This window comes from Promicromonospora sp. AC04 (genome assembly GCF_003058225.1).
Lineage (GTDB): Bacteria > Actinomycetota > Actinomycetes > Actinomycetales > Cellulomonadaceae > Promicromonospora.
Map to the genome: position 1 here is coordinate 170,187 of NZ_QBUG01000003.1, position 230,686 is coordinate 400,872.

Here is a 230,686-nt window from a genome sequence, read left to right on the forward strand (position 1 = left end):
ATCGGGATGCAGGACACGGGCGAGGTCAAGGCGTCCGCCGTCGCGCACCTGCGGGGCGAGGCCCGCGAACGGGCCTTGAAGCGGGCGAAGAAGCAGGCCCGCAACGAGTACATCGGGGCGCGTGGGGCGCGGTTCGCGATCTTCCCCGGGTCGCCGCTGTCGAAGAAGCCGCCCGTGTGGATCATGGCGGGCGAGCTGGTCGAGACCAGCCGCCTGTGGGCGCGCGACGTCAGCCGGATCCAGCCCGAGTGGGCCGAGGACCTCGCCGGGCCGCTCGCGAAGCGCACCTACTCCGAGCCGCACTGGTCGTCCAAGCAGGGTGCCGCGATGTGCAGCGAGAAGGTGCTGCTGTACGGGGTGCCGATCGTGTCCGACCGCCGCGTGCTCTACGCGAAGGTCGACCCCGAGGCGGCGCGCGAGATGTTCGTGCGGCACGCGCTCGTGGAGGGCGAGTGGACCACGCACCACAAGTTCTTCCACGACAACCGCGCGCTCCTGGAGGAGGCCGGCGAGCTCGAGGCCCGCTCCCGGCAGCGCGGACTGGTCGCGGACGAGGACGACCTGTTCGCCTTCTACGACGAGCGCGTACCCGACTCGGTCGTGTCCGCCGCGCACTTCGACCGCTGGTGGTCGCGTGCGCGCAAGGAGACGCCGGACCTGCTCACCTTCACCATGGAGCAGCTCGTCGGCGACGCCTCCGTGGACACCGCGCAGTTCCCGGAGACCTGGCCGCAGGGCGAGCTCTCCCTGCCGCTCACCTACCAGTTCCAGCCCGGGTCCGACGCCGACGGCGTCACCGTGCACGTCCCCGTCGCCGTGCTCGCGCGCGTGGTGCCCGACGGGTTCGACTGGATGGTGCCCGGGCTCCTCGAAGAGCTCACGATCGCGACCATCAAGTCGCTGCCCAAGGCGGTGCGGCGCGAGCTCGTGCCGGCCCCCGACGTCGCGCGCGAGATCGTCGCCTGGCTGCGCGCCGAGTGCCCGGCCTGGGAGGACATCGTCCGGGCCGGCGACATGGCGGAGCCGTTCGTGTCCGCGTTCACGCGGGCCGTCCGGGTGCTGCGCGACGTGGTGGTGCCGGCCGAGGTGTGGGACGACGAGCGGGTCTCGCGGCTTCCCGGGCACCTGCGGATGACGTTCCGGGTCATGGAGGAGCGCGGGCGTTCTGGGTCTTCGGTTGTGCTGGACGAGTCGAAGGATCTGCTGCTGTTGCAGCGGAAGTTGGCTAGTCGGGCTGAGGCTGCTGTGCGGTCTGCTGTGCGGGGGGCTGTTGGGGCTGCGCTTGCTGAGGCTTCGGCTTCGGCTTCGGGTTCGGCTTCGGCTTCGGCTTCGGCTGGGGGCGTGGCTGGGGCGGGTGCGGAAGGCGAAGACCCTCGCGCGGACGCGTTCACGGGCCCCGGGGGGCCCTCCACTTCGGGAAGGAATACGTCCGCGCGAGGGTCTTCGCCTTCCGCACCCTCCGTAGTGCCGTCACCTTCTGGGGTGGGTCGCAGCTCCAGTGGTGGGGTGGTTGGCGGGAGGGCTGGTGTCGAGGGACCTGCTGGTGTCGGGGGTGCTGGTTCTGCTGGTGCTGTTGTCGGGGAGCAGGCTGGGCTGACTACTTGGCCTTCCGGGTTGCCCGACGGCGGAGGGCTGCCGTTGTCTGTGTCCACTGATGTGGGGGCCGGGGTTGTGGTGCGGGGGTTCCCTGCGCTCGTCGAGGAGGTTGCTCCGAAGGTGAAGGGGCGGGCTCGGGCCGTCGGGGTTGCTCTGCGGATCCTGGCTGACGAGCAGGCTCAGGCCTCGGCGCACGCTGCTGGGGTGCGGCGGCTGCTGGTGTCCGAGGCTGCGCTTGGTACCGGACGGATCACGTCTCGGTGGACCGGGACTCAGGCGCTGACGATGGCCGCCTCCCCCTATGCGAGCACCGAGGCGCTGGTGGCGGACCTGCAGCTCGCGGCAGTGAGCTCGCTGACGTCGTCGGCCGACGAAGCGCGCTACGACACGCCGTCGGGTGGGCCGGATGCGGCGGCGGTGCGGTCCGCGGCGGCGTATGCCGACGCGCTGGCGTTCGTGCGGAAGCACCTGGAGGACGAGGTGTACCGCATCGTCGGGCACGTGGTGGCCGCGCTGTCGGCGAGCCGGACGCTCGAGGCGGAGGTCCGCGCGTCGGGCAGCCTTGCGCTGCTGAACACGCTGCAGGACATCCGCGAGCACCGCGCGGCCCTGATCCACGACGGGTTCGTGTCGGCGACGCCGCCGCGGCGGCTGCCGCACCTGGCGCGCTACCTGCGCGCGGACTCGCACCGTCTGACGAAGGCCACGGAGAACCCTGCGCGGGACTCGGACCTCGCCTGGCGGATCGGCGACGTGACCTCGGCCTACGAAAAGGCGCAGGCCACGTACGCGGCCGGCTCCCCCGACGCCGCGCGCGCGGCCGAGCTGGCGGAGGTGCGCTGGATGCTCGAGGAGCTGCGCGTCTCGCTGTTCGCGCAGCAGCTCGGCACGGACGGCCCGGTCAGCGAGAAGCGGATCCGGAAGGTGCTGGCGCCGGGCGGCTGGTGAGACTCACCAGGTGAAGTCGGGCGGGCCGACCGCCAGCCATCCCGCGATCGCGAGCAGAATCGGCGACGTGCACAGCAGCAACCCGACCATCCTTGCGTTCCGGCGGATGGTCGCAGCCTGCTCGGAGTCCGTGGCCTCCAGCAGCTCCGCCTGCGCCGTGTGCTTGCGCCAGAGGTACAGGCCGAAGATCACTTCAAACACCGCGGCCAGCACCAGCAAGGTCCAGATCATGTCGCTCCCTATGTCTGTGGTCGTTCGAAGAACTGTCGGCAGCGTGCTCAGCGCCGGTATGCCGCCCGGCCGTAACCGCTCATCAGCGGGCTCTCGCCCTTCTTGACGAGCACCACCTGCACCGCCGTGTCCGCCGGGGCGGCCGGCACCAGCACCGAGGACGCGACAAGCGCGCCACCCGCGAGCGCCCCGCCGACGCGGATCACCCTGCCCCGGAGCCGCGCGGAAAGGGATGGAACTGCAACCACAGCGGCCTCCGGTCGTCGTACGAGCGGACCAAGATTAGGAGGCACCGAATACGCCGGCGGACCATTCTGGCAAAGTTCACCCGGGTTCTCTCCCGGCTATTCGGCAGTCACCTGTCCTGGACGTCCCGGAGGCAGGATCAGGGCCCGACCGGGGGTTTACCGGATGGCTGCCGGTCCGCGACGGAAATACTGTCTAGTGCATGAGCACACAGACACTCTCCCGTCCGCGCCAGGGCCGCATGATCGCCGGTGTCTGCGCCGGCATCGCCCGCCGATTCGGCTGGAACCCGACGATCGTCCGGGTGGTCGCCGTCGCCTCGATCTTCATCCCAGGTCCGCAGGTTCTGGCCTATCTCATCGGCTGGGTCGCCATCCCGAACGAGCGCCAGGAAGCCTGACCGACCCACGGGCCGGCGCCGCACGGCCCGCACCTCACCCTGGCGATTCCCAGGACCGGATCAGGGCCGGTCCGGGGGATCACCGGATACTCACCGGCTCCCGGCGACCGTAGCGTCGATGACATGAGCACACAGACACTCTCCCGCCCGCGCCAGGGCCGCATGATCGCCGGTGTCTGCGCCGGCATCGCCCGCCGATTCGGCTGGGACCCGATTCTGGTCCGGGTCCTCGCCGTCGCCTCGATCTTCATTCCCGGACCGCAGGTCCTCGCCTACATCGCGTTCTGGATCCTCATGCCCAGCGAGGACTGAACCCCGACACGCCAGAGGCCCGGGTTTTCACCCGGGCCTCTGGCGTGTCGTCGTACGTTTCTGCAAGGCTTGCAGCAAGATCCGGAAATGGCTGTGCAATGCCGCACGCGCCTCAGCCCGGGACTACGCCGCAAGGAGCCGCCATGACGCGCCATCCGAACGTGCCCAGACGCCTGCTCGCCACCCTCACGACGTTCGCCACCGCACTCACCCTGGGTCTGGTCGCGACCGCCGCCACGCCCGCCGCCGAACCGGCCAGGGCCGCGACCCCGGTGCACGGCGACGGGGACGTCATCCTGAACATGTTCCAGTGGACCTGGGACTCCGTGGCCGCGGAGTGCACCAACGTCGTCGGCCCCGCGGGGTTCGGCTATGTGCAGGTCTCCCCGCCGATGGAGCACGTCCGCGGTACGCAGTGGTGGACGTCGTACCAGCCCGTGAGCTATCAGATCGAGTCCAAGCTGGGCACCCGGGCGGAGTTCGCGAACATGGTCGCCACCTGCGACGCCGCCGGCGTGGGCGTGATCGCGGACGCCGTCGTCAACCACATGGCAGCGGGCTCCGGCACGGGCGTCGCGGGCAGCACCTATGGCCAGGACTCGTTCCCCGGCACGTACAGCGCGGCGGACTTCAACGACTGCCGCACCAACATCTCGGACTACACCAACCGGTACGAGGTGCAGAACTGCCGCCTGGTCTCGCTCCAGGACCTCCGTACCGGCTCCGGCTACGTGCGCGGCCGCATCGCCGACTACCTGGACGACCTGGTCTCGCTCGGCGTCGACGGGTTCCGGATCGACGCCTCGAAGCACATCCCGGCGTCGGACCTCGAGGCGATCAAGGCGCAGATGAGCAACCCGAACGTGTTCTGGGTGCACGAGGTGATCGGCTCCGGGGGCGAGCCCATCCAGCCGTCCGAGTACTTGGGCAGCGGCGACTCGCACGAGTTCAACTACGCGCGGCAGCTCAAGTCCGACTTCGACGGCCAGATCAAGAACCTGCGGTTCATCGGCGACGGCAAGCTGCCCTACAACCGGGCGGGCGTGTTCGTGGACAACCACGACACCGAGCGCAACGGCGAGACGATGAACTACAAGTGGGGCGCCAAGTACGTGCTGGCCAACACGTTCCTGCTGTCGTGGCCGTACGGGTCGCCCACCGTGTACTCGGGCTACGAGTTCTCCAACAACGACGCCGGCGCGCCCGGCGCCACCGAGACGACAGTCCCCGACGCCACTTGCGGCGCCGGGCAGTGGACCTGCACGCAGCGCTGGACGGAGATCCGCGGCATGGTCGGCTTCCACAACGCGGTGTCCGGCACGGAGGTCACGAACTGGTGGGACGACGGCGGCAACCTCATCACCTACGGCCGAGGCAACCGGGGGTACGTGGTGCTGAACAACACGGCGTCGACGGTGCAGCGCTCGTTCCAGACGTCGCTCCCCGCGGGCACGTACTGCGACGTCGTCGCGTCCTCGAACTGCTCGGTGACACGAACCGTCGACGGCAACGGCTGGTTCACGGCGTCGATCCCGGCCTACGGAGCACTGGCGATCCACGTGGGCGCCCTCGGCTGAGCCGGAGGTGCAGCGCAGGGTGCGGGCCGAGGAACGAGGCACGCGCCCGGAGCGGAACCGCAGGCTCAGGCGATACCCATAGAGTCTGACCCGACGGCGCCAGGGGGCGACTGCACAACCGCGGGGTGGGTTGCGCTGAGTAGACCTTGTCTACTCAGCGCAACCTATCCCGCAGACCTGTGGTTACCGCGAGACGCTGAGCCCTCGCTCAGCGGAACAGCGTGCGCGCCTTGCCCAGGTCGAGGAAGACCGTCTCGCCGGTCGCGTCCTGCACGCCGTCGTTGTCGGTCACCGCGTACACGCGGCCGTCGCCGCCGATCGTGAGGCCCTCGAGCTTCTCCTGCGTCCAGCCGTTGGTCGCGCGCAGCGCGGGCAGGACGTCGATCGCGAGCCGCTTGCGCAGCACCGGGGCCGTCCCCGGGCGCGGGTCACGCTCGGGCAGGTCCACCGTGTAGACGGCCTTGAGCGCCGCCGCCGGGCCGTTGAGCTTGTCCCGCTCGATCACGGCAAGCGTGTCCCGGTCCACGACCGTCACCTCGGACAGGCCCACCCAGTCGCCGTCGGCGGTCGGCTCGGACAGCGGGTAGCCGAACCACGTCCACTCGCCGGTCGCGACGTCGTACCGCCCGATGCGGGCGTAGCCGCCCACACCGTCGTCGCTGGTCAGGCCGCGCTGGAGCGCGACAAAGAGGTGCTCGCCCGCGCCGTCCACGGTCCCGGCCACGCCCTCGACGCCCCACTTCCCGAGGCCCGCGGCGACGTCGTCGGGCAGGCTGACGCGCTCCTGCACGCTGCCCGACGGCGACACACGCACCAGCGCGTTCTCCGGGCCGGTCGAGCCCTCGACGCCGAGCCAGAACCCGCCCGCCTTGCCCCGGACCGACGGCCGCGCCCAGATGCCCTCGGCGTCCAGGCCGACGGGCTCCCCGTCCTGGGTGACGACGATCTCGCGGTCGATCACCGCGGGGCCGCCCTTCGTGCCGCGCTGGCCGGCGGTCGAGACGGAGAGGATCGACGTCGGCGACTTCGCGGCGTCGGTCACCGTCCACAGGCGGTCCCGCTTGCCCGGGTCGGCCGAGAGCGCGCCGAGCGCCGTCCAGCCGATCGGCTTCTCGGCTCCCTCGGACGTCTCGGCGTCGGCGGAGACGATCGACGGGAAGGCCGCGACTGACGAGTGTGCTTGCGAGCCCCGCGGAGCCGCGGCAGACAGCTCGGCCTCCCGGGCGTACCGGTGCCCCTTGCCGAACACGGACACCGAAGCGCGGACGCCGTCCCCTGCCGAGTCCTCCTCGGAGGAGACGACGAGCAGGTTGCGCGACGGGACCGTCAGGAGCCCCTCCGGGCCGTTCGTCGTGGCCAGGACCTGCACGAACCGCGGCCGCGACGCGCGGGACACGTCGTACACGGCCACGAAGTTGGACCGCTCGGAGCCGACGAACGCGTAGCGGACGCCGTCGAGCGTCGCGACCGTGAGGCCCTCGATCTCCACGCCCTTCTTTCCGGCGCGGTCCTCGTTGTGCAGGCCGACGCGCACGGCGAGCTCCTCGAGCTCGGCACCGGCGTCCCAGACGACGTCACCCGTCGTCGCGTCGAAGACCGACCAGCCGCGCGTGCCGCCCTTCCAGTCGCCCTCGTTCGCGGTGGCGACGTGCTCGTCGTCGACCCAGCTGATCGCATCGGGCTCGCGCGGGGCCGCCTCGACGGAACCGGTCTGGTCGATCGTGCCGTCGTCGTCGGCGTCCACGCCGTCCAGCGCGACCTCACCCGCGGTGAACACGTTCTCGAGCTCGCCGGACACGACGTCGAGCACGGCGATGCCGTTGTTCTCCTGGAGCGTCACCGCGACCTTGGTGTCGGACGGGTTGATCGCCACGTACTCGGGCTCCGGGTCCTGCGGGGTGTCCAGGCCGGCGGCCGCGAGCGCCACCTGGTCGAGCGTGACCGGGCGGGCCCGCCAGGCCTCGGGGTTGGCGCCCGGGAGGTCGACGAACTGCAGGAACCCGGCGGGCGCCTGGGGCAGGTCGCCCTCCTCGCCCTCGCCGGTATCGGGCAGCGCGTCTTCGTCGCGCTGGTTCTCCATCGCGATCACGGCGTGGGCGCCGTCGTGCGTGACGGCGATCGAGTCGGGCTGGCCCCCCAGGTCGATCGAGCGCACGCGGGTGCGGGTGGCGAGGTCGACGACGTCGAGGCGGCCCGACGGCGCGGCGAACGACGTCGAGCTGTCGACCACGACGAGCACGTAGCCGCCGACGACGGCGACCGACGTCGGCTCGTCGTGCTCCGAGCCGAGCTCTGCGAGCGACAGGGTGCCGAGGCCCTCGGGCGCTGCGGGGTCGCTGATGTCGACGAACCCGATGCGGCGCGCTGCGGCGTCGGTGTGGACGAGGGTGTTGCCGTCCCCGCTGACGGCGGAGATCTCGGCGACCGTCGCCTCGGCGGGGTCGGTGCCCGCGGGAGCGTTCTGGAAGACGGGGTAGGTGGCGAGGCGGTGGAAGGTCTCGCGTGCGCTGGTCGAGGCGAAGGCGCTGGTCGCCGAGCCGAGAATGCTGGTCGAGCCGGAGCCGTTGGTCGAACCCGAACTGCTGGTCGAGCCCGTCGAGATCCCGAACGTGCTCGTCGGGACCCTCGCAGGCTCAACCCGCGGTGCGGCGAATGCCGGGAATGCGCTCAGCCCCAGTGCGAGGGCGGCGCCGGAAGCGATGAATGCCGCGTGGCGGCGGTTGGGGGACACGCTGCGCACGCTTGCCTGACCTGGTGGCGGCCAGGCTGCCCGGAGATGGCGGCGGCGTGGCGCCTGGGTGAACTCGGCCGTTGCCGGCCCGTCGTCGCCACCGCCCGTCGTCGTCCCGCCCCGGGGTGGGGCGGGACAACTACTGTGAACAAGTGACCGTCCTTGCCGAGCTACGCGCTCTGCTGCGCCTCCCGGGGTTCCGCAAGCTGTTCGCGGTTCGCCTGGTCTCCCAGGCCGGCGACGGCATGTTCCAGGTGGGCCTCGCCAACCTGTTGTTCTTCAGCCCGGAGTCGCAGGGGTCAGCCGTGGCGATCGCCGGCGCGTTCGCGGTGATGCTGGCACCGTTCACGCTGGTGGGGCCGTTCGCGGGCGTGTTCCTCGACCGGTGGCAGCGGCGCCAGGTCCTGGTCTTCGGCAACGCCGTGCGCGTGCTGATCACCGGCACGATGGCGGTGCTCATGCTCACCCAGGGCGTCACTCCCGCGATCTACGTGCTCGGGCTCGCGGCGCTGAGCGTCAACCGGTTCCTGCTCGCTGGTCTCTCGGCGGGTCTGCCGCGCGTGGTCCAGGGCGACCTGCTGCTCACGGCCAACGCCCTCACGCCGACGCTCGGCGCGGGCGCGGCGTTCCTCGGGGGCGGCCTGAGCTTCCTGCTCAGCTTCGCGATGCCGGCCGGCCGGGTCCACGACGCGACGGCGCTGGCCTGCGCGTGCGTAGTCATGGGCTGCGCGTCGCTGCTCGGGCTGCGGATGTCGCGCACGCTGCTCGGCCCGCTGCAGCCCGCCGTCGGCCGGATCCGCAACGAGATGGTGGTGGTGGTCCGCGGCCTGGTCGACGGCGCCCGCTACCTCGCCGCCCGCCGCACCCCCGGTCAGGCGTTGCTGGTGATGACTCTGCACCGCTTCCTGTACGGGGTGGTGTTCATCGCGTCCATCCTGATGTCGCGCAACCTCCTGGCGGAGCCAGGCGACTCCACCGCCGGCCTCGCGACCTTCGCCACGGTGATCGGCGCGACCGGCGTCGGCGGCCTGCTCGCGATCCTGCTCACCGCGGTGCTCGCGCGGCGCATGGCCCCGCAGTCCTGGATCGCCGTGATGCTGCTGGTGGCGGGGGTGTCGCAGCTGATCCTGGTTCCCGAGCCGGGCCTCGCCTCCGTGGTCACCGCCGCCGCGCTGCTCGGCCTCGCGGCGCAGGGCGCGAAGATCGCCGTCGACACGATCGTGCAGCGCGACTCCGAGGACGCCTACCGCGGCCGTGCGTTCGCCTTCTACGACGTCCTGTACAACGCCGCTTTTGTGGGCGCGGCGGCCCTCGCCGCCTTCCTCGTGCCCGACGCCGGGTGGTCGCCCGGGCTCTTCGTCGCCCTCTCCCTCGGGTACGTCGCCGTCGCTATCGTTTTCGGCCTACTGGGCACTCGCACAGCAACGCTGGCTAGGCAAATGCAGGACGGGTGAAGTTATGGATGAGGTCCGGTCTCTAGACCCGATCGTGTCCCTTTTGCAGGCGAAACGGTGCAAGGATTGAGACAACTTAACTACAGGGACTGGAGGATCATGTCCGACGCACCCCCCGTCACCCCTACGCCCACCTGGGGTGAGGTGTTCCCCTGGTTCCGCGAGGTCATGGCCGAAGACGACGCTTGGTACGTCGGTCAGGTCGACAGCAAGACCGATGTCGGCGTGGCACGCCTCGCTGACGCCGCCGTAACCAGGCTCAAGCCCCTGCCCGTCGGCCGACTCTTCCCCGCAGTGCGGCGGGTAGAGCGCCTCGACGAGCTTACTTGGCCCAAGCACCGACTGCTCAACGCCCTGCACCGCGGCGGCTGTTTCACCGGGGACGACCTGTCCTACATGGTGATCGCCGAGATGCTCTCCTGGGAGTCGGTCGGCCCGATCATCGTCAAGCAGATCCTCGAGGTCGTAGCACTGGAAGAGATCCGGGCCAGCACCGCGAAGTAAGGCCGGTCACACCTCGGCGGCCACCGCATCGGGCGGGGTGGCCGCCGTCGCCAGTCGTCGGCCCGCGACGACCGCGAACACCACGGCGCTCAGCACCAGCAGCCCCTCCAGGACCTGCACCGCTGCGTACGCGCCGCCGAGCGGGCCGATCGAACCGGCCGCCGCAAGGATTCCGAACGCCCCGACGACAGCGGCCAGCACCGCGCCGATCCGCCGCGCCACAGGTGACGCCCACCCGCACAGCGCGGCCGCTGCCACGCCGAGCAGGCCCAGCAGCGTGCTCAGGAGCAGGGACCCGACGATTCCGGGCAGGAGGTCCCCGTAGGACAACATCGAGACAAGCGGTAGTAGCACGCTCGTCCACAGGATGTGGACAACCGCCCCGACCAGGGCCACGATCAGGCCGGTGCGGCGCGCCGACCGCGGATCGCGCAGGAGCAGGGCCAGCAGCACACCCGCTGCCACGACTACCAGCACCAGGATCTCGGCGAGGGTGCCGAGGATCAGGTCGGGCCGGGCGCCGAGCACGAGCTGCACCACTGCCGTGCCGACCTGGAACAGCAGGTGCACGCCGACCACAACGGCCGACGCGACGAGGAGCCGCCCGGCCCGGAGCGCGGCCGACCCCACCGCCAGCACGACGGTTCCTACCATCGCCGCGTTCTCCACCACGAAGACCGCGTTGTTCATGGTGAAGCCGAGGTCCAGCTCGTTGCCAGGGATCAGCAGGCGCATCGGCACCGACATCCACGCCGCGAGGGCGAGAGCGAGGATGCTGAGCGCGGCAGGCCGGCGGCCGGCGTCGGGCAGGGTTTTCATGCGGACACTCTCCCAGAGACCACCGACACTCCCCGATCAGCGGCGCGCTGTGGATAACTCTGCGGACCCGCCTCGAGGGCGTGGAACCATGGACGGGTGCCCACGCCGATCCCCGCCCCGCGCATCCACCCCGCGGCCATCAAGCTCCTTGTTGGCAGTGGCGCGTTCCAGCGCGGCGAGGACTACCAGCAGCAGGGCCGGGTCATCTCGTGGGAGTGGCTGCCGGACGACCTGCTGCTCATCTCGTGGGTGCGCGGCAGCGGTCGCAGCACCTATTCGTGCTCCATCGAGTTCAGGGCCGACAAGGCCGGGCCGCCCGTTGTCGTCGGCTCGGACTGCACGTGCCCGGTCGGGTCCGCCTGCAAGCACGTGGCGGCGACGCTCATCGAGGCCGGGTCGGACGGGCTCGCCTCGATGGTCCGGCCCGCGTCGTCGCTGAAGCGAGCACCGCAGGTCCCGGAGTGGAAGGCGGCAGTGCAGCAGCTCGTGCCGACGACCCCGGCCGCGGCCCCGTCGGCCGCGGACACCGAGCCCGAGCTGGCCCTGCAGTTCCGGGTCGACGGCACGGCCTCGGCACACACCCTGTCCCTGTCGATGCGGCCGGTCCAGCGCAACGACCGCGGAGCGTGGGTCGGCGGCACAGCGTCCTGGAACTACATCCGCAACGGGTTCCTCCGCGGCATCGACCCCGCGGTCCGGGAATGGTTCACCACGCTCGACGCCCTGCGTGCCACGAGCCCGCGCGGCTACGGGTACCTCAGCACGGGCGACTGGATCAGCCTGGACGACGTGCTCGCCCGCCCGTTCTGGCACCACCTCGCCGACGCCGCGGGCCTCGGCATCGAGCTCGTCGGCAAGTCCAAGCGGGAGTCACTGCGCCTCACCCGGGAAGCGTCCATCGCCCTGGACCTCTCCCTGCCCGACGGCGGCGCGCGCCTCGAGCGGACCGTCGCCTTCGACGGCGCGGTCACCACCGCGGCGTCCGTCGGGCCGCTCGGCTACCACGGCCTGTTCGCGATCGAGGAGTCGCCCTCGGGCCGCACCATCGTCCTCGGCCCGACGGCGGCACTGCTCACCGATCAGGAGCGCGCGGCCGCGCAGCTGGCCGACGTCGCCATCCCGGCCGACGCGGTCGACGAGTTCCTCGCGGACTACCTCCCGCTGCTCCGCCGCGAGGTGCGGGTCCACGCCGAGGCCGGCGTCGAGCTGCCCGAGCTGCCCAGGCCGGAGCTCGTCGCATCCGTCGAGGCGGTCTCGGCGTCGGAGATCAACGTGACGTGGCGGTGGGCCTACCCGCCGTCGGACAAGGAATACCCGCTGACGACGGCCATGGAGCCGGGCGCGGACCTGCGCGATCTCGCGGCGGAGGCCGCGACCCTGGGCCGGGCGGTCACCGCGGTGCGCGAGGTGCCGGGCTTCGGCCACTTCCGGGTTGCGCCCGAGGTGTTCCGCGGGCTGCAGGCGATGGACTTCGCGACCATGGCGCTGCCCGTGCTCAGGAAGCTGCCGGACGTCCGCGTCGAGAGCGATCGCCTGCCGGAGTACCAAGGGCTCGAGGCCACGCCGGTGGTCAGCATGCGCGCCACCGACAGCGGCGACATGGACTGGTTCGAGCTGGGTGTCACCGTGACGGTCAACGGGCGCGAGATCCCGTTCGGGTCGTTGTTCGACGCCCTCGCCCGGAACCAGAAGCGGTTCATGCTCACCGACGGCACCTGGCTGCGCACCGACCTGCCCGTGTTCGCGCAGCTCCGGGGCCTGATCGAGGAGGCGCAGCGGCTGTCGGACCAGCCGGGCAAGCTGCGGATCAGCCGGTTCAACGCCGGCCTGTGGGCAGAGCTGGAGGACGTGGCCGACATCGTCGAGCAGTCCGACCGGTGGCGGCGCTCCGTGAGCGACCTGGTCGCGCTGACCGCGGACGGCGTCGACGGGCCGGAGCCGGTGCCGCCGCCGCTCGGACTGAAGGCCGAGCTGCGGCCGTACCAGCAGCGCGGGTTCGAATGGCTGACCTTCCTGTGGCGGCACGGGCTGGGCGGAATCCTCGCCGACGACATGGGGCTGGGCAAGACCGTCCAGACCCTCGCCTTCATCGCCCAGGCCCGGCAGGAGTTGCGCGACGGCGAAGCCGGTGCTCGGGGTCCTCGCGAAGTGCCGCGGGACACTTCGTCGGGTGAGGACGAAGTACCGCGGCGAAGCGAGGACACTTCGCGAGGTGGGGGCGGCGGCCGGCCGCCGTTCCTGGTGATCGCGCCCGCCTCGGTGGTGAGCAACTGGGCCGCGGAGGCTGCGCGGTTCACCCAGGACCTGAAGGTGGTGACACTGCCGACCACCGCGCGTAAGGCGAGAACGACGGTCGCGCGGGTGACGGCCGGGGCGGACGTCGTCGTGACGTCGTACGCGATCTTCCGGCTGGACTTCGACGCGTTCGCCGGCGGCGAGTGGAGCGGCCTGATCCTGGACGAGGCGCAGTTCGCGAAGAACCACCAGACGCGCGCCAACGAGTCCGCCCGCCGGCTGAGGGCGCCGTTCAAGCTGGCGATCACGGGCACGCCCATGGAGAACAACCTCATGGAGCTGTGGGCGATGCTCGCGATCGTCGCGCCGGGGCTGTACGGGTCGGGGGCCAAGTTCCGGGAGGACTACGTCAAGCCGGTCTCGGGCGAGGGCGACTCGACGCAGCTGCTGGCGCGGCTCCGCCGTCGGATCCGGCCGTTGCTGCTGCGTCGGACCAAGGACCAGGTGGCGCCGGAGCTGCCCGAGCGGCAGGAGCAGGTGCTCCGCGTAACCCTGGACGCCAGGCACCGCCGGATCTACGACACGCACCTGCAGCGGGAGCGGTCCCGCCTGCTGGGGCTGCTGGACAGCTTCGACGAGAACCGGGTGGCGGTATTCCGCGCGCTGACCACCCTGCGGCGGATGGCGCTGGACGCCTCCCTAGTGGATCCGGAGTACGAGGGCGTGCCGTCGGCCAAGCTGGGCCTGCTCGCCGAGCAGCTGGCGGAGGTGGCGGCCGAGGGGCACCGCGCGCTGGTGTTCTCGCAGTTCACGTCGTTCCTGGCCAAGGCGGCCGAGGTGTGCGCGGAGCTGGGGATTCCTTATGAGTACCTCGATGGGTCCACCCGGCGGCGGGCCGAGGTGATCGGCCGGTTCAAGGACGGGGCAGCGCCGGTGTTCCTGATCAGCCTCAAGGCGGGCGGGTTCGGGCTCAACCTCACCGAGGCCGACTACGTCTACCTGCTCGACCCCTGGTGGAACCCGGCCACCGAGGCGCAGGCCATCGACCGGACCCACCGCATCGGGCAGACACGGAACGTGATGGTGTTCCGCATGGTCTCGGAGAACACCATCGAGGAGAAGGTGATGGCGCTCAAGGAGCGCAAGGCCCGGCTCTTTGATGCGGTGCTGAGCGATGATGCCGGGGCGTTCGCGGGGGCACTGGGGGCCGACGATATTCGGGGACTGCTGGAGGGGTGACCCTCCCGGTGGTCGGGCCTTCGCTGCTCGGACCACCGCGGGTCGAGTCTCCGTGGGTCGAGCCTGTCGAGAGCCCCGCGGTGTTCGGACTCATGCGCTGGGCCCCCTCGCGGTCTACCGCTCGTCGAGCTCAACCAGCAGCCGCTTCGGCGCGACCTGCCGGTACGCCTCCTCGATGATGGCGGCGATCTCGTCCCAGTCGACGTCGACGTCGAGCCGTACGCCCAGCCATCCGCGTACCCCGACGTATGGCGGACGGTAGAAACGGTCCGGCTCCTTCTCGACCGCCTCCTCCTGCGCGCCGGCCTCGGCCGCGCACCAGATCGCGAGCGGGCCGCCGTGCGCGTGGTCGGAGAAGCTCACGAAGGTCTTCTTCACGAACCACGTGGGTGCGCCGTGGCTCAGCTTCTCGGTCACCTCAGGCAGCGCGAGGCAGATCTCGCGGACACGATCGAGAGGCTCGGTCACTGGTGGCACCTCCGCTGGTCGATGTTGCTCGGTCCATCATCCCCTGACCGGTACGTTTGCCCCGTGGCCGACCTGATCAGCGCTATCGCCAGCCTCTTGTGGCCCCTGCTCGTGATCGTCGTGCTGCTGGTCTTCGGGCGGCAGCTCCTGTCGAAGCTGAGAAACTCCGACGATGTGACGCTCGAGATCGGCGGACAGCGGCTCAACTTCAAGCAGGCGACGGACCAGCAGTCCGACATGATCACCGACCTGCAGCGCGAGGTGGCCTCGCTGAAGCACCGGCTGGACGAGGTCGTGCCCGGTGCGAGCTACCGCGAGCATGCTGCCGTGCTGCCGCCCTACGAGTACGCCGAACGGCGTGGCGACAACGACTGGCCCCGGCCGATCGAGACCCCCGGTGGAGCCGGGCTGGAAGAACGTGAGCCCAACGACGAACGCCGCGAGCCCGAGCAGTCGACTGGACCTGGTTACCCACACACAGTGCCCGGTGGACTGCCGACGACGAGCCGACCGACGCCGCGTTCGATCCTCTGGGTTGACGACCACCCCGAGAACAACGCAGTCCTGGCCGACTCATGGCGACGTGACGGCGCAGACGTCAAGATCGCGCGCTCGACCAGCGAGGCGATGCGCCTTCTCGAGGGGCGCCGGTATGGCCTGATCATCTCGGACATGGGCCGCCGTGAGTCCGACGTCGAGGTACCCGACGCCGGCCTGCGCCTCCTCGCGAACGTCCGCGCCACGGACCCAGGCACTCCGTTCGTGCTTTACGGGAACGTCGCCCAGTTCGCCGAAGCCGCGCGCTCCGCGGGCGCGACGATGGTCACCGGGTCGACCTTCGAACTGATGGAGTTCGCGAGCGAGCTGGGGATGTTCGCCGAGGTGTGAGGGCCGGCCGTTGTCGGCATCGTGCGCCAGTCAGCTACTGGTGGGGCGTCCCCGTGTAGATGCCAGCGCCCACGCGACGAGAACAGGCTGACCCAAGAGTCGCAATGCACGCTTGCGGTCGGTGTCCAGTCCGAACGCATCCCGGTGCTCCACGAGCTGGGCAACGTTCCCGGGAAAGATCGCGACGAAGAACGCTGCAGCGAGCGCACCCACCCGACGTCGGGCAGGCTGCTTCCAGGTGGCGACGAGTGCGGCGCCCAGGCTGATCTCGACGATGCCTGATCCCACGACGACGACGTCGGGATCGACGGGCACCCAGGTCGGGACCTGCGCCTGGAACTCCTTTCGCGACCGTGTGAGGTGACCGATGCCTGCGGTCAGGAGGAAGGCGCCGAGCGCCACTTGGCCAATGCCGCGGATGATGCTTCCTGTGGTCGCCATGGAATCTATCTTGCCCGCGGAGGTGGGGGTTGAGCCTGTCGCCACTGGTATCAACAGGCTCAACCCACGCCGAGCACCGCTCAGCGCACGAAGTACAACTCCCGCAGTCGCACCGGGGACGACGACGAGCTCACGAACCGCACCTTCGCGATCGCGACGCTTGGTAGCGAGAACTGCGCGGTCCTGACGGTGCTGGTCGACGACCTCGCGTTGACGCTGCCCATGTACCTGTCGCCGATGTACACCTTCATAGAGCCAGAGGATGGCCCCGCGTTGTACCGAAAGCGGACCGTCCGTACAGCGACTCGATCCTCGGTCACTGTCGACAGTCCGGACTGCACAAGGGTCGTCAGGTTTCCACCGTGCGTAAGATTCCAGTGCAGGAATGGCGCGTTGCTACAGCGCCATGAAGACCAGGCGCCGACGTTGCCGACCGCGTCCTTGGCCCGGACCCGCGCACAGCCCTGCTCACTCGGATCGAGCCCCATATCGAGCGAGGTGCCCTTGTTTTCACCCCACGCCCAGAGTGGCGCATCGGTCGATAGCATCCCCGCGTCCTGCGCAAACCGCGTCTGGAGCTGGTACGCAGCGACGCCGCGGTCGTCCTGAGCCGCGTACCGGAAGGTCGGACTCCATGCGTAGTCATAGGTTGACGGCAACCACCGGTCCAACGCAGCGCTCGTAATCTTCGGTCCCGTGCCGTCCACATAGGTGCAGCGCGAGCCGGTCCACGCCGAGAGGTTCCCCGCGGCGTCGCGCGCTCGGACCGAGAAGCACACCCGGTACGACTTACCAGTGCCGACCGTGAACGACTTCGCCGTGATGCCCTGGCCTGTCGAGGGATACACCCACGGCCCGATCGATCCGCCATTCGGATCCTTGTGATAGCGGATGTCGTAGCTCGCGACCGCGCCGTTGTCGGTCGCGGAGTACTTGAAGGTCACGGGCGTTGCGGTGGCGGTGGCCTTCACTGCCGAGGGCGCGGCGGCCACCGATGCCGTGGGCTTGGTGCCGTCGATCGCCACACACTTTTCGGTAGCTGACCAACCGCTCTCGTTTCCGGCCATGTCCGTCGCCCGCACCGACCAGCACCGGCGTGACCCTGGCGGGGCGCTCGTGACGACCGCCGACTCAGCCCCAACTTGGACGTAGTCGCCGTACGTGCTGGATCCGAAGAGCTTCTGCCGGTACCGGAGTTCCTGAGTGGCAATCCCAATCGCGCGGAAAGGTATCGTGCCGGAGTCGACGGCCGCGCCCTGCACGCGGTAGTTCCGACTGACGGACACCCCCGAGCCCGCCGCCGTCCACGTCCCGTCGACGGTCACGTTGAGCGACACGGGCGAAGTTTCGTCGTGAATCTCGGTCGCTCGATCGATGGTCCATTCGTGGAGGTCAGCGCTCCGCACGTCTCCGGCCGCATCGACGAACGCCACAGCAGTGGCGTCGTCATCCAGGTCGAACGACGTCACTTGGCCCAGGCTGCCTGCCGCTCCCCCGAATGCCGAGAGCACGGTTAACTCCTCGGCGCTACGCAGCGTGCCGAGAACGAAGCCCTCACCACCGAGGAAGTCGGCTTTCAAGGTTGTGCCCAGTCCGGTCCTGACGTAGATCCGGTCGCCGTCCACGACGGTTGGCGGACTGCTGTTGCAGGAAGCGAACGCAAATCGACTTCGAGTGTCGCCAAGGATGTTGGTCGTTGTCCCGGAACTGCCGCAAGTCGCCACTCGGGCAACGACGGTGCCGGTGGAGATGTCGGTGAACTGCACGCCTCCGTCCGTCATCGTGACGAGATCGGCACCGGAAATTGCCATGCCGTCGTTCCCTTCGGCCGGGCCAAGCTGGATGGCCGGCATGACCTGGTCCGACGTCACTGTCTGAACCGTGGGACCGTTCACTGGGTCCAGGAATCCGACGTACTGAGCACCGTGTCCCAGGATCGTGTCGCTCGGGACAGGGCGGCTCCCGCCGCCGCCGCGCGTCCAAACCAGCAAGTCCGTCTCGCCCTGATCAATCTGCACGACGTCGGCCTCGGCCGCGACGAGCTCACCCGTGAGCTCGGTTCCGCCCCAGGTCCTGGACCATTCACCGCCGGTTTGGTTGCGCCAATAGATCGCGTTGTCGGATACCTGGACGAACACCACGCCGTCGGTGAATGCGACGTCGGTCGCTGCACCCGGAAGTTCAGCGGCCGCGGCAAGGAGGCTGCTTGAGATTTGCTCCGCGGCCTGTGTACTCACAGTGGGGCCGACTGCCATGGCGGCGGCACCGGACGCAACAAGGGTCGAGCCCACGAGCGTCGTCACAGTCAATGACGCGGCCCGCGCCGCTGCCCTGCTCCCTCGGACCACACTTGGGTTCGGGCGCGCGAATGCCTCGCGAAGCTTCATGGGTGTCCTCCGATAACGCCGCGCAACGCAGCGCAGGCGAGCTCAGGGGATGCTAACGGGCGAAAGGATCAGAACTGGCGCCGGCGGCGGGTGATCTTTCGGACGAGAGTCTCATCTCAGGCCATTAGCCGAGGGCCACCTTGGGCGCCACGCCGCATCCCTTGCATCGGACGTAGCCTCCGACCTGGCATGTTGCGTATATGCAACCCCTCCCCAGGACGGTGACATGACCGAGCCGGCGTCATCAGTGTCTCCACAAGCTCAGCGCGTTTTTGATGAAGTCGCGCAGATCGGTCTCAGCCGATTCGTCGCCAAGTACGCAGCGGACGGCTCGTCAACGTTCCTCGTGCAGTTCGGGAAGGAGCTCATTCCCGCGCAATCAGCGGCGGCCGCAATCGGGCTGGACCCGCTCAACCTCACGACCGAGGCACATCGGCGTCATGCTGAGTTGGTCCTCCTCGAGCATGGGCTTCAGATGCTCTCGTACGCCGCGTATTCACCTCCGCAGCTCGGCGAGAGCCACCCCGATCGCACAGCCATCAAGAAGCTCTACGGTGGCGATCTCGTTTCGGGAATCGTGAGATTCCCTGGGGACTCAGTCGTCAACTGTTTCGCAGATGAGAAGGGGGCTTATGCCGACGATCCGCCAACCCGCGATTCGGCCTTTGGCTACCGAGGAGACGGCCTCAAGGGCCATCAGACGCTGGCGTCACCTGGAAACAAGCGGCTGGAGAGTGCGCGCCTCAACCGTACTGCGGTCCGGTTCTGGCATAGGCCTCGCGGCGGGGTCTTCACCTTTGAAATGTGGTGCGTGGTCGTTGACCGTCATTGGGGCTGGGGACAAGGGTCTGACAAGAAGGGCCGACGGGAAGTTGTATGGATGCTCAGCACCGTCGACGGTCCACAGTCGACGTTGCCAGGTGACTTCGCAGATGATGTCGCCCCAGATTTCGCTGATGACATGGACCAGTTGGTCGGACCGGAGGCTCAAGCCAATCCTTCCTACTCCGAGCTCGTTCGGAGACTGGAGATGCGCCCGCCTGCAAGACGCGTCAAGAACCGCATCCGCCAGGATCAAGCCCGGCGCCTCTCGGCCCGGCGGGCGGTGCTCGCTCGGGCAGGGGATCAGTGCGAAAGCTCGTGGTGCACGGGCATGGCCGCCGACAAGGCTCGAACGGGTGGCGCCCTTCTCGAAGTTGACCACGTCCAAGACCTCGCGCTCGGCGGTGACGACCACCCATCCAACATGGTCGCGCTATGCCCAAACTGCCACGCCACAAAGACACACGGCGATCAGGCCGACCGACGGCGCAAGCAGTTGATGAAAGTCGCGAGCGAGAGGCATAAGGCAGCTTTGGCACTCGATCCTCACGCCGACTGACACTCACAACGCACCCGGCAGGAGCACCCCCGGAAACGAGCCAGGGTCCAGGGCACGCCATGTGAAGAGGACGCCGATCCCGACAGCGACGGATGCAACACCAAACCAATCAGAAGGCGTAACGCCTTGGCCGCTGTGGTTTTGGCACCTCTCCATGAACCCGGAACGCTTATTCCGGCACCGCGTGCCAGTGCGATTGCGAGCTCCACAAGGAACCATCGCTGTCACGCCCACCACGATCGGCCCCACAACGACCAACAAGAACACCGCCAATGACGACATCTAGCTCCTCCATGCTCAGCACACCCGGACATCCGAGCGTAGAAAGCATCGTGGGACTCGGCACACCCAGGTCGAAATCGCGGCGGGGCCTATTGCCGCACGGACACGTGGGCCCGGATGGAGCTCGAGCGCTCGTGGCGCGCTCAGCCCGACGACGACGGCGGCTACTGCTCGACGAGGACCTGCAGTTCGCCGATCCTGACCGGGGCACTGTTCGACTGTGCCGGAACATCGATCTGACCGGTCTGTCCGCCGCCCTGCCACGCAACGGTCCAGTAGGCCGTGCCCGTTAGTGTGAGGTTGCCCGGAGAGTTGTTCAGGTCTGCTCCGAACCCGCAGGTGGGCGACGGCTCCGCACTGTTGCGGCCGTCGTAGGGCGTACCCGGAGCATTGGCTCCGTCGCAAGTAATGGCGCCAACTGTGATGCCATTCGCGTTGGTAAGTGTCCATTCGACACGGTCGAGCGTTCCAGTCGCGCTGACAGTCAGGCCGCCATCGCTCGCCTCCCGGGCGATCGGGCCGATCGTGTTCTCCGCGCGGTTCGCGATCCACAACCAGATCGGAAGCCCGATCGCGCCCACGGCGCTCGGATCCTTGGTGGACGCCGGCGGGGTGGAGCCGATCTCGCCCATGGTGAGCTGCATTGTGGCGACGGCGCGGCGCGCGAGTTCCTCAGGAGAAGGGCCCGCCGGAGCGGGTGCGTCCGGAGACCAATAGATGGTGTACCCCGGGCAGTTCGCCAGATCCCCGCCTTGCTGCGCGCACTGATATGGAGTGCACTCCACGATCACCCCATCCTCGTTACCCCGCCACTGTGGCGCATCTTTCGGGGGCTGAGGGTTCATTACCCGTTCGTAACAGCGGCCGTTCCAGGAGCCGTAGTTTGACGAGCACGGGACCTCGCGGCCGAGGTAGTTGCACTCCTGGACACCACCGTCACCGGGCCCATCACCGCCACCAGGATCGCCACTTTCACCATCCTCCTCGCACGGAAGAGTGAAAGTACCGTCGGGATTGAGGATGGGGTCACAGTTCACATCAGCGGCCGCAGGCGCTCCGAGGAGCGTAATGGACAGAACTACTGCCCCAAAGACAGCAGAGATCGTTCGAAGCCGACCGGTCAGCATGCCTGCTCCGGGTGGGGAACCTGCTCGTAAACGGTCCAAAAGCGATTCGCACCGGGGTGTGACATCACATACTCGAACTGATACCTGGTTGGTGCCCCAGCTTGTCGCGGGATGACCTCTCCATCATTCGAGAAGTTCCGCACTTGACTGAAGTCAATGCATGCATCAATCGAAACTTCGGCGAACCCCTCCTCGGCTGATTGTTCGTAATTCACGACGCGCATCGACTCCACGCTTGCGGCGCCCGTCGTGTACTGCCCCTCTGCATCCAGGTTCGCGTACGACGTCGACAGCGGACCCCAGACATCTGGGTGCCCCCAGAACGGATCCAGCTTCTTGTTCCAGTCCCGGTATCCGTTGTTCGCCACCTGCGCCGTCGTCTCGTAGTACTTCACGAGCCGCGCCTTCGCGTCAGCGATGTTCTTCGCCTTGATCTGCTCCGGCGTCGTCGGCGACGGGGATGCCGCCGGAGGCGGCGGGGCCGACGGGCTCGCGGAGGCCGAAACCGAGGGTGACGATGAACCCGGACCGGGGATCGCGCCTTGGACCGTGTCCGGCTCGAAAATGCCCGATCTCACGACCGCGAACCCAGCCACAGCGATGACTGCGACTCCGATGAGTACGGCGATCGTGCGGGTGGGCGTGATGGCGGACGAGACCATCCGGCGGCTCCCTCAACTTCGGGCATAACTCAACGAACACGGCCGCCACCAAGGGTGCGCTATATCTGTCGCCACAGCAAGGTGCAGTCGTGATAATTCACAACATCTGGCCAACACTGGTCAACGATGGATCTCGGTTCAACCATGGCCCGGTCGATTGCGGGGTCTAGGACCTGTTTGTTCGTTGCGTATACGCAACTCGGGTGGCGGATGCTGAAACCCCTCTACATGCTTGGAGCATGAACCTTCCACCTGCTCCACACGAACCCGTCCGCCAGGTCGGCGCAAGATGAGCATCTTCCAGCGCACCGACTTCCGACCCGAGGGTTTCGAAGACCTCATCAGCGAGCTCGTCGACTCGATCCGCGGCACTTTCGCCGGCATCGTCGTCGACCATCTCGAGGACCTCCTCGCCGTGCCGCCTCGCCACATGTGCCTCGTCGATCGGCACTTGAGCCTCACAGAGGGCGAGCGCGACTACACCGTCGATCTGCTGCTGTTCCACGTGACCCAGATGCGCTACATCGCCATCCAGGTTCAGGTCGGCCGATTCGACCCGGCCCTCGTCGCCCGTGCCCGCTACGCCCTTGACCTCGTGGACGACCTTGTCCGCGTCCCCACGGTGCACGCCCCGACCGTCGGTGTCCTGCTCTGCACCGACGCCGCCGCTGACCAGCAGCCCGGCCCCGTCGCCATCACTCTCTACGGCGACCTCACCCCGGCCGAGCAGGCCGAGCTCCCGCTCTCCCTCGAGCTCACCGCCCTGATCGACCGCTGCCTCGACACCACTGACGTCAGGACTGCGGATCTTTGATCGCGTGCTGGCTCATTCGTCGTACAGGTCTTCCACGAGCCGTGCCCTCGCCTCCAGGATCTCCAGGCTGCCCGACGACGACACCGTGGTTCCCTCTCCCGCCACGTCACGCCAGGTGGGCTCGCCAGCCAAACGGAACTGGCCATGCCACGTGGTCGTGAGCGAGATCGTGGCTGTGCCCTGCTTTGCATAGGCATGGGCGACCGTGTGCGCCGGGTAGGGAGCGCCGGGATCGGTGGTGGTCAGGGGCGTCGACCCATCGCCGAAGTTCCACGAGTAACTGCTTGGCACGGCGCGGATCTCCACCGGGATGCCGAACAGGTTGGTGCTCATCGTTCGGGGATCCCGATCAGTGAACGCAATGGTGTCGACGTTGACGAGCGTCCACCCGTCCGGCGGCTGCACGTTCACGTCCGACGGCGCAATCTGCATCTCCCGGAAAGCCCGCGCCGCGGCCGCCGGAATGTCGACCTGCTGGCGGCGCTGGGCGATGCAGGACTCCTCCTCGACCAGCGCGGCGTCCGACCACTCGCCCGACTCCCGGCGCTGCTCGAACAGGGCCCCGACAGCCTGCTCGTCGTCCTCGCACTCGATGCCGGCATAGGCGAGCTGATGGCCCTCGTCGCAGGACTCGGCGAACGCGGTGGCGCCGCCCAGATCCCGCAGGAAACACATGGCGGGGGTGATGCGCCATTGGCGTATGGGCGGCGCGGGGACAGATGAACTGTCGCTTGCCGCTGATCCAACGGCTGGAACAGGTGCAGGAGCCGCTGCGTACTGTTCGGCGGCTACGTGAACAGATTCGTCCGCTGTCGCTCCTCCGAGAGTCACTCGCTCGTCGCCCGGGGATGGAGCGAATGCCAGCGCTGCGGCTAACCCAACTGCCGTCGTGATCATCATCAGTCGTGCTCCGGAATCGGTGCGACTGTCACCATCACCCACTCGCCGTCCCTGCGGCCGATTTCAATTCGTCGCTCAAGGACCTCCTTGTCGGCGTCCAGCACAGTGCGACCGTCCGCTGCCGTGATGGTCTGCGCCTCCTGTGTGATCTTCGAGTCGAACGGATAGATTCCCGTGACTTCATCTCGCTTGTATTCCTTGGTGATCTGCACCGTCGTTGCACCACCAGCGAAGGTCTCGTCTGCGTCTTGGATCGCCGAAGCCTGGTTGGCAAGCTCGTCGCAGAACCCGCACGCCCGGTGCGACATCGCCTCGAACTCCTCGGTGTCCCCCGTCGCCATCACGTACGGGTAGAGCTCGATGAAGTACTCAGCCGCAGCCGCAGCCCCCTCCGCGTCCTCGCGCTCCATCGCCTCCGGCCGCTCCGGCTTCGCAGGGAACGACGGGGACGGGCTCGCAGACGCCGTCGGTGTCGGGTCCGCGGACGAGGATCCAGTTACGTCAGGATCCGGGGTCGAACCCGAACAAGCAGACAGCGCCAACCCGACTGCCACGACCAACCCCGCCATGCGCATAGCCGCGCCGCCCATCCGCGTCCCCCGCCCTCAGGCCACACCGTTGCGTATCCGCAACGGCCGAGAAAAACGCTAGCCGGGCCCACGCGATCCGGAAAGTGGGCCCTGTGGACAACTTCGGGCCTCGGCAGGCCCGGCCCACGGCGCCCAGCAGCGTCCAGCGATCACCTCGGCCCAGTCCGCGCCCGGCAAACGCCCAACCCGCGCGGCCCCACCGCACTATCAACATCCGGGCAATCCCGCCGAAACTCCCAGCCCCTACGGTCGGCAACAAGCCGACCAAAGGGGAAGAACCCATGCCCACAGTCATCGCCCTGACCAGGCGCACCATCGCGGCCGCGACAGCCGCCGTCGTCGGGACAGCGACGCTCGCCGGCGCCGTCGGCTGGAACATCGCTGCCGAGCGCAATCCCGCCCCCGTCAGTATTCAAGCCGCCGGAACCAACCCGCTCGGCATCCAGTCCGCCGCGTACGAGCAGGCCACCGCGCCGAAGCATCGCAAGCCGAAGGTGGTTGTCGTGGCGACGGGCGGCACGATGGCCGGGAAGGCGTCCGGCCGCGACACCTTCACCAACTACCGCGCCGGGACCTTCCTCATGGCGGACATGCTCGACACCCTGCGCCCCGAGCTCGACGCCGTCGCCGACGTCTCGGCGGTCCAGTTCGGCAACGCGGGGTCGTCGGGCTACACGATCGAACAGTTCCACGCGCTGACGCTCGCGGTCGAGGAAGCGCTGGAGGACGCGGACGCCGTCGTCGTCACCACCGGGACCGACACCCAGGAGGAGTTCGCCTACTGGCTCGACCTCACCGTCCGGTCCAAGAAGCCAGTCATCACCTCCGGCTCCATGCGCCCCTGGGGCGCGGGCGACGGCCCCGACTCCGACCTCGTCTTCGGCACCGACGCGCCCGCCAACCTCTACAACGCGATCAAGGTCGCGGCCTCGCAGCAGACCTACTGCTTCGGCACGGTCCTCATGCTGAACGACGAGATCCAGGCCGCCCGCGACGTCACCAAGACCAACTCGTACCGCACGGACACCTTCCAGTCGCGCGAGTACGGCGTCCTCGGCTGGATCGACGGCGACACCATCACGCTCGGCCGCGCCCCGGCCCGCGTGCTCGACTGCGACAGCCGCCGCTGGTACACACCCTTCGACCTGTCCGACGTCGACGCCGAGGACCTGCCGAAGGTCGAGATCGCGATGTCCTACCAGCAGGCCGGCGGCGAGGCGATCGCCGGGTTCCACGCGGCCGGAGCCACCGGCATCGTCACCGCCGGGACCGGGGCGGGCGGCATCTCTCGTGACATGAGCACCGCCCGTTCCGCGGCCGTGGCCGACGGCGTCTGGTTCGTCTCCACGACCCGCACCGGCTCGGGCGGCTCGTACGGGACCGGCGACGGCGTGATCGCGGGCGGCGATCTCACGGCCGTCAAGGCCCGGCTGCTGCTCCTGCTGTCCCGCGCCTTCACGGATGACATCGACGAGGCTCGCGACTGGTTCGAGGACTACGGGACCCCGACCTTCGCCCAGGACTGACCGCCCTTCGCCGGCGGGGTCCTGAGCCCGTCGAACGTCGGCCCCTGACTCGCTGGTCGGGGCCGGTCGAGGCCTGAGCTGTCGAAAGTAGGCCCCGTCCGCCGGTCGGGCTGTCGAGACCTGGTCTCGACAGCCCGCCCAGCGGGACGGGGCCGACGGCGCGACCGGCGAACCGCCTACCCCCGCGGGCTGTGCCCCGCGCCCGCACCCCGACGACGGTCCTGCTCGTCCACCTGCGCCAGCAGCTCCTCGGTGTCCGGCTCGGGCTCCATCGCAAGCTGCTCCAGGTGGTCCCGCAGACGGTCGACGAGCCGGCCGACGGCGTCCCGCCGCCCCGACGCGATCTCCGCGCGAATCCCGTTGCGCCACGACCGCTCGTCCACCGGGTCGGCGAGCCGGCCCACCTGGGAAGCGTGCCGCGCCATCGCCACGTCACCCGCCAGCAGCGCGCGTCGGGCCACCTCGTGGGACACGTCCACCACGCCCGACGAGATCGTGTGCATCAGCTGCTCCGCCCACGCGTACTTGCGCAGCGGCACACCCTCGAACGGCCGGCCGCGCACCATGTCCAGCGCGGCGAGCAGGTCCGACGTCGGCGTCTGGCTGAGGTCCGAGCCCACCAGGTCGCAGAACTTGTGCCAGTCCGTCGTGACCCCGCGCAGCCGGTAGCCGGCGGACTCGAGGTCGGCCTGGCCGCCGTCGTCCGCGGACCAGTAGCGCGGCAGGTACTCGTGGCCGCCGGCGTCGGTGCCCAGCCAGCGGCGCGCCCGCGAGACCGCGGAGCGCCGCGTCGCCAGGTTCGGCTCGCGCGACGGCCACAGCGCCTTCGAGATGTCCGACCCGCGCGAACCCGGGTTGAACGCCAGGAACGCGATCAGCTCGGTCGCCTGCCGCTGATGCGTGGACGGCAGCTCGACGCCCGTCGTCCCGCCTAGCTCCACGTTCCCCAGCACACGCACGATCGGCGGCGCGGTAGTTTCGACAGGATCGCCCGGGCCGGCCTCGCCGACCCCCGAACCAGGCTTGGCTCCCGAGACGATCGGCATCCCCAGCGGCGGCGTCGCAACGCTCACCGCGGCCGTCGTCCACGGCGAGAAGCTCTCGGGGCGCCGCCCCGTCGTCGGACCGGCACCGACCCCGCCGCCCGCGTAACCCGGCGACGGCGCGAGGCCTGTGGCCTCGCCGACCACCACGTCCGAATCCGCGGCACCAGCGCGGACAGCTTCCACTGGGATCTCCTCGAGCGTAGGTTCGGTGCGGTCGATCGAACGGCTCCACTCGGGGCCGGGTGCGGTCTCCGGGTCGGCCAGCAAGGCCAGGGCTTGTGCGTACGTCTCGGCGTCGAGCTGCTGTGGCCGCACCGCGATGTAGGCCGGCATGAGGATGCCGCGGGTGGTGTCGCCGTTGGTGAGGTCGCCTGTCAGGTCGAGGACCCAGTCGCCGACCTCCGCGCTGGACGTCACGGCAGCGATCCCCACGCCGGGCACGCGCTCGACCAGGCTCTCCAGCCGGGCGCGCTCGGCCAGGCCGAGCCGCTCGCCCACGAGCAGGATCTCGGGCGTCCAGGCGTCCGTCGCCAGCCCGCGGCCTCGCGCGTCCGCCACGGAGGTGGCGCCCACCTGGGCGAGCGTGCGGTCGACGTCGGACGCGCGGGCCTCCAGCTCGCGGAGGATCGCCGCGAGGTTGGGGACGTGCCGCACGCGGCCCGTGTCGACAACGCCTGGCAGCTCACCGAGGGTGCCGACCACGGTGACCTGCAGGTCGTCCGCCCACAGGCTCGTGGCCAGCTCCACCGCGAGCGCCGCGAGCGTGGCCTGCGCTGCGGCGTCCGTGCCGCGGATGTCGAGGCATGCGAGGTTCTCGAGGTCGAGCATGAGGTGCGCGTCCTCGTCGTCGTGGCCGACGGTGACGAGGGCCGGGTAGGGCGCTTCGCCGTCCTCGGTCTCGACGGGTTCCACCGAACCGACCTGTGCCGCGGCGACGGCGTCGCCCGCCGCGAGCTGCCACACGAACCGGTCGGTGGTGCTGGCCCAGGGCTCGGGCAGGTCGGCGGCGCGGTCGAGGTAGAGCTCGACGAACTCGCCGCTCTTCAGCCGAGCGACGCGCACGCCCGGCAGCGGCAGGCCACGCTCGCGGTGCCACAGCGCGAGGCTGCGCAGCGCGCGGTCCACCTGGCTGCGCCCGAAGGGGTCCTCGACGGTGTGCAGGTCACGCTCGAGCGCGCCCGCCGCCGTCTCCGGTCCCGGCACGACGATGGTCTCGCCCGGCTCGCGGCCCTTGCGGGCGCGGCGCCGCTTCACGGCGACCAGGGCGAGCAGCCCTGCGGCGAGCAGCCCGCCGACGCCGGTCGCGGTGCGGACCTCTACCGACTCGTCGAGCTCGTCGCCGATGTCGGATACGACGTCAGCCGCCGTGTCCAGGAGGGACCCGCTTCCCCCGGCCGCCGTGGCGGCCGTCGTGGCCGTCGGAGCAGCCGCAACGGTGTCGGACCCGCCAACCGCGCCAGGCTCGGCGGTCTCGGCCTCGACCGGTGCGGACGCGTCGACCGGTGCGGATGCGTCGACCGGCGGCGACGACTCGACCGCTACCTCGGGAACGCTGTCTCCAGCTACGGGCTCGTCGCCGACGGCCTCGTCCGGCAGCACCTCGTCGGTCCCCGAGCCGCCGATGGAGGTCGCCTCAACGGAGGACTCCGGAACTACCTGCGCCGGCTCCTCGATCAGTCCTCCCGCGCCGTTGCCGGTCGCCACATCGTCGTCCGACGCCGGGTCGCTGCCCCAGGTCGTGCCGCTCCCGGACGACGTCTCCTCGGCGGCCGGCTCGTCGGGCTCGTCCTTCGGCATGAGCTCGTCGGCGATCAGCCCGCTCCCCGGAACCGTCTCGTCGAGCGAGCTGCCCTGCGGCTCCGACTCGTCCGGCTCGAGGTCGGGATCGTTCTGGAGGTCCTCGGGCGTGACCTCGTCGTACTGCGGCTCGGACGTCTCCTGTGGCGCGGGCGGGGCCTGCGGGACGAGGTTCCCCTCCGCGGTCTCCTCGGGAGCGGGCTCCTCGCCGCCCGATCCATCGGATCCGCCGATGCCGGCCGAGCCGGTCGCGACGTCGGCGGGGTCGGGCGCGTCCGCGCCGTCCTGGCCTGCTCCGTCCCCACCCGCGGCGGGCGCCTTCGGAGCGGCATTCTGCCCCACACGGTTCGGATCCACGGAGGTCGGAACCTCACCCGCCGGACGTTCGCCGGCAGGCTGCTCGGCCGACGGCGTCTGCTCCTCGACGACGTCGTTCCCCGCGCCCCCCGGCTCCTCGATATCGTCCGGCTCGACCTCGACGGCGTCCTCGGGCGTCGCCTCGGTGGGGGGTGCGGTCTGCTCGGGAGCCGCGTCCTCGGCTGCCTCGTCCGTGGACTCCGCGGCGCCCGGCTTCTCGGCATCCGCCGAGTCCGACGTCTGCTCGCCGGAAGCTTCGCCGGACGGCTCGTCCGTGCCGTCGGACCCCTGCGCCGCACCATCGCCGCGCGCACCGTCGTTCCCGGTGTCCGACGTCGACTCCCCCGCACCCGGGACCGTCACGGTCCAGCCGGGAAGTATGAGGTCGGGATCGGTGAGCTGCGCACCGCCCGGCTGCTCCGTGGCGCGCGACGCCTCGAACACCTCCGGGTACTTGGTCCCGTCGCCGAGCTCCTCCTCGGCGATCCCCCACAGGGTGTCGCCAGACTCGACGACGACCTCGGCCGAACCCGCCTCGGGGTTCGTGACGCCGACGGTGCCCTCCGACCCGCCGGTGGAGCTCTTCAAGGGCCCGATCTCGACGGGACCGTTCGGCGACCCGGTCTCCTGCTCGGCCGACGCCTCGGCGGGCAGCTTCAGCACCCAGCCCGGCTCGATCCAGTGCCCCGAGTCGAGCGCGCCGCCGCCTGCCTGCGGCACGCCGTAGTTCAGGTCGGCGATCTGCTTGAACCGGGCACCGTCACCCAGGGTCTCCTCGGCGATCCGCCACAGCGAGTCGCCCGGCTGCACGGTGTAGGTGGCCGACGGCGGCGCGTCCGCATCGGCCCGCACGCCTGCCTTCTCAGCCGCACCGGTCGCACCGGTAACGCCAGCTGCACCGGCCGGAGCAGCGGTCCCCGGCAAGACCGGCGCGGTAGCCACGGTCCCGGTCTCGCCGACCTCGGCCGGCTGCGTCGCGGCCATCGCCGGCGACACCGACGGCGCCGCGACCAGCATCGTGATCACCGCGCCCACAAGCACGGCCGCGGCACGCTGCTGCGCCCCGAGCCCGCGCACGTGCGGCGAACGGCGGCCGCGCAGCGCCGCCACCACCTCGATCACGACGGCTGTCGCGAACGTCAGCCACGCGATCCAGCCGACGATCTTGACCAGCCCGAGCAGCACCGAACCGGTCACGTCGGGGCTGCTCAGCATCGAGATGATCTGGTTGAGGCTGACGGGTCCGGTCCATATCGGCCCCCCGAGCATCCACAGCCCCACCGGGATCCCGACGACGAGCGCGACCAGCAGCACCGCCGCACCGAGCCCTCTCACCACGCGTGCGCCCGCGCCCCGCTGCGGTTCGCCGGGCTCACCGGTCACCGCACGACCCTGGACTGTCGAGGTGCTCATCAGGATTCCTCCTGTCCTATCCCGCGGACGGCCCGTGCCTCGGCGTCAGCCGTGACCCTGAGCGTGCTGATTCCGATCAACGTCAGGAAAGTGGTCTCGTAGGTGACCTCGGTGCCCACGCTGACGGTGGCGCCGTTGACAGCGGTCACCCCGCCCTGCACGCCCAGCGCGCCGAGGGTGTCGGCGGCAGCCTGTGTCGCGCGCGCGGGATCCACCTCGGGGGGCAGTCCCAGCTGCGCGCGGTCGATCCGGATCTGCTGCGCGGCGGCCCGCGCCGCCTGGTCGGCGGCATACTCGGCCTCGTCCTCGGCGTGCAGCCGCCCGCCGCCGTCGACCACGAGGCCGATAGCGATGATGAGGGCGGGCACCATGCCCGCCGCGAGGATGTTGACCTCGCCCCGCTCCCGCGCCGGCCGCCCACCCGACGGCAACCCGGCCTTCGGCCCGCGCCGCAACCACATCCGCCCGACCCCCCTGGTCATGACCGCCCCCGGTAGGCGTCGAGCACCGACGTCCCGGTCGCGCTGATGGTGCGCGAGCCGGGTGCGCCCGGCAACCCGAGGTCACGCAGCGGCACCACGCACTCCACCTGCACGGTGATGGTCCCCACGGTCCCGAGCGGCAGGGCGAACGCGTCCGTCGTCGGCACCACCGACGTCGTCGCACACATCACCCCGGAGTTCACCAGCGTCGACGTCGCCGTCGACGTCGCCTGTACCCCGGCCACGGCCGCCGTCCGGCTGATCGACGCCGCCCGCGCGGCCTCGTTCGCCGCCGACTGCACCACGCCCTCGGCCAGCACCAACCGCCCCGCCATCACAAGCAGCAGCCCGACGAGCAACAGCATGGGGAAGACGACGGCGGTATTGATGGCCACGTTCCCCCGCTCGCCGTCGGCCGCTGGGCTCATGGCCCCACCACCGCCTGCGTGAACCGCTCGACCGGCCCGGTGGCCGACTGCTCCACGCGCAGCCCCCGGAACCCAGGAACGATCGACGGTGCCAGCCCGATCACGGTCGCGGTCGCCATCTCTTCCCCACGCGTCACCGACACCCGGACGGTCGCGAACGCGTCGCCCCCGCGGGCGAGCCGCGCGGCGGCCTCCGCGTATCCCGAGTCGATGCTGCCGCCCTCGACGCGCGCGGCCTGGACGGCCCCGTTGGCCACGGACTGGGCCGTGTTCTGCGCGTGGAAGTACAGCACGCCCTGCACCATCGCGAAGATGAGCATCAGGACGATCGGGTAGGTGAGGACTGTCTGGAGGGAGGCGGCACCGCGATCGTTCATGCTCTACCCCCCGAGCTGCGCCATGTAGCGGTCGACGAGCGCGCGGATCGCGATCCCGAGCCCGACGGCGATCCCGAGGCCCACGACGGACAGCACGACGACCTCGATGGACTCGAGGCCGGCCTCGTCGGGCTCACCCGCACGGCCGGCGGCCAGCCGTCGGCGCAGCTCGGCGGAGCGCTCCGCGAAGCGGGTGTGCAGAGCGTCGACGCGGCCGCGCACCGCAGAGGCGCGCAGCGACGCCCGTGCTGCGGCGCGCGACGCCGCCGATCGGCCCTGGCTCAGGTGCTGGTTCATGTTGACTCCCGGGGTGCTGTCGACTTCAACAAATGGGTAAGAAGCGGCTCGTGTGACACCGCGGTGCCACCGGGGGCGAGCCGGTTCAGGGCGCAGTCTGAAACATTGTGACGCCGATGGGAAATATGAGCATCAAAAAGTACACAAAAACTGTCATAGTTCCGGGCACGGTCATCCGCACCGTCGCGTCGTGGGCGAGCTGTTGCTCGACGTCGAGCTGCGCGTCCCGCATCGCCGCGGCCTTGGACTGCAGCTGGTCGTGGATGGCCGAGCCCTGGGTGCCCGCCAGCTCCACGATGGCGGCGACCTCGCCGAGCGCGTCCACCTCGACCTCCTTCCCGAGCTCGCGCAGCGCCACCCACGGCGGCTGCCCTTCCCACCGGCTCCGTTCGAGCGCAGCGGCGATCCGCCGGAACGGCCACGACCCCGCGACCTGCGCCGCGGCGAACGTGGCCTGCGTGGCGCCGGCGCCGGAGATGCGCTCGATCGCCAGCAGCTCGAGGTACGTCGACACGGCCCGCGAGAACTCCTGCCGGGCGCGCCTGGCCTTGGTCCGCGCGTCGAGGTCGGGCAGGAACCAGGCGCCCAGCGCGAACACGAGCGACGCCCCGAGCGGCACCGACACCGGCATGCCGAGGTTGAGCAACCCCACGCACAGCCCGAGGAACGGTACGGCGACCAGCGCGATGACCGTGCCGAGCGCCTTCTCGCCGTAGTGGTCGGTGGCGGTCTTCCCGATCAGGTCGAGGTCCGCGCGGGTGGGGCCCCATCGGCCGAGCACCGCAACGGGCAGCCGCCGCTGCGCCCACGCCCCGAACATCTGGGTGTACCGCTGGGTGGCGGTGAGCTCGCCGCCTTCGGACACGGTGATGGGCTCGACCTTGTCGTCACCGCTCAGCCGGTCCAGCGCGGACTGGAGCCGCGGCGTCGACGGCAGGAGCTCGCGCACCACCAGGAACAGGCCGAGGCCCGCGACCAGGCCACTTCCCACTGCCCATGGCCACATGTCAGGCCCCCCGCTCGTCGGGCAGGAACCGCGGGATCGGCTGCCCGAGGCTGATGTTGCGCATCCACAGCAGGCAGATGACGTACGCGCAGAACAGCACGACCGCCACGACCTGGCCCACGGGCGAGTCGTACCCGCTGAGGTACCCGGACATCGCCGTGGCCGCCAGCACCACGAGCGTCACGATCGTCACCCAGCGCACGGTCGCGCGGCCCGTCGCACGCTCGGTCTCGATCTCGCGCCGCGCCTTGGCCTGCGCCGAGAGGGACTCGGCGAGCTGCCGGAGCGCGGGCGCCACGGCGCCGGTGCGGTTGTCGGACTCCAGGATCATTGCCGACGCGATCATGTCCGCCGAGTAGTCGTCCATCTCGTCCGCCCAGCGGTACAGCGCGGGCTTGATCGGCTGGCGCGCCTCCAGGCGCGCCACGAGGCGCGCGAGCGACGGCCGCACGGACGGCGCGGCACTGTGCAGCGTCGCGGCGATCCCCTGCTCCAACCCGACGGCGCCCCCGGACAGCACGCCGATCAGCGACCGGACCCAGGCGGTCAGGTCGGTCAGCTTCTCCACCTCGTTCGACTGCGTGGTCGTGCGGAACAGCGACGGCAGGCCGACGATCAGCACCGGCACGATCAGCACGAGCGACCACCAGCCGGTCAGGATCCCGATCACCAGTCCGGCAGCCGCGCCGATCCCCACCACCTTGCGCTGCGGGTACAGCGGCCCGCCCTTGGTCAGGCCGAGCAGGCGGAGCAGGCCGTGGAAGGGCGGGGTCGTGCGCGCCGGCTTCGGCGTCGGCTCGTACTTCTGCGCCCCGACGACGACGAACCACACCCCGAGGCCCAGGCCGAGCCCGGTCAGCACCGCGATCAGCGTGTTCATGCCGTCCCCCAGAGGCCGTCCCGGTAGTTCAGGAGGCTCGCGTCGAAGCCCTCGGCCTCCAGGTCGGCGAGGAACGACGGCGTCGTCTTCGGCACCGCGCGGCCGTTCGGGCCCGGCTCGAACACGTCGGTGATCGCCACCGGGTTGCCGGCCTCGCCGCGCGACACCTCGATCACCTCGGCGACGTAGCGGGTGCGGCGGCCGTCGCCCTCGGAGTCGACCCGGAGGAAGACGATGAGGTCGATCGACTGCGCGACCTGCCGGTACGCGTACGTCTCGGAGAGCGTGGAGTCCTGCACGGCCATGCCGACCAGGCGTTCGACGACGTCCCGCGCGCCGTCGGCGTGCACCGTCGACAGCGAGCCGTTGCCCATCTGCATCGCCTGGAACATGGACACGATCTCGGGCCCACGCACCTCACCGACGATCACGCGGGAGATGTTGTGCCGTAGCGACTCGTACACGTTGACGTTCGTGTTGATCTCGCCCACGCGGCGGCCGGACGTGTTCATCTCGCCCGAGCCCTCGCGCGTACGCAGCGCCACCACCCGCTTGTGCTTCTCGGGCTCGAGGTGCAGGTAGAGCTCGTAGTCGGTCTCGATAGTGGCGATGGACTCCCAGGGGTCCAGTCCGGCACACAAAGCGCGCAAAAGGGTCGTTTTACCGCTGCCCTGGCCCTGACCCGACACCACTATCGACTTGCGCGCCCGGACCGCCGCCGTCAGGAACTCGACCAGCACCGTGTCGATCGTGTCGTTCCGGCGCAGCAGCTCCAGGTCCACCGACTGCAGTCTCTGCAGCCGGATGGTCACGCGCGGCCACGGCACGACCCAGCCGACGGCGGCCAGCCGCACGCGACCGGGCAGGTCCAGGTTGAGGAACGGGTTGGCCCGCGTGAACGACCGCTCGTTCGCGGGGTCGCGCGCCGCGAGGAACTGCAGGAAGTCGATGAGCTCGGCGTCGGAGTCCGCGATGGGCTCCGCGTACGTGCGGCGGCCGTCGCCCATCAGCATGAGCACGGGCGCGGTGCCCGTGATCTCGATGTTCTCCACGTCCGGGGTGTCGATGAGCGGCTGCAGCCGGCCCAGGCGGAACAGCGCGTCGAACAGCGCGCGCGTCACCTCGACCTGGTACTCGGTGGTCCAGTTGCGCTGGCCACCGGAGAGCAGTGCGTCGTTGTGGTCGCGCACGACCTGCTGGATCAGCTCCTGGCCGAGCGCCTCGCGCTGCTCCTCGTCCAGCTCGCGCGTCGCGAGCGCCGTCGTCAGCCGGGAGGACACCTCGCCACGCAGGCTGTTGACCTGACGCCAGAACTCGGAGTCGCGCAGCCGCGGGTTGCCGGGCTGGCCGTGGTACTCCCGACCGGCCCGGGCCAGCGCTCCGACCCAGGGTGAGGCGCCGCCTCCCGACGACGGCGCCCCGCCGGACGTGGTGCGCGCCGGCGCGGCGGGCTCGGCGGTGCGTGTCGTGCCGTTGCCCTGCTCCACCACCGGCGAGGCCAGGGAGTTCTGCGCCGAGGCGATGCGCCTTTCCGACGCTGCCTCAGCCTCGGCAGCAGGAGACCGGCGAGGTAGAGCGGCGGTCCGGTCGTCGGCGTCGTGGAAGATCGGCAGGGAAGAGAGGTCGGGGAACTCGGGCGTGCTCATGCGTCTCCCCTCCCGCCCTGCCACGGCCCGCCGTTCTGCGCGCTCCGCGCCGCGGAGCGGGCGTCCATGCCGGAGTGCTCGGGCGGACGCCTCTGGCCGGTCCCGCTGCCCACGTCACGAGGGCCGGTGGCGAACCGGGCTCGCCGCTTCTCCGTACGGTCCTGGAGCCGCGAGATCACGGGCCCGGCCGAGCGCACGAGCGGCGACGTCGAGTACCGCCGCCCGGCGGGCGCGCCCACGGACAGCACCTCCGCGTTCACCGGGTCCCAGGCCAACGAGCCCACGGTCCCGAGGCCGAGCGTCCGCGCGATCTCGTTCGCGTCGTACGGCCGGCCGGGGCCGACGGTCAGGGCGGTGAGATTGGTGAGGTCGCGCGCCGCGGCGTCGACGACCGAGGTGCGGGACTTGACGAGCTCCCGCGTCACCGCGATGTCCGGCAGGCGCGAGCCGGTGGTGATCAGCACCTGGTCCGCGAGGCGGACTATCGGCTCCCGGTCCTCGCGCACGACGCCGCCGGTGCCGAGCCGGCCGAGGTCGACCAGGACGTCCATGCCACCACGCTCCAGCGCGACCAGCTGGTTGGCGAGCGGCCCCCAGAGGTTCGCGACGGCGGGCGCGGTGTGCGGGCTGACGATGCCGGGCAGCAGCTTCTTGTCCGGATCGTTTCGAACGAGCGGAATGGTCTGCTCCCAGAACGCTGCTTCGAGGTCACCGTGGGAGTGCGCGATCGCCAGCGGCTGCAGGCCGCGGTCGTGCGGCAGCTGACCGCGGAAGTACCCGGCCAGGATCGACGATCCGGCGAGGTCCGCCTCCACGAGCAGCACGGGACGGGGCCACTGGAGCGCCAGCACGAGGGCCGCCGTCGTGGTTCCCGGCGATCCCTTCGCATTGGCCAGGGCAACGAGGGCCACCCGGATCACCCCGCCCCGACGGCGTCGATCACGATGGCGACGCGACCGGTCGCGGCGCGAGCCGCGAGCCCTGCCGCGTTGGCCGAGGCGACCTCCACGTCGACGACCATCTGGTCGCCGAGCTCCGACTGCTTGCTGCCGATCACCGTGGCGGCGATCGCGAACGGCACCTCGACAGGCGGCTCCCCGCCACTCGCCGGGGTCTCCACCACGCGCACGGCATCACCGGCGCGCAGCTCGTACGACGCGGGCATCTGGTTGGGCGCTAGGGCGATGCCCACGATGGACTGGCCCGCGGCAGGCTGGAGCTCGTCCACGACGCTGGTGGGCGTCAGGAGCTGCCCCGCGTTGAGGTCGGCCGCGGCGGTCTTGCCCACCATCTGGTCGAGCTGGTCGGCGGGGACCGGCTTGAGCTGGGTCGGCCCGGTGGGCAGCTCGACGGTGGCGAGGTCAGTTGCCGCGATCACGGTGCCGCGCGTGATCTCGCCCTTGACCGCGAGAACCTGATAGGTCTGACCGAGCGTGCTGGTCAGGTACACGCTCGCGAGCACGCTCAGGGCCACGAGCGCAAGGCCCAGGGCGATGAGCGCGGGCCGACGGCGGGCGCGCGTAGGTTTCAGCGGCCCGGGCGGTGCGGGTCGCTGGGGTTTCGACGCGGACCGGGCGTGCTGATCCTGGTTCGCGACCTTCGTGCCACTGCTCACCGTGCCGTCTCCTCCGGGTCCGTCGCCGGAGCCCGCCTCGGGTTCCCCCGGAGCGGGACCCATCGAGGTTCCCATCCGTGCGCCTGTCTCCACCGTGCTCCCGCCCGTGCTGGTCGAGGACCTCCTGCGGATGTCATGCGTGTGACACCGCAGGTAATCCTTGTCCACACGGGCGGACCCGGCAGGTTGAACGCTAATCAGCGTTCAGGATGCCCGCTAGGTCAAGGAGACTTCAAAGTTGTGGAGATGACTTGAATATTGAGTGACCCTCAAACGATCCGCCGCTTACACGCCGAAACCACACCTGTGGTATTGACTCCGCAGGTCAGGCCATGAGAGAAGCCTCTCGCACCACGCGGCTTGCGTGAAGATCGGCGGCACGACCTTTACGTTCGGCGTGCGATCGGGAGGTATACGTACAGAACGAGAGGACCCCGCTGGCGGTGGGGCCCTCTCGCGATGAGGCGGACTTCGGACGACTTCAGGGCATCACGCACCCCCCAGTGCTCAGCCCATCGGCCGTCGTCGTCCCTCATCGTCCCGTTCGCCCGGTTGTCCCCCAGACAGACCACCGGACTGAACGGCTTCCGCCAGCCGTCGCACTGCGCGACTCGCCCGCTGGCGCAAGGCTGCGTGCGAGATACCCAGCTCGTGGGCAACCCGCCGCTGATAGTTCCCGCGACCCGAGCCGAGCTCGGCGTACTCCGGGAGGTCGGGGTCCGGCGCGTACAGCCGCGCCAGAAGAGCTGACTCGTCCCGCGTCAGGACGCTCTTGTCGAGCCCCCACGCGATGACGTCGAGAACCTCGCCCGTGGCGCCGAGGGACATGCTCGCGAGCGAGTAGACCGCGTCCGGCCCGGGCTCGGGCGACGTCGGGCGCTCGAGGACGGTCAGCGTGCTCGTGTCGGTGGGGATCTCCGCGACCTGGGGGCCGCGGCTCGCCCGGCCGCCCCGCGCGTGCGGGGCCCGGTCGCCGACGACCCGCGTCAGGGTGTGCCCCTGCAGACGCATCGCCACCCGGCTGCTGCGGTCGAGGTCGTAGTGGGTGATCGCGTCCCACATCGCGGCGGCGGCCTCCTGCTCGAGGTCCTGCACGTCCGGGTAGTGCCGGCGTGACCGGCGCACGATGGTGCGCACCGCGGGAAGCATGCACTGCAGCACCGCACGCCCGGCGGCGAAGCTGCCCCCCGCGTGCTCGACGATGAGCGCGTACAGGACCTCGTCCGCCTCGTCGGGCGCGAGCCGCACACCGTCACCGGTGCGCAGTCCCGCAAGCTGTGGGAACCGTGCGGCGAACCGCTCGATCTCGGTCGCGAACGACCGCGTGCGGACCAGGTCGGCCCAGTCGTGGTCAAGCTCTCGCATCAGCGTTCCTGATGCCTGTGCAGGTGTCCGTGCAGGCATGGCGATTCCCCCCTCCGTCAGCCCTGAGTCCACCGAGGGGGTGTTGCCCGCCACTGTTGCCCGCTCGTTCCGACCCTGTGTGACCTACGTCACAGTTGGCCAAAACCCGTGGCAGACCGATGTCACACGAACGCTTCACCAGCCATTTGTGCTCAGCAGACGCAAGAGACGGATAAACGGGAGAGGCGAGATGAGCAAGGACGAGCTCGACCAGGCGCCCGGCGCCGGACTCGGCAGCACCGACCTCGGCAGCGCGGACCTGCGCAGCGCGGACCCTGGGCCTTCGGCCTTCGACCACACGTGGTCCCTGCTGCGGGACACGGCCGAGGTACATGCGGCCCGCGGTGAGGTGGCGCCCGTGGTGCGCGACCTCATCGCCTCCCTCTCCGAGGACCCCCTCGGCGAGGAGGACACGACGGTCCGCCTGACGGAGGCGCTCGACAGCCCTCGCGTGCGCAGCGCACGCGAGGCGCGCGAGCGCATCCGGGCCGACCTGCAGAACGAGGTGCACACCCGATGAGCTCGCTCCTCGTGCGCCGTCGGGGCAAGAAGGCCGCCAAGCCGGCCGAGCTGCCCGGCCCGGTCGACGGCGCCACCGGTACCGCCTCCCCGTGGGCCGGCGGACCCGATCAGCCCGCGTCGCCCCCGTCGTCGGGCGGCGGGGGCGACGGCGACCCTCCCCCGCAGGTGGTGGAGTGGTCCAACGGCCCCGCCCTGGCGACCAAGGCCTGGGGTGCCGTGCTCGCGCTGGCCCTGCTGGCCGGGCCCGCTGCCCTGGTCTGGACCGCGCTGCGACCCGAGCCCGCTCCCGTCGCCGCGGCCACCGGTGCGGCGAGCACGACGGAGACCGCCGCGGCGAGCGAGCGCGCGGTAGAGCTCGTCGAGACCTGGCTGCGCGCCGACAGCAACGACCAGCAGCTGATCGCCTCCCTGACGAACGCCCCGGTCGGCTCTCTCCCCCAGGAGGGTCTGACCATTCGCGACTCGTCGGTGGCACAGGTCGAGCCGGCGGAGGACGGCGTGTGGTCGGTGACCGTCGGCGTGGACGTCGCGGAGCCGGCTCCGGGCTCGACGCCCGCGCCGTCGGGCCAGGCCAAGGGCGAAGAGGCGGAGATCGCGCTCGTGTGGGTGCGCCGCTACTTCCAGGTGCCGGTGCTCGTGGACCGCACGGACACGAAGTGGTCGGGTCCCGACCTGGCGGTCACCGCCCTCGCGCTGCCCGCACCCGTGCCGGGCCCCGCGGCCGACGCCGAGCCGCCGGACCTCGACTACCCCGAGACCATCTCTCCGACGTCGGCAGCGGGTCAGTCCGTTGCCGGGTTCCTCGCGGCCATGGTCGCGGGCGACGGCGAGATCACGCGCTACCTGCGCCCCGGCACCTCCGTCTCGGCAGTGACCCCGGCCCCGTACTCGGCAGTGGCCGTGACGGGCATCAAGGGTTCGCACGAGGTCACGGAGGACCCGGCCGACGGCGACGGCACGCACGCCCTGACCACCGTCGAGCTCACGCGGCTCGACGGCCAGAAGACCACCGCCCAGTACGTCCTCACGCTCGTTGCGCGGGACGGCCGCTGGGAGGTTGCCGGCCTCGAGCCGGCGGTCCGTATCGACACGACGCCATCCGGCACGATCGACCCCGGCACCGCCGGGGAGTAGCGAAGGAGAGAACCATGATCAGCGAGATCGTTATGGCCGACGGCTTCCTCGACCTCATCACCGTGAAGTCCGAGGAGGTCAAGAGCGCAATCGAGTCCGTGACCTTCGTGGTCGTCATCCTCATGGTCGTCATCACCGCGGTGAAGACCAAGATGTCGATCGCGGCGATCCTGATGTCCGCGATCGTCGGCGGCATCGTCCTGTGGCTCGTGAACGGTGGCATCAACGTCACCTCCGAGCTCGCCCGGGACGAGTTCGACTCCGCCCCGGCGATCGTCAGCTCACAGACAGTTCTCTGACGGCCGCGAGACCCGCGGCGTCGGACACATCGGATGGGCAAGGCACTGAGGGCAAGGCACAGGGCTGGTCAGATGGGCGCGTTCGCGCGCCCTGCATGTGGTGAGGAGGGTGTCCGGTGACCGAGACCGCGAAGTTCTACACGAAGGCCCGCCGCATCCCCATGCTGGTGGGGAAGCTACCCAGCGGCGGGCGCATCTGGGGCGGCCCGTACACCATCACCCAGGTGGGGGCGGGCGCCGTGGTGGCGTTCGCCCTGTGGAAGACCGCTCCGTTGTGGGCGCAGCTGGGCGGCTTCATGAACATAGTGGTCGCCGTCGGGGTGGTCGTGGGTGTCGTCTGGGCCACGGGCAAGCTCCCGAGCTCCGGTCGTAACCCGGTCGCGTTCGTGATGGACGCGATGAACCTGACGTCCAGCCCGGGACGCCTGGTCGGCGGGCAGGTCGCCCTGCCCAAGCCGCGCCTGATGACGCACCGGGTGATGGTCGTGCTGCCCCGGACCGCAACCGGCCCCGCGCAACACACCGAACCGGCGGCCAGGCCGGCCGCACCGGCCAGACCGGTCGGAGCTGCCGAGCCGCCGCGCCCCGTGGTGGTCCAGCCGGTACCGACCGAGCTCCTGCCGGAGCTGACCGGCCGGGGGCCCGCCGACGCGACCTTCGAGGGCCGACGGCTCCCGAGACCCGAACCGCAACCCAGACCCGTCACCGACAGACGCTCGCCCGCGGACTGGGCGGCAGCCGCCGCGAGAGCGGCCGCGGACCGCAAGAACACCGATCTCACCGGCGTCGGCCAGCTGCTCGCCGGGAAGCCGAAGAACACCGACCGCACAGCACCCACCACCCCGCGAGAGGACTGAGCCCCCATGCTGAGCCACATCTCGGCCCTGACCGACGGCCTCATGTGGACCCGCACCGGGACCGTGTGGGCGGTCTGGCGCGTGTCACCTGTGCCGTACGCATTCCAGCCGGACGACAAGAAGCACGCGGCGCGGCGGCACCACACCGCGCTGTACCGCGCGCTGCGCGGCGAGTCCCTGCACCTCGGCCTGACGGCGGCCACCGACCCGGCGTCGGTGGTGCTCTCGATGATCGAGGGCGTCGACCTGGCCGAGCGCGAGGCGTGGGCCGCCGAGTGCGAGGCCACCCTCGACTTCCTGGAGCAGATCCCGATCGGGCGCCGCGTCCACTGGATCGCCGCACCCCTGGCGAACCCGGGCGCCAAGGCGTTCATGGAGCCGCTGCAGGCCAGCTGGACCACCCTCCAGGACACGCTGATGATGCCGCGGTCCGTGCCGGGCCGGCACGCGATCGGCGAGCGGGCCGCCCAGGCGGAGGCGCTGCGTAAGGAGATGCCCTCGGCGTTCGACCCCCAGCCGGCGTCGGTGGCGGAGATGGCCTGGATGTTCGGCCACGCGATGCAGCGCGGCCTCGGGCTGGACACGGCGGTCCCGGTCGACGGGTCGCTGGACGCGGAGATGCACCTGTCCGGCCCCTCGGTCCTGCCGTCCGCGCTGGTGGACCCGGCCGGGCAGACGGACTCCGAGAAGAAGCTGGGCCCGCTGCAGATCCTGAAGCGGCCGTACGTGAAGGTGCTGGACCCGACCAACCCCGAGCTCGCGTCGTACCAGACGACGCTCGTGGTGAGCGACACGCCGTCGGGCGGGATCGTGTACCCGGGGTGCGAGTGGATCGGGCGTGTCGACGAGTCGGGTGTGCCGTGCGACTGGGCCATCCGCATGACGGTGCGCTCGCGCGACGAGGTGACCAACCGCAACCGGCGCGCGGTGCGCACCCTGAACGACCAGTTCGACCAGCGCTCCGAGGAGGAGCGGGCCGGGTCGTCCCTGGACACGACGGCGCGCGCGCTGGGCGAGTACCAGGCGGTCATGGACGCGGACGAGCTCGAGGTCGAGGTGGACGCGACCACGATGTTCACGGTCTCGGGCCACACCCCGGAGCAGGCGCTCGACGACGCCCGCGACCTGACCAAGTACTTCGCCGCCATGCAGTTCTCGCTGCGCACGGACCCGACGATCCAGCCGACGCTCTTCGACGCCACGCTGCCGGGTATGCCGACGCCACGCGCCGTGCGGGAGTACTCGCAGATCACGACGGCGCGGGCGTTTTCGGCGGCGGTGCCGTTCGCGACCACCGAGCTGGGTGACACCTCCGGTGCGCTGTTCGCCCTGGAGATCTCGAACGGGGCCGCGCGGCCCAACCCGGTGTTCGTGAACCTGGCCGGCGCCACCGACAAGCTGGACGTCGCGCTCGCGATGGGCTTCGTGGGCGAGCTGGGCTCGGGCAAGTCGGTGAGCATGAAGACCGTGGCCATGGACAACGTCGACATGGGCGCCACGCTCATGGCGGTGGACCACACCGAGATGGGCGAGTGGGGCATCGCCGTCTCCGAGATCCCCGGCTCGCAGGTTGTGGAGATCTCGGAGGACGCGACGGTGTCGATGGACCCGCTGCGGATCCTGCCGCCGGCGCAGGCGCCCCGCGTCGCCCGGGCCTTCATCACGGTGCTGCTGTCGGTGCAGACCAAGTCCGAGCAGAACGTGCTGCTGTCCAAGGTGCTGCAGACGGAGTACATGTGGCGGCACAAGATCACCTCGCTGGGGTCGCTCGCGCGACACCTGGAGGAGGACTGCGAGTACCCGGGCGCCAAGATGCTCGCCGACGAGATGCGCATCTTCTCCGAGCTCGACTTCGGGCGCGCCCTCTTCGACGACTCGCTGCCACCGCTCGACCTGAGCTCACCCGCGATCGTGCTGCACACGCACAAGATGCAGCTGCCCTCGCGAGCCGACATGGAGCACGGGCACCTGTTCGCCGAGCTCAAGGCGGAGAAGGTGTTCGGCCGCGCCACGTTCGCGCTGATCGCGGCCCTCGCCAGATACCGCTGCTTCGCGGACCGCTCCCGGCTCGACATCTTCGCCGCCGACGAGGCGTCCAAGACGATGTCGTCGCCCGAGGCGGCCGAGGAGATCGGCACGTTCATCCGGGACGGCCGTAAGCACAAGGCCGCCCTCCTGCTCGGCAGCCACGACGCCGAGGAGGACTTCGGCAACGAGGTGGTCCGTGGGCTGATCCCGTTCCGCGTGCTGCTGCGCCACCGCGACGCGAACCTCGCCCGCCGTGGTCTGCGCTGGCTGCACGGCCTGCCGACCGACGCATCGGTGGACGAGGGCCTGGTCAAGCTCGTCACCGAGGGCACCGCCCCGGTGACGGACGCCGCCGTCGGCGTCGTCGAGGAGCGCCGCGGGGAGTGCCTGATCCGGGACTTCCAGGCCCGTTACGGCCGGGCGAAGGTCATGGCGCCGCTGGTGGAGAAGCGCGCCGAGACCGTGAAGACCACGCCGACCAGCTCCAGCGGTGCGGTGATCGGGGCATGATCCGGCTGGCGCCTCTTCCGTTCGCCGATCCACAGGGTGGGCTGAACCTGGAAGACACGCAGGGCGTGGACTACAACCGGTTCACGCTCCAGTGGGACACGGGCTCGCCGTGGAACCCGCTGAACGTCGACTCCGAGATCTTCTCGACCCTCGCGGGCATGTTCTGGGTCTGGTACCGCGACATGGTCGCGGTGCAGATCTGGGTGCTCGACTGGGTGCTCGGCATGGACTGGCTCGGCTACATCCTGGCGCCGCTGGCCGGGCTGAGCATCATCGTGCAGGGCATGATCGCGCAGATCGGCCTGCTCAACCTGATGCTCATCATCCTGGCGTTCGTCGTGGGCTTCTGGCTGCTCAAGGGCCGGTACGCGGGCGGCTTCATGGAGCTCCTCATCGGCTGCCTCATTGCCGCCCTGGCCACCACCTTCCTCGCCAACCCCATGGCGACGATCGGCGGTGAGCAGGGCGTGATCATGCAGTCGCGGAACGCCGGCATGGACATCGCCACGGGGTTCGCGACCGAGGGTGCCTCATTCGAGCGGGACTCCACGGTGATCCGCGAGGGCCTCAAGGGCCAGCTCGTGGACACGCTGCTGCGCGCGCCCCACCAGATCATCAACTACGGCTCGGTCATCGACGGCACGGGCTGCGAGGACACCTACACCGAGAACGTGGGTCGCGAGGACGCCGTCGACGCGATCGGGGGTTGCGACGAGGCCTACAAGGAGGCGGCGTCCACGGTCGACGCCGGCACCGTCGTCTCGACGCTCAGCCTGCTCACCACCGGGTTCGTGTTCCTCCTGCTGTCCGTGGTGATCGTGGGCGGCACCATCTTCGCGGTGCTGCTGCTGGGCTGGTCGGCGATCAAGCTGCTGTGGCAGCTCCCGGTCGGCGTCATCTCGAGCGGCACCCGAGCCCAGCTGTTCCGTACGTTCGCGAGCGTGGCCTTCGGCGCCGTCCTGGTGGCGATGGCCACGATGTTCCTGGTCGCGTGGATGAAGATGCTGCTCGGCTTCTACGACGCCACCAGCGGCCTGCCGTTCCTCGTGCGGCTGTACCTGTTCAACACGCTGGTCATCGCGGGCGCCGTCTTCTACGTGCTCATGGGCGCGAGCGTGCGGCAGGGCCTGCGGGCGCTGGCCGACAAGCTCGCGGCCGCCGGCGTCCCCTCCCAGGTGGGCGAGCCGGCCGCGATGCCGTGGGACGGCACCGCGAAGTGGCGCGACCGGTACAACAAGGCCAGGGAGTGGGCAGGCGTCGGTCTGGGCCCAGCGCCCGTGCAGCGGCACGACACGGCGGTCGAGCTCGACGGCGCGGACGGCCCGCCCACGGACCCGTCCGCCATGGACGGCACACCGGGCGGCGGCTCGGTCGGCGCGGCCGCGGGCCGCCCGATGAACGACGACAACCGCACGGTCCCCATCCCGGTCGACGGCTCCGGCCAAGCCGCCGGGCCGGACGGCGGACCCACCAGTGCGAGCAGTGGCGGCAACGCCTGGACCACCGCCGCCCGCACGGTCCAGGACGGATCGCCCGACGGCGGACGCGCGGGCGGCGATCCGCTGCCGGACGGGACGAACGTCGGCGAGAAGGCGTCGAACGAGCCCGGCCCGCACCTGCCGCCCACGGCCGGCGAGCGGCTCGGCGACCGGCTGAACAGCGCGCGCCGCGCAGGGACGTCGATAGCCCTGCAGGCCGGCGCGATGGTCGCGAGCGGCGGCACGTCCGCCGCCGCGGCCGGCGCCTCCAAGGCGCTCACCGTGGTGGCCAGGGCCAAGCAGGCGAAGCAGGTGCTCGGCGCCGTGCGTGGCCTCGGTCGCCGGGGCGAGCGCTCGCAGAGCGCGGCCCGGCTGGCCCAGTCCCTCAACGCCGCCCGGCAGAGCGGGGCGCAGGGCGCAGGGCCGCAGCCCGCGGCCATCGTGCACAACCCGGGACGGCGTCAGATGCGAGAGCTGGGCCGCTGATGAAGCGCATATTCGTCGTGGCGATAACGGTGATCGCCCTCGCGATCGGGACCTGGATCGGCTGGCCGCGCGAGGGCGGTCCCGTCGACCCGACCGCACAGGAGAGCTCGGGCGCCGTCGCCCCCGGTGGTCAGGACGACTTCGACGATCCCGAGGGGACCTCCGACGAGACGGCCGACGACGCCGCCGCGACCGAGGCGGTCGACGGGCGGCCCGATGCCGGCGACCCCGCGGTCGAGGTGACGGCCGAGCCGGAGTTCGACGAGACGGCCCCCACCGAGCCCGTCGAGGCGACGTGGGACGACACCGTGCGCAAGGCCGCGCGCGACGCGGCCCTCGCGACCATCACGGCGTTCGCCGCCACCGACAAGGCCGAGGACGCCTGGTGGGCCGGCCTGCAGCCGCTCCTCACGCCGCAGGCGCGGCCCGTCTACCAGGACGTCGACCCACGGCTCGTGCCGGTCACCGAGGTGACCGGTGACCCGGAGGTCACCGACGAGACGTCCACGCTGCTCGCCGAGGTGGCGGTGCCCACCGACATCGGCCCCTACACGGTGCTCCTGACCCGGGCCGACGGCGCGGCACCCTGGCTGGCGGAGCAGATCAGGCCGCCGGAGGGGTCGTGAGCGGGCGGGACGCCGTCGGGCTCGCGACGCGGGCCGTCTCGCAGGCAGTCCGGTCCCGGGGCACGCGGCCCGGCAACGGCAGGAAGAAGGACGACGCGACCAGGCGCGCGGTACTCGTGCTCGCCGTGCTGACCGCCGCCGTCCTGGCGGTGCCTGCGGCGGTGATCGCGATGGTCGTGCTCGTGGGCGGCGCCGTGAGCGAGAACCAGTCGCAGAACGGCTGCAGCATGTCGGCGTCGGTGGTGCCGGCGGGTGGCCAGGCCACGTCCGCCGGCGGCTTCACGGGCGAGCAGCTGCAGAACGCCTCGGTGATCCTGCAGGTGGGTCAGGAGCGCGGGGTTCCGGCCCGGGCGCAGGCTATCGCGGTGATGACGGCCCTCGGTGAGTCGGGTATGCGCAACCTCTCCTACGGCGACGACCGCTTCGGGGTGCGCAACCCCGACGGCACGCTGACCTCCTCGATCGGCATGTTCCAGGAGCAGAAGTGGTACGGCACGGTCGAGGAGCGCCTCGACCCGGTGCAGTCGTCCGGCCGGTTCTACGACCGGCTGCTCGCGATCACCGGCTGGGAGACGCTGGAGCCGACGATCGCCGCGCACAAGGCGCAGCGGAACGCCGACCCGTACCACTACGAGCAGTACTGGGACCAGGCGCTCCAGGTCATCCAGCTGGTCAGCGGGGCCGACGCCGAGGACCTCGCGGCGCTGTCCGAGTCGATCCAGGGCGCCGCGGCCACGGCGCCGTGCATGACCGGTTCCATCGGGCGCGCCGCTGTCAGCGCAGGCGGGTGGGCCAACCCAGCCGTCGGGACGAAGGCGTCCGGGTTCGGACCGCGCAGCACCGGTATCGCGGGGGCGTCGACCTACCACCTGGGCCAGGACATCGCAGCGGCCTGCGGCACCCAGGTGTTCGCGGCCGCGGCGGGGCGCGTGGTGATCTCCGGAGCGACCGGCTGGGGCACCGGCAACACGATCCGGATCGAGCACGGTCTCGGTCTCGACTCGACGTACGGGCACCTGCTCACCGGCACCAACCTGGTGCGGGTCGGCCAGACGGTGCAGGCCGGGCAGCAGATCGCCGCCATGGGCGGCGACTCGCGCATCGACCCGGCGGGGGCGGGCACGTCGTCGGGCTGCCACCTGCACTACGAGGTGCGGATGAACGGGCAGGCCGTGGATCCGGAGCCGTTCATGGCGCAGCAGGGCGTGACGCTCGGCGTCGCGACGCCGGTCACCGAGCCGGTCTCCCCCGCGGACGAGCCGTCGGACGGCGGCGCGGCGCCTGCGGACGCGACGGGAAACTGACCTCGCGTATTCCCCCGGACCGATGATTTCTGCTCACCGCAGACGTCGGTAAAAACAGGTCGCGATCGTCGCCGGGAATACCCGACGATGGTCCGGCGTCGTTAGACGTAGGTCGTGTGCAGTGTCGCCCTCGATCTCGGCCCGCGCACCGTACCGAGAGGGCAAGCCTATGAGCACCGAAGTTCTTGACACTTCTGATCAGCTGAACGACCGACCGAGTACCCAGTCACCACCGGGCGGCACGCCGAGCGAGGCACCCGCCCTGGCGCGTGCCGACAAGCTCGCCCCCGGGCACTTCCGCGTCATCGCGCTGCTCATGGCGAGCGCGTTCACGGTGATCCTCAACGAGACCACGATGTCGGTGGCGCTGCCGCCCATCATGGACGATCTCGGTGTGACCGCCACGACCGGCCAGTGGCTCACCACGGCGTTCATGCTGACGATGGCGGTGGTCATCCCGGCGACCGGATTCCTCATCAACCGGCTCGGCACGCGCGGTGCCTACCTGCTGGCGATGGCCCTCTTCACCCTGGGCACGGGCCTCGCGATGATCGCGCCGGGCTTCGCGATCCTCGTGACCGGTCGCGTGGTGCAGGCGACCGGCACGGCCATCATGATGCCGCTGCTCATGACGACGATCATGACTATCGTTCCGCCGCACATGCGCGGCCGCATCATGGGTAACGTCACGCTGGTCATCGCGCTGGCCCCGGCGCTCGGCCCGACGCTCTCGGGCGCGGTCCTGGAACCCCTGGGCTGGCGCGGGGTGTTCGGCGTCGTGCTGCCGATCTCGGCGCTCGCCCTGATCGCGGGCATCCTCTGGATCCGCGACGTCTCCGACAAGGACGAGCACCACCTCGACCCGCTGTCCCTGCTGCTCGCGCTCGTCGCGTTCGGCGGCATGGTGTGGGGCCTCTCGGGTCTGGGCGAGGCGGCGCAGCATGCCGCGCCGGTCAACCCGTGGATCCCGCTCGGCGTAGGTCTCGCGGTGCTCGGCCTGTTCATCTGGCGGCAGATCGCGCGGCAGCGCACCGACTCCGCGCTGCTCGACCTGCGCACGTTCCTCGAGCCCAACTTCCGCGTCGCGGTCGGCATCATGGCGATCTCGATGATGGCGATGTTCGGCACCATGATCGTGCTGCCCCTCGTCCTGCAGGAGGCCGTGGGCCTGGCGCCGCTGGTGGTCGGCCTGATCATGCTGCCGGGCGGCGTCGCGATGGGCGTGCTCGGCCCGGTGATCGGCCGGCTGTACGACCGGGTCGGCCCGCGGCCGATCATGATCCCCGCGACCGCGGTGGTCACCGTGGCGATCGGCATGTTCGCGTTCATCTCGACCACGACGTCGGTGTTCTACATCCTCGGCGCGCACATCCTGCTGATGATCGGGCTGGCCTCCGTGTTCACGCCGCTGTTCAGTGCGGCGCTCGGGGTCCTGAAGCCGCACCAGTACTCGCACGGCTCGGCCACGATCAACACGGTGCAGCAGGTCGCGGGCGCGGCGGGCACCGCGCTGTTCATCGCGATCATGACGATCCGGTCGCAGTCCCTGGTCGAGTCCGGGGAGTCCGCCACGCATGCGATGGCCGGCGGTGCGGGCCTGGCCTTCGGGATCGGCGCCATCGTGATGGCGCTGACCATCGGGCTGGCGACGCTGATCAAGCGCCCGGAGACGGACGGCGAGTTCGCGGGCGGTCACTGACCCTCCGCGCCAGTAGGTACGCGACTTCGGTCCGTTGCTTCGAGATCGGTCCATCAACCGACCGGCCTCGAAGCAGCGGACCGGAGTCGTTTCGGCTGGCGAGCGGCCCAGAGTCAGCGGCTGAAGAGCCGGCCGAACAGCCCCTCGCGCTTCTGCTGAGCCGGGCGCGTGAGCCGGGTGACCTCGATCGGCGCCAGACCGCGCAGCTCGAGCAGCCGGTTCGCCACCGAGATCGCGTCGGTCAAGGCCGGCGGGTGCGTCCGATCGGGCACCAGGCCGGCGGCCTTGAGGGTGGTCGGCACCGTCCCGGCGTCGAGCCGCTCGGCCCAGGCGGCGGGGTCGAGGTTCAGGAACTCGGGCTCCGCCGACGGACGCGAGCCAGGCTCCCGCTGACCGGTTCCATCCCCCCGCTGACCCGGTCCGTCTCCCCGCTGGTCCAGCTCGTCCCCTCGATGGCCGGCCTCGTCACCCCGCCGGTCTGCCTTGTCGAGACCGATCCGGTCGGGACCGACCTGCCCCGCGAGCAGTGCCGCGAGGCTCTCCGCGCGGTACGCCGCCCCGGCGCGCAGCTCGTGGTAGAGCAGTACGACCTGCCCCACATGTCCGTTCGCCGCCGGGGCAAGATCGACGGCGTAGACGTTCCCGGCGCCGTCGGTCCCCACGGGAAACCAGAGTGGCGAACCGATCGCCGCCTGTACCCGGCCGGCGGGGTCCTCGGCGGCGAACGCGTCGGCGTCGGCCGTCCAGGTGCTGAAGCGGGCGGCGGGCAGGAACGCCTCGCGCAGGAACCCTCCGTTCAGCGGCACTATCTCGAACCCGCCGAACCGGCCCTCCTCGGCCGCGAGCTTCAGGTTGCCCGACCCGGCCGCGGTGTACAGCGCACGCACCTCGCCCGGCAGAAGCACGCCGTCGGGCAGGGCCGCCTCGGCGGCGGTGATCTCGTCGGGCGCCGCGCCGACGGCGTCGGGCATCCGTTCCACGATCACCCGGGTCACGGCGTCCGGATCGGCCGACGGCGCGGGCGCGGCGCCGGGCAACGGCGCGATCGTCGCCAGGTGCTGCGCGGGAAGCGCCCCGGGCTCCAGCACCACCTCGAGCACCGGCGTGACCGGCCCGGACACGACGGCGGGCGGCAGCGTGACCAGCTCGACGACGTCCTCACCGGACCGGGCGCCTGCGCGGACCCGCACTGGCTGCTCGACGTCGGGCGAGAGGCCGGCGACCGCCCGCAGCGCATCGTCGAGGTCGGCCTTGGGTCCGCGCCCACCCGTCCGTGCCGCCTCGCGCGCGAGCTCGCGGTAGTGGTCGCGGCGGACGTCGGCGGCGCCGTCGTCCAGGTAGGTGCCCTGCCAGGCGCCGCGGCCGATCATGCCCACGAACTCGCTGACCTCCGTCCCCGGTGGCGCCGACCGACGCAGCGCGTCGACGAACGGTTCCCAGGTCTGCCACTCGGTGAGGCTCACGGCCCACATGATGCCCGTTCCTGGCTAGGCGTGCGGGGTCGACGTTCCGTAGACTCCAGCCATGGCCGAGGTGCGGGTCTTTGCTGGTACCGGGGGTCAGCGCTTCGCTCGGGAGATGTGCGCTGATCTCGACGTCCCGTTGAGTCCGATCAACATCCAACGCTTCGCGAACGACTGCCTCCAGGTCCAGCTGATGGAGAACTGCCGCGAGCGCGACGTCTATCTGGTGCAGTCCGTCGTGCGTCCCGCGCAGGAGAGCCTCATGGAGCTCCTGCTGATGATCGACGCCGCCAAGGGTGCGTCGGCAGCCCGGATCACCGCCGTCATGCCGCACTTCGCGTACGCGCGCTCGGACAAGAAGGACGCGCCGCGCATCTCGATCGGCGGCCGCCTCGTCGCGGACCTGCTGGAGACGGCGGGCGTGAACCGCATCCTCACGATGACGCTGCACGCTCCGCAGGTGCACGCGTTCTTCCGAGTGCCGACCGACCAGCTCAACGCGTTGCGCGAGCTCGCGGCGCACTTCCTGCCGAGCGACCTCTCGAAGGCCACGGTGGTCTCCCCCGACCTCGGTAACGCGAAGAGCGCGTCGGCGTTCGCGAAGATGCTCGGGGTCCCGGTCGCGGCGGCCGCGAAGGAGCGGTTCGACGGCGACCGCGTCGTGATCTCTTCCCTGATCGGCGACGTCGCCGGCCGGGACATCATCGTGCTCGACGACGAGATCGCGAACGGGTCCACGATCCTGGCCATCCTCGACCTGCTCCGCGAGCACGGCGCGCGCACCGTCCGGATCGCCTGCACGCACGGCATCTTCGCCAACGACGCCGCGCACCGCATCGCCGCGGACCCCGACGTGGTCGAGATCGTCACCACCGACACGGTGCCGTCGACCGTGCTCCTGGCCCACGACAAGCTGACGGTGATCAGCGTGGCCCCGGCCTTCGCGGAGGCGGTGCGCCGCATCCACAGCGGCGAGTCGGTCAGCGCGCTGTTCGACCCGACCCACGTGTAGCTACCGCTCGGCCCACCACTTCTTCAGCTCCTCCGTCGCCACGTCCTCGCCCAGCGGGCCCCGCTCCATGCGCAGGCTCAGCAGGTACTTGTACGCCTCCCCGACCTCGCGCGACGGCGAGATCCCGAGGACCGCCATGATCTGCGTGCCGTCGAGGTCCGGTCGGATCGCGTCGATCTCCTCCTGCTCGCGCAGCGCGGAGATCCGGTCCTCGAGGTCGGTGTACGCATCGGACAGGCGCTTGGCCTTGCGCTTGTTGCGCGTCGTCGAGTCGGCACGGGTGAGCCGGTGCAGCCGCTCGAGGAGCGGGCCGGCGTCGGTCACGTAGCGGCGGACGGCGGAGTCGGTCCACGCTCCGTCGCCGTACCCGTGGAACCGCAGGTGCAGCTCAACGAGGCGGGACACGTCCTTGACCACCTGCTTCTCGAACTTGAGCGCCTTGAGCCGCTTGGCGGTGAGCTTGGCACCGACCACCTCGTGGTGGTGGAAGCTCACCCCACCGCCGGGTTCGAAGCGCCGCGTGGCGGGCTTGCCGATGTCGTGCAGCAGCGAGGCGAGCCGCAGCACCAGGTCGGGCGCCGGCACCGCGCCGTCGGGCCCGGTCTCCTGGGCGATGGCCTGGTCCAGCACGGTGAGCGAGTGCTGGTAGACGTCCTTGTGCCGGTGGTGCTCGTCGATCTCGAGCTGGAGAGCGGGCAGCTCGGGCAGCACCTGGTCGGCGAGGCCGGTGTCGACCAGCACCTCGAGCCCGGCCCGCGGATTGTCGCTCAGGATCAGCTTGGTGATCTCCGCCTGGACCCGCTCGGCGGACACGATCTCGATCCGCCCGGCCATCGCGACCAGCGCGGCGAGCGTCCCCGGTTCCACGTGAAACGACAGCTGGGCCGCGAACCGCGCGGCGCGCATCATGCGCAGCGGGTCGTCGTCGAACGAGCGCTCGGGCGCGATGGGGGTGCGCAGCACCCCCGCCGCGAGATCGCTCAGCCCGTTGAACGGATCGACGAAGACCAGGTCGGGCACACGCACCGCCATCGCGTTCACGGTGAAGTCGCGGCGCGACAGGTCACCGTCGAGCGTGTCGCCGAACTCGACGAGCGGCTTGCGCGATGCCGGGTCGTACTTGTCGGTCCGGTACGTCGTCACTTCGACGACGACGTCGCCCCGGCGCGCCCCGATGGTGCCGAACTCCCTGCCGATGTCCCAGTTCGCGTCGCCCCAGCGCGCGAGAATCCGCTGCGTCTGGTCCGGCGAGGCCGACGTCGCGAAGTCGAGGTCGTTGCTCGCACGGCCGAGGAACGCGTCCCGCACCGGACCGCCGACGAGCGCGAGCTCGTGGCCCGCGGCACGAAACTGCTCGCCCAGCTCGAGCGCCGCGGGCGCCATCTCGGTCAGCACGCCGAGCGCACGACGCAGCAGATCCTGTTCAGGGGTAGACACAGCCCCAGATTCTCCCAGACCCGACAGGCCACCACTCACCGAAAGAGCGAGGCGGCGCGGAGGCGTTCCCACCCGCCGACCGAACTCGTGCCCGAAACCGCCGAACCCTCACCTGACCAGACCAAGCGTGCTCAGTCGGTAGTGTTGGGGCATGTCCACCCCTTTTCCGGCGAGCGACCGTCCTGACGGTCGTCCGGAGGTGCCCACGCCGCCCGGCGGGGCCCCGCTGCGGGTGAACCCTGCCCGGCGTGCCGCAGCGACGAGCACCCCGACCCATCTGCCCATCGTGGACGAGACGTCGGCCGGCGGACTGGTGCTGCGGGCGGAGTCCGAGCATCCCGGGGACTTCAGCGCCGCCGTGCTGCTGCGCCGCAACCGTACGGGCCGCCTGGAGTGGTGCCTGCCGAAGGGCCACCTCGAGGGTCGCGAGACGCCGCAGGAGGCCGCGATCCGCGAGATCCGCGAGGAGACGGGGATCCGCGGCTCCATCCAGGCGGAGCTGGGCGTGATCGACTACTGGTTCACCGGTGAGGACCGGAGAGTCCACAAGGTGGTGCACCATTACCTCTTGCGCGCGGAGGGCGGTCACCTGACCGTGGAGAACGATCCGGACGGCGAAGCCGAGGACGCTCTCTGGGTCAGGGTCGACGAGCTTTCCGAGCGCCTGTCGTACCCGAACGAGCAGCGACTGGCCGCGTCCGCCCTGGATCTCCTCGAGTCGTCGAGGAACCTCCGGGACGCGTTGCGTGCCGACGCCTTCCCCACGGAGCGCCCCGACCTGCCATGACGCAGCACCCCGACTTCCCCCGCAGTCCCGCCCGCGACCGGGCGGCCCGCCGCACCGGCAAGATCAGCGCCGTGCTCCTGGCGGGCGCGGTGCTCGTCGGGTCGGCCATGTCTCCAGCAGCCGCCACCGGTCCGACGACGGCGCGCACTCCCGCGAGCACGACCACCCCCGCGACGACCATTCCCGCGACGGCCTCCGCCGAGGGTTCGCTGGACGTCGACGTCGTCGACGTCTCGCACCCGGTCGCGAGGCCGGGCGACGAGGTGACCATCAAGGCGAAGGTCACGAACACGACCGACGCCCCGGTGTCCGGCGCCGTGGCCGAGCTGAGCGTCGACTACGCGGCGCTCACGTCGCGCGCCGATATCGCCGCATGGTCCACGGCCGACCTGCTCGACCCCGTCTACGGCAACAACCCGCTGCAGGACTCGGTCCCGGACCTGGCACCGGGCGCTTCGACGACCGTCTCCTTCACCTACGACCCGGGCGCCGAGTACCTGCGGGGTTTCGGCGCACGCCGGCTCGCGGTCACCGTCGGCGACGCCACAGGCCGCCTCGGCATCGCCCGTTCCTTCCTCATGTACGACGCCGACGGCCTCGAGCGCGAGCCCGTGAGGCTCAGCATCCTCGCCGCGGTCACCAGCCCCGCCACCGATCCGGCCGACCCGAGCGCGGCAGAGATCGAGCTGGCGCAGCGAACCGCCACCGGCCAGCGGCTCGACGGCGTGCTGCAGGTCGCGGAGAACACGAACCTGTCGCTCGCGATCGACCCGGACGTCATGGGCGTCGCCTCGACGTCGAGCGACCCGGCGCTCACGGAGTGGTCCGAGCGCATGCTCACCGCCGCCGCGAACACCGCCACCTACACGCTTCCCGACCATGACCCCGACCTCGGCGCGCTCGCGCACGCCAACGTGCGCACCACCGGCTCACGGAGCTTCCTCCACGCCCCCCGCACGGCCGACTGGGAGGTGCCGGCGTCCTGGAGCTCGAACCTGGCATGGCCCGCCGACGGCATCGTGCCCGACCTCGAGACCGTCGACCTCGCGGTCGCCGCCGACCGGCCGAACGTGGTGGTCAGCAGCGGCGGACTGGCGTACGAGGGCGTCGGCACCGTGACGGGCCGGGCCGACGTCGACACCCCGTCGGGCACCGCGCGCACCGTCGTGACCGACACGATCCTCACGCAGGCCTTCCTCTCCGCGACCGACCTGTCGAGCGCGGAGACCGCGTCGTCCACGGAGAGCACCGCGGGCGCAGCCGCGGTCACGACCAGCTCCACGACCGCCGAGGGCGTGCAGCGCCTCCTCGCGGAGACCGCCGCCGTCGTGAGCCAGGCGCCGTTCGACCCGCCGTCCCTGTCGATCGTCGCGCCGCGCAGCTGGACGCCCGACGCCGAGGGCGCGACCGCGATCCTGGACGCGCTCGACGCCTCGGGCTGGGTCACCACCACGACGCTGAACACGCTGCTCATGCAGGAAGCGCAGGAAGTGCAACGCACTGCCCTGCCGGACCGACGAGTGTCCAAGGCCGAGCTCGGCGCCACCGAGGTGGCGGAGCTGGAGCGCGCGCGCGACGCGGTGGTGACGTTCTCGTCGGTCGCCACGGACGCCTCGTTCCGGGTCTGGCGGCCGGGCGTCGCCCGCCTGGCCGCCCCGCTCGCCGTCGCGCACCGCAGCGACCCCGGCGTCCGGGACCTGTTCGTGCGGCAGGCCCTGCGCTCGACGAACAAGCTCACGCAGGAGTCCGTGACCGTGGTTCCGCGTGAGGACATCAACTTCATCACCGACGCCGGCGACATCCCGGTGCGCGTGCGCAACAACCTCGACGTCGACGCGACGGTCACCGTGGTGCTGCGCCCCGACCACCCGCGTCTCACCGTCGACGCCCGCAGCACCGAGACCATCCCGGCAGGTCAGGAGATGGACGTGCAGGTGCCTGTGCGTGCGATCGGCTCGGGCGACGTCGAGGTGACCGCCCAGGTCCTCACGCCGACCGGCGCCAAGATCAGCGACGACTCGTCGTTCCAGGTCCGGGTCCGCGCGGGCTGGGAGGAGGTCGGCACCTGGATCGCCGCCGGCCTCGTGGCCCTGCTGTTCCTGTCCGGGATCTGGCGCACGGTGCGCCGCGGGCGTTCCCCGTACCGTGCCACCAGCAAGGACGTCGAGGAGGCGACCGGAGCCGTGCCCGAGGTCCCGGAGTCCCTGCCGATGGCGTCCGCGGACTCCGCGGCCGTCCGGGCAGAGTAGTGTTTCGGCCGCCGCACACATCGGCCGGACAGCGCCGGGCGAGGCCGAGACCACGGGAGTAGTCGCTTGACCCAGGAGAACGCCGTGACCGCACCGACCGACCCAGCGTCGGACCCCAGCTCTGCAGCCGCGAGCGGTCCGGACGCGCCCGTGACGCCGTCGTCGACCAGCAGCCTCGGACGCAACTCGATAGTGATGGCGGCCGGCACGGCCGCCTCCCGCCTCGGCGGCCTGGTGCGCAACCTGATGCTGGTCGCCGCCATCGGCTCCGCGGGCACCGTCGCGAACGCGTTCGACGTCGCGAACAAGCTGCCCGGCGTCCTGTTCGCCATCCTCGCGGGCGGCATGCTGAACGCCGTCCTGGTCCCGCAGATCGTCAAGGCGTTCCGCGCGCACAACACGCAGGAGCGGATCGACAAGCTGCTCACCATCTCTGCGGTGGGCATCCTCGCGGTCACCGCCGCCCTCACCGGCGCCGCCGCGTGGGTGGTGATGCTCTACACGGACGGCTGGACCGCGGAGCAGCTCGCGCTCGGCACAGTCTTCGCGTACTGGTGCATCCCGCAGCTCTTCTTCTTCGGCCTGTACACGCTGCTCGGCCAGGTGCTGAACGCGCGCGAGCAGTTCGGGCCGTTCATGTGGGCCCCGGTGGCGAACAACGTGGTCTCGATCCTCGGGTTCGGGATCTTCCTGATCCTGTTCGGCAGCGCGCCCGAGCTCGGGATCAACGACCTGTCCGAGTGGGACACCCCGCGTACGCTCCTGCTGGCCGGCACGGCCACCCTCGGCATCGTGACGCAGGCGCTGGTGCTGCTCGTCCCGCTGCTGCGCTCGGGCTTCCGCTGGAACTTCCGTCTGGGTTTCCGCGGCGTCGGGCTGCGCTCGGCCGGCTCGGTGGCCCTGTGGACCCTCGCCGCGGTGGTCCTGGAGCAGGCCGGTGTCCTGTACCTGACCCGGGTGACGTCCGGTGCCGCCGTCTCCGCGGAGGAGATCGCCGGTAACGCCTCTTACACGCAGGCGCTCCTGATCTACCTGCTGCCGCACTCCCTGGTCACGGTCTCCATCGCCACCGCCCTGTTCACCGGGATCAGCAAGGCCGCCCAGGAGGGTGACACCGACCGTGTCCGCGCCGACCTCTCCCTCGGGCTGCGCACCATCGGCGTGTTTACCGTGTTCGCCACCGCGGCCCTCGTCGTGCTGGCCGGGCCGCTCACGGCGTTCATCGTCCCGACGGCGCGCGAGGCCGGCACGGCCCTCATCTCACCTGTCCTGGTCGCGCTCGCGTTCGGCCTGGTGCCGCTCGGCGGCCAAGCCCTCATGAAGTGGGTCTTCTACGCCTACGAGGACGGCCGCTCCGTGTTCTGGATCACCGTGCCGTCCACGGTCGCCCTCGTGGCCGGCCTGATCTCCGCGCAGATCTGGCTGGAGCCGCAGTACTGGGTCATCGCCGCAGGTGGCGCCTACGCCCTGTCGAACTGGATCACCGTGCTCCTGCGTACCGGTGGCCTCAGGAAGAAGCTCGACGGGCGGCTCGACGGCGGACGCATCCTCCTCCTCCATGCCAAGCTGATCCTCGCCGCGGGGGTCTCCGGCCTCGCCGGGTGGGGCGTCTACCAGCTGGTCGGCGGGTTCGACGTGCTCGTGTTCGGCCGCGGCTGGGCGCTCACCATGCTCAGTGGCCTGTGGGTGACCGCACTCTGTGGCCTGGTCATGCTCGCGATCTACGTCCTCCTGCTCCGCCTGCTGCGCGTGCAGGAGCTCAACCGCCTGCTCGGCCCGGTGCTGGCACGCCTCAAGCGCTGACCACTCCGCCGTCGTGCCAGAGAGCCCAGCTCACCCCTGGTGAGCTGGGCTCTCTGGCGCGTGGGGCCGACGTTTCGGCGGGCTGTCAGCCGTTCCGCGTAGCATGGCGACGGCGCGTGACCCCTGTGGTCACGTACCTGCTACTGTCCCCCGACCGAGCGAGGAGGTCCGTGTGAGCACCGTCGAGCCAGGCAGCGTGCTGGTCGAGAGATACAGGCTGAGCCAGCAGGCGACCACCGACCTTGCCGCGGCTACCGCCTGGGAGGCGCACGACCTAATTCTGGACCGCGAGGTCCGCGTGACCCTCGTGACCGGGCCCTATGCAGGCGATGCCCTGGACGCTGCCCGGCGGGCGGCGCTCGTGACGGATCCGCGCCTGGCCCGCGTCCTCGACGCCGGGTCCGACGCCGACGGCCACAAGTACGTGGTCACCGAGCCGCACACCGGGACCACGCTGACCGAGGTCATCTCGAGCGGCCTCGTGGACGAGCAGCAGGCCCGGGCGATCGTCGGCGAGGCGGCCACGGCCCTCGGCGTGGCGCACGCCCGCGGTGTGCACCACACCGCGCTGCGCCCTGAGGCCGTGCGGGTCGACGGCCACCAGGTGCGGGTCACCGGCCTGGGGCTGGACGGCGGCCTCGCCTCAGGCGATACGCTCAACGTCAAGCCCGCGCAGCTCGACGCCCAGGGGCTGGTGGCCCTCCTCTACTACGCGATGACGGCGCGCTGGCCCGGCCAGGACCTCGAGGCCGACTGGATCGCGAAGGACACCCTGATACCGCTGCCCGCGCAGCTCGACGATTCCGGCGCCGTGGCGCCCCTGTCCACGTTGGTACCCCATGTGGACGCCGACATCGATGCCCTGGTGGGCCGGACGTTCGACGCGTCCGGCGGCACCGAAGGGCCCATGAACCCCGACGACGTAACTGCGGCGCTCCAGCCGTGGGGAGAGGTTTCCGTAGTGGCATCGCTGCCTGGATTCGTGCAGCCCGAGCCGGAGGAGCCGCGACGACAGTCCGTCGCCGAAGCTTTCGGTGGCGAGGGAACGCCGCCCGTGCGGCGCCCCGTCACCGGCCGGATCGCACGCACCGACGAGACAATCGCGGCGGGGGTGGGCAACGTGCCCGCCGGCTACCCCGAACCGCAGAACGAGTACACCTACGAACCGCAGGCCTACGGGCAGCATGCCCCTGTGCCGCCCCCGCCGCCCGAGAGCGGGCCGACCGGCTACGACCAGTTCGGCCAGCCGGTCGCACAGGCCCAGCCCGGTTATGACCAGGCGCAGTACGCGCAGCACGCACAGCAGGCGCCGCAGCAGTACCCGCCGCAGTCCTACGCTCCGGGCGGCGTCGACCCGAACGGTGGCTACTACGACCAGGACGCCGGGTTCGCCACGCAACCGGCGCCCAAGCGCGGCGGCGTGAACCCGACGCCGATCGTGCTCGGCCTCGTCGGTGTCGCCGTCGTGGCCGGCCTGATCTGGGCCGTCAATGCCGTCCTCTCGCCGACCCCCGACGTGATCGCCGATGCCCCCCCGACACCTTCGGTGTCCGTCTCCGCGGGTACCGAGGGCGAGGGCAGCGGCGAACCGTCCGCTCCCACGGAGACGGAGGCGCGCCCGGTGATCGACTCGGCCACACTGCTGGGCACGCTCGAGTGGGAGGGCGAGACCATCGACCACCCGGAGAAGGTCGAGCTGGCGTACGACACCGACCCGGCCACCTTCTACTTCACGACCACCTACCAGGGGAAGCCGGCGTTCGGCGGGTTCAAGGACGCCCTGGGGATGGAGCTGAGGCTCCGCGAGCCGGCGTCGGTCAGCAAGATCGAGCTGCTCACCAACACCCCCGGCGGCAAGGTGCAGATCCTCAAGGGCGGCGAGGGCGGCGAGGTGCTCGCGGAAGGCACGTTCTCGAACACCACCACGTTCGAGCTGCCCGAGCCGGTCGTGAGCGACTCGTTCACGATCTGGATCACCGAGCTGCCGCAGGTCTCTGACGGTTTCCGGCTCGAGCTGAACGAGGTAGTGCTCAGCTAGCCAGACGCTAGCCAGCCACCGAGGTAGGACCGGGCACGAAGACGACGAATGCTCGCGCGGGAGTATCTGTTCCCGGAGTGGAGGGCGCCCTGGCGCCCGTGAACGCTCCCGCGCGAGCGTTCGTCGTCTTCGTGCCCGGTCCTATCCTCACTCCCACCCATCGAAATATGTCGATATTGTGTGGCGAGACTCACGCCCACGACCGCGCCGTGGACGGCATCGGCTGGAACACTGGGACCCGCTCGCGTGTTGTTGCGTGTGCCCATGGAACTCGAGGAGACCACCTTGACCGAACAGACCACCGCTCTGGCTGCCGGGACCACCGACGCCCCCGTGCTCGACGTAGTCATCGTCGGGTCCGGCCCTGCGGGATACACCGCAGCCATCTATGCGGCGCGCGCCGGCTTCGCGCCGGTGGTCATCGCGGGCTCGGTCACCGCGGGCGGCGCGCTGATGAACACCACCGAGGTCGAGAACTTCCCTGGCTTCCCGGCCGGGATCCAGGGCCCTGACCTGATGGAGGCCATGCGCGAGCAGGCGGAGAAGTTCGGCGCCAAGGTCGTCTGGGACGACGCGGAGCAGGTCGAGCTGACCGGTGACGTCAAGACGATCGTGACGGGCGGCGGCGACACCTACCGCGCCCGCTCCGTGATCCTTTCGACCGGTTCGGCGTACCGCGAGCTGGGCCTGCCCGACGAGAAGCGCCTCTCCGGACGCGGCGTCTCGTGGTGCGCCACCTGCGACGGATTCTTCTTCCGCGACCAGGACATCGCAGTGGTCGGGGGTGGCGACTCCGCGATGGAGGAGGCCACGTTCCTCACCCGGTTCGCCTCGAAGGTCACCGTCGTGCACCGCCGCGACGACCTGCGCGCCTCGAAGATCATGGCCGAGCGCGCCGTCGCGGACCCGAAGATCGAGTTCGCGTGGAACAGCGAGGTCGCTGGCATCACGGGCGACAGCAAGGTCTCGGGCATCAGCCTGCGCGACACGGTCACCGGCGAGATCCGCGATCTGGACGCGACCGGTCTGTTCGTCGCGATCGGCCACGAGCCCCGCACCGACCTGGTCAAGGGCCAGGTAGACCTGGACGAGGACGGCTACATCCTCGTCGAGGGCCGCAGCACTCGCACCAACCTTCCCGGCGTCTTCGCCTGCGGCGACGCCGTCGACCACACCTACCGCCAGGCGATCACGGCCGCCGGCTCGGGCTGCTCCGCGGCGCTCGACGCCCAGGCGTTCCTCGACTCGCTGAACGACTGATCTCCCGGCCGGCGCCAACCGGCCCTGCCCATTCGGCCCCCAGGGGGCCACGAACAAGGAGATGCTGGATGAGCACCATCAAGGTCACCGACGACACCTTCAAGACCGAGGTCCTCGACTCTGACATTCCTGTCTTCGTCGACTTCTGGGCCACCTGGTGCGGCCCGTGCCGCATGGTGGCGCCGATCCTGGAGGAGCTTTCCGACGAGTACGAGGGCAAGATCAAGATCGTCAAGCTCGACACCGACGAGAACCGCCAGACCGCCATGGACTACGGCATCGTGTCGATCCCGACGCTCAACGTCTACAAGGGTGGCGAGGTAGTGAAGTCGATCATCGGTGCCCGCCCGAAGCGCGCACTGACCGAGGAGATCGACGAGGTCCTCGCGGGCTGATCGCCCCACGCACCGCGCAGCAGAGCGTGTGTCCGGCCCACCTGGTCACGTCACCGGGTTCTGGTGCCGGGCACGCGCTCTTCTCGTTTCGGAGCCGCGTAATCTCACCGTTTCGCCACGAACGGCTACTGGGTCGCACACCGGCTGCGTGCGACACTGGGCCGCGTGAACGAGCTTCCCGAGACTGCCGGTAACCGCCTCGACCCGTGGTTCGGTTCGTACGCGGCGCGAGCGCACGGCATGCGCGCCTCGGAGATCCGGGCACTCTTCTCGGTGGCGAACCGACCCGAGGTCGTGTCGCTGGCAGGCGGGATGCCATACCTTGAGGGCCTGCCGCTCGACGTCATCGCCGACACCATGCAACGCCTCATCGCCACCAAGGGCACCACTGCCCTGCAGTACGGCTCGGGCCAGGGCGAGGAGGTGCTCCGCGAGCACATCACCCAGGTCGTCGCCCTCGAGGGCGTCTCCGCCCACCCCGACGACGTCGTCGTCACCACCGGCTCGCAGTCTGCGCTCGACCTCGTGACCCGCATCTTTGTTGACCCGGGCGACGTCGTGATCGCCGAGGCGCCGTCGTACGTCGGGGCGCTGGGCGTCTTCCGGTCCTACCAGGCCGACGTCGTCCACGTCCCGCTCGACGCCGACGGCCTCGTCCCCGCCGAGCTCGACGCGACGCTCACGCGGCTCGCTGCCGAGGGCCGACGCGTGAAGTTCCTCTACACCATTCCGACGTTCCAGAACCCGGCCGGGGTGTCGCTGTCCGTCGAGCGACGTCCGCAGGTCCTGGAGATCTGCCGCCGGCACGGTGTCCTCGTCGTCGAGGACGACCCGTACGGCCTGCTCGGGTTCGACGACGAGCCGCTGCCCGCTCTGCGCTCCTACGACGCCGACGGCGTGCTGTACCTCGGCTCGTTCTCCAAGACGTTCGCCCCCGGCTACCGCGTCGGCTTTGTCATCGCGCCGCACGCGGTGCGCGACAAGCTGGTGCTCGCGAGCGAGTCGGCGGTCCTGTCACCGTCGAACGCCTCGCAGCTCGCCGTGGCGACCTATCTCGAGACGTGCGACTGGAAGGCCCAGATCAAGGCCTACCGTGAGATGTACCGCGAGCGGCGCGACGCTCTTGTGGGCGCGCTGGGCGAGCACCTCCCGAGCGCATCGTGGAACGTGCCCAACGGCGGGTTCTTCGTGTGGGTGCGGCTTCCCGACGGTCTTGACTCCCGCGCGATGCTGCCCCGCGCGGTCACCGCGCGCGTCGCGTACGTCCCGGGCACCGCCTTCTACTACGACGGCAGCGGCTCCGACCACATGCGCCTCTCGTTCTGCTTCCCTACGCCGGAGCGCATTCGCGAGGGCGTGCGCCGACTGGCCGGCGTCGTGAACGGCGAGTCCGAGCTGGTGCAGATCTTCGGCACGTCCGCACGGCCCGACCCTGACACCGACGACGTCGAGAACCCTGCGCCTGACCTGGCGTGACACGGCCGATCCGGGTCAGATGCGGGAGTCACCCGGTGATCCACGCGTCTGACACGATGGCAGCTGACCCGTTGACCATAGATCCCGACCGAGTGAGTCCTCGATGACCAGTTCTGCCCCTGCCCCGTCCGCGCCGGCGTCGTCCGGTGCTCCCGCCGGCTCGCCCTCGGCCCCTGCCGGACCTGACGACCGCCATGGCGCACCCCTGGTCGTCGTCCTCGCCGGGGGCCTGTCGCACGAGCGGGACGTATCCCTCCGGTCCGGACGTCGGGTGGCCGAGGCGCTGCGCGCCACCGGCCTGGAGGTCGTCCTGCACGACGTCGACGCCGATCTCCTGGCGTTCCTCCGCAAGACCCGGCCCGACGTCGTCTGGCCCCTGCTGCACGGAGCCTCCGGCGAGGACGGCTCGGTGCGCGACGTGCTCGACATGGTCGGCCTGCCCTACGTCGGCACCGGCCCGCGCGCGAGCCGCATGGTGTGGAACAAGCCGATCTCGAAGGCCGCCCTGCTCGACGCCGAGCTCGCGACGCCGGACTACGTGACGCTCCCCCAGAGCCTCTTCCGGGATCTCGGGGCACAACCGGTGCTCGACACGATCGTGCGGCGCCTCGGGCTCCCGCTGGTGGTGAAGCCGACCGAGGGCGGCTCCGCGCTCGGCGTCACCGTCGTGACCCGCGCCGAGGACCTGCCCCGCGCGATGGTGGAGTGCTTCGCCTACGGCGAGACCGCGCTCATCGAGCAGGCGATCGACGGGATCGAGCTCGCGGTCAGCGTGATCGACGGCCCGTCCGGGCCGGAGGCCCTCCCCGCGGTGGAGATCGTCGCCGAGGGCGGATACGACTACGCCGCACGTTACGTCGCCGGCGAGACCGAGTTCTTCGCGCCGGCCCGTCTCACCGAGGAGCAGACGGCCCTCGTGTCGGACGCCGCGGTGCGTGCCCACCGTGCGCTGCACCTGCGGCACCTCTCCCGCACCGACATGATCCTCGACCGGTCCGGCACCGCCCAGATCCTCGAGGTCAACGTCGCGCCGGGGATGACTGAGATGTCACTTCTGCCCCAGGCCGCGGCAGCCAGCGGGCACCACCTGCCCACGCTGTACCGCACGATCATCGATACGGCCCTCGCGCCCGCGCGATAGCGGGCAGCGGCCGCTACGCAAACGGCTCCGGGCCGGCATCCCCGCTGTGGGGGCGCCGGCCCGGAGCCGTTTGCGTGTACCGGCGCGTCAGGCGTCGGACGCAGGCTTGAGCAGGCCTCGCTCCTCTGGTGCCATGACGTTGAGGATGCGGTTGAGGTCCTCGACCGAGGCGAACTCGACGGTCATGCGGCCCTTGGTCTTGCCGAGCGCCACCTTGACTCGTGTCTCGAAGCGGTCGGAGAGCCGAGTGGCCAGCTCGTCCACCGCCTCGCTGCGCGTGCCGGCTCGCGGTGCCTTGCGCGTCTTGGTGCTGCCGCCGTCGGACTCGGTGAGCATCACGATCTCCTCGGTCGCACGGACCGAGAGCCCTTCCGACACGATGCGCTGCGCAAGCCGCTCGATCTCCGCGCCGTCGCTCAGGCCGAGGAGGGCGCGCGCGTGACCGGCCGACAGCACGCCCGCCGCGACGCGACGCTGTACCAGCGGGGGCAGGCGCAGCAGGCGCAGCGTGTTCGAGATCTGCGGGCGGCTGCGCGCGATTCGGTTGGCGAGCTCCTCGTGCGTGCAGCCGAAGTCGTCGAGCAGCTGGCGGTAGGCCGCCGCCTCTTCGAGCGGGTTCAGGTCGGAGCGGTGCAGGTTCTCCAGCAGCGCGTCCCGAAGCATGTCGCCGTCGTCGGTGTCGCGGATGATCGCCGGAATGGTGACCAGCTCTGCCGCCTGCGTCGCGCGCCAGCGGCGCTCACCCATGATGAGCTCGAACTCACCGGGGTGCTCCTTGTCGGGGCGGACGACGATCGGCTGAAGGACGCCGATCTCCTTGATCGACTCGACCAGCTCATCGAGGTCGCCCTCGTCGAAGACGGACCGTGGCTGCCAGGTGTTCGGCCGGATCGCGGTGACGGGCAGCTCGGCGAAACGCGCTCCGGGGACGGGAACGAGTTCCGGTGTTTCACGTGAAACGCCGTCTGCCACATCCTGCTCGCGGCTGAAGAACGTGTCGTCCAGCGCCGAAGCGCTGCTGCCCTCCCCCGCCTCGTTGGAGACCGAGAGCCGGCCGTTGGCGATCGCGGAGTCCCACTTCACCGTGCTCGGGCGAGGACCCGCGTTCTTGACAGCCTTCTTCTCCGAGGAAGATTCCGTCGAAACCGTGCTTGCGGAGATGGTGCTCACCGGGACCTCGTCCGTCGGGGCGAGTGCCGGTGACGGCCGCTCCTCGACGACGGTGGCGACGGAGCCGCCCAGCGCGCTGTCCGCGCCGTCCGACTCACCCAAGCCTCCACCGGGAACCTGATCGTCCAGCTCAGGACCCGTGGGGATCAGGGCGCCCAGGCCCCGCCCGAGCCCTCGTCGCTTCGCACTCATCGTGTCTCCTCGTCGGTTCCGGTCCAACGCCGAGCGCGGACGGGCTTCGTCTCCATCATCACGGGGTGCATCTCTCCCCGTTCATCACTGCGGACCATCAGTCCTGTGCTCCGACTGGCTCAGCCTTCATCGCGCGCCGGGGGCTGGAACCGCCCTGGCCGCGCTCCGCCAGCTCACGGGACGCCTGAAGATACGCGAGTGCGCCCGTCGATGTCGCGTCGTACGTCATCACCGTCTGCCCATAGCTCGGCGCCTCCGAGATTCGCACCGATCGCGGAATCGTCGTCTTGAAGGTCTCAGCCGGGAAGTGCGACCGCACCTCGCCCGCGACCTGCTGCGCCAGGTTCGTACGACCGTCGTACATGGTCAGCAGGATCGAGGAGACGCGCAGCTCCGGGTTGAGGTGGGAACGGATCAGGTCGATGGTCTTGAGCAGCTGGCTCAAGCCCTCGAGTGCGTAGTACTCGCACTGGATGGGGATGAAGACCTCGCGGCCCGCCACGAACGCGTTGACCGTGAGCAGGCCGAGGCTCGGCGGGCAGTCGATGAGGACGTAGTCGATCCGCTCCTCACCCGCTGCGACGCGATCGGCGAGGTACTTGTCGATCGCCTTGCGGAGCCTCGTTTCACGTGAAACGAGACTGACGAGCTCGATCTCGGAACCCGACAGGTCGATCGTCGCCGGCACGCCCCAGAGGTTCGGGACGTCCGGGCACTGCTGCACGGTGCTCGCCAGAGACTCCCCCTCGACAAGGATCTCGTAGACCGACGGCGTCCCCGCGCGGTGCTCGATGCCGAGAGCCGTCGAAGCGTTCCCCTGAGGATCGTTATCGATGACGAGCACGTTCAGACCGGACTGCGCCAACCCGGCAGCGACGTTCACAGTGGTCGTCGTCTTGCCGACGCCACCCTTCTGATTCGCGACCGTGATGATGCGGGTCTTCGAAGGGCGAGGAAACTTCCGCCCCTGGAGTTCGATGCGCCGGCGAGCATCCATTGCGAGCTCGGCGGCGACAGGAGTGGTTTCGTCAACGGCAGGGACGGTTGCGATGAGGGCCGACCGCCGCTCGTCATCGCTACCGTGCGGGCCGTCCGTGGGCTGCTGAGTGCCATTCGGCGTCTGCACGGACCCGGGTGTTTCACGTGAAACACCGGGAGCGGAGAGGCTCTGCACAGGAATCGGATCCGTCACGCGGACACTGTAATCGCTGGCCGCGTCATCTGGCTCGGACTCCGGCTCAGTTTCTTCGCCGAAATGTGTGAATTCCGCATCGACGAAGGCCACCGCCTCGTCGTCGTCGATCATCGTGGAGGATCCGATCACCGCAGGGGCGGCGTTCACCGCCGCGTCGAGCGCTTCGCTCGCCCGCTTGATCGCATCCACCGGGATTGGGCGATCCGAAGGCAGCTCGTCCATGAGATCGGGATCCTCGCCCGTAGCGCCCGCCGCGTCATCCTCGGCCGCTACGTCCACTGCCGAGTCCAGGGCACTCGCCACGTCGTCGACCTCCACTCCCTCTGCCACGTCGGTGGCCTCCTCTTGCCCGGCCGGCGCCACCTGCGTGACGGACTCGATCAGCTGGCTCAGCACGGCCACGTTCTTTCCTTCGGGATCGGGACGGTCTTGGCCCCAGACCTGGTCGCGAGGTCCGGCACTCACGATCTCGGACTGAGGTGGTGCCATGTCTTCGGACGACGGGACATCCGCAACCTCCGGGGCGTTCACCGCCGTTGGCGCAGTGGCTGGCGCGCCTTCCCCCGCGGGCTCTCCATCGCCCCGCGTCCCCGACGTCTCTGCTCGTCCTGGGATCGCACTCGCCTCGGTCGCTTCGTCCTGCGGCTCGGGTGCGGGTGCGGGTGCATCCATTGTCTGCTTCTCCGCCACCACGTCGGCGCCTGACGCCGGCCGATCGGTCAGCACGGCCACGGATGCCGCCGATGTGGACTCGGGCGCCATCTCAGTTCCGGACCCCTCCCTCGTGGAGGGCCGTTCCGAGGCGGACAAGTCAGGCTCCGCTGCCTTCGCGACCGGCGCCGCAACAGGCGCAGCTGCCGCTACTCGCTTGGACTTTCGTCTGAAGAAGCACACCTGTGTAACGCTACGGTCGCGTGCCTGCTCAAGCGTGTCGAAACGCCGACCCCGAGGGGATCAGATCCGGTGTTCGACCCGAAACCTGCCTTCCGCTCCTGGTTCGACTTCACCGAGCCCCAGTTCGACACTTTCCTGGCCGCTCCCCACAGGACAGGCCCCGCGAGGCACTCGCCCGTTTCACGTGAAACGGTCGCACTCTGAGTCCGTTGCTCTTCCCGGGCAGGGGTGGCTTCCCGGGCCGGATCGGATGGCGCGGTCCCGACCGTTTCACGTGAAACGGAACCCAGCACCCCGCACGAAGCAGATCCAGTCCGCAGCCGTCGATCTCAGCACCTCGCCCCAGCGTCGGCCCGACGTCGGCCGGGCGTCGGCCGGGCGTCGGCCCGACGTCGGCCGGACCATAGCGAGTGCGATTGGCCGGGCCGACGCCGGCCTGGCCAATCGCACTCGCTATGGCCGTTCTGATATGTCCCGGTATATCGGCGCACCACATATCCTCGATACGCCCAGGCACGTCTGACTCCACGCAGGGAGGCGTCTTGTCCAGACCCATCACCCGAGCCACCGCGCTGATCACAGCGTTCACGGCCGCACTCGTGCTCGCCTTCGCAGCGCCGGCCAGCGCTGCCACATTCCTCACCCACGCCCAGGCCACCAGTCAGCTGACCGCGGCCGGCATCAGCTGGACGTCGAGCGGAGGATGCAGCGACCGCAATGTCCCCACCTGCACCTCGTTCGAACAGGTGCGGCAGACGACGATCGACGGGATCCGAACTCTCCGCTCGGCCAGCGGATGCGCCATCACGATCACCGGCGGCACTGAGACCGGGCACTCCAGCGGCACCTACAGCCACTGGAACGGCTACAAGCTCGACATCCGCCCGACCACGTGCATCGACAGCTACATCACCAACAACTTCACGTACGTCGGGTACATCTCCGGCTGGGGTTATCAGTACCGCTCTGGCGCCGGGAACCTGTACACCGACGAGGGCAACCACTGGGACATCCTCTATTACAACTGCGGCGGCTGCTGACGACACAGTCCCCCGCCGGGCACACGCAGGCCCACCAGAAACAAGAACGGGAGCGGTCGCCCTCAGGCGGCCGCTCCCGTTCCACGTGAAACATCGCTCCCGGAGGGAGCTACTTCCCCCGACGCACTCGAACGATGGTCGTCGACTCGACACCCGCCACGGTGGTTCCCTCCAGGATCTCCGGGTCACCAGCGGCGTACTTGCGCAGGACCTTGCGCGCCGGCTCAACCTCCTGCGCGACATTGCGCCCCTTGAGAATCACCATCTCACCGCCCACCCGGACGAGAGGCATGCTCATGCGGACCAGCTTCGAGAGCGCCGCGACCGCCCGGGACGTCACGGCATCGACCTCGAACGCACCGTGATACTCCTCGGCCCGCCCACGCTTCACCTGCACGTTCGTCAGCCCGAGCTCCGTCACGACCTCCGCGAGCCACGTCGTTCTCCGCTCCATCGGTTCCACGAGAATCACCTCGAGGTCCGATCGCATCACCGCGACCACCACGCCGGGCAGCCCGGCACCCGACCCGATGTCCGCAACGGCGCCCGTCGTCGGCAGATACGGCACCACGGCAGCCGAGTTCAGGATGTGCCGCTCCCAGATGCGGGGAACCTCTCGGGGGCCGATCAGCCCTCGCAGCTCCCCCTGGTCACGGAGCAGCTCCGCGTAGTGCGCGATGCCGTCGTACGCGTCACCCAGGTGCGCCCTGACCGCATCGCTCGCGCCGAGCGTCTCGGCGTCGGGCACTCCAGCGATGGAGCCGAACTCCTCCTGACCTGCCACGTCCGAACCTTCCACGTCCGTCCTCCACTTGCCGTCGAATAGAAGCCAAACACACCGAGGGCCGGTACACGTCCTCGGGACGCGCACCGGCCCTCGGCCGAAACCAGTGGCTCAGTCGTTGACCGCAGCCGGCGTCTCCGCAGGCTGGACCACCACAAATCGCTCAGGCTCTACACCCCGCGAGTCGCTGACCAGCCCTGCTGCGGCGACGGCGTCGTGCACGACCTTGCGCTCGAAGGCATTCAGCGGTTCGAGCTCGACCTCCTCGCCAGAGGCCCGCACCTGCTCGACCGCTTCGCCGGCGATCCGGGTCAGCTCTACCCGACGCGCCGCCCGATAGCCGCCGATATCGAGCATCAGGCGACTCCGCTCCCCCGTGCGGGTCTGCACGGCCAGGCGCGTGAGCTCCTGCATCGCGTCGAGCACCTCGCCCTCGCGACCGATCAGGTGCGTCAGCGACTTGGGGTCGTCGGCGACCACCTCGACCGCGGCGCGGTCATGCTTGATGTCCAGATCGATGTCGCCGTCGAGATCGGCGATGTCGAGGAACTCCTCGAGGTAGTCCGCGGCGATCTCGCCCTCCTCCTCGAGGCGCTTGGTGCGGTCCTCCGGATCCACGACCGGAGCCGCGGGATCGGGCGCGGCCGTACCTGTGCTCGCGTTCATCGCGTCTTCCTCCTACTTCTTCTGCTTGCGCTTGCCCGACGACGCCGGGGTCGACCCGGGCGTGCCGGACTGCTTGGGCTTCGAGCCGGGCTGCTTGCCGGGCGTAGCACCGGTCTGCTTGCCTGGCGTGGTGCCGGTCTGCTTGGGCTTGGGACTCGGCTGGTTCCCGGGCGCCGCGTCAGGTGCGTCCTGCGGCGCCGACTGCGCGATGGCCGGGCGAGGGGGCAGCGCACCCTTCTGCCGGCTCTTCCGCTTCGGCTGCACCCGCTGGCCGCTCTTCGGCTCCTCGACGACGGGGGTCTCGTCCTCGATGACCCCGCCGTTCTTCGTCGCCCGCTTCGCAGCCTTCGCCGCCTGCCGCTCCTTCATCTGCTTCTCAGCGACGGAGCCGGGCGTCGGCATCCGCCTGATCGTGTAGTACTGCTGGCCCATGGACCACAGGTTGGTCACCGTCCAGTAGATCAGCACACCGACCGGGAAGTTCACGCCGGAGATCGCGAAGACGATCGGCAGCATGTACAGCATCATCTTCTGCGTCTGCGCCATCGGGCCCTCGAGGGCCGACGGCGGCATGTTCTTCATGGTCAGCTGGCGCTGCGTGGTGAAGGTCGTGACGCTCATCGCGACGATGAGCACGATCACCACGATGCGCGAGGTCATGGAGTCCGTCTGCAGGAAGACGTCGCTCAGCTGCGCGCCGAAGAGGGTCGACGACTCGATGTCACCGGCGACCGAGCGGGTGATCGGGCCGATGGGGTCCGCGGTGCCCTCGGAGATCTGCTTGAGGCTGTTCAGGACCCGGAACAGCGCGAAGAAGATCGGCGACTGCAGCAGGATCGGCATGCAGGAGGCGAACGGGTTCGTCCCGTGCTTCCGGTACAGCTCCATCGTCTCGCGCGTCATGTTCTCGCGGGACGCCGGGTCCGTCTTGCCCTTGTACTTCTTCTGCACGGCCTGCAGCTCGGGCTGGATCATCTGCATCCCGCGCGAGGCCTTGATCTGCTTGAAGAAGAGCGGGATGAGCACGATCCGGATCACGATCACCAGGGCGACGATCGACAGGACCCAGGCCGTGCCGGGACCTGAGGACATGCCGAGCGTCGTGAAGAGCCAGTGCGACCCGTAGATGATCCAGGCGACGACCCATTCGATCGGCCAGAGGAAAGCGAAGAAGTCCATCGGTCAAGAAGCTCCAGAGTCGGTAACGCAAAGTCTGCGGTGGGTGCGGGTGTCGTGTCAGCGGCACGGCCCGGGGCAGGTCAGCCCTCGGCGTGAGTGTGCGCGCCGCGCGCGGGCGGCACGTCGTCGACACCGCCGAGACTCCACGGGTTGCACCGCAGCAGCCGCCACAGCGCGAGACCCAGCCCGCGCAGCGCACCGTGGCGCCGCAGCGCGATCAGGGCGTACTGCGAGCAGGACGGGTAGTACTTACAGCTCGGAGGGCTCATCGGGCTGATGAACGCCTGGTAGAAGCGGACCATCCCCACGAGGATGGTGACCGGAAGCCGACCGATCAGCGAGGGCTCCCGCAGCGGTGCCTCACCCTCGGGTGCGGGGATGGTCGTCATCTCTTCCCGTCTCCGGATGCGCGTGCGACGGCGCGGCGTAAGCACGAGTTGAGGTCGCGATCGAGGTCGGCGTACGTGGCGCCGGCCGACGGCGGAAGTGCACGCACGACGGCCCGGGCGGAGCTGGGCAGCACTGACAGCTGCCCTGACGCGGCAGCACGGAGCCGGCGCTTCACCAGATTGCGCTGCACGGAGTTACCCACAGCCTTGGAAACGACAAAACCGACCTGTGGAGTTCCCGATCCTGGGTCCGAGACGTTTTCGTCCGATATCAGGAGGTGAACCACCAAGGTCGATCGACCTGCACGCGTGCCGCGACGCACCGTCCGCTCGAAGTCGACGGAACGGCGCAGACGGTGCGCCGCGGGCAACATTGGCTCAGGCTGAGAGCTCGGCGCGACCCTTGCGACGGCGGTCCGCCAGGATGGCGCGGCCGGCGCGGGTGCGCATGCGCAGCCGGAAGCCGTGGGTCTTTGCACGACGGCGGGTGTTCGGCTGGAAGGTCCGCTTGCTCACGAGGTACTCCAAGAACGTCGGGGTAGGCACACCGTCTGTCCTCGACGATGCAGTGAATGGTGGCCGTTCAGTACAACAATCGGCCGAGCCGACCCGGGGCCTGGTCCACTGGTCGCAGCCGACGTCAGAGGACGTGGCTCGAATCCATGTATGGGCGCGCAGAAGTACCTGGAACGGCTGTCTGACGTTACGCCGCCGGGACCCTCCGGGTCAAACCAGAACCGCAGGATCATGCGTGTCGGACGCGCCACATCGTGCAGCTCGGCGAGCCTCAGGGATGCCTCCACGGCCCGCCCGCGTACCACTTACCCAGCCACGATCCGCACAATCCACAACCTGTGGACAACTGTGTGGACGGTGCTCCATCATGGCAGACTCCAACACACCCCCAGCACCGCGCACCACCCCGCGTACGAGACTAAGGAAAGCCAGTGGCCAACCCGGACGAGAACATCGGCGACGTCTGGGCACAGACCCTGACGGCGCTCGAGGCCCGGCCCGACATGAGCCCCCGGCAGCTCGCCTTCATCCGTCTCGCCAAGCCGATGGCAGTGCTCGACGACATGGTGTTCATCGCCGTCCCCCACGAGCAGACGCGCACCTACCTGGAGACGGCGGTCCGTGACGACCTGGTCTCTGCCATGTCCTCGGTGCTCGGTCGCGACGTCCGCTTCGGCATCACCGTTGATCCGGAGCTGAGCAGCAGCACTCTCGCCGGCCCGTCGCAGATCTCCGGCCCGGCCGCGCTCTCCCTCGAGCACGAGCCCCCGGAGCCCGAGCAGGCGCAGATGCCCATCGCGCCCCAGCCTGCACCCAAGCCGTCGGCCGAGCCCACCAGGCTGAACCCGAAGTACATCTTCGAGACGTTCGTCATCGGCTCGTCCAACCGGTTCGCGCACGCCGCGGCCGTCGCCGTGGCCGAGGCTCCGGCCAAGGCGTACAACCCGCTCTTCATCTACGGCGACTCGGGACTGGGCAAGACCCACCTGCTGCACGCCATCGGGCACTACGTCCACAACCTCTATCCACACATCCGCGTGCGGTACGTGAACTCCGAGGAGTTCACCAACGACTTCATCAACAGCATCGGCGAGGGCAAGGCGGGCGCGTTCCAGCGCCGGTACCGCGACGTCGACGTGCTCCTCATCGACGACATCCAGTTCCTGCAGGGCAAGGAACAGACGATGGAGGAGTTCTTCCACACCTTCAACGCGCTGCACAACGCGAACAAGCAGGTCGTGATCACGTCCGACGTCCCGCCCAAGCAGCTCAACGGGTTCGAGGACCGGCTGCGCTCCCGCTTCGAGTGGGGCCTCATCACCGACGTCCAGCCCCCGGACCTCGAGACGCGTATCGCGATCATGAGGAAGAAGGCCGCGAGCGAACACCTCGACGTGCCTGCCGATGTCCTCTCCTACATCGGCTCCCGGATCTCGACGAACATCCGGGAGCTCGAGGGCGCGCTGATCCGTGTCACCGCGTTCGCCAACCTGAACCGGCAGCAGGTGGACCTGGCACTCGCCGAGATCGTCCTCAAGGACCTCATCACGGATGACGACGACACCGCGGAGATCACTCCTGCCGTCGTCATCGCACAGACCGCCGCGTACTTCGGCCTCACCATCGACGACCTGTGCGGCTCGTCACGGTCTCGCGTCCTGGTGACCGCCCGACAGATCGCCATGTATCTGTGCCGCGAGCTCACGGACCTGTCGCTGCCGAAGATCGGCCAGCAGTTCGGCGGGCGCGACCACACCACGGTCATGCACGCGAACAAGAAGATCGCCGGTCAGATGGCGGAGCGTCGCTCGACCTACAACCAGGTCACCGAGCTCACTAGCCGGATCAAGCAGCAGCAACGCGGCTGAATCGCGGGTCTGCGGGGCCTTCGCCGCCTCAAAATAGGACATCGCTCCCGGTTTCCACGCCTGTCCCCACCCCTGTGCACAACGTGACCTGTGCGCAGGGGTCTTGCGTATACGCACCTCCACAGGTCTATCCACATGCGGATCCCCGGAATCTAGAGGCTCCGTTCTGCTCGTCCCCAGCGCTGTGGACACAATCTGTGCAGAACTCGGCCCAGAGCGCTGACCTGCCCATACACACCTGGGGACAAGCCTGTGGACGGGTGTGGATGAACCCCCGATATCTGTGGGCAGGTACCCCCGAATCGGTGGACAGCCTGTGTGTAGAAACTGGCCCTCCACAGGGGTCCCCAGTTCATGCACAGATCGACCCACAGCTCCTCCACAGGAGAAAATGGCCCCTGACCTGCGGAAAGACACGATTTCCCCAGTTTCCACAACACCGACTACTACTACGACATCTATCTCTAAGGGGGAATCCACACGCCTTCATCAGGCGGTTCGAGCGCTCGGCACACCACTTCGAACACTAGTACTAGACCCCTCGAGAAGTCCATCCACAGGCCCGCCCTATCGAGTGCCGCCCGGTCGCCAACTCGCGTAGGGTTTCCCTCGACAGTCCAGGAACAAGAGGAGATGCAACGGCATGAAGTTCAGGGTCGAGCGCGACGTCCTCGCCGATGCCGTGACATGGACCGCTCGCACGCTCCCCACGCGCCCGCCGGCTCCGGTGCTTGCCGGTGTCCGGATCGAGGCCGATGCGCAGGGCGTGATCAACCTCGCGAGCTTCGACTACGAGACGTCTGCGCGGTCCGAGATCCCCGCTGAGGTCGCGGAGCCCGGCACCGTGCTGGTCTCCGGGCGGCTGCTCGCCGAGATCTCTCGCGCGCTGCCCAACAAGCCTGTGGACGTTGCCCTCGAGGGCAACAAGGTGATCGTCACCTGCGGCGCCAGCCGGTTCACCCTCCTCACCATGCCTGTGGACGAGTACCCCGCGCTGCCCGGCCTGCCGGAAGTCAGCGGCACCGTCTCGGGCGACGCGTTCACCCACGCGGTCGCACAGGTGACCGTCGCCGCCAGCCGTGACGACACCTTGCCCCTGCTGACCGGCGTACGTGTGGAGATCGAGGGTGAGCGCATCACCCTCCTGTCGACGGACCGCTACCGACTCGCGCTGCGTGAGCTGACGTGGACGCCGGCCACCCCGGGCTTCTCCGCGGTCGCGCTCGTGCGCGCACGCACGCTGAACGACGTCTCCAAGTCGCTCGGCTCGGGCGGCGGCCTCGTGAACGTCGGCTTGTCCACAGGCCAGGGTCTCGACCTTGTGGGTTTCGAGGCCGGCGGCCGACAGACCACGTCCCAGCTGGTCGACGGCGACTACCCCGCCGTCCGCCGGCTGTTCCCCGACAGCACACCAATCCACGCCGTCGTCGCGACCGCTCCCCTGATCGAGGCCGCGAAGCGCGTGAGCCTTGTTGCGGAGCGCAACACGCCGATCCGCCTCTCGTTCAGCGAGGGTCAGGTCGTGCTGGACGCCGGGCAGGGCGACGACGCACAGGCGTCGGAGGCGCTGGAGGCTGTGCTGGTCGGCGAGGACATCGCGGTGGCGTTCAACCCCCAGTTCCTGCTCGACGGGCTGGGCGCGCTGGGCACCGACTTCGTCCGGCTGTCCTTCACGCACCCGAACAAGCCGGTCGAGTTCACGGGTCAGGGCAGCCTGGACGGCGAGGACGACTCCGCCTACCGGTACCTGCTGGTCCCGATCCGGTTCACCGGCTGACGGTCCCGGGCTCGCCCCCGTGGGGTCGAGGCTCGGCAACCGCAGCCACAGCATCGTCAGTCTGCATCAAGGACGGCCGCCACGAGCGTGCTCGTCGAACGACCCAGGAGGATTCACGCACATGGTCACCCACATCGGCCTGGTCGGCCTGGGGAAGATGGGCAACAACATGCGGGCCCGTCTGCGCAAGGGCGGTATCGAGGTCACCGGGTTCGACCCGCGGCCCGAGGTGTCCGACGTCCCGACGCTCGCCGACCTGGCCGCCGCGCTCCCGCAGGAGAAGCGGGTCGTCTGGGTAATGGTTCCGGCGGGAGAGCCGACCCGGGGCGTCCTCGACGAGCTCGGTGAGATCCTGGCCGAGGGCGACATCGTGATCGAGGGCGGCAACTCGCACTACGTGGAGGACCAGGAGCGGGCCACGGAGCTCGCCAAGAACGGCATCGGGTACCTCGACGTCGGCGTGAGCGGCGGCGTCTGGGGCCTCGAGAACGGGTACGGCCTGATGGTGGGCGGTGCGGCAGAGGACGTGGAGAGCGTCATGCCGGTCTTCGACGCGCTGCGCCCCGAGGGCCCCCGCGAGGAGGGCTTCGTCCATGCGGGCGGCGTCGGCGCCGGCCACTACGCGAAGATGGTCCACAACGGCATCGAGTACGGCCTCATGCAGGCGTACGCCGAGGGTTACGAGCTCCTGGCCGCCAAGTCGGACCTCATCACCGACGTGCACGGCACCGTGCGGGCGTGGAGCCGCGGCACAGTCGTGCGCTCCTGGCTCCTCGACCTCATGGTCAAGGCACTCGAGCAGGACCCGAAGCTTGCCCTGCTCGACGACTGGGTCGACGACTCCGGCGAGGGCCGCTGGACCGTGGACGAGGGCATCGACATGGCCGTGCCGCTTCCCGTGATCTCCGCCGCGCTCTTCGCGCGGTTCGCCTCCCGCCAGGAACAGTCGCCGGCCATGAAGGCCGTGGCCGCGCTGCGCCAGCAGTTCGGCGGGCACGCGGTGAAGTCGGCGGAGTAGCGGCCGGGACGTACGATCACCTACCGATGTACGTCTCCCACCTCTCCCTGCTGGACTTTCGGTCGTACGCGTCGGCCGACATCGAGCTCGAGCCCGGAGTCAACGCCTTCGTAGGGCGCAACGGACGGGGCAAGACCAACCTCGTCGAGGCGATCGGCTACGTCGCGACCCTGGGTTCGCACCGCGTGGCCACCGATGCGCCGCTCGTTCGGTCGGGTGCGGACAGAGCCGTCGTGCGGACACGGATCGTGCGGGGCGACCGGGCGAGCACCGTCGAGGTGGAGATCACCCAGGGCAAGGCGAACCGCGCACGGATCAACCGCGGCCAGCCGGTGCGGGCGCGAGACGTGCTGGGGGTGCTGCGCACGGTGCTCTTCGCGCCCGAGGACCTCGCACTGGTGAAGGGCGACCCGGACGGCCGACGGCGGTTCATGGACCAGCTGCTCGTCCTGATGATGCCGCGGCTGTCCGCCGTGCTCTCCGACTACGAGCGGGTGCTGAGACAGCGTTCGGCACTGCTCAAGTCGGCGCGGGCGACACGTCGTTCGGGCGGTTCGTCGCGGTCTGACAGCGCGGCGGCGGCCGAGCTGGCGACACTCGACGTCTGGGACGCCCGGCTGGCCGAGCTCGGTGCCGAGATCCTGTCGCTGCGGGTCCAGCTGGTCGACGCGCTCCGTCCCGCGGTCGCCGCCGCGTACGAGCAGGTGAGCGACGCCGACGGGCACGCGGAGATCGCCTATCGATCGTCGCTGCCAGCGCTCTCGCCGGGTAATCCACCGGAGTTGTCCACAGGCTCTGGGGATAACTTTTCGGACGTCGGACACCTCCGTGACCTGCTGTTGGAGGCTCTCGTCGCGGCCCGGCCGCAGGAGCTCGAGCGTGGAGTCAGCCTTGTCGGCCCCCACCGGGACGACCTCGTCCTGACCCTCGGCGGGCTGCCCGCCAAGGGTTACGCGAGCCATGGCGAATCCTGGTCGTTCGCGCTCGCGCTGCGGCTCGCGTCGTTCCGGCTCCTGGGCGGAGATCCGCAGAATTCGGCGGATTCACCCGCTTTCTGGGACCCCGATCTGGGCACCGACGCGGATCCCGTGCTGATCCTCGACGACGTGTTCGCCGAGCTCGACGTTCGGCGTCGGGAACGGCTCGCGGAGCTGGTGCTCCCCGCCCGCCAGGTGCTGGTGACGGCGGCCGTGCCCGAGGACATCCCCAAGGTCCTCGACGGCGTACGGTTTCACGTGGAACCCGGGACGGTGACCCGTGACTGACGAATCTCCACAGGGGCCTGTGGATAACTCTGAGCCCAGTCTGACCCCGGCGTCGGAGGTGGCACGTGCCGCGCTGAACCGCGCCAAAGCGGCGGCTCGTGCCCGGGGGCTGCGGCCCGGATCGCCCTCGCGCCGCTCCCCCCTGGCAGAGCCCCGTTCGAGTGGATCCGGGCCCGGTGCGCGGGATCCGCAGCTCCTCGGTTCGGTGGTGGGCCGGCTCCTGCGCGAGAAGGGCTGGACCGAGGACGTGTCGGTCGGGGGAGTCATGGGCCGATGGCGCGAGGTCGTAGGCCCGGAGATCGCCGACCACTGCACGCCCGAGACCTTCGAGGACAAGGTGCTCGTGGTGCGCGCCGACTCGACGGCCTGGGCCACCCAGCTCCGGATGCTGGCGCCGACGCTCATCCGGCGCATGGCGGAGGAGATCGGTGAGGGCGTCGTCGAGGAGGTCACGGTGCTCGGGCCGGCCGGACCCGGGTTCCGGCGCGGGCCCCGGTCCGTGCGCGGCCCCGGCCCACGGGACACCTGGGGCTGACGCCGCGGGCCGCGTCCGACGGCCCAGGTGCACCGCTACGGGGCTCGTAGGCGAGAGCCTCGGCGGGAACGGCAAAAGGGCTCCCCGGCCGAAGCCGGGGAGCCCCTCTTGGCTCAGCTACGCCGTAGCGTCAGCCAGGAGTCACTTGCTCACGCGTTCGACATGCGCTTGCGGGCCCAGACCAGTGCGATGCCACCGGCGGCGAGCAGCGCGGCGAACGCGATGGCGCCACCGACGGTCGCACCGGTCGCGGCGAGCACCGGGGGCTCCTCGGCCGAGGGGCTGGGGGAAGCCGACGGCTCGTCGACGGGGGCCACGGAGGCCTCGTCGCTCGGCTCTACGACCGGCTCGCTCGGCTCGGGCGCGGGCTCGCAGTTCTCCTCGATGACGACGAGCTCGGTCGGCAGCAGCGCCGTGCCGTCGTCCTGGAGCAGGTAGGCACCCAGGTCCTCGGGGAATGCGAAGGCGTCCGAGTTGAGCGTGGCGATGATGCCGAGGTCGGACTTGGAGTAGGTGATCGCCTCGGTGTTCTCCGGCAGGGCGACGTCGTCGAGGCTGGCGGCGCAGCCGGACACGATCTCGGGGGTCAGCGGGGACACGACCTCGGCGGGCGGCGGCGTCTGGCAGACGCCGATCGAGCCAGAGTCTGCCCAGTCGAACTGGTCGCCGTCATACGCGTCGACGGTGACGGACCACTCGTGCGCTGCGTCGAGCGCGAGGCCGTCATAGAGCCCCTGGAACCCATCCGAGAACTCGGCGTCCTCGACGGTCGCGCCGTCGATGACAACCGTGACCTTGGCCCCGGAGTAGTACTTGAGGTCCACGTTCACCCATCCGCAGTCAGCGGAGACGTTGGGGGTGTGCGCAGACGCGGGAGCGGCTCCAGCGATCATGCCGCCGAAAGCCAGTACGGCGAGAGTTCCGCCGGCGAGAAGCTTCTTCACTCTGGTTGCCCTTCGAAGAGAGACTGTGCGCGCAGGCGCGCGTGTGACCGGTCGGCGCCATTAGAGCAGAAAACGACAAATCAACGAAATGTCACCTTCTGTGCGCAAATTTTCTGACCTCCGACAGGCACGGACATGACCATTCGAGGGAAAACTTGGCCGCCTCGGACCGGCTGCCGCACGGGTGTACGAGGGCCTCGTCGGCGACCCGGCGTCGGGCTTCGCCGAGAGGGTCGAACGAGGCCCCGATCGAGGGCCTGGAGGCTGTCCCGGAACCCCTTCAGGACCCCAAAAATCACCCTGTGGAGAAAGGTTGTGGAGGACTGGCTACAAACAGCCTCGGATCCCGGGTTTTCGCCGCTCAGAAGGTAGTATGAGGGGGTCAACCGCGCCGGGTTCCCAGGATCGTCCTGAGGACCCGGAACGCTGAGCACCGACGAGCCGTCGGACAGTACGTCAGCACCCGAGCAGGGCATGGACCCCTATGGGTTCGAGCCGCTCGTGCAGCCGCTGGTACGTCCGTCGTCGTGCACATCGTGTGCCTGAAAGACGAGGAGCAACCCCGCCCGTGACAGAGCGAATCGACGGCGGCTACGACGCCGGGAACATCACAGTCCTGGAAGGTCTCGAGGCCGTTCGTAAGCGACCGGGCATGTATATCGGATCAACTGGTGAGCGTGGGCTTCACCATCTTGTGTACGAGATTGTGGATAACGCTGTGGATGAGGCCCTCGCGGGCCACGCCACGGAGATTGACGTGCGCCTCATGGCCGACGGCGGAGTGCGCGTCACCGACGACGGCCGAGGCATCCCGGTCGCGATGCACCCGACCGAGGGCAAGCCCACGCTCGAGGTCGTGATGACGATCCTGCACGCCGGCGGCAAGTTCGGCGGCGGCGGCTATGCCGTGTCCGGCGGCCTGCACGGCGTCGGCATGTCCGTGGTGAACGCGCTGAGCTATCGGTTCGTCTCGGAGGTGCGTCGCGACGGGTTCCACTGGCGCCAGGAGTACACCGAGGGCGGCAACCCGATCACCGGCGTCGAGAAGCTCGAGCCGCTCGGCCCCGAGGAGCACACCGGCACCACGCAGACGTTCTGGGCGGACGGGACGATCTTCGAGACCACCGAGTACGACTTCGAGACGATCCGCGCCCGGTTCCAGCAGTACGCGTTCCTGAACAAGGGCCTGAAGATCACGCTCACCGACGAGCGAGCGGGTCACTCCTCCGCTACGGACGAGGTAACGGGCGCAGAGCCCGAGATCGCGGCCGACGGCGTCGAGGAGGTCGCCGGGGCCGACGGTCAGCTGGACGCCGAGGGTCTGGTCCAGGACCAGGGCCAGGAGCCGGGAAGCTGGCGCACCGTCACGTACAAGTACGACGACGGCCTCATGGACTACGTCCACCACCTCAACTCCGCGAAGCGGGTGGAGCTCATCCACCCCGACGTCATCTCGTTCGAGAGCGAGGACAAGGAGCGCAAGATCGCGGTCGAGGTCGCGCTCCAGTGGACCAGCGCCTACAGCGAGTCGGTGCACACGTTCGCGAACACGATCTCCACCACCGAGGGCGGGACGCACGAGGAAGGCTTCCGTGCGGCGATGACCACGCTGGTCAACAGCTACGCGCGGGACAAGGGGATCATCAAGGAGAAGGACGACAACCTCACGGGTGACGACATCCGCGAGGGCCTCACCGCCGTCATCTCCGTCAAGCTCGGCGAGCCGCAGTTCGAGGGCCAGACCAAGACCAAGCTCGGCAACACGGAGGCCAAGACCTTCGTGCAGCGCGTGGTGCGCGAGCAGCTGGTCGACTGGTTCGACGCCCACCCGAACGAGGCGCGCGACGTGATCCGCAAGGCGATCCAGGCCTCGCAGGCCCGGATCGCGGCGCGCAAGGCACGCGAGGCCACCCGCCGCAAGGGCATCCTCAACGGCGGCGGCATGCCGGGCAAGCTCAAGGACTGCCAGTCGCGGTTCCCCGACGAGTGCGAGATCTACATCGTCGAGGGCGACTCGGCCGGCGGTTCGGCGGTGCGCGGGCGCAACCCGCACAACCAGGCGATCCTGCCGCTGCGCGGCAAGATCCTGAACGTCGAGCGGGCGCGCCTCGACAAGGCGCTGTCCAACGCCGAGGTCCAGGCGCTGATCACGTCGTTCGGCACGGGCATCGGCGAGGACTTCGACATCTCGAAGCTGAAGTACCACAAGATCGTGCTCATGGCCGACGCCGACGTCGACGGCCAGCACATCTGCACCCTGCTGCTCACGCTGCTGTTCCGGTACATGCGTCCGCTGATCGAGCACGGTCACGTGTACCTCGCGCAGCCGCCGCTCTACCGGATCAAGTGGAGCAACGCCCCGCACGACTACGTGTACTCGGACCGGGAGCGCGACGCGTTCCTCGAGGCCGGCGCCGCGCAGGGCAAGCGAATCCCCAAGGACAACGGAATCCAGCGCTACAAGGGCCTGGGTGAGATGGACTACTCCGAGCTCTGGGACACCACGATGGACCCGGACCACCGGACGCTGCTGCAGGTGACCATGGACGACGCGGCCGCGGCCGACGAGATCTTCTCGGTCCTCATGGGCGAGGACGTCGAGTCCCGCCGCACCTTCATCCAGCGCAACGCCAAGGACGTGCGTTTCCTCGATATCTGAGGAGAGAGCTCGCGAGCACCGGCCCGATCGCCCCACCCGGGCGGGCGGCGTCGGGCACGGAAATGGTGGCCCAGGAGACGAAGTGACACGCCTGTCGGCGTGGAAAGGAAGTACAGACGGTGACGGACGAGACCCCCGGCGTGGAGAGCTCCGACGACGGCATTCCCATCGACGAGGCGCGGGTCGCGGTGCATCATGGCCGCGTCGAGCAGGTAGACCTGCAGCTGGAGATGCAGCGGTCATACCTCGACTACGCGATGAGCGTGATCGTGGGCCGCGCGCTGCCCGATGTGCGCGACGGCCTCAAGCCCGTGCACCGCCGCGTCATCTACGCGATGTACGACGGCGGGTACCGGCCCGACCGCGCGTTCTCCAAGTGCTCGCGCGTGGTGGGCGACGTCATGGGCAAGTACCACCCGCACGGTGACACCGCGATCTACGACACCCTGGTGCGCCTGGTCCAGGACTGGGTGCTGCGCTACCCGCTGGTCGCCGGCCAGGGCAACTTCGGCTCGCCGGGCAACGACCCCGCGGCCGCGCCGCGGTACACCGAGTGCAAGATGGCGCCCCTCGCGCTGGAGATGGTGCGCGACATCGAGAAGGGCACCGTCGACTTCCGGCCCAACTACGACGGCCGCACGCAGGAGCCGGTGGTCCTTCCGGCGCGCATCCCGAACCTGCTGGTCAACGGCTCGGCCGGCATCGCCGTCGGCATGGCCACGAACATCCCGCCGCACAACCTCCGCGAGGTGGCCGACGGCGTGCGGTGGCACCTCGCCCATCCCGAGGCCACGCGCGAGGAGCTGCTCGAGGCGCTCATGGAGCGCATCAAGGGCCCGGACTTCCCGTCGGGGGCTCAGATCCTGGGCCACAAGGGCATCGAGGACGCCTACCGCACGGGCCGCGGCTCCATCACGATGCGGGCGGTGGTGAGCGTCGAGGAGATCCAGAACCGGATCTGCCTGGTTGTCACCGAGCTGCCGTACATGGTCAACCCGGACAACCTGGCGTCGAAGATCGCGGACCTCGTCAACGACGGCCGCATCCAGGGGATCGCGGACATCCGCGACGAGACGTCCGGACGTACGGGCCAGCGCCTGGTGATCGTGCTGAAGCGCGATGCCGTGGCGAAGGTGGTGCTGAACAACCTCTACAAGCACACGCAGCTGCAGGAGAACTTCAGCGCGAACATGCTCGCGCTGGTCGACGAGGTGCCCCGCACGCTCAGCGTCGACGCGTTCGTGCGGCACTGGACCACGCACCAGATCGAGGTCGTGCGCCGGCGCACCGAGTACCTCCTGAAGGAGGCGCAGGACCAGATCCACATCTACGAGGGCTATCTCAAGGCCCTCGACGCGCTCGACGAGGTCATCGCGCTGATCCGCCGCTCCCCCGACGCCGACGAGGCGCGGACGGGCCTGATGGACCTGCTGACCATCGACGAGCAGCAGGCGAACGCGATCCTCGCGCTGCAGCTGCGCCGTCTGGCGGCCCTGGAGCGGCAGAAGATCCTCGACGATCACGCCAAGCTCCAGACCCAGATCGACGACTACCTGGACATCCTCGCCAAGCCGGACCGTCAGCGGTCCATCGTGGGCGAGGAGCTCGACGAGGTCACGGAGCGCTGGGGCGACGAGCGTCGCACGACGATCCTCCCCTACGACGGCGACATGTCCATGGAGGACCTCATCCCCGAGGAGGACGTCGTCGTCACGATCACGCGCGGCGGCTACGCCAAGCGGACGCGGACGGACAACTACCGCTCGCAGAAGCGCGGCGGCAAGGGTGTGCGCGGCACGCAGCTGCGCGAGGACGACATCGTGGACCACTTCTTCACGACGACGACCCACCACTGGATGCTGTTCTTCACCAACCTCGGCCGGGTCTACCGGGCCAAGGGCTACGAGCTGCCCGAGGGCGGCCGGGACGCGAAGGGCCAGCACGTCGCGAACCTGCTGGCCTTCCAGCCCGGCGAGAAGATCGCCCAGGTGCTCGACATCCCCGACTACGAGGCCGCCGAGTACCTGGTGCTGGCCACGCGTCGCGGGCTCGTGAAGAAGACCCGCCTGAGCGAGTACAACTCGCCGCGCACGGGCGGCCTCATCGCGATCAACCTGCGGGAGGACGCCGACGGCGACGCGGACGAGCTGGTCTCGGCCCGCCTCGTGAACGCCGACGACGACCTCATCCTCGTGTCGCGCAAGGGCCAGTCGATCCGGTTCCACGCGGACGACGAGTCCATCCGCCCGCTCGGCCGCGCCACCTCCGGCGTCACCGGGATGAAGTTCCGGGAGGACGACGAGCTGCTGTCCGCAGCGGTCGTCATCGACGGGGCAGACCTCTTCGTCGTGACCGAGGGCGGCTTCGCGAAGCGCACCCGCATCTCGGAGTACCGGATCCAGGGCCGGGGCGGCCTCGGCATCAAGGTCGCGAACCTGGTGGAGGCTCGCGGCGACCTGGTCGGGGCGCTCGTCACCCACTCCGACGACGAGGTCCTGGTCATCATGGAGCGCGGCAAGATCGTGCGCTCGGCGGTTGCCGAGGTCAACCTCACAGGCCGGAACACGCAGGGGGTAACCTTCGCAAAGCCGGACAAGGGGGACAGGATCATCGCCGTCGCGCGCAACGCGGAGCGTGAGGACGCGGGCGATGCGACGGGTGCCGTGGACGAGAACTCCGACGACGATCCTGCTGAGCGGGTTACCGTGGAAGAGATTCCGACCCCCGACGAAGTTCCGAGCACCCCTGAGCAGGACAGCACCGGACGCGAGGACAGCTGATGACGAGTGACAAGAACGGGCCCGTGCGCACCGCGACGCCTGCTCTCGAGGACGACCTGGAGATCACCCGGGATCGCAAGGCCCTGACCGAGGACAAGGCTCCGGCCGAGACCCCGGGCACCAAGCCGGCAGGGGCCGGTTCCGGGAATGGCTCCGCGTCGAACGGGTCGTCGACGGCCAAGAAGGCCGACGCCGACACCACCTCGAGCAGCGAGGCGTCCACGACCGGCGGGGACAAGGGCGGTGACGCGCTGCCCGAGCCGATCGTGATCGCGTCGCCGAAGGCGGGCGAGCCCAAGCCGGGGACCAAGCCCCCGGCACCGCCCGCACCTGGCGAGCCGGGTCTGGCCGTTCCCACGACGGGCGGGGTCTGGCGGTCTGCATACGAGGCGGGCCGCCCGGGCAAGGAGCCGAAGCCGCCGCAGCCCGCGCCGTCGGCGAACGGCGAGCCCAAGGCCCCTCCGGGTCTCGTCTCGGCGATCGGGCGGGCGTCGGCGAAGACCGACGCCCCCGCGCCGCAGGACACCCCCGTACCAGGGCCTGACGCGAGCACGAAGTCGTGGAACCGGGTTCCGGCGCCCGGGGCACCGGCGAGCGTTCCGGTTGCCGCCCCCACGGGTGCGGCGGACGGCGTGAAGGCCGGCGCGATGAAGGCGGCCCAGGCTGCCCTCGACGCGGCCCGCAGCGCGGCGAAGAAGGTGTCGTCAATCATGCCCGACGACGAGAGCCAGACGGCGTCGGCCCCGAGCGAGGCGAAGCCGAGGCCGGACATGCACTACACGGCGGCGGGCGTGCGCGGCACAGCGACCCCGGTCGGTGCGCCGGCTGCCGGTGCGTCGGGACAGCAGGCGCCGGCACACCCGGCGTCGACCCCCACGCCGGAGGTGCCGCGTCCGGCTCCGGCCGGCCCGCGCCGGGTGCGCCTCGCGGTCTCCCGGGTGGACCCCTGGTCCGTCATGAAGCTGGCGTTCCTGCTGGCGGTCGCGATAGCGATCATGACGGTGGTCGCCACCGCGGTGTTCTGGTCCGTGCTGGACGGCTTCGGCGTGTTCACCACGGTGCAGAGCTTCGTGGAGGACGCCGTCGGGCCGCAGAGCAACGTGAACCTCACGCAGTTCGTGGAGTTCCCCCGCGTCATCTCCCTCGCGACCCTGATCAGCATCTGCAACATCGTGCTGCTGACGGCGATCGCGACCATCATGGCGTTCCTGTACAACATCACGGCGGCACTCGTCGGCGGCGTCCACATGACGCTCACCGACGACTGACCGACGTCTTATCGGCGTCACCCAGAGCGTTCCCGTGCGCCCTCGCGCACGACTCGATGCACGTCACACCGCGGACCGCGATTTCGGTTTGGGACATCGTCCCTACCTGGGGTAATCTCCAGTGTCGCGTGAGCGTGCGGAACGCTCGCCCGGGGCTATAGCTCAGACGGTTAGAGCGCTTCCCTGATAAGGAAGAGGTCGGAGGTTCAAGTCCTCCTAGCCCCACTCCCGGACCTGCAGAGGCTCCCCAGGAGGAACTCGTGAAGAAGCTGCTCGTAGTGCTGCTCGCGGTGGGCGCCGGCTACGTTCTCTGGCGCAAGCTGAGTGAGGACGCAGCGGGGCGTGATCTCTGGTCCGAGGTGACCGACTCGATCGACTGAGCGGCCCTCAGCGGGGCCATGGCGCAATTGGTAGCGCACCTGCTTTGCAAGCAGGGGGTTGCGGGTTCGAGTCCCGCTGGCTCCACCACCTGACCGAAGCCCGGATTCGTCCGGGCTTTTGTCGTTCCCGTGGTTGGACGCACCGCATCAGAGATAACACGTAGGCGCGCCTTGTGGCATCCCCGTACGTTTGGCCTCGACACCCGATTTTTCACCCCCAATCCGGCTCCGACTGCTGACAAGTCAGGACCCCTTCCATATCGTCGAGCGGGAGGGGCGCGCACCACCCAACTGTTTCGGTCCCTCGTCATCCGAGGAGGACAGCGTGTCCCTGACCAGGAAAATCATCGGCACTGTCGCCGCACTGACCGCCACCCTGTCGGCCGCGGTGGTTGCCACGCCGTCGGCCACCGCGGTACCAGACACGATCCCGCTCACCATCACCAACGACTCCGGCCGCGGCGACCAGGTGTTCATCTACGTCCTGGGTGAGACGGGTGGTCAGCTCGGCTACTCCGACGCCCAAGGAACGTTCCACGCCTGGCCCGACGCCGGGAGCGTCCCGGAGCCGGCACCCGACGCGTCGATCGCGGGACCCGCGAACGGGCAGGACGTCACGATCCAGCTGCCCAAGCTGTCGGGCCGCGTGTACTTCTCGTACGGCAGCAAGCTCGACCTCAAGATCGTGAACGACGGCCGGCTCGTGCAGCCCGCCGTGCAGAATCCGAGCGACCCCAACCGGAACATCCTGTTCAACTGGACGGAGTACACGCTCAACGACTCCGGCCTGTGGATCAACAGCACCCAGGTCGACTTCTTCTCCGCGCCCTACCAGACGGGTCTGCGCTCCTCGAGCGGCGAGCTGAAGCGCACCGGGATGCTCAAGCCCGACGGCTGGGGCAACGTCGTATCGGCGCTGTCGCAGCAGGACGGCTGGGACGGTCTCGCGCAGGCCGGCCCCGACGGCTCCGTGCTGCGTGTCCTCTCCCCCGGCCACGGCGTCGGCACGGGTCAGATCGACGCGAACATCCTGTCCGACTATGTCGACCGGGTCTGGAGCAAGTACTCCAGCGAGACCCTTACCGTCGTGCCGTACGGCGACCAGCCGGACAAGAAGTTCCTCGGCACCGTCTCGGGCGACACGATGACGTTCACCGACACCTCCGGCGCCGTCGTCACCACGTTCCCGAAGCCCTCCGGCGAGTCGATCTTCGGATGCGCCGGCGACCTGGCGGCGCCGAACAACGACATCGGCGCCATCGCCCGCACGCTGTGCGCCGGCTTCAACCGGTCCTCGCTGCTCGACAGCACCACGCAGCCCACCCAGGACCCCGCCGGCTTCTACCAGGACCCGGTGACGAACTACTACGCCAAGTACATCCACCAGCAGATGGCGGACGGCAAGGCGTACGCCTTCGCGTTCGACGACGTCGTGGCGCAGGAGTCACTGGTGCACGACGGCGACCCGACCGAGGCGTTCATCCAGCTGGACCCGTTCGCCGGCGCGGCCACACCGATCGGCGGCTGACGCCGGTCCGCTGGTCGCAGGGTGCACAACAGGAGGGCCCGGCCATGACGGGCGGGCCCTCCTGTTGTGCTCGGTGGAGGCCGGGGTCAGTCCCCCTGCTTGGTCTCCCCCGGCGGAACCTGGTCCACGATCGGCTCGTCCTTCGCGGCCGGAGCCGGTTCGGTGGCCTTGGGGTCCGCTGGCTTCGGCGTCGTGCCGGCGGAGCTGTCGGCGCCGCTACGACCGGCCTTCTGCGCAGCGTCGGACACCGCGGTGCTTGCCTTCTGCGCGGTCGACTTCGCCGCGTCGATGACCGGAGCAGCCTTCTCCTTGGCGGCGTCGAACACCGGTGCCGCCTTCTCGAGCACCGGCCCGGCCTTCTCCTTGGCCGCCTCGAACGCGGGGCTCGCGGCCGAGTAGGCCCGGACGCCGAGGTCCTTGGCCGTCTGCGCGGCCTTGGCCCCCGCCTCCTTGCCCTTGGCGACGGCGGAACCCGCCGCCGAGCCGACGCCGGACGAGTGCCTCGCAGCGCCGTCGGAGTAGTCGGCACCCGAGCCCTGCTCCCAGGGCTCGGCCCACGGGTCGGTCTGGGGCTGCGCGCGCTTCCAGAACACATAACCCGCGACGGCGGCGCCACCAGCGACCAGCGCGACGAGCCAGCCCTTCTTTGAGCCCTTCGTGCCGGCCTTGTCCGCCGCCTCGGTGACGGTCTCGGCGAGCGATGCCTTGCCCTGTGCCGCCGCGGCGTTGGCCGCCGCCGCGTTGAAGGCGGAGACCATCTTCGGCAGCAGGTCGTCCACGAGCTTGTCGTGTGCGGAGTCGATGAGCGGCGCTGCCTTCCCCGCCGCCTTCTCGACCTGCGGGGCAGCGGCCTGGAGGCTGTCCTGCCAGGCCTTCTCGGCGCGCGGCGTCAGCCAGGCGATGAAGTCGTTGACGCGGGGCTGGGCCCATTCCTTGGCGTTCGAGGCCCGGTCCTTGGCCTGGGCCGCGATGGACCCCGCCTGTGTCGCGGCTTTGGAGCTGACGTCGGAAAGCAGAGCTGTGGCCTCCGCGGCCTTCTCCTTGACCTTCTCGGTGTCGATCTTGCTCGTGTCCACGTAGTCGGTCACTTTCTTGCGGGTCATGAAACTCCCCCCGAACTGTTCAAATAGTCCTCAAGGTGCCACTCTGCCATCGCCTGCCCTTGCTGGCGAGGGCGAGCGGCGACGGTGCAGCACCAGCGGGCCGCTCCGTGGGAGGATTGATACATGTTCGCAATCCTGCACACCACCTCCGGTGACATCCGCATCGAGCTCTTCCCGAACCACGCGCCCAAGACTGTCGAGAACTTCGTCGGCCTCGCGACCGGTGAGAAGGCCTGGACGGACCCGCGGACGGGTGAGGAGCGCAAGGACCCGTTCTACGACGGCCTGATCTTCCACCGCGTCATCGACGAATTCATGATCCAGGGCGGCTGCCCGCTCGGGACGGGAACCGGCGGCCCGGGGTACACGTTCAACGACGAGATCCACCCGGAGCTCCAGTTCAACGAGAAGTACATCCTCGCGATGGCCAACGCCGGCAAGCGCCGGAACCCGGTCACCGGCGAGATCGAGGGCACCAACGGGTCGCAGTTCTTCCTCACCACCGCCGAGACCCCGTGGCTGAACGGCAAGCACACGATCTTCGGCAAGGTGGCGGACGACGCGTCGCGTGAGGTCGTCGACCGGGTCGGCAAGACGCGCACACGTCCTGGCGACCGCCCGGTCGACGACATCACCATCGAGTCCGTCACCATCGAGCCCTGAGGAACGGCGGCGGCCGTGTCGCCCGGGCTGGATCACGCACGACCCTGAGCACCGAGGACCGAGGGGACTGAGGACGTATCGCGATGAACGACCCGGCCGCCGATGAGCCGACCGAGGCCGCGGCTCCTGTCTGCCCACGACACCCGGACCGGGTGTCCTACGTGCGCTGTCAGCGTTGTGGTCGACCCGCCTGCCCGGAGTGTCAGCGGCCGGCCGCCGTCGGCGTGCAGTGCGTGGACTGTGTCCGCGAGTCGAAGCGGGCTGCCCCCCGCGTACGGACGGTGTTCGGCGGCGCGGCCAGTACCGCGACCGCCGACGGCCGGCCGGTCGTCACGCTCACGATCATCGGTCTCTGTGTCGCGAGCTGGCTGCTGCAGCTGGTGACGGCGGGCAGGTGGACGGAGATGCTGTGGTTCTGGCCCTGGGGCGGCGCGGTCGAACCGTGGCGCTTCCTCACGGCGTCGTTCCTGCACTCCACGTCGCCGCTGCACATCCTGTTCAACATGTATGCCCTGTGGATAACGGGCCAGTTCCTCGAGCCCCTGCTCGGGCGGATGCGCTTCGCGATCCTGTGCCTGCTCTCCGCCGTGGGCGGATCGGTCGGGGTGCTGCTCCTGGCGGGCGACCCGCTCACGTCCGCCGCATGGACGACGCCCGTGGTCGGCGCGTCGGGCATGGTGTTCGGCCTGTTCGGGGCGATGCTTCCGGTGATGCGGCGCCTCGGCCGCAGCATGGGACAGGTGCTCGTCCTGCTCGCGGTGAACGGCGCCATCGGGTTCTTCGTGCCGAACATCTCCTGGCAGGCGCACCTGGGCGGGCTCGTCACGGGTGCCCTGGTGGCGACGGCATACGCGTACGCGCCGAAGGACCGCCGGGCCGTCGTCGCCTGGGTGGTTCCGGTCGTCGGCGTCGTGGTTCTCGTGGGCCTGGCGGTGTGGCGCTACAGCTCGGTGGGCGTCCTGTGAGCGAGCGGCCCGCGCCCCGCCGGAGCCCGGCCAGACATACGGATCCGGACCGGACGAACCAGCTGGCGGTGTGGTACCACTCTCTTTTCCCCAGCTTTACCCACAGCTGTGGATAAATGGGTACACGGCCCCGCGGCCGCCTCGACGCGGCCGCGGAACCGCTACTTCCAGCGGGTCGTGAGGCCGAAACCGACGATGATCAGGCCGAAGCCGACCGCGAGGTTCCACTGGCCGATCTGCGGGATCGGCAGACCGAGGTCAGCGCTCGTGAGGTAGAACGTCACGATCCAGGCGAGGCCCAGGACCATGAGGCCGACCATGACGGGGGCCAGCCAGCGCGGGTTGACCGCCTCACCAGGCAGCGCGATCTTGGCCTCGGCCTTCTCAGCCTTGGACGTGGTCTTCTTCTTGTTGCGGGACTTCGACTCGGGCACGAGGCGGGCTCCTGTCCTGGGGGGTCCGCCCGACGGGTGTGCCGAGCCGACGTCTGCTTGCTCGTGGACTAGCGTAGTGCTCAACAGACCCGAGTCGTGACCAGACGCGTCCGCGGGTTTGTCGAATGTTGCAGGAGGGACGCGTGTGACCGGAGCCGAGCCGACCCCCGCGCCGTCGTCCAAGGGCGGTGTGGCAGGCTTTTTTCGTGCCCGGATGAACGTGGGATGGCGGCCGTGGCTCAGCGTGGGTGCCGTCGCCGTGCTGGCCGGCCTCATGTTCAGCGCCAGCGCCCGGCTGTCCGACGGCGGCGGCGCCGGCAACCGCGACCCACAGGACCTCGCGCAGCTGGTGGACGCCGAGACGGGACGTGTCACCGAGCTCACCGAGCGCACCGGCGAACTGGACCGCGAGATCGAAGCGCTGACCGCGCGCGCCGGCACCACGGTGCCCACGCTGGACCCCGACCTGGTGGACCGTGAGGGCGTGGTGTCGGGAACCGAGCCGGTGGAGGGCGCCGGCCTGACTGTGACGCTCGACGACGCGCCGTCGACGTCGGTCGGTGCGGGCCCGGGCGGTGTGGAGCCGCAGCCCGACGACCTCGTGGTGCACCAGCAGGACCTGCAGCACGTCATCAACGCGCTGTGGGGCGGAGGCGCGGAGGCGATGACGCTGCAGGGCGAGCGCGTGACGTCGACGTCGGCGTTCCGTTGCTCGGGGAACATCCTGCTGCTGCACGGCAAGGTCTTCTCCCCGCCCTACAAGGTGACGGCGGTGGGCGACCCGGCGAAGATGGAGGCGTCGCTGATGAGCTCCGAGGGTGTGCAGACATACCTCGAGTACGTGGACTGGGTGCACCTGGGCTGGGACGTGCAGAGCAGCGACCACCTGGACCTCCCTGCCTACGACGGCGGCGGTCTGCAGTACGCGACGGTTCCCGACGGTACGGAGGTCTTTGGATGACCCACGCGCAGACGGGCCACAACGTGCCCCTGCCCCAGGAGGTGTTCCCCATCGCGTACCAGCGCGGTCCGTCCGGGATGGGACCGCGCAACGCGCGGCGCCCACGGGGGTCGGGGTCCCCCATGCGGCCCGTCGCCTGGCTGATCGGCGTGATGGGCGAGCTCCTCGTGACGGCCGGAGTTGTGCTCGGGCTGTTCGTGGTGTGGCAGCTCTGGTGGACCGACGTCGAAGGCGCGCGTGCGCAGAACGAGATCATCGCCGAGATGGACTGGGACGGCGCCAAGTCGGGTCCCGCAACCGCCACCGAGCACCACGGGCCGCCGCCCGTTATGGAGGAGCCGCCCGAGGCGGGGACCCTCTTCGCGCAGATGTTCATCCCGCGATTCGGGGACGACTACGTCAAGCCCGTCGCGGAAGGCACGGACAAGGCGACGGTGCTCGACACCATCGGCATCGGGCACTACGTGGGCACCGCCATGCCGGGCGACCTGGGCAACTTCGCCGTCGCCGCGCACCGCACCACGTACGGCAAACCCTTCAACCAGATCGCGGAGCTCAAGAACGGCGACCCTCTGGTGGTCCGCACCGAGGACACCTGGTACGTGTACAAGGTGACGGAGTCGAAGATCGTCTACCCGCAGAACGTCGAGGTCATCGCCCCGGTCCCCGGCGTGACCGCCGACCAGCCGATGCCCGAGCTGACCAAGCGGTTCATCACGCTGACCTCCTGCCACCCGATGTTCTCCGCGACCGAGCGGTACATCGTGCACGGCGAGCTCGAATACTGGTCACCGGTGGGCGAGGGCAAGCCGAAGGAGCTGGTGAGCTGATGTACGCGCTGCTGTGGCGGGCCATCCCGGGCCCCGGCTGGTTCAAGTTCCTGGTCTGCCTCGTGCTCGTGTTCGGCGTGGTCGCCGTGTGCTTCACCGAGTTCTTCCCGTGGCTCAGCGAGTACATGCCGTTCAACGACACGACCGTCGGCGCGTAGCATTCCTGCATGACGCGCATCCTCGTCGTCGACAACTACGACTCGTTCGTCTACACGATCGTCGGCTACCTCGACCAGATCGGCGCCCGGACCGTGGTGGTCCGGAACGACGCCGTGCCCACCCCCGACGCAGACGGCCGCTACTGGTACGACGACGGCGACGGCTCCCCCGTGCCCTACGACGGCGTCCTCGTGTCGCCCGGACCCGGGACACCCGCCGAGGCCGGTGCCTCGGAGGACGTGATCCGCGCCTGCGCCCGGTCGCGCACCCCGATGCTCGGCGTCTGCCTGGGACACCAGGCGCTCGCCGAGGTGTACGGCGGCAAGGTGACGCACGCACCCGAGCTCATGCACGGCAAGACGAGCGAAGTGCTCGCGAGCACGAGCGACCTGCACCAGCCCAGTGTTCTCGCCGGCCTGCCGACGCCGTTCACCGCGACGCGCTACCACTCGCTGGCCGTGACTCCGGACAGCGTGCCCGCTGAGCTCGAGGTGACGTGCTCGACGGCGTCGGGCATCGTCATGGGGCTGCAGCACCGCGAGCTGCCGCTGCACGGCGTCCAGTTCCACCCCGAGTCCGTGCTCACCGAGGGCGGGCACCGGCTGCTGGCGAACTGGCTCGAGACCTGTGGGCTCGAGGGCGCCGTCGAGCGGGCAAAGGGAATGGCGCCGCTGGTCACCTCGTGACCAACGGCGCCATGTCCGCGCTGCTCCGACCGGGACGCCCGGTCGGAGCGTGGCTCACGGGATGATGTCCTCGCCGTCGCCTTCCCCGCCACCATTTTCAGGGCCGAGCGAGATCACCAGGTTGATCGTGGCGCCGATCTCGACGGTCGCACCGGGAGCCGGGTTCGAGCTGATCACCGTTCCCTCGGGGAAGGTGTCCGAGTACTCCTCCGACGCCTGCTGGCAGGTGATCTGCACGCCAGTGCACGCGACGTAGGCCTCATCGAGCGTCTTGCCGTAGAGGTCCGCGGGGACTGTCGTCTCCTGGGGAGCCGGAGCCGTCGCGATGTAGACGGTGACGTAGGAGCCCTGGTCGACGTCGCCCTCCCCCGGGTCGGTGCGCGCCACCGAACCCTCCGGGACCTGGTCGCTCTCCTCCTCGTCCCATTGGATGTTGAGGCCGAGGGCCTGCAGCTGCTGCTCGGCCGCGTCGCGAGACTGGCCCACCAGGTTGGGGATCGTGACCTTGCCGCTCGACACGTACAGGACGACCTCCTGGCCCTCCTGCACGGTCTGGCCGGCGCTGGGCTCGGTCTTGGTCACCATGCCCGCGTCGACGTCCGGGCTGTTCTCGGTCTCTGTGCTGCTGTACTGGAGACCGGCCTCGTCGAGCGCGGCCTTGGCCGCATCCTCGGTCTGGCCGCTGAGGTCGGGCATGTTGAACTGCCCAGGGGCGCCGGCGACGTAGACGGTGACCGTCGAGCCATCGGAGACCTCCGTGCCCGCGACCGGGTCGGTAGTGCCGGTGGTCAGGCCCTCGTCGAGGTCGGACTCCTTGTCGATGGCCCGCTGGAACGTCAGCCCGGCGGCCTCGATCTGCGCCTTGGCCTCGTCGGCGGTCAGGCCGTCCGAGATCGCGGGCACGAGGGTCGTCGTCGGCTCCTCGGTGCCGTTGTTCATCAGCATGGCGATGACGATGGCCGCGACGGCCGCCAGGGCGATGCCGAGCAGCCACCACATGAGGGCCCTGCTCTTCTTCTCGGGCTCACGCTGGCCGCGGGTGGGCTGGCCGGGGTACCCGCCGCCGGGCGTGACCGGGCTCTGCTGCGCCGTCGCCGGTCCCCAGTTGCCCTGCGCGGGCGTCATGACCTGCGTGGCGCCGTACGCGGGCGGGCCGGCGACCTGCGTGGCGCCCATCATGGCGCCGACCATCGGAGCGCTGATCTGCCCGCCGCGCATCGCGGCGTTCAGGTCGCTGCGGAACTCCGCAGCGGTGCTGTACCGGTGGTCGCGGTCCTTGGTCAGCGCCTTGAGGGTGATGCGGTCGAGCACCTCGGGGACGTCGGTGGCGACCTCCGACGGGCGCTGCGGCTCCTGGCCCACGTGCTGGTAGGCGACGGCGACCGGCGAGTCGCCCTGGAACGGCGGGCGTCCCGTGAGCAGCTCGAACAGCATGCAGCCGGTGGAGTACAGGTCGGACCGGGTGTCCACCTGCTCGCCGCGAGCCTGCTCCGGCGAGAGGTACTGCGCGGTGCCGATCACGGCGTGGGTCTGTGTCATCGTCGCGGCGGAGTCGGCCATGGCGCGGGCGATGCCGAAGTCCATCACCTTGACCGCGCCCGTGGGCGTGATCATCACGTTCGCGGGCTTGATGTCGCGGTGCACGATGCCCGCGTGGTGCGAGTACTCCAGCGCGCTCAGCACGCCGACAGTGATCTCGACGGCCTCCTCGATCGGCACCGCCGCGCCGTCGGTCAGGATGTCGCGGACGGTGTGTCCCTCGACGTACTCCATGACGATGAACGGCACGTGCACGTCCTCGCCGGCGGCGTTCTGGTGGATGTCCTCGCCGGTGTCGTACACGGCGACGACCGCCGGGTGGTTCAGTGCGGCAGCGGACTGTGCCTCACGCCGGAAGCGCGTGAGGAAGGACGGGTCGCGAGCGAGGTCGGAACGCAGCACCTTGATCGCGACCGTACGACCGAGACGTGTGTCATGGCCGATGTGTACCTCTGCCATGCCGCCACGGCCGATTAGCTCACCGACCTCATAACGGCCGGCGAGTACGCGGGGCGTGTTCTCCACCACTCATAGGTCCTTTGATGTCGTGGCCGTGTGCCTCAGGGCATACGACTCGTTGAGGAGCATCATCCCAGAAGCGGCGAGTGCAGCCCCTGCTGGGGGATTCAGCGTTTCGGCGTAGATTTCGGAGGAACCCCACGGGCCCTGCAGGGCGTTGTCGTCGCCGCCCCCGGTGACCAACATGATGATGAGGACCACGAGCAGCAACGCGACCAGCGCGACGAGCGGCCAGGACACGCGGACCCCAACACGATCCTCGATCCCGTTCACCCAACCTCGGATGTCGGACGACAGACTCCGGCGTCCCTTCCCAGGGTGCCCTCCCGATCGACCCTGCTGGGGGACCTTCCGCCCGTCCTGGCGTGTCGAGTGCAGGTCACGGCGAGAGGGATAGGCCCGCGCCGCCCCGTTCCCGGCCGCGCCCCCGGCCGGTGGCGGCATGTACCCGGGAGCGGCCGGCCGGCCGTAGGCGTCCGTGCCGTAGGCGCCCGACGTCGTGCCGTACCCGGCGGAGTCCGAACCGTACCCGGCGGAGTCCGAACCGTAGCCGGCGGAGTCCGTGCCGTACGCACCAGAGCCGGGACCCCCGGCCGGGGTGCCCGGCCCAGGCGAGTACGGACGCCCATAGGCGTCCGTTCCATAGGCACCCGACGTCGTGCCGTACCCCGCCGAGTCGGAGCCGTAGGACCCCGAAGCGTGGGGCCCGGAGCCGTAACCACCCGCCGGGGTGCCCGAACCGTAACCACCGGCCGGCGTGCCGGGATCGGAACCGGGGTGCGGTGGGGCGGACTGCGCGTTGGCCACAGTGGTGTGCCGACCGCCGCTGCTCTGGCCGAACGGAGCCTGCCGTCGCGCGTGCGACGGGCCGGGCTGCGACGTGCTGCTCCGGCTGCTGCTCGCCCGCGGCGAGGAGGAGGGCTGCTGCCCGTCGCGGCGCGGGCGGCGCGCGTAGCGCGAGCTGCCGAACGGGTCTTCCGCGATCTCCGCGGCGAGCAGGTCGAGGTGCCGCGCGAGCTGGTCCGCCGAGGTGATGCGCTGAGCCGGGTCCTTCTCCAGCATCTTCGTGATGGTCTCCGCGAGACCCGGGTGCACCGAGGTCGGCAGCAGCGGCACAGGTGCGTTGACGTGCGCGATCGCGATGTCGACCGGCGTCCTGCCGGTGAACGGGCGACGGCCCGCCGTCGCCTCGTAGGCGACCACGCCGAGCGCGTAGATGTCCGACGCACCCGTGGCCGACTGGCCCACCGCCTGCTCGGGGGAGAGGTACTGCGCGGTGCCCATGACCATGCCAGTGGCGGTCATGGGGACCTGGTTCTGCGCCACCGAGACGCCGAAGTCCGTGATCTTCACCGTGCCGGAGTGCTCCAGCAGGATGTTGCCCGGCTTCACGTCACGGTGCACCACGCCGGCAAGGTGCGCCGCGTGCAGGCCACGCGCCGTCTGCGCCAGGATCGGCAGCAGCCGGGCCGGCTGGAGCACCGGCTCACGCTCGAGCAGGTCGGCGAGCGGCTCGCCCAGGACCAGCTCCATGACGAGGTAGCCGGCGCCGTTCTCCTCGCCGTAGTCGAACATCTGCGCGATGTTGGGGTGGACGAGGGTCGACGAGTTCCGGGCTTCCGTGCGCAGGCGACGAAGAAAGTCCTCGTTGCCCGTGTACTCCTCGCGAAGCACCTTCACGGCGATCTCGCGCGCGAGCTTCACGTCGCGCGCGACCCAGACCTCGCCCATGCCGCCCATGGCGATGCGCCGCACCAGCGTGTAGCGCTCGCCGAGCGTCAGACCCTCGACCGGCCTCATTGTGCGATCGCCGCCTGCATGATCTTCGCGGCGATGGGGCTGGCCAGGGCGCCACCCGTGGACTCGTTGGTGGACTGGCCCTCGTTCTCGAGCACCACCGCCACGGCGACCTGCGGGTCGTCGGCAGGGGCGAAGGAGGTGAACCACAGCGTGGGTGACCGCGGGTCGTCCTCGGCGGTACCGGTCTTGCCGGCCACCTGGACGCCGGGAATCTGCGCGCCCGCGCCGGTGCCGCCGTCGTCGTTCACGACGCTGACCATCATCTCGGTGAGCGCTTCGGCCGTGGACGACGAGAACGGGCTCTTGTAGCGGTTGGGCTTGGTCTGGCTGACCAGCTCGAGGTCGCTGTCCCGCACGCTCTCGATGAGGTACGGCTCCATGAGGTCGCCGTCGTTCGCGACGGCGGCCGAGATCATGGCCACCTGGAGCGGCGTCAGGCGGAGGTCACCCTGGCCCATGCCCGACAGTGCGATGCGGGCGTCCGCGTCGTCCTTGGCGTTCTCGGACAGGCCCGGGTACTCGCCGATCGAGGTGGACATCGGGATGTCGATCGAGTCGGTGAAACCGAAGTCCTGGAACATCTGCTGCATGCCGTCCTTGCCGACCTCGTCGGCCAGGCCGGTGAACGCGGTGTTGCAGGAGATCTTCAGGGCGTCCTTGAGCGTCATCTCGCCCGTGCCCGAGCAGGTCTCACCACCGAAGTTCTGCACCTGGCCGTTCGCGTCGGACGTGCCGGGAAGCTGGTAGATGTCCGGTGCAGGGATCGAGGTGTCGGGGGACATGCCCTCGTACTCGATGGCAGCGGCGGACGTGAGCAGCTTGAACGTCGACCCAGGCGGGTAGAGCGCGTTGATGGCGCGGTTCACCGTCGGGCCGTAGGCGCTGAACCGCTCCGAGCCGTCGACAGTGTTGACCTGGGGATTCTCGTTCAGGAGCTGGTTGTACGCAGCGGTCGCCTCGGCGGCGTCGTGCACCGCGATGGTGTTCGGGTCGAAGGACGGCTTGGAGACCATCGCGAGGATGGCGCCCGTCTTCGGGTCCAGGGCAACGGCCGCTCCGGTGTAGTCCCCGAGGGCGTCCCAGGCGGCCTTCTGCACCTTGGGGTCGATGGTGAGCTCGACCGAGGAGCCCTGCGCCTCCTCACCCGTGATGAGGTTCTGCAGCCGGTCGAGCCACAGCGAGTCGTCCTCGCCGCCGAGGTACCCGTTCGCGTAGCGCTCGAGCCCTGTGTAGGTGCCCGTCACGGCGAAGAAGCCGGTCAGCGGCGCGTACACGGCGGCAGCGCCGGCGTCACCGCCCGAATAGGTGCGCTGGTACTTGAAGTTGTCGTCGACCGGCTCGGAGGTGACGATCGGCTCGCCACCCACCACGATCGGCCCGCGGTCGCGGCCCAGCTCGCTGTAGATGTTGCGGAAGTTGCGGGGGTCCTCGTTCAGGTCGCCCGCGCTGACGAACTGGATCCAGGTGGTCGCCACCATGAGGCTGAGGAACATGGCCATCACGATGGTCGACAGGCGGCGCAGGGTTGCGTTCACCGGTCCACCCCCCGAACGATCTGGGTGGCCTCGTCGGGCGTCGTGCCCCGGCCTGCCCCGGCCTCGGTCCCCGCCTGCACGGGGCCTGCGCCCCCTACTTCGATGGCGTCGCCGCCGCCCATAGCGGGAGCCGGGTCGGCCAGGGCGCCACGGGTGGGCAACGCCGACGGACGCCGGGCAGCGTCGGAGATGCGTAGCAAGAGTGCGATGACTATCCAGTTCGCGAGCAGTGACGACCCGCCCTGCGCGATGAAGGGCAGGGTCAGGCCGGTGAGCGGGATGATGCGGGTGATGCCGCCGACCACGACGAAGAGCTGCAGTGCCATGACGAACGCGAGGCCGCCCGCGAGCAGCTTGCCGAAGCCGTCGCGGACGCCGACCGCGTGCCGCAGGCCGCGCTGCACGATCACCAGGTAGATCAGCAGGATCGCGAGCAGGCCCGTCAGACCGAGCTCTTCGCCGAGCGCGGCGTAGATGAAGTCGGAGTAGGCGAACGGCACGCGGTCCGAGTACCCCTCACCCCAGCCCGCGCCGAACATGCCGCCGTGGGCCATGCCGAACAGGCCCTGGACGATCTGGTACGAGCTGCCGAACTCGCGGTCGTAGAGGTCGGGGTTGAGCGGGTCGAGCCAGACGTCCACACGGGCCTGCACGTGGCTGAAGATCGACCAGGCGACCACGGCGCCCGCGGCGAACATGGTGAGGCCGATGACTATCCAGCCCACCCGGTCGGTGGCGAGGTACAGCATGCCGACGAACAGGCCGAAGAACAGCAGCGAGGTACCGAGGTCCTTCTCGCCGATGAGAACGGCCAGGGACACGGCCCAGACGATCAGGATCGGGCCCAGGTCGCGCAGGCGGGGAAGCTGCAGGCCCAGGAACTTCTTGCCGGCCAGCGCCAGGGTGTCCCTGTTCGCGACCAGATAGCCGGCGAAGAACACCGCGAACGCGATCTTGGCGAACTCGGCGGGCTGCAGCGAGAACGGGCCGATGAAGATCCAGATCTGGGCGCCGTTGATCTCCCTGCCGAGCCCGGGGACCAGGGGGAGGACCACCAGGACGATGCCCACGATCATCGCCGTGTAGGTGAGGCGGCGCAGGCTGCGGTGGTCGCGGATGACGAAGATGATGGCGCACGCGAGGAGGATGCCGATCGCCGACCACATGATGTGGCGGGGCGCGTTGGCGCCGACCATCATGTCCAGCGGCGAGAGGTCCAGGCGCAGGACCATCGCCATGCTCACGCTGTTCAGCAGCACCACGGCCGGCAGGATCACCTGGTCGGCGTAGGGCGCGCGGAGCCGCAGCACGATGTGCGTGGTGAACGCCAGCGCGGCCAGCACTATCGAGTAGGTCCAGAACCCCTCGGGCAGGCCGTCCTCGAGGGAGTAGCCCACCATCCACATGCCACCCATGCCGAGCGCGAGCGCGACGACGAGCAGCACGGCCTCCGCGATACGCGCCGGGGCGTTCTCCTCGGGCCGGAGGGCGCTCATCCGTTTGCCCCTTCAGCGGACTCGTTCGACGCGGTGGGCGTGGACTTGGGCGACGAGTCCCCGCTCGGCTCGTCGCTCGTGCTGGGTGACGGCGAGGACGAAGGGGAGGGCGAGGACGACGGCTCGGTCTCCCCGGCGGCGTCCGAGATGAGGCGCTCGGCGCGCCCGCGGGCGTCCTCGAGCGACGTGGCCCGGATGGTCTCGTGCAGACGGTCGGCGACGAACACGGGCAGCTCGTCGACCTGGGTGCCCGTGAGCTCGACCGGTGTCGAGAACGTCAGGGGGCCAACCGTCGCCGGGATGCCGCGGAACACGGCCACCTGGCCGTCGGCCTCGCCCACGTAGTACTGGGTCTGGGTCCAGCGGTAGCCGCCCCAGCCCGCCAGGCCCAGGCCCACGACGAGCAGGAGGGCGCCGAGCACGGTCAGCCAGGCGCGCTTCTTCGGCGCGGTCGTCGCCTTGTCGGCCTCGTCGTCCAGGCCGTCGTCGGGCTGGATGTCGGGCTGGTACTGCTCCTCGTCGGTCGAGCCGGCGATCATTGCCTGCTCGAGCGTGTCGGCAAGGTCGTCCTGTGCTGCGGGGTCGGGCAGGACGCCCACCGCCACGGGCGACGTCGCCTGCTGTCCGCCCGGCGCGGTCGCGGCCCGGCTGAAGCCGGTCACGGTGTCGCCGTCGATGTCGGCGCCGGGCAGAGCGGTGGCGGACGGCGCGCCGCCGCCCGCCGCGGTCACGCCAGCGAGGGCTGCCGAGCCGACGATCTCGGGGGTGACGGTGGCGGCCGTGGTGGCCGCCGCGCTCTCGTCCAGGACGTCTGCCACGACGACGGTGATGTTGTCGGTGCTGCCCGCACGCATGGACATCGAGACAAGGCGCTCGACGGCGTCCTGCGGGGCGGGGACCGAGATGAGGACCTCGGCGATCTCCTCGTCGGGGACGAATCCGGACAGGCCGTCGGAGCAGAGCATCCAGCGGTCGCCGGGTACCGCCTCACGGATCGACAGGTCGGGCGTGAGGTCCAGGTCGAAGTCGCCGAGCACCCGCATGACGACGTTGCGCTGCGGGTGGGTCTCGGCCTCGTCGGGGGTGATGCGGCCGGTGTCGACCAGGTGCTGCACGAAGGTGTGGTCCACCGTGACCTGCGCCAGGGTGCGGTCCCGCAGCAGGTACGCGCGCGAGTCGCCCAGGTGGGCCATGGCAAGCGTGTTGCCGGACTTCAGCAGCGCGGTGACGGTGGTGCCCATGCCCGCCAGGTCCGGGTCGGCCGTCGTCGCATCGACGAGGTCCTGCCGGGCGCGGTCGATCGAGCGTTCCAGCTCGGACATCGACTGGTCGGAGCTGTGGTCGGGCCGGTCGAGGCCCACCAGGGCCGCGATGGTCAGCGCGGACGCGACGTCGCCGCCTGCGTGTCCGCCCATCCCGTCGGCCACGACGAGGAGGTTGGGCCCCGCATAGGCGGAATCCTGGTTGTTGGAGCGGACGAGGCCGACGTCGGAGCGCGCGGCATACCGCAAGGTCACGGTCACGTGGTGGTCATCCCTGGAGCTCGACGACGGACTGTCCGATCTGCACGCCCACACCTGGAGCGAGCGGGATGATGCCCTGCACCCGCTCCTCTCCGATGTAGGTGCCGTTCGTGGAACCGAGGTCCTCCACGAACCACTGGCCGCCCTGGGGGAAGATCCGCGCGTGGCGCGACGACGAGTAGTCGTCGTCCAGCACGAGGGTGCAGCTCGGTGCGCGGCCGATCAGCACACCGGACGAGGTGAGCGGAATGGTCGTCCCGGTGAGCGGGCCGGCCACCACGACGAGCCGCGACGGACCACCGCGCTGGGGCGCGCGGGGTGCGCCGCCACCGGGGGTCGGCGTCGGCGTCGGCCCGGCGAGCTCAGGCCGGCGACGCCGGCTGCTGGACGTGCGAGGTCCGGCCAGGTCGCGCCGGAGCACGGCGACGGCGGAGAGCACGAACACCCACAGCAGCACGAGGTAGCCCAGCCGGAGCAGGGTGAACGTCAGCTCGCTCATGTCGGATTTTTCACCAGTCCTCGTTGTCCGAACCGGACGCACTGCCGGTCCAGAACATGATGCGGGTACGGCCGATGGTCATCGTGTTGCCATCGAGCAGAGTCGCGGCTGGGACCTGGTGGCCCTCCACGTACAGGCCGTTGGTGGAGCCCATGTCGGTCGCGACGACGCCGTCCGGCGTCACGCGGATCTCGAGGTGACGCCGGGAGACCCCCGGGTCGTCCACCACGATGTCCGCTTCGGCGTCGCGCCCGATGACGGTCACGGGTCCCGTCAGCAGGTACCGCTGACCATCGATGTCGATGAGCGGGTGCCGGCCGGTCGGCGCGCCGGAGGTCGCCGGGGCGACGCTTCCCTGCACGCTGCGCGAGCGCACGGTGAAACGGCCGGGTACCAGCTCGTACTGTTCGTCGAACGTCACGCTCACGGGACCCACGAACGCATAGTGCTGCGTCGCGGCGTATGCCGTGATGTTGGACGCGAGCTCGTCGGCGAGGGTCTGTGCGCCCCACGCCTCGATCTGGGCGAAGTCGTCGGGAGCGAGCTCGATAGTGAACTCGTTCGGTGCGACGGTACGGTCGCGTCCGACGACCGCGGCACGGTCGTCCAACTCACGCCGCAGCCTGCTCGCCAGCTCGACGGGTTTCACTTCGCCACGTCCCACCTTGGCGAACGCGTTGTTCATCATGCGCTCCACGCTCTTCTCGAAGCGGTCCAGGGCGCCCATGCCACCTCCTTCCAGGGTCTGCGCCGGGCAGACTACCTAGATCGTATAGACCGGTAGGTCCCCGCAGACTCCAATACTGTGGATGTCCTGCGGATCTTCTCCGATCTTCCCTCAGGTGGCGCGGCGAGGAGAGACGTGGGCGGATCCGCACGCTACTAGACCTGCGGCGGGACGTGAACCACTTCACCGTTATTGGATTCGGAGTGGGCCTCTGTGCCGTGCTAGCCTCATCCAGCAGCGCGCGAGTGGCGGAATAGGCAGACGCGCACGGTTCAGGTCCGTGTGCCCGAAAGGGCGTGGGGGTTCAACTCCCCCCTCGCGCACGTTGTACGCAAGGCCCCGACTCAGAGAGTCGGGGCCTTCGTCATACCTGGACCCGGGTCTAGGGAGGTGCCTGACATGGGTACTTCTCCCCAGAGATCCGGCCCGTCAGGCGGGGTCCGAGACCTTCGGTCGCCTCGGGTCCCGCACTCCCAGGAACGGCCGAGGCAGCAACATCCCGCGGATGTCACTGCCTCGGCAGACCTGGGACTGTCCCGCGTGTCAGCGGATCGTCGCAGTCCGGAAGCTCGTCACCGACTTGGTCGTGTAGCCGGTCCGGGAACCGATCACCGTGACCGTCAGCTGCTTGCCGCGGGCTCGCGACGGGATGACGAACCGGTTGCTCGTCCGCGTCGCTATCGTCACGCCGTCCGCCTTCCACACGTACGTGTCCGACGACGGCGCCGGCGACCAGGATCCACGATTTGCCGTCAGGGTCGACCCGACCCTCGTCGTCCCCGTGATCGTCGGCCGCGGCGCCGTGAAGGTCCCGGACGCGACCGTCGCGGTCGCCGCGCTGGCCACGGTCTTCGTCGTGTACCCGGTCCGGGAGCCGATCACCGTGACGGTCAGCCGCTTTCCCTTGGCGGAGGCCGGCACCACGAACGTGCTGGTTGTCCGCGTCGAGATCGGGACCCCGTTCGCCTTCCACACGTACTTCACCGACGACGGCGCGGGTGACCACGTTCCGCGGCTGGCCGTCAGCGTCCTGCCGACCTTCACCGTGCCCGTGATCGTCGGCCGCGGGGCGGTGAACGTGCCGGGAGCGACGACGGCGGTGGGGGCGCTGGTCGCCGACGCCGTCGTGTAGTACTGCCGGTCACCGATCACCGTGACCGTGATCTTCTTGCCCGCTGCTGAGGCCGGTACCGTCAGTACGGAGCTCGTCGCATCCTTGATCACAACGCCGTCGGCCTTCCAGACATGCTGCACGCCAATCGGCTCGGGCGCCCATGCACCGCGCTCGGCGGTCAGGGCCGCCCCGACCTTTGCCGTGCCGCTCACCGTCGGTGCGGCTGTCGTGAACAGCGCGGGCAGCACAGTGACCGTCTGCTCGTAGCTCGACGGGAGGGCACCGAAGCCTCCCTCGTACTCAAAGAGGTAGTGGTGCGTACCCGGTACCGGCTCGGCCCACGTCTCGAAAGCGCCGGTGCCGTCCTCGACCGTCGCACCTGTCGCGTACCGGCCGTTGAGCGACAGCCGAACGACCCCCTGTGCGGAAAGCTCCTCCGCGTCGACGGTGAACGGGATCCTGTCGGGGATCTGGCCGTAGCGCCAGGTTGTCGGCAGGTCGACCCGCAGGGTGCTCACCGCCGGCTCCTGCACGACGACCGTCCCGCTCCAGTCACCACGATCGATCGCGCCCCAGCCGCTGTAGCCGAAGGCCACGGTCCAGGTACGTGGTTCGAGGCTCAGGTTGTTGACGCACTCGCGGCCTGAGAATCCGCCGCTGATGCTCTTGGTACTGTCCTCCGCCACGCTCATGCTGAACCCTCGGCCCCACAGCGGGGATCCGTCTACCGACTCCACATCGAAGCAGAGCGTCCCCTCGTTGGCGGTCTGACGCCATGTCGTGAGTCCGGAGGTCACGATCCGCACCGGGCTCGGCTCCGCCACGTCTGCCGAGGTCGTCGCCGTCGTGGTGGCGAACGGCGATCCGGTGAACACGGCCGACACGTCCCAAGTCCCCACCCCGTCACCGGGCTCCAGGAAGGTGTTGACGGCGATCCTGGCGGCTCCGGTCAGCGTGGATCGCCTGGGCGATCGGTCCTCGATCCCCTCCGGGTCGATCGTCCGGACCGAGATGTGCCCGAACGCGGCAGTCCCGTCCGCAGTGCGGATCGTCAGGTCGACATTCAGGTCGTCCGTGACCCGGAGCGGCCTGTCCGCCGGTTCCGCGACGTCCGCGGTCACCTCGACCGGGATCGGATCGCCGACCATGATCGCCCAGTGATGGCTGTTGTACGCCCCGTGCTCCACGGCCGAGTACGTCCCCCGCTCGGCCGGCAGCGCCGGGAGCTCGCCGTCCTCGCCGCTCAGTCCCCACCGGAGGATCGTCCCGTCGTCCAGGACCGCGGCGCCCTGCCCGGCACCCATCGCAGCCAGCGAGACTACCGAGCGGCCGTCCGGCACCGCCGGCGGCTGCGCGCCCATGATCGCCACGATCCGACCGTCCGACGTGGCAGCGAGGATCTCGTCCTCCGACTGGTCGACGCCGACGAAGCGGGTACCCGCGCTCGGCTTCGCCACGACCGTCTCGCCGGACTTGGCGCAGTAGACCAGGGCGCCGTCGGATCGGAGCGCCGCCCAGAGCGGGTAGTCAGGAAAGCTGCTGATCGCCGTGTACCGAAGGCCCGCACCCGGCCGGCGTCCGGCTGCACACCTGGCACCGTCACCGCTGAGCGGAGCGATGACGCCGTCGGACCTCAGGGCGTCGTACCCGGACACCGCCGTGTAGACCGTGCCGGTCGGAGGAGTCAGCACGACATTTCCGGAGGTGTCGACGACCACGCCGTCAGACCGCAGGAGCCGTCCAGCGCTCGCCGAGATCGCCGTGTACGAGGTTCCCGCAGGAGGCGCGGACGGGTCGAGCATGCCTGCCGAGTCGTACCCGTCGACGAGTCCGTCGCTGCGTAGGACGAGGAGCTCGCTGTTGTACGACGAGATGGCCGTCGCCTGGACGCCGTCAGGCAATGCCTCGGGAACCACGTCCATGGCTGGCTGGTACGCCCACTCCCGATCACCCCACATCACCACCTGCCCGCCGTGCGGGCTCGGCATGCCCTCCTGGACGAAGGCCGGGTCGAGCGCTTCGGTGAGGGCCGCAGGAGCCGTGTTCGACGCCGCCGGCGTGGCCTGGGCGGGAGCCGCACCGACAGTCGTCACGGCAAGGCCGAGGGCGAGGCCGGACGTCAGCGCGGACAAGCAGATCCGCCGGGCCGACAGAAGAAGCCGCAGGTGAATGGAAGTTGGCATCGAGCACTCCGGGAAAGCAGGGCGCATGATCCATGCGCGCGAAAGGTGGGGCATAGGTGTGTCAGCGGCGGTCAGCGGATGGTGGCTGTGCGGGAGCTCGTGACCGACCTGGTCGTGTAGCCCGTGATCGTCGGGTTGCGCGGAACGACAAGTCGCGCGACTGTATCCAGCGCAACACACGCATTCCCGCCAAAATGGGGCCTCCTGCCGTTTATCACCCGGCGAGATGTCGTCGGCGGCATCCGCGAGACCGCAGGCTCAGGCGGGGTGGGCGATCTCCAGCCGCGTGGGCAGGGCGCCGGCGGCGGCCCGGCCCGGCGGGAAGCGCCCGTCCGCCCCCGGCGTCACCGAGCCCAGCACGCTCGGGCGCCGCGCACCCGTCGGACCAGGCAGCACGCCGGGCAGGCCGTGCCAGGTGTGCCAGCCCAGCACCGCGAACGCCAGGGCCTCCTTGGCCTGGCTCGGCACACCCAGCTCGTCGGAGGTCCGGACGGCGACACCCGGCAGCTCGTCCCGGAGCGCCGCCATGAGCACGGGGTTGCGGGTACCCCCGCCGGAGGCGACGACCTCGGTGGCGGTGCGCCGGACGGCGTCGGCCACGGTGCGGGCGGTGAGCGCCACGAGGGTGGCGAGCAGGTCCTCCGGCGCCGACAGCGTGGGCCCGAGGCGATCCAGCAGGTAGCCCAGGTGGAAGAGCTCCTTGCCGGTCGACTTCGGTGCCGGGCGGGCGTAGTACGGATCGTCGAGCAGGCGCTCCAGGAGGTCGGGGAGCACCCGCCCGCGGGCGGCGAGGGCGCCGTCGGCGTCGAAGGCGAGGCGGCCGCCGGTGACGTGCCGCGTCGCGGCGTCGAGCAACGCGCAGGCGGGGCCGGTGTCGAAGGCGAGCGGGGTCTCGAAAAGCTCGACGGCCGGGGAGGCGGGCTTGCTCGCCGGCGAGTCGGGCGCGACCGCCGACGGCAGCACCGTCACGTTCGCGATGCCACCCAGGTTGAGCGCAACAGGGGTGCCGGGACGGCCCGCGAGCCACAGCGCGTCGAACAGGCCGACCAGGGGAGCGCCTTGCCCGCCCGCAGCGACGTCGCGGGTGCGGAGGCCCGAGACGACGGGCAGTCCCGTCGACTCGGCGATCCACGCGGGCTCGCCGATCTGCAGGGTGCCGCGCACGCCGCCGCCGTCGGACGCCCAGTGGAAGACCGTCTGGCCGTGCGAGACGACGAGGTCGGCGCGGCCGTCGCAGAGCTCGGCCACGGCGCGCGCGGCGACCTCGGCGAAGGCCTGTCCGATTCCCGTGTCCAGCCGGCACACGGCCTCCATAGTGGTCGGGGACGGGGGAAGGGCCGCCACGAGGTCGGCGCGGAGCGCTGCCGGGTAGGGGACGGAGAGGTGCCCGAGCGGCGTGAGCATCAGCGTGTCGTCGGCGAGCCGCAGCTCGCACGCGGCGGCGTCGACGGCGTCGTGGGACGTGCCGGACATCATGCCGACCACCCGGAGCGGAGGCGTCTCCACCGGTGGCAGCCCTTTTCCGAGTATCTGATCCCCCATCGGAACGACTCCTCCGGTCGTGTTTACGCCACTGTTAGCCCTTGCTCCCCGTTTGCGCCACAATCTCCCACATGCTTGACGTCTCGATCGCCCCAGCTCCGGCGCCGGACGCGCCGTTCGAGGACCACATCGAATGGGCGCGCAACGCCCCTGCGACTCCTGCAACACCCGCGGCGCTGTTCACGCGCGGTCTCGACGACGCTCCCGTCGACGACCGTCTCATGATCGACGCCCCGAAGTGGGACTACCCCGCCCTCGCCCGCGAGATCGTGCTCAAGGCCCGAGGGGCAGTGCTCGACATCGGCACCGGTGACGGCGACTTCTTCGCGGGCCTCGGCCCGCTCCCGAGGGGTTCGGCCGCGACAGAGCTCGGCCCGGCCTTCCTCGCCGCCCGACGCCGCCTGGCGCCGCTCGGTGTGGAGGTGCGTCGGGTCGAGCCGTCCTGGACGGGTGACGTGCTGCTGCCCTTCTTCGACGGCCAGTACAGCGCGGTACTCAGCCGGTTCAGCACCATCGACCCCGACGAGGTTGGCCGGGTGCTGGAGCCGGGCGGGATGTTCCTCACCGAGCAGGTGGACACGCGCGACGGGATCGCCCTCAACAATGCGCTGCGGGTGCCGCTCGGCTGGGACCCGGACGGTGTCACTATCGACGTCATCTCCGACGGTCTCGTCGCCTCCGGCCTCGAGATCGTGGAGGCCACCGAGTACGCGGGCACGCGCACGTTCAAGGACCTGTCGTCCGTGCTCTGGTACCTGCGGATGGCGGCATGGCAGGTGCCGGACCTCGCCGACCTCAGCCCCGCCGCCGTCGCGCGGCACGAGGCGGCGCTGCGCGGTCTGCACATGCACTTCGCGACGGGCAACGTGCTCGTCGACGAGGCGCCACGCATCCTGGTCACGGCTCGCCGGCCGTTCTGAGCGCGACGGAGCCCCGCCGGTCGAGCTCGTCGAGACCGAGGTCTTGGCGAGCCCGGCCGGCGAGCGGCTCTGACAGCGGGTGAACTGGCGGGTGAACTCCGACGGAGTTCTGCCGATTCTTGGTAAATGTTGCTTCCGGCACCATTCGAGGCGCGTTACGTTCGCGGCGCCCGGGACCGACGACGGTCCCGGCGCCCCGTCCTGTCACGGATCGCGAAGGACCCCAATGAATCCCACCCCCCTCGGCGAAGCTCATCCCGCGTTCGCCACACCCGCACCCACTCACCGCACGGCTCGCCGCTGGCGCACCGGCGCATCGATCGCCGTACTCGCCCTGGTCGGGGCACCGCTCGTCGCGGTGCCCGCGTCAGCGACGGAGGAGACCTCGGACGCGCCCGTCTTCACCGGCACCCTCGCGGTGAACGGTGCGGCCGCCGTCGGCTCCACGCTCACCATCGACCAGACCGGCGGCACCTGGGCGCCCGAGCCCGAGAGCGTCGACTACTCGTGGCTCCTCAGTGCCGACGCGGTGCTGGATGCCTCTGACGTCCGCATCGACGACGCCACCGAGCCGACCCTGGCACTCCTGCCCACCTACCTCGACCAGTACGTGATCGGCACCGTCGCCGCGACAGCGGGCGGCGCGACGAGCGAGCCCGTCGCAGCGGCCGCCGCCGGGCCGGTGGCACCGGGCGAGATCGCCGCCGGCACCCCGAGCATCTCCGGTACGGTCCGCGTCGGCTCGACGCTCACGGCCCAGGCAGGCACCTGGCCCGAGGGCACCGCGCTCGCCTACGAGTGGCGCGTCAGCGGCCTCACGGTCGCCACCACCTCGACGTTCACGCCCCAGGCCGCGCACGCGGGCAAGACGCTGCGCCTCGTGGTGACCGGGACGAAGGACGGCTACACGCCGGAGACCGCCTACAGCGCGTTCGCCACCGTCGCGAACGCCACCTTCACCACCACGACGCCGCAGATCAACGGCACGGTCAAGGTCGACGCCCTGGTCGGTGCCACGACGGGCCACTTCTCCCCGACGGCGTCCCTGACGTACCGGTGGAAGGCGAACGGCAACCCGATCGCCGGCGCGACCAGCCGCACCTACAAGATCCCCGCCAGCCTGCACGGTGACAAGCTCACGGTCACGGTGACGGGCTCCAAGGCCGGCTACACCACCAAGAGCGTCACGTCGCCGGCGTCCGTCGTCTCGAAGCCGTTCGGGCGGGCGTCCGTGCCGACGATCAGCGGGACGGTCCGCGTGGGCCAGACCCTCACCGCGAACCGCGGCACCTGGTCGCCCACTCCGTCCGTGGTCACCTACCAGTGGCGGGCCGAGGGCCGGCCGATCCCGGGCGCGACCAGCCGCACCTACCGGCTCACGCGCAACGAGCACGGCAAGAACATCTCCGTCGAGATCGTCGGCCGCAAGTACGCGTACCTGCCGACCACGCGCCTCAGCGCCGCGACCGAGACCGTCAAGTGGCCGGTCGGCGTCAGCACGCCGAACGTGACGACGCACCCGACGCGCTACGTGCAGACCACGGTGGGCCGGACCGTCACCCTCAAGGTCTCCGCCACCGGCGGCAGCCTCAGCTACCAGTGGCAGCGCTGGACCCCGGCGACCGGCACCTGGACCGACATGTCCGGGAAGACGAGCTCCACGCTCACGTTCACCGCCGCGACCATGCACGAGCTCAACCAGTTCCGTGCGGTCGTGTCGAACGTGGCGGGCAAGGACACCAGCAACCGCACGTACATGTGGGTCCAGTCCTCGTTCGCGAACCCGTTCTCGACGTACCAGTGGTTCAGCCTCTGGAACTTCAACACCGCGCTCAGCGACTCCGTCGACGACTACGAGGGCTACCTCGCTGCCAACGTCTACATCTGCGCCGCGCCGGGCTACGACCCGACCGGCAACGTGTCCGTGCAGTTCGTCGGCAGCAACGGCACGGTCTACCCGGGTGCGGGCCAGGAGCAGCCCGACCACATCTCGAACGGGGTAGTCCTGGACGCCGACGGATGCGGCTACTTCGGCGTCTACTCCGAGGCCCCGCAGTCGGTCCGCGTGGGTGGCCGGTGGCGCGTCACCGACCGTTCGGACGGTCAGGTCACCCACCAGTACGCCAAGTACGAGCGCATGTCCCTGACCGAGCTCGGCGGCGCACCGTCCGCCCGCGCCCTCTCCGGCGCGGAGACCGCCAAGCTCGACAGCCCGACCGGCTTCGTCCCCGTCGTCGAGCCGCGAGGAACGCTCACGGACTGACACCGAGGAGGCTCGCAACCGCCTCCGCCATCGCTTCCGGCGGCACGTCCGTCCCGTGCCCGGGCAGGGTCACGCGACGTGCCGCCGGAAGCACCGCCGCCAGCGACTCCGCGGCCGCCGCGACCGTCGCGGCGCTCGCGGTGCCGTCGACCACCAGGACCGGCTGGGAGATCAGGTGCCACCGGCCCATCAGGGCACGGCGGCCCAGGGCGACGCTCGCGAGTATCCGCCCGTCGTAGGCGATGGTCGGCGCTATCGACTCGAGGTCCGCCCACGACGCCGATGCCCGCATGCGCGGCACGAGCCGGCACGGCATGCCCACCACGTCGAGGAACAGCTCGACGGCGCTGCCTGGGTCGCCCACCTCGATGCAGGCCTCGACGCCCGCGATCATCCGGGGGTCGACGGGCGGCTCGCCGCTCGCCACGTCATAGGCCGCCTCGTAGCAGAGGACGCCGGTGACGCCGTCGCCGAGGTCGGCCGCCGCACGCAGCGCGAGGAACGCGCCCGAGGAGATGCCCAGCAGCGCGGCCGGGCCGGTGACCTCCAGCAGCGCGGCGATGTCGTCGACCTCCCGGTCCACGCTGTACGGGGGATTGTCGCCGCTCCCGCCCCGCCCGCGGCGGTCGTACCGCAGCGTGGTCGCCCGGTCGCCCAGCGCCGACGCCACGGCGAGCGTGACGGGCAGGCGGTGGGAGAGGACGCCGTCGACCACCACGATCGCCGGCGCCAGGCCGCGGCCTGGCCCAGTGAGGTCGTACGCGATCCGGGTGCCGTCGGCCGACGTCGTGAAGGCGTCGACGGGGGTGATGGTCATGCAGGGCAGACGGACCGGCGCCGCGAAAGTCGTCGCTCGGACCGGTGCCCGAGGCTATGGATTTCGCCGCGAGGAAAAAACCCTGTGCGCACGCCGCCGGGCGGCGTAGGTTCGTGGGCACATGAGAAGGGAGGTGATCCGAGAAGTGATTTCACATCGGACCCATGAGGTGGTCGCGCGCTAGTCGCGTGACGCGTATGCGTTTCGCGCCGACGGCGCTCAGGGGGCTCAGCACGGGGCCTTCCTGATCGCTCAGGCGCAACGGGACACTGGTGGCGATTTCCTCGCGACCACCGGAGCCCGCGGGTGCCGTGCCCTCGTCCAGCACGGCTGACACATGTCGCCCCGCGGGCTTTCCCGCGCCCACCGGCCGCAGGGAAGAATGTGCGCGTGACTGCCTACCGCGTGATGACCGTCTGCACGGGAAACATCTGCAGGTCCCCGATGGCCGAGGTCGTGCTCCGCGACCGTTTCGAGGCCGCGGGCCTGGGCGACGCCGTGGTGGTGGACTCGTCCGGCGTGAGCGACGAGGAGCACGGTAATCCGGTGGACCGCCGTGCTCGCGCGGTCCTCGCCGAGCACGGCTACCCCACCGGCGACGGACACCGGGCACGCCGGGTGACCAGGGACGACGTCGGCTCGCGGGACCTGATTCTCGCGATGACGACCCGGCACGCGCAGGTCCTGCGGAACCTTGCCGGCAGTGCGCAGGCGGACCCCACGATTCGGATGTACCGGTCGTTCGACCCGGCCGCGGACGGCGCTCCCGAGCACCAGCTCGACGTCGCCGACCCCTGGTACGGCGGACCCGAGGACTTCGAGGTGTGCCTGACCGAGATCGAGGCGGCCGCGGACGGCGTCGTCGACTTCGTGCGCGCGGAGCTGGGTGTGCCCTCGGGCACCTGATCGGCACAGGTTTCACCCCCGCACACCCGACCCGGTTGTGATCCGCCGATTACGGTGAGGGAATGACGTCCGCGTCGCCCGAACGGCTGGTCGTCCTCACGGGGGCTGACGGCCGGCTGGGCTCCAGGCTTGCCTTCCGCGTAGCCGCGGCGGGCGGTCAGCAGCGCCTCCTGGTCACCGGCCGAGGCGCGGCACCCCGGCTGCCCGACGGCGCCCCGCTGCCTGAGGCCGAGATCGTCGCCACGCCGACCGACGCCGATACCAGGTTCCTGACCAGCGCTTTTGCCGGGGCCGAGGCTGTGTTCCTCGTGCCCAGCCGAGAGCGTCCCGGCAGGCTCGGCAAGCACCGCGCGGCGATCGACGCCGCCGTGCTCGCCGGGGTGCGGCACGTGGTCTACGTGTCGTCGGTCGGCGCGGGACCGAGCGCCATCGCCACCGCCGCCCGGGACGACTGGCTCACCGAGGAGTACCTGCGAGGCACCGACCTGACGTGGACGATGCTGCGCACCACCATGTTCCATCGCACCTCGACCTTCGCGGTCCACGACGAGTCGTCCAGCCCGGGGCGGAGCGCGGTGCTCCGCGCACCCGCTGGTCAGGGCCGGGTCGCCTCCGTATCGCACGACGACGTGGCCGACGTCGCCACCGCCGTCCTCCTCGACGAGGACCGGCGCAGGCACGCGGGCCGGGCGTACCAGCTGACCGGCCCCGAGGCGCTGAGCTTCGACGAGATCGCGGCGGCGCTGTCGGCGGCCGCGGGCCGGACCATCCGGTACGTGCCGCAGACCGCGGAGCAGGCGCGCGCCCTGTTCTACCGGTCGACCGCCACCGAGGTGGAGGATTGGATCACCCAGTGCCAGGCGATCGAGGCGGGCGTGTTCGCCGAGGTGAGCCCGGACGTCGGGTACCTGGCCGGGCGGGAAGCGCAGTCGCTCGAGGTCTGGCTCGACGACTACCCAGCAGAATGGGCGCACCTCCGGTTACCGTCGGTGGGATGACGAGCCTCTCCCCGGGCCTGGAAGACGGGCCGAAGCCGGAGCCGGACTGGGAGTCAGACGTGCTGCCGGGCTTCGAACGCCTGACGCTGCCGTTGCAACCCGACGAGGACGAGGCCGAGGTGGTGGCGACGCTGGTGCGTCGCGCCCGCCCGGCCCCCGACCGATCCGGCGATGCCGGGCAACGCCGGGGCATCCGTCGGGTGGGCGCGGAAAACCCGCAGGTGGCGCGCCTCTGGGACGAGCTGTCGGAGCTGGGGCGGCGGCTGGGCCTGCGCGGCGCGTCGCGGTTGCATCCCGATGTCGCGTCCGGGGCCGCGACCGAGATCGCGTCCGAGTTCGCGCAGGACGGCGAGCCGCGGGCCGCCGTGCCCGACGCCGGCGTCGACCTGCTGTACGTGCACGGCTGGCTCGACTACTTCTTCCAGACCCACCTCGCCGACTTCTGGGAGTCGCTCGGCGTGCGGTTCCACGCGCTCGACCTGCGACGTTACGGTCGCAGCCTGCGCGAGGGGCAGACCCCGGGGTACGTGCGCAACCTGGCCATCTACGACGAGGAGATCGAGGCCGCGCTCGACGTCATGGGGCACGGCCCCGACACCCGGCCCGCGCGCAAGCTCGTGCTCATGGGCCACTCCACGGGCGGCCTCATCCTCAGCCTGTGGACGGCGCGCAACCAGGAGCGCGTCGCCGGGCTCGTGCTGAACGGGCCGTGGCTGGAGTTCCAGACCCGTGAGGTGGGGCGCAAGTTCATGGAGCCCACGATCCGGGTGCAGTCCGTGCTCGTGCCGCGCAGCCAGCTCGTCAACCTGGACCGCGGCCTGTACGCGCGCTCCATCTCGTCGCGGTTCGACGGCGAGTGGGACTACGACGCAGCCTGGCGGCCCGACGCCGGCTGGCGCGCCACCCCCGCCTGGCTCGCCGCGATCTTCCGCGGGCAGGAACAGGTGGCGCGTGGTCTGGGCATCGAGGTGCCGGTCCTGGTGCTGCTCAGCACCCGCAGCACCATCCCGACCCGGTGGAGCGAGGACATGAAGAGCACGGACTCGGTGCTGGACGTGATCGGTATCGCCCGCCGCGTGCCCGACGTCGGCTTGCTCACCACGCTCGTGCGCATCAGGGGTGGCCTGCACGACGCGACCCTCTCCGCGAAGCCCGCGCGGGAGCAGGTGTGGCGCGAGACGGGGCGCTGGTTCCGCGGATACGTTCTCGCCCCGGCCGACGCCGAGCCGCCCACCCCCTGATTCTGGCGGCCCCTGGCAAAGAATGGGCCCTGGTGGGATCCTGGAATCGAGGTGCCCACACCGATGTCGGGCACGAGGGGCGATGCGCCATGACAACGCACCAGGAGACTCACCCCCGGGCTCGCCGGGGCGGGCCGTTTCTCGCTCGCAGCGAGACCGCCGTCGGGATCGCTGCGCTGATACTCGGGATGCTGATCTCGCAGGGCACCGCCGAGGGGGTGACGATCGCGGGCTGTCTCGCCATGGCCGCCGGAGCACTGTTCGGCAGGTTCGGGGCCAGCTGGGGGCGCATGGCCGTGGCTGCGGGACTGGGGTTCGCGCTCGGGTCCGTGCCCTACTGGCTGATGACCGCCATGGTCATCGTCACGGCGTACGGGTTCTGACTCCGCTCAGATGCGGGCACGATTGTGCCCGCATCGGCACTGTTGTGCCGAGGCTCATCTCCAGAACCTCCACCAGGGCCTGACATCCGAGGCCGCCGCCGTCGTGCGCCGCGCAGCCGCCGTCGGGCCGGCGCTCGCGGAACGCCGCGCCGCGCGGCGGGCCTGCCACCTCCGGACCTCCTCGTCCACGTCCCGCGTCGGGGTGACGATGGGCGGGCCGCCCTGAAGCTGGCGCCGAGCGTCGACGACGCGGGCGTTGAAGTCCGTGACGATCTCCCGGACGCGGACCTCCATCGCCTCCAGGTCGAGCTTGCCGTCCAGCTCGGCGGCGTCCTTGCGGAGCTGGGCCGACGGCAGGACGCCGGTGATGTTCTCGCGCTCGATCAGGCCCTTGACCCACCAGTCGGGGTCGTGCGTGCCGCTCAGGCCGGGAATCGGCTTGCCGTGGAGGGGGAGGTTGTCGAACTCGCCGCGACGCATCGCCTGGTCGACCACCACGTCGACGTAGCGGGAGCGCTCCTCGGGGCTCATGCCGCCGGGCGACTTCTTCCCGTCGGACTCGTTCGCGTCGTCGGGCTCGGCCTCGGGGGACTCGGCCGGTTCGCCGGCGAGCTCTGCCTCCCGGTCCACGCGGTACTGCGCGGCCCGGCGGAGGGGGTCGTTGTCTGCGTCATCGCGCGATCCCGGCGCCATGGCGTCATGTTACAACTTTCACAAGCGGCCGGGAAGAGGTGATCGGCGCCTCCCACGCGAACTAGCTCAGGTGCACGTCCAGCGCGTCGACGAGCGCACGGGCGTTCTTGATCATGCTCAGCGTCTCCGCTCCGCTCAGGTAGGTCGTCCCGTAATGAGCGTTGGATTTCTCTGCGAGGACACGGGAGAGCCTCTTCGCGAGTTCTCGGCCATCGGGATTGACCGTGGCGAGAAGGTTCTCTGCTTGTGCATGGTCCTGTCCGATGGCGCAGCGCCCGAGTCGGGCTCCACAGATCGCATCAGACGCAGCAATGGCCGCCAATGCGGCCAATCCGCCGGCAACCTGTCGTTCGTCGGGCGCCTCGCCTAGGACCATCTCGCCGACCTCTTGATACTTGCGCGCTGTTGCGGCGCGTACCCGGACGTCACCGACAGTCATGGTTCGCGTTCGAGGCTGCTGGCGTGGGGTCATCGATGCTCCTGGAGATACGTGCGGATATCCGGCCCGGACACAGCACGAGCATCCGAGCGGAACGACTCGACGATCGGGTCCGTGAGACGTACGGCGTCGTGTAGCCGTGCGGGCGTGGTCAAGTAGACCTGAATGGCCTGTCCGGTGGCCGCGCCGAGCTCGTGTCGGAGCTCATCGGCGAGGTTTTCGGCAACGTCGTCCATCTCGCTGACGACGACGGCTAGGTCGACGTCGGAGTCCAGCCTGGCGTCACCGCGTGCGACAGAACCGAAGATGGCAACCGTGACCGATTGAGGATCGTCCGGACCATGTTCGGTTACAACCTTGACGACGCGCGACCGGAACTGTGTCCACGGATCGATCGCGTTGAAGGCGGCATCGATCGCGGCGAAGCCGAGATGGTCCCTGTTCAGGGCATGTGTGGTCGACGCGCCAATCCGGGACGACACGACGATTCCCTGGAGAGCGAGTCGGGAGAGGGCCAACCGGATGCCCCCAACGGATCCTTTCCCGGCGAGTCGGTGAATCTCGGAACCGGTCAAAGGCGCTCCTGCTCGCCACAGGACGCGCAGCGCGATCGGCTCGAGCCCTGACCCGAACACATGCTCCGGGTGTGTCCAGTCCATGATTGCTCCTCTCGACACGCCACCGCCGACACAATTGTATTCCTATCGACATAATTGTGTGCCTAGGCTCAGAATTATGTGGCTCTCGCGGTGACGAAGGCGGGCAATGGCACCCCGCCGCCGGATGGGCCGGCAGGCATGATGGCCGGGTGAGTCACTCGGCCGCTTCCGGGAACGAGGCAACCTCTGCGTCGCCTCACCCGTGGTGGGCGGTATGAACGTGGAAACAGCCGAGCAACCCGTCGTCGACCCGGCACGCGCTCGGGTGCAGGTCGTGCGGGACACCGACGCGGAGTTCGCGGCGTTCGTGGGATCGGCCGGCCCGTATGCGCGGCGCATCCTGATGAATCTGCGGATCGACGGCTGGCGCAAGGACCGGCGTGCCTGTGTGACGGACGAAGGCGTCGTGCCGCTCCCGGTCACCGCCCTGGACGTGTCCGCAGGGACCGTCGCCTGGTCGACCGAGGACGGCTCGGCCTACGCGATGGTGGACAGGGACGGTGCCCCGGGCGTCGTCCGGCTCGCCCGCGAGCAGGCCGCGGTCGGGATCGACGGCGACCGTATCGCCTGGACCACCCTCGGCAACAACGGAGTCGCATCGACGACGTTCGCCCGCGTGCACTGGTGAAACCCTCGCCGGCTCGTGCCGCCGTCAGGCACCTCGGTGGGCCATGATGGCCGCATGAAGGTCTCTCGTCGGTCCCACGTGCCCCCGTTCGCCGTCATGGAGGTGCTCGCCGCCGCGAACGCGCGCCGGGCCACCGGGGCGGACGTGCTCAACCTCTGTGCGGGGGAGCCGTCCACCGGTGCGTCCGACGTCGTGCGGGAGCGAGCAATCGCGCTGCTCCGGGACGGCAACCTCGGCTACACCGAGGCGATGGGCGTCCCGGCGCTGCGCGCCGAGATCGCGGGCCACTACAAGCGCTGGTACGACGTCGACGTCGACCGGGCGCGTATCGCCGTCACCACGGGGTCGAGCGGCGGGTTCGTGCTCGCGTTCCTCGCGTCGTTCGACGTCGGCGACCGCGTGGCCCTCGCCCGGCCGGGCTACCCCGCGTACAAGAACATCCTGTCGGCGCTGGGCTGCGAGGTCGTGGAGCTCGACTGCGGCCCCGAGACCCGCTACCAGCCCACGGTGTCGCAGCTCAACGAGGCCTACTACGGCGGCGGGCTCGACGGCGTCATGGTCGCCTCGCCCGCGAACCCGACCGGCACGATGATCACGCCGGCCGAGCTGGCCGCGATCGCCGAGTGGTGCGCCGACCACGACGTGCGCCTGATCAGCGACGAGATCTACCACGGCATCGCGTACTCGGACGAGGTGGCGCAGGCGACGGCGGCGACGTTCGTCGGCCAGGGCGCCGTCGTCGTGAACTCGTTCTCCAAGTACTGGGCGATGACCGGCTGGCGCCTCGGCTGGCTCGTGCTGCCTGATGAGCTGGTGGGGCCCGTCGACGCCCTCGCGAGCAACGTGGCGCTCTCGCCGCCCGCGCTCGCGCAGCAGGCGGGCATCGCGGCGTTCACGCCCGAGGGATATGAGGCAGCCGCCCAGAACGTGGCCGCCTACGCGGCGTCGCGCGAGCTGCTCCTGGAGCGGCTCGGCGAGCTCGGCTGGCGGCCCGTCGCCCCCGCCGACGGCGCGTTCTACCTGTACGGCAACATTGCCTCGTTCGGCCTGGACTCCGTCACGTACTGCGCGCGGCTCCTTGCCGAGGCCGACGTCGCGATCACGCCCGGCACCGACTTCGACGGCGTGCACGGCGGGGACTGGGTGCGGCTGTCGTTCGCGTCGTCGTTGGACACGGTGTCGCGCGCGGTGGACCGGATCGTGGCCTGGCACAAGACGCTCTGATCAGCCGCGGCGGCGCAGCACCTCGGGGAGTACCACCCACACGACCGCCAGGACCACGAGCACGCAGGCGCCGGCGACCATCCCCGCCGTGCGCCCGACCACGATGTCGAAGACGAGCAGCGTCGCGCCCGTGATCACCAGGGCGAGCACACCGAGCGCGACCCGGGTGATCCGGTCGCCGAGGGTGACGATGTCGCTCTTCATCTGCTGGCGGAACAACGACCGGTGCACGCTGACCGGGGCCACGATGAGGGCCGTGGCGGTCACCGACGTCACGACGAGGGCCAGGTAGACGGTGCGCTGGTAGTCGTCGAGGTCGGCGAACCGCGACTGGAAGGGCAGCGTGAGCAGGAAGCCGGTGAGGATCTGTACGCCGGTCTGCATGACGCGCAGCTCCTGGAGGAGCTCGATCCAGTTGCGGTCGGCCCGTTCGGTCGGCGTCTCCTTGCGTCCGTCGGTCTGCATAATCCCCATTCTGACTCGGCGTCCTATTTACCGGGCGGGCACGGCAAAATTCACCCGCTCGCATCACCGCCTCCCGTGGCTCACCCCCGCCGGCCGGGAGAACATGCGGCTGGGCGGGACGCGTCTGCGTCCCCGGGATGAGGGGGCGTGCCGTAATGAGTTCGAGGATGCGTGTACCACTGAGCATGGCGCTCGGGGCAGCATTGATGGTGACGGGCGTCGCCGCGACGCCGAGCGTCGCGGCGGAACCGGGCGTCGCTCCGCCGCCCGGTGTCACCGCTGGGGAGACCATGACCGAGCGGGTCGACGACGTCGTCGTCAGCGCGCGGATCTCGCTGCCGCCGGGAGGTGACGTCGTCGGATCCATCACCGGGACCCTCAGCATCACGCACAACGGGAACTCCGCGGCCATCCGGTCCGGGGAGATCACCATGGTCGACCCGGAGGACCGGACACTCGTCGGTGAGGAGTTCGTCGCATCGGGGACGGCCAATACGTGGACCTCGACCGTTCCACTGCCCACCGACGCCGCACCCGGCATCTACGAGGTCAGCGTGGCCGCCGAGATCGACGTGACCACGGATGACGGTGTGGTCAAGGTGCCGGTCCGCACCACCGATCCGGTCTACGTGCCGTTCCGGGCCAAGCGGAACATCCCCTTGATCTGGACGTCGGCGGCGAGCGTGCCCGCGGGATCGACGATCTCGGTCTCCGGGGCCGCGAACATCAGAAGCCTGGGAACTGGCGACTATGCGCCGGCCACGGGGCAGGAGGTGAAGCTGTACTTCGACCCGTCGGGCGACGCGTCGGAGACTCTCAAGGCGACCCTCACGACGGACGCGCGCGGCTTCTTCACCACCCGGCAGAGGCCCGGCGCGTCCGGAAAATGGCGGGCAGAGATGCCGATGACCGACACCGGTGCACGTGCAGTCTGGACCCTGACGTCCGCGGAGCGAGAGCGTGAGACCACCCTGCGGCAGGCTACGGTCCGCGCCACCCAGGACGGCTTCAGCGCGGGCGACCACCTGATGACCCACGACGTCGTGCTGGGTCTCGCTCCCGTGCAGCGTCGCGTCGACGTCGGCAGCCTCGGCTTCACAGTGGGCGGGACGTCCGGCTGGCTCAGTGCCGAGAGCCGTCGCGGTGAGGGCGCCTTCCCGGACGGGTACCGGGTGCAGCGGGAGCTGGTGCACTCCGGACTCGGCACGAGCCATGCGACGTTCACCTTCAACCCGACGCTCCCGGCGGGCATCTACGACATCGGCATCCGGGACGCAATGAAGTCCTGTTCCGCCCCGGACTGGGACGGGCTCAACGGCGGCACCAGCAACTGCACGCACGACGTCCTGGTCGAAGACCCCACGGTGACGACCGTGGTGGTGAAGCGCGCGAGCAGCACGAGCGTCGCGGCGTCGGACACGTCGTTCACCGGGCCGAAGACCATCACCCTGAGCGGCACGGTGAGCAAGGTGCAGCTGCTCAGCACGGGCGGCGTAGCGGACCGGCCCGCGCCGAACACGCCGGTGGAGCTCTCCTTCGATCCCGCTGGCTCGGCGGAGCCGGTCTACAAGAAGACGGTCACCACGGGATCTGACGGGACCTACACGACACCGGTCCTGACCAGCGCCTCGGGTCGGTGGATCGCGAAGTACCCCGGCACCTCTCTGCAGGCGTCCTCGTCGGCGGCGGTGACGATCACGGTGAACTAGCCCGTCTCGTTCGTCGAGGTCGGGCTCGGCTCGGAAGGTCCGCTTCCACCAAGCGATTAGGCATGCATTCGCGCGATCGAGCATGCCGAACTGCTTGGTGGAAGCGGACCTTTCTCTCTGGTGGCTCGCCAGCTGTGACTGGAGTGGAGAAATCACCCAGGCAGGGGCTGTAAATCGGGCATTCGGAGGCGAGCAGGCTGGGAGGATCCCGGGGTAGCACTGGCCGGGTTAGTGGAGAGGCGTTTCATGCGGGCGACGACGCGGAGAGCAGTCGGTGTCCTGACTGCACTTCTTCTCACGGCAAGTGGTCTGGTGGCCGGCGCGGTGCCGGCAAACGCAGGCTGGGCGACGCTCACGGGGGCGAGCGGTGATGTGCTTGTCACTGCCGACGTTGTTGCCACTGATGAGACCCAGGGCCTGTATGTCCGCATGGATCACAATGGGACAGCAATCGAATTGACCACCGCGATGGTTTCGGTGAAGGGACCCTCGGGTGACCTGGTCTACTCGCGCGAGACCTCGTTCCAGCCGAGCTCCACCGGGTGGTCGGCCACTGACTTCGATCTTCCGGAGAACCTGGAGCTCGGTAGATACCTGCTGTCGTTCGACGCGACCGTTGTCGTACAGACCGAGACCGGGCCGGTGGACGTGCGCCTCGCGGGCACAGACGTGGTCGAGTTCTACGAGCGCATCAGACCCAGGCTGGATGACTTCCGGGCGACTCCGCAGAACATACCGGCGGGAGAGAAGGCCGTGGTCTCGGGCATCGCGTGGCGCGGATGGGCCATCGGGTCGAAGCCGTTGGCAGGTGAACAGGTCCAGATCTGGTTCGATCCGAAGGGGACTGCCCCGCGCGTCTACCGTGGCACGGCAACGGTCGACTCCCGCGGCGTCTTTCAGACGACGCTGACCGCACCGTCGGACGGCACCTGGCTGGCAACGGTCCCCGCGTCCGACAGGTTCGAGAATTCTGGATGGTGGGACACCGTGCAGGAGACGCGCGTGACCGATCGGACCGCCCACTCCGGTTCGGCGGTTGCCTGGACCAAGGGCTATGCGGGCGGTGTGCGGCTGGTCGCGACCGACGTCGTCGTTGGCGTCGACCCCGTGATCGTACGGTTCGATGCGGGCGTCGTCGGCTTTGGTTGGGCACGGAGCTCGAGCCGTATGTGGATCGACAGTCGGCGCGGTGAGGGGAAGTACCCGAACGGCGTCACTCGCGATCCTTTGCTCGACTGGCCGTCGGCTGTGCAGCCCGACAACGAGTCCGAGGCGGAGGCCCAGTCGGACCATGCACTGGTACGGATCAGTCCGCTGATGCCGGCCGGCATCTACGACGTCGGGATGATCGACCAGATGATTGCCATCTGCACGGCGCCTCCGTCCGGAGATCGTGGCGGCTGCATCGACGGCGTCTCGGTGACTGACCGGACCATCACCACGATGACGGTGAAGCGCGCCAGCAGCACAAGCGTTTCGGCGTCGTCGACGTCGTTCACCGGGCCGAAGACGATCACGCTCCGCGGCGCAGTGCGGAAGGTGAAGCTGATCAGCGACATCAAGGTCGCGAACCGGCTGTCGCCGAACACGCCGGTGAAGTTGTACTTCGACCCGGCCGGCTCACGCGGCCCGGTCTACAAGAAGACGGTCCGGACGGGATCCGACGGTTACTACACCACGAGGGTCGGCACGAGCATCTCGGGCCGCTGGATCGCGAAGTACCCGGGAACGGACCTGCAGGCTCCGTCGCACTCGGCCGTGACCATCACCGTCAGGTAGCCGCCGCCTCGAAAGGTCCGCTTCCACCAAGCGGTTCGGCATGCATTCGCGCGATAGAGCATGCCGAACTGCTTGGTGGAAGCGGACCTCTCTGAGCGGCCGCCCACGGACGTCGAACGTCAGTCATAGGTGCGGAACACAGCGTCTTCCGGGACCGTCACGATCGGCGCTGCAGGCACTGCGCGCGCCCGCGCCTCCCTCTCCGCGGGCTCGCCGGTGCCCAGATCGCCGGTTTCCAGCAGGGTGCCGACGTTCACCGTCACATCGGACCCATCGGTCGTGCTCCAGGCGATCCGGTCGCCGGCCAGGCCGACCATCGGCCGTTCTCGCGGACCACTCTGGCCGATCCGCACCAGGTCCGGGCCGGCAGCACGGCTCGGCGCGGTGTCGCGCACCAGATAGGCGACTGGTCCGGAAACCCAGGCGACGGTGTCGTCCGCAGAGAAGAGGCTGTCCACGCCGCTGTCTCCCAGATCCACGGTGATCGTCCGCGTCCCCTCGGGGTCGGCCAAGCCGTCCGTCCGCGGCACGACGACGAGGTCGCCGCCCGCCAGCACAAACGTGAGCACGTCGTCGGTGATGTCGACGAGCTGAACATAGGTCGTGCGCGGATGTTCCAGCGTGAGGACCGTCGTCTCGCTGCCGTCATCCCCGAACGAGGTGAACGCCGTGGTCAGGGTGTCTCCGGACTGCTCGCCGAGCACGGCCACCACGATCTCGTCGTCGTCCGCCCCGATCGCGGTGGCGCGCACCGCCAGATTCTCGGGTCTTCCCGAGTTGATTGAAGCCGCCCAGGCGGGCATGGTCTCGGGTTCGACTGTCGACCCCACGCCCGTCGAACCTGCCGGAGCGCCTTCCTGGCGCCATGCCACGCGTTGGGCGGTCACGGCCAGGACGCTGCTGTGCTCGCCCTCGATCTCAGTGATGGAACGAGAGTTGCCGTCCTGGTCGGTCATGGAGTCGCTTCGTGTGCCGCCCGCGGACAGGACGATCCGGCGTGGAGTCTGGTCGGCGCTGTCCGTCACGATCTCGAACCATGCGGCCTGGCGTCCGGAGGGGGTGATACTGCCGATCCTGTATTCCTCCTCGTCCGAGGACGTCATTGGCGTCACGAGCGGAGCCGCGATCGGGTCGCCCGCACCGCCATCGAACGGGTCGACCCGACGGAGGACGTGGCTGTCGCTCCCCGTAGCGCCTTCCGTCGGCGCTCTCCAGAACGTGCCGTCGTCGGTGAGCGTCTCCGGAGAAAGCCCTTCGCCCGGCAGTGCGGCGTCGCGCCGGACGTCGAAGCAGTCCGACATCGGGCGCGCGTCAGTCAGCTCGAACGTTATTCCGGGCCGCAGGCTCGTCGTCGGTTCAACGGGCGTCCGCCGCACCGCCGGCTCTGGCGGCGCGCACTCAGACGCGTCCGCGTCCACCAGGCCGAACAGCTCCCGTACCTGTTCGCTTCCCGGCAGCGTCACATCGCCGAGTCCCGGCACAGGCACCGGCCCCGCGAGGGCCAGCGAGAAGGTGACCGCGGCCGCCGTCGTGCAGGCGCCTGCCACTTGCCAGGACCGCCGACGCCGCAGCGCGCGTCGGCTCCCGGCCAGCACCAGGTCCGGGTCGAAGACACGCTCGGCGACCGTATCGGCACCCGCTCGAAGGCGTGCCAGGACGTCCGTGTCGTCGATGCTCATCGCGCACCCTCCTCGAAGATCTCGCGCAGGCGGGCGATTCCGCGCGCGTTGGCGGACTTGACGGTGCCGAGGGCGATTCCGAGCTCGCGGGCGGTCTGCTCCTCGGTGAGATCGAGCAGGTGACGCAGCACAACCACTCGCCGTTGCGACACGGGGAGGAGGGACAACGCGCGCATCACTTCGTCGCGCACGGCGACGCCATCGTCAGGCCCTGCGATCGACCCGACTGGGACGACGTCGGACACGACCTCGCCGCGAGACCGGCGCCAGCCGTCGATGCGTAGGTTGAGCAGGATGCGCCGGGCGTAGGCGCGCGGCTCACCGTCGCGAGCCTTGTGCCAGGACCGGTAGGAGCGTTCGAAGGTCGCCTGGACCAGTTCCTCGGCCCGGTGCGGATCGCCGGACAAGAAGAGAGCTGTCTTGTAGAGGTACGGACCGGCGTCGCGTACGAACGCCGTGAACTCCTGGTCCTTGGTGCGCGTGATGTCGACCCGGACCAGCGGATCGTCGCTCACCTCGGCGGACATGGTCGTGTGCTCTCCCTCGTCATGCTCCCCACCACGCGGCGGACCGTGAGAAAGGTTCCACGGCGCAGGAAGGGGAATCTGAATCCACAGGTCAGAGGGCAAGTTGACCCCACGCCCGGCCCCCACATAGCCTCGAAAGTCGACCAGATCAACCAGTCTGGTCACATTTCCACAACGTGGTGGATCGGAGGCGGTGGGCATGAGTGCCGTAGCGACAACCCGGCGGCGGGGGACCGCGCAGCGTCAGGCGGGGCACGGGGAACCATCGTGAACACCGATGTCACGAAGCAACTCGTACTGGCGCTCGCGGACCCCGCGGCGGTCCGGCTGGAGATCACCGGCGGAAAGGGCTCGTCCCTCGCGCGCCTGGCCGCGGCCGGGCTGCCGGTTCCCGGCGGCTTCCACGTCACCACCGACGCCTACCGCGCGGCGGTGTCCGGCGCGCCGCAGCAGGCCGTCGTCGCTGCGGCGCGCGACGTCGACCCCGACCGGCCGGAGACCCACGAGGTCGCGGCAGCCCGGATCGCCGAGGTGTTCGCGTCCCTGGAGATCCCGGTGGCGGTGGCCGACGCCGTCCGGGCCGGGTACTCGAGCCTCCGCGCCGTGGTCGGTGCGAGCGACCCCGCCGTCGCCGTCCGGTCCTCTGCCACCGCCGAGGACCTACCCGGCATGTCGTTCGCCGGCCAGCAGGACTCGTTCCTCGACGTCCGCGGCGAGGACGCGCTGCTGCGCGCGGTCCGCGACTGCTGGGCCTCCCTGTGGACGGCGCGAGCGATCGGCTACCGGGCACGGCACGGCATCCCCGCCGCCGACGTGACGCTCGCGGTGGTGGTGCAGCACCTGGTCGACGCCGACGCGGCCGGCATCCTGTTCACCGTCGACCCGATGACCGGGTCCCGCGATCGCGTGCTGATCAACGCCGCCTGGGGGCTCGGGGAGGCCGTCGTCGGCGGGCAGGTCACGCCCGACACCTTTACGGTGGCCCGCGTCGGCGGCGCCGTGGAGGTCACGCTGAGCACCAAGGAGGTGCGCACCGTGCGGACCGAGGACGGGACCCGGAACGAGCCCGTCCCGGCCGAGCTGCGGGACGCGCCGTCGCTCACCGTCGAGCAGGCCGCGCGGCTCGCCGCGCTCGGCACCCGCATCGAGGAGCTGTACGGGGTCGCGATGGACGTGGAGTGGGCTGTGCACGACGGCTCGCCGTTCATCCTCCAGGCGCGGCCCATCACCGGGACGGCCGGCCAGGGCGCGGTCACCGAGGTGTGGAACGACAGCCTGCTCGGCGACTACCTGTGGACGAACGCGAACCTCGGCGAGGCGCTCCCGAGCGTGATGACGCCGCTGACCTGGTCGCTGGTGCAGATCTTCATGGAGAACGCGATGTCCGACACGGGCCTCGGCTTCCCGGGGCACGGCAACATCGGCGGCCGGTTCTACATGAACCTCAGCGCGACCGAGACCGTCGCCCGCGCGCTGGGCATCCAGAAGACCGTAGACGCCGCACACCGTGAGGTCTTCGGGCGGCTTCCCGGCCAGATGGAGATCCCGGTGGTGCTCATGGGCCGCTGGGAGCTGATCAGGAGGCTCCTCCCGGTGGTCGGGCGCAACCTCACGACACTGGTCAAGGACGTCCGGGCAGTCCCGGGATTCCTGCGCACGGCCGAGCAGGACGGCATCAACCTGCGGCGACGGGCGGCCGACGTCGGCCGGCCCACTGCCCTGGCGGCGTTCTGGCGTGCGGAGCTCGGCCCGTACCTGGTCGAGTCGTCGAGGGCGCTGCGGGGCGCGAGCAGGCAGGACGGCACCACCCTGCTGACGCTCCGCCGGGACCTGCGCCCGCTGCTCGGCGACGCGGACACGGAGACCCTGACGTCCGGCCTGTCCTCCGGCGCCCAAGGCCTGGCCAGCATGGAGACGATGGTCGGCCTGCGCAAGGTGGCCCTCGGGGAGATCGACAAGGACACGTACGTCTCCCGGTACGGGCACCGGTGCACGGATGAGTTCGAGGTCTCGGTGCCTCGCCCGGCCGAGGACCCCGCCTGGCTCGACCGGCAGATCGCGGCGGCGGCCGAGACCTCCGTCGACGCCCTGCTCGACCGGCAGGAGCACGCCCGGGCCGCGGCCTGGGAGCGGCTGGAGCGTGTGTCCCCGCGCAAGGCCGCGGCCGTCCGCAAGCAGCTCGACCGGTGGGCCAGGAATGCTCGCGACAGGGAGCGCGCGCGGTCCGAGGTGATCCGCACGTTCTGGGCGCTGCGTACCTTCGCGGTGCGGGCCGGCGAGCTCACCGGCCTGGGCGACGACGTCTTCTACCTGAACATCGACGAGCTGCTCGAGGTGCTCGACCCCTCGACAGGACGGCGCGACGGCGAGGCGTTGCGCGGTGTGGTCCGGGTGCGCCGGGCCACGTACGAGCAGTACCGGAGCCTGCCCGCCTACCCGGCGGTGATCCGCGGCCGGTTCGACCCCGTCACGTGGGCCGCCGACCCGGCTCGGCGGTCGGACGTCTTCGACGAGCACGGCCAGGAGACCGCGGCGTCCGACCAGGTCAAGGGCTTCCCCGGTGCGGCTGGCGTGGTCGAGGGCGTCGCCCGGGTGGTGCTCTCGATGGACGACGCCGACGCGCTGCTGCCCGGCGAGATCCTGGTCACCCAGGTCACCAACGTGGGCTGGACGCCGCTCTTCCCGCGCGCGGCCGCCGTCGTGACCGACGTCGGCGCGCCCCTCTCGCACGCCGCGATCGTCGCGCGCGAGCTGGGTATCCCGGCGGTGGTGGGCTGCGGCAACGCGACGATGCGGCTGCGCACGGGCGATCGGGTGCGGGTGGACGGCGAGCACGGGACGGTGGAGGTCCTGGAACCGGCGGCCGCCGAGAACGGCTGAAGCCCCGACACGGTTCAGAACACCGGGCGTCCGCCAGTCACGCCGAGCACCGTCCCGGACACGTACGACGCCGTGATCTGTGACGCCAGGAACACGAACGCCGGGGCGACCTCGGCGGGCTGGCCGGCACGGCCCAGGGGCGTGTCCGCGCCGAACGACGTGATCTTCTCCGCGGGCTGGGTGGCCGGCTGCAACGGCGTCCATATCGGACCGGGCGCCACGGCGTTCACGCGGATCCCACGGGGCCCCAGCTCGGCGGCGAGGTTCACCGTGATGTTGTTGATCGCGGCCTTCGTGGCCGCATAGTCGAGCAGGGCGGTCGACGGCTGGTACGCCTGGATCGACGAGTTGTTGATGATCGACCCGCCCTCACCCATGTGCCCGAGCGCCGACTGCGTCACCCAGAACAGGGCGTACAGGTTGGTCTTGAGCACTCGGTCCAGCTCGGCGGTCGTCACGTCGGCCAACGACCCGCGCCGCGCCATCTGGTAGCCCGCGTTGTTCACCAGCACGTCGAGGCCGCCCAGCTCGCCGGCCGCCCGGTGCGCGACGCCGCGCGCGGTCGGCTCGTCCCGCAGGTCCCCCGGGAGAAGGGCGCACTGGCGTCCCGCCGCATGCACCCACTCCGCAGTCGCCCTCGCGTCGTGCTCCTCCTCGGGCAGGTAGGACAGGGCGACGTCGGCGCCCTCCCGGGCGAACGCGATGGCGACCGCCCGCCCGATGCCGGAGTCGCCGCCGGTCACCAGGGCCTTGTACCCGACGAGCTTTTCGCTGCCGACGTAGCTGGCCTCGCCGTGGTCCGGCGTCGGGACCATCTGGTCGGTGGTCCCCGGCGGGTTCTGCTGCTGCGGTGGGAAAGTTTGGTCCTGGCTCATGTCGCCCTCCAGCGTCGTCTGAGGTCTCGAAACGACGTGGTGGCCTTTCCTCGACTTTCATTCACGCTAACTTGTGCGCTGGCACACCGCATGTCCCGTGCTGATGGGTGGGGATCAGTCGCGTTCCAGAGTGGGGGCGACAGTGCCCTCGACGAGCCACTGCCGCTGGCCCTGGTTCTCGAGCCAGGCGGTGCGGTTGCCCGCCAGGCCAGCGGTCACCGACTCGCCCGGGAACCGGGCGAGGTCCGGGCCGTCGTACCCGGAGGCCGACGGCGTGGCGCGGTACAGGTAGGACGAGACGGCCGGGTCACCCGCGGTGTCGGTGCTGTTCCACGTGATCAGGCCTCCCGACGCGCGGAGATCCTCGACCACCCTGTCGGTCAGATGCACGATGCTGTCGGCGTTCCCGCGCCGGTCGAAGACGTACAGGGTCGCCAGGTCGTCGGCGTTCGGGCCGATCGCCACCCACGCGACGACGTCGGCCGTGACGGCGACGTTCGTGATCTGGAGCGATGCCCAGTCCTCGTCGTCGACCTGCGCGACGGTGACGCCATCGGTGTCGCCGCCCGCGAGGTTGTCGAACAGCCGGACCGACGTGGAGGTCGAGCCGCCCGGGCCCGGTTCGACGACCGCAGCGACCGCGGTGGACGCGTCGCCGCCGAGCGCGGTGATACGCCCGTCGAACTCCAGGACGGACCCGGTGCCCGAGACGGGCTTGGCGAAGAGGTGCCGGTCGTCGAACGGCCCGGCCGTCCACACCGCGTGCTCCTGGCTGAGGACGACGTCACGCAGGTCGTCGTCCAGCTCCGCGATGGTCTGGGGCTCGCCCCCGACCTCGACGGTGCGCAGCAGGGTGATCCTCGGCGAAGTCTCCGCGGCAGCGTACTCACCCCAGGCCACGCGGTCCCCGGCAACCGCGAGCCCAACCGGGAACATCGTCACACCCTGGTACTCCGACACGGGCACCGACACCGTCGGCTCCCCGTCCTCGGAGAGGCTCGTCCGGATGAAGGCGTCCTGGGTCGAGTCGCTGTTGTCGTAGAGCTGTGCGTTGTCGGCCAGCCAGACCTCGCCCGTGCTCGACAGCCCGCCGGGTTCGGGCATCGGCCCGCCGTCTTCGGTGACGGGCAGTCCCGTCTCGTCGAACGACCCGCGCGTGACCTCCTCAAGGTCCACGTCGTAGCAGGTCAGCGGCCGTGCGTCGGCGGCGTCGACCACCAGTGCGTCGTCAAGCAGGTCGAGGTCCTCGCCGGGCTGGCGCAGCAGAGCCGGCGTCGGGTCGGGCACCTGCTCGGGGCACGCGACCGGGGTGTTGCCGGCCGGCGTCGGGTCGGGACGGACGCTCTCGACGCGACCAGCGTCGAACAGGGGCGCGACCAGCTGCCCGCCCGGCAGCACGACCGGGCCGACGCCGGGCAGCGGCACCGGGCCGCGCGTCACCACCCCGAGCGCAATCAGGAGCACAAGGCACGCGGCCCCCACGACCTGCGCCACCCGACGCCGCCGCAGCGCCGCCCGGCTCCGGTCCAGCACGGCCTGCTCGTCGAACGCCACGGGCTCGATGGCCTCCGTGCCGGCGCGGAGCAGGTCCCGGAGCCGGGCGAGCCCGCGCGAGTTCGCCGCCTTCACGGTGCCCACCGCGAGCCCGAGCTCGCGGGCGACCTCCGCCTCGGGCAGGTCCAGCAGGTGCCGCAGCACCACCACCCGGCGCTGAGTTGTCGACAGCTGTGCCAGTCCGCGGATCAGCTCGTCCCGCAGGACGACCTGCCCGGCATGGTCCGACGTCGTCGCGACGGGGATCTTCTCGTCCCCCGGGAACGACTCGCGATGTCCGTGCCGCCAGCTGTCGATCCGTAGGTTGACCAGGATCCGGCGCGCGTAGGCCCGCTGCGTGTCCGGCTTGACCTTGGCCCAGGTGCGGTAGACCCGCTCGAACGTCGACTGGACCAGCTCCTCCGCCCGATGAGGATCCCCGCACAACAGGTACGCGGTCCGGTGGAGGTACGGGCCCGAGTCCCAGACGAACGCGGTGAACTCCGCGTCGCGGGTACGCGGCACGTCGACGTGCACCTCGCGCGTCCCGCTGTCCGACGGCCTGCCCCTCCAGAGGTTGCTCACGGTCGCCCCGTTCTCATGCGTCATGCCACCCACTACGGGGGGAGTGGGTCAAAGGTTGCACGGTTGACGCAGCCGCGTGCGTCCACGGCGGCCGCGGGCCGGGCTAGCGTTCGCGACCCGGCGGGCCCAAGATCAGGACGTGCGCATCGCCACGTTCAACGTCCAGCACGGCCTCGGCCCCGACGGTCGCGTCGACAACGGCCGGCTGGCCGACGCCGTCGCCGCGCTCGACGCAGACGTCGTCGGGCTGCAAGAGGTCGACCAGGGGCAGGCGCGGTCCGGGGGAGCGGACCAGGCGCGGCTCTGCGCTGAGGCGATGGGCGCCGTCGACCACCGGTTCCGGCCGGCGCTCGCCGGCCCGTTCCGCTACCCCGGCGTCCGACGTCGCGCCCGCCGCGCCGAGCGCCCCGACGCCCCCGGCTACGGCATCGCCCTGCTGTCCAGGTTTCCCGTCCTGAGCTGGCACACCGTCCTCCTGCCGCCCGCGACGCCATGGGTGTGGGGGCGGGTCCAGCTCGGCACCGACGAGCCACGCGTGGCGCTCGCTGCGCAGATCGACGCGCCGTCGGGGCCGCTCACCGTCGTGTGCACGCACCTCAGCGTGTACCGGTTCCACTCCGTCACCTGGGCGGGCGGGGTTGCGCGACGCGCCGTCGGGTACCGCCGGGGTGAGCCCGGAGAGCGGCACGCGGAGCGCCAGGTCGACCACCTCCGACGTCGGCTCGTCGGGCTGCCGCGGCCCCTCGTCCTGCTGGGCGACTTCAACCTGCGCGGATCCGTTCCGGCCGACCGCACCGGCTGGCGCCCCCTCGCGACGGGCGACACGTTCCCCCGGCACGACCCGCGGTTCCAGATCGACCACATCCTCCTGGACGAGGGTTCCGGGGGTGGGCTGCCCGACGGCGACGGGCCGGTCCCGGGCAGCCGGCTCGGCTCCGTTGCGGGTCGAGCGGTGGACACGGGCGTCTCGGACCACCGGGCGCTGGTCGTGGACGTCGGTCGCCGAACGGCGAAGGACGCCGCGGCTGAGGGCCGGCGACGTCCTTCCTAACCTCTCGCGGGGAATGCAACACCGGAGTAGAGGCGACCGATCCTGAAGTCACCCGACGAAGATGCAGAACGGGTGGCCCATCGGGTCCGCGAGGACGTAGAGCGGTTCCTCCGGGTCGCCCGACCGGTCGAAGAGCAGCGTCGCGCCGAGCGCCAGGGCGTGGTCGCGCGCCTCGGTGAGCGCGGCGAAGTCGGGCACCGTGGTGTCGAGGTGCAGCTGCTGCGGGATGTCGGGTTCCGGCCAGGTCGACCTCGGCAGCTCGTCGATCTGCTGGAACGCGAGGGGCACACCGTCGTCGTTCCGCAGGACGAGCCAGTCGTTCGGGTCGGGTTCGCCGAGCGGCGGGGGCTCGTCGCCGGGGCGGTACGAGAGCCCGAAGAGCTCGCGGTAGAACTCGGCGAGGTCGCGGGCGCTCGTGGTGTCGAGCACCACCTGTCGGATGCGCGGGGTCATCTACCTAGCGCACCACTTCTGGCGCCAAATGACCATGCGTCTGATGCCGAACCTGGGTCGGTTCCCGGCAGCAGGCGCATGGTCATCTCGCGGCCTCGCGGAGCGTCAGGCGGCCTCGGCGTACGCGCGGTGGCCGACGGCGGGCCGCGCGGCGGGCTCCCTGTGGTCCCGCGTGGTGCCCTCGACAACCGTCAGCGCCGGGGCGCTCTCCGCTGCCCGCCGCTTGGCGCGGAAGACGGTGAACAGCGCGTTCGCACCGATCGCGATAGCGGCGATGTTGGAAGCGGCGGACGGCCAGACGCCGTTCGCCGCGGCCACGGTCAGCATCGTCCCGGCCGCCAGCACATTCGTGCACTGGAACGCGAGGGAATCTGCGCTCCAGCGCCCACGGCTGACCATGGCGTAGGCCACGAGGCCGGCGATTGCGCCGACCCAGCCGAGGGCGGTGACGACCATCATGAGGGACATGGGAAGACTCCTGGAGATAGATACTCGAAACGATTCGAGGATGTAGCGGAGACCGAGCGCCGGAATCCATGCGGGGTGTGGCAGTCGGTCCGGAGGGGGATGGGTCCGGGGTGCTGCCAAGATCAATCATGAGGGAGATCTGCGTTCAGCACAATCGAATGTTTGTGACTCCCGGATGTAGCATCGCTACATGGCCACTGACCCGCGGAGACTCGCATTCCTTCTTGCCGTGCATCGTGCTGGGGGAGTTCTTGCCGCGGCGGATCTGCTGCACATCACGCCGTCCGCCGTCTCGCAGCAGATCTCTCGGCTGGAGGCGGAGGAGGGTGTCGACGTGCTGGACCGGGGACCCCGCGGCGTGACCCTCACGCCCGCCGGCCGGGTCCTTGCCGAAGCCGCCGAGCGCATCGAGGCGGAGCTGGTCCAGGCGCGCCAGGCCGTTGCGGCTCTGGGCGGCGAGCTCACCGGCCGGGTCTCGATCGGCTCCATCCAGACCGCCATCCGTGCGGTTGTCGCGCCGGTGCTCGTCACGCTCGCCGAGCGCCACCCGCACATCGAGGTCGACGTCCAGGAGTACGAGCCCGCCGAGTCCGTCCGGCGTCTGCGCGCCGGTGACCTGGACGCGGTGGTGCTGGAGCGCGACGTCGACGTTGACGCGCCTGCGCCGCGTGGCGCGCACGACGTCCCGCTGCTCGACGAGCCGTGGCGCATTGTGGTCCCGACGAGCCTGCCCCAGCCCGAGCGCCTCGACGACCTCGCGGCGCTCACCTGGGTGGGCCCGCAGGTCGACTCGGCGGCCGAGCGTGCCGTCCGCCGCCTCGCCGCGCAGCTCGGCACGACCCTCGAGACCCGCCACGCCTACAACGACTTCGACACCGCGATCTCGCTCGTCGCCGCAGGTCAGGGCATCGCGATGCTGCCGGCCCTCGCCCTGCAGCAGGAGATGCCCGACGGCGTGGCGGTGGTGGCGCTGGCCGGACTCGGGTCGCGGCGGCTCGTGGCGCGGCACCGCCGGAACCGGCACGAGCCCGGCCCGATCGTGCGGGCGGTCGTGGACGAGATGGTCGCGGCGGCGCGGGAGATCGACCTGGGGTAGCCGCCGCAGGCGTACCTGGCGATCCTGCGCGGCAGCGCCCACGTAGGGTCATGGGCATGGATGTCGCAGTGATCGGGGCCACCGGCGACGTGGGTCGTCAGATCTGTACCCAGCTCATCGCACACGGGGTGCTCTCCCCTACGTCGCGCCTCCAGCTCGTGGGCCGGCCGGACGGGAGCAGCGCCAGCGCGGTGCACGGCCTCCGGACCGACTTGATGGACGCCTTCGACGAGCGCGCGCCACTGATCGACGTCGCGTTGCGGCCGACCGAGGTGGTGGCCGACATCGTGGTGGTCGCAGCAGGCCGCACTGCCCTCGCCAAGGTCGGTTCCGACACCGACCGCAGAAAGCTGGCGGTCGCGAACACGCAGCTCTTCGAGCAGCACGCGGAGGCGCTGCGCAAGCACGGGTCGGGCCGCGAGGTGGTGATCGTCGTGTCCAACCCGGTCGAGGTCGGCGTGGGGGTCTTCGCGAACGCGCTCGGCAGGCACCGCGTGATCGGCATGGGCGCCTGGCTCGACACCCTGCGCTTCCAGCGGGAGATCGCGCTCTCGCTCGGGGTTCGTCGGGCGCGCGTGTCCGGCTTCGTCGCGGGCCAGCACGGGGAGCGGGCGGTCCCGCTGTGGTCGTCCGTGCGGATCGCGGGGCTCGACGTGACCGAGCGGCAGGCCGCCGTCGAACGCCTGCGCCGTGGCCGCACGCTCGACATGTACTCGGACGAGCTGGCCGAGGCCAGGGTGCGCCTCGACGCGGTGGCGGCTCGGAACGTCGCAGAGGCGTTCGCCCTGGTCGACACGTGGCCGCCCGATGTTCGCGTCGTCGCCCGGCCGGTCATGACCCATCAGAGCGGCGCCAAGACAGCCACCGGCACGGCGGCCGCGACGGTCGACATGATCGCCACGCTGCTGGACGGCCGCGAGATCGTGGTCGCCGGCCAGGTCGCCCTCGCGGACGAGGTGCAGATCGGTGGGGCCACCAGCCCAGGCCGGGTGCTCGGCGTCCCGGTGATCCTGGGCCCGGAGGGCTGGAGCCGCGTGGTCCTCGACCCGCTGGCCGCCGACGAGGCCGCCGCGCTCGCCGCCTCCGGACGCATGATCGACGGCATGCTCGACAGCCTCGGCATTGCCCCGGCGGGGGACGACCCTGTGGTCGGCATGGCCGCCGCCATCCCGCCGGCAGCGGATGCCGAGGTTCGGACTTGGGAGGTCGATGTCGAGGTGCGCGGCGCCGACGAGGTGGGCGTCGTCGCGACCCTGACCAGCGTGTTCTCCACCCGGGGCGTCACCGTCGACGCCGTGTCGACTAGGCGGGGCAGCTCGAGCTCGGTGCAGCTCCGGTTCCGCGCGGGCGAGCGCCGGGCGCTGTCGCTGGTCCGCACGCTGGAGCGACTGACGTTGGTGACGAAGGTCGTGGTGCACAGCACGCGGTCTTGAGGGGTTCCGGCGAAGGAGGTCCTCGTTCAGGAACGCTCGTGGTAACTTCGGCGTCGCCAAGCTTGCTGCGAACCGAGGAGGTGAGTCCGATCAAGGCTGTGACAGGTCGGGGCTCCCTCCCTCGTAGGGGCTAGCTCGTATGAGCTAGGGCGAGCGCCCGCACAAGGCATCCCGAAAGGCTTGAAACGCACATGCGCTTCACCTCCCAGAGGTCGCTCGACGGCGTCAGCTCTTCACCCTCCCCTTCGCCTTCGGTGAGATCCCCGGCGTGCTGTGGACCCAGGATCCTGATGGAACACGGCGGTGGCCAGCGGCCGGTCGGCTACTGGGGAATGTCACTGGGCTGCGGGCTCGGTGTACCGCTCGTCGCCGCCGAACTCCCGCATCCGCGCCGCGGTGTTGGGCCTAAACGGAGCGGAGCCCTCGGCCGAGGCCGCCGCACAGCTCACCGTCCCGCCGGAGTTCCTGGTGCAGTGGGACGACGAGATGGTGCCGCGGGCGGCGAGCCTGGACCGCTCGCCTCTGGTGGTGTCTCCAGGCATGCGGTGACGTCGTCCACCCCGCGCCGCGGCGGGTAGCCGAGGGAGGCCAGGTGCGCGACGGCGCCGCCAGGAATCTTGCTCTCGGCAAGGCGGGTGCCGCGCGCGACCGAGGCCGGGTAGTAAGAGTCGACCAGTCCGACCGAGTGATGGAACAGGTGTGCACATTAATTGCCCGATGAGGCATCTTGAGCAGGCACTTGTCAGTGGTCGGTGGCAGGATGACATGCATGCCCAGGCACACGTCGTTCCGGTTCTGTCTCGACCTGTCGGTCGAGCAGGAGCGTGTGCTGTCCCGGCACGTGGGCGCGGCAAGGTTCGCGTTCAACCAAGCCCTGCGCCTGCACAAGGACGCACGCGCCGCCGTCCGCCGGGCCCAGGGCGAGCCGTCAGGGGTTGTGGCCGACGGCGACGAGCCCCGCGCCCGGACCAACGCCATTGACGGTGACGATGGTGCGCCGAGGGTGCCGTGGACGGGTTTCGACTTGATCAAGGCGTTCAACGCGTGGAAGCGGTCGGAGGCCGCAGGGCGCCGGTTCCTGGTCGGTATCGACAGGAAGACACGGGTGGAGGTGACGGGTCTTGCATGGCGGGACCAGGTCGTCGCGCAGGTGTTCGAGGAAGCCGCGGTGGACCTCGGCCGAGGGCTGAAAGCGTGCAACGACTCCTGGACTGGTGCTCGGAAGGGGTCTCGGGTTGGGTTCCCGCGCTTCAAGAAGAAGAGTCCGACCGGTGGGTCCTTCCGGATCCGGAACAAGACCACCAAGCGCCGGCCGGATATTCGTATCGGTGATGGTGACCGTCCCCGCTCGGTGAGCCTGCCAAAGATCGGCATCCTGCGGGTCCGGGAGGACACCCGGCGGCTACGCAGGATGATCGCCACCGGCCGGGCCCGGATCCTGTCCGTGACGGTGTCCCGGGGTGCAGCCCGGTGGTGGATCTCCATCACTGTTGAAGCCGCCGATCTGCACCCCGCACACGGGCATTCGGCAGCACGGCAGGCACCCCTGTCCGTCGAGGTCAGCAGCGAGCAACCTAACGCCCAGCTCAACTCCGGCTGGGTGGGTGTAGATCGTGGATTGCGTGTCCTGGCCGTCGCCGGTTCGTCGGACGGCAGCGAGGTCCTGCGGGTCGACAACCAGCGAGCCCTCCGGCGTGGGCTGCCGCGCCTGCGCCGCCTGTCCCGGGCAGTGTCTCGGAAGAAGAAGGGATCGAAGAACCGTCAGAAGGCTGTCGTGCGTCTGGGGCGGCAGCATGCCCGGATCCGTAACCGTCGCCGACATGTGCTGCATCAGGTGTCTAATCAGCTGGTCAAGAACCACGCCCGGCTGGTCCTGGAAGACCTGAACATCACCGGCATGAGATCCAACCGCAAGCTCTCCCGCGCCATCTCGGACGCGGCGTGGGGTGAGCTGGCCCGGCAGATCACCTATAAGCAGGCCTGGCGCGGCGGGCAAGTCGTCGTGGCGGACCGTTGGTTCCCGTCGTCCAAGACCTGCTCCGCGTGCGGCAGCCTGCGCAAGGACCTTGCCCTCAAGGACCGCACCTTCGAGTGCCGTGAGTGTGGGCATGTGATGGATCGGGATCTGAATGCCGCCGTCAATCTCGCTGCCTGGGCCGAGAACCACACCCCTACCGTCACAGACGGTGCGGGGCGTGGTGCTGCCCGGGTCGGGGACCGTCAAGCAGCCGGCCCCGTCACCAACGCCCACCGACAGGACACCCCCGCCCACCCCGGCCCTCCTGGCCGTGGTGGTAAGGGACTGGACGACGTGGGAACCAGCCCTCAGGCCGCACCCGCGGCCTGAACCCTGGACGCCCGAGAAGGGCGGTGTCTCACAAGCCACACGACTTCTGAAACACGCCGTACGATGTGCGCATAACTGAAGATCTTCAATGGTCCCGGGCTCGAGCAGCTCGACCACCGGGGCCGTGCCGCCAGAACCGCGGCGGGAGAGTCCGGCCCACACCGTCGTCGTACAGACGACGTGGGAGCCGGCGCCGAAGGAGCAATTTCCTCCCCGGGAATCTCTCAGGCCCCCGTACCGCCACGGTGAGGCAACTCTGGAAAGCGAGCCGCCGCTGTCGGGCAACCGGGTGCGGAGGCTCCACCGACGGTGCAAGCCGGCGCGTCCCGCCCTCCTCCCCGATTTTCGGGAGGGAACACGACGGACCGGCAAAACTCTCAGGTAGACGCGCGTCCGCGAGCGGGCAGGGTGTCCGATGACAGATCGGGGAGGGACCGCAGTCGTCCCCACGCCCTCGGACAGCCAGGAGCCCGCCGTGAGCACGCCCCACAACCCCGACGTCTTTGCCGACCGGCATCTCGGCCCGCGCGGCCGCGAGGTCCGCACCATGCTGGACCAGCTCGGCATCGACACGATGGACACCCTCGTCGACCGGGCCGTCCCCAAGGCGATTCGGACGCAGACACCGCTGAATCTTCCGGCCGCCCGCACGGAGCCCGAGGTGCTTGCTCACCTTCGTGGGCTCGCGGGCAAGAACCAGGTCAAGACCCAGATGATTGGCCAGGGCTTCTACGGCACGCACACGCCCGCCGTCATCCGCCGCAACGTGCTCGAGTCGCCCGCCTGGTACACCGCCTACACGCCGTACCAGCCGGAGATCAGCCAGGGCCGGCTCGAAGCGCTCCTCAACTTCCAGACCGCGGTCGAGGACCTCACGGGCCTCGAGATCGCGAACGCCTCCCTGCTGGACGAGGCGAGCGCCGTCGCCGAGGCCGTCGCCCTGATGTGGCGTGCGTCGAGGGCCAAAGAGGGATACGTCGTCCTGGACGCCGACCTGTTCGGGCAGTCGCTTGCCGTGGCGAAGGGCCGCGCCGAGGCGATCGGCCTCCCGGTCGTCGTCGCTGACCTCGCCGAGGGCCTGCAGGCAGGCCTCGCAGCAGCGGTGTCCGACGGCGGTGCGCTGCCCGCCGGCCAGCTGGTCGGCCTCGTGGTCCAGCAGGCGGGCGCATCGGGCCGCGTGCTCGACGCGCGCGGCGTGGTCGCCGAGGCCAAGGCCGCCGGCGCGCTCGTCACCGTCGCCACGGACCTGCTCGCCCTGACGCTCCTGGCCAGCCCCGGCGAGCTCGGCGCCGACATCTCGGTTGGCTCCGCGCAGCGGTTCGGCGTCCCGCTGTTCTACGGCGGCCCGCACGCCGCCTACATGGCGGTCAAGAAGGGCCTCGAGCGTCAGCTCCCCGGCCGTCTGGTCGGCGTCTCGATCGACGTCGACGGCGCCGCCGGCTACCGCCTCGCCCTGGCCACCCGCGAGCAGCACATCCGCCGCGAGAAGGCCACGAGCAACATCTGCACCGCTCAGGCCCTGCTAGCCATCGTGGCCAGCATGTACGCGGTCTACCACGGCCCGGAAGGCCTCAAGGCGATCGCAACAAGGGTCCACACCCACGCCGCCACCCTGGCAGCGGCCCTCACCGCGGCCGGTGTCGAGATCGAGCACAACGCCTTCTTCGACACGGTCCGCGCGGTCGTCCCGGGCAAGGCCGAGCAGCTTCGGACGGCGGCCGCAGAGGCGGGCTACAACCTCTTCGTCCCCGACGCCGACCACATCCAGATCACCACCGACGAGACCACGACGTCGGCCGATATCGCAACGGTCGCCACCGCCCTCCTGACCACCCTGGGTCTGGAGCCGACCCCCACCGCAGAAGCCAACTCGGTGCAGGGAGCGGAGAAGTCGGCGAATGCTCGCGCGGGAGTAATCCTTCCCGAAGTGGAGGGCGCCCTGGCGCCCGTGAACGCTCCCGCACGAGCGTTCGCCGACTTCTCCGCGGACGCAACCCCAGCGATCCCCGCCGAGCTCATGCGAACAACGCAGTACCTCCAGCACCCCATCTTCCACAGCCACCGCTCCGAGACCAGCATGCTCCGCTATCTGCGCAAGCTCTCGGACAAGGACCTGGCCCTGGACCGCACCATGATCCCGCTGGGCTCCTGCACCATGAAGCTCAACGCCACCGCCGAGATGGAGGCCATCTCCTGGCCCGGCTTCGCGGACATCCACCCGTACGCCCCGGTCGACCAGACCCAGGGCTACACCGAGCTCGTCACCGCGCTGGAGAGCCAGCTCGCCGAGATCACCGGCTACGCCGCCGTCTCCGTGCAGCCCAACGCGGGCAGCCAGGGCGAGTTCGCCGGCCTGCTCGCGATCAAGGGCTACCACGCGTCGCGCGGCGAGGAGCACCGCGACATCGTGCTCATCCCGGCGTCCGCGCACGGCACCAACGCGGCCTCGGCGGCGCTCGCGGGCCTGCGCGTCGTGGTGGTGTCCACGGCGGACGACGGCGAGATCCTGCTCGACGACCTGCGCGCCAAGCTCGACCAGTACGGTCCGCAGGTGGCGGGCATCATGATCACCTACCCGTCCACGCACGGCGTGTACGAGGAGCACGTGCGCGAGGTCTGCGACCTGGTGCACGAGGCCGGCGGCCAGGTGTACATCGACGGCGCCAACCTCAACGCGCTGGTCGGCCTGGCCCGGCCGGGCGAGTTCGGCGGCGACGTCTCGCACCTGAACCTGCACAAGACGTTCTGCATCCCGCACGGCGGCGGTGGCCCCGGCGTGGGCCCGGTCGCGGTGGCCGAGCACCTCGTGCCGTTCCTCCCCAGCGACCCGACGCCGGGCGTCGGGGCCGGCGAGGCCGGGGCGGCGGGCATCCCCGTGGCCTCGACGCGCTACGGCTCCGCCGGCATCCTGCCGATCTCGTACGCCTACGTGGCCCTGATGGGACCGGACGGGCTGACCGAGGCGACCAAGGCCGCCGTCCTCACCGCCAACTACGTGGCGAGCCGGCTCGACCCGCACTTCCCCGTGCTCTACACGGGTCCGAACGGCCTGGTGGCGCACGAGTGCATCCTCGACCTGCGCAAGATCACCGCCGAGACCGGCGTGACCGCGGAGGACGTCTCCAAGCGCCTCATGGACTACGGCTTCCACGCCCCCACGCTCGCGTTCCCGGTGCCGGGCACGCTCATGGTGGAGCCCACGGAGTCGGAGGACCTCGCGGAGCTCGACCGGTTCGTCGACGCGATGATCGCCATCCGCGGCGAGATCGACGCCGTCGCGGCCGGCCGTTGGACCGCCGAGGACTCGCCGCTGCGCGGTGCGCCGCACACCGCGGCGTCGGTCATGACGGACGAGTGGGACAAGCCGTACTCGCGCGAGCTGGCCGCGTTCCCCGTCGCGTCGCTGCGCGGGAACAAGTACTGGCCGCCGGTGCGCCGCATCGACGGCGCCAAGGGCGACCGCAACCTGGTCTGCTCGTGCCCGCCGGTCGAGGCCTACGCCGAGTGAGCTGTCCGACCATGCCGGGGTTGTCAGGCCCACGGATCACCCAGGTGAGCCGTACGTCTGACCCGTCGCTGACGAGAGGATTGATCCATGGGTGAGGACCGCAAGACCCCGCTGTACGACGAGCACGTGGCGCTCGGCGCCTCGATGACGCCGTTCGGCGGCTGGCTGATGCCGCTGCGCTACACGTCCGACCTGGCCGAGCACCGGGCCGTGCGCGAGGCCGCCGGCCTGTTCGACCTGTCGCACATGGGCAACATCAACGTGACGGGGCCCGACGCCGCGGCGTTCCTCGACCACGCCCTAGTCGGCTACATCTCGAAGGTCCGCGAGATGGGCGCGCGCTACTCGATGATCTGCGCCGAGGACGGCAGCGTGCTGGACGACCTGATCGTCTACCACCACGCCCCCGGCGAGTACTCCGTCATCGCGAACGCGGCCAACGCCGAGCTCGTGCTGGGCAAGCTGCAGGAGCGCACCGCCGGGTTCGACGTGGTGCTCAAGGACGTCCAGCCGGGTCAGGCGCTGATCGCGGTGCAGGGTCCGCGGGCCGTCGAGATCATGCTCGCCACCGCGGGTCTCGTGGAGGACGCCGAGATCTCGGGCGGCACCGCGTTCGCCGACCTCAAGTACTACGCCTGCATGGGCATGCGGTTCCAGGGCGAGCCGCTGCTCGTGGGTCGCACCGGCTACACCGGCGAGGACGGGTTCGAGCTCTGGGTCCCCGCCGACCGGGCCGTGGCGCTCTGGCGCGCCCTGCTCGGGGCGGGCGAGCCCCTCGGGCTGGTCCCGGCCGGCCTCTCGGCCCGCGACTCGCTGCGGCTCGAGGCAGGCATGCCGCTCTACGGCCACGAGCTCGACACCACGACCACGCCCTTCGAGGCGGGGATGGGTCGCGTGGTGCGTCTCGACAAGGTGTCGGACGACGGCACGCCGGTCCCCTTCGTCGGCCGGGACGCCCTGGCCGCACGCAAGGAGTCTGCGCCCGCGCGCGTGCTCGTGGGGTTGCGCGGCGAGGGCCGGCGCCCGGCGCGCGCGGACTACGAGGTCGTGCTGCGCGGCGCCGGTGCCGAGCCCGGGGCACCGGTCGGGCGCGTGACGTCCGGTGCGCCGTCGCCCACGCTCGGCTACCCGATCGCGATGGCGTACGTGACGCCCGAGGTGTCGGCCGAGGGCACCGAGCTCGCGGTCGACGTCCGCGGGCGGGCCGAACCGTTCGTGGTCGTGCCCATGCCGTTCTACCGTCGTCCCCAGAACTGAACCCCTCTCACTCCCGGAACCGCAAGGAGCTGTCATGGCCGACTTCCCCGAGAACCTCAAGTACACAACCGAGCACGAGTGGCTGGACGGGTCAACGCCCGCCGTCATCGGCGTGACCGACGTCGCTGCCGAAGCGCTCGGCGACGTCGTCTACCTGGAGCTGCCCGAGGTGGGCGCCACCATCGAGGCAGGCTCCGTGGTGGGCGAGATCGAGTCCACCAAGTCCGTGTCCGAGCTGTACTCACCGGTCAGCGGCACCGTCACCGAGGTGAACACCGAGGCCGTGGACAACCCGGAGGTCGTCAACCAGGACCCGTACGGCAAGGGCTGGCTCTTCAAGGTCGAGGTTTCCGGCACGGGTGAGCTGCTCACCGCCGCGGAGTACGCCCAGCACACCGGGAGCTGACCGTTCCGGACCCCGGGAACGAGCGGGCGAAAATGCCTCCTGGCCACCTAATACGTATCCGAAGGGCCAGTTCGGTCTCGGATCGGTAACAGTCCAAAATCTGCGTCAGAACTGCGTCATGAACTCCATGCGGACCGCTCTACCTCGTAGCAGCAACCGTAGGTCGGAACCCCAGAACCGGCCGCTGTGTGGAGGAAAACGACCATGACCGCGATGACCCTTGACCACCGTCTGCCCAGCCTCACTCGTCGTGAGCGGGTGATCCTGGCGAACCTCACCGAGGACGCCACACTCGAGCAGATCGCTCGACGCCTGTACGTCACCCGCAACACGGTGAAGACGCAGGTACGCAGCGTGTACCGCAAGCTCGGCGTGTCCTCGCGTGCAGAGGCGATCGCCAAGGCGAGCGAGTTCGAGATCGTCGCCTGACACGCAGTTCCCTGACGACGGCGGTGCCATCCCCAGTGGCGCCGTCGTCGTCTTCTGTCCGGTGGGAGACTGCTCGGCATGCAGGAGACCCTCATCAACGTGGTCGCCGCCGCGATCGTGGACGACCTGGACCACCCCACCCGGCTGCTCGCCGCCCGCCGTTCGGCGCCGGAGGCGCTCGCCGGCCGCTGGGAGTTCCCGGGCGGCAAGGTGGAGCCGGGCGAGGAGCAGCTCGACGCGCTGCATCGTGAGCTCGGCGAGGAGCTGGGCGTGCGGATCGCCGTCGGCGCCGAGCTCCCGGGGCCCGACGGCGGAGCGTGGCCCATCACGACCAAGCACCGGATGCGGGTCTGGTTCGCGCGGCTGCAGTACGGCACGCCCGAACCGCTGGAGGACCACGACGAGCTGCGCTGGCTGACGGCGGCCGAGCTGGACGACGTCCAGTGGCTGGAGGGTGACGTCCAGATCGTGGCGGCCCTCGCTCGACACCTGGTGGGGTCAGCGGACGGCGGCTGAGACGTTCCTGCGGCCGCGGGCCGCTGAGACGCGATGCCCGAGCGGCACGAACGCGCCGTCCATCAGCACCGGCACGACGTCGGTGGCGTCGACCTCCGTGGAGATCGTGACGTCGTCGGCGAACCCGGAGTCGAGCAGCTCCCGGCCGCTCGCCGTGCCGCCGACCGAGTCGACGATGTCCTTGGTGCCCTTCCACAGGGTGACGGTCGCAGCGGTCTCGGGGGAGATGCTGATGGCAGGCAGCATCGCGGTGAGCCGCGCGGCGATGGCGCCGACGGCGAGGTAGTCCTCGAGCGCAGGGCGCAACGTGTCGTCAGGCCACCGCTCGCCAACGGGGACGAGCACGACGTCGTGCCGGTCGGACGCGTCCAGGTGCGCGGCGGCGAGGCCGGCCACGGCCTTCGCGTTGCGCAGGCTGCCCGCGACGATCAGGGCGCCGCGGTTCGCGATGGTGTGGCAGATCTGGGCGGCGCTGGGCGACGGGATCACGAGGCGCTCGGCGTCGAGGTCCTGCAGCGACGCGGGCGAGATGCTGATGCCGTCCTCCCACCGCGGGCCGGCGAGGGCGGCGCGCATGGTGCGCGCGAGCCGGGCGGCGCCGGCGGGATCGTGATACGGGAACGGGTACACGCCGGCGCCCTGTTCGCAGGCGACGGTGACCGTGGTCGAGAAGGAGAGGACGTCCACGACGACCACGAGCGACGAGCGCGCATCGGTGGCGGTGAGGGCTAGTGCGCCGGAGATGCCCCAGTCCGTGCGCACACGGGCAGGACGCTGGTCGAAGGCGGGGGACGTGTTTGCCACGAACGCATCGTAGTGTCACCTGTACTCGCCCATGTTTCGCTCTCGGTGAACAACGTTGCGGTTACGGCGCTATTCACACTCCGGTTGCCGGGTCATAACCTCGCCGCGCAACGCTGCCGAAGAACGCTGCCCCCGAGCCCCCCGAAGGACTGAGCATGCGTCGAGTTGTCTCCGCAGGGTCACCTGCTAAGCCGGGAAGAACCTTGACCAATGCGCTGACCTGCGGAATTACCGCCGCTCTCCTGGTGGCCCCGGCGAACGGAGCCTTCGCGGCGCCGTCCCCCGAGCCGGAGGACGTCCCCCGCAGCGGTGCCGCGCTGACCGCGCCGACGCCGTTCGCGAGCGCTCCGCTGCGGTCCGGCGAGGCCGTGGAAATTTCCGAAGATGTCACCCATCTCCCCCTCGATGACGACGGCGACGCCATAGTCACCCGCCGCGAGGAGCAGCGCATCGCGCCGGGCCTGGAGCTCACCCGGTTCGCCCGGATGAGCGAGGACGGCTGGCTGAGCGGCGAGGTGCTGGTCGCGGATCTTGGCCCGGTGGGGGCGAACGGACGCGTCCAGAAGGGAAAGGCACAGGTCGGCTACATCGGCCCGGACCACATCGCGGGGAACGCCACCGTCTCCGAGATGGCCGCCGCCCGCGGTGCGATCGCCGCGGTGAACGGCGACTACTTCGACATCAACAACTCGGGCGCCGCGCTCGGCGCGAGCATCGACGACGGCACGCTGATCAAGTCGGCGTCCCCCGGCCGCGAACGCTCGGTCGCGTTCGGGTCCGACGGCGTCGGGCGCCTCGCGCAGGTCTTCCTCGAGGGTTCGGTGAGCTGGGCCTCGACGGGCGGCTCGGGGGTCGAGCCGGTCGAGACCGAGGTCCCGATCAGCGGCCTGAACGTCACCGCCCTGCCCCAGGCCGGCGTCGCCGTGTACGACGCCGGCTGGGGCACCTTCACGCGCACGCGCCCCCTTGCGGCCGGCGAGCAGGGCGTCGAGGTGACGGTCTCCGCCGACGGCACCGTGGCCGCCGTCGGGCAGCCCACCGGCGGGCAGCTGGCCGACGGGACGCGCGCGGTCGTGGCCCGGCCCGGCGCCGCGGCCGACGCGCTGGCCGCCCTGCGCCCCGGCGACCACGTCGACCTGGCCTACGGCCTGCGCGAGGACGCGGGCGAGGTGGCCGTCGCCATCGGCGGCGGGCCGGAGGACCCGCTGCTGGAGGACGGCGAGGTCACGTCCGCGACCGGCGACCATGTCGAGCTGCGGCACCCGCGCACCGCGGTCGGCTTCGACGAGTCGGGCACCCGGGCGTACTTCGTGGTCGTCGACGGCCGCCAGACCCACAGCACCGGCATGAACCTCTACGACCTGGGCGAGCTCATGGCCCAGCTCGGCGCCGACGACGCGATCAACCTCGACGGCGGCGGCTCCTCCGAGATGGTCGCCCGGCTGCCCGGGGACGCCGGCAACACGATCCTGAACAGCCCGTCCGACGGCTACGAGCGCTCCGACGCGAACGGCCTCGGCCTGTACGTGCCGGCCGGCTCGGGCCGCGTCGCGGCCTTCGACGTGCGCACCACGGTCCCGGCCGACGACGCGGACCGTGTCTTCCCCGGCCTGCACCGCACCCTGGTCGGCAAGGGGTATGACGACGCCATGGGCCCCGTCGCGACCGAGCCGTCCTCGTGGCGGACCCGCGACGAGTCGGTCGCGTCGGTGCGCGACGGCGTGGTGACCGGCCGGAATCCCGGCAGCACGGTCGTCACCGCCGCGTCCCTGAGTCGCTGGGGCCTCGCCGACGGGTCCACCGAGGTCGAGGTGCTGGGCAAGCTGGTCCGGACCGGCGTGGACACGCCCGTCGTCGGGCTGGAGGACGCCGAGGCGACCGCGCCGCTCGTCCTCACCGGCTACGACGCGCAGGGGTTCTCCGCGCCGATCGAGGCGCGGGACGTCACCGTGACGGGAGGCGACGGCGTCGCCGAGCTCGTCCCCGCCGCCGACGGATCCTTCGAGGTCCGCGCGCTCGCGGAGGTCGGCGGCACGACCTTCGAGCTGTCGGTACCGGGCCCTGGCGGCCAGGACCTGACGACCGAGGTCGCCGTGACGGTCAGCCTGGAGGAGGACGTGGTCGCGGACTTCGCCGACGCCGCTTTCTGGACGTCCGCGCACGACCGCGCCCCGGGCGGCTCGGTGGCTCCCGCGGAGGGGCACGACGGCGCGGCCGGCCTGCGCGTGACCTACGACTTCACGCAGTCCACGGCCACACGGGGCCAGTACGCCGTGCTGCCCGAGGCCGCGTCCGGCGGCCGCGAGCTGCCCGGTTCGCCGCGCGCGGTGACGATGTGGGTGGACGGCGACGGCAACGGCGCCTGGCTGCGTCTCCAGGTCCGGCAGGGCGACGGTGTCGTGACGCAGCTCGACGGCCCGGAGGTCACCTGGACCGGCTGGCGGCAGGTCACCTTCCCGGTGCCCGACGGCGTCGCGTTCCCCCTGAAGCTGCAGCGCGTCCGCGCCCTGGAGACCACGGCCGGCCAGCAGTACACGGGCGCCCTGACCATCTCCGGCATCGCGGCGCAGGTGCCGCCCGCGGTGGACGCGCCCGAGGCCCCACGGGTGGAGGACAGGATCGTGGTCGCCGACGGCGCCACGGATACCGCGCCCCTACGCGTGGCAGTCATGTCGGACGCGCAGTTCGTGGCACGCGACCCCGAGTCCGGCGCGGTGGCCGGCGCTCGCGACGCGCTCCGCGAGATCGTCGCCGACGACCCGGACCTGCTGGTCATCAACGGCGACCTGGTGGACGAGGCCGCCCCGGAGGACTTCGACCTCGCCCGGCGCATCCTCACCGAGGAGCTCGAGGGTGCGGACTTCCCCTGGTACTACGTGCCGGGCAACCACGAGGTCATGGGCGGCTCGATCACCAACTTCGAGGAGGAGTTCGGCGAGCGGACCCGGGTCCTCGACGTCCCGACGCCGGGCCGGGCGGGCGGCACCACGCGGCTCATCATGCTCGACTCGTCGGCGGGCCGCCTGGGCGCCGACTTCGCGCAGGTCCAGCTGCTGCGCAACGCGCTCGATGACGCCGCCACCGACAGCTCGGTCACCGGCGTCCTGGTGTTCGCGCACCACCCGCTCGACGACCCGCTGCCGACCAAGGCCAGCCAGCTCACCGACCGCCTCGAGGCGGACACGCTGCGCGGCTGGTACGAGGACTTCCGGGAGACGTCCGGCAAGTCGATAGCGTCGGTGAACGCGCACGTGGGCGTGTTCCACGCAAGCACGCAGGACGGCGTCCCGTACCTGGTCAACGGCAACTCGGGCAAGGGCCCGGCGAGCACCCCGGCCGACGGCGGCTTCACCGGCTGGTCCATGCTCGGCGTCCGTCCGGCGTCGGGCCCGGTGTCCGGACCCACGCAGGGCGGCCGGCCCCGGGGCCCGTGGCTGACCTGGGAGGTCAACACGCGTGCCGAGGGGATCACGGTCTCCGGGCCGGAGTCGCTCGAGGTGGGCGAGTCCGCGGCGGTGGCCGCCGTCGTCGTGCAGGACGGGACGCGGGAGGTGCCGGTCGCGTGGCCGGTCTCGTCGAGCTGGGGCGGCGAGGGCGTGTGCACCACCGGCGAGAGCGGGCGTGCGGCCCTGCGGGAGTGCCCGCGCGGCACGGTGCTCGCGCTCGACCCGGACACGCACGAGCTGACCGCCCTGCGCGCGGGTGCGGCCACGCTGACCGTCACGGTCAACGGGGCGGCCGGAGAGCTGACCGTCAGCACGAGCCGATAGGACGGTAGATTTGCCCCATGAGCGATTTCGAGGTGGCCCGCAGGCAGAAGCAGGAACCCACGGCGGCCCTGCTGGTTCGCTTTATCGTGTGCTTCGCCCTGTTCCTGGGCGGGTTCGCGCTGATGGCCTTCGGCTCGATCGGTGACGCGGCGTCGTCGCCGTTCGTGTTCGTGGGCGGCATTCTCGCCGTCGGGCTGTCGTTCGGCCTGCCGATGATCGGCGCCACCGAGCGCTGAGCAGCGTAGACGCATGAGAGCGCCTGTCCGGTCCCGACCGGCCAGGCGCTCTCGTGCGTCCGGGCTCGTTTCTTCACCCTCAACGTTCCGGTCCTCCCGTCCGTAGTCGTTGGTAGAGCCTGACGGCGAGCGATGTGCGCCCACCGGGACAGGCGCCGTCGAACAGACAGGAAACCACGATGTCTCTGCCCAGCACGTCCCGCACTTCGCTCTTTCGCCGTGGTCTGGTGGCTGTAGCCACCGCAACGACGCTCCTCGCCGGCGGTCTGGTCGTCGCCCCGGCGGCGCAGGCCGCTCTACCGGTTGTCGATGTCCACGAGCGCCAGGGCACGACGGTCACCACGTCGATGTTCGCCTCGGGCTCCACGATCTGGGGCGACGTGGACGAGCAGATCCTCCGCCCCGCCAGGTTCGGGTACTCGGTCGCCCTGAAGGCGTCCGGCGGAACCATGCTGGGGGCCGAGGTGGAGGTGACGCTCCAGAAGATCGACCGTGAGCCGGTGCGCAAGCGCACCATCGAGATGAAGCGCACCAGCACCGGCATGGCCAGCCGGGGTGCCATCAACTTCACCGGGACCATCGCCCCGGGGACCTACCGGGTCGGCGTCGAGGTGTTCACCGTGGTGCGCAAGGCCGATGGGACCCGGGTCCGGCACCTGATCGACGTGAACGAGGCCCAGCGGGTGCAGTTCAAGCGCGCCACCGTGGTCGACGCGTCCATCTCGTCGGACGCGACCGACGGCCGTCCCGCGCGGATCAACGCCAGCGCCCGTGTGCTGCGGGTTGCGGACGACGGTTCCATCTCGTGGCTGCGGATCCGTTCGGGCGCCGCGATCCTCTCGTACGACGCCGACGGCCCGTGGGGCGACAAGAGGGCCGTCTTCGTGCGGGACCTGACGATCGGGTCCGACGGCCGGATCTCGACGGTCGTCGAGACCCGCGAGGGGTACTGGAAGGTCACCTACCCGGGGACTTCCCGCTTCGCCGCCTCCACTGGCTGGGTACCTGAGCTCTGCGGCTGCTGATCCGCACAGGGTCGGCGGCGGGCTCCGCCGTCCGATCCGAGCCACACCCGAGGAGGGCCGTAGCCGTGAGCTGCGGCCCTCCTTCATCTTCACGCTCGGCCGTTGGTCTTCACCCACAACGTTCCGGTCCTCCCGCCCGTACTTGGTGGTGGAGCCTGACGGCGCGCGGTGTGCGCCCACCGGGACAGGCTCCATCGAACAGACGGGAAACCGCGATGTCTCTGCCCAGCACGTCCACCTTCCGCCGCGGTCTGGTGGCCGTGGCCACCGCCACCACACTGCTGGCCGCCGGCCTCGTCGTCGCTCCGGCGGCGCAGGCTGCTCTGCCGGTCGTCGACTCGCACACGTCCCAGGGCACGACGGTCACCACGTCGATGTTCGCCTCGGGTTCCACGATCTTCGCCGACGTGGACGGGCAGAGGCTCTACCCCGCCAGGTTCGGGTACACCGTGGCGCTGAAGGCGTCCGGCGGAACGATGCTGGGGGCGGAGGTCGAGGTGACGCTCCAGAAGATCGACCGTGAGCGGGTGCGCAAGCGCACGATCGAGATGAAGCGCACCAGCACCGGCATGCTCAGCCGGGGCACCATCAACTTCCCCGGGACCATCGACCCGGGGACGTACCGGGTGGGTGTCGAGGTGTTCACCGTGGTGCGCAAGGCGGACGGGACCCGGGTTCGGCACCTCATCGATGTGAACGAGGCGCAACGTGTGCAGTTCCGGCTCGTGACCGAGGTCTACGGGACCGTCTCGTCGCAGGCGACCGACGGCCGTCCCGCGCGGATCAACGCCACCGCGCGTGTGCTGCGGATCGACGACGACGGTTCCCTCTCGTTGCTGCGGATCCGCTCGGGCGCCGCGATCCTGTCGTTCGACGCCGACGGCCCGTACGGGGCCAGCAGGCCCGTGTTCGTGCGCGACCTGAAGATCGGGTCCGACGGCAAGATCTCGACGGTCGTGGAGTCCCGCAAGGGGTACTGGAAGGTCACCTACCCCGGTACTTCCCGCTTTGCGGACAGCCGCGCGTGGATCGGACAGGGCATGCCCGACGGGTGCGGCTGCTGATCACACGGGGCCGGCGGCGGGTCTCGTCGTCGGCCCTAGGTGCGCCGGGGGAGGGCCGCAGCCGTTGGCTGCGGCCCTCCTTCGTCTTCACGCTCGAACGTTGGTCTTCACCCACATCGTTTCGGTTCTCCCGTCCGTACTTGGTGGTGGAGCCTGACGACGCGCGGTGTGCGCCCACCGGGACAGGCTCCGTCGAACAGACGGGGAACCACGATGTCTCTGCCCAGCACGTCTCGCACTTCCCTCTTTCGCCGCGGCCTCGTCGCGGTGGCCACCGCTACGACACTGCTGGCCGCCGGCCTGGTCGTCGCTCCGGCGGCGCAGGCTGCTCTGCCGGTCGTTGATGTCCATGAGCGCCAGGGCACGACGGTCACCACGTCGATGTACGCGGAGGGTGGCACTATCGACGGCAGCGTGGCGGAGCCGGAGCTCAACCCCGCTTCTGCCACTTTCAGGTACTCCGTCGCACTGAAGGCGTCCGGTGGGACGCTGCTGGGCGCGGAGGCCGTGGTCACGCTCCAGAAGATCGACCGTGAGCCGGTGCGCAAGCGCACGATCGTGATGAAGCGCAGCACCACTGGCATGCTGAGCCGGGGGAAGATCCTCTTCAGCGGGACCATCGAACCGGGCACGTACCGTGCAGGCGTCGAGATCTTCACGGTGGTGCGCAAGCCCGACGGGACCAGGGTGCGGCACCTCATCGACGTGGACGAAGCCAAGCGTGTGCAGTTCCGGCGCAACACCTGGACCCAGGGGACCATCTCGACGCAGGAGACCGACGGCCGTCCCGCCCGGATCAACGCCACCACGCGAGTGATGCGGATCGCCGACGATGGCTCGATGTCGTGGCTGCGGCTTCGCTCGGGCGCCGCGATCCTCTCGTTCGACGCCGACGGCCCGTACGGGGAGAAGAAGGCAGTCTTCGTGCGGGACCTGACGATCGGGTCCGACACACGGATCTCAACGGTTGTCGAGTCCCGCAAGGGCTGGTGGAAGGTCACCTATCCGGGGACTTCCCGCTTCGCCGACTCCGTGGCGTGGATCGCGCAGGGCGTACCCGGCGGCTGCGGCTGCTGATCGCACCGGGCCGGCGGCGAGCTCCGCCGTCGGCCCCGAGCCGTGCCAAGAGGAGGGTCGCAGCCGTGGGCTGCGGCCCTCCTTCGTGCTCACCCCAACCTTCCGTGACACGCGTCCGTACATGTTGGTGTACGGCCCGACGGCGAGCGACGTGCTCGCGTCGGGGCGGGCATCTTCGAGCAGACAGGAGCCATGCGATGTCTTTGCACAGCACGTCCCGCACGTCCGTCTTTCGCCGTGGTCTGGTGGCACTCGCCGCCGCCACGACGCTCCTCGCCGGCGGCCTGGTCGCCGCCCCGGCGGCACAGGCACTCCCGATCGTCGGTACGGACAGGGGCGACGGCACCACACTCACCGCCCGCCTGTTCGCCTCGGGAGACATCATCAGGGGCGACCCGAACATCCCCCTGGATCTCCAGGACGTCGCATTCGGGTACAGCATCGACCTGGACGCGAAGGGCGGCCGGCTGCAGTCGGTGGAGGTCCAGGTCACCCTCCGGAAGGTGGGAAGCACCTTCGTCCGCCGGTTCCCGGTCCGCGTGAACTCCGACAGGGAGGAACGGGATCATGTCTACCTTCCCGGGACCATCTCCCCCGGGTACTACTGGGCGGGGATCGAAGTGTCCGCGGACGTGCAGCGCGCCGACGGCCAGGTGAACCATCACAAGATCGACGTGGACAAGGGCTCGAGCCTGTCGTTCAAGCGGTGGAGCAAGGTCGACGGCTCGATCCGCCCTCGGGACGCGGTGGACGGCCGGCCGGCACGGATCACGGCCACCGTCCGCGTACTGCGGGTAGCGGACGACCAGTCCCTCTCGTGGCGGACCGTTCGATCGGGCACGGTGCTCATCTCGTTCGACGCCGACGGTCCGTTCAGCGAGAAGGTGAAGCCCGAGTTCGTGCGGCGTGTCGACATTCCGTCCGACGGGCAGATCTCGACAGTGGTTCAGTCCCGCAAGGGGTGGTGGAAGGTCACCTACCCGGGGACCGACCGCTACGCGGCCTACCCGGAGTGGATCGGGCAGGGCGTGCCCGAAGGCTGCAGCTGCTGATCGCACCGGGCCGGCGGCCCCAGGACACACCCGAGGAGGGCCGCAGCCCTGTGCTGCGGCCCTTCTTCGTGGCCTCTCGACTGGCCCCACAGGCCGTCTCGGGACACGCTGTCACCCGTATGTCACAGGTTTGTTAGAACCCTTGACAGATTATGGTCCAAGTGAAAACGTGACCTGCACCACGAACAAGCACGACGAGAACAAGGAGTAGCAATGGCCCAGTACAGGAGGCTTGGCGGGATCCTCGCGATCACGCTCGCCACGACGACCGGCCTGACGGCCTGCGGGTTCGGCGGAACCACGTCGGACGAGGGCACGGACGGCGGCTCGACCACCCTCGATCTGCTCGTCCCCAGCTACTCCGACGCGACGCAGGGCCAGTGGAACGACGTGATCGCCGGGTTCGAGGAAGCAAACCCGGACATCAAGGTGAACCTGCAGGTCGAGTCGTGGGACAACCTCGAGTCCGTCATCGCGACCAAGATCCAGGGCGGCGAAGCCCCGGACATCTACAACGGCGGCCCGTTCGCAGGCTTCGCCGAGGACGAGCTGCTCTACCCGGTCGAGGACGTCACCTCGGACGAGACCTACGCCGACTTCCAGCCGACGTTCCTGGAGAACGCCCAGGTCGACGGCACCACGTACGGTCTGCCGTTCATCGCGTCGGCCCGTGCGCTGTTCGTCAACGACGCGCTCCTGGAGGAGGCCGGCGCCGAGGTGCCCGCCACCTGGGACGAGCTGCTCGAGTCGGCCAAGAAGGTCTCCGAGCTCGGCGGCGGCGTGGCCGGCTACGGCATGCCGCTCGGTTCCGAGGAGGCACAGGCCGAGGCCGCGGTGTGGCTCTGGGGCGGCGGCGGATCCTTCGGTGACTCCGAGGCGATCACCATCGACACCCCGGAGAACCTCGCGGGCGCCGAGTACATCAAGACGATGATCGACGAAGGTGCCACGCAGGCCGACGCCGGTGCGACTGACCGCAGCCCGCTGTTCGACATCTTCGTCCAGGGCAAGATCGGTATGCAGGTGGGCCTGCCGCCGAGCGTGGGCCAGATCGAGTCCGACAACCCGGACCTCGAGTACTCGATCCACCCGATCCCCACGAAGGACGGCGAGCCGTTCACGCTGGGCGTGGCCGACCACCTCATGGCGTTCCAGAACGACGGCGACAAGCAGGAGGCGATCACCGCCTTCTTCGACTACTTCTACACCGCCGACGTCTACGTCCCCTGGGTCCAGGCCGAGGGCTTCCTGCCCACCACGGTGTCCGGCTCGGAGGCGCTCTCAGGCGAGGAGGCGCTCGCGCCGTTCCTCGAGGTGCTGCCGGACGCGCAGTTCTACCCCACGACCAACCCGGACTGGGCCGCCACGGACTCCGCGTTCAAGGCACTCTTCGGTCAGCTCGACGGCGACAAGTCCGCCAAGGACGTGCTGGCCGAGATCCAGGACCAGGTCGACGCGGGCTGACGCCCTGCGCTGACCGCCGCCGGCAGGCGGCGACCATCAACACGCACACCTGAACCGAAAGCACGGGGAAACTGGTGAAGGACCTCTTGAAGGCCCTGCCGTGGATCGGGCCCGCGGTCGCACTCATTGCGGCCGTGGTCCTGTTCCCGGTCGGCCTGATGTTCTGGAACTCGACACGCGACATCAGCCAGAGCGGTGTGGACGACGGAGGCGTAGGCCTCGCGAACTTCGCGACCGTTGTCGGCTTCCAATACTTCTGGCCGATCCTCGGGCGCACGGTCGTGTGGGTGGTGGTCGTCGTCGGCTGCACCCTGATCGGCTCGCTCGCTCTCGCGGCGCTGCTGAACAAGGCGTTCCCGGGCCGTCGCCTGGTACGCATGGCCGTCATCGTGCCGTGGGCGGCCAGCGTGGTCATGACGACGCTGGTGGTGCACTACGGCCTCGAGCCGTACTTCGGCATCATCAACTCGTTCCTCGTGGACGTCGGCCTGATCAGCACGCCAGAGGGCTACGGCTGGACCCGGCATCCAGGCACCGCGTTCGCGTGGGCCATGGTGGTCGCCGTCTTCGTGTCGCTGCCGTTCACCACGTACACGATCCTGGCCGGCCTGCAGACAGTCCCCGGCGAGACCGTCGAGGCCGCGCGCATCGACGGCGCCGGGGGCCTGCGGACCTACTTCAGCGTGGTGCTCCCGCAGCTGCGGGGCGCGGTGTCGGTGGCGGTGCTCATCAACATCATCAACGTGTTCAACTCGCTGCCGATCCTGCGCGTCATGACCGGGTCCATACCCGGGTACGACGCCGACACCATCATGACGATGATCTTCAAGTACATGCAGAACCAGCGGCAGATCGACCTGGCCAGCGCGCTGTCCGTGATCGCGTTCCTGGTCGTCATCGCCATCGTCGCCGTCTACGTGCGGGTCGTCCGCCCCCTGGAGGAGGTCTGATGACCGCGATCACGGATTCGGGGACGACCCCGAAGAAGGCGACCCGTCCGCCGTCGGACAGCCGGCAGCGGGTGCGGAAGTACACGGCCGACCAGGTGCCCCTCGGGTCCCTGCTGCTGCGCATGTTCGCCGGGCTCGTGGTGCTGGTGGTGTTCCTGCTGCCGTACCTGATCATGTTCTTCGGCTCGGTGAAGACCAAGGCGGAGATCAGGTCGGTCGATCCGACCTACTTCCCCACGGAGTGGCACTGGGAGAACTACGCCACCATGTGGGCCACGCCCGAGACGCCGCTGCTGCAGAACCTGATCTCCACCCTGGTGATCTCGCTCTGCGCCACGCTGCTCGTGCTCGCCGTGGCGCTGCCGGCCGCCTACTACACGGCGCGGTTCCGGTTCAGCGGGCGGCTGGTGTTCCTGTTCCTCGTGATCGTGACCCAGATGGTGCAGCCGGCGGTGCTGACGTCAGGCTTGTTCCGCCAGTTCATCGCCCTCGGGCTCCTGGACACGTGGGCCGCGATGATCCTGGTCAACGCGGCATTCAACCTGTCGTTCGCGGTCTGGATCATGCACAGCTTCTTCGCGAGCATCCCGAAGGAGGTCGACGAGGCCGCGCAGATCGACGGCGCCGGCACGTTCACCGTCCTGACCAAGATCAACCTGCCGCTCGTGTGGCCGGGGATCGTGACGGCTGTCGTGTTCACGTTCGTCGCGTCCTGGAACGAGTTCGCGGCGTCGCTGGTGCTGCTGACGACGGCGGGCAACCAGCCGCTGTCCGTGGCGCTGACCAAGTTCGTGGGTCAGTACGAGACCTCGTGGCACTACGTGTTCGGGGTGTCCATCGTGGCGATCGTGCCCGTGGTGCTCCTGTTCATGATGATCGAGAAGCGGCTGGTGGGCGGCCTGGTGGCGGGGTCGGTGAAGTAGCTCGCGGGGTGGGTCGGGGGCCAGTGAATACGAACCGTCTCGATCGCCGGACGAATTCTGTCCCAGTGCTGGACAATCGCTTAGCATGGTGGCGATCCCATCCAGAGCGGTCGAGAGTCCTGGCTCCCTGACACCGCAGCAACCTGCCGACTTCCTGCCCCGTGGCCGTGGCGTGAGGACGTAAGGTGCTCACGCCAGGTTCGATGGAGCAGCCATGGTCGCCGAGGTACACCCACACCGCCCCACAGTGTCGTTCGAGCTGATGCCACCGCGTCGGCCCGACGTGGCGCCCAACTTCTGGGAGACGGCGCAGCGGTTGGTGGCAGCCCGCCCGGACTTCGTGTCCGTCACGTACGGCGCCGCCGGCGGCGACCGGGCGACGTCGCGCGAGGTGCTCGCCACGCTGCTCAGGGGCACGCCCGTGCTGCCGGTGGCCCACCTGACCTGCGTGGGTGCGTCCCGCGAGGACGTGTCCGAGGTGATCGACGAGTTCCTCGAGGCCGGCGTGCGGTCCTTCCTCGCCCTGCGCGGCGACCCCCCGCGCGACGAGCCGGACTGGCGCCCCGCGGACGACGACGTGCGGTCCAGCATCGACCTGGTCCGGCTGCTGCGGCAGGTGGACGAACGCCGTTGCGCCGCGGACGCCAGCACCGCCCTGCGGTCCGCCGCCCGCCCGCTGACCATCGCCGTCGCGACGTTCCCGGACGGCAATCCCGGGGCGCGGACCACGCGTGACCAGGAGGTGCGACGGCTGCTGGAGAAGCAGGAGGCGGGCGCGAGCTTCGCGATCACCCAGTTCTTCTACCGGGCGGAGTCCTACACCGGGTTCGTGGAGGCGGCCCGCTCGGCGGGAGTGACCCTACCGATCCTCGCGGGGATCCTGCCCACCACCGAGGCGCGCCGGCTGCGCCGGGTCGAGGCGCTCACGGGCGTGGCCGCGCCCGCCGAGCTCCTGCGGGACCTCGACCGGCTCGTCGCGCCCGACGGCGCCGTCGACGCCGAGGCCCAGCACGCGCGCGGCATCGAGTACTCCGCGACGCTCGCGCGCGAGGTGCTCGACGCCGGTGCGCCCGGCGTGCACGTGTACACGTTCAACAAGCACCGCCCGGCCCTGGACCTCCTGGAGCGCGTGGGCCTGGCGGGCCGTGCGGCGGCCTAGGGACGACGGAACGGGAGCGAGGACGCGCGGCGTCCGGAGACGGTGATCGACGCGTCCCCGACGTTGGTCTTCCCCGGATCCGAGCGTAAGAATGGAGGTGTAGCCGGACAACGGCGAGGGCCGTCGTCCAGCGCAGCGGCCCTGGAGGGGCCAGGGTCGCATCGTCGCAGGAGGTGATGCGCGATGGCTACCTATTGGGACCCGTTCCGGGAGATGGACCGGCTGTTCGGCACGTTCGCCGCCAACGCACGGCAGTCCGGTGGCATGCCGATGGACCTGTTCCGCACGGGCGACCACTACGTCCTTTCCATGGACCTGCCCGGCGTGGACCCGGGCACCATCGACGTCTCGGTCGAGGACCGGACGCTCACGATCCGCGCCGAGCGCACGCAGCGTTCGGACGCCGACGCCCAGTGGCTGGTCCGCGAGCGGCCGACGGGCACGTTCGCACGGCAGCTCACGATGGGCCGCGGGCTGGCGCTCGACAGCATCTCGGCGTCGTACGCAGACGGCGTGCTCGCGCTGACCATCCCGGTCAGCGAGGACGCCAAGCCGCGCAAGATCGAGGTGGCGCACACCGCGGGCTCGACCCAGATCGGCTCGTCCGAGAGCCACCAGACGATCGAGTCCTGACTGCGGCGCGCTGCGGTCCGTGGACCCCGGACACGTCAGAGGCTCAGGTCACCCGGTGTGACCTGAGCCTCTGGCGTACCGGGGGGTAGGCATCGCGCGAGGGGTATACCCCGGATGTGATGTACCGGTGGGGTACGGCGTCGGCTGATACTACGGGTGAATTCGGCCCGTCCCAGCGCGACCGACCTTGTGGAGGCCCTACCGTGCACGATCACGACCACAGCTCCGCCGACCACAGTCCTGACAGCCATTCCTCGCTCGGCCGGCGCGACCTGCTGCGCAGCGCCGTCGTCCTCGGCATCGGTGCCGCGGGCGCGACGATCGCCGCTCCTGCCGTCGCGGCTCCTGCCGTCACAGGTCCGGTCGGCGCCGCCCCGGCGCGAGCCGGGGACGCCCCGCCGTCCCTGGCGCCGGACCCCGAGGCGCCGGCCGACGCGCCGCCGGGCGCGCTGGCCGGGGTCGACGTCGTCACGCCGACCATCGCGAGCTGCAACACCTGGGGCGCCGAGGCCGCCAGGGGCACCATCGACACCGTCTCGACCAACCCGAACAAGATCCTGATCCACCACACGGCGTCGGCGAACGTCACCGACTACTCGCAGGCCGCCGGGTACCAGATCGCCCGCGACATCCAGCAGTGGCACTTCGCCAACGGCTGGGTGGACACCGGTCAGCACCTCACGGTGAGCCGCGGCGGGTACGTGATGGAGGGGCGGCACGGTTCGCTGTCCCGGCTGCAGAACGGCAGCGGCATGGTGGTGGGCGCGCACGCCCCCGGCCAGAACAGCCAGGCCATCGGGATCGAGAACCAGGGCACCTACACGAGCGCGACGCCGCCGGCGCAGCTCTGGAGCCGGCTGGTGGAGCTGTGCGCCTACATCTGCGACCAGTACGGGATCGCGCCGACGCAGATCTACGGGCACCGGGACTACACGGCAACGGCCTGCCCGGGCGACGTCCTGTACTCGATGCTGCCGCAGCTGCGGTCCGAGGTGGCGGCGGCCCTGGCCGGCACGAGCTGGTCGGTCATCGTCGACAACACCTCGGCGGGCTTCTCTGCCGGCGGCTCCTGGCTGACGTCGTCGTTCTCGGCCGAGCGCTACGGCGCCAACTACCACTACGCGACGCCGGCCGAGGTCAGCGACCTGGCGACGTACTCGGCCACCATCCCGTCCAACGGCTCGTACCGCGTGGAGGCGTGGTTCCCGGGGATCGCCGGCTACAACACGTCGACGCCGTTCATCGTCTACACCGGGACGGGCTCGTCGACGATCCGCGTGGACCAGTCGACGGGCGGCGGCGCCTGGCTCTCGCTCGGCACCTACGCCATGACGGCGGGCACCCGCAACGTCGTGGCGGTCAGCCGCTGGACCACGGGCACGGCGTACGTCGTGGCGGACGCGATCCGGCTCACCCGCCTCTGACCCCACCTTCGCCGAGATAGAACCAGGGCAAAGTAGAACCGCGGCGCACGCCCTGGTTCTACTTCGCCCTGGTCTTCGTGCGGGTGGGTGAGTTGGTGAGGGGGCGGGTGGGTCAGTCGTCCGCGCGCTCCTGGCCGCTCATCGCCTGGATGGACTGCATGACCTGCTCGGTCAGCTCGCGCCGCGCCTGCGCGGGCTTGGTACCGGCCGCGATCTGCCGGGAAGGGTCGATCGGCGTACCGAAGTGCAGCTCGACCCGGGCGAACCGCGGCATCTTGCCGATGGGCTTCACCTTGTCCGTGCCGAGCAGCGCCACCGGGACCACGGGGGCCTTGCCGGTCAGGGCCAGCCATGCGACGCCGGTGTGCCCCTTGTGCAGCTTGCCGTCGCGCGAGCGCGTGCCCTCGGGGTAGATGCCGAACGCGCCGCCGCGCTGCAGCACCGCCAGGGCGTCCTCCAGGGAGCGCTGCCCGGCGCGCGGGTCGTCCCGCTGCACCGGGATGTCGCCCATCTTGGTGAAGAACCAGCGCGAGATGCGTCCCTTGATGCCCTTGCCGGTCCAGTACTCGGCCTTGGCGAGGAACGCGACGTGCCGCGGCGCCATGATCGGGATGAGCAGCGAGTCGATGAACGACAGGTGGTTGCTCGCCAGGATCACCGCGCCGCGCTTCGGAATGTTCTGCAGGCCAGTGACGCGCGGGCGCAGAAGCACGAGCACGAGGAGCGAGAGGATGAGCTTGAGGAACCGGTACGTCACCGGCCTATTGTGCACCCCTCAAGCGACCCTGCGGACGGGGTGATACGCGGTGAAAAAGGCTAAAGAGACCTACAAGAGACTCGGTCCGCACAAGAAGACTTACGCCATCCGCAGGGTGCCCCGGCCACCCGTCAGACGTGCAGGTCACCCGGGTGACCTGCACGTCTGACAAGCCGGGCCGCATGGCTCAGGACGCCTCGTCGGCGCCCTTCTCGAAGGCGGCGGGGCGCACCTGCACGGCACGGACACGGTCGACGTCGAGCTTCACGCTCCGGTCGAACCGGTAGATGCCGTTCTCCTCCTGGAACACGTCGGTGAGCTGCGTGTAGCAGTAGCCGAACATCAGGGGGTCGTCGAGGAGCGTGTCGGTGAGCCCGGCGAACCGGACGTGGAACTCCTCCTCGTCGGCGACGCGCTGGCCGTAGCCCCACGAGTCGGGCGAGCTGCCGGAGGCGCTGGCGGCCGTCTCCGGGTTCCACCAGATCCCGCCGTACTCGCTGACGAAGTAGGGCTGCCCGTTGTACGGCTGGGAGATCGGCGTGCCGTTGTCCCGCTCGTTCCCGTACGGCTTGCCGTCGGCCAGGCCGCCGACCAGCTCCGTGAACCTCGCCGGGTCCTGCTCGTACAGGTGCGAGTCCCAGACATCCGTCTCGGGCACACGGTGCGCGTAGCCGCTGGCGTCCAGCACCGGCCGCGAGGGGTCGGCCACCTTGGTGGCGAGCCACATGCTGCGGGTCACGTCGTCCAGTTGCGTGATGCGGTCGTGCAGGTCCTGGTGCGTCTCGTTGAGCGGGCACCAGCCGATGATCGACGGGTGGTTGTGGTCCCGCTGCAGCGCCTCCAGCCACTCGGCGACGTACGACGTGGTGGGCCGCTGGCCGTCGGCCGGCGTGCCGTAGCCGCTCACGCCCCAGTCGCCGAACTCGCCCCACACCAGGTACCCCAGCCGGTCCGCGTGGAACAGGTAGCGCTCCTCGAAGACCTTCTGGTGCAGGCGGGCGCCGTTGAACCCGGCCGCGAGGCCCAGCTCGATGTCGCGCAGCAGCGCGGCGTCCGACGGCGCCGTCATGAGCGACTCCGGCCAGTACCCCTGGTCCAGGACCAGCCGCTGGAACACGTGCTCGCCGTTGATCTTGATCGCCTGCCCGTCGACGGACACCGAGCGCAGGCCCGCGTACGAGCGCAGGGAGTCGACGACGGCGCCGTCTCCGTCGTGCAGCTCGACGTCGACCCCGTACAGGTGGGGGTCGTCCGGTCCCCAGGTGCGTACGCGCTCCACCGGGACGACGGCGCGCAGCGCGGGCGCCAGGTCGAGGTCGGCGCGCGCGGTGGCGCGCGCGACCTCGCCGTCGGCGTCCGACACGGTGACGGTCACCGTGTGGCCGCGCCGGTTCGCGGAGAGCGGCACCACGACGTCGAACGCCGAGCTCGACAGGTCCGGCGTGATCCGCGGGCGGCGCAGGTGCACGGCGGGAACGGGCTCGAGCCACACCGTCTGCCAGATCCCCGTGGTGCGCGTGTAGTTGCACTCGAAGTTGGCGTAGCGGTTGGACTGCTTGCCGCGGGCCTGCGGCCCGTGGCGCGTGTCCCGTGCCCGCACGACGACGGTGACGGTGTCACCGGGGCCGGCGATGCCGTGCAGGTCGGCCGTGAACGGGGTGAACCCGCCGCGGTGTCGCACGACCTCCGTACCGTCCACCCAGACCGTCGCGTCCTGGTCCACGGCGCCGAAGTGCAGCAGCACGTGCGGTTCGTCGCCGACGGCGGCCCACTCCGCGGGCACGGTGACCTCGCGGCGGTACCAGACGGCCTCGAGGAAGTCGGTGTTCCCGATCCCGGAGAGCTCCGACTCGGGTGCGAAGGGCACGGTGATCTGGTCCCGGAGCGGCCGCTCGACGAGACCGCGCTCGAGCCCGGTGTCGCCCTGGTCGATCTCGAACTGCCAGGTTCCGTTGAGGTTGAGCCAGCGGTCCCGGACCATCTGGGGACGTGGGTACTCGGGGCGCGGTACGGCGGTGGCGATTGGCGCGCCGGCCGGCGAGAAGCGGTCGAGAAAGGTCATCAGCTGCTCCATTGCGTCTACGACAGGTGCGCGGCGATTCAACACGGCTTCCGGCGGAAATGCAACGTTGTATCACTCGGGCGCCGTCGGCGGGCCCGCCCAGCGGACGCCGAGACGGCTACGAGCGGCTGCTCTCCCGGACCAGCAGCCGGTGCGGCACGAGCTCGTCGACGGGCTCGACGGCGGGGTTCTCGAGCTGCGCGACGATCCGGTCCACCGCCGTCTCCGCGATGGCGCGCAGGTCGGGCGCGACGGTGGTCAGCGAGGGATTCGAGAACCGGCCGTCCTCCGTGTTGTCCCAGCCCGTCACGGCGAGGTCGTCGGGGACGCGCACGCCGTTGCGGCGCAACGTGTACAGCGCGCCCAGTGCGAGCTCGTCGTTGGCGCACACCAGCCCGTCTATCCGGTCGATCCGGGCCAGCACCGACTCCACCGCCGCTGCGCCCGCCGGGCGGGAGAACTGGGGGACCTGGAGCACCCAGCGCTCGTCGACGTCGAGGCCCGCAGCGGCGTGGGCGTCGAGGAAGCCCTGGACGCGCTGTGCGCCGGTCCGGCCCGCGCCGCGGGGCTCGGCGCCGAGGAAGGCGAGCCGGCGCCGTCCGGACTCGAGCAGGTGCGCCGTGACCTGCGCCGCCGCGTCGACGTTGTCGATGCTCACGTGGTCCGTCCGCCGCTCTCGGGTGGGGTCGGGGTCGGCCCGCTCGCCGAGCAGCACGAGGGGTACCGAGCCCCTGGCCTCGTCGATCTCGGCCGGAGTCAGCTCCAGCGGGGAGAAGATGATCCCGTCGATCGCCTGGACGTCGAAGCCGCGCGCCACCTCGAGCTCGGTCTCGCGGGAGGACCGCGTCTCCTCGATGAGCACGCGGTAGCCGCGGGCGCCCCCGGCGTCGATCATCTCGTGGGCCAGCACGGAGAAGTACGGCGCGTGCACCCAGGGCACCGCAAGGGCGAGCGTGTTGGTGCGGCCCCTGCGCAGCTGGCGGCCGGCGAGGTTGGGCCGGTAGCCCAGGTCCGCGATCACCGCCTCCACTCGCGCCCGGGTCGCGGCGCCGACCCGGCCCGTTCCGTTGACAACGTTCGAGACCGTCTTCCAGGAGACGCCCGCCGCTGCGGCGACCTCCTTGATCCCGACCCGTCGGCCAGCTTGCTCGGACAAACCTTCACTTCCTTCCGCCCCGCGACCCCTTGACGGGACGCCCGGCCTAGTCCATCGTGATCCAACGTTGGAGCGCAACGTTGCACCATTGGAGGTCGAAGATGACCGTGTTACGAGGACGCGGTGTCCCGGGGCAAGGAAGCCCCGTGGCCGCGTCGAGAACCCGCAGCTGGGCGGGCAGCTCTGGGGGCTTGAGCCGCCGCGACCTGCTCCGGGCAGCCCTCGTCGGAGCCGGCGGGGTCGCGCTGGGCGGGACGCTCGCCGGTTGCGCCACACCGAGCGCCGCGGGGTCGGGCAAGACGGAGGTCATGATCTGGGACCTGTTCTCGGGCGGTGACGGCGCGCTCATGCAGGAGATGGTGGGCGCGGTCGCGGCCGCCAACCCGGACATCGCCGTCGACTCCACGACCCTCGAGTGGGGTGCCCCGTACTACACGAAGCTGGCGATGACGTCGTCCGGCGGCCGGCCGCCCGAGGCCGCGGTCATGCACGTGTCCCGGCTCGCCGGGTACGCGCCGGGCGGGCTCCTCGAGCCGTTCGACCTCGACGCGCTCGCCGATCTCGGCGTCACCGAGGCAGACTTCGCTCCGGCGGTCTGGGAGAAGGCCCAGTTCGACGGTCAGCTCTACGCCCTGCCGCTGGACACGCACCCCTACATCATGTTCAACAACCCCGCGATCGTGCAGGAAGCGGGCTTGGCGACGCCGGACGGCAAGCTGGACCTGGACGCCGTGGCGGGGGCCGACCGGTTCCTCGACGCCGGGCGGGCGATGGCCGAGGTCACGGGCGAGACCGGGGTGGGCTGGGGCTACCAGCGCGACACGGCCGGGTGCTGGCGCATGTTCTGGGGCCTCTACTCCCAGAACGGCGGCGGCTACGAGCTCACGCCGGGCCGCCCCGCCGAGCTCGACGTCGAGGCCGCCACCGAGGTGTTCGAGTTCCTCCAGGCCATGGTCGACGGCACCGTCGCCGCGAAGAACCAGGACGGCAACGCCGCAAGCGGCCGTTTCATGACGGCCCGCACCGGGACGATGTTCGCGGGCGAGTGGGACCTGCCGATGTTCCGCGACGCGCTGCCCGACGTCGGGGCCACCCAGTTCCCGGCGATCTTCGACACCCCGGCCAACTACGCCGACTCGCACTCGTTCGTGCTGCCGCGGCAGGCGTACCCCGACCCCGCGAAGCGCGAGGCGACGTACCGGGTCCTCGCGGGCCTCCTCAAGGAGGGCCTCACCTGGGCCTCGGCCGGGCACATCCCGGCCTACCAGCCCGTCGTCGAAGAGCCGGCGTACCAGGAGCTCAGCCCGCAGCGTGACTACGCGCCCGCCGCCGAGATCGCCGTCTTCGACCCCGACGCCTGGTTCACCGGCGGCGGCAGCGACTTCCAGACGCGCATGGGTGACGCCATGACGGACACCCTCGCCGGCAAGGCCCCTGCCCGCACCGCCGTGACCCGGATGCTGAGCGAGATGGACCGGTTCCTCTCCCAGCCCAACCCCGCCTGACCGAGAGGACGACGATGACTGTCTCGAACGCGGGCGTCACGACGCCCCCCGGGAAGGCTCTGGCCGGCCCGCGGACACCCGACGGCCGGTCCGCCGCGCGCGCCGGCACCACCCCTAGGTCCTTGCGCGAGAGGGACCGGTCCGGCTACCTGTTCGTCGCGCCGTTCGCCATCGCCACCGGCCTCTTCCTGGTGTGGCCGACGATCTCCGGCCTGTGGATGAGCTTCACGAACCAGAGCCTCACGGGCACCGGTAGCGAGTTCATCGGCTTCGACAACTACGCCGAGGCGTTCAGCGACCCCCAGGTCTGGCAGACGCTGTGGCACACGGTCTGGTTCACGATCCTCAGCACCGTGCCGCTGGTGGTGGTGGCCCTGATCATGGCGCTGCTCGTGCACACCGGCCTGCCGGGCCAGTGGGTGTGGCGCATGTCGTTCTTCGCCCCGTACCTGCTGACCAGCGCAGTCGTGTCCGGGCTGAGCGCCTGGCTGTTCCAGCCCGACATCGGCCTGCTCGACACCACGCTCGCCGCCCTCGGCCTCGGCCCGGTGGGCTGGATCACCGACGAGAACGTCGCAATGTTCTCGATCGCCCTGGTCACCGTGTGGTGGACCGTCGGGTTCAACTTCCTGCTCTACCTCGCGGCGCTGCAGGGAATCCCGGCACAGCAGTACGAGGCTGCGACCATCGACGGCGCGGGCGGCTGGCGGCGCCTGATCTCCATCACCCTGCCGCAGCTGCGCACGATCACCGGGGTGATCGTCGTGCTGCAGCTGCTCGCCTCGCTCAAGGTGTTCGACCAGATCTACCTGCTGACGAAGGGCGGGCCGAACGGGAGCACCCGGCCGATCCTCGAGTACGTCTACGACATCGGCTTCACCAACTACCGGCTCGGGTACGCCTCCGCGATCTCCTACGTGTTCTTCGCCCTGATCCTCGTGTTCACGCTGGTGCGGCTCATGCCGGCCAGGAAGGAGGCCTGACGTGTCCGTCGCCGAACTGGTCGCCGTCCGGCGGACGAGGGCGTTGCAGGCCCGCGCCGAGAACCGCGCACTCACCAAGCTGACGATCGGGCCCTCGCCGTGGGTGCGCGTCGCCACCCTGGCCGCCCTCGTCGTCCTCGCCGCGCTCTGGCTGCTCCCCGTGGTGTGGGGCGCTGTCACGAGCTTCAAGCACGAGGCCGAGGCCGCCCTGCCTGCATCGTGGTGGCCCTCGATGGGCTGGACCCTCGGCGCCTACCAGCAGGTGCTCAGCAACAGCGACCTGCTGATCTGGATGTGGAACAGCCTCGTCGTCGCCGTGCTGGTCACCGTCCTGACGGTGCTGATCTCCGCGATGGCCGCCTTCGCGTTCTCCCAGACGCTGTTCAAGGGCCGGGGTCTGCTCCAGTGGCTCACCATCGCGTCGATCATGATGCCCGGCCAGATCCTCATCGTGCCGCTGTTCCGGCAGATGCAGGCGCTGGGCCTCGTGGACACGTTCGCGGGCATCGTGCTGCCGCAGGTCGTGGCACCCGTGATGGTGTTCATCCTCAAGCGGTTCTTCGACGCCATCCCGCAGGAGCTGCTCGACGCCGCCCGGATCGACGGCGCGGGGTCGTTCCGGCTGTTCTGGACGATCGTGCTGCCGCTGTCGCGGAGCATCCTCGTGGCCGTGGCGATCTTCGTGTTCATCGGCGCGTGGAACAACTTCCTGTGGCCGTTCATCGTCACGACGGACCCGCAGTTCATGACGCTCCCCGTGGGCCTGTCGACCGTGAAGAACGCCTACGGCGTGCAGTACGCGCAGAACATGGCCTCCGCGATGATCGCGGCGTTGCCGCTGCTCGTGGTGTTCATGCTGTTCCAGCGCCGCATCGTGCAGGGCGTCGCGACCACGGGCATGGGCGGGCAGTAGTAGGCCACAATCGGGTGTGGCCACCCCGACCCCGCATCCCTCGCAGCGCCCGCACCTCGCCGCGGTCGTGGAAGACCACTTCTACGCCGCGGCGGGGTGGGTGCTCGCTCGCGCCGGCTGGCGTCCCCGGCTCGAGACCTACACCGGGTACGGCACACCGGACCGGGTGCGGGTGCTCGCTCGCGTGCTGATCGCGCGTCCGCGCCCCGCCTCACCCGACCGCGACGCCCTCCGTGCCGGACGGCGCGGGTTCCGCCACTTCCTCACCGTGCCCGCACCCCTGAGCCGTGTGCGGGTCCAGGTCGGTGGCCAGACGACCGTCGTGACGAGCGACCGCGCCGGTTACGTCGACGTGGAGCTCCCCGTCGACCCTCCGTTGCCCACCGGCTGGCAGCCTGCCTTCCTGACCTGCCTCGACGGGTCCGAAGAGTGGGAGGCCGACGCCTCGCTCCTGGTGCTCGATGAGCGCACGCGGTTCGGCGTCGTCAGCGACATCGACGACACGACGATGGTGACGGCGGTGCCGCGGCCGCTGCTTGCGGCGTGGAACACGTTCGTGCGGCACTCCAGCGCGCGGCGCGCCGTGCCGGGTATGCCCGAGCTGTACCGGAAGCTGCAGCGGGCGCACCCGGACGCCGCCTTCTTCTACCTGTCGACCGGGGCCTGGAACACCGCGGGCACGCTGCGCGCGTTCCTCTCGCGCCACGCCTACCCGGCGGGCCCGCTCCTCCTCACGGACTGGGGACCGACCCTCAGCGGCTGGTTCCGCAGCGGCCCGGCGCACAAGAAGGCGAGCCTCGAGCTCCTGATGTCATGGTTCCCGCACGTGCGCTGGGTGCTCGTCGGCGACGACGGCCAGCACGACGTCGAGATCTACGAGGGGGTCGCCCGACGTCGTCCCGACCGCGTGCGGGCCGTGGCGATCCGGCGGCTCACGGGCGGCCAGCAGGTGCTCGCCGGGAACGCGCCGCACGTGGCGAACGGATCGCACGCCGGCACGACGACGTCCGGGTCCGGCAGCCCACCGGTGCCGACCGTCGCCGGCCAGGATGGTGACGAGCTCGCGCGCCGCCTCGCGGACGTGCCGGGCGTGCTCGACGACCAGGACCGGTGACCAACCCGGACCTCACGCCTGGACGGTGCCTGTCCGCCGCCCGAGCCTGCGGGTTTGCCTCGGGCTCAGGCGGTCACCAGGTAGTCGTCGGCGTCGTCGTCCCAGGCCAGGGAGACGGTGCCTGCGGCTTCTGCCGCCTTCGCGAACTGCAGGAACCCGCGGAAGCCGAGCGCCTTCTCCGAGAAGTCCGGGCGCTTCTTGCGCACGGCGTTCTTCAGGCCGGACAGGGCGGCCGAGCCGTTCGACTCCTGCACCACGTTCTTCAGCAGCACGAACGCCGCGTCGGTGTCGCCCTGCTCCGGCAGCGACACCTCGGGGTCGCCCGCGGACGGGCCCGTCGCCAGCTCCACGAACCCGCGGTCGGCGAGGAACCGCAGGAACTCGCCGAACGTGCGGAACCCGTAGTCCGACTCGCTGAACGTGGCGTCCTTGCGCAGCAGCGTCCGCTTGAGGGCGGACGCCGTCACGGCACCGCTCGTGGAGGACTGCAGGTCGGCGAGGGTCTGCGCCACCCGCACCTCCATGGGCACGTCGTTCGACGCCGAGGCGTCCTCGTCCTGCTCGACGTCGATGTGGGGCTCGTTCTCCGGCGCGACCTCGACGGGCGCCGGTGCGGGCTCCGCCTTCCTCCGGCGGCGGGTCGCGGGCCTGGCCTCCGCCTCGGGCTCGGCCGGGGCCTCGGGCGAGGTCGCCTCGGCGACGGCCTCCGCCACCGCCTCCGCCGCCTTGGTGCGGCGCGATGTGGTGGGGGCCTTCTGCGCGGTGGCGCGCTCCGTCGTCGTGCCGGACTTGCGGGTGCGGGCGCCGCGCTTGGGGGCCGGGGCGCCCTGGTCCTCGTCGGGCACCTCGACGCCTTCGAGGCGGTCGTAGAAGAGGAACTCGTCGCACGCGGCCGGCAGCAGGCGGGACGTCGACTTCTCGACGCCGACGCCGATGACGCGCTTGTTCAGCTCGCGCAGCTTGTGGACGAGCGGGGAGAAGTCGCTGTCGCCCGTGCACATGACGAACGTGGAGATGTAGTCGCGCTCGAAGGCCATCTCGATGGCGTCGACCACCATCTTGATGTCGGCGGCGTTCTTGCGGGAGGCGCCCATCCGCTGCGTCATCTCGATGAGCTCGACCTGGTGCCGCGTGAGCATGCGCCGGTCCTCGTCGAAGTACGACCAGTCCGCGTAGGCCCGGCGCGCGACCACTCGCCCGCGCACGGCGAGGGCATCCGCGATCGGACCGAAGTCGAACTGCATCCCGCCCAGGTGCTCCCGGGCGCCCAGCGCCAGGTTCTCGTAGTCGATGAAGACTGCCAGGCGTTCTTCGAGGTCCATGCTCGCCACTCTATGGGGTTTCCAGGTTGCGAGGGTTCGCGGCCGCCCGGGGCCGGCTATCCACATCGAGAAATGAGGAGAGGGTGAAATGTGTGGGGTTGGGGCGCGCTGTCCGGCACCAGCTGCCGCCCGTTGCCTAGGATCGGGACATGGCAGAGGCGACCGACGGATTCGAGGACCCGATTTCCACCCGGAATCGGATCATCGCCGCTGCCGCGCGCCTGACCTGTGCCGACGGCTGGTCGAAGGTGACGATGGGCCGCCTGGCGATGGAGGCCGGCGTGAGCCGGCAGACCGTCTACAACGCGGTCGGCAGCCGCGAGGACCTCGCCGAGGCGATGGTGCTCACGGAGTCGGCCAAGTTCATCTTCACGATCCTCGAGGGCTTCGACAACCACCCCGACGACCTGATGCCGGCCATCCACGCCGCCGTCGAGAACACGCTCGTGCTGGCCGAGGGGAACGAGCTGCTGCGCGCCGTGGTCTCTGCGACGCACGGCGCGGACACCGAGCTGCTGCCCCTGCTCACCACCCACTCCGAGTCGCTGCTCGGCACCGTCAAGGTGGTCGTGCAGGACCGGGTGGACCAGTACGAGGTCGCGCTGGATCCGGAGCGGATCTCGTCGATCATCGACTTCGTCGTGCGGGCCGTGCTCAGCCACGTGATGCAGCCGACGGGGACTCCGCGCGAGACCGCCGAGTCGATCACCTGGCTCGTGTCGAACGTCCTGGGGCGCACCGAACGGTCGGTCGCCTCCGGCGCCTGACGCCCCCCGTACGCCCCCGCCCGATCCGCGCGCTTGACGCCCCGCGACGGCGGAGGAGGATCGAGACATGCGAATCGGCACCCACTTCATGCGCTTCGACTCGATGGAACCCGCCGGGATGCGCACCGAGCTGGCGGACGCCGCCCGGTACGCGGACGACGGCGGCGTCTCGTGGATCTCGGTGATGGACCACTACTTCCAGATGGAGCACCAGGGATTCCCGGCGTCGGACCCGATGCTGGAGGCATACACGACCCTGGGCTACCTGGCCGGGGTGACCGAGAAGGTCCAGCTCGGTGCGCTGGTCACGGGCGTGACGTACCGCTACCCCGGCCTGCTGGCGAAGATCGTGGCGTCGCTCGACGTGGTCTCGGGCGGGCGCGCCACGTACGGCATCGGCGCCGCCTGGTACGACAAGGAGCACGCGGCCCTCGGGGTGCCGTTCCCGCCGCGCAAGGACCGCTTCGAGATGCTCGAGGAGACGGTCCGGATCGCGCGCCAGATGTACGACCCGGACGACAACGGCCCGTTCGAGGGCAAGCACTACCAGCTCGCCGAGACGCTCTGCTCGCCGGCGCCGCTGTCCGGTCCGGAGATCATGATCGGCGGGTCGGGCGAGCGGAAGACCCTCCGGCTCGTCGCGCAGTACGCGGACGCGTGCAACCTGTTCGCCGAGACGCCCGAGCGGCTGCGCCACCTCCTCGACGTGCTGCACCGGCACTGCGACGACGTAGGCCGCGACCCCGCCAAGATCCGCGTCACGATGCTGCACCGCGGGAAGCCGATCGGCCCGGGCGACGCCGCGGACTTCGTCGCCGAGATGCGGGGCTTCGCCGGGCACGGCGTGGACACGGTGATCCTGCGGCCGCCTGCCACGTCGCTCGCCGGGTGGGTGCGCGACGCGGTGCTTCCGGTCGTGGAGCCCTGCGCGGAGCTGTGACGCTCAGGTAGCCACGCCCGGGCTTACCGCCCGCGCGCGCCCGAGCACCACCGGGCAGGTCGCCAGGTGGTCGTCCACCAGGCCGCACGCCTGCATTGCCGCGTAGGCCGTGGTGGGGCCGATGAACCGGAAACCCTCCTTCTTCAGCGCCTTGCTCATGGCCTTCGACTCGGCCGTCCACGCCGGCACGTCCCCGAAGGTGGCGTGGCGCTCGCGGAGGGCAGGGTCGGGTGCGAAGGACCAGATCAGCTCGTCGAGCGTGCGCCCGGAGTCGTGCAGCGCGACCACTGCCCGCGCGTTGTCGACGGTGGCCTCGATCTTCATGCGGTTGCGGATGATGCGCGCATCGGTGAGCAGCCGCTCGACGTCGTCGGGCCCGAATGCCGCTACCTGTTCCGGGTCGAAGCCGGCGAAGACCTCCCGGAACGCCGGGCGCTTGCGCAGCACGGTGATCCAGGAGAGCCCGGACTGGAAGCCCTCCAGGGCGATGCGCTCGAGCAGGGCGGACTCGCCGTGCACGGGTACGCCCCATTCGTCGTCGTGGTACGCCGAGTAGAGCGGGTCGCCGTCGCCGAAGCAGCGCGGAGCGGCGTCTGCCCCGTCGGCCACTGTCCTGATGTCTGTCACCGGATCACCTGTCACGACACCACTCTGACGCACGCCACCGACACTCCACACCCTCCGGCCGTCCGCCTGTGCACAACGTCCGAAAACCGCTGCCTGTGGTCGCGCCAGGACCGTTGTGTTGCCGTGCGGAGGGGCTCATGACCCGTCGTCCGGGATCGCGCCCCGGCGTCTCAGGTAGGCCTCGACCCCGTCGAGCACGGCAGTGACCCCGAAGGCGATGTCGTCGTCGGGGGGCGTGGGCGGCGCCGCCTCCGGCCAGGTCGCGAACGCCTCGAACAGGTTCGGGTACGTCGTGGCGTCGGCATACCGGAAGAGCACGGTCTCGAAGTCGGCGTAGGGGTTGGCCGCCTCGACCGCGGCGGGATCGAGCTCGGACTCGGGCGTCCCGTCGGGCAGCCCGGCCTCGCGGCGCACCTGCTGGACCGCCGCACGGTGGGACTCGATCTGCACCCGGGCCTCGCCCAGGACGTGCTGCGCGAGCAGGCCGATGATCGCGAGCTTCTCGTCCGGGGGCAGGTCGAGCGGGCGCAGGACCCCGAACGCCTGGTCGATCCAGCGCACCCGGTTCGGCCCCGGCGGTGCGGCGGACAGGGGCAGCTCCAGCATCCACGGCCGGGTCAGCCCCAGTGCGATCTGGGCCCGCGTCCAGGCTTCGAGCCCGGCGCGCCAGCCGCCGTCGGTGGGGACGTCGGGCAGGTCGGCCGCCACGGCGTCCGACATCATGACCAGCAGCTCCTCCTTGCCGGACACGTGCCGGTACAGGGCCATCGGCGTGTATCCGACGGCCTCCGCGATACGTGCCATCGAGACGGCGGCGAGGCCCTCGGCGTCGGCCAGGTCGATCGCGGCCTGCACGATCCGCGCGGCGGACAGCGCGGGCTTGGGCCCGCGACGCCGCGGCGCGGCGGCCCCCCACAGGCGCTGCACGGCAGCGGGCAGCTCACGCGCGGGTGCTGCGTCGTGCGGCTGCTCGGCCGGTTCGGGCGTCGTGTCGGTGCTCATCGACTCCCATCCTGCCCTGATCCGGGGTGTGGTCCCGATCGGAAACTCTCTTGACCACATACTGTTTACGCTCCACACTAAAACGTGTAGGACATAAACAGTAAGCGACCGGGAGAGGGAGATCATGGCTGCGATCGTCACGGCCGACGGCCTGCGCAAGTCCTTCGGGAGGAGAGGCTCGACGAGCCCGCCCGTGCTGGACGGGCTCGACCTGGAGCTCGAAGAGGGAGCGGTGCTCGCACTGCTCGGCCCCAACGGTGCGGGCAAGACCACCACCGTCCGCATCCTGTCCACGCTGCTGCAGCCCGACGCCGGCCGCGCGACGGTGGCAGGGTTCGACGTGGTGCGAGACGCACGACGGGTCCGCGAGACCATCAGCCTCACGGGGCAGCAGGTCGCCATCGACGACAAGCAGTCGGGGGCCGAGAACCTCACGATGATGGGCCGCCTCGCCCATCTCCCGCGCCGGGTCGTGCGGGACCGCGTGGCGGAGCTGCTCGACGCGTTCGACCTGGCCGACGCCGCGAGCAGGCGCGTCGCTGCGTACTCGGGCGGCATGCGGCGCCGGCTCGACCTCGCGGCAGGCCTGCTGACCCGGCCCCGGGTCATGTTCCTCGACGAGCCCACCACAGGCCTCGACCCGCGGTCCCGGCAGGCGATGTGGGACGTCGTCCGGGGCGTGGTCGCCGACGGCACCAGCGTCCTCCTGACCACCCAGTACCTGGAGGAGGCCGACCGGCTCGCCCAGCGGGTCGCGCTCGTGGACGGCGGCCGCGTCGTCGCCGACGGCACGCCGGCCCAGCTCAAGCACGAGGTGGGCGAGGCGGGCGTCGAGCTCACCTTCGCCTCCCCGTCCGACGCCGGCCGGGTCGCCCCGGCACTCACGGCCGCCACCGTCGATGGCTTGCGGGTGCGGGTGCCCACCGACGGCTCGGTCGCGCACGTCCGGTCCGTGCTGTCCGCCGTCGAAGCCACGGGGGTGGCGCCCGAGCACTGGGAGGTGCGCGCGCCGAGCCTCGACGACGTGTTCCTCGCCCTGACCGGGCACGTCGGCCAGGAACGCACCGCAGGGGCGACGGGGGTGGCGGCATGACTCACCTGATGAGCGACGTCTCGACCATGACCGTCCGTGGCCTCCGCCTCGTCTCGCGCGACGTGGACGCGATGATCACCGCGGTGCTCCTGCCGGTCATCATCCTGCTGATGTTCGTCCTCGTGTTCGGCGGGGCGGTCGACATCGGCACGGAGTACATCAACTACGTGACGCCGGGCGTGATCCTGCTGGCGGCCGGGTTCGGCGCCGCGAACACGGCACTGGCGGTGGAGCACGACATGTCGAGCGGCATGGTCGAACGGCTCCGGTCGATGCCCATGAACGCCTGGACCGTGCTGTCCGGGCACGTGGCGGCGAGCCTCGTGAAGAACCTGGCCACCACGGCGATCGTCTTCGGCGTGTCGATCCTGATGGGGTTCCGGCCCGAGGCCACCGCCCTGGAGTGGCTCGCCGCTGTGGGGATGATCCTGCTCTTCGTCGGGTGGATCACCTGGCTCGCCGCCCTCGTGGGCGTGCTGGTCCGGTCGCCCGACGCCGCCGGCGGCTTCTCCTTCTTCGTGATGTTCCTGCCCTACGTGTCGAGCGCGTTCGTGCCCGTCGACACGCTGCCGGGCTGGCTGCGCGGGTTCGCGGAGCACCAGCCGGTCACGCCCGTCATCGAGACGGTGCGCGAGCTGCTCGCGGGTGACGTCTCGGGGGTCACCGACCCGGCCGGCGTCGCGATGCTCGCCGTCTCCTGGTGCCTGGGGCTCGGTCTCGTCTTCGCGGTGGCGGCGGGCCTGGCGTTCCGTGCCCGGCGCTGACCCGTTCTCGTCCCCGTTCCGTCCGGCCAGCCGAAAGCAGGTATGACATGGCAACCGACACGACGATGACAACCCCGTCCAGTCCGCCCGGGGCGGTCCGCTGGTGGCGCCGCCCCTGGATAGCGCCGCTCGCGATCATCACGGCGATCTTCCTGGCGACGGCGTTGCCCCGGTACGTGGGCCTGGACCCGTCCCGTGCTCTGATGGTGGCCGGGGACGTAGACGATCGCGGCCCCGCCTACTACCCGGCGCTCGTCACGCACATCTTCTTCGGCTCGGTGATGCTGAGCGCGGCAGTGCTCCAGCTCTGGCCGTGGCTGCGGATCAACCACCCGCGCGTCCACCGGTGGAGCGGCCGGGTGTACGTGATGACGGCGATCCCGACCGGGCTCGCGGCCCTGGTCACGGCGCAGTATCCGACCGCAGGGCCCAACCAGCAGCTGGCCAACACGTTCCTGGCCGTGCTGCTGGTGACGTTCACCCTGCTCGGCTATCGCGCGGTGCGGCAGCGGCGCTTCGCTGACCACCGCCAGTGGATGATCCGGAGCACCGCGCTGGCCTTCTCGATCGTGGCCAACCGGTTCTGGGGCGTGGTGCTCGTGATCATCTTCGCGCCGTCGTTCGACGGCGACGTCGCGTCCTCGCCCGAGGCGCTGTCAGCAGCCGGCGCATCCGCCTGGGTGTCGTGGGTGGTGAACCTGCTGTTCGCCGAGTGGTGGATCCACAAGTACCCGAAGATCCGGGACCGGGCGCGGGCCAGGAAGGTGCAGGCTGCGGCGGTGTGAGTGTCAGTGGTACAGGAGACACTGTCCCCATGGCGCAGACGACCGGCGGGACGACGAGCAACGCAGCAGAGCTCGAGCAGAAGCAGATCCTGAAGAAGTACCTGCAGGACACCCGTGAGGCCCTCGTGTGGAAGCTCGAGGGCCTCACGGAGAAGCAGGCACGCTGGCCCCTGGTGCCCTCGGGCAACAACCTGCTGGGCATCGTGAAGCACTGCGCCAACGTCGAGATCGGCTACTTCGGGCCGTGCTTCGGTCGCGACTGGCCGAACCCGCAGGAGCTCGTCTCCGACGAGGACTGGGAGAAGGACCCGCAGGCGGACTGGTACGCCACGGCGGACGAGTCGATCCCCTCGGGGGTGGACCTCTACCGGCGGGCGTGGGCGTTCTGCGACGAGACCATCGACACGCTGCCGCTCGACACGGTCGGGCGGGTGCCCTGGTGGAGGACCAGCGAGGTCACGCTGTTCCGCATCCTCGTGCACGTGACCGACGAGACCGCCCGGCACGCCGGCCACGCGGACATCCTGCGCGAGCTGACCGACGAGTCCGTCGGCCTCTACGCCAGCAACACCAACATCCCGGACTGGCAGGCGGGCGAGGTCGCGGCGTACGTCGACAAGCTCAAGAATCTCGCCGATGGGGCAGGCAACTAGCGTCCGCGTCCGAGATTCGCCAAACTGCGGGCCATGTCCCACAACGTGGAGCCGTCCACATCCTCCGGGCCGTCGCCCGAATCGCCCTCCGTGCACGCGCCGACTTCGCCGCAGTCCGAAGCGCCCTTGTCGGAAGGGCGGTCGGACCCCGGGCTCACGCCCGACGGCGGTTCCATGCGACCGCTGTTCGTGTTCCTGATCGCAGCGGCGGTGGCACTGGTCGGCAGCATCGTGTTCGCGCTCGTCAATGTCGGGAACGAGCGGGAGCTGGAGCAGCTGACGGACGCGCGCGCCGACGTCGTGCAGGCCGTGGACGAGGGGCGCACGGCCCAGGAGGGCCTGGCCGAGCAGATCGCGGCAGCGGAGAAGGCCCTCGCGGCCTCGGAGGGCAAGGTGGCCGACGCCGCGGTGCGGGACGAGCTGGCCGGACACATCGCCGCGGCGCAGGAGCTCGGCGAGATGCAGCCGCCGTCCGTCCCCGAGGCCGGCGCCGTCGGGCTGGAGGCTCCCGAGGACATCGATGCCCTGGAGGCAGAGGCGACCGAGTGGGCGATCACCATGCGCACCACCTCGACGACGCTCGCGGCGGCGACCAAGGACGTCCAGGCCTCGTACCTGCAGTGGCAGGAGGAACGCAAGGCCGAACAGGCGAAGGCCAGCGCCGAGGCCGAGCAGGCGGAGAAGCTGGCCGCAGAGCTGAAGACGGCGCAGGCGACGCTGGCCACGGTCACGGCGCAGCTCAAGGTCTCCGTGCGCGACTCGCAGTACACCCTCGACTGGACCGCCGAGGTCGGCGCCCCTGCCGCCGTCCGAAAGACTCTCTCGACGCATCGCGCCGAGGGCCAGGCCGAGCTCGCGGCCGGCGTGAACACGAACAACCTGAACTCCGTGAAGGTGCTCGGCCAGCGGCGCGAGGCGGCCCGCGTCGCGATCGAGGCGGCCGCGTGGGACGCACGCGCGACCGTCGCGGACGGCTCCAACGGACGGCTCGCGCAGGACAAGCTGTGCAAGGTGGGTGTCGGACCGGAGGGGCAGGACCAGTACCTGCGGTGCGATGCGGCCAAGGCCTGGGGCAAGCTCGGCGCGGGGTTCGAGGCGAAGTTCGGCAAGCCGCTGCGCGTCGAGTACGGCTACCGGCCCTACGACTGGCAGCTCCAGGCGCTCGACGAGTTCGGCGGCGGGCAGGTCGCCGCACCCGGCACCTCGAACCACGGCTGGGCGCTCGCGGTGGACGTGCCGGTCGACGACGGCTTCCGCTTCGGCCAGCCCGAGTACGAGTGGCTGGCGGCCAACGGGCCGAAGGTCGGCTGGGAGCACCCGGAGTGGGCGCGGGCCGGCGGCGGGCGTGAGGAGCCGTGGCACTTCGAGTACAAGGGGTGACTCGGCGATCCCTGCGGCTACGCGCCGGACTTGATCCGGGCGGTTGCGTGCGGGCTGGATAATGGGGGGCGTGCAGTGCCCCCACTACGACGCCGGCCGCTGCCGCTCCTGCACCCTCCTGGAGATCGACTACCCCACCCAGGTGCTCGACAAGGAGCGGCACGTCGCCACGCTTCTCGCCAGCTCGCAGGCCGAACTTGTCGAGACCTCGGTCTCGACGGTCTCGACCACCGGGCCGCGGGTCGAGCCTGCCGAGACCTCGGTCTCGATCACCGGTTCGGGGCTGACGTGGCTCCCCGCGGTCAGCAGCACGGAGTCGGGCTTCCGGAACAAGGCGAAGATGGTGGTCAGCGGCACGGTCGCCGAGCCGGTGCTGGGCATCCTGGACCGGGCCGGCCAGGGCGTCGACCTCACCGACTGCGGCCTCTACCCCGACGCGCTCCAGGCGTCCTTCGGACCCCTGGCGGCGTTCGTCACGCGGGCGAACCTGGAGCCGTACCAGGTCTCGGGGATCGGCAAGCGCGCGCAACAGCGTGGCGAGCTCAAGTACCTCCTGGTCACCCTCTCGCCCGACGGCGAGCTCATGGTCCGGTTCGTGCTGCGCTCCCAGGAGGCGATAGCGCGGATCCGCAAGCACCTGGCCTCGCTGCGGGCCGAGCTGCCGGCCATGGCCGTTGCTTCGGCCAACATCCAGCCCGCGCACGCCGCGGTGCTCGAGGGGGACCTCGAGATCCCGCTCACCGAGCGCACCACGCTCCCGATGCGCATCGACGACATCACGCTCGACCTGCGCCCGCAGAGCTTCTTCCAGACCAACACGGCGGTGGCCACCGAGCTCTACCGGCAGGCCCGCACCTGGGTCGACGAGGTAGACCCGAGCAGCCTCTGGGACCTCTACTGCGGGGTGGGCGGCTTCGCGCTGCACTGCGCCGCGCCGGGGCGCGTCGTCACGGGCATCGAGATCAGCGCGGAGGCGGTGACGGCGGCGTCGGGCACCGTGGAAAAGCTGCGCGACGGCGCCCGGGCCGAGCGCTTCCGTGACGTCACCTTCGCGGCAGGCGACGCGACGGCGTTCGCGGTCGGTCCCGACGCCCCCGAGCTACCCGAGATGGTGATCGTGAACCCGCCCCGGCGAGGCATCGGCGCGGACCTCGCACACTGGCTGGAGACCTCTGGGATCAACCACGTCCTGTACTCGAGCTGCAACGCGACGACTCTCGCCAAGGACCTCGCCGCCATGCCGTCACTGCGCCCCGTGCGGGCGCGTCTGCTCGACATGTTCCCGCAGACCTCGCACTACGAGGTGCTCGTTCTCCTGGAGCGTGCCTGACCGAACCACCCCGGGCCGCGCCCGTGGTCGCGCGCGGGGTCCCACGGTAGGTGGTGGGGGCTCTCGTTCCCCTCGCACCCGCCGGATCGCCCTTCTTCCAGGCGACCCTCTGCCTTCTCCCGCTTGCCGTGTCCCGCGTCCTCTTTCGCCTGGCCGGGCGGGGTGTTTTTCTCGGCCTGGCCGGGAGGTGTGTCCTTCTTCGCCTGGCCGGGTGGCGTGTCCTTCTTGGCCTGGCCAGGTGGCGTGTCCTTCTTCGCCTGACCAGGTGGCGTGTCCTTCTTGGCCTGGCCAGGTGGCGTGTCCTTCTTCGCCTGACCCGGCGGCGTGTCCTTCTTCGCCTGACCAGGTGGCAGCCCGTCCTTCTTCGCGAGGCCGGGTGGCGTGCTGTCCTTCTTGGCCTGGCCGGGCGGGACCGTCGTGCTCGGCCCGGTGGTCTCCTCCTGGTCGCTCGTCTTCTTCGCCTGGCCGGGTGGTGCGCCGTCCTTCTTCGCCAGCCCGGGTGGCGTGGGCCCGGCCGGGGTGAGCCCGGTCGGAGTGGGCGCGACCGGGTCGGGAAGGTTCGTCGGGTCCTCGTTCGGGGACGCCGGTGTGGTGTGCCGAGCGGTGGTGCGCGCCCCGTCCGGCGTGGAGACCGATACCGTCCCGGTCTCGTGGAACGACGGCGCGGCACCCGCGTCACCCGCGACCCCGGTCGTGACGGCGGTGGTGATGAACAGGCCTCCGGCGACGGTAGCGGTCAGGCTGACCGGGTCGGTCAGCGCGCTGCGGACGGTCAGGGCCACCCGGGTGCTCAGGGTGGTGAGCCAGCCGACGCTCGCGCTCGCAGCCGCGACGCCCGCACCGGCGGCCGCGGTCGCGCCGGTCTCCGCCGCGGTGACGGCGCCGAGCAGCAGGACCGGCGAGGCGGCGCGCAGCATCCAGTAGGACTCGCGGACGTCGACGAACGCGCGCGTGCAGTCGGCGCACTGCACCATGTGGTCCTCGACCTGCTGCCGGCGGTGGGGCAGGAGGCGATGCCTGACGAAGTCGTGCATGGAAGCGCGGGTGGACCTGCACTCCGCGTTGTCGGCGGTACCGGCATGCGTCTCCGCGAAGTTGCTCGCGAGCCGGTCCTCGGCCCGGCGCAGGCGGCGCTTGGCTGCGTAGGGAAGCACTCCGATCTCGTCCGCGATCGCGGCCACGGGGCGGGATCCCACGTGGTGGTCCCAGAGGAGCTGCTGCTCGCCGGCCGACAGCCGTTCCATCGCGGAGTTCAGGACCTCGAAGTCGAGCGCACGTCGGATCGGAGCGGTGATCACGTCAGCTTCAGCGGTTCCGTCGGCAGGCAGGGCTTGCTCGTGTGCCATCCGCTGCGCCGCATCCACCGCCGCGGCGTTCCAGAACGCGAGGGGGTCGGCGAGCTCGCCGTGCTTCATGAGCTCGACGCACAGCAGCTCGAGACCGCGGCTCGCCGCCAGCTCGGGGTCGATGCCGGGAACACGCCGAGACACCGTGAAGACCACGGCGCGCCGGTGCGCCGCCCACTGGCTGAGGTCGGCGCCGGTGACCGTCACGCTGCCCCCCTCCCGCACGCGGCAGGGCGCCGCGTGGCATCACGTTGCACTGAACCTCGGGCGTGCATGCTCGCAAAGAATGCAGGCGCGCGGAAGATGCGAGCGTGGTGAAGTAAGGATCTTGGGCTCGCGCCCAGCAGGGCTGTGCGTCCGCACAGCAGTGGGGAGACGCGGACCCGGTAGGAGGCCCGCACGGTCATCAGTCTCCGGTCGCTGATTCTGCGTCGTCGGCGGCGCCCGAGAACGTGCCGAAGATCAGATTCCAGATCTCGTCGAGCGTCGTGGTCGCGAGATCGATGCCGGGCAGGTCGGAGAGACCCAGGCTGGCGAGCAGGTCGTCCAGCGCGGTGCCCAGGCCCGGCGTCTCCGGGACCTCAGGGACCTCCGGCTCCGGCACCTCGGGCTCCGGAACCTCTGGCTCCGGAACCTCCGGCTGCCCCGGGTCTGTCGGCGGGTTCTCGGGGTCCGCCGGATCCGGCACGGACGGCGGCTTCGGGTTGTCCGCGCCGCCGTCCGGCGCGGGACCGGGGTCGGAGTCCGGACCGGAGTCCGCAGCGGGCGGCTCCTCGGGCTCGGGAGCCGGGTCGGCCACAACCGGCGGCTCGTCGGCAGGTACGGGCGCCGCGTCCTCCTTGGGGGTGGTCGCGGGGCGTGGCTGCGGGTCGGTGGGCGGGATCGACGGGGGCTGCTCCTCCGTCGTCGGCTCCTCCGAGGTGGGCGAGGAGCCCGCACCGCCACCGCCACCACCGCCACCCTCGCCGCCGGCCCCGGAACCGCCACCTGCGGGTCCGGCGTCCTCGACGGCCTGGATGGGCGGGTCGGGCTGGTTCACGATCATGGCCGCGGCACCGCCGCCGATCGCGAGCGCGGCCAGCACACCCGCCGCGACAGCGGTCTCCTTCTTGCCGAACGAACGTGGCTTCGCCGCGCTCGCGGCACCGGCGGCGCCGCCGACGGCGCCGGTGATCATGACGCCGCCGATGAGGTGCTGGCCGAGGTCACGGAGCATCCAGGAGACCTCGCGCACGTCGATGAAGGCGCGGGTGCACTCGGTGCAGCCGTCCATGTGCACTTCCAGGCGACTCTGCCGCCGGGGCAGGAGGCGGCCCTTGAGGTAGTCGTGCATGGCGGCGCGGGTGGTGCGGCACTCGGGTTCGTTGACGGCCTGGGCGTGGGCGGCGGCGAACGCTCCGGCGAGGCGTTCCTCGGCGCGGCGCAGCCGCATGGTCACGGCGTGGGGTCGGACGCCGAGGTCGCCCGCGATGTCGGTGACGGCCCTGTCATGGACGTGGCGGTCGAAGAGGATCTTGCGGTCGTCGTCGGCGAGCTTGGACAGGGCGGAGCGGAGCATGGTGACGTCGGCCTGGCGTTCGGCGTCGAGCTCGGCGCCGGCGACTGGGGGTGTGAGGCCGTCGAGGGTGTCGTCCTCGACCGGGCGGGTGCGTCCGGCCTCGCGGGTCATGGAGATGGCTTCGTTGACCGCGGCTCGTCGCCAGTAGGGGGCGGGGTCCTCGATGGTGGTGCCGGTGGAGACGAGGCGGACCATCTTCTCGAGGGCGCGGCTGGCGGCTTCCTCGGCGTCGATGCCGGGCACGCGTGCTGCGACGGAACGCACCACGTTCGGGCGGTGCACCACCCAGTCGTCGATCCGCAGGTCACCTGTGGTCGTCACGCGAACCTGCCCCTCTCTGCGCATAGTGTCCGGTTTCGACTCGCTGGGCAATGATCGCACCACACGTCCGTGTTTGCGCAACTCCTCAGGGTGATCTGTCGTGATGGCGGCGCTGCTGGGGTGCGCCGCCATTGGCGTGTGCCTGCTCGTGGACGGGGGCCTGCTCGTGGGCTCGGGCGTGGACAGGGGTCTGGGCTGGGGCGTGTCCATCAGGTGCTCACCTCCGGGTCGTCGCGAACGTGGTCGATACTGCGTCGAGGCCCTGCGGTCCGGCTGTCGCGTGGATGACCGCGAGCGCGACCTCGCAGGTGGCGGCGATCAGATCGCTCGCCCCCCACGCGTCCGCGAGGCGGTAGAGGTTGACGGCATCGCCCTCCGCGTACGCGCGCAAGTACTGGGCGCCCAGACGAACGAGTTCGGGGTGCTCGGTGTGTTCCATGCAGCCCAGACGCACGAGGCGAGCGGATGTCACAGCACTTCTGGAAATTTCTTCGGATTCTTCCGTGACGTCCGGTTCGGGGCCGGATCGAGGGCCATTTGGATGCCCAGGGCACCGTTCGGCGCGCGCGAAGCGACGTCGTCCGGTAGGTCTGTGACCCAGACCACATGTCATTGCATCAAAAAGTGCTGTGACTTCCGGGACGTGCTCGCGTCTTAGCTGCGACGCGGACGAAGTTCGGACCTCGCTGGGGGCGGGCCGAGCTCCGGCGCGTCGGACGGGAGCCGTGGTTCGGAGTGTGCTCGGCGCACGCCGAACCGCTGGCTCCCGTCCCTCGGCGCGAGCGCCGGCTCGGACCTCGCTGGCGGACCGATCCGGCGCTCGCACCGCACGATGGCTGGAGCTCGCGGCGTTCCGCACCGAATTCCTTTACCCGGCTCGGCCGGTCCGCGTACCGTGGTGGCATGCACATGGCACGCTCGCTGCTTCGATAGCCGCACCGGACCCGCCCTCGATCGGGCACACCCGGTGCGGCCGCCCCTCCTTGCGAGGGGCTTTTTTGTGCCCGGAACCCGATCGATGTACCGGAGAGCGAGAGCGATGAGCGAGAACCGCACCATTCCTGCACCGCCCGGCGACACCCGCGCCGAGGCCCGTCTGTTCGAGGCGTTCGACGACGGCGTCCGCCCCCGCCGCTACCTGCTGACGATGTTCCCGTACCCCTCCGGGGACCTGCACATGGGCCACGCCGAGGTGTTCGCGATCACCGACGTCGTGGCGCGGTACTGGCGCGCCAAGGGCTTCGACGTGCTCAACCCGGTCGGCTGGGACTCGTTCGGCCTGCCCGCCGAGAACGCGGCGATCCGCCGTGGCGAGCATCCCGCCGCGTTCACGGAAGCGAACATCGCGACCCAGGCGGCGTCGATCCGGCGTTACGGCGTCTCGTTCGACTGGTCGCGGCGCCTGCACACCCACGAGCCCGCGTACTACCGCTGGACGCAGTGGCTGTTCGCGCGCCTGCACGAGCGGGGCCTGGCCTACCGGGCCGCGGCCGAGGTGAACTGGTGCCCCAAGGACCGCACGGTGCTGGCCAACGAGCAGGTGGTCGACGGCGCATGCGAGCGCTGCGGCACCGCCGTCGTCGCCCGCAGCCTGACGCAGTGGTTCTTCCGGACCACCGCCTACGCGGACCGCCTGCTGGACGACATGGCGCAGCTGGAGCCGGGCTGGCCGGCGCACGTGCTGACGATGCAGCGCAACTGGATCGGCCGGCAGGACGGACCCGGCGGCACCACGTACCGCCTGCACGACTGGCTGGTCTCCCGGCAGCGCTACTGGGGCGCGCCGATCCCCGTGGTGCACTGCCCGGACTGCGGGGAGGTGGTGGTGCCGGACGACCAGCTGCCCGTCGAGCTGCCGCACCTGGAGGGCGACCAGCTGGTACCGGGCGACGTCTCACCCCTGGCCGGGGCCCGCGACTGGGTGGTGACGACCTGCCCGCGGTGCGGCGGCCCGGCCGAGCGGGACACGGACACGATGGACACGTTCGTGGACTCGTCCTGGTACTTCCTGCGCTACCTGTCGCCCGGGTACGACGGCGGACCGTTCCGCCCCGAGGACGCCGCCCGGTGGATGCCCGCCGCCCTGTACGTCGGCGGGGTCGAGCACGCCACGATGCACCTGCTGTACGCGCGGTTCGTCACCAAGGTGCTGTACGACATGGGCCTGGTGCCGTCGCCCGAGCCGTACGCGCGCCTGCTGAACCAGGGCCAGGTCGTCAACCACGGCAAGGCGATGAGCAAGTCGCTGGGCAACGGCGTGGACCTGGCGGCGGAGCTGGACCGGCACGGGGTCGACGCCGTCCGCCTGGCGATGCTGTTCTCGGGACCGCCGGAGGACGACGTCGACTGGGCGGACGTCTCGCCCGACGCGATGCGGAAGTTCCTGGCCCGCGTGCTGCGGCTGGCGCCGCCCCATGGATCGGACCCGTCGATACCGTCGGACGACGGCGGGCCGGCCTCGACCGGCTCGACCAGCGAAACGCGCCCGACCGGCGACGACGGACCGGGCATCCTGCGGCGGATGGTGCACCGCACCGTGCACGACGTCGACGGCCTGGTCGAGGCCGGACGGTTCAACGTCGCGATCGCGCGGCTGATGGAGCTGGTCGGCGAGGTGCGCCGGGCGGCGTCGGGCGGCGACGGCCACGGCCCGGGCGAGAGCGAGGAGTACCGCGAGGGCGTCGCGGCCGTCGCGGTGCTGCTGAGCCTGTTCGCCCCGCACGCCGCCCAGGAGCTGTGGGAGCGGCTGGGGCGCACGACGCCGGTCGCGGCGCAGCCGTGGCCCGAGGTGGACCCGGCGCTCCTGGTGACCTCCGAGGTCGAGGCCGTGGTCCAGGTGGACGGGAAGGTGCGGGACCGGCTGCTGGTGTCCGTGGACGTGGCGCCAGCGGAGCTGGAACGGGCCGCGCTGGCCCGGCCGGCCGTGGCGCGCGCCGTGGGCGACCGGGCGGTGCGGCGGGTGGTGGTGCGGCCGCCGCACCTGGTCAACGTGGTGCTGGGCTAAGCGACAGCGCCGTCGTCGTCCTCGTCGAGCTTCGCGCGCAGGGCGCGGAGCTCGGCGAGGATCTCGCGGTTCTGCACGGCCAGGCCGTCGAGCCGGTGGTCCTTCTGCTCGTCGTCCTTGCGCTCCTCCTCGGAGATCTCCTCCATGCCGTTCACGATCACGGCGATGAACAGGTTCAGCACCGCGAAGCTGACCACCAGGATGTAGAGCACGAAGAAGATCCACGCGGAGGGATGTGTCTCCATCACCGCGCGGGCGATGTCGGGCCAGGCCTCGCCCGTCATGGCCTGGAAGAGCGTGAACAGGGAGGTCCAGAGGCTCCCGAAGTACTCGGGCGAGGTCTTGCCGAACAGGCCGGTCGCGATGACCGCCGACACGTACATGACCAGGACCAGCAGCGCGCCCACGGCGCCCATCCCCGGCACGGCCCGCAGCAGGCCGTCGACGACGCGGCGCAGCGACGGCACCACGGTGATCACCCGCAGCACTCGCAGCACGCGCAGGGCACGCAGCGCGGACAGGGACTCGCTGGCCGGGAGCACTGCGATGCCGACCACGAGGAGGTCGAACACGTTCCACGGGTCGCGGAAGAACTGCCGGCCGTTGGCGACTATCCGCAGGAGCAGCTCGAGCACGAAGAAGCCGAGCATGACGTGGTCGATCACGGTCAAGACTGCGAGGGCCGAGCCCGTCACCATCGTCTCCGCGCCCAGGACCAGGGCGTTCGCCAGGATCACGACGAGCACGAGGTTGACGAACCACTTCTGGTCGAGGAAGGCGCGAAGCCGCGCCCGCACGCTTCGTGGCCGGGCCTGCGCGCCGATCCCCTGGTTCATCGAATCTCCTTCTTCACTCTCACGTGCCCGGAGTCCTTGCTCCGGTCCTGCCGCAGGCCATATGCCCCGGCGAACTGTAGCGCGACGGTGTGCGGTGGCTTGGCTGGGCGCAATGTCCCGATATGGGACTGATTCGGCGGGTCCGGTGGCAACTGAACCAAATCAGTGCTGAGGTAGTGCTCAAGCAAGTACCACCACTCTGGAGGAAAACGCCATGGGCTTCTGGGCCTTTCTCATCCTCGGACTGATTGCCGGCGTGATCGCACGCATCGTCATCCCCGGCAAGCAGCCGGGCGGATTCTGGGTCACCCTGCTCCTCGGTGTGCTCGGCGCCATGCTTGGCGGCTGGCTGGGTGGGCTCATCTTCAACATCAGCTTCAGCGAGTTCTGGTCCTGGTCGACGTGGCTCTTCGCGGTGATCGGCGCGATCATCGTGATCCTGGTCGCGCAGGCGATCTTCGGCCGTCGCAAGACCGCTTGATCTCAGTGACCCGCGGCCGCACCGCCACCGTCGTCGTCCTGGCGTCGTTGATCGGGGCGGCCGCGGTCGCGTGTACGGGCGGCGGAACGGGAACGACGTCGTCCACCCTGGGCCCCGTGCCCGACGGCGTTGCCGCTCACCTCAGCGTCGAGGTGGGGCAGGGCCGCACGCAGTACGCCGACCGGGAGATCCTCCTGTCGGTCACCAACGGCTCCGACGAGACGATGACGCTCCTGGCCGGGGCCCTGCAGGCCGACGGCTTCGGACCGTCGCACCCCACCAAGGAGGGGCGCACCATCGCCCTGCGGCCCGGCACGACGCGTGACGTGTACGTCGGGCTGGGCGAGGCGGAGTGCGCAGGCTTCCCGGCGGGGCCGGACGAGCCGGTGCCGGACGCCGCGCCGTCGGCCACGATCACGCTCGCCCTGGGCGAGTACGACGACCTCGGTCCGGCCACGGACGTCGTTGTCGACGACGTGGACGATCCTTCCGGGCACCTCGCCCGCAACCACGCGGTGGACTGTGCCCGGGCCGCCGTCGAGGCGGGCGTCGGCCTGACAACGGACGCCGACGTTCCCGTCGAGACGCGCGACGGCGAGCCGACCGCCCTGGTCACGCTGGAGATCGAGCCGGTCGCAGGCGGGCCGGAGGTCACGATCGACCGGATCGGCGGAACCACGCTGATGGCGAACCCGGGCGGCGGCTCCGGCTGGACCGGCCGAGACCTGGCCGGGCAGGGATCCGGCCGGATCACCCTGCCCGTGGTGCCCGCCCGCTGCGACGCCCATGCCGTGGGCGAGGACAAGCGCGGCACGTTCCTGCCCGTGTACGCGAGCGTCGACGGCGAGCCGCAGCATGTGATCTACGTGCCGATGCCCGACTCAGGGCGCGCGGATCTGTTCGACTTCATCGCGGACTCCTGCGACTGGCCCGAGTAGCCCACGACAAAGGGGTGCGGGCACGCGAAAGGCGCCGCCCCCGGCGTCGGGCCTGGACCCGATGCGGAGGCGGCGCCTCGCGATGACCTACCAGTGCGACGGACTCAGACGACGCGGATGAACGTCGGGCTGTTCTGCCACATCTCGGTGTAGCGCACCGGCATGCCGGCGGCCCACGCCTCGATGATCATGCCGTCGCCCGCGTAGAGGGCCACGTGGCCGGGCGTCCAGACGATGTCGCCGGGCTCGGGGTAGGTGACCTGGTAGCCGGAGCCCAGCAGCGCACCGGACTGGTGCGGGAGCCCGACGCCGAGCTGCGCGTACACGTACTGGATGAGGCCGGAGCAGTCGAAGCCCGCCGACGGCGAGGCGCCACCCAGCACGTACGTGATGCCGAGGTAGTTGAAGGCGATGTTGACGGCCTGCTGGCCGACCGGGACGGGGTCCGGCGCGTCGACCGAGACGACGGCAGGGCCTTCGCCCTTCTCACCGTCGGCGCCCGAGGAGGTGCCGAGTACTTCCATCTCGATCGGCATCTTCGCGTCGGCCGGGACGGTCACGGTGGGAGCCGCGGCAACAGCCTGCTTGGCCGCCGCGGTGAGGGAGTTGAGGTCGACCGAGTTGAGCTTCGCGGTCTTCACGTCGGTCTTGAGGTCCATCGCCGGGGCGGCGTGCGCCGTCGTGGCGATGGTCGAGATCAGGACGCCACCTGCGGCTGCGGCGAGCGCGCCGCGGCGGGCGACAGTGCCGGCGTTCTCAGTGGCGGTACGAGCGAGGATGGTCAGCGGTGTCATGGCCGGACGGCTGTCACGATGCCGTCCGCGGATGGAGTTCGTCACCTAATGTCTCCTGTACCGCCTGCGAGGTCAGCTGTCGGGTTCGGGTAGGAGTACACACCCGGCCGCACGGCTACTGGGGGGTTCCGTCCGGCTTCACCCCGAGGACGACGATCCTGCTGTCGCCCGGAAGTGGGTCCCCCGCTCCTGTCTCGAACGTCTGGTCATGAGCCGGTGACAGGATTCGGCGTCCGGCTCACGGCTCCACCGATGTGGTGGGGCAGAAGTCAAAGTACACACCTTCACGGAAAAAGTCACGATCGGGTTACGCATTACGGTCTGACCCAACGAAGGCGCAGATTTGCGCCGTTCCGGGCTTGAGGGGTTATGACCGACATCACACATCCGCTACCGTTCGGCGGCATGGCTGAATCGGAGAACCGCATCTCCGCCTGGTGGGTGCTTCCTATCAGTGCGATCGTCTGGTGGGTCTGCGGGTTCCTGCCCTGGCTCCTGCAAGTGTTTTACGAGGTCAGCGGCATTGCGCAGGCTTCGGCCGACGCGGCCGCCGGGTTCCTGCCGCTCCCCTTCACCGCCGACGACGCGGTGGTCGGCGTGGTCGTCATGGCCCTCATCGGCGGCCTCCTCGCCGGCGTCACGTCTCGTCTCCCCGCCTCGGCCGGTGCCGGTGCGGGCGCCGCGATCGCGGGCACCCTGCTTGCGATCGCGGCCACGGGCGGCGCCTCCTGGTGGCTCGCGGCCCGCGAGACCGGTCCCGACGACGCCATGCCGCTGGGGATGCTCGTCATCACCGGTGCCGCGGGGATCGTCGGCCTCGCGGCCGGGCTCCTGGCGAGCCTCGGACCGGCCGCGCTACGGGGCCTCGCTCTCGCCCTGCCCGTCGTGCTCCTCGACGGATGGGTCTGGGGCCTCGTCCCAGGAAACCCGGTGTCGCCCACGGGTACGTGGTGGATCCTGGCGGTCGCGCTCGGTATCGCGTTCGGCCTCGCCGTGGACAGCAGGCCCATCGAGCTGCTGGGCTGGCTGCCCGCCGCCGGCGTCGTGTGGGTGCTCCAGGCGGCCGGCCCCGCCCTGCTGGCCGTGCAGGAGAACATCTGGCCCGGCTCGGCGCTCACCGAGGACCCGCTGTCGGCCGCGGGCATCGTCTGGGACGAGATCGCCTCGGCGGCGATCGTGAGCGACGGGCACCAGCTCGGGGCCTGGGTGGTCGCCCTGTTGCTCGGTGCCGCGATCGCGGCACTCCGCCTCTCCCGGGAGGCGACGGAGGAGGGCGAGCTCTCCGAGGCCTGGGCCTGACCTGGCGGGCCCGGCCCGACAGGCTGTGCCGCTACTGATTGCGATTGTGTAAATTTCACCCGCAACCTCGCATCTGCCCTGTTCTACGCATGTCCGGCCCCCCTAAGTTTGGGCCAGTTCGGGGGTAATCAGCCCCTGTGCGAACAATGGGGGCATATATGAACAGAAGGTCACTCGTCGGCGCCGCCACCTCCGCGGCGCTCGCCGTGGCGATGCTCGTCGCCGTGGCACCGGGTGCACAGGCCGCGACCAACGACCCCCTCTGGGGCAAGCAGTGGGGCCTGAACCAGATCAAGGCGGAGGCGGCCTGGGCGACCAGCACCGGCGAAGGTGCGGTGGTGGCCGTGGTCGACACGGGCGTCGACTTCAACCAGCCCGACCTGGCAGGGCAGCTCCTGCCGGGCGCCACCTTCACCGGCTGCGCGAACGTCCGTCCGTGCGGCAAGGGGGACTTCAAGGGCCCCGACGGCAAGAACAACGGCGACGAGCACGGCACGCACGTGGCAGGCATCGTCGCCGCTGTGGCGAACAACGGCATCGGTGTCGCGGGTGTGGCACCGGACGCCAAGATCCTCCCGGTCAAGGTCCTCGAGGCCGGGTCGGGTTCGTCGCAGGACATCGCGGACGGCATCCGCTGGGCTGCCGACCATGGCGCCGACGTCATCAACCTCTCGCTGGGCTCCGGTCCGGGCGGGCAGCTGTTCACGATTCTCGGCGTCGACACCCTGATGCGCGATGCCATCGCGTACGCCCGTACCCAGGGTGTGCTCACGGTGGCAGCGGCCGGCAACTCGTCGACCCCGCTCTGCAGCGACCCGGCGTTCACCAGCGTCGCGATCTGCGTCGGGGCCACCGACTCCGCCGGTATCCACTCCTACTACTCGGAGCTGCCGATCAAGCTCGACCTGAAGAGCGTCTCGGCGCCCGGCGGTTCGGGCGGGCTGACCGGCTGCGACGGCGACGTCTGGTCCACGGTTCCCGTGGGCACCGGGTCGGACACCTGTGCCGGCGGCAGCTACGACGCCTACGCGGGTACGTCCATGGCGACGCCGCACGTGGCCGGGGTCGCGGCGCTGCTCTTCGCGCAGGGGCGCCCGACGGCCGGCGTCGAGAAGGCCATCCTGTACACGGCCCACGACCCGCTCCTGGGTCTCACGGGGCTGTGGACGCCGCTGTACGGGTACGGGATCGTCGACGCGGCCGCTGCGGTCGCGTACCGCTCGTAGCCCTGCCGGGATAGGGCGAGAGCGAGGTGGAACCGCAGCAGGACCGCGGTTCCACCTCGCTCTTCTTCTGTCAGTACGGGCGGATGTAGACCGCGTAGTCCTGCCACTGCGAGATGTAGCGCACAGGGCTGCCGTAGTTGGCGGCCTCGACCACCATGCCGCCACCGGCGTAGAGGGAGACGTGGCCCTGGGTCCACACGATGTCGCCGGGGATGGGCGACTCGACCTGGTAGCCCGCGCCCACCATGGACGACGACGAGTGCGGCAGGTCGACCCCCAGCTGCGCGTACACGTACTTGATCAGACCCGAGCAGTCGAAGCCCGTGGCCGGCGAGTCGCCGCCGTACGCGTAGGCGATGCCGACGTACTGCATGGCGATCGAGATCGCCTGGGCGCCGATGGAACCGTCGGACGCGTAGTCCGGGGTGGCCGGCTCGACGTCCTCGGTGGCCGCCGTCGTCTCGGCGTCCGGGTACGTGGTGGTCGCCACGACGCGCTCCGGCTCGGGCTCTGGAGCGGGGGTGACCTTGACGACCGTGCTCTCGATGTCGAGCTTCGCGTCGTTCGCGACCTGCACTGCCGGTGCTGCCGCGAGCTCCTTGCGAGCTTCCTGCGTCAGGGCCGTCATGTCGACGCTTGCCAGCCGGTTCGAACCGTCTCCCACGATCGCGTGTGCGCTGGGTGCGAGCGCCGTCGCGAGAAGTCCGGATGATGCCGCGATCAGTGCGCCCGAGCGGGCTGCGGTGCGGGTCACGGTCATGAAGGGAGTGCTAGGAGCATGAGCGGCGCGGTGTCGAGCGCGTCGGACGGTGGTACTCACCGAAGTTCTCCAGTCGCCGGTTGCGCGGGCCCGTACCGGTCTGGGGAATGGGGTCCACGGCTGCGCCTCCGCTGGCGCAACGGATCAGACGCTACATACGGGTTACCACCTTGTCTCGATCAGATAACAGTTGTCGTGAATAAACAGGCTGTCCGAAACGCGGGTAACTTTTCGACTTGACGTCTTTTCCCAGCGTAAGAGCCATTCTTGCCAGCAAAATGATGCCGTGGAGGGCGTTGAGAAACACCGGAGGAAATGATGCGACACGCCGGGTCTCCGACGGTGTGTCAGCTCTTGTTCCCGGCGCGAAGTTCCGATTCGGCCTTTATGCCGGCCAGCTCCGTGTCCACGAACTCCCGCGCCTTGGATCCCAGGACCAGGTTCGTCAGCCCGGCGAGCATCCCGCTCTGGGCGACGGCCAGCGTGACCTCGCACGCGCCGTCGGGCAGCGGGGTGATCCGGTGTGCCGCTCCCGTGCGGACGCCCGGGGTGCTGCTCGACCAGGAGAAGCCGAAGCCCTCGGTGAGGCCGTCGACCACCCAGATCGCCTTCGGCAGGCCCGGCTGCCAGATCTCGACGCGGGAGCCGACGACGATCGTCGTCTCGGGGCCGAGGAGCAACACTCGGCTCATGGAGCTCGTCCAGGTGGGCATGCGCTCGACGTCGGACAGAACCTGCCAGACGACGTCGGCGGGCGCCTCGATCCGGGCGCCGGTGCGGTAGGCATGGGCCACGGGCCCAGGTTACGCCGGGCTCGAGAGCAGCCGGCGCAACCTGGGCCCGTGACGAACTACCAGGTCAGGAACCCGTGGAGAGCAGGATCGTGACCGGGGCGCCCCAGGTGACCAGCGCTCCCGCTGCCGGGTCGGACGAGATGACGATCCCCTCCGGCACCGTGTCCGACTCGGCATCCTCGAACGTGCAGGCGAGATGCTCCTGCAGGCAGGCGACCTCGGCGTCCTCGCGGGTCATCGCGGTGAGGTCGGGGATCTCCGGGATGCTGTCGGCGACCTCGTCGGGGAGGTCGGTGAACTCGGTCGTCAGGTAGAGGTCCGTGCCGTGCTTCGTGTCCTGCGTCTCGAGCGGCAGGTTCCGTGCTTCGTCATAGATCACGGTCCGCACCCTGTCGTTGTCGCCGTACTGGTACGTCGCTGCGGTACCCCGGCGGCCCTCCGAGTCACGGACGTCCTGCTCGACCTCGACTCCGGCAAGGCTCGTGAGCAGCTCCCACGCCGCCGCCCGCAGCTCCGGGGAGGTCGGTGCCTGGGTGGCCAGGCGGGCCGCGGCGTCGCGCACCGCCTCCTCGCGCTCATCGGGGAAGTAACGGTCGAGCAGGGCGTCGTGCAGGGGCTCCGGCTCAGTCGGTAGCACCGCCATCTCCGCCCAGGTATAGCTGATGGTGTGCCCCTCGATGGGGATGTGGTCGCCGAGGGCCATCAGTGCCGGGCCGTAGGCAGTGAGCTCGAAGCTGACACCGTCGCCGTACCAGCTCTCGCTGCCCAGCTCGCTGCCCAGCGGCGCCTCGGGCCCGGACTCTCCGCCGGTCTGGCTCGGCGTGCTCCGGGTCACCACATGGAAGTACGTCGCGTCCCGCCAGCCTTCCGGCGGCATGACCGGGTCCATGGCCGGGTAGCTGGGCGTTTCCGGCAGGGGGTCGCCCTCGCTCGACGTCGCGGGCGGTCCGCTCGGCTCCGGCGACGGCTCCACCGCCATCGTCGCCGAACCACCCGGCAGGGCCGGAGCCTCCAGGGTGGTCGCCGCCCAGGCTCCGCCGCCCAGGGCCAGCCCAAGGGCCAGGGTGACGCCGCCCACCCGGGCGACCCGCCGTCGTCGGGCAGCGGGGACGACGTGCGTGACGTCGACGTCGATCTCCGGCGCGACCCGTGTCACCTGGGCGCGCAGGCTCTCTGCGAACTGCTCGTCGTTGTTCATGACCCGCTCCTCTCGTTCGTGGTGCCCTGTGTTGTGGTGCCTTGCACGTCGGCCGCATCGTGGATCTCGAGGACCTCACGTAGCCGGGCGATGCCGCGCGACGCCGTGGACTTGACGGTGCCGACCGAGACGCCGACCGCGTCGGCCACCTCGCGTTCCGTCAGGCCTTCGAGGTGCCGGAGCACCACGATCCGGCGCTGCTTGGTGGGGAGCACCAGCAGCGCACGGACCAGGCGGTCGCGCTCGGCGTGCAGCTCGGCCGTGCTCTCCCGGGTGCCCCGGTCGGGCAGGGTGTCGGAGGCCATGAGGACCTCCCGGCGACGACGGCGCCAGCCGTCGATCCGCGCGTTCGCCAGGACGCGCCGGGCATAGGCGAGCGGTTCGCCCTGGCGGGCCTTCGGCCACGCCAGGTACGTCTTGATCAGGGCCTGCTGGACCAGCTCCTCCGCCTGGTGCGTGTCGCCGCACAGCAACCAGGCGGTGCGAGCGAGGGCGGGGGTGGACCGGGCCATGAAGGAGGCGAACTCGGTCTCCTTCTCGGCCACCACCACGACGTCGACCTTGTGGACCTTGCCGGGGCTCGAGCGCCCCGCGACCATTGGCATGCTCATGCCCCCTTCACGGTCCAGGTCGGCAAAAGGTTGAGTGGACCGCATGACGGAGCGCTGTCGGTGTCCTTCCGTATCCTCGCCGCATGGCCACCCATCAGCTCACAGTGCAACAGGCGCGTCGCATAGCGCTCCGCGCACAGCTGCTCGACGCCCACCGGCCGGTCGACCTCGTGCACCTCGTGGAGGACCTGACGTTCCTCGCGGTGGACCCGACGTCGGCCGTGGCGCCCGCCGTGGACCTCGTCGCCTGGTCGCGGCTCGGGAACGAGTACTGGGTTGGGGCCGTCGACGACGCGATCACCGACCGCATGCTGTTCCAGCTGCGCGGCACGGTGCGCTCGATGGGCGACCTGCCGCTGTACCTGGAGCAGATGGCGCAGTGGCCGCGGAACGAGACCATGCGGGGGTGGCTCGCCGACAACGCGGACTTCGAGCGGGACGTGCTGGCGCTGGTGGAGGCGGAGGGGCCGGTGCTCGCGAAGGACGTGCCCGACACGGCCCGGGTGCCGTTCACATGGGGCGCCGAGGGCTGGAGCAGCCGGCGCAGCGTGGCCGAGATGCTCGAGGCGCTGAACATGCAGGGCAAGCTCGCGATGGTGGGGCGCAAGGGTAGGCAGCGGCTGTGGGACCTCGCAGAGCGGGTGTATCCGCAGGTGGAGGCGGTCCCGCTGGAGGAGGCGCTCCGGGAGCGGGTGGACCGGAGGCTGGCCGCGGAGGGCATCGCCCGCAAGCGGACGCAGGGCCGCTCGGGTGACGGCGTCTACTGGGTGGACCTGCCCGGCGAGGTGGTCCAGGTCGAGGGGGTCGACGGCGAGTGGCGCGTCGACCCGGAGCTGCTGGCGCGCGCGGACGACGAGTTCGAGCCCCGCACCGCCCTGCTGTGCCCGTTCGACGCGATCGCCGCGGACCGGCCCCGGCTCCTGGACCTGTTCGACTACGAGTACACGCTGGAGATGTACAAGCCGAAGGGGAAGCGGCGCTGGGGATACTTCGCGCTGCCGATCCTGCACGGGGAGCGGTTCGTGGGAAAGCTCGACGCCAAGGCGGACCGCAAGGAGAGCGTGCTGAATGTCTTCGCGGTGCACGAGGACCGGCCGTTCGACGGGGCCACCATGGACGCGGTGCATGCCGAGATCGAGCAGCTCGCGTCCTGGTTGGGGCTGGGCCGGGTCGACTACGCGAGGGACGCATGACGCGGGGTCGGCACCGGGCACGTCTCAGTCGAGGGTGAGGGCCGCCAGCTCCTCGCGCGTGCCCGCGAACACGTTCATGTCGATGTACGGCTCGACGCCGTCGTGGCCGGGCATGCGGTCGCGGTTGGAGTACTGCCAGATCGTCCAGTCGCGGCCGTCCGACAGCCGGGGCGACCACGCGACCGACCGGATCCAGATCGGCAGGTCGGGGTAGCGGTCCGCGAGGTAGAGGTCGTACGCGTCCTCGGTCGCGTACACGATTGGCGGCACGCCGTAGTGCTCCTCGATACCGGCGACGAGCGGACCGAGGATCGTGTGCACCTCGTCCGGCGTCGGCGGGTCGTCGTGGAACGCGCCGTAGAACTCGAGGTCGATGACGGGCGGGAGCGTGCCGGGAGTCGCCGGCACCTCGGCCGCGAGGTGCGCTGCCTGGTCCGCGCCCGGGCTCTCGAAGCTCATGAAGTGATACGCCCCCACGAGCAGGTCCGTCTTGGTGGCGGCCGCCCAGTTCTCGGCGAACCGCGGGTCGGTGTGCGAGGCGCCCTCGGTGGCCTTGATCCATGCGAAGTCGAGGTCCTGCGCGGCCAGCACGTCCCAGTCGATCTGCCCCTGGTAGTGCGCGACGTCCACACCCCGCACGTCGTACCTGGCGGCGAGGATCCGGTTGGGCCAGACCACCCCGTTCGCCACCAGCAGGCCGAGCGCCGCCACCACGGCGACCCCGGCCGCCGTCGTCCACAGGCCTGTGCGAGTGCTCATTCGCCCGTGGCACCGCCCGCCAGCTCGGCGGCGATGTCGAGGTGGCCCGCGTGGCGGGCGTACTCCTGCAGCACGTGGAAGCAGATCCACGCGAGCGTGGGCGGGTCCTCGGTGAACCGGCCGCCGAGCGCGCCGTGCTCGTCCATGGCGTGTGCCGAGAGCACCTCGCGGGTGGCGGCGCCGCCCGCGTGCAGGGCCTGGAGAAGCTCGTCCAGCCCGACGGCGTCGGGCACCGCCCACGGTCCGTGCGGGTCCTGACCTGCGTGGTCGCCCCACGGGCGGTCGAGCGGTTCGGCCAGGAACCCCCACCGGAACCAGCGCCGCTCCATGTGCACCAGGTGGATCAGCAGCTCGAGCGGCGACCAGCCGGACGGGAGCCGGGAGGCGCGCAGGTCGGCGTCGGGCAGGCTGCGCAGCTTCCGGTCCACCGCCTGCCGGTAGTAGTCCAGGTAGGCGGCGAACTGGGCGGCCGGGTCGGCGGAGTCGAGGCGCGGCTCGCGATCGGAGAGGGGCACGTGGTGAGGCTACGACCCGGTCGCGAACCGAGTCGCGAAAGTGCTGTGACATCCACGGGACCTCCGCGTCAGTAGTGCATGACTCAGACACGAAGCAGGACCTACGGCCTCGCCTCGAACCCCTCGGAGTGGGCAGCGCACCGTCGCGCCGTCGTCTTCTCCGTGCGGCGGATGTTCCCGGGCGTCGATGCCGAGCGCGCCGCGACGGACGGCCTGGGCGAGCTGTGCCGCCAGATAGTGATGCGCGGCGCCGTGGACCGGCCCGCCGTCGTGTGGTGCGAGGCCGCGATCGCGGCGGCCGCCCGCATGCGGACCGCTGCCGGTTCGGCGGCATGAGCCGGCGGAGGTGCGCGCAGATCCCGGCGGCTCAGCCGCACGCGCGCATGCCGGACGCACAGGCCACCGGGACCTGTGCGTCCGACGCGTACGTCAGCGCGTGCTGCCGACCTCTGCGACGAACCGTGCGGCGCGTTCGCGCAGACCCGCCATGCGGCGGTCGATGATCAGGTCACGCACGGCCGGGTCGTTGCCCGCCTCGGTGAACGTCGGCTTGCGCCGCACGTTCCGGGAGCAGCCGAACTCGGTGCAGATCAGCGTGCCGATCGTGTTGCCGTTGCGCCCCGAGGCGCCGCCCCGGCGGGCGACGTACAGGGAGACGTCGTCGGTCACGACCACGTCCTCGCACCAGGCGCACACGCCCTTGGTGCGCTTGCCGCCCGCCTTGGCGTCGGCGGCGCGGAGCAGCACGCCGGTCGGCTCGCCGTCGAGCTCGAGCACCACGTACGCGGACAGCGGCGCCTTGCGGTCGCGCCATCCGAGGTAGTCGAGGCGCTCCCAGTCGAGGGTGGCGAGGTCGGGCAGGGTCGCCTGCGCGGCCTCCCGCTTGCTCGCGTTCAGGAAGGATGCGCGGATCTGCTTCTCGGTCAGGGGATTCATGAGGGTTCTCGGCTTCCGGTCGTTCGGAATGCCACCCGCCGGCGTCCGCCGTCGAGAAAGAGTGCACGACGGCGCCACGGTCACCTCGAGCGTTCGGGTCACCGGGCCGGCAGGCGGCAGGGCAGGGGACGACGCCGCGCCCGCCCTCCGACGTCCGGCCGCATCGCACGTGACCGCCGAAGCGGTCGGTGTGACGTGCTGCCTGACCAGGTCAGAGAGTCGTGACGCGGGTACCGGGAGTGCCCGAGCAGGCCACGACGGCCACCCCGCAACCCGCGGTGAGTTCCCGCATCTCTCGCTCCTCGTGTGTGTCCGGTGAATCGGCCGGGCGATCCCGCCACACAGCCGACCGGTCGATGCTACGACAGCGGCTCGTCGAGGTGCACGTGCTTTCCGACACAGCCGACCGGCGCGTCGAGCCCCGCCGTGAGGCGGTCCGCCGCTTCCCACAGCTCGCGCTCCCGGCCGGGGTCGTACGACTCGTCCGACGACGGCTCCACCCGGTCGCGGTTCACGTACGAGCCGGTCGGCGCCGCTACCCTGCCGAGCGCGACGTCGGCGAGCTGCTGTCCGGCCACGGACGCGCTGTTCGTCAGCGGGGTCAGGTTCAGCAGCGGGAAGATCCGGCGCATGGCGAAGCGGCCCAGCGCGTCGGCGTCGCGGGTGAGCCCCGTGCCCGGGACCAGGCTCGGGTTGAACGTGACGACGTCGACCCCGGCTGGCAGCCGGCGTGCGTACTCGTGCGCGAGGTAGATGGTGGCCAGCTTGCTCGTCGAGTAGGCGGCCCGCCCGCCCCTCGTCCGGTCCGACGCCGGGAACGCGCCCGTCCGCGCCAGCACCTCCGGCGCCTGCCATACGGGCGCCGGCACGAGGCCCATGGTGTGCGCGAAGTCCCCGAAGTGGGTGTCGCTCGTGGTGATGACGATGCGGGCGGGCGCTGCGAAACGGTCCATCAGCGTCCGCAGGAGCACGTGGTTGGCGAGCACGTTCACCGTGAACGTGGCCTCGTACCCGTCGGCGCCCTCGGTGCGGGCGTTCGTGTACTGGATGCCGGCGTTGCCGACGAAGCCGCGCAGCGGCGGCAGCTCGCCCCGGTCGAGCTTCCCCGCGATCTCCGCGGCGGCCGATCGGACCTCCGCCAGCGAGCCGAGGTCTGCCGCAACGTGCGAGACCCGGCCCGCACCGGCGAGTGAGCCGTGGGCTGAGTCTCCGGCTGAACCGCCGGCCAGGCCGGACGAGAGCTCGGCGGCGAGGCGCTCGCCGGACGGGCCGCGGGTGATCAGCACGAGGTGGGCCTCGGGGTCGTCCCGCAGGATTCGCTCGGCGGCGACGCGGCCGATGCCGCGGGTCGCGCCGGTCATGACGATGGTGTGCATGAGGGCCACGCTCGCCGTCCGCGGCGTCGTCCACCAGGGTTCGGGTGAGCCTGTGGACTCGCGGTACCCACCCTCGCGCGCCGTCGGGCCGCCACACTGGTGGGCATGACGACGACACCCGGGCTGGGCTTCGGAGTGCTGGTTCACCTGTGGCGCGACAGGCTGTCCCCCGTCGACGCGGGCCTGCCGCGTTCGGCCGGGCGCCGGGCGCCGGGACTGCGGCGCGAGGAGCTCGCGCAGCTCGCCGGGCTGTCGGTGGACTACGTGCTGCGCCTGGAGCAGGGGCGCGCGACCAGCCCGTCCGCGCAGGTCGTCGCGTCGATCGCGCGGGCGCTCCAGCTCTCCCGGCCCGAGCGTGACCAGCTGTACGCGGCCGCCGGGCTCCTGCCGCCGCGGGACGGCCTGGTCAGCCTGCACGTCCCGCCGAGCGTCCAGCGGCTCACGGCCCGGCTCGGGGACTTCCCGATCGCGGTGTTCGCCGCGGACTGGACCCTGGTGTGGTGGAACGCCGTGTGGACCGCCCTGCACGGCGACCCGAACGATGTGCCGGTGAGCGAACGGAACCTCGCCCGTGCTGTGTTCGGCACCGGCCCCGCCCGGGCCGCACTGCGGCCGTCCTCGTCCGAGACGGGGGAGGAGGTGTCCGCGGCCGCCGTCGTGGCCGACCTCCGCGAGGCGACCGCCCGCTATCCCATGGACGAGCGGCTGAGCGCGCTCGTGGCCGACCTGCGCCGCGACTCCGTGGACTTCGAGCTGCTCTGGGCCACCGGTCACAGCGCGCGGCACGTCGCGGACCGGAAGACGATCCGGCACCCCGAGATCGGGGACATCACTCTCGACTGCGACGTCCTGCTGGTGCCCGGCGCCGACCTGCGCGTCGTGACCTACACCGCGGCCGAGGGCAGCCCCGACGCGGGGCGCCTCGACCTGCTCCGGGTCATCGGCGGGCAGATGGTTGCGCCCGCGCCCGGCTAGCGCAACCGCGATCGAACCGCGATCGCCGCGCAGGCGATCACTGCCGCACCGCCGAGCACGGTGGGCCACGTGAGCTGCTCGCGCAGGAGCAGCGCGGCCCAGCAGATGGTCAGCACGGGCTGGACGAGCTGGACCTGGCTGACCTGCGCCATCGGGCCGATTGCCAGACCGCGGTACCAGGCGAAGAAGCCGAGGAACATGCTCACCACCCCGAGGTACCCGAACAGGGCCCAGTCGAGCGGGGTGCCCGTCGGCGGGTGCTGCACCATCGAGAAGCCGGTGAGGAGCACCATCGGGACGCCGGCGAGCACGAGCGCCCAGGAGATCGTCTGCCAGGCGCCGAGCTCGCGGGCAAGCAGCCCACCCTCCGCGTAGCCGATCCCGCACGCGACCACGGCGGCGAGCAGGAGCAGGTCCGACCCGTGCAGCCCGCCGCCTCCGCCGCCCTGGATCGAGGCGAAGACGACCGCCGCGATCGCGCCGAGCGCCGCCATCACCCAGAACGACATCCGCGGTCGCTCGCGCCCGCGGAGCACGACCAGCACCGCCGTCACCGCGGGCAGCAGCGCGATCACGACGGCGCTGTGGCTGGCGGACGCCGTCGTGAGCGCGAACGAGGTCAGCACCGGGAAGCCGACGACCACGCCCCCCGCGACGATCGCGAGCCGCGCCCACTGGATGCCGCGGGGCCGACGCTGCCGGGTGATCGCGAGGGCGGCGGCCGCGAGCACCGCGGCGACGACCGCGCGGCCGCAGGACACGAACAGCGGTGACATCCCGCCACCGTCGACCACGACGCGGGTGAAGGGGAGGGTGAGCGAGAAGGCCGCGACCCCGAGGAAACCCCACCAGAGACCTGCGCGAGAGGTGGATAGCGGGGAGGTCGCAGCGAGAGTAGCGCTACTATTGCTCGTCATGTATGACGATAGCAGTGCTCGAATCGTCGCGGGCCTCCGCGAGTGGATAGCCGCAGCCGCGCCCGGCGCGCGGCTGCCGTCCAGCCGGGCGCTCGTGGCGCAGTACGGTGCCAGCCCGGTCACCGTGCAGAAGGCGCTGCGCACCCTGACGTCGCAGGGTGCGGTGGAGACCCGGCCGGGCGTCGGGACGTTCGTCCGGGCGGTGCGGGTGGCGCGCCCCAACGACTACGGCTGGCAGACGGCCGCGCTCGGTCCCCGGCCGAAGGCCGTCCAGCAGCTGTCCAGAGCCCTGCACTCCGTTCCGAACGACGTGATCGCGCTCCACTCGGGCTACCCGGACCGCGAGCTGCTGCCCGAGCGCCTGGTTCGGGCCGCCTTCAACCGTGCAGCCCGCAGCGAGGCCGCCGTGACCAGGTCACCGGCCGCCGGCGTCCCGGAGCTGCAGGCGTGGTTCGCGGCCGAGCTCGGCGCCGCATCGCCCGTGGGCATCGCGCCGCCGGCGCCCAGCGACGTCGTCGTCTTTCCCGGCAGTCAGGCCAGTCTCAGCACCACCTTTCGCGCACTGGTCGGCGCGGGCAGGCCGCTCCTGGTGGAGTCGCCGACGTACTGGGGCGCCCTCCTCGCCGCCGACCAGGTCGGTGTGCAGGTGGTGCCGGTGCCCAGCGGCCCCCAGGGGCCGGACCCGGATGCGCTCGCGCGCGCCTTCGCCCAGACGGGTGCGCGTGCCTTTTATGCGCAGCCGCACTTCGCCAACCCGACCGGCGCACGCTGGTCGCCCGAGCTGTCCGACGAGGTGCTCCGGATGGCGCGCGAACACGGCGCCTATGTGATCGAGGACGACTGGGCGCACGACTTCGGGATCACCCAGGACGTGGTCCCGCTCGCGGCCCGGGACGACGGCGGGCACGTCGTCTACCTGCGCTCTCTGGCCAAGTGCGTCTCGCCGGCGGTGCGGGTGGCCGGGCTCGTCGCCCGAGGCCCCGCCCGCGAGCGGATCCTCGCCGGCGCGCAGGCCGAGTCGATGTACGTGAGCGGCATGCTGCAGACCGCCGCGCTCGACGTCGTGACGCAGCCCGCCTGGCGTACCCACCTGCGCGGCCTGCGGCAGCAGCTCGCCGCCCGCCGCGACCTGCTGCTCGGCGCGCTCCGGGAACACGTCCCGGCCGCCCGCGTCGAGCACGTGCCGCAGGGCGGCCTGAACCTCTGGGTCCGGTTCCCGGATACCACCGACACCGCGCGCCTGGTCCAGGACTGTGAGGCCGCCGGCGTCGTCGTGGCAGCGGGCGACGAGTGGTTCCCGGCCGAGCCGACCGGCGCCTACCTGCGGCTCAACTACTCGGGACCGAACCCGGGGGCGTTCCCGGAGGGCGCGCGCGTGATCGGGGAGATGCTGGCGCGGCAGGCTTGACGGTCGGCGGCTACTGCTTGGGCGGCAACGAGCGGGCGTAGCTCACCCCGCGCTGCGCCCAGGTCGAGACCTCGGCCTCGGTGTTGAGGTCGTCCGCGCCGACGTTCAGCCAGCCGCTCATGACGCGTCCGCCCATCACCGCGCGCGTGGCGGCAGTCGTGGAAACCAGCTCTTCGGCGGTGTCGGCCCCGACACGCACCAGGATCCCGCCCCTGCTGCTCACGGCCACTGCGAGGTTGCCGTTGACCATGAAGGCCAGCCCGCCGAACATGCGCCGCTCGGTGATGGCGGACTCGCCGTCGAGGGCGCCCCGAATCTCGTCCGCGAGGGCCAGGTCGTATGCCATGCGATCGAGGCTACGCGGACGGCAGGGAACGGGAGCGGTCGGCATTCTCGGCCAGCCGCTCCAGGCGGAACAGCCGCACCACTCGCCCCGACTCCCGCTCGTAGGCGCGGTAGCCGGGCCACTGCGACTCGATACGTGCCCACGTGGCGTCCCGCTCGTCGTCGCCGATGAGCGTTGCCCGGACCGGCATCCGCCGACCGCGCACGCTGATCGCCGCGTCCGGGTGCGCCAGCAGGTTGTAGGTCCATGCCGGGTGCCGCCCCTGGGCGAACGCGGAGCCCGCCACGATCGCCCGGCCCGGCCCGTCGGGTGTGTACATCAGGTAGGTATCGCGCGGCTCCCCCGACTTCGCCCCCGTCGAGTGCAGGACGAGCGACGGCACCAGCAGCGCGCTGATCTGCAGCCTTCCGCCGGAGCACCAGGCGAGAAAGCGCTCGGCCGGCGGCAGGAGCACGGGGCCGGCGGCGCGGAACGCCCGCGTGCGCGTCAGCGGGGCGATCGCGGAGCGGACGGCGTGCAGCAGACTGGCCATCTGTCCATCATCCGACGCCGGCCCGCCGACGGCCCGTCCCGTACATGCGCGCCGCGGCTCTGGACGGCCGTTCAACGTTGAACGCACCCCGGTGTACCGTCACGATCGGCACTTCCGCTTCCCCACCCGACGCCGCCTGGAGGAGTCATGACCATCACCCACGAGTCCGTCGCTACGCCGGACGGCGTCGTCGCACCGCGATTCCGCCCGCCGGCCGGCGCCTCCAGCGCCGCCGCCCTGTCGCTCGACGGCGAGTGGCGGTTCCGGCTGTTCCCGCACCCCGACACGGGCGTGGACCGCGCGGAGCCCGGCGACGACTGGGACCGCCTGGCCGTGCCCGGACACTGGCAGCTCGCCGAGGCCCCGAATGCCTGGCCGTACGGGACGCCCGCGTACACCAACGTCCTGTTCCCGTTCCCGGTAGAGCCGCCGCACGTGCCCAACGACAACCCGACGGGCGAGTACCGCACGACGCTCCGGCTGCCTGCGGACTGGCCGGACGGCGGCCGCACCCTGCTGCGGTTCGAGGGCGTGGACTCCTGGTTCCAGGTGGCGCTCGACGGCGAGCTGCTCGCCACGTCGCACGGCTCCCGCCTGCCCACCGAGGTCGACCTCACCGGCCGGCTGCGGCAGGGTGGCGAGCACCTGCTCGCCGTCCGCGTCACCCAGTGGTCGGCCATGTCGTACGCCGAGGACCAGGACCAGTGGTGGCTCTCGGGCATCTTCCGCGGCGTCACGCTGGAGCACCGCCCCGACGGCGCCCTCGACGACGTCCGCGTGCACGCGGACTACGACCACGCGACCGGCGTCGGCACGCTGCGGGTGGACGCCGCAACCGTCGTGGCCGGACCGGGCGCGGTGGCCGCGCGAGTGGCGGTGCCGGAGCTCGGCGTCGAGGCGGCGGCCGGCGAGGAGCTGCGCGTAGCCGTCGAGCCGTGGAGCGCCGAACGGCCGCGGCTCTACGACGTCGTCGTCTCGACCGACACCGAGACTGTGACGCTCGCGGTCGGCTTCCGCACGATCTCGATCGAGGACGGGGTGTTCCTCGTCAACGGGCGGCCGATCAAGCTGCGCGGCGTCAACCGGCATGAGTTCGACCCCCTGCGCGGACGTGCAGTGACCCCCGAGCGGATGCTCGAGGACGTGCTGCTCATGAAGCGGCACCACATCAACGCCGTCCGGACGAGCCACTACCCGCCGCACCCGCACTTCCTCGACCTGTGCGACCGCCACGGGCTCTACGTCATCGACGAGAACGACCTGGAGACGCACGGCTTCGAGATCGACGGCTGGGTCGGCAACCCGGTCGACGACCCGGACTGGACCGACGTGCTCGTCGACCGCGTCACCCGGATGGTGCGCCGCGACGCCCACCACGCGAGCATCATCATGTGGTCGCTCGGCAACGAGGCGGGGGTGGGCCGCAACATCGCCGCGATGGCCGACGCCATCCGCGACCTCGACCCGAGCCGCCCCATCCACTACGAGGGCGACTGGTCGAGCGACCACGTCGACGTGTACTCCCGGATGTACGCCGACAGCGAGGAGGTCGACCTCATCGGCCAGGGCATCGAGCCGCCGTTCGAGCGCGCCGACGCCGATGCCCGCCGTCGGGCCATGCCGTTCCTCCAGTGCGAGTACGCGCACGCCATGGGCAACGGCCCGGGCGGCCTCGCCGACTACGACGTGCTCTTCGACCGGTACCCGCGCCTGCTCGGCGGCTTCATCTGGGAGTGGATCGACCACGGCCTGACCCGCGCGGACGACGACGGGGTCCTGTTCTCGGCGTACGGCGGCGACTTCGGCGAACGCCTCCACGACGGCACGTTCATCGCCGACGGCCTGCTCCTTCCGGACCGCACGCCCTCGCCCGGGCTGCTCGAGACGGCCGCGGTGTTCGCGCCCATCCGCATCGACGCTCAGGACGACGGCTCGCTGCTCGTCCGCAACCGCTACGCCTTCCGGGACACGAGCCACGCCGAGCTCCGCTGGACCCTGCACACCGGCGCGGAGGAGCTCGCGGCGGGCACGCTCGACCTGGTGCTCGACGCCGGGACCGAGACGGTGGTGCGGCCGCCGTCGGACCTGTCGCTGCCGGAGCCGGGCGAGGCGCCGGTCTGGTGGACCCTGCGCGCCGTCCAGCAGAAGGGGGACGCACTGGAGGACGCTTGGCTCGAGCCCGGGTTCGAGCTCGGTGCCGGCCAGCTCCTCCTCGTCGAGCCGGCGCCGCTCGCGGCCCCGGCCGGCCGGGTGACCACCGAGGCCGACGGCGGGTTCCGGGCCGGCCCGGCCCGGTTCGACAGCAGGGGCGGCCTTCGCGAGCTCGCGGGCCGAGCGGTGCACGCCTTCCGGGTCGACGCCTGGCGGGCACCGACCGACAACGACCGCCGCCCCGGCAAGGGGGAGAAGTCCGACGAGCAGACGTGGTACCGGGCGGGCCTGACCCTGCTCGGCGAGCGTTTCGCCGGCGTCGACGTCGGCGAGGACGGGGCGCTGGAGATCGACTCGCGCGTCGCGGGGCCGGCGATCCGTACGGGCTTCGCCACGCGCTACCGCTGGCAGCCGGTCACCGACGCTCCCGACGCCGTGGACCTGATCCTCGACATCCAGCCGGAGGGGCCCGCGCCGGAGAGCGTCGCCCGCCTGGGTCTGCTGCTCGCCCTCGACGAGCCGCGGGCCGCGGAGGCGGGCGTGCGCTGGACCGGCCTCGGCCCCGACGAGTCGTACGCCGACTCGACGGTGGCTGCCCTCGGGGGCGCGTGGCAGCACACCGTCGCCGACTGGCAGACCCGGTACACCCACCCGCAGGAGAACGGTGCGCGGCGCGGCGTCACGAGCGCCGTCCTGTCCTTCGCCGACGGCTCCGGCCTGCGGATCGACTCCGGTGAGGTGACGATCGGCGGCCGGCCGCAGGTCGGGTTCGAGCTGTCGCTGCGCCCGTGGTCCGACGAGGCGCTGGACCGTGCGGCGCACCCGCACGAGCTCGTGCCGGACGGCCGGCTGTGGCTGCACCTCGACGCCGCCCAGCACGGCGTCGGCAGTGCCGCCTGCGGACCGGGCGTCCTGCCGAACGCGCAGCTGCACGCCGAGCCGGTCCGGATGCGTCTGCGGTTCACCACTCTGTGAGCACCGTGCCCGCCCCGCTCGTCGGGGCGGGCATGATGTATACAAGAGCGGTTATACAAGCACGACGAGGAGAGCGCTGTGAAGATGGGCTTCCGCTGGTACGGCGAGGGCAACGACACCGTGACCCTGGATCACGTACGCCAGATCCCTGGCGTGGAGACCATCGTGTGGAGCCTGCACCACAAGCAGGCCGGCGAGGTGTGGGCGCAGGCGGAGATCGACGCCGAGATCGCGAAGATCACGGGCCTGTCCGACGAGGCGCAGGCCCGGGGGATCACCAGGACGTTCGACGCCGAGGTGGTCGAGTCGGTCAACGTGCACGAGTCGATCAAGCTCGGCCGGACCGTGCTCGGGCTGAGCCGCGACGAGGCGATCGAGAACTACATCACGACGATCCGTCGCCTCGGCCGAGCGGGCGTGAAGGTCGTCTGCTACAACTTCATGCCCGTCTTCGACTGGCTGCGCACCGACCTGTGGCACCCCCTGCCGGACGGCTCGACCGCCCTGTTCTACGAGAAGGCCGTGGTCGACAAGATGTCGCCCGAGTCCCTCATCGCGGAAATGGAGGCGAACACGCACGGGCTCACGCTCCCGGGCTGGGAGCCGGAGCGGCTGGCGAGCTTCAGCGAGCTCAACGCGGCGTACGAGGGCGTGACCCACGACGACATGTACGCCAACTACAAGTACTTCCTCGACGCGGTCATCCCCACCTGCGAGGAGGTCGACGTGAAGCTCGGCGTGCACCCTGACGACCCGCCCTTCGACGTCTTCGGGTGGCCGCGCGTGGTCTCCAGCAAGGAGGGCATCGCGCGGGTGCTCGACCTGAACCCGAGCCCGTACAACGGCCTCACGCTGTGCCTGGGCAGCTTCTCCGCGAACCCCGAGCACGACGCCGTAGACGCCGTGCGCACCTTCATGGACCGCATCCACTTCTCGCACGTGCGCAACATCAAGCACTTCGACAACGGGGACTTCACCGAGGTGGCGCACCGCGCGTCCGAGGGCAGCGTGGACACGACGGGGATCATGAAGGCTTACGCCGAGGCGGGCTACCAGGGCTACATCCGGCCCGACCACGGCCGCCACCTGTGGGACGAGAACACCACGAACAAGCCCCGCCCCGGGTACGGGCTCTACGACCGGGCGCTCGGCATCCAGTACCTCCTCGGCGCGTGGGACGCGTTCCGCTACGTTCCCTAGCTGCTGCACCGTTGCCCGCGGCGGGCATGTTCGAAGCCGCGGGACTCGTCGAGGTCGCCCGCCGGCGGACCGCGCGCGGTGACGCGATTTTCCGTGGCGAGCTGATGCGGTACGGGTCCACCCTGGCCGTATGGAACAACGGGAGCACGACGCCGAAGAGCCGGAGACGACCAGGTGGACGCAGTCGACCGTCTACCCCGACATGTGGGTCGACCCGGACGACGATCCGCGTGAGACCGATACCCCGATCGACGACGAGCGCGGCACGCTGCTCGAATATCTCCGCTACTACCGCCTCACGCTGGAGCTCAAGTGCGCGGGCCTCGACGCCGAGCAGCTCGCCCGGCGGTCGGCACCGCCGTCCACTATGTCCCTGCTCGGGCTGGTGCGGCACCTCGCATCCGGTGAGCGGCACCTGCGCCGGGTGATGACGGGTGAGGACGCGCCGGAGCTGTACCGCACCGACGAGGACCGGGAAGGCGACTGGACCGGTGCCGTCGCCGACCCGGCGGTCGCCGCCGACGCCTGGCGACAGTGGCATACCGAGATGGAGGCCACCGACAGGTACCTGGCCGGTGTCTCCGACCTCGGCACGTGGAACGTCGGCGTGTCCGACTTCGGCCCGGACGGCGCGGACCTGCAGCTTCGAGACGCCGTCCTGGGGCAGATCGTGGAGTATGCCCGACACTGCGGGCACGCCGACATCCTGCGCGAGCGGATCGACGGCCGCGTCGGCCAGTGAGCGCGGGCGGGTGATGTCCGGCCGGTGCGGGTCGCCTGCCTTGCGTCCACGCCCGACCGTGCGACTCTTGAAGGGACTGACGCCCCGCGGCGCGCCCTGTGGTGCGGTCGCCGCCGGTCACAAGGGAGTGAGACAGCGATGGTCAACGTACGAAGTGTGTATCCGAGCTTCTCGGCGAACGACATCGATGCGGCCCGCGCGTTCTACGCGGACACGCTAGGACTGCGGGTGACGCCTCTCCCCGAAGCGGGAGGCCTGGTGCTCAACCTCGACGGCGGCACCTCGGTGTTCGTCTACGCGAAGGAAAACCACCAGCCGGCGACGTTCACCGTGCTGCACCTGGCGGTCGACGACGTCGACCAGGTGGTCGACGAGCTCACCGCCAAAGGCGTGACCTTCGAGCGGTACGAGGGGTTCGACCAGGACGAGAAGGGCATCGCGCGCGGGTTCATGGAGGGCGGCGACGGCGCCTGGTTCACCGACCCGGCAGGCAACGTCGTCGGGCTCGCGGACGGCGAGGGGATGCAGAAGCTCCTCGGGTGAGGTCAAGCCGTGCCGGACCGCGTGGTCCGGCCCGGCTAGCATCTGACGTCATGTCCGCGACGTTCGTGCTGGTCCATGGCGCCTTCGCCAACTCGTTCTCGTTCGCCCCGCTCCAGGCCGAGCTTGCCCTGCTGGGCCACCGCTCGGCGGCGGTCGACCTGCCCGGCCACGGCTTCGAGGCGACCTACCCCGCCGCCTACCAGGCTCCGCAGGACCCGGAGGGCCTCGCGACGACGCCCGGCAGCATCAAGGGCGTGACCCTGGCCGACAACGCGGCCCGCGTCATCGAGGTGCTCGAACGCGCCAAGCAGCACGGGCCGGTGATCCTGGTCGGCCACAGCCGGGGCGGCGCCACGCTCACAGCCGTCGGCAACGCCCGCCCGGACCTGGTCGACCGGATCGTCTACGTCTCCGCGTGGGCACCGGTCGACCTCGACGTGGGCGCCTACTACGCCGAGCCCGAGATGGCCACCGTCGATGCCGGGGCGCTCGCGGGCGCGCTGGCGGCCGACCCGGCTGCGCTCGGCCTGCTGCGGTCCAACTTCCGGACCGCCGACCCGGCCGTGCTCGCCGGCTTCAAGGAGGCGTTCTTCGCCGACGGCACCGACGACGAGTTCTTCACCTTCCTCAACACCTTCCAGCCCGACGAGAACCTCGACGCGGGCACGTCGGCCGACCGGGCCCAGGCGGAGACCTGGGGCACGATCCCCAGGAGCTACGTGCGGCTCAGCGAGGACACGAGCATTCCGCCGGCCATGCAGGACCGGATGATCCGCGAGGGCGACGCGCTCACGCCGGACAACCCGTACGACGTGCACACCCTGGAGTCCAGCCACCTGCGGTGGCTGGTGCACCCCGGTCCGGCGGCGGAGCTGCTGGCGGGGCTCGCGGTCAGCGCGGATCGCGCCTAGGAGGTCCAACGCGGCCGATCTCGAGCTCACGGATTCGCGCGGCGGCCGGCCCGGTCCCGGATCCATCGATACCCGAGTGCCACCGCCACCACCACGAGGGCATACACCGACCGCCAGCCGGACTGCACCAGGGCGACCATGAACACCGGGACGAGGGCGAGATTTGCGACCCGCACCGCAGCGGCGGGCAGCGGCAGTACGTCGCGCGGGCGGTCCCGCAGACGCCGCATGGCCGGCTCGGCCCGACGATGGAATGGTTGCTCGGGGATCTGCGGACCCCGCGGACCGTCGAGGACATGGCGCGGCAGGCAGGGCTGAGTCGGCGGCACTTCATCCGCCGGTTTCAGGAGCAGACCGGGTCCGGGGTGCACGTCGACAGTCGACAGCCGGCTCACACCTGCATGTCGACGAACGGCTACGTGCGTCTCGCGAGGTGAAACGCCGTCTCTCTCGGGTCGCTCCAAGGGGCTGGCGAGTGGTCCGGCGTCTCGTGATTCACCTCACAATGATCTCAACCTGGTAACGATAACGCCATTTATGCGGTTGCCCTCTCCCGCTGATCGCCGATCTTTAGTTAGGTCTCCTTCCGTACGAACTCGGTGGAACAGCGCGGCGCCGTCGCGAGCCGCCGACGCGAGAGGAACGACCATGATCCGACGACGTGTCCGCAAGGGGATGCTCCTTGCTGCCGTACTCACCACCGTCACCTTTCTGGCGGCCGGCTGCTCAGGCACCGCCGAATCCGCCGATGGACCCGCCGACCGCACGCTCAACGTGTGGGCCGGCAGCCAGACCCCCATCGCCGCGAACTTCAACCCCTATGCGCCGACCGTGCTGCACGGCGCGCTCGGCCCGGTCTACGAGACGCTCTTCCTGTACAACAAGGTCGGCACCGGCGACCCCGTCCCGATGCTCGGCGACTCGTTCTCCTGGAACGAGGACGGCACCGTCCTCACCATCAAGATCCGCGAGGGCGTCCAGTGGAGCGACGGCGAGGACTTCACCGTCGACGACGTCATCTACTCGCTGACGAGCGAGGTCGCGAAGTCGCCGCAGCTCGTCTCGGCCGAGGCGACCGATGACACCACCGTCGAGGTCACGTACGACTCGCCCCAGTTCACCAACGAGGTCGGGATCCTCGGCAGCACGTGGATGCTGCCAGAGCACATCTGGGCCGGGAAGTCGGTCGAAGAGGCCACCACCTGGGCCAACGAGGCACCGGTCGGCACCGGCCCCTACACCGTCGACAGCGTCTCGGAGGCGTCCTACACGCTCGTCGCCAACGAGAGCTACTGGCAGGAGGGCAAGCCGGAGGTCAAGAAGGTGCGCTACCTCGGTATCGACGCCAACGCCTCGGCCGAGGACCTGCTCAAGTCGGGCGACCTCGACTGGACGGGCATGTTCGTGCCCGACCCCGAGGGTATCGCCGCGGCCGGCGGTCCGGCCGGCTACGTGAACACCCCGCAGGACCCGACGGTGCTGTACACCTGCGCCAACGCTGAGTTGGGCTGCAAGGGCCCGCAGACCGACGTCGCGGTGCGCCAGGCGCTCAACCTCGCCATCGATCGCGGCACCATCAACGAGAAGGCATTCGTCGGGCTCGCTGCCCCGATCTCGCCCACCTTCGCGCTCCTCGGCCGCGACGACAAGTGGATCTCCGCCGACGTCGAGAAGGAGAGCCCCCAGACCGGCGACCCGGAGGCCGCCGCGGCGATCCTCGAGGAGGCCGGTTACACCAAGGACGCCGACGGCGTCTACGCGAAGGATGGCGTCAAGGTCGAGCTCACCCTCACCTCGGTAGAGGGCTGGACGGACTACAACGACGCCGCGAAGCTGATCGAAGAGCAGGTCGCGGCCGCCGGAATCAAGGTGACGGCGTCGACGGCCACGTGGCAGGAGTTCTCCGACTCTCGCCAGTCCGGTGACTTCCAGCTCATCATGGGCGGCGTAGTCGGCACCAGCGTCGCCGACCCGTTCCAGATCTACCGCGACTGGTTCTCGGGCGACTACACCCAGCCGGTCGGCAAGGCGCTCGAGCCCGGCGAGTGGAACTTCACGCGCTACTCGAACCCCAAGGTCGACGCGGCGGTCGCGGACGCCGCGGCAGCGAACGACGACGAGACGAAGCTGGCCGCGTACGCGGTGATCCAGGACGAGATCACCCGGGACCTGCCCTACATCCCGATGGAGATCAACGCGACGCAGACGTTCTACAACGACGCCGACTACACCGGCTGGCCCACGGAGGAGGACCTGTACGCGTTCCCGCCGTCGTGGGGTTCGGTCTCCGCCGGCTACATCCTGGCGAACCTGAAGCCGGTCGAGTGATGACGAGGACCCGAGGAGGGGCCGCGACGGCCGCGGTACGGACGGACGGGAGCAACCAGTGAGGTACTACTTGCGACGGGCTGCCTTCTACGCGATCACCGTGTGGGCCGCCATCTCCCTGAACTTCCTGATCCCCCGGCTCATGCCGGGCGACCCCGCCGACATCATGCTGGCCAAGATGGCCCGCAGCGGCGAGGTCGCCCCCGGCGTCGAGCGCACCATCCGGCTCCTCCTCGGGTCCGACACGGACCAGACAATCTGGCAGCAGTACGTCGCGTACTGGGGCAACCTGGTTCGCGGCGACCTGGGGGTCTCGGTCACCAAGTTCCCCACCCCGGTCGTGGAGCTCATCTCGGCCGCCCTGCCGTGGTCGATCGGGCTGCTCGGCCTGGCGACGATCATCTCGTTCGTCGTGGGCATCGCGGCGGGCGCGTGGATCGGCTGGAAGCGCGGCACCTGGGTGGACCACATCATCCCCGGCTCGACGCTGCTACAGTCCCTGCCGTACTTCTGGGTGGCGCTGCTGCTCGTGTACGGCTTCGCGGTGGTCAACCCCTGGTTCCCCCGCATCGGCGGCTTCGACGTCTTCACGTTCGACGGCCCCGAGGCCACCTGGGCGTTCGTGGGATCGGTCGCCTATCACGGCATCCTTCCGGCGCTGACCGTGGTGCTGTCGTCGTTCGGCGGCTGGCTCCTCGGAATGCGGAACATGATGGTGTCCACACTGTCCGAGGACTACATCACCACCGCCGAGGCCAAGGGACTGCGGCGCTCGCGGATCCTGCTCGGCTACGCCGTCCGCAACGCGGCCCTGCCGTCCATCGCGGGCTTCGGAATCTCGCTCGCCTTCGTGGTCACGGGCGCGATCGTGATGGAGCAGGTCTTCACCTACCCCGGCCTCGGCAAGCTCATGATCACCGCCGTCCAGGGCAACGACTTCGCCCTCATGCAGGGCCTGTTCCTGGTCATCACCCTCACCGTGCTGGCGGCGACGTTCCTCATGGACATCGTCTACGGCTTTGTCGACCCGAGGACGCGTCACAATGGCTGAGACCCGATTCCTTCCCCGTCGCTCCGCGAAGCTCGTCGCGGGCCTTGTCATCACCGTCGGCATAGTGCTCTTCGCCGTCGTCGCGCCGTTCTTCGTCCAGGACCCCAGGTTCTCCGGGAACGACGCGTTCCTCCCGCCCAGCGCCGACCATCTGCTCGGCACGACCAAGCTCGGCTACGACGTGCTGGCGCAGCTCGCCCACGGCGCCCGTGGCTCGCTCGTCGTGGGGCTTGTCGCCGCGGCCATCGCGATCGTCCTGTCGCTGATCTTCGGGATCTTCGCCGGCTACGCCGGGGGCTGGACCGACGAAGTCCTCACCATGGTCACCAACATCATGCTCGTCATCCCCGGGCTGCCGCTGGTCATGGTCATCGCCGTGTACCTGCAGAACCGCAGCCTCTGGCTCGTCGCGTTCATCCTCGGCATCACCGGCTGGGCGGGCTCCGCGGTGGTGCTGCGGTCGCAGGCCCGGTCGCTCCGGTCCCGCGACTACGTCGAGGCGTCGCAGGTGGCCGGCGAGCGGACCGTGTGGATCCTCCTCGTCGAGATCCTGCCCAACCTCCTGCCGCTCCTCGCGGCCCAGTTCCTGTTCGCCGTGGTGTTCGCGATCCTCGGCGAGGCGGGCCTGTCCTTCATCGGGCTCGGTCCCAACGGCTCCATCACCTGGGGAACCATGATCACGGACGCATACGGTGGTAACGCGATGTCTGCCGGCGCCTGGTGGTGGTTCGTGCCGCCGGGCCTGCTCATCGCCGTCTTCGGTGCCGGCCTCTCGCTCGTCAACTTCTCCATCGACGAGGTGGTCAACCCGAAGCTGCGCGTCGTCTCGGAGGCGACCGACCGACGTCGGGCACCCGAGGTCGCGGCGCCCGAAGCCGCGCCGGCGGCGCCGGTCGAGCCGGCCGAGCCGGCCGAGCCCAAGGCGGAGGTGACCGCATGACCGTCCCCGTGCTGACCGCCAAGGGTGTGTCTATCGAGTACCGGACCACGCCCGTGGTCCGCGCCGTGCGCGACGTGTCGCTCACGCTGCACCGCGGCGAGATCCTCGGGCTCGCCGGCGAGTCCGGCTGCGGCAAGACCACGTTCGCCTACGGGCTCACGCGCCTCCTCAAGCCCCCGGCCGTCCTCACCTCCGGCGAGGTCGTGTTCCACGACCGGACCGGTGGTGATGTGGACATCGCGGCGCTCGACGGCGAGGCGCTGCGCGCGTTCCGCTGGGACAAGGTCTCCATGGTGTTCCAGGGCGCGATGAACTCGCTCAACCCGGTCATCACCGTGCGCGCCCAGATCGACGACGTCCTCACGACACACCGGCCGGGGATGCCCCGAGCCGAGCGAGCCGAGCGGGCCGCCGAGCTCCTGCGTCTCGTGGGCGTGGACCCGGCGCGTCTCGACAGCTACGCGCACCAACTGTCGGGCGGCATGCGCCAGCGCGTCATGATCGCCATGGCCCTCGCGCTGAACCCGCAGGTCATGATCATGGACGAGCCGACGACCGCGCTCGACGTCGTGGTCCAGCGCGGGATCCTGCGCGAGATCATGCGGCTGCGCGAGCAGTTTGGGTTCGCGGTCGTGTTCATCACCCACGACCTGCCGCTGCTGCTGGAGATCAGCGACCGGATCGCAGTGATGCTCGAGGGCGAGATCGTCGAGCTCGACACCGCGGAGAACATCTACGAGCGCCCGCAGCACGCCTATACCCGGCGCCTGCTGGAGTCGTTCCCCAGCCTCGTCGGCGAGCGCGGGGGGTTCGTCCGGTCAGGGGCCGCGGCCGGGACGTCGGGGACCGGCCACGGTCCCGGCTCGGGCGAAGGCCCTGGTCCGGACGCTGGTCCGGACGCTGTTCCGGCGGGCAGGGCCGACAGCGCTGCCGACACCACCATCGAAGGGACCGCCTGATGGGAACGCTCGAGGTCCGCAACCTCGTCAAGGAGTTCCGCCTGGGCCACGGCCTGCGGCGTTCCCGGCTGCGCGCGGTGGACGACGTGTCGTTCACCCTGGAGGCGGGCAAGACCGTCGCGCTCGTGGGCGAGTCCGGGTCGGGCAAGTCGACAGTGGCCCGAACGCTGGCGCGGCTCGAGACCCCCACGTCCGGGGAGATCCTGCTCGACGGCCGTTCCGTGTCCGGCAGCCGCTCCGCCCTGCGGGCGTACCGGCACGACGTGCAGATGGTCTTCCAGGACCCGTTCGCGTCGCTCAACCCGTTCCACACGGTGGCGCACCACCTGGAGCGGCCGCTGCAGCTCCACGGTGTGGCGCGCGGGCGCGAAGCAGTCGCCGAGCAGGTCCGCGGGCTGCTGGAGCGCGTGTCCCTCACGCCCACCGAGGCCTATGCGGCCAAGCGGCCGCACGAGATGTCGGGCGGCCAGCGCCAGCGCGTCGCGATCGCGCGCGCCCTGGCGCCCGGGGCGCGGTTCCTCGTCGCCGACGAGCCCGTCTCCATGCTCGACGTCTCGATCCGCCTGGGGGTGCTCAACCTCCTGGCGCGCCTGCAGCGCGAGGAGAACCTCGGCGTCCTGTACATCACCCACGACCTCGCGACGGCCCGCCACTTCAGCGACGAGATCCTCGTGATGTACAAGGGTCAGGTCGTGGAGCGGGGTCCGTCCGACCAGGTCATCCTCGATCCGCAGCACGACTACACGAAGACGCTGCTCGCGGCCGCGCCGGACCCGGCGCGGCACGGCCGGCTCCGCGACGAGGTGCGGGCCGAGCTCGCCGGGGAGCGGGCCTAGGCCCGGGGTCGCCGCCCGATGGCGGACCGAGCTGACCTGCGAGCTCGAGCTGTTCGACGTCCTCAGACGGTCTCGGGGCGCTTCTTGCGGGCGAACCGTGCCGGCAGGTCGGGCCCGTCCCACACCTGGATCGCGCTCCAGATCGACGCGGCGATCGGCACTGCGAGCACGGCGCCGGTGATGCCGGCGAGCACCGTCCCCGCGGTCAGGGCGAACAGGATGACGAGCGGGTGCAGGCGCAGGGTCCGGCCCATGACGATCGGCTGGAGGAAGTCGCCCTCGAGCTGGTTCACGACTACGACGATCGCGACGACGATGAGCGCCTCGACCGGTCCGACGGCGACGAGTGTGACCAGGGCCGCGAGGATGCCGGCCACGGTGGCGCCGACCAGGGGGATGAAGGCGAGCAGGAACACGAGCACGGACAGCGGGATGACCAGCGGCACGCCCACTATCGCGAGGCCGATCCCGATGCCGACCGCGTCGACGATCGCCACGATCGCCGTCCCGCGCACGTAGCTGCCGAGCGTGCGGATGGTCGCGGTGCCGACGCGCCGCCCCCGCTCGTACCGGTGCCCCTCGAACGGCCGCAGCAGGAACTCCCACATCGCCGGGCCGTCCTTCAGGAAGAAGAACAGGACGACGATCATGATGAAGAAGCCCGCGACGAAGTCGGCGGTCTGGGAGACACCCGCGATGGCACCGGAGCCCACGGCGTCGGACTGCAGCAGGCTCAAGGCGGACTCGCGCACCGACGTGATCTGCTCGTCGGAGATCTCGAAGGGGAGGTCCTGGATGTAGGTCTGCAGGGAGTCGAAGCCGTCCAGCGCCTGGGCCTGGAGCTCGTCCCACTGGTCAACGACGGCCCGCACGACGAGCCACACGATCCCCGTCAGCAGCGCGACCAGGGTCAGGAGCGAGATCCACGTGGCGAGCAGCGACGGCAGACCGCGGCGACGCAGGAACGAGACGAGCGGGGAGATCGCCGCCGCCAGCACGAGCGCGATGAGGACGGGGATCACCACGAGGGTCAGGCGCGTGCCCACGAACCCGAAGACGGCGATGACCGCGACGACCGCGAGGATCTGCAGCGACCGCGTGCCGACGCGGCCTACGCCGTCCGACCACAACCGGGACGCCCCGCTGTCGGCGGGCGCCTCGTGCTCGGACGACGGCCGATCCTCGACGCTCGGGCGGGCGGGGGGCGGTGTGCGGCGGCCGAAGAGACCCATCGCCTGTCCTCCTTGTGCTGGGCCCGGCGAACGCCGGACGTTCCGACGCTATTGCGGTAGGGCCCTGGTCGCGCGACGGCACGTGCGTCGTCGCACGCCGCTGGTCCATCCTTGAGCGATCGATGAGTTCGAGGTGGTCACGACGGTCAACGCTCTGGGCACGACAAGCGGAGGTACGCATGGCAGAGATCGACGACGTCCGGCCGCTGGGCGCCGGTCTGGAGCGTTCGTACGAGGTGTACGTACGTGGCCGGCTGAAGTTCCGCGTCGGCCAGATCGTCTACGTGGCGTTCTCGCTCGACGAGTCGGTGATGGGCTTCGCTTTCCCCAAGGAGGAGCGGGCGGACCTCGTCGCGAGTGATCCGCGCAAGTTCCATCTGCCCTCCGCGTCGGACATGCGCTTCAACTGGTTGCACGCCGACCTCGCCGTGCTGGATCGAGACGAGGCGCGTGAGCTCGTTGTTGACGCGTGGCGCATGGTGGTCCCCCAGAAGGTCTCCCGCGCCTACGACGTCGCGCACCCGGCCGCTGCAGACTGACGCGCGCGAGTACGCCGTCGCGGTCGGACGGAAGCAGATCGAGGACCAGTCAGACCTGCATGTCGACGAACCGCTGGTAGTGGCCCTGGAACGCCACGGTGATCACGTCGGTCGGGCCGTTACGGTGCTTGGCCACGATGAAGTCCGCCTCGCCGGCGCGCGGCGACTCCTTCTCGTAGGCGTCCTCACGGTGCAAAAGGATCACGACGTCGGCATCCTGCTCAATTGACCCACTTTCGCGCAAATCCGACATCTGCGGTTTCTTGTCACTGCGCTGTTCGGCGCCACGGTTCAGCTGCGAGATCGCGATCACGGGAACCTCGAGCTCCTTCGCGAGAAGCTTGAGCGACCGCGAGAACTCGGAGACCTCCTGCTGACGCGACTCGACGCGCTTGCCCGACGACATCAGCTGGAGGTAGTCGATGACCACCAGCTTGAGGTCGTGCTTCTGCTTGAGCCGCCGGCACTTGGCGCGGATCTCCATCAGCGACATGTTCGGCGAGTCGTCGATGAACAGCGGGGCGTCCGACACCTTGCCCATTGTGGCGGCCAGCTTCTGCCAGTCGCCGTCGTCCATGTTGCCGCTGCGCATCTTGGTGAGCGGGACGCGAGCCTCGGCGGCGAGCATTCGCATGACGATCTCGTTGCGGCTCATCTCCAGGGAGAAGATGACGGAGGCCATGTCGTGGTGGATGGCCGCATGAGAAGCGACATTGATACCCAAAACGGACTTTCCGACTGCAGGTCGGGCCGCCACGACGATCATCTGGCCGCCGTGCAGGCCGTTCGTCAGGCGGTCGAAGTCGGCGTACCCCGTCGGGACGCCGGTGAGCCCTTCGCCGCGACCCTGCGCGGCGTCGATCTCGTCGAACGTCGGCCCGATGATGTCGGCCAGCGGCAGGTAGTCCTCGGACGCGCGTCGCTCCGTCACCGCGTAGACCTCGGCCTGCGCGTTGTTGACGACGTCGTCGACCTCGCCGCCGTCGGTGGCGTAGCCCATCTGCACGATGCGGGTGCCGGCCTCCACGAGGCGGCGCATGATGGCGCGCTCGCGGACGATCCGGGCGTAGTAGCCCGCGTTCGCCGCCGTCGGCACGCCCGCCATGAGGTCGTGGATGTACGGGGCGCCGCCGACGCGCGCATGCTCACCGCGGCGCTGCAGCTCGGCGACCACCGTGATGGCGTCGGCCGGCTCGCCCCGACCGTAGAGATCGATGATCGCGTCGTAGATGGCTTCGTGCGCCGGCCGGTAGAAGTCGTTGCCGCGGATCTGCTCGATCACGTCGGCGATCGCGTCCTTGGACAGCAACATGCCGCCCAGCACGCTCATCTCCGCGGGGATGTCCTGCGGCGGTGTGCGGTCGAGGCCCGGCCTTCCGGAATAGCTCGACTCGAGCTCCTCGATCGACATCCGCACCTCCTGCTTCCTGATCTCATGACTTCCGGGCGCACGCGGCGCGTGCGCTCCATCGACGTCCTACACCTGTTCTACTCCCCACCACTGACACTCTCGGGACGTCCGCCACGACACGCCATTGTGTCGTGTGCGACAGCCCCCACGGCCGTCAGACCAGTGAGCAAGTTCCGCTGACGTTAAGCCCCTGCACACCCAAGCGCAACGAGACCTGTGGACGGGGTTGTGCACATCCATGTGGAAAGGTGGCCCGGGGCTGTGCACAGCGAGTGGACAACCCTGTCCCCAGCTGTGGATAACCCCTGTGTAAAACATCACCATCCCCTTTGACCTGCATCGACGTAACCCCCAGCCTGTGGAGGAAAGAAAGTTGGGCGAGCCTCGCCACACCCCGGGTTCCGGGCGGTCTATCGACCGCGAGATCCTCGCCCTTGCGGTGCCTGCTCTCGGGGCGCTCATCGCCGAACCGGTCTTCGTGCTGGTGGACAGCGCGGTCGTCGGACATCTCGGCACGGCGGAGCTCGCCGGCCTGTCCCTCGCGAGCAACGTGCTGCTCACGCTCGTCGGGTTGTGCATCTTCCTCGCGTACACGACCACGGCGTCGGTGGCCCGGCTCACCGGAGCGGGCAAGGAGCGGGAGGCGCTGCAGTCCGGAATCGACGGGATCTGGCTCGCGCTCGGGATCGGCGCGGCACTCGTCGTTCTCCTCCTGCTCACCGCCCCGTTGACCGTGACCGCCCTGGGCGCGCACGGCGACGTCGCGCGGCATGCCGTCACCTACCTGCGATGGTCCGCACCCGGGCTCGCCGGGATGCTCGTGGTCCAGGCGGCGACCGGTGTGCTGCGCGGCCTGCGTGACACGCGCACGCCCCTGGTCGTTGCCGCCGCCGGAGCGCTCGTCAACACCGTGCTGAACATCGCGCTGGTGTACGGGGTAGGGATGGGGATCGCCGGGTCGGGCCTCGGGACCGCCATCACCCAGCTGCTCATGGCCGTCGTGCTCGGCGTGATAGTGGTGCGCGGCGCCCGTGGCCGCGGCGCGAGCCTGCGCCCGCACCGGGCGGGCATCCTGTCCGGCGCCCGGGCCGGGCTGCCGCTGGTGGTCCGCACCCTCAGCCTGCGTGGCGCGATCCTGCTCACCGTGGTCGTCGCGACCGACCTCGGCGCCGTCGCGCTCGCGGGACACCAGGTGGTGAGCTCCCTGTGGGGCCTCGCGGCGTTCGCGCTCGACGCGCTCGCCATCGCCGCGCAGGCCCTGGTCGGGCATGGGCTCGGGGCCGGCGCCGTCGGACACGTCAGAATGGTGCTGCGCCGCTGCCTGCAGTGGGGCATCGGGGCGGGTGCGGTGATCGGCGTCGTCCTCGCGGCCGCCGGCTGGTGGATCGCACCCCTCTTCTCGCCCGACCCCGACGTGCGCGTCGCCATCACCCTGGGCGTCGCCGTGTGCGGCGTCCTCATGCCGATGGCGGGCTGGGTCTTCGTGCTCGACGGCGTCCTCATCGGCGCCGGCGACGGCCGCTACCTCGCCTGGGCCGGCATGGTGACGCTGGTGGTCTACCTACCGTTCGCGCTGGCGGTCTCCGCCTGGGCGCCCGATGGCGCATACGGCCTCGCCTGGCTCTGGCTCGCGTTCGCGGGCGTGTTCATGGCCGCCCGCGCCGTGACGACCGGCTGGCGTGCGCGGGGCGACCGCTGGCTCGTGACGGGGGCGTGAAGCGGGAGTCGATGTCAGTGGTCTCTGGCACCTTTGGGCGGACACGTTCCCCTCACGGAAAGACAGCCACATGACTGAGCTCTCCCTGCTGGACTCCGACGGACGCGTTCGCCCGCTCCCTCCCGATCCGCTGAACCCGATGTCGGACGAGGTCGAGCAGGGGCTGGCGGCGTACCGGGCGGGCGAGGCCGAGCAGGCACGCGCCCTGTTGACCTCGATCGCCGGTGCGGGACGGACCGCCATTGCCGGGCAGGCAGCCATGGCCCTCGCGGGTATCGAGCTCGGCGAGAGCGGGCTCGACGGCTCGTGCCGGACCTGGCTGGAGCAGGTCGCCGCAGGCGAGGACCCGTGGCTCGGCCCCTTGGCCGCGGTGATGCTCACCCCGGAGTTCCAGTCGGACGCCTCCGCGGACTCCGGTGTGCTCCTCCTGGGCCTCGCAGCCCAGCTCACCGGGGACCTGGTCACGGCCCGGGAGAAGTTCGAGCAGGCCATCGCGGTCCACGAGCGCATGGAGACGGAGGACCTGGCGAACATCCTGCTGGGCAACCTCCTGCTGCAGACCGGCGATCCGGATGCTGCGCTGAAACCGCTGCACACCGCGCGTTCGATGTGCGACGGACTGTTTGCCGGCTATGCGGGCCACCTCGAAGCGCACGTGCTCATCGGGCAGGACAAGAAGGATGAAGCGGGCAAGGTGCTCGCCTACGCCCGCAGAGCAGCCCACAAGGCGACGAGCGGGACGGACGGGCTGTACCCCTGGGTCGCCATCCGGTTCGGCGAGCTGGTGGCGGGTGACCCCTGGCTGGACGTGGTCTACGACCAGGTGGAGAGCAGCGGCGTGAGCGAGGGCACCGTGGTGCGGGACCCCTTCGAGACCGCCCTGTACCACCGGGAGGTCAGCAGTCCCGCGCTCGTCGACATCGGCTTCCACCTGTTCCCCTACGGCGCGGAATTCGGTCCGGTGCACGACGGGCTGGCGCGACTGAGGACCTGGAGCGAGGAACGGTACGAACGTGCCCGCAGGCTGGTGCTCGTCCTCCACGAACACGTCGACGACTGGCGCGAGGAGGACCGCACCCGAGGGCTTGCCGACCTGTGGCGCGAGCTCGACCTTCCCGAGCTCCGCTGACCCCTAGGCCCAGACCTTGAGCCGGTAGCCCACGCCACGCACCGACGCGACCTCCACGTCGCGGACGGGTGCCAGCCGCTTGCGCAGTCGCTTGATCGCGGAGGTCACCGGGTCGGAGTCGCCGAGGTAGGGCAGCTGCCACACGCGCGCCGTGAGCTCGGCGAACGACCACACCCGCCCTGCCTCGAGGGCGAGCGTCGCGAGCAGGTCGAACTCCCGTGCCGACAGGTAGACGCGTCGGCCCAGGGCCGTGACCTCGCGGCCGGCGAGGTCCACGAGCAGCGGCCCGGCCACCAGCGGGTCCAGCGTGGGCGGGGCGACCATCGGGATCGAACCCGTGACGGCGGGGACCGGGCCGGTGACCGTGCGCATCGCATCGGTGACGGTGCGGAGCGTCCCGGTCGCCGGCCGCGGCGGAGCGGGGATCGTCGCATGCAGCACGGGCCGCGCCAGCACGCTGCCCGACGTCGGCCGGGGCCGTCGGCGGTGGGCGGCCGCTCCGGCGTCGGGCAGGCCGGGCGACGACTGGACCGGTGACGCCGGGGCTGATGACAGCTGCGCGGGCAGGAGGTCGGCGGCGGACCGCAACGGTACGTCGGTGAGGTTGTCCGGGAGGTGGTCGGTGGGATGTTCGGAGAGGTGCCGGCCGTAGGTCTGCTCGTCCGGTGGTCCGGGGTTGTCGAACCGCTCGGCCTGCGCGCCGAGGCTGCGCCAGGGCGCGTCAGCGGTACGCCTCGACGCGGTCTGGTTGGCGAGCACGGCGCGCGCGCCGTCGGCGTCGGGGGTGGCGAGCACCGTGGCCTGGCCGCGGAGGAGGCGGGCGATCTCGATGATCTGGTCCGAGGGGAGGCCTACGCAGACGACGAGGCCGGGGGCGGATCCTGGTGCGGGGTCGTGCGTCACGTGCCTCACCCTCCATGGGTCGACCGTTCGGGCGCGTGTACCGGGTTAAACCCGGGCAGCGCGCGCCAGTTTGCCCCCGGGGCGTACCGATTGGGTCAATTTTTCGTTTCCTTCCCATTGCGTGGAAGGAGATGACACAATCCCGCCGCGCTGACGTTTTTACGCCACCGGATTGATGCTGCGGGTGAATTCTCGGAATGACCGGGTGAAGTTTGCCGGGCACTATTGACAAGGGCAAACATCATTGGCCCGACCGCGTATTGACCGGGAAGTGACCCAAGCCTGACCGTGAACCGTCCTTGCCGCTCTGACCTGCGCAAACGACGGTTGGGGATGGCCCACGACCGTGGTCCGTCCAACGCACCCGATCCCGTGGGTGCGCCGGGTAATGGAGGGTTCATGCCTCGCAGAACCGCGTTCGCGCAGCGTGCGACAACCGCAACAGCGGCTCTCGCGCTCGTCGCGACATCAGCACTGAGCGTTGCTCCAGCAGCGTTCGCAGGATCATCCCCGACGTCAGCACTGCCCGCGACCACCACGAAGACCGTTGCGGCCGACCCCGACGACAAGTTCACCGACTTCGCCCGGGAGATGCTGACCGAGCGCAAGACCGCCGACTTCTGGGTCGTGCTCGCCGAGGAGGCGAACCTGACGGCCGCCAAGAAGATCACGAACTGGGACGAGCGGGGTCAGTACGTCTACGACGCGCTGACCACGACGGCCAAGGACTCGCAGGCGAGCCTGGTCAAGGAGCTCGAGGCCGCCGACTTCGACTACGAGAGCTACTGGATCAGCAACCGGATCCTCGTCGAGGACGGCACGCTGGAGCTCGCGAACGAGCTCGCGGCGAGCACAAAGGTCGAGGCCATCCGCGAGACCGTGCAGCTGAACCTGGTCGACCCGGTCAAGCGCACCCCGGTCGGCGACAAGGGAACCCAGGCCGTCGAGTGGGGCCTGGACTTCATCAACGCACCTGAGGCCTGGGAGCAGGGGTACACGGGTCAGGGCATCGTCGTGTCGAACATCGACACCGGTGTGCAGTACGACCACCCCGCGCTCGCCGAGCAGTACCGCGGCCTCCAGCCCGACGGTTCGGTCGTGAACGACTACAACTGGCAGGACACCACAGGCTCCGCCGCCGAGCCGTACGACAACAACGGCCACGGCACGCACACCATGGGCACCATGGTGGGCGACGACGGGGCGGGCAACCAGATCGGCGTCGCCCCCGACGCCGAGTGGATCGCCACCAACGGCTGTGACACCTGCTCGGACGCGGCGCTGCTCGAGTCCGGCCAGTGGATCGTCGCCCCGACCCGCACCGACGGCAGCGACCCCGACCCGTCGAAGCGCCCGAACGTCGTCAACAACTCGTGGGGCTACACCGCCGCGGGCTTCATCGACGACTGGTACACCGAGACCACCGACGCCTGGGCGGCTGCCGGCGTGTTCGGCGCCTGGGCCTCCGGCAACGCCGGCTCGGGCTGCCAGACGACGTCGTCGCCGGGTGCCAACACCAGCTCGTACTCGGTGGGTGCCTTCGACTCCTCCGGCGCGATCGCGTCCTTCTCGTCGCGTGGTGCCGGCGAAGACGGCCTGATCAAGCCCAACATCTCCGCTCCTGGCGTGAACGTGCGCTCGTCGGTCCCCGGTGACGGCTACGCGGCCTTCAACGGCACGTCCATGGCGACCCCGCACCTCGCGGGCGCGGTGGCCGTGCTGTGGAGCGCCGCACCCGCGCTCATCGGTGACATCGAGGGCACGCAGGCGCTGCTCAACGAGACCGCTGTCGACACGGACAACACCACCTGTGGCGGCACCGCCGAGAACAACAACGTGTGGGGCGAGGGCAAGCTCGACGTCGCCGCGCTCATCGACGCCGCCCCGATCGGCGCCACCGGCTACGTCGCCGGCACGGTGACGGACGCCGCCGGCGCTCCGATCGCCTCCGCCGACGTCACCATCGACGGCGACCGGGACCGCACCGTCAGCACCGACTCGGACGGCACCTTCTCCGCGCGCGTCGCCACCGGCGACTACTCGGTGTCGGCGTCGGCCTTCGGCTACCTGCCCTCGTCGCCGGCCTCCGCCGTCGTCACCGAGGACGGGACCGTCGACGTTCCGATCACGCTCGAGGCCGCTCCGTCGCACGCCGTGACGGGCACGGTCACCTACGCCGGGTCGGGCGACCCGGTCGCGGGCGCACCCGTCAGCCTCGGCAGCCACTTCGCGGACGCCACCACCGGCGCGGACGGCACCTTCGCCTTCGCCGACGTCCCCGAGGGCACCTACCCGATCAGCGTGACCGTTGGCGGCTGCGCCTCGTCGTACGAGGGCGAGGTGGTGGTCGACGGCGCGACGGACGTGCCGATCGAGATCACGGCCGTCACCGACGACTTCGGCTACTCCTGCGCGACGTCGTCCGGCGACTACCTGCAGGGCGACACCGAGCTCTCGCTCACCGGGGACGACGTGCAGACGTCGCTCGACCTGCCCTTCGAGTTCCCCTACTACGGCGTCGGCTACGACTCCGCGTTCGTCACGTCGAACGGCCACCTGAACTTCCTGGCGGCCACCACGAGCTACGCGAACGGGGCGATCCCGAGCAGCTCGGTGCCCAACGCCGCGCTGTACCCCTTCTGGGACGACCTCGTCCTCGACGCCCAGTCGGGTCTGTACACGGGCACGACGACGGTCGACGGCGAGGAGGCGTTCGTCGTCGAGTGGCGCAACGTGCGCAAGTACAGCCCGTCGACCGACCGGCTGAGCTTCTCGGTCACCCTCGTCGCTGACGGCACGGTGCTCTTCGGCTACGGCGATGTCACCGACACCGCCACGGCCAAGGGCAGCTCGGCGACGATCGGTATCGAGAACGAGTCCGGCACGGTCGGCCTGCAGTACTCGAACAACGCTCCGGTCGTCTCCCCGGGCCTCACGATCACCTACACCGCGCCGGTGCTCTCCTTCCTGGACGGCACGGTCACGGACCTCAACACCGGTGAGCCGGTCGAGGGCGCCACGGTCACGGCCACGTCGGACGATGCGACCCGGACCGCAACCACCGGGGAGGACGGCACCTACTCGGCCATCGCCCTCCCGGGCGACTACACCGTCGACATCACGGCGCCGGACTACGAGTCCGAGTCGGGCACGCTGACCCTCGCACCCGAGGCCACCGGCACGTTCGACGCGTCGCTCGCGGCGGGCCTGCTCACCGTCAGCACCGGGGCGCTGAATGCCACGCTCCCGCTGGGTAGCAGCACGACCAAGCGGTTCACGGTGAAGAACGAGGGCACGGCGCCGGCCGACGTCGAGCTCGCGGGCAGCGGTGGCGACTTCGACATGCTGGGCACGGACGGTCTTGCCGCCATCCAGCACACGCAGGGCGAGGCCACCGTGGTCAAGTCCACCAAGCCGTCGACCACGCTCGGCGGTGCCGGCGCCAGCGCCGGCGGTTCGGGCTCCAAGCTCCAGGCCGCGGGCAAGGGCACCGCGGGCGAGAGCGTGACCCCCGAGTCCATCCCGGTCTCACCGAACGCCACCACCATCACCCACTCGGCGTCGCAGGAGCTCACGGCGCTCAACTCGGCGTCGTGCGGCGGCCTGGCGGGGACCACGGAGAACCGCTTCCTCCGGACGTTCACGCTGAGCGACTTCGGCATCGACGACGACTTCGAGGTCTCGGAGGTGTCCTTCGGTATCGAGGAGGCCACGGCCCAGACCCTGACCGTCAACCTCTACACGCTGGACGGCGCCCTCACCTACGCCAACCTGACCTCGATCGGGACGGCCGAGGCGAGCATCCCGGCGTCGACCCTGACGATGGTCTCGGTGCCCGTGACGGGTGAGGTGCCCGCGGGCGCCACGCTCGTGGTCGAGGTCGTCTCGCCCAACCAGCAGGCGACCGGTGGCGTGTTCTACATCGGGTCCAACGACGCGGGCCAGACCGCGCCGTCGTACCTCGCCGCCGCCGACTGCGGTATCTCGGAGCCGGCGACGACGGACTCCATCGGCTGGCCCGGGATGCACATCGTCCTGAACGTCTCCGGTGACACCGCCGGCGGCGGCATGGAGTGGCTGACCATGAGCCCGACCGAGTTCACCCTGGCGCCGGGGCAGAGCAAGACGATCACCGCGTCGCTCAGCGGCGTGGTGGCGCAGCCCGGCACCTTCACCGGCTCGCTCCTGGCGAGCGCGGCGACGCCGTACGAGACCCCGTCGGTGGCCGTGACCATGAAGATCAACCCGCCGAAGAGCTGGGGCAAGCTCTCCGGCACCGTGGGGGGCTTCACGCCGGACGGCGTGGTGTCGCTCGGTGACTCCGTGGTCCAGATCAACGGCACGTTCTCGGCCGTCACGCTGGTCACCGGGTCGGACGGTGTCTACGAGTACTGGTTCGACAAGTCGGAGAGGACGGCGCAGATCATCGCAACGGCCAACGGGTACGTCCCGAAGGTCGGCTCCGCGAAGGTGACGGCGGGCACCACCGTCGTCACCGACTTCGAGCTGGACCCGATCGACTAGCGGGCCCCACCTGGCCGAAGTAGAACCAGGGCGACGTGGAACTGCAGCGCATCCCTCGCGGGGTGCGCTGCAGTTCTACGTCGCTGCAGTTCTATCTCGCTTCGCTTTGGTTCTACCTCGGCGGGTTGGTCAGCGCTCGATGTCACCGCGGATGAACGCCTCCAGCTGGGCGCGGCCCGCGGTGTCCTCCATCTGCACGGGCGGGGACTTCATGAAGTAGGTCGCCGCCGACAGGATCGGGCCGCCCACGCCGCGGTCCTTCGCGATCTTGGCGGCGCGCACGGCGTCGATGATGATGCCGGCCGAGTTGGGGGAGTCCCACACCTCGAGCTTGTACTCCAGGCTGAGCGGCACCTCGCCGAACGCCCGGCCCTCGAGGCGCACGTACGCCCACTTGCGGTCGTCGAGCCACGCCACGTAGTCCGACGGCCCGATGTGCACGTTGCGGTCCTCCTTCTTGCCGGCCAGGGGGCCGGTGAGGTTGGACGTCACGGCCTGCGTCTTGGACAGCTTCTTCGACTCCAGCCGGTCACGCTGCAGCATGTTCTTGAAGTCCATGTTGCCGCCCACGTTGAGCTGGTAGGTGCGGTCGAGGACGACGCCACGCTCCTCGAACAGCTTGGCCAGCACGCGGTGCGTGATGGTGGCGCCGACCTGCGACTTGATGTCGTCGCCGACGATCGGCACGCCGGCCTCCTCGAACTTGGCGGCCCACTCCGGGTCGGAAGCGATGAACACCGGCAGGGCGTTCACGAACGCGACGCCGGCCTCGATCGCGCACTGCGCGTAGAACTTGGCGGCCTCCTCGGAGCCCACCGGCAGGTAGCACACGAGCACGTCGACCTCGGCGGCGCGCAGCGCGGCGACGACGTCGACGGCCTCCTTCGTGGACTCGTCGATCGTCGCGCGGTAGTAGTCGCCGAGCCCGTCGAGCGTGGGGCCGCGCAGGACCGTGACGCCGGTGGGCGGCACGTCCGCGATCTTGATCGTGTTGTTCTCTGACGCGTTGATGGCCTCGGCCAGGTCGAAGCCGACCTTCTTCGCGTCGACGTCGAACGCCGCGACGAACTCGAGGTCCGACACGTGGTAGTCGCCGAACTGCACGTGCATTAGGCCCGGGACGGTGCTCGCCGGGTCGGCGTCACGGTAGTAGTGCACGCCCTGAACCAGGGACGAGGCGCAGTTCCCTACGCCGACGATGCCCACGCGGATGGAGGTCATCCTCGCTCCTTCGTTTGTTCTTGCTGCGGTGGGCGGCTCTGCGCCGTGGCGCGTCCCCGCTCGGTGGAGATGAGGGTGTCGAGCCAGTGCACTTCGCGCTCGACCTGTTCGAGCCCGAACCGCCGGAGCTCGAGCGCATATTCGTCGAGCCGCGAACGCGGGTGCGTCGTCGACTCCCGGAACGCCTCCAGCCGCTCGGTCAGCCGGGTGCGCCGGCCTTCGAGGACCCGGAGGCGGGTCTCGGCGTCGGTCTGCCCGAAGAGCGCGAACCGCACGTCGAAGTTGTCGTCCTCCCAGGCCGCAGGGCCGGCGTTGGCCAGAACGGTCTGGAGGCGCTCCTTGCCCCCGGCGGTCAGCTGGTAGACCACGCGGCGGCGTCCGAGGGGCTTGGGCTTGGCCGTCCTGCCGGGAATCCCGGCCTTCGCCTTGCGGGCCGACGGCGGCGGCGCGCTCTCCGTCGTCTCGATCAGGCCGCGCGTGACCAGGCCCTTCAGGGCCGGGTAGAGCGTGCCGTAGGAGAAGGCGCGGAACGAGCCAAGCACGAGGTTCAGGCGCTTGCGGAGCTCGTACCCGTGCAGCGGGGACTCGTTGAGCAGGCCGAGGACGGCGGTCTCCAGCACGTCGGAGCGACTACGCACGGTGGCCTCCCTCCCCCTGCCGCCATGGTTGCCCAGGCGAATCAGTTATCCACGATGTATCGACTCGATACATCGTGAGGATAAGCGCGGTGATGTCAGGTGCGCAATCGGTCGCTGCGACCCGGGGCACTCGGAGCGGACGTGGACGAAGTGTGAAGTGAGGGCAGACGGACTGCGTTGACCCTGGGTGTAAATGTCCCGGAGGGCGGGGCGGGCCAGACTCGGGCTACTGAGGCAGAGGGTGAATCCCCTATGGTTTCGGGTGGTTCGCTGTGGCGGTGCGTCGACCGCACGCCGGCGGACCCCGAGTCCGAACCGAGGAAGAGGCAGTTGTGTCGAACTGGAGTCCCTCTCCGATCTGGCCGCAAACTCCCCGACGCCGGCAGGGAATCTGGAACTATCCCCGGCCGTACCGCACCGGGATCCGCGCGTGGATCCCGTCGTGGCGGTTCATCGTGGGCGCGCTGCTGAGCGGTGCCTCGCTTGCCGCCGGCGTGGTGATAGCCGCCTGGGTGGGCACGTCTGTGCCGCAGGAGCTGAACACTGTGCGCGAAGAGGCCACCACCGTGTACTACTCGGATGGCAAGCCCATCGGGAAGTTCGCCGCACAGGACCGCACCATCGTGCCGCTGGCCGACCTGCCTCCGCAGGTGACACAGGCGATCATCGCGTCCGAGGACCAGGACTTCCGGTCCCACCCGGGCATCAACCCACAAGCGATCGCGCGAGCGGTCCTCAACAACGTGACGGGCGGCGCCCAGCAGGGCGCTTCGACCTTGACACAGCAGTACGTCGAGAACTACTACGTCGGAGTCGGTGAGACGACGTACGCGGACGAGTTCCGCGAGGCGATCCTTGCTCTCAAGGTGACGCAGGA

Annotated in this window: 200 protein-coding genes, 3 tRNA genes and 3 riboswitches (2 of these 206 only partly in view); of the genes, 119 read left to right on the forward strand and 84 right to left on the reverse strand. The window is 70.3% G+C overall.

Annotation, left to right across the window (positions count from 1 at the left end; translation table 11 throughout):
• A protein-coding gene (hrpA, locus tag C8K30_RS09895) for an ATP-dependent RNA helicase HrpA (protein ID WP_108492737.1) crosses the window boundary here: on the forward strand, positions 1-2,544 show its 3' portion. It extends 2,160 nt beyond the left edge of the window; 2,544 of the gene's 4,704 nt are visible here — the last part of the coding sequence; its start codon lies off the left edge, out of view; it ends in the stop codon at positions 2,542-2,544.
• Positions 2,545-2,547: 3 nt separating this feature from the next.
• On the opposite strand, the gene C8K30_RS09900 is transcribed toward hrpA, so the two are convergent.
• Positions 2,548-2,775, reverse strand: coding sequence for a hypothetical protein (locus C8K30_RS09900; RefSeq protein ID WP_108492738.1), 228 nt, complete (start codon positions 2,773-2,775; stop codon positions 2,548-2,550).
• A 47-nt stretch (positions 2,776-2,822) separates the two neighbouring features.
• Entirely contained in the window at positions 2,823-3,023 is a 201-nt protein-coding gene (locus C8K30_RS30265; RefSeq protein WP_132234659.1) for a hypothetical protein, read from the reverse strand.
• Between the two features lie 200 nt (positions 3,024-3,223).
• Here C8K30_RS30265 and C8K30_RS09905 point away from each other — a divergent pair, with 200 nt between their 5' ends.
• The 3 genes from C8K30_RS09905 to C8K30_RS09915 all read left to right on the forward strand — a co-directional run bounded on the left by C8K30_RS09905 (position 3,224) and on the right by C8K30_RS09915 (position 5,310).
• Positions 3,224-3,421 carry a PspC domain-containing protein gene (locus tag C8K30_RS09905; RefSeq protein ID WP_108492739.1) on the forward strand — a complete coding sequence of 66 codons (198 nt, stop codon included), beginning with the start codon at positions 3,224-3,226 and terminating at the stop codon, positions 3,419-3,421.
• 123 nt (positions 3,422-3,544) lie between these two features.
• Entirely contained in the window at positions 3,545-3,733 is a 189-nt protein-coding gene (locus C8K30_RS09910) for a PspC domain-containing protein (protein WP_108492740.1), read from the forward strand.
• A 143-nt stretch (positions 3,734-3,876) separates the two neighbouring features.
• A complete protein-coding gene (locus tag C8K30_RS09915) occupies positions 3,877-5,310 on the forward strand; it encodes an alpha-amylase family protein (protein WP_108492741.1) in 1,434 nt (477 codons plus the stop codon).
• Positions 5,311-5,518: 208 nt separating this feature from the next.
• Here the strand turns inward: C8K30_RS09915 and C8K30_RS09920 are convergent, their stop codons facing one another.
• A complete protein-coding gene (locus tag C8K30_RS09920) occupies positions 5,519-8,041 on the reverse strand; it encodes an esterase-like activity of phytase family protein (RefSeq protein ID WP_233257092.1) in 2,523 nt (840 codons plus the stop codon).
• A gap of 152 nt (positions 8,042-8,193) precedes the next feature.
• Here C8K30_RS09920 and C8K30_RS09925 point away from each other — a divergent pair, with 152 nt between their 5' ends.
• Positions 8,194-9,495: an MFS transporter gene (locus C8K30_RS09925; RefSeq protein ID WP_108492743.1), complete on the forward strand. Its 1,302-nt coding sequence runs from the start codon at positions 8,194-8,196 to the stop codon at positions 9,493-9,495.
• Between the two features lie 99 nt (positions 9,496-9,594).
• Complete coding sequence (locus tag C8K30_RS09930; protein ID WP_108492744.1) at positions 9,595-9,999, forward strand: hypothetical protein; 405 nt, start codon at positions 9,595-9,597, stop codon at positions 9,997-9,999.
• Between the two features lie 6 nt (positions 10,000-10,005).
• Here the strand turns inward: C8K30_RS09930 and C8K30_RS09935 are convergent, their stop codons facing one another.
• A complete protein-coding gene (locus C8K30_RS09935) occupies positions 10,006-10,818 on the reverse strand; it encodes a hypothetical protein (protein WP_108492745.1) in 813 nt (270 codons plus the stop codon).
• A gap of 96 nt (positions 10,819-10,914) precedes the next feature.
• Between C8K30_RS09935 and C8K30_RS09945 the strand changes: the two genes are divergently transcribed.
• Positions 10,915-14,292 (forward strand): DEAD/DEAH box helicase, encoded by a 3,378-nt coding sequence (locus C8K30_RS09945; protein WP_233257093.1) that lies wholly within the window; start codon positions 10,915-10,917, stop codon positions 14,290-14,292.
• 114 nt (positions 14,293-14,406) lie between these two features.
• Here the strand turns inward: C8K30_RS09945 and C8K30_RS09950 are convergent, their stop codons facing one another.
• Positions 14,407-14,760: an MmcQ/YjbR family DNA-binding protein gene (locus C8K30_RS09950; protein WP_108492746.1), complete on the reverse strand. Its 354-nt coding sequence runs from the start codon at positions 14,758-14,760 to the stop codon at positions 14,407-14,409.
• Between the two features lie 63 nt (positions 14,761-14,823).
• Here C8K30_RS09950 and C8K30_RS09955 point away from each other — a divergent pair, with 63 nt between their 5' ends.
• Complete coding sequence (locus C8K30_RS09955; protein ID WP_158280973.1) at positions 14,824-15,648, forward strand: hypothetical protein; 825 nt, start codon at positions 14,824-14,826, stop codon at positions 15,646-15,648.
• A 30-nt stretch (positions 15,649-15,678) separates the two neighbouring features.
• On the opposite strand, the gene C8K30_RS09960 is transcribed toward C8K30_RS09955, so the two are convergent.
• Positions 15,679-16,089, reverse strand: a complete 411-nt coding sequence (locus tag C8K30_RS09960; protein WP_108492748.1) for a hypothetical protein — start codon at positions 16,087-16,089, stop codon at positions 15,679-15,681.
• Between the two features lie 80 nt (positions 16,090-16,169).
• Entirely contained in the window at positions 16,170-18,476 is a 2,307-nt protein-coding gene (locus C8K30_RS09965) for a hypothetical protein (RefSeq protein ID WP_146197406.1), read from the reverse strand.
• A 226-nt stretch (positions 18,477-18,702) separates the two neighbouring features.
• Between C8K30_RS09965 and C8K30_RS09970 the strand changes: the two genes are divergently transcribed.
• Positions 18,703-19,857 (forward strand): HNH endonuclease, encoded by a 1,155-nt coding sequence (locus tag C8K30_RS09970; RefSeq protein ID WP_108492750.1) that lies wholly within the window; start codon positions 18,703-18,705, stop codon positions 19,855-19,857.
• Positions 19,858-20,303: 446 nt separating this feature from the next.
• On the opposite strand, the gene C8K30_RS09975 is transcribed toward C8K30_RS09970, so the two are convergent.
• Together C8K30_RS09975 and C8K30_RS30270 are read right to left on the reverse strand one after the other, a co-directional pair.
• Positions 20,304-20,771, reverse strand: a complete 468-nt coding sequence (locus tag C8K30_RS09975; RefSeq protein ID WP_146197407.1) for a hypothetical protein — start codon at positions 20,769-20,771, stop codon at positions 20,304-20,306.
• 488 nt (positions 20,772-21,259) lie between these two features.
• Positions 21,260-21,928, reverse strand: coding sequence for a hypothetical protein (locus C8K30_RS30270; protein WP_146197408.1), 669 nt, complete (start codon positions 21,926-21,928; stop codon positions 21,260-21,262).
• A 289-nt stretch (positions 21,929-22,217) separates the two neighbouring features.
• Here C8K30_RS30270 and C8K30_RS09985 point away from each other — a divergent pair, with 289 nt between their 5' ends.
• Positions 22,218-22,742, forward strand: a complete 525-nt coding sequence (locus tag C8K30_RS09985; protein WP_108492753.1) for a PDDEXK nuclease domain-containing protein — start codon at positions 22,218-22,220, stop codon at positions 22,740-22,742.
• 12 nt (positions 22,743-22,754) lie between these two features.
• Here the strand turns inward: C8K30_RS09985 and C8K30_RS09990 are convergent, their stop codons facing one another.
• Positions 22,755-23,642, reverse strand: coding sequence for a PKD domain-containing protein (locus C8K30_RS09990; protein WP_146197409.1), 888 nt, complete (start codon positions 23,640-23,642; stop codon positions 22,755-22,757).
• Positions 23,642-24,232: a DUF6318 family protein gene (locus tag C8K30_RS09995; RefSeq protein ID WP_369939673.1), complete on the reverse strand. Its 591-nt coding sequence runs from the start codon at positions 24,230-24,232 to the stop codon at positions 23,642-23,644. Before C8K30_RS09995 ends, C8K30_RS09990 begins: the two co-directional genes overlap by 1 nt.
• A gap of 281 nt (positions 24,233-24,513) precedes the next feature.
• On the opposite strand from C8K30_RS09995, the gene C8K30_RS10000 reads away from it, so the two are divergent.
• The gene (locus C8K30_RS10000; protein ID WP_108492756.1) at positions 24,514-25,758 is read left to right on the forward strand and encodes an asparaginase; all 1,245 of its coding nucleotides are present in this window, start codon (positions 24,514-24,516) and stop codon (positions 25,756-25,758) included.
• Positions 25,759-25,934: 176 nt separating this feature from the next.
• On the opposite strand, the gene C8K30_RS10005 is transcribed toward C8K30_RS10000, so the two are convergent.
• The 11 genes from C8K30_RS10005 to C8K30_RS10055 form a co-directional block, all read right to left on the reverse strand.
• Positions 25,935-30,371, reverse strand: a complete 4,437-nt coding sequence (locus C8K30_RS10005) for a LysM peptidoglycan-binding domain-containing protein (RefSeq protein ID WP_108492757.1) — start codon at positions 30,369-30,371, stop codon at positions 25,935-25,937.
• Positions 30,371-30,853, reverse strand: a complete 483-nt coding sequence (locus tag C8K30_RS10010) for a pilus assembly protein TadG-related protein (protein WP_108492758.1) — start codon at positions 30,851-30,853, stop codon at positions 30,371-30,373. Before C8K30_RS10010 ends, C8K30_RS10005 begins: the two co-directional genes overlap by 1 nt.
• Complete coding sequence (locus C8K30_RS10015; RefSeq protein WP_108492759.1) at positions 30,850-31,281, reverse strand: TadE/TadG family type IV pilus assembly protein; 432 nt, start codon at positions 31,279-31,281, stop codon at positions 30,850-30,852. Before C8K30_RS10015 ends, C8K30_RS10010 begins: the two co-directional genes overlap by 4 nt.
• Positions 31,278-31,658: a TadE family protein gene (locus tag C8K30_RS10020; RefSeq protein ID WP_108492760.1), complete on the reverse strand. Its 381-nt coding sequence runs from the start codon at positions 31,656-31,658 to the stop codon at positions 31,278-31,280. Before C8K30_RS10020 ends, C8K30_RS10015 begins: the two co-directional genes overlap by 4 nt.
• Positions 31,659-31,661: 3 nt before the next feature.
• Positions 31,662-31,955 (reverse strand): hypothetical protein, encoded by a 294-nt coding sequence (locus C8K30_RS10025; protein ID WP_108492761.1) that lies wholly within the window; start codon positions 31,953-31,955, stop codon positions 31,662-31,664.
• 85 nt (positions 31,956-32,040) lie between these two features.
• Positions 32,041-32,961 (reverse strand): hypothetical protein, encoded by a 921-nt coding sequence (locus C8K30_RS10030; protein WP_108492762.1) that lies wholly within the window; start codon positions 32,959-32,961, stop codon positions 32,041-32,043.
• A 1-nt stretch (position 32,962) separates the two neighbouring features.
• The gene (locus C8K30_RS10035) at positions 32,963-33,841 is read right to left on the reverse strand and encodes a type II secretion system F family protein (protein WP_108492763.1); all 879 of its coding nucleotides are present in this window, start codon (positions 33,839-33,841) and stop codon (positions 32,963-32,965) included.
• Complete coding sequence (locus tag C8K30_RS10040) at positions 33,838-35,487, reverse strand: CpaF family protein (RefSeq protein ID WP_108492764.1); 1,650 nt, start codon at positions 35,485-35,487, stop codon at positions 33,838-33,840. Before C8K30_RS10040 ends, C8K30_RS10035 begins: the two co-directional genes overlap by 4 nt.
• Positions 35,484-36,398, reverse strand: coding sequence for a ParA family protein (locus C8K30_RS10045; RefSeq protein WP_132234615.1), 915 nt, complete (start codon positions 36,396-36,398; stop codon positions 35,484-35,486). Before C8K30_RS10045 ends, C8K30_RS10040 begins: the two co-directional genes overlap by 4 nt.
• Before the next feature lie 5 nt (positions 36,399-36,403).
• A complete protein-coding gene (locus tag C8K30_RS10050) occupies positions 36,404-37,102 on the reverse strand; it encodes an SAF domain-containing protein (RefSeq protein ID WP_158280974.1) in 699 nt (232 codons plus the stop codon).
• Positions 37,103-37,609: 507 nt separating this feature from the next.
• Positions 37,610-38,467 carry a sigma factor gene (locus tag C8K30_RS10055; RefSeq protein WP_158280975.1) on the reverse strand — a complete coding sequence of 286 codons (858 nt, stop codon included), beginning with the start codon at positions 38,465-38,467 and terminating at the stop codon, positions 37,610-37,612.
• Positions 38,468-38,696: 229 nt separating this feature from the next.
• Between C8K30_RS10055 and C8K30_RS10060 the strand changes: the two genes are divergently transcribed.
• The 9 genes from C8K30_RS10060 to C8K30_RS10100 all read left to right on the forward strand — a co-directional run bounded on the left by C8K30_RS10060 (position 38,697) and on the right by C8K30_RS10100 (position 49,449).
• Complete coding sequence (locus C8K30_RS10060) at positions 38,697-39,026, forward strand: hypothetical protein (RefSeq protein WP_108492768.1); 330 nt, start codon at positions 38,697-38,699, stop codon at positions 39,024-39,026.
• Complete coding sequence (locus C8K30_RS10065) at positions 39,023-40,162, forward strand: conjugal transfer protein (RefSeq protein WP_108492769.1); 1,140 nt, start codon at positions 39,023-39,025, stop codon at positions 40,160-40,162. Before C8K30_RS10060 ends, C8K30_RS10065 begins: the two co-directional genes overlap by 4 nt.
• A 14-nt stretch (positions 40,163-40,176) precedes the next feature.
• Positions 40,177-40,461: a hypothetical protein gene (locus tag C8K30_RS10070; RefSeq protein ID WP_108492770.1), complete on the forward strand. Its 285-nt coding sequence runs from the start codon at positions 40,177-40,179 to the stop codon at positions 40,459-40,461.
• Between the two features lie 116 nt (positions 40,462-40,577).
• Complete coding sequence (locus tag C8K30_RS10075) at positions 40,578-41,318, forward strand: hypothetical protein (protein ID WP_108492771.1); 741 nt, start codon at positions 40,578-40,580, stop codon at positions 41,316-41,318.
• Between the two features lie 6 nt (positions 41,319-41,324).
• Positions 41,325-43,856, forward strand: coding sequence for an ATP-binding protein (locus C8K30_RS10080; protein ID WP_108492772.1), 2,532 nt, complete (start codon positions 41,325-41,327; stop codon positions 43,854-43,856).
• On the forward strand, positions 43,853-45,820 hold the full coding sequence (locus C8K30_RS10085) for a hypothetical protein (RefSeq protein ID WP_108492773.1): 1,968 nt from the start codon (positions 43,853-43,855) through the stop codon (positions 45,818-45,820). The genes C8K30_RS10080 and C8K30_RS10085 overlap by 4 nt, the downstream gene beginning before the upstream one ends.
• Positions 45,820-46,446, forward strand: coding sequence for a hypothetical protein (locus C8K30_RS10090; protein ID WP_108492774.1), 627 nt, complete (start codon positions 45,820-45,822; stop codon positions 46,444-46,446). The genes C8K30_RS10085 and C8K30_RS10090 overlap by 1 nt, the downstream gene beginning before the upstream one ends.
• Positions 46,443-47,750, forward strand: coding sequence for a M23 family metallopeptidase (locus C8K30_RS10095; RefSeq protein WP_108492775.1), 1,308 nt, complete (start codon positions 46,443-46,445; stop codon positions 47,748-47,750). Before C8K30_RS10090 ends, C8K30_RS10095 begins: the two co-directional genes overlap by 4 nt.
• 169 nt (positions 47,751-47,919) lie before the next feature.
• Positions 47,920-49,449 carry an MDR family MFS transporter gene (locus C8K30_RS10100; protein ID WP_108492776.1) on the forward strand — a complete coding sequence of 510 codons (1,530 nt, stop codon included), beginning with the start codon at positions 47,920-47,922 and terminating at the stop codon, positions 49,447-49,449.
• A gap of 113 nt (positions 49,450-49,562) precedes the next feature.
• Here the strand turns inward: C8K30_RS10100 and C8K30_RS10105 are convergent, their stop codons facing one another.
• A complete protein-coding gene (locus C8K30_RS10105) occupies positions 49,563-50,912 on the reverse strand; it encodes an SMI1/KNR4 family protein (RefSeq protein ID WP_158280976.1) in 1,350 nt (449 codons plus the stop codon).
• A gap of 61 nt (positions 50,913-50,973) precedes the next feature.
• On the opposite strand from C8K30_RS10105, the gene C8K30_RS10110 reads away from it, so the two are divergent.
• On the forward strand, positions 50,974-51,924 hold the full coding sequence (locus tag C8K30_RS10110; RefSeq protein WP_108492778.1) for a ribose-phosphate pyrophosphokinase: 951 nt from the start codon (positions 50,974-50,976) through the stop codon (positions 51,922-51,924).
• Here C8K30_RS10110 and C8K30_RS10115 read toward each other — a convergent pair whose 3' ends face one another.
• The gene (locus C8K30_RS10115) at positions 51,925-53,361 is read right to left on the reverse strand and encodes a CCA tRNA nucleotidyltransferase (RefSeq protein ID WP_108492779.1); all 1,437 of its coding nucleotides are present in this window, start codon (positions 53,359-53,361) and stop codon (positions 51,925-51,927) included.
• A 151-nt stretch (positions 53,362-53,512) separates the two neighbouring features.
• On the opposite strand from C8K30_RS10115, the gene C8K30_RS10120 reads away from it, so the two are divergent.
• The 8 genes from C8K30_RS10120 to C8K30_RS10155 all read left to right on the forward strand — a co-directional run bounded on the left by C8K30_RS10120 (position 53,513) and on the right by C8K30_RS10155 (position 64,510).
• A complete protein-coding gene (locus tag C8K30_RS10120; RefSeq protein WP_199230430.1) occupies positions 53,513-54,148 on the forward strand; it encodes an NUDIX hydrolase in 636 nt (211 codons plus the stop codon).
• The gene (locus tag C8K30_RS10125; protein ID WP_108492781.1) at positions 54,145-56,397 is read left to right on the forward strand and encodes a DUF6049 family protein; all 2,253 of its coding nucleotides are present in this window, start codon (positions 54,145-54,147) and stop codon (positions 56,395-56,397) included. The genes C8K30_RS10120 and C8K30_RS10125 overlap by 4 nt, the downstream gene beginning before the upstream one ends.
• An 84-nt stretch (positions 56,398-56,481) precedes the next feature.
• Positions 56,482-58,200 (forward strand): murein biosynthesis integral membrane protein MurJ, encoded by a 1,719-nt coding sequence (murJ, locus tag C8K30_RS10130; RefSeq protein ID WP_108492782.1) that lies wholly within the window; start codon positions 56,482-56,484, stop codon positions 58,198-58,200.
• Between the two features lie 172 nt (positions 58,201-58,372).
• Entirely contained in the window at positions 58,373-60,238 is a 1,866-nt protein-coding gene (locus tag C8K30_RS10135) for a protein kinase family protein (protein ID WP_108492783.1), read from the forward strand.
• A 264-nt stretch (positions 60,239-60,502) separates the two neighbouring features.
• Positions 60,503-61,498: a thioredoxin-disulfide reductase gene (trxB, locus tag C8K30_RS10140; RefSeq protein WP_233257094.1), complete on the forward strand. Its 996-nt coding sequence runs from the start codon at positions 60,503-60,505 to the stop codon at positions 61,496-61,498.
• A 68-nt stretch (positions 61,499-61,566) separates the two neighbouring features.
• A complete protein-coding gene (trxA, locus tag C8K30_RS10145) occupies positions 61,567-61,893 on the forward strand; it encodes a thioredoxin (protein ID WP_108492784.1) in 327 nt (108 codons plus the stop codon).
• Positions 61,894-62,058: 165 nt separating this feature from the next.
• Positions 62,059-63,369, forward strand: a complete 1,311-nt coding sequence (locus tag C8K30_RS10150) for a PLP-dependent aminotransferase family protein (protein WP_108492785.1) — start codon at positions 62,059-62,061, stop codon at positions 63,367-63,369.
• Between the two features lie 103 nt (positions 63,370-63,472).
• The gene (locus C8K30_RS10155) at positions 63,473-64,510 is read left to right on the forward strand and encodes a D-alanine--D-alanine ligase (protein WP_108492786.1); all 1,038 of its coding nucleotides are present in this window, start codon (positions 63,473-63,475) and stop codon (positions 64,508-64,510) included.
• Between the two features lie 87 nt (positions 64,511-64,597).
• On the opposite strand, the gene C8K30_RS10160 is transcribed toward C8K30_RS10155, so the two are convergent.
• Both C8K30_RS10160 and C8K30_RS31795 read right to left on the reverse strand, forming a co-directional pair.
• Positions 64,598-65,872: a ParB/RepB/Spo0J family partition protein gene (locus tag C8K30_RS10160; protein WP_108492787.1), complete on the reverse strand. Its 1,275-nt coding sequence runs from the start codon at positions 65,870-65,872 to the stop codon at positions 64,598-64,600.
• A gap of 97 nt (positions 65,873-65,969) precedes the next feature.
• Positions 65,970-67,469, reverse strand: coding sequence for an AAA family ATPase (locus tag C8K30_RS31795; protein ID WP_369939689.1), 1,500 nt, complete (start codon positions 67,467-67,469; stop codon positions 65,970-65,972).
• A gap of 1,034 nt (positions 67,470-68,503) precedes the next feature.
• Here C8K30_RS31795 and C8K30_RS10170 point away from each other — a divergent pair.
• Positions 68,504-69,001, forward strand: coding sequence for a hypothetical protein (locus C8K30_RS10170; RefSeq protein ID WP_108492788.1), 498 nt, complete (start codon positions 68,504-68,506; stop codon positions 68,999-69,001).
• Between the two features lie 109 nt (positions 69,002-69,110).
• Here the strand turns inward: C8K30_RS10170 and rsmG are convergent, their stop codons facing one another.
• The 6 genes from rsmG to rpmH form a co-directional block, all read right to left on the reverse strand.
• Positions 69,111-69,785 carry a 16S rRNA (guanine(527)-N(7))-methyltransferase RsmG gene (gene rsmG, locus C8K30_RS10175; protein WP_233257095.1) on the reverse strand — a complete coding sequence of 225 codons (675 nt, stop codon included), beginning with the start codon at positions 69,783-69,785 and terminating at the stop codon, positions 69,111-69,113.
• Positions 69,786-69,896: 111 nt separating this feature from the next.
• Positions 69,897-70,451 (reverse strand): R3H domain-containing nucleic acid-binding protein, encoded by a 555-nt coding sequence (locus C8K30_RS10180; protein WP_108492789.1) that lies wholly within the window; start codon positions 70,449-70,451, stop codon positions 69,897-69,899.
• 12 nt (positions 70,452-70,463) lie between these two features.
• Complete coding sequence (yidC, locus tag C8K30_RS10185; protein WP_108492790.1) at positions 70,464-71,630, reverse strand: membrane protein insertase YidC; 1,167 nt, start codon at positions 71,628-71,630, stop codon at positions 70,464-70,466.
• An 80-nt stretch (positions 71,631-71,710) separates the two neighbouring features.
• Positions 71,711-72,019: a membrane protein insertion efficiency factor YidD gene (gene yidD, locus C8K30_RS10190; RefSeq protein WP_108492791.1), complete on the reverse strand. Its 309-nt coding sequence runs from the start codon at positions 72,017-72,019 to the stop codon at positions 71,711-71,713.
• A complete protein-coding gene (rnpA, locus tag C8K30_RS10195; protein ID WP_108492792.1) occupies positions 72,016-72,393 on the reverse strand; it encodes a ribonuclease P protein component in 378 nt (125 codons plus the stop codon). The genes yidD and rnpA overlap by 4 nt, the downstream gene beginning before the upstream one ends.
• Before the next feature lie 4 nt (positions 72,394-72,397).
• A complete protein-coding gene (rpmH, locus tag C8K30_RS10200; RefSeq protein WP_108493057.1) occupies positions 72,398-72,535 on the reverse strand; it encodes a 50S ribosomal protein L34 in 138 nt (45 codons plus the stop codon).
• A 431-nt stretch (positions 72,536-72,966) separates the two neighbouring features.
• Here rpmH and dnaA point away from each other — a divergent pair, with 431 nt between their 5' ends.
• From dnaA to C8K30_RS31800, 5 genes are all read left to right on the forward strand, one after another.
• Positions 72,967-74,403, forward strand: coding sequence for a chromosomal replication initiator protein DnaA (gene dnaA / locus C8K30_RS10205; protein WP_108492793.1), 1,437 nt, complete (start codon positions 72,967-72,969; stop codon positions 74,401-74,403).
• A 643-nt stretch (positions 74,404-75,046) separates the two neighbouring features.
• Positions 75,047-76,180 (forward strand): DNA polymerase III subunit beta, encoded by a 1,134-nt coding sequence (dnaN, locus tag C8K30_RS10210; RefSeq protein ID WP_108492794.1) that lies wholly within the window; start codon positions 75,047-75,049, stop codon positions 76,178-76,180.
• A gap of 121 nt (positions 76,181-76,301) precedes the next feature.
• Positions 76,302-77,198, forward strand: a complete 897-nt coding sequence (gene gnd / locus C8K30_RS10215; RefSeq protein ID WP_108492795.1) for a phosphogluconate dehydrogenase (NAD(+)-dependent, decarboxylating) — start codon at positions 76,302-76,304, stop codon at positions 77,196-77,198.
• A 26-nt stretch (positions 77,199-77,224) separates the two neighbouring features.
• Positions 77,225-78,463 (forward strand): DNA replication/repair protein RecF, encoded by a 1,239-nt coding sequence (gene recF / locus C8K30_RS10220; RefSeq protein ID WP_108492796.1) that lies wholly within the window; start codon positions 77,225-77,227, stop codon positions 78,461-78,463.
• Positions 78,464-78,482: 19 nt separating this feature from the next.
• Positions 78,483-78,998: a DciA family protein gene (locus C8K30_RS31800; protein WP_108492797.1), complete on the forward strand. Its 516-nt coding sequence runs from the start codon at positions 78,483-78,485 to the stop codon at positions 78,996-78,998.
• Positions 78,999-79,147: 149 nt separating this feature from the next.
• On the opposite strand, the gene C8K30_RS10230 is transcribed toward C8K30_RS31800, so the two are convergent.
• Positions 79,148-79,942 carry a hypothetical protein gene (locus C8K30_RS10230; RefSeq protein WP_132234577.1) on the reverse strand — a complete coding sequence of 265 codons (795 nt, stop codon included), beginning with the start codon at positions 79,940-79,942 and terminating at the stop codon, positions 79,148-79,150.
• A gap of 568 nt (positions 79,943-80,510) precedes the next feature.
• On the opposite strand from C8K30_RS10230, the gene gyrB reads away from it, so the two are divergent.
• The 7 genes from gyrB (at position 80,511) to C8K30_RS10260 (ending at position 88,557) form a co-directional block, all read left to right on the forward strand.
• Positions 80,511-82,601: a DNA topoisomerase (ATP-hydrolyzing) subunit B gene (gene gyrB / locus C8K30_RS10235; RefSeq protein WP_108492799.1), complete on the forward strand. Its 2,091-nt coding sequence runs from the start codon at positions 80,511-80,513 to the stop codon at positions 82,599-82,601.
• A 119-nt stretch (positions 82,602-82,720) separates the two neighbouring features.
• Positions 82,721-85,381 carry a DNA gyrase subunit A gene (gyrA, locus tag C8K30_RS10240; RefSeq protein WP_108492800.1) on the forward strand — a complete coding sequence of 887 codons (2,661 nt, stop codon included), beginning with the start codon at positions 82,721-82,723 and terminating at the stop codon, positions 85,379-85,381.
• Complete coding sequence (locus C8K30_RS31225) at positions 85,381-86,649, forward strand: DUF3566 domain-containing protein (protein WP_233257098.1); 1,269 nt, start codon at positions 85,381-85,383, stop codon at positions 86,647-86,649. The genes gyrA and C8K30_RS31225 overlap by 1 nt, the downstream gene beginning before the upstream one ends.
• 151 nt (positions 86,650-86,800) lie before the next feature.
• A tRNA-Ile gene (locus C8K30_RS10250) sits at positions 86,801-86,874 on the forward strand.
• A gap of 35 nt (positions 86,875-86,909) precedes the next feature.
• Positions 86,910-87,029, forward strand: coding sequence for a DLW-39 family protein (locus C8K30_RS31230; protein WP_233257099.1), 120 nt, complete (start codon positions 86,910-86,912; stop codon positions 87,027-87,029).
• A 12-nt stretch (positions 87,030-87,041) separates the two neighbouring features.
• A tRNA-Ala gene (locus C8K30_RS10255) sits at positions 87,042-87,117 on the forward strand.
• 237 nt (positions 87,118-87,354) lie between these two features.
• Positions 87,355-88,557 carry a beta-1,3-glucanase family protein gene (locus tag C8K30_RS10260; protein ID WP_108492801.1) on the forward strand — a complete coding sequence of 401 codons (1,203 nt, stop codon included), beginning with the start codon at positions 87,355-87,357 and terminating at the stop codon, positions 88,555-88,557.
• 86 nt (positions 88,558-88,643) lie between these two features.
• On the opposite strand, the gene C8K30_RS10265 is transcribed toward C8K30_RS10260, so the two are convergent.
• Positions 88,644-89,660, reverse strand: coding sequence for a hypothetical protein (locus C8K30_RS10265; protein WP_108492802.1), 1,017 nt, complete (start codon positions 89,658-89,660; stop codon positions 88,644-88,646).
• A 123-nt stretch (positions 89,661-89,783) separates the two neighbouring features.
• Between C8K30_RS10265 and C8K30_RS10270 the strand changes: the two genes are divergently transcribed.
• Both C8K30_RS10270 and C8K30_RS10275 read left to right on the forward strand, forming a co-directional pair.
• Positions 89,784-90,323 (forward strand): peptidylprolyl isomerase, encoded by a 540-nt coding sequence (locus tag C8K30_RS10270; protein ID WP_108492803.1) that lies wholly within the window; start codon positions 89,784-89,786, stop codon positions 90,321-90,323.
• 83 nt (positions 90,324-90,406) lie between these two features.
• Complete coding sequence (locus C8K30_RS10275) at positions 90,407-91,288, forward strand: rhomboid family intramembrane serine protease (protein ID WP_108492804.1); 882 nt, start codon at positions 90,407-90,409, stop codon at positions 91,286-91,288.
• Positions 91,289-91,449: 161 nt separating this feature from the next.
• On the opposite strand, the gene C8K30_RS10280 is transcribed toward C8K30_RS10275, so the two are convergent.
• Positions 91,450-91,722: a cell division protein CrgA gene (locus C8K30_RS10280; protein ID WP_108492805.1), complete on the reverse strand. Its 273-nt coding sequence runs from the start codon at positions 91,720-91,722 to the stop codon at positions 91,450-91,452.
• 214 nt (positions 91,723-91,936) lie between these two features.
• Here C8K30_RS10280 and C8K30_RS10285 point away from each other — a divergent pair, with 214 nt between their 5' ends.
• From C8K30_RS10285 to C8K30_RS10295, 4 genes are read left to right on the forward strand one after another with little or no spacing between them, the layout of a single operon-like run.
• Positions 91,937-92,683 (forward strand): DUF881 domain-containing protein, encoded by a 747-nt coding sequence (locus C8K30_RS10285; RefSeq protein WP_233257100.1) that lies wholly within the window; start codon positions 91,937-91,939, stop codon positions 92,681-92,683.
• Entirely contained in the window at positions 92,680-93,513 is an 834-nt protein-coding gene (locus C8K30_RS10290; protein ID WP_108492807.1) for a class E sortase, read from the forward strand. Before C8K30_RS10285 ends, C8K30_RS10290 begins: the two co-directional genes overlap by 4 nt.
• Positions 93,513-93,671 (forward strand): hypothetical protein, encoded by a 159-nt coding sequence (locus tag C8K30_RS30935; RefSeq protein WP_165919547.1) that lies wholly within the window; start codon positions 93,513-93,515, stop codon positions 93,669-93,671. The genes C8K30_RS10290 and C8K30_RS30935 overlap by 1 nt, the downstream gene beginning before the upstream one ends.
• 9 nt (positions 93,672-93,680) lie before the next feature.
• Positions 93,681-94,358: an aminodeoxychorismate/anthranilate synthase component II gene (locus C8K30_RS10295; RefSeq protein WP_108492808.1), complete on the forward strand. Its 678-nt coding sequence runs from the start codon at positions 93,681-93,683 to the stop codon at positions 94,356-94,358.
• A 54-nt stretch (positions 94,359-94,412) separates the two neighbouring features.
• On the opposite strand, the gene pknB is transcribed toward C8K30_RS10295, so the two are convergent.
• The 7 genes from pknB to C8K30_RS10330 are packed head-to-tail and all read right to left on the reverse strand — an operon-like array spanning position 94,413 to position 103,996.
• A complete protein-coding gene (pknB, locus tag C8K30_RS10300) occupies positions 94,413-96,425 on the reverse strand; it encodes a Stk1 family PASTA domain-containing Ser/Thr kinase (protein ID WP_108492809.1) in 2,013 nt (670 codons plus the stop codon).
• Complete coding sequence (locus C8K30_RS10305) at positions 96,426-98,216, reverse strand: serine/threonine-protein kinase (RefSeq protein ID WP_108492810.1); 1,791 nt, start codon at positions 98,214-98,216, stop codon at positions 96,426-96,428.
• On the reverse strand, positions 98,213-99,751 hold the full coding sequence (locus C8K30_RS10310) for a penicillin-binding protein 2 (protein ID WP_108492811.1): 1,539 nt from the start codon (positions 99,749-99,751) through the stop codon (positions 98,213-98,215). Before C8K30_RS10310 ends, C8K30_RS10305 begins: the two co-directional genes overlap by 4 nt.
• Entirely contained in the window at positions 99,748-101,247 is a 1,500-nt protein-coding gene (locus tag C8K30_RS10315) for an FtsW/RodA/SpoVE family cell cycle protein (RefSeq protein ID WP_108492812.1), read from the reverse strand. The genes C8K30_RS10310 and C8K30_RS10315 overlap by 4 nt, the downstream gene beginning before the upstream one ends.
• Positions 101,244-102,770, reverse strand: coding sequence for a PP2C family serine/threonine-protein phosphatase (locus C8K30_RS10320; protein ID WP_108492813.1), 1,527 nt, complete (start codon positions 102,768-102,770; stop codon positions 101,244-101,246). Before C8K30_RS10320 ends, C8K30_RS10315 begins: the two co-directional genes overlap by 4 nt.
• 7 nt (positions 102,771-102,777) lie before the next feature.
• Positions 102,778-103,269, reverse strand: coding sequence for an FHA domain-containing protein (locus C8K30_RS10325; RefSeq protein ID WP_108492814.1), 492 nt, complete (start codon positions 103,267-103,269; stop codon positions 102,778-102,780).
• Positions 103,270-103,279: 10 nt separating this feature from the next.
• The gene (locus C8K30_RS10330) at positions 103,280-103,996 is read right to left on the reverse strand and encodes a DUF3662 and FHA domain-containing protein (protein ID WP_108492815.1); all 717 of its coding nucleotides are present in this window, start codon (positions 103,994-103,996) and stop codon (positions 103,280-103,282) included.
• A gap of 239 nt (positions 103,997-104,235) precedes the next feature.
• On the opposite strand from C8K30_RS10330, the gene C8K30_RS10335 reads away from it, so the two are divergent.
• Positions 104,236-104,319: transfer RNA gene (locus C8K30_RS10335), tRNA-Leu, on the forward strand.
• A 220-nt stretch (positions 104,320-104,539) separates the two neighbouring features.
• On the opposite strand, the gene C8K30_RS10340 is transcribed toward C8K30_RS10335, so the two are convergent.
• Together C8K30_RS10340 and C8K30_RS10345 are read right to left on the reverse strand one after the other, a co-directional pair.
• The gene (locus C8K30_RS10340; protein WP_146197411.1) at positions 104,540-107,293 is read right to left on the reverse strand and encodes a hypothetical protein; all 2,754 of its coding nucleotides are present in this window, start codon (positions 107,291-107,293) and stop codon (positions 104,540-104,542) included.
• A gap of 258 nt (positions 107,294-107,551) precedes the next feature.
• Positions 107,552-108,835 carry an anhydro-N-acetylmuramic acid kinase gene (locus C8K30_RS10345; RefSeq protein WP_108492817.1) on the reverse strand — a complete coding sequence of 428 codons (1,284 nt, stop codon included), beginning with the start codon at positions 108,833-108,835 and terminating at the stop codon, positions 107,552-107,554.
• Positions 108,836-108,906: 71 nt separating this feature from the next.
• Between C8K30_RS10345 and C8K30_RS10350 the strand changes: the two genes are divergently transcribed.
• Positions 108,907-109,755: a class I SAM-dependent methyltransferase gene (locus C8K30_RS10350; protein ID WP_108492818.1), complete on the forward strand. Its 849-nt coding sequence runs from the start codon at positions 108,907-108,909 to the stop codon at positions 109,753-109,755.
• A 226-nt stretch (positions 109,756-109,981) separates the two neighbouring features.
• Positions 109,982-112,018: a hypothetical protein gene (locus C8K30_RS10355; protein WP_108492819.1), complete on the forward strand. Its 2,037-nt coding sequence runs from the start codon at positions 109,982-109,984 to the stop codon at positions 112,016-112,018.
• On the opposite strand, the gene C8K30_RS10360 is transcribed toward C8K30_RS10355, so the two are convergent.
• On the reverse strand, positions 112,008-112,835 hold the full coding sequence (locus C8K30_RS10360; RefSeq protein WP_108492820.1) for an alpha/beta fold hydrolase: 828 nt from the start codon (positions 112,833-112,835) through the stop codon (positions 112,008-112,010). The two genes, C8K30_RS10355 and C8K30_RS10360, sit on opposite strands and share 11 nt — an antisense overlap.
• 408 nt (positions 112,836-113,243) lie before the next feature.
• Between C8K30_RS10360 and C8K30_RS10365 the strand changes: the two genes are divergently transcribed.
• The 4 genes from C8K30_RS10365 (at position 113,244) to C8K30_RS10380 (ending at position 116,363) form a co-directional block, all read left to right on the forward strand.
• Positions 113,244-113,741 carry a low molecular weight protein-tyrosine-phosphatase gene (locus tag C8K30_RS10365; RefSeq protein WP_108493059.1) on the forward strand — a complete coding sequence of 166 codons (498 nt, stop codon included), beginning with the start codon at positions 113,244-113,246 and terminating at the stop codon, positions 113,739-113,741.
• A 62-nt stretch (positions 113,742-113,803) separates the two neighbouring features.
• Entirely contained in the window at positions 113,804-114,739 is a 936-nt protein-coding gene (locus C8K30_RS10370; RefSeq protein WP_108492821.1) for an NAD(P)H-binding protein, read from the forward strand.
• Positions 114,736-115,980 carry an alpha/beta hydrolase gene (locus tag C8K30_RS10375; RefSeq protein WP_108492822.1) on the forward strand — a complete coding sequence of 415 codons (1,245 nt, stop codon included), beginning with the start codon at positions 114,736-114,738 and terminating at the stop codon, positions 115,978-115,980. Before C8K30_RS10370 ends, C8K30_RS10375 begins: the two co-directional genes overlap by 4 nt.
• Before the next feature lie 89 nt (positions 115,981-116,069).
• Positions 116,070-116,363 carry a hypothetical protein gene (locus tag C8K30_RS10380; protein ID WP_108492823.1) on the forward strand — a complete coding sequence of 98 codons (294 nt, stop codon included), beginning with the start codon at positions 116,070-116,072 and terminating at the stop codon, positions 116,361-116,363.
• A gap of 54 nt (positions 116,364-116,417) precedes the next feature.
• On the opposite strand, the gene C8K30_RS10385 is transcribed toward C8K30_RS10380, so the two are convergent.
• The 3 genes from C8K30_RS10385 to C8K30_RS10395 form a co-directional block, all read right to left on the reverse strand.
• A complete protein-coding gene (locus tag C8K30_RS10385; RefSeq protein WP_108492824.1) occupies positions 116,418-117,056 on the reverse strand; it encodes a DUF1992 domain-containing protein in 639 nt (212 codons plus the stop codon).
• 61 nt (positions 117,057-117,117) lie between these two features.
• Complete coding sequence (locus C8K30_RS10390; protein ID WP_146197412.1) at positions 117,118-117,528, reverse strand: hypothetical protein; 411 nt, start codon at positions 117,526-117,528, stop codon at positions 117,118-117,120.
• Positions 117,525-118,154, reverse strand: coding sequence for a nucleotidyltransferase domain-containing protein (locus tag C8K30_RS10395; RefSeq protein WP_108492826.1), 630 nt, complete (start codon positions 118,152-118,154; stop codon positions 117,525-117,527). Before C8K30_RS10395 ends, C8K30_RS10390 begins: the two co-directional genes overlap by 4 nt.
• A gap of 214 nt (positions 118,155-118,368) precedes the next feature.
• Between C8K30_RS10395 and C8K30_RS10400 the strand changes: the two genes are divergently transcribed.
• Together C8K30_RS10400 and C8K30_RS10405 are read left to right on the forward strand one after the other, a co-directional pair.
• Positions 118,369-118,782, forward strand: coding sequence for a hypothetical protein (locus C8K30_RS10400; protein WP_108492827.1), 414 nt, complete (start codon positions 118,369-118,371; stop codon positions 118,780-118,782).
• Positions 118,783-118,836: 54 nt separating this feature from the next.
• Positions 118,837-120,006 carry a pyridoxal phosphate-dependent aminotransferase gene (locus C8K30_RS10405; RefSeq protein ID WP_108492828.1) on the forward strand — a complete coding sequence of 390 codons (1,170 nt, stop codon included), beginning with the start codon at positions 118,837-118,839 and terminating at the stop codon, positions 120,004-120,006.
• Here the strand turns inward: C8K30_RS10405 and C8K30_RS10410 are convergent, their stop codons facing one another.
• Positions 120,007-120,471: a DUF6328 family protein gene (locus tag C8K30_RS10410; RefSeq protein ID WP_108492829.1), complete on the reverse strand. Its 465-nt coding sequence runs from the start codon at positions 120,469-120,471 to the stop codon at positions 120,007-120,009.
• Between the two features lie 167 nt (positions 120,472-120,638).
• On the opposite strand from C8K30_RS10410, the gene C8K30_RS10415 reads away from it, so the two are divergent.
• Positions 120,639-122,180, forward strand: a complete 1,542-nt coding sequence (locus C8K30_RS10415) for a hypothetical protein (protein ID WP_146197413.1) — start codon at positions 120,639-120,641, stop codon at positions 122,178-122,180.
• Positions 122,181-122,426: 246 nt separating this feature from the next.
• Positions 122,427-123,959, forward strand: a complete 1,533-nt coding sequence (locus C8K30_RS10420; protein WP_146197414.1) for a hypothetical protein — start codon at positions 122,427-122,429, stop codon at positions 123,957-123,959.
• 119 nt (positions 123,960-124,078) lie between these two features.
• Here C8K30_RS10420 and C8K30_RS10425 read toward each other — a convergent pair whose 3' ends face one another.
• Positions 124,079-125,638: a hypothetical protein gene (locus C8K30_RS10425; RefSeq protein ID WP_108492832.1), complete on the reverse strand. Its 1,560-nt coding sequence runs from the start codon at positions 125,636-125,638 to the stop codon at positions 124,079-124,081.
• Positions 125,635-126,165, reverse strand: coding sequence for a SigE family RNA polymerase sigma factor (locus tag C8K30_RS10430; protein WP_108492833.1), 531 nt, complete (start codon positions 126,163-126,165; stop codon positions 125,635-125,637). Before C8K30_RS10430 ends, C8K30_RS10425 begins: the two co-directional genes overlap by 4 nt.
• Before the next feature lie 267 nt (positions 126,166-126,432).
• Here C8K30_RS10430 and C8K30_RS10435 point away from each other — a divergent pair, with 267 nt between their 5' ends.
• The gene (locus C8K30_RS10435; protein WP_108492834.1) at positions 126,433-129,045 is read left to right on the forward strand and encodes a PEP/pyruvate-binding domain-containing protein; all 2,613 of its coding nucleotides are present in this window, start codon (positions 126,433-126,435) and stop codon (positions 129,043-129,045) included.
• Between the two features lie 14 nt (positions 129,046-129,059).
• On the opposite strand, the gene C8K30_RS10440 is transcribed toward C8K30_RS10435, so the two are convergent.
• Together C8K30_RS10440 and C8K30_RS30940 are read right to left on the reverse strand one after the other, a co-directional pair.
• Positions 129,060-129,920, reverse strand: coding sequence for an SDR family oxidoreductase (locus tag C8K30_RS10440; protein WP_108492835.1), 861 nt, complete (start codon positions 129,918-129,920; stop codon positions 129,060-129,062).
• 114 nt (positions 129,921-130,034) lie between these two features.
• Positions 130,035-132,062, reverse strand: a complete 2,028-nt coding sequence (locus C8K30_RS30940) for a SigE family RNA polymerase sigma factor (protein ID WP_199230431.1) — start codon at positions 132,060-132,062, stop codon at positions 130,035-130,037.
• Between the two features lie 115 nt (positions 132,063-132,177).
• On the opposite strand from C8K30_RS30940, the gene C8K30_RS10455 reads away from it, so the two are divergent.
• Positions 132,178-133,089, forward strand: coding sequence for an endonuclease/exonuclease/phosphatase family protein (locus C8K30_RS10455; protein ID WP_108492836.1), 912 nt, complete (start codon positions 132,178-132,180; stop codon positions 133,087-133,089).
• 48 nt (positions 133,090-133,137) lie between these two features.
• Here C8K30_RS10455 and C8K30_RS10460 read toward each other — a convergent pair whose 3' ends face one another.
• Together C8K30_RS10460 and C8K30_RS10465 are read right to left on the reverse strand one after the other, a co-directional pair.
• Positions 133,138-133,542, reverse strand: a complete 405-nt coding sequence (locus C8K30_RS10460) for a VOC family protein (RefSeq protein WP_108492837.1) — start codon at positions 133,540-133,542, stop codon at positions 133,138-133,140.
• A 105-nt stretch (positions 133,543-133,647) separates the two neighbouring features.
• A complete protein-coding gene (locus C8K30_RS10465) occupies positions 133,648-134,010 on the reverse strand; it encodes a hypothetical protein (protein ID WP_199230432.1) in 363 nt (120 codons plus the stop codon).
• Between the two features lie 190 nt (positions 134,011-134,200).
• Between C8K30_RS10465 and C8K30_RS10470 the strand changes: the two genes are divergently transcribed.
• From C8K30_RS10470 to C8K30_RS10515, 9 genes are all read left to right on the forward strand, one after another.
• Complete coding sequence (locus C8K30_RS10470; RefSeq protein WP_108492838.1) at positions 134,201-135,106, forward strand: LysR family transcriptional regulator; 906 nt, start codon at positions 134,201-134,203, stop codon at positions 135,104-135,106.
• Positions 135,107-135,162: 56 nt separating this feature from the next.
• A complete protein-coding gene (locus C8K30_RS10475) occupies positions 135,163-136,539 on the forward strand; it encodes a lactate dehydrogenase (RefSeq protein ID WP_108493060.1) in 1,377 nt (458 codons plus the stop codon).
• Between the two features lie 396 nt (positions 136,540-136,935).
• Complete coding sequence (locus C8K30_RS30945) at positions 136,936-137,088, forward strand: hypothetical protein (RefSeq protein WP_199230433.1); 153 nt, start codon at positions 136,936-136,938, stop codon at positions 137,086-137,088.
• 178 nt (positions 137,089-137,266) lie between these two features.
• The gene (locus tag C8K30_RS10490; protein WP_146197415.1) at positions 137,267-138,886 is read left to right on the forward strand and encodes an RNA-guided endonuclease TnpB family protein; all 1,620 of its coding nucleotides are present in this window, start codon (positions 137,267-137,269) and stop codon (positions 138,884-138,886) included.
• Between the two features lie 132 nt (positions 138,887-139,018).
• Positions 139,019-139,136, forward strand: a riboswitch (glycine riboswitch).
• A gap of 165 nt (positions 139,137-139,301) precedes the next feature.
• A complete protein-coding gene (gene gcvPB / locus C8K30_RS10495) occupies positions 139,302-142,394 on the forward strand; it encodes an aminomethyl-transferring glycine dehydrogenase subunit GcvPB (RefSeq protein ID WP_108492840.1) in 3,093 nt (1,030 codons plus the stop codon).
• Positions 142,395-142,481: 87 nt separating this feature from the next.
• Positions 142,482-143,651 carry a glycine cleavage system aminomethyltransferase GcvT gene (gene gcvT / locus C8K30_RS10500; RefSeq protein ID WP_108492841.1) on the forward strand — a complete coding sequence of 390 codons (1,170 nt, stop codon included), beginning with the start codon at positions 142,482-142,484 and terminating at the stop codon, positions 143,649-143,651.
• Positions 143,652-143,685: 34 nt separating this feature from the next.
• The gene (gene gcvH / locus C8K30_RS10505) at positions 143,686-144,057 is read left to right on the forward strand and encodes a glycine cleavage system protein GcvH (protein WP_108492842.1); all 372 of its coding nucleotides are present in this window, start codon (positions 143,686-143,688) and stop codon (positions 144,055-144,057) included.
• A gap of 204 nt (positions 144,058-144,261) precedes the next feature.
• Positions 144,262-144,486: a helix-turn-helix transcriptional regulator gene (locus C8K30_RS10510; protein WP_108492843.1), complete on the forward strand. Its 225-nt coding sequence runs from the start codon at positions 144,262-144,264 to the stop codon at positions 144,484-144,486.
• Positions 144,487-144,564: 78 nt separating this feature from the next.
• Positions 144,565-145,002 (forward strand): (deoxy)nucleoside triphosphate pyrophosphohydrolase, encoded by a 438-nt coding sequence (locus C8K30_RS10515; RefSeq protein ID WP_108492844.1) that lies wholly within the window; start codon positions 144,565-144,567, stop codon positions 145,000-145,002.
• Here the strand turns inward: C8K30_RS10515 and C8K30_RS10520 are convergent.
• Positions 144,985-145,806 (reverse strand): 2-phosphosulfolactate phosphatase, encoded by an 822-nt coding sequence (locus tag C8K30_RS10520; RefSeq protein WP_108492845.1) that lies wholly within the window; start codon positions 145,804-145,806, stop codon positions 144,985-144,987. The genes C8K30_RS10515 and C8K30_RS10520 overlap by 18 nt on opposite strands.
• A 203-nt stretch (positions 145,807-146,009) precedes the next feature.
• Here C8K30_RS10520 and C8K30_RS10525 point away from each other — a divergent pair, with 203 nt between their 5' ends.
• The 12 genes from C8K30_RS10525 to C8K30_RS10580 all read left to right on the forward strand — a co-directional run bounded on the left by C8K30_RS10525 (position 146,010) and on the right by C8K30_RS10580 (position 160,583).
• Positions 146,010-149,576 carry a phosphodiester glycosidase family protein gene (locus tag C8K30_RS10525; protein WP_233257102.1) on the forward strand — a complete coding sequence of 1,189 codons (3,567 nt, stop codon included), beginning with the start codon at positions 146,010-146,012 and terminating at the stop codon, positions 149,574-149,576.
• A gap of 17 nt (positions 149,577-149,593) precedes the next feature.
• Positions 149,594-149,812 carry a hypothetical protein gene (locus C8K30_RS10530; RefSeq protein WP_108492847.1) on the forward strand — a complete coding sequence of 73 codons (219 nt, stop codon included), beginning with the start codon at positions 149,594-149,596 and terminating at the stop codon, positions 149,810-149,812.
• 179 nt (positions 149,813-149,991) lie between these two features.
• Positions 149,992-150,837: a hypothetical protein gene (locus C8K30_RS30675; RefSeq protein WP_158280978.1), complete on the forward strand. Its 846-nt coding sequence runs from the start codon at positions 149,992-149,994 to the stop codon at positions 150,835-150,837.
• Positions 150,838-151,052: 215 nt separating this feature from the next.
• Positions 151,053-151,901 carry a hypothetical protein gene (locus C8K30_RS10540; RefSeq protein WP_108492848.1) on the forward strand — a complete coding sequence of 283 codons (849 nt, stop codon included), beginning with the start codon at positions 151,053-151,055 and terminating at the stop codon, positions 151,899-151,901.
• A gap of 213 nt (positions 151,902-152,114) precedes the next feature.
• Positions 152,115-152,978 carry a hypothetical protein gene (locus tag C8K30_RS10545; protein WP_146197416.1) on the forward strand — a complete coding sequence of 288 codons (864 nt, stop codon included), beginning with the start codon at positions 152,115-152,117 and terminating at the stop codon, positions 152,976-152,978.
• Positions 152,979-153,175: 197 nt separating this feature from the next.
• A complete protein-coding gene (locus tag C8K30_RS10550; protein ID WP_146197417.1) occupies positions 153,176-154,030 on the forward strand; it encodes a hypothetical protein in 855 nt (284 codons plus the stop codon).
• A gap of 213 nt (positions 154,031-154,243) precedes the next feature.
• Positions 154,244-155,494, forward strand: a complete 1,251-nt coding sequence (locus C8K30_RS10555; protein WP_108492851.1) for an extracellular solute-binding protein — start codon at positions 154,244-154,246, stop codon at positions 155,492-155,494.
• Positions 155,495-155,568: 74 nt separating this feature from the next.
• The gene (locus C8K30_RS10560; RefSeq protein WP_108492852.1) at positions 155,569-156,444 is read left to right on the forward strand and encodes a carbohydrate ABC transporter permease; all 876 of its coding nucleotides are present in this window, start codon (positions 155,569-155,571) and stop codon (positions 156,442-156,444) included.
• A complete protein-coding gene (locus C8K30_RS10565) occupies positions 156,444-157,367 on the forward strand; it encodes a carbohydrate ABC transporter permease (RefSeq protein WP_199230435.1) in 924 nt (307 codons plus the stop codon). The genes C8K30_RS10560 and C8K30_RS10565 overlap by 1 nt, the downstream gene beginning before the upstream one ends.
• Before the next feature lie 94 nt (positions 157,368-157,461).
• Positions 157,462-157,577: riboswitch (SAM riboswitch) on the forward strand.
• Between the two features lie 4 nt (positions 157,578-157,581).
• Positions 157,582-158,526, forward strand: a complete 945-nt coding sequence (locus C8K30_RS10570; protein ID WP_108492853.1) for a methylenetetrahydrofolate reductase — start codon at positions 157,582-157,584, stop codon at positions 158,524-158,526.
• A gap of 183 nt (positions 158,527-158,709) precedes the next feature.
• Positions 158,710-159,159, forward strand: a complete 450-nt coding sequence (locus C8K30_RS10575) for an Hsp20/alpha crystallin family protein (RefSeq protein ID WP_108492854.1) — start codon at positions 158,710-158,712, stop codon at positions 159,157-159,159.
• A gap of 203 nt (positions 159,160-159,362) precedes the next feature.
• Positions 159,363-160,583, forward strand: a complete 1,221-nt coding sequence (locus tag C8K30_RS10580) for an N-acetylmuramoyl-L-alanine amidase (RefSeq protein WP_108492855.1) — start codon at positions 159,363-159,365, stop codon at positions 160,581-160,583.
• 112 nt (positions 160,584-160,695) lie between these two features.
• Here C8K30_RS10580 and C8K30_RS10585 read toward each other — a convergent pair whose 3' ends face one another.
• The 3 genes from C8K30_RS10585 to C8K30_RS30275 all read right to left on the reverse strand — a co-directional run bounded on the left by C8K30_RS10585 (position 160,696) and on the right by C8K30_RS30275 (position 164,558).
• A complete protein-coding gene (locus C8K30_RS10585; protein WP_108492856.1) occupies positions 160,696-161,340 on the reverse strand; it encodes a 1-acyl-sn-glycerol-3-phosphate acyltransferase in 645 nt (214 codons plus the stop codon).
• A 187-nt stretch (positions 161,341-161,527) separates the two neighbouring features.
• Entirely contained in the window at positions 161,528-163,402 is a 1,875-nt protein-coding gene (locus tag C8K30_RS10590; RefSeq protein WP_233257103.1) for a glycoside hydrolase family 2 protein, read from the reverse strand.
• A gap of 118 nt (positions 163,403-163,520) precedes the next feature.
• A complete protein-coding gene (locus tag C8K30_RS30275) occupies positions 163,521-164,558 on the reverse strand; it encodes a LacI family DNA-binding transcriptional regulator (RefSeq protein ID WP_158280979.1) in 1,038 nt (345 codons plus the stop codon).
• Positions 164,559-164,704: 146 nt separating this feature from the next.
• Here C8K30_RS30275 and C8K30_RS10605 point away from each other — a divergent pair, with 146 nt between their 5' ends.
• Genes C8K30_RS10605 through C8K30_RS10620 form a run of 4 tightly spaced genes read left to right on the forward strand, consistent with a single transcriptional unit; the run spans position 164,705 to position 169,073 of the window.
• Positions 164,705-166,063 (forward strand): extracellular solute-binding protein, encoded by a 1,359-nt coding sequence (locus C8K30_RS10605; protein WP_233257104.1) that lies wholly within the window; start codon positions 164,705-164,707, stop codon positions 166,061-166,063.
• A gap of 14 nt (positions 166,064-166,077) precedes the next feature.
• Positions 166,078-167,046 carry a carbohydrate ABC transporter permease gene (locus C8K30_RS10610; protein ID WP_108492859.1) on the forward strand — a complete coding sequence of 323 codons (969 nt, stop codon included), beginning with the start codon at positions 166,078-166,080 and terminating at the stop codon, positions 167,044-167,046.
• Between the two features lies 1 nt (position 167,047).
• Positions 167,048-167,959 carry a carbohydrate ABC transporter permease gene (locus C8K30_RS10615; protein WP_108492860.1) on the forward strand — a complete coding sequence of 304 codons (912 nt, stop codon included), beginning with the start codon at positions 167,048-167,050 and terminating at the stop codon, positions 167,957-167,959.
• A 16-nt stretch (positions 167,960-167,975) separates the two neighbouring features.
• The gene (locus C8K30_RS10620; RefSeq protein WP_108492861.1) at positions 167,976-169,073 is read left to right on the forward strand and encodes an App1 family protein; all 1,098 of its coding nucleotides are present in this window, start codon (positions 167,976-167,978) and stop codon (positions 169,071-169,073) included.
• 65 nt (positions 169,074-169,138) lie between these two features.
• On the opposite strand, the gene C8K30_RS10625 is transcribed toward C8K30_RS10620, so the two are convergent.
• Complete coding sequence (locus C8K30_RS10625; RefSeq protein ID WP_108492862.1) at positions 169,139-170,395, reverse strand: NYN domain-containing protein; 1,257 nt, start codon at positions 170,393-170,395, stop codon at positions 169,139-169,141.
• A 149-nt stretch (positions 170,396-170,544) separates the two neighbouring features.
• Here C8K30_RS10625 and C8K30_RS10630 point away from each other — a divergent pair, with 149 nt between their 5' ends.
• Both C8K30_RS10630 and C8K30_RS10635 read left to right on the forward strand, forming a co-directional pair.
• Positions 170,545-171,162: a TetR family transcriptional regulator gene (locus C8K30_RS10630; RefSeq protein ID WP_108492863.1), complete on the forward strand. Its 618-nt coding sequence runs from the start codon at positions 170,545-170,547 to the stop codon at positions 171,160-171,162.
• A 67-nt stretch (positions 171,163-171,229) separates the two neighbouring features.
• The gene (locus C8K30_RS10635) at positions 171,230-172,102 is read left to right on the forward strand and encodes an LLM class F420-dependent oxidoreductase (protein WP_108492864.1); all 873 of its coding nucleotides are present in this window, start codon (positions 171,230-171,232) and stop codon (positions 172,100-172,102) included.
• A 3-nt stretch (positions 172,103-172,105) separates the two neighbouring features.
• Here the strand turns inward: C8K30_RS10635 and C8K30_RS10640 are convergent, their stop codons facing one another.
• Together C8K30_RS10640 and C8K30_RS10645 are read right to left on the reverse strand one after the other, a co-directional pair.
• The gene (locus C8K30_RS10640) at positions 172,106-172,720 is read right to left on the reverse strand and encodes a DNA-3-methyladenine glycosylase I (RefSeq protein WP_199230454.1); all 615 of its coding nucleotides are present in this window, start codon (positions 172,718-172,720) and stop codon (positions 172,106-172,108) included.
• 144 nt (positions 172,721-172,864) lie between these two features.
• Entirely contained in the window at positions 172,865-173,731 is an 867-nt protein-coding gene (locus C8K30_RS10645; RefSeq protein ID WP_108492866.1) for a TetR/AcrR family transcriptional regulator, read from the reverse strand.
• 124 nt (positions 173,732-173,855) lie between these two features.
• Here C8K30_RS10645 and C8K30_RS10650 point away from each other — a divergent pair, with 124 nt between their 5' ends.
• The 6 genes from C8K30_RS10650 (at position 173,856) to rlmC (ending at position 179,736) form a co-directional block, all read left to right on the forward strand.
• Positions 173,856-174,824, forward strand: coding sequence for an ATP-binding cassette domain-containing protein (locus tag C8K30_RS10650; RefSeq protein WP_108492867.1), 969 nt, complete (start codon positions 173,856-173,858; stop codon positions 174,822-174,824).
• Positions 174,821-175,588 (forward strand): ABC transporter permease, encoded by a 768-nt coding sequence (locus C8K30_RS10655; protein WP_108492868.1) that lies wholly within the window; start codon positions 174,821-174,823, stop codon positions 175,586-175,588. The genes C8K30_RS10650 and C8K30_RS10655 overlap by 4 nt, the downstream gene beginning before the upstream one ends.
• 47 nt (positions 175,589-175,635) lie before the next feature.
• Positions 175,636-176,373, forward strand: coding sequence for a DUF2306 domain-containing protein (locus C8K30_RS10660; protein ID WP_233257105.1), 738 nt, complete (start codon positions 175,636-175,638; stop codon positions 176,371-176,373).
• Between the two features lie 29 nt (positions 176,374-176,402).
• On the forward strand, positions 176,403-177,026 hold the full coding sequence (locus C8K30_RS10665) for a DinB family protein (RefSeq protein ID WP_108492869.1): 624 nt from the start codon (positions 176,403-176,405) through the stop codon (positions 177,024-177,026).
• Between the two features lie 174 nt (positions 177,027-177,200).
• On the forward strand, positions 177,201-178,406 hold the full coding sequence (locus C8K30_RS10670) for a M15 family metallopeptidase (protein WP_158280980.1): 1,206 nt from the start codon (positions 177,201-177,203) through the stop codon (positions 178,404-178,406).
• A 70-nt stretch (positions 178,407-178,476) separates the two neighbouring features.
• Positions 178,477-179,736 carry a 23S rRNA (uracil(747)-C(5))-methyltransferase RlmC gene (gene rlmC, locus C8K30_RS10675; protein WP_369939728.1) on the forward strand — a complete coding sequence of 420 codons (1,260 nt, stop codon included), beginning with the start codon at positions 178,477-178,479 and terminating at the stop codon, positions 179,734-179,736.
• Here the strand turns inward: rlmC and C8K30_RS10680 are convergent.
• The 3 genes from C8K30_RS10680 to C8K30_RS10690 form a co-directional block, all read right to left on the reverse strand.
• Complete coding sequence (locus C8K30_RS10680) at positions 179,703-181,289, reverse strand: hypothetical protein (protein ID WP_146197419.1); 1,587 nt, start codon at positions 181,287-181,289, stop codon at positions 179,703-179,705. The two genes, rlmC and C8K30_RS10680, sit on opposite strands and share 34 nt — an antisense overlap.
• A 199-nt stretch (positions 181,290-181,488) precedes the next feature.
• A complete protein-coding gene (locus tag C8K30_RS10685; protein WP_158280981.1) occupies positions 181,489-182,961 on the reverse strand; it encodes a sigma-70 family RNA polymerase sigma factor in 1,473 nt (490 codons plus the stop codon).
• Positions 182,962-183,178: 217 nt separating this feature from the next.
• Entirely contained in the window at positions 183,179-183,400 is a 222-nt protein-coding gene (locus tag C8K30_RS10690) for a hypothetical protein (RefSeq protein WP_108492874.1), read from the reverse strand.
• A gap of 600 nt (positions 183,401-184,000) precedes the next feature.
• Between C8K30_RS10690 and C8K30_RS10695 the strand changes: the two genes are divergently transcribed.
• Entirely contained in the window at positions 184,001-185,965 is a 1,965-nt protein-coding gene (locus C8K30_RS10695; protein WP_108492875.1) for a leucine--tRNA ligase, read from the forward strand.
• Here the strand turns inward: C8K30_RS10695 and C8K30_RS10700 are convergent.
• On the reverse strand, positions 185,962-186,801 hold the full coding sequence (locus C8K30_RS10700; RefSeq protein ID WP_108492876.1) for an ion transporter: 840 nt from the start codon (positions 186,799-186,801) through the stop codon (positions 185,962-185,964). The genes C8K30_RS10695 and C8K30_RS10700 overlap by 4 nt on opposite strands.
• Positions 186,802-187,015: 214 nt before the next feature.
• Between C8K30_RS10700 and C8K30_RS10705 the strand changes: the two genes are divergently transcribed.
• Complete coding sequence (locus C8K30_RS10705; RefSeq protein WP_108492877.1) at positions 187,016-187,282, forward strand: GlsB/YeaQ/YmgE family stress response membrane protein; 267 nt, start codon at positions 187,016-187,018, stop codon at positions 187,280-187,282.
• Positions 187,279-188,220 (forward strand): hypothetical protein, encoded by a 942-nt coding sequence (locus tag C8K30_RS10710; RefSeq protein ID WP_146197420.1) that lies wholly within the window; start codon positions 187,279-187,281, stop codon positions 188,218-188,220. The genes C8K30_RS10705 and C8K30_RS10710 overlap by 4 nt, the downstream gene beginning before the upstream one ends.
• 104 nt (positions 188,221-188,324) lie before the next feature.
• Here the strand turns inward: C8K30_RS10710 and C8K30_RS31670 are convergent, their stop codons facing one another.
• Positions 188,325-189,059 carry a C40 family peptidase gene (locus C8K30_RS31670; protein ID WP_304590806.1) on the reverse strand — a complete coding sequence of 245 codons (735 nt, stop codon included), beginning with the start codon at positions 189,057-189,059 and terminating at the stop codon, positions 188,325-188,327.
• A 1-nt stretch (position 189,060) separates the two neighbouring features.
• A riboswitch (cyclic di-AMP (ydaO/yuaA leader) is annotated at positions 189,061-189,256 on the reverse strand.
• A gap of 163 nt (positions 189,257-189,419) precedes the next feature.
• Between C8K30_RS31670 and C8K30_RS10720 the strand changes: the two genes are divergently transcribed.
• Positions 189,420-190,313 carry a hypothetical protein gene (locus C8K30_RS10720; protein WP_146197421.1) on the forward strand — a complete coding sequence of 298 codons (894 nt, stop codon included), beginning with the start codon at positions 189,420-189,422 and terminating at the stop codon, positions 190,311-190,313.
• 158 nt (positions 190,314-190,471) lie between these two features.
• On the forward strand, positions 190,472-191,539 hold the full coding sequence (locus C8K30_RS10725) for a S8 family serine peptidase (RefSeq protein WP_108492880.1): 1,068 nt from the start codon (positions 190,472-190,474) through the stop codon (positions 191,537-191,539).
• A gap of 70 nt (positions 191,540-191,609) precedes the next feature.
• Here C8K30_RS10725 and C8K30_RS10730 read toward each other — a convergent pair whose 3' ends face one another.
• The 4 genes from C8K30_RS10730 to C8K30_RS10745 form a co-directional block, all read right to left on the reverse strand.
• The gene (locus C8K30_RS10730; RefSeq protein ID WP_108492881.1) at positions 191,610-192,299 is read right to left on the reverse strand and encodes a C40 family peptidase; all 690 of its coding nucleotides are present in this window, start codon (positions 192,297-192,299) and stop codon (positions 191,610-191,612) included.
• A gap of 347 nt (positions 192,300-192,646) precedes the next feature.
• On the reverse strand, positions 192,647-193,093 hold the full coding sequence (locus C8K30_RS10735; RefSeq protein WP_108492882.1) for an SRPBCC family protein: 447 nt from the start codon (positions 193,091-193,093) through the stop codon (positions 192,647-192,649).
• Positions 193,094-193,157: 64 nt separating this feature from the next.
• Complete coding sequence (locus C8K30_RS10740; RefSeq protein ID WP_108492883.1) at positions 193,158-194,291, reverse strand: PASTA domain-containing protein; 1,134 nt, start codon at positions 194,289-194,291, stop codon at positions 193,158-193,160.
• Complete coding sequence (locus C8K30_RS10745; protein WP_108492884.1) at positions 194,288-194,902, reverse strand: SigE family RNA polymerase sigma factor; 615 nt, start codon at positions 194,900-194,902, stop codon at positions 194,288-194,290. The genes C8K30_RS10740 and C8K30_RS10745 overlap by 4 nt, the downstream gene beginning before the upstream one ends.
• Before the next feature lie 83 nt (positions 194,903-194,985).
• On the opposite strand from C8K30_RS10745, the gene C8K30_RS10750 reads away from it, so the two are divergent.
• Positions 194,986-196,095 (forward strand): crosslink repair DNA glycosylase YcaQ family protein, encoded by a 1,110-nt coding sequence (locus tag C8K30_RS10750; protein WP_108492885.1) that lies wholly within the window; start codon positions 194,986-194,988, stop codon positions 196,093-196,095.
• A 24-nt stretch (positions 196,096-196,119) separates the two neighbouring features.
• Here the strand turns inward: C8K30_RS10750 and C8K30_RS10755 are convergent, their stop codons facing one another.
• Complete coding sequence (locus C8K30_RS10755; protein ID WP_108492886.1) at positions 196,120-196,854, reverse strand: GH25 family lysozyme; 735 nt, start codon at positions 196,852-196,854, stop codon at positions 196,120-196,122.
• Positions 196,851-197,369: a DUF664 domain-containing protein gene (locus C8K30_RS10760; protein WP_108492887.1), complete on the reverse strand. Its 519-nt coding sequence runs from the start codon at positions 197,367-197,369 to the stop codon at positions 196,851-196,853. The genes C8K30_RS10755 and C8K30_RS10760 overlap by 4 nt, the downstream gene beginning before the upstream one ends.
• Before the next feature lie 78 nt (positions 197,370-197,447).
• On the opposite strand from C8K30_RS10760, the gene C8K30_RS10765 reads away from it, so the two are divergent.
• Positions 197,448-197,705 carry a hypothetical protein gene (locus tag C8K30_RS10765; protein WP_108492888.1) on the forward strand — a complete coding sequence of 86 codons (258 nt, stop codon included), beginning with the start codon at positions 197,448-197,450 and terminating at the stop codon, positions 197,703-197,705.
• A gap of 93 nt (positions 197,706-197,798) precedes the next feature.
• On the opposite strand, the gene C8K30_RS10770 is transcribed toward C8K30_RS10765, so the two are convergent.
• Both C8K30_RS10770 and C8K30_RS10775 read right to left on the reverse strand, forming a co-directional pair.
• Entirely contained in the window at positions 197,799-198,305 is a 507-nt protein-coding gene (locus C8K30_RS10770; RefSeq protein ID WP_108492889.1) for an FBP domain-containing protein, read from the reverse strand.
• A 359-nt stretch (positions 198,306-198,664) separates the two neighbouring features.
• Entirely contained in the window at positions 198,665-199,681 is a 1,017-nt protein-coding gene (locus tag C8K30_RS10775) for an SDR family NAD(P)-dependent oxidoreductase (RefSeq protein ID WP_108493065.1), read from the reverse strand.
• A gap of 105 nt (positions 199,682-199,786) precedes the next feature.
• On the opposite strand from C8K30_RS10775, the gene C8K30_RS10780 reads away from it, so the two are divergent.
• Positions 199,787-200,656: a helix-turn-helix transcriptional regulator gene (locus tag C8K30_RS10780; protein WP_108492890.1), complete on the forward strand. Its 870-nt coding sequence runs from the start codon at positions 199,787-199,789 to the stop codon at positions 200,654-200,656.
• Here the strand turns inward: C8K30_RS10780 and C8K30_RS10785 are convergent.
• Positions 200,653-201,573: a DMT family transporter gene (locus C8K30_RS10785; protein ID WP_108492891.1), complete on the reverse strand. Its 921-nt coding sequence runs from the start codon at positions 201,571-201,573 to the stop codon at positions 200,653-200,655. The two genes, C8K30_RS10780 and C8K30_RS10785, sit on opposite strands and share 4 nt — an antisense overlap.
• Between C8K30_RS10785 and C8K30_RS10790 the strand changes: the two genes are divergently transcribed.
• On the forward strand, positions 201,572-202,981 hold the full coding sequence (locus C8K30_RS10790; protein ID WP_108492892.1) for a PLP-dependent aminotransferase family protein: 1,410 nt from the start codon (positions 201,572-201,574) through the stop codon (positions 202,979-202,981). The genes C8K30_RS10785 and C8K30_RS10790 overlap by 2 nt on opposite strands.
• Positions 202,982-202,991: 10 nt before the next feature.
• Here C8K30_RS10790 and C8K30_RS10795 read toward each other — a convergent pair whose 3' ends face one another.
• Positions 202,992-203,327 (reverse strand): TfoX/Sxy family protein, encoded by a 336-nt coding sequence (locus C8K30_RS10795; protein WP_108492893.1) that lies wholly within the window; start codon positions 203,325-203,327, stop codon positions 202,992-202,994.
• A gap of 10 nt (positions 203,328-203,337) precedes the next feature.
• Positions 203,338-203,859, reverse strand: a complete 522-nt coding sequence (locus tag C8K30_RS10800) for a nitroreductase family deazaflavin-dependent oxidoreductase (protein WP_108492894.1) — start codon at positions 203,857-203,859, stop codon at positions 203,338-203,340.
• 147 nt (positions 203,860-204,006) lie between these two features.
• On the opposite strand from C8K30_RS10800, the gene C8K30_RS10805 reads away from it, so the two are divergent.
• From C8K30_RS10805 to C8K30_RS10825, 5 genes are all read left to right on the forward strand, one after another.
• Entirely contained in the window at positions 204,007-206,985 is a 2,979-nt protein-coding gene (locus tag C8K30_RS10805; protein WP_108492895.1) for a glycoside hydrolase family 2 TIM barrel-domain containing protein, read from the forward strand.
• 84 nt (positions 206,986-207,069) lie between these two features.
• Positions 207,070-208,185: a mannonate dehydratase gene (gene uxuA, locus C8K30_RS10810; RefSeq protein WP_233257133.1), complete on the forward strand. Its 1,116-nt coding sequence runs from the start codon at positions 207,070-207,072 to the stop codon at positions 208,183-208,185.
• Positions 208,186-208,315: 130 nt separating this feature from the next.
• Complete coding sequence (locus C8K30_RS10815) at positions 208,316-208,927, forward strand: DinB family protein (protein ID WP_233257106.1); 612 nt, start codon at positions 208,316-208,318, stop codon at positions 208,925-208,927.
• A gap of 138 nt (positions 208,928-209,065) precedes the next feature.
• Positions 209,066-209,470: a VOC family protein gene (locus C8K30_RS10820; RefSeq protein ID WP_108492897.1), complete on the forward strand. Its 405-nt coding sequence runs from the start codon at positions 209,066-209,068 to the stop codon at positions 209,468-209,470.
• Between the two features lie 50 nt (positions 209,471-209,520).
• A complete protein-coding gene (locus C8K30_RS10825; protein ID WP_108492898.1) occupies positions 209,521-210,381 on the forward strand; it encodes an alpha/beta hydrolase in 861 nt (286 codons plus the stop codon).
• Positions 210,382-210,407: 26 nt separating this feature from the next.
• Here C8K30_RS10825 and C8K30_RS10830 read toward each other — a convergent pair whose 3' ends face one another.
• Complete coding sequence (locus C8K30_RS10830) at positions 210,408-210,611, reverse strand: hypothetical protein (protein ID WP_108492899.1); 204 nt, start codon at positions 210,609-210,611, stop codon at positions 210,408-210,410.
• 18 nt (positions 210,612-210,629) lie between these two features.
• Here C8K30_RS10830 and C8K30_RS31805 point away from each other — a divergent pair, with 18 nt between their 5' ends.
• The 6 genes from C8K30_RS31805 to C8K30_RS10860 all read left to right on the forward strand — a co-directional run bounded on the left by C8K30_RS31805 (position 210,630) and on the right by C8K30_RS10860 (position 216,495).
• Complete coding sequence (locus C8K30_RS31805; protein ID WP_108492900.1) at positions 210,630-210,818, forward strand: AraC family transcriptional regulator; 189 nt, start codon at positions 210,630-210,632, stop codon at positions 210,816-210,818.
• Between the two features lie 211 nt (positions 210,819-211,029).
• Positions 211,030-212,709: an ABC transporter substrate-binding protein gene (locus tag C8K30_RS10840; protein ID WP_108492901.1), complete on the forward strand. Its 1,680-nt coding sequence runs from the start codon at positions 211,030-211,032 to the stop codon at positions 212,707-212,709.
• 58 nt (positions 212,710-212,767) lie between these two features.
• The gene (locus tag C8K30_RS10845; RefSeq protein WP_108492902.1) at positions 212,768-213,760 is read left to right on the forward strand and encodes an ABC transporter permease; all 993 of its coding nucleotides are present in this window, start codon (positions 212,768-212,770) and stop codon (positions 213,758-213,760) included.
• Positions 213,753-214,700 (forward strand): ABC transporter permease, encoded by a 948-nt coding sequence (locus tag C8K30_RS10850; protein WP_108492903.1) that lies wholly within the window; start codon positions 213,753-213,755, stop codon positions 214,698-214,700. Before C8K30_RS10845 ends, C8K30_RS10850 begins: the two co-directional genes overlap by 8 nt.
• Positions 214,697-215,659 (forward strand): ABC transporter ATP-binding protein, encoded by a 963-nt coding sequence (locus C8K30_RS10855; protein ID WP_108492904.1) that lies wholly within the window; start codon positions 214,697-214,699, stop codon positions 215,657-215,659. The genes C8K30_RS10850 and C8K30_RS10855 overlap by 4 nt, the downstream gene beginning before the upstream one ends.
• Positions 215,659-216,495 (forward strand): ATP-binding cassette domain-containing protein, encoded by an 837-nt coding sequence (locus C8K30_RS10860; protein WP_108492905.1) that lies wholly within the window; start codon positions 215,659-215,661, stop codon positions 216,493-216,495. Before C8K30_RS10855 ends, C8K30_RS10860 begins: the two co-directional genes overlap by 1 nt.
• 62 nt (positions 216,496-216,557) lie before the next feature.
• Here C8K30_RS10860 and C8K30_RS10865 read toward each other — a convergent pair whose 3' ends face one another.
• Entirely contained in the window at positions 216,558-217,727 is a 1,170-nt protein-coding gene (locus C8K30_RS10865) for an AI-2E family transporter (protein ID WP_108492906.1), read from the reverse strand.
• 179 nt (positions 217,728-217,906) lie between these two features.
• On the opposite strand from C8K30_RS10865, the gene C8K30_RS10870 reads away from it, so the two are divergent.
• A complete protein-coding gene (locus C8K30_RS10870; RefSeq protein WP_108492907.1) occupies positions 217,907-218,266 on the forward strand; it encodes an MmcQ/YjbR family DNA-binding protein in 360 nt (119 codons plus the stop codon).
• A gap of 49 nt (positions 218,267-218,315) precedes the next feature.
• Here the strand turns inward: C8K30_RS10870 and dnaB are convergent, their stop codons facing one another.
• Positions 218,316-219,677 carry a replicative DNA helicase gene (dnaB, locus tag C8K30_RS10875; protein WP_108492908.1) on the reverse strand — a complete coding sequence of 454 codons (1,362 nt, stop codon included), beginning with the start codon at positions 219,675-219,677 and terminating at the stop codon, positions 218,316-218,318.
• 373 nt (positions 219,678-220,050) lie between these two features.
• On the opposite strand from dnaB, the gene C8K30_RS10880 reads away from it, so the two are divergent.
• Positions 220,051-221,394, forward strand: coding sequence for an MATE family efflux transporter (locus C8K30_RS10880; protein WP_108492909.1), 1,344 nt, complete (start codon positions 220,051-220,053; stop codon positions 221,392-221,394).
• 70 nt (positions 221,395-221,464) lie between these two features.
• Entirely contained in the window at positions 221,465-222,523 is a 1,059-nt protein-coding gene (locus C8K30_RS10885) for a tetratricopeptide repeat protein (protein ID WP_108492910.1), read from the forward strand.
• A 3-nt stretch (positions 222,524-222,526) separates the two neighbouring features.
• Here C8K30_RS10885 and C8K30_RS10890 read toward each other — a convergent pair whose 3' ends face one another.
• Positions 222,527-223,426, reverse strand: coding sequence for a winged helix-turn-helix domain-containing protein (locus C8K30_RS10890; protein WP_108492911.1), 900 nt, complete (start codon positions 223,424-223,426; stop codon positions 222,527-222,529).
• Between the two features lie 399 nt (positions 223,427-223,825).
• On the opposite strand from C8K30_RS10890, the gene C8K30_RS10895 reads away from it, so the two are divergent.
• Positions 223,826-227,950 carry a S8 family serine peptidase gene (locus tag C8K30_RS10895; protein ID WP_233257107.1) on the forward strand — a complete coding sequence of 1,375 codons (4,125 nt, stop codon included), beginning with the start codon at positions 223,826-223,828 and terminating at the stop codon, positions 227,948-227,950.
• Between the two features lie 129 nt (positions 227,951-228,079).
• Here C8K30_RS10895 and C8K30_RS10900 read toward each other — a convergent pair whose 3' ends face one another.
• Positions 228,080-229,171 carry an inositol-3-phosphate synthase gene (locus C8K30_RS10900; RefSeq protein ID WP_108492912.1) on the reverse strand — a complete coding sequence of 364 codons (1,092 nt, stop codon included), beginning with the start codon at positions 229,169-229,171 and terminating at the stop codon, positions 228,080-228,082.
• Complete coding sequence (locus tag C8K30_RS10905) at positions 229,168-229,809, reverse strand: PadR family transcriptional regulator (protein WP_108492913.1); 642 nt, start codon at positions 229,807-229,809, stop codon at positions 229,168-229,170. Before C8K30_RS10905 ends, C8K30_RS10900 begins: the two co-directional genes overlap by 4 nt.
• Positions 229,810-230,264: 455 nt before the next feature.
• Between C8K30_RS10905 and C8K30_RS10910 the strand changes: the two genes are divergently transcribed.
• Positions 230,265-230,686 carry the 5' portion of a transglycosylase domain-containing protein gene (locus tag C8K30_RS10910; protein WP_146197422.1) on the forward strand. 1,972 nt of this gene lie beyond the right edge of the window, so only the first 422 of its 2,394 coding nucleotides appear in the window; its start codon is at positions 230,265-230,267; its stop codon lies off the right edge, out of view.

Coding starts and splice junctions, on each gene's coding strand:
- C8K30_RS09900 (WP_108492738.1), bottom strand. CDS start 2,775: ATGATCTGGACCTTGCTGGTGCTGGCCGCGGTGTTTGAAGTGATCTTC.
- C8K30_RS09905 (WP_108492739.1), top strand. CDS start 3,224: ATGAGCACACAGACACTCTCCCGTCCGCGCCAGGGCCGCATGATCGCC.
- C8K30_RS09910 (WP_108492740.1), top strand. CDS start 3,545: ATGAGCACACAGACACTCTCCCGCCCGCGCCAGGGCCGCATGATCGCC.
- C8K30_RS09915 (WP_108492741.1), top strand. CDS start 3,877: ATGACGCGCCATCCGAACGTGCCCAGACGCCTGCTCGCCACCCTCACG.
- C8K30_RS09930 (WP_108492744.1), top strand. CDS start 9,595: ATGTCCGACGCACCCCCCGTCACCCCTACGCCCACCTGGGGTGAGGTG.
- C8K30_RS09935 (WP_108492745.1), bottom strand. CDS start 10,818: ATGAAAACCCTGCCCGACGCCGGCCGCCGGCCTGCCGCGCTCAGCATC.
- C8K30_RS09960 (WP_108492748.1), bottom strand. CDS start 16,089: ATGGCGACCACAGGAAGCATCATCCGCGGCATTGGCCAAGTGGCGCTC.
- C8K30_RS09965 (WP_146197406.1), bottom strand. CDS start 18,476: ATGAAGCTTCGCGAGGCATTCGCGCGCCCGAACCCAAGTGTGGTCCGA.
- C8K30_RS09970 (WP_108492750.1), top strand. CDS start 18,703: ATGACCGAGCCGGCGTCATCAGTGTCTCCACAAGCTCAGCGCGTTTTT.
- C8K30_RS09975 (WP_146197407.1), bottom strand. CDS start 20,771: ATGGGCGAGATCGGCTCCACCCCGCCGGCGTCCACCAAGGATCCGAGC.
- C8K30_RS30270 (WP_146197408.1), bottom strand. CDS start 21,928: ATGGTCTCGTCCGCCATCACGCCCACCCGCACGATCGCCGTACTCATC.
- C8K30_RS09985 (WP_108492753.1), top strand. CDS start 22,218: ATGAGCATCTTCCAGCGCACCGACTTCCGACCCGAGGGTTTCGAAGAC.
- C8K30_RS09990 (WP_146197409.1), bottom strand. CDS start 23,642: ATGATGATCACGACGGCAGTTGGGTTAGCCGCAGCGCTGGCATTCGCT.
- C8K30_RS09995 (WP_369939673.1), bottom strand. CDS start 24,232: ATGGGCGGCGCGGCTATGCGCATGGCGGGGTTGGTCGTGGCAGTCGGG.
- C8K30_RS10000 (WP_108492756.1), top strand. CDS start 24,514: ATGCCCACAGTCATCGCCCTGACCAGGCGCACCATCGCGGCCGCGACA.
- C8K30_RS10005 (WP_108492757.1), bottom strand. CDS start 30,371: ATGAGCACCTCGACAGTCCAGGGTCGTGCGGTGACCGGTGAGCCCGGC.
- C8K30_RS10010 (WP_108492758.1), bottom strand. CDS start 30,853: ATGACCAGGGGGGTCGGGCGGATGTGGTTGCGGCGCGGGCCGAAGGCC.
- C8K30_RS10015 (WP_108492759.1), bottom strand. CDS start 31,281: ATGAGCCCAGCGGCCGACGGCGAGCGGGGGAACGTGGCCATCAATACC.
- C8K30_RS10020 (WP_108492760.1), bottom strand. CDS start 31,658: ATGAACGATCGCGGTGCCGCCTCCCTCCAGACAGTCCTCACCTACCCG.
- C8K30_RS10025 (WP_108492761.1), bottom strand. CDS start 31,955: ATGAACCAGCACCTGAGCCAGGGCCGATCGGCGGCGTCGCGCGCCGCA.
- C8K30_RS10030 (WP_108492762.1), bottom strand. CDS start 32,961: ATGTGGCCATGGGCAGTGGGAAGTGGCCTGGTCGCGGGCCTCGGCCTG.
- C8K30_RS10035 (WP_108492763.1), bottom strand. CDS start 33,841: ATGAACACGCTGATCGCGGTGCTGACCGGGCTCGGCCTGGGCCTCGGG.
- C8K30_RS10040 (WP_108492764.1), bottom strand. CDS start 35,487: ATGAGCACGCCCGAGTTCCCCGACCTCTCTTCCCTGCCGATCTTCCAC.
- C8K30_RS10055 (WP_158280975.1), bottom strand. CDS start 38,467: ATGCGAGAGCTTGACCACGACTGGGCCGACCTGGTCCGCACGCGGTCG.
- C8K30_RS10060 (WP_108492768.1), top strand. CDS start 38,697: ATGAGCAAGGACGAGCTCGACCAGGCGCCCGGCGCCGGACTCGGCAGC.
- C8K30_RS10065 (WP_108492769.1), top strand. CDS start 39,023: ATGAGCTCGCTCCTCGTGCGCCGTCGGGGCAAGAAGGCCGCCAAGCCG.
- C8K30_RS10070 (WP_108492770.1), top strand. CDS start 40,177: ATGATCAGCGAGATCGTTATGGCCGACGGCTTCCTCGACCTCATCACC.
- C8K30_RS10080 (WP_108492772.1), top strand. CDS start 41,325: ATGCTGAGCCACATCTCGGCCCTGACCGACGGCCTCATGTGGACCCGC.
- C8K30_RS10085 (WP_108492773.1), top strand. CDS start 43,853: ATGATCCGGCTGGCGCCTCTTCCGTTCGCCGATCCACAGGGTGGGCTG.
- C8K30_RS10090 (WP_108492774.1), top strand. CDS start 45,820: ATGAAGCGCATATTCGTCGTGGCGATAACGGTGATCGCCCTCGCGATC.
- C8K30_RS10100 (WP_108492776.1), top strand. CDS start 47,920: ATGAGCACCGAAGTTCTTGACACTTCTGATCAGCTGAACGACCGACCG.
- C8K30_RS10110 (WP_108492778.1), top strand. CDS start 50,974: ATGGCCGAGGTGCGGGTCTTTGCTGGTACCGGGGGTCAGCGCTTCGCT.
- C8K30_RS10120 (WP_199230430.1), top strand. CDS start 53,513: ATGTCCACCCCTTTTCCGGCGAGCGACCGTCCTGACGGTCGTCCGGAG.
- C8K30_RS10125 (WP_108492781.1), top strand. CDS start 54,145: ATGACGCAGCACCCCGACTTCCCCCGCAGTCCCGCCCGCGACCGGGCG.
- trxB (WP_233257094.1), top strand. CDS start 60,503: ATGGAACTCGAGGAGACCACCTTGACCGAACAGACCACCGCTCTGGCT.
- trxA (WP_108492784.1), top strand. CDS start 61,567: ATGAGCACCATCAAGGTCACCGACGACACCTTCAAGACCGAGGTCCTC.
- C8K30_RS10155 (WP_108492786.1), top strand. CDS start 63,473: ATGACCAGTTCTGCCCCTGCCCCGTCCGCGCCGGCGTCGTCCGGTGCT.
- C8K30_RS10160 (WP_108492787.1), bottom strand. CDS start 65,872: ATGAGTGCGAAGCGACGAGGGCTCGGGCGGGGCCTGGGCGCCCTGATC.
- C8K30_RS10180 (WP_108492789.1), bottom strand. CDS start 70,451: ATGAACGCGAGCACAGGTACGGCCGCGCCCGATCCCGCGGCTCCGGTC.
- yidC (WP_108492790.1), bottom strand. CDS start 71,630: ATGGACTTCTTCGCTTTCCTCTGGCCGATCGAATGGGTCGTCGCCTGG.
- yidD (WP_108492791.1), bottom strand. CDS start 72,019: ATGACGACCATCCCCGCACCCGAGGGTGAGGCACCGCTGCGGGAGCCC.
- rnpA (WP_108492792.1), bottom strand. CDS start 72,393: ATGTTGCCCGCGGCGCACCGTCTGCGCCGTTCCGTCGACTTCGAGCGG.
- dnaN (WP_108492794.1), top strand. CDS start 75,047: ATGAAGTTCAGGGTCGAGCGCGACGTCCTCGCCGATGCCGTGACATGG.
- gnd (WP_108492795.1), top strand. CDS start 76,302: ATGGTCACCCACATCGGCCTGGTCGGCCTGGGGAAGATGGGCAACAAC.
- recF (WP_108492796.1), top strand. CDS start 77,225: ATGTACGTCTCCCACCTCTCCCTGCTGGACTTTCGGTCGTACGCGTCG.
- C8K30_RS31225 (WP_233257098.1), top strand. CDS start 85,381: ATGACGAGTGACAAGAACGGGCCCGTGCGCACCGCGACGCCTGCTCTC.
- C8K30_RS10265 (WP_108492802.1), bottom strand. CDS start 89,660: ATGACCCGCAAGAAAGTGACCGACTACGTGGACACGAGCAAGATCGAC.
- C8K30_RS10270 (WP_108492803.1), top strand. CDS start 89,784: ATGTTCGCAATCCTGCACACCACCTCCGGTGACATCCGCATCGAGCTC.
- C8K30_RS10275 (WP_108492804.1), top strand. CDS start 90,407: ATGAACGACCCGGCCGCCGATGAGCCGACCGAGGCCGCGGCTCCTGTC.
- C8K30_RS10285 (WP_233257100.1), top strand. CDS start 91,937: ATGAACGTGGGATGGCGGCCGTGGCTCAGCGTGGGTGCCGTCGCCGTG.
- C8K30_RS10290 (WP_108492807.1), top strand. CDS start 92,680: ATGACCCACGCGCAGACGGGCCACAACGTGCCCCTGCCCCAGGAGGTG.
- C8K30_RS30935 (WP_165919547.1), top strand. CDS start 93,513: ATGTACGCGCTGCTGTGGCGGGCCATCCCGGGCCCCGGCTGGTTCAAG.
- C8K30_RS10295 (WP_108492808.1), top strand. CDS start 93,681: ATGACGCGCATCCTCGTCGTCGACAACTACGACTCGTTCGTCTACACG.
- C8K30_RS10305 (WP_108492810.1), bottom strand. CDS start 98,216: ATGAGGCCGGTCGAGGGTCTGACGCTCGGCGAGCGCTACACGCTGGTG.
- C8K30_RS10315 (WP_108492812.1), bottom strand. CDS start 101,247: ATGAGCGCCCTCCGGCCCGAGGAGAACGCCCCGGCGCGTATCGCGGAG.
- C8K30_RS10325 (WP_108492814.1), bottom strand. CDS start 103,269: ATGAGCGAGCTGACGTTCACCCTGCTCCGGCTGGGCTACCTCGTGCTG.
- C8K30_RS10330 (WP_108492815.1), bottom strand. CDS start 103,996: ATGGGCGCCCTGGACCGCTTCGAGAAGAGCGTGGAGCGCATGATGAAC.
- C8K30_RS10340 (WP_146197411.1), bottom strand. CDS start 107,293: ATGCCAACTTCCATTCACCTGCGGCTTCTTCTGTCGGCCCGGCGGATC.
- C8K30_RS10345 (WP_108492817.1), bottom strand. CDS start 108,835: ATGGGGGATCAGATACTCGGAAAAGGGCTGCCACCGGTGGAGACGCCT.
- C8K30_RS10350 (WP_108492818.1), top strand. CDS start 108,907: ATGCTTGACGTCTCGATCGCCCCAGCTCCGGCGCCGGACGCGCCGTTC.
- C8K30_RS10355 (WP_108492819.1), top strand. CDS start 109,982: ATGAATCCCACCCCCCTCGGCGAAGCTCATCCCGCGTTCGCCACACCC.
- C8K30_RS10360 (WP_108492820.1), bottom strand. CDS start 112,835: ATGACCATCACCCCCGTCGACGCCTTCACGACGTCGGCCGACGGCACC.
- C8K30_RS10365 (WP_108493059.1), top strand. CDS start 113,244: ATGACCGTCTGCACGGGAAACATCTGCAGGTCCCCGATGGCCGAGGTC.
- C8K30_RS10370 (WP_108492821.1), top strand. CDS start 113,804: ATGACGTCCGCGTCGCCCGAACGGCTGGTCGTCCTCACGGGGGCTGAC.
- C8K30_RS10375 (WP_108492822.1), top strand. CDS start 114,736: ATGACGAGCCTCTCCCCGGGCCTGGAAGACGGGCCGAAGCCGGAGCCG.
- C8K30_RS10380 (WP_108492823.1), top strand. CDS start 116,070: ATGACAACGCACCAGGAGACTCACCCCCGGGCTCGCCGGGGCGGGCCG.
- C8K30_RS10385 (WP_108492824.1), bottom strand. CDS start 117,056: ATGGCGCCGGGATCGCGCGATGACGCAGACAACGACCCCCTCCGCCGG.
- C8K30_RS10390 (WP_146197412.1), bottom strand. CDS start 117,528: ATGACCCCACGCCAGCAGCCTCGAACGCGAACCATGACTGTCGGTGAC.
- C8K30_RS10395 (WP_108492826.1), bottom strand. CDS start 118,154: ATGGACTGGACACACCCGGAGCATGTGTTCGGGTCAGGGCTCGAGCCG.
- C8K30_RS10400 (WP_108492827.1), top strand. CDS start 118,369: ATGAACGTGGAAACAGCCGAGCAACCCGTCGTCGACCCGGCACGCGCT.
- C8K30_RS10405 (WP_108492828.1), top strand. CDS start 118,837: ATGAAGGTCTCTCGTCGGTCCCACGTGCCCCCGTTCGCCGTCATGGAG.
- C8K30_RS10410 (WP_108492829.1), bottom strand. CDS start 120,471: ATGCAGACCGACGGACGCAAGGAGACGCCGACCGAACGGGCCGACCGC.
- C8K30_RS10415 (WP_146197413.1), top strand. CDS start 120,639: ATGCGTGTACCACTGAGCATGGCGCTCGGGGCAGCATTGATGGTGACG.
- C8K30_RS10420 (WP_146197414.1), top strand. CDS start 122,427: ATGCGGGCGACGACGCGGAGAGCAGTCGGTGTCCTGACTGCACTTCTT.
- C8K30_RS10425 (WP_108492832.1), bottom strand. CDS start 125,638: ATGAGCATCGACGACACGGACGTCCTGGCACGCCTTCGAGCGGGTGCC.
- C8K30_RS10430 (WP_108492833.1), bottom strand. CDS start 126,165: ATGTCCGCCGAGGTGAGCGACGATCCGCTGGTCCGGGTCGACATCACG.
- C8K30_RS10440 (WP_108492835.1), bottom strand. CDS start 129,920: ATGAGCCAGGACCAAACTTTCCCACCGCAGCAGCAGAACCCGCCGGGG.
- C8K30_RS30940 (WP_199230431.1), bottom strand. CDS start 132,062: ATGACGCATGAGAACGGGGCGACCGTGAGCAACCTCTGGAGGGGCAGG.
- C8K30_RS10460 (WP_108492837.1), bottom strand. CDS start 133,542: ATGACCCCGCGCATCCGACAGGTGGTGCTCGACACCACGAGCGCCCGC.
- C8K30_RS10465 (WP_199230432.1), bottom strand. CDS start 134,010: ATGTCCCTCATGATGGTCGTCACCGCCCTCGGCTGGGTCGGCGCAATC.
- C8K30_RS10470 (WP_108492838.1), top strand. CDS start 134,201: ATGGCCACTGACCCGCGGAGACTCGCATTCCTTCTTGCCGTGCATCGT.
- C8K30_RS10475 (WP_108493060.1), top strand. CDS start 135,163: ATGGATGTCGCAGTGATCGGGGCCACCGGCGACGTGGGTCGTCAGATC.
- gcvPB (WP_108492840.1), top strand. CDS start 139,302: ATGACAGATCGGGGAGGGACCGCAGTCGTCCCCACGCCCTCGGACAGC.
- gcvT (WP_108492841.1), top strand. CDS start 142,482: ATGGGTGAGGACCGCAAGACCCCGCTGTACGACGAGCACGTGGCGCTC.
- gcvH (WP_108492842.1), top strand. CDS start 143,686: ATGGCCGACTTCCCCGAGAACCTCAAGTACACAACCGAGCACGAGTGG.
- C8K30_RS10510 (WP_108492843.1), top strand. CDS start 144,262: ATGACCGCGATGACCCTTGACCACCGTCTGCCCAGCCTCACTCGTCGT.
- C8K30_RS10515 (WP_108492844.1), top strand. CDS start 144,565: ATGCAGGAGACCCTCATCAACGTGGTCGCCGCCGCGATCGTGGACGAC.
- C8K30_RS10530 (WP_108492847.1), top strand. CDS start 149,594: ATGAGCGATTTCGAGGTGGCCCGCAGGCAGAAGCAGGAACCCACGGCG.
- C8K30_RS30675 (WP_158280978.1), top strand. CDS start 149,992: ATGTCTCTGCCCAGCACGTCCCGCACTTCGCTCTTTCGCCGTGGTCTG.
- C8K30_RS10540 (WP_108492848.1), top strand. CDS start 151,053: ATGTCTCTGCCCAGCACGTCCACCTTCCGCCGCGGTCTGGTGGCCGTG.
- C8K30_RS10545 (WP_146197416.1), top strand. CDS start 152,115: ATGTCTCTGCCCAGCACGTCTCGCACTTCCCTCTTTCGCCGCGGCCTC.
- C8K30_RS10550 (WP_146197417.1), top strand. CDS start 153,176: ATGTCTTTGCACAGCACGTCCCGCACGTCCGTCTTTCGCCGTGGTCTG.
- C8K30_RS10555 (WP_108492851.1), top strand. CDS start 154,244: ATGGCCCAGTACAGGAGGCTTGGCGGGATCCTCGCGATCACGCTCGCC.
- C8K30_RS10565 (WP_199230435.1), top strand. CDS start 156,444: ATGACCGCGATCACGGATTCGGGGACGACCCCGAAGAAGGCGACCCGT.
- C8K30_RS10570 (WP_108492853.1), top strand. CDS start 157,582: ATGGTCGCCGAGGTACACCCACACCGCCCCACAGTGTCGTTCGAGCTG.
- C8K30_RS10575 (WP_108492854.1), top strand. CDS start 158,710: ATGGCTACCTATTGGGACCCGTTCCGGGAGATGGACCGGCTGTTCGGC.
- C8K30_RS10590 (WP_233257103.1), bottom strand. CDS start 163,402: ATGACCTTTCTCGACCGCTTCTCGCCGGCCGGCGCGCCAATCGCCACC.
- C8K30_RS10610 (WP_108492859.1), top strand. CDS start 166,078: ATGACTGTCTCGAACGCGGGCGTCACGACGCCCCCCGGGAAGGCTCTG.
- C8K30_RS10625 (WP_108492862.1), bottom strand. CDS start 170,395: ATGGACCTCGAAGAACGCCTGGCAGTCTTCATCGACTACGAGAACCTG.
- C8K30_RS10630 (WP_108492863.1), top strand. CDS start 170,545: ATGGCAGAGGCGACCGACGGATTCGAGGACCCGATTTCCACCCGGAAT.
- C8K30_RS10635 (WP_108492864.1), top strand. CDS start 171,230: ATGCGAATCGGCACCCACTTCATGCGCTTCGACTCGATGGAACCCGCC.
- C8K30_RS10645 (WP_108492866.1), bottom strand. CDS start 173,731: ATGAGCACCGACACGACGCCCGAACCGGCCGAGCAGCCGCACGACGCA.
- C8K30_RS10650 (WP_108492867.1), top strand. CDS start 173,856: ATGGCTGCGATCGTCACGGCCGACGGCCTGCGCAAGTCCTTCGGGAGG.
- C8K30_RS10655 (WP_108492868.1), top strand. CDS start 174,821: ATGACTCACCTGATGAGCGACGTCTCGACCATGACCGTCCGTGGCCTC.
- C8K30_RS10660 (WP_233257105.1), top strand. CDS start 175,636: ATGGCAACCGACACGACGATGACAACCCCGTCCAGTCCGCCCGGGGCG.
- C8K30_RS10665 (WP_108492869.1), top strand. CDS start 176,403: ATGGCGCAGACGACCGGCGGGACGACGAGCAACGCAGCAGAGCTCGAG.
- C8K30_RS10670 (WP_158280980.1), top strand. CDS start 177,201: ATGCGACCGCTGTTCGTGTTCCTGATCGCAGCGGCGGTGGCACTGGTC.
- C8K30_RS10690 (WP_108492874.1), bottom strand. CDS start 183,400: ATGGAACACACCGAGCACCCCGAACTCGTTCGTCTGGGCGCCCAGTAC.
- C8K30_RS10695 (WP_108492875.1), top strand. CDS start 184,001: ATGAGCGAGAACCGCACCATTCCTGCACCGCCCGGCGACACCCGCGCC.
- C8K30_RS10700 (WP_108492876.1), bottom strand. CDS start 186,801: ATGAACCAGGGGATCGGCGCGCAGGCCCGGCCACGAAGCGTGCGGGCG.
- C8K30_RS10705 (WP_108492877.1), top strand. CDS start 187,016: ATGGGCTTCTGGGCCTTTCTCATCCTCGGACTGATTGCCGGCGTGATC.
- C8K30_RS10720 (WP_146197421.1), top strand. CDS start 189,420: ATGGCTGAATCGGAGAACCGCATCTCCGCCTGGTGGGTGCTTCCTATC.
- C8K30_RS10725 (WP_108492880.1), top strand. CDS start 190,472: ATGAACAGAAGGTCACTCGTCGGCGCCGCCACCTCCGCGGCGCTCGCC.
- C8K30_RS10730 (WP_108492881.1), bottom strand. CDS start 192,299: ATGACCGTGACCCGCACCGCAGCCCGCTCGGGCGCACTGATCGCGGCA.
- C8K30_RS10740 (WP_108492883.1), bottom strand. CDS start 194,291: ATGAACAACGACGAGCAGTTCGCAGAGAGCCTGCGCGCCCAGGTGACA.
- C8K30_RS10745 (WP_108492884.1), bottom strand. CDS start 194,902: ATGAGCATGCCAATGGTCGCGGGGCGCTCGAGCCCCGGCAAGGTCCAC.
- C8K30_RS10750 (WP_108492885.1), top strand. CDS start 194,986: ATGGCCACCCATCAGCTCACAGTGCAACAGGCGCGTCGCATAGCGCTC.
- C8K30_RS10755 (WP_108492886.1), bottom strand. CDS start 196,854: ATGAGCACTCGCACAGGCCTGTGGACGACGGCGGCCGGGGTCGCCGTG.
- C8K30_RS10765 (WP_108492888.1), top strand. CDS start 197,448: ATGACTCAGACACGAAGCAGGACCTACGGCCTCGCCTCGAACCCCTCG.
- C8K30_RS10770 (WP_108492889.1), bottom strand. CDS start 198,305: ATGAATCCCCTGACCGAGAAGCAGATCCGCGCATCCTTCCTGAACGCG.
- C8K30_RS10775 (WP_108493065.1), bottom strand. CDS start 199,681: ATGCACACCATCGTCATGACCGGCGCGACCCGCGGCATCGGCCGCGTC.
- C8K30_RS10780 (WP_108492890.1), top strand. CDS start 199,787: ATGACGACGACACCCGGGCTGGGCTTCGGAGTGCTGGTTCACCTGTGG.
- C8K30_RS10790 (WP_108492892.1), top strand. CDS start 201,572: ATGTATGACGATAGCAGTGCTCGAATCGTCGCGGGCCTCCGCGAGTGG.
- C8K30_RS10785 (WP_108492891.1), bottom strand. CDS start 201,573: ATGACGAGCAATAGTAGCGCTACTCTCGCTGCGACCTCCCCGCTATCC.
- C8K30_RS10795 (WP_108492893.1), bottom strand. CDS start 203,327: ATGGCATACGACCTGGCCCTCGCGGACGAGATTCGGGGCGCCCTCGAC.
- C8K30_RS10800 (WP_108492894.1), bottom strand. CDS start 203,859: ATGGCCAGTCTGCTGCACGCCGTCCGCTCCGCGATCGCCCCGCTGACG.
- C8K30_RS10805 (WP_108492895.1), top strand. CDS start 204,007: ATGACCATCACCCACGAGTCCGTCGCTACGCCGGACGGCGTCGTCGCA.
- uxuA (WP_233257133.1), top strand. CDS start 207,070: ATGGGCTTCCGCTGGTACGGCGAGGGCAACGACACCGTGACCCTGGAT.
- C8K30_RS10815 (WP_233257106.1), top strand. CDS start 208,316: ATGGAACAACGGGAGCACGACGCCGAAGAGCCGGAGACGACCAGGTGG.
- C8K30_RS10820 (WP_108492897.1), top strand. CDS start 209,066: ATGGTCAACGTACGAAGTGTGTATCCGAGCTTCTCGGCGAACGACATC.
- C8K30_RS10825 (WP_108492898.1), top strand. CDS start 209,521: ATGTCCGCGACGTTCGTGCTGGTCCATGGCGCCTTCGCCAACTCGTTC.
- C8K30_RS10830 (WP_108492899.1), bottom strand. CDS start 210,611: ATGCGGCGTCTGCGGGACCGCCCGCGCGACGTACTGCCGCTGCCCGCC.
- C8K30_RS31805 (WP_108492900.1), top strand. CDS start 210,630: ATGGAATGGTTGCTCGGGGATCTGCGGACCCCGCGGACCGTCGAGGAC.
- C8K30_RS10840 (WP_108492901.1), top strand. CDS start 211,030: ATGATCCGACGACGTGTCCGCAAGGGGATGCTCCTTGCTGCCGTACTC.
- C8K30_RS10850 (WP_108492903.1), top strand. CDS start 213,753: ATGGCTGAGACCCGATTCCTTCCCCGTCGCTCCGCGAAGCTCGTCGCG.
- C8K30_RS10855 (WP_108492904.1), top strand. CDS start 214,697: ATGACCGTCCCCGTGCTGACCGCCAAGGGTGTGTCTATCGAGTACCGG.
- C8K30_RS10860 (WP_108492905.1), top strand. CDS start 215,659: ATGGGAACGCTCGAGGTCCGCAACCTCGTCAAGGAGTTCCGCCTGGGC.
- C8K30_RS10865 (WP_108492906.1), bottom strand. CDS start 217,727: ATGGGTCTCTTCGGCCGCCGCACACCGCCCCCCGCCCGCCCGAGCGTC.
- C8K30_RS10870 (WP_108492907.1), top strand. CDS start 217,907: ATGGCAGAGATCGACGACGTCCGGCCGCTGGGCGCCGGTCTGGAGCGT.
- dnaB (WP_108492908.1), bottom strand. CDS start 219,677: ATGTCGATCGAGGAGCTCGAGTCGAGCTATTCCGGAAGGCCGGGCCTC.
- C8K30_RS10885 (WP_108492910.1), top strand. CDS start 221,465: ATGACTGAGCTCTCCCTGCTGGACTCCGACGGACGCGTTCGCCCGCTC.
- C8K30_RS10895 (WP_233257107.1), top strand. CDS start 223,826: ATGCCTCGCAGAACCGCGTTCGCGCAGCGTGCGACAACCGCAACAGCG.
- C8K30_RS10900 (WP_108492912.1), bottom strand. CDS start 229,171: ATGACCTCCATCCGCGTGGGCATCGTCGGCGTAGGGAACTGCGCCTCG.